183 protein-coding genes (2 of these 183 only partly in view) are annotated in these 230,686 nt (G+C 63.6%); 89 read left to right on the top strand and 94 right to left on the bottom strand.

All coding sequences use genetic code 11. The features are described from left to right. From KF712_01210 to KF712_01175, 8 genes are all read left to right on the top strand, one after another. Positions 1 to 1,203, top strand: partial view of an efflux RND transporter periplasmic adaptor subunit gene (locus tag KF712_01210; protein ID MBX3739580.1) — the 3' portion only. The gene continues 396 nt to the left of window position 1, outside the view; only the last 1,203 of its 1,599 coding nucleotides appear in the window; the start codon falls outside the window, past its left edge; the stop codon is at positions 1,201 to 1,203. 30 nt (positions 1,204 to 1,233) lie between these two features. After that, positions 1,234 to 1,962 carry an ABC transporter ATP-binding protein gene (locus KF712_01205; protein MBX3739579.1) on the top strand — a complete coding sequence of 243 codons (729 nt, stop codon included), beginning with the start codon at positions 1,234 to 1,236 and terminating at the stop codon, positions 1,960 to 1,962. A gap of 88 nt (positions 1,963 to 2,050) precedes the next feature. After that, on the top strand, positions 2,051 to 3,313 hold the full coding sequence (locus KF712_01200) for an ABC transporter permease (GenBank protein MBX3739578.1): 1,263 nt from the start codon (positions 2,051 to 2,053) through the stop codon (positions 3,311 to 3,313). Positions 3,314 to 3,671: 358 nt separating this feature from the next. Continuing rightward, positions 3,672 to 4,295, top strand: a complete 624-nt coding sequence (locus tag KF712_01195) for a ribonuclease HII (GenBank protein ID MBX3739577.1) — start codon at positions 3,672 to 3,674, stop codon at positions 4,293 to 4,295. Continuing rightward, a complete protein-coding gene (locus KF712_01190; protein MBX3739576.1) occupies positions 4,282 to 4,662 on the top strand; it encodes a YraN family protein in 381 nt (126 codons plus the stop codon). The genes KF712_01195 and KF712_01190 overlap by 14 nt, the downstream gene beginning before the upstream one ends. Before the next feature lie 50 nt (positions 4,663 to 4,712). Further along, positions 4,713 to 5,726, top strand: a complete 1,014-nt coding sequence (locus tag KF712_01185) for a chorismate-binding protein (GenBank protein MBX3739575.1) — start codon at positions 4,713 to 4,715, stop codon at positions 5,724 to 5,726. Positions 5,727 to 5,860: 134 nt separating this feature from the next. Next, entirely contained in the window at positions 5,861 to 7,873 is a 2,013-nt protein-coding gene (locus tag KF712_01180) for a hypothetical protein (protein MBX3739574.1), read from the top strand. Further along, entirely contained in the window at positions 7,870 to 8,523 is a 654-nt protein-coding gene (locus tag KF712_01175) for a response regulator transcription factor (GenBank protein MBX3739573.1), read from the top strand. Before KF712_01180 ends, KF712_01175 begins: the two co-directional genes overlap by 4 nt. Before the next feature lie 282 nt (positions 8,524 to 8,805). On the opposite strand, the gene rplI is transcribed toward KF712_01175, so the two are convergent. Then, positions 8,806 to 9,279, bottom strand: a complete 474-nt coding sequence (rplI, locus tag KF712_01170) for a 50S ribosomal protein L9 (GenBank protein ID MBX3739572.1) — start codon at positions 9,277 to 9,279, stop codon at positions 8,806 to 8,808. A 173-nt stretch (positions 9,280 to 9,452) separates the two neighbouring features. Between rplI and KF712_01165 the strand changes: the two genes are divergently transcribed. Next, on the top strand, positions 9,453 to 10,211 hold the full coding sequence (locus KF712_01165; protein ID MBX3739571.1) for an alpha/beta hydrolase: 759 nt from the start codon (positions 9,453 to 9,455) through the stop codon (positions 10,209 to 10,211). Here KF712_01165 and KF712_01160 read toward each other — a convergent pair. From KF712_01160 to galK, 3 genes are all read right to left on the bottom strand, one after another. Next, positions 10,186 to 10,908, bottom strand: a complete 723-nt coding sequence (locus KF712_01160; GenBank protein MBX3739570.1) for a hypothetical protein — start codon at positions 10,906 to 10,908, stop codon at positions 10,186 to 10,188. The two genes, KF712_01165 and KF712_01160, sit on opposite strands and share 26 nt — an antisense overlap. Positions 10,909 to 11,215: 307 nt before the next feature. Next, positions 11,216 to 13,264, bottom strand: a complete 2,049-nt coding sequence (locus KF712_01155; GenBank protein MBX3739569.1) for a delta-60 repeat domain-containing protein — start codon at positions 13,262 to 13,264, stop codon at positions 11,216 to 11,218. Between the two features lie 157 nt (positions 13,265 to 13,421). Continuing rightward, entirely contained in the window at positions 13,422 to 14,600 is a 1,179-nt protein-coding gene (gene galK / locus KF712_01150) for a galactokinase (protein MBX3739568.1), read from the bottom strand. A gap of 289 nt (positions 14,601 to 14,889) precedes the next feature. Between galK and KF712_01145 the strand changes: the two genes are divergently transcribed. Both KF712_01145 and KF712_01140 read left to right on the top strand, forming a co-directional pair. Then, the gene (locus tag KF712_01145) at positions 14,890 to 15,972 is read left to right on the top strand and encodes a GNAT family N-acetyltransferase (GenBank protein MBX3739567.1); all 1,083 of its coding nucleotides are present in this window, start codon (positions 14,890 to 14,892) and stop codon (positions 15,970 to 15,972) included. A gap of 250 nt (positions 15,973 to 16,222) precedes the next feature. Then, entirely contained in the window at positions 16,223 to 17,626 is a 1,404-nt protein-coding gene (locus KF712_01140) for an MBL fold metallo-hydrolase (protein ID MBX3739566.1), read from the top strand. 30 nt (positions 17,627 to 17,656) lie between these two features. Here KF712_01140 and KF712_01135 read toward each other — a convergent pair whose 3' ends face one another. Together KF712_01135 and KF712_01130 are read right to left on the bottom strand one after the other, a co-directional pair. Further along, entirely contained in the window at positions 17,657 to 20,104 is a 2,448-nt protein-coding gene (locus tag KF712_01135) for a hypothetical protein (protein ID MBX3739565.1), read from the bottom strand. Between the two features lie 148 nt (positions 20,105 to 20,252). Beyond that, entirely contained in the window at positions 20,253 to 21,482 is a 1,230-nt protein-coding gene (locus KF712_01130) for an MFS transporter (protein ID MBX3739564.1), read from the bottom strand. A 121-nt stretch (positions 21,483 to 21,603) separates the two neighbouring features. Here KF712_01130 and KF712_01125 point away from each other — a divergent pair, with 121 nt between their 5' ends. Genes KF712_01125 through KF712_01115 form a run of 3 tightly spaced genes read left to right on the top strand, consistent with a single transcriptional unit; the run spans position 21,604 to position 24,916 of the window. Then, on the top strand, positions 21,604 to 21,843 hold the full coding sequence (locus KF712_01125) for an acyl carrier protein (protein MBX3739563.1): 240 nt from the start codon (positions 21,604 to 21,606) through the stop codon (positions 21,841 to 21,843). Beyond that, positions 21,840 to 23,111 (top strand): FAD-dependent oxidoreductase, encoded by a 1,272-nt coding sequence (locus KF712_01120; GenBank protein MBX3739562.1) that lies wholly within the window; start codon positions 21,840 to 21,842, stop codon positions 23,109 to 23,111. The genes KF712_01125 and KF712_01120 overlap by 4 nt, the downstream gene beginning before the upstream one ends. After that, a complete protein-coding gene (locus KF712_01115; GenBank protein ID MBX3739561.1) occupies positions 23,108 to 24,916 on the top strand; it encodes an ABC transporter substrate-binding protein in 1,809 nt (602 codons plus the stop codon). The genes KF712_01120 and KF712_01115 overlap by 4 nt, the downstream gene beginning before the upstream one ends. A 28-nt stretch (positions 24,917 to 24,944) precedes the next feature. On the opposite strand, the gene KF712_01110 is transcribed toward KF712_01115, so the two are convergent. From KF712_01110 to KF712_01055, 12 genes are all read right to left on the bottom strand, one after another. Next, complete coding sequence (locus KF712_01110) at positions 24,945 to 25,676, bottom strand: response regulator transcription factor (GenBank protein MBX3739560.1); 732 nt, start codon at positions 25,674 to 25,676, stop codon at positions 24,945 to 24,947. Between the two features lie 446 nt (positions 25,677 to 26,122). Beyond that, on the bottom strand, positions 26,123 to 26,305 hold the full coding sequence (locus KF712_01105) for a hypothetical protein (GenBank protein MBX3739559.1): 183 nt from the start codon (positions 26,303 to 26,305) through the stop codon (positions 26,123 to 26,125). A gap of 4 nt (positions 26,306 to 26,309) precedes the next feature. Continuing rightward, positions 26,310 to 29,393, bottom strand: a complete 3,084-nt coding sequence (locus KF712_01100) for an efflux RND transporter permease subunit (protein MBX3739558.1) — start codon at positions 29,391 to 29,393, stop codon at positions 26,310 to 26,312. Positions 29,394 to 29,421: 28 nt separating this feature from the next. Further along, the gene (locus KF712_01095; protein ID MBX3739557.1) at positions 29,422 to 30,537 is read right to left on the bottom strand and encodes an efflux RND transporter periplasmic adaptor subunit; all 1,116 of its coding nucleotides are present in this window, start codon (positions 30,535 to 30,537) and stop codon (positions 29,422 to 29,424) included. A 69-nt stretch (positions 30,538 to 30,606) separates the two neighbouring features. Beyond that, positions 30,607 to 31,221, bottom strand: coding sequence for a TetR/AcrR family transcriptional regulator (locus KF712_01090; protein MBX3739556.1), 615 nt, complete (start codon positions 31,219 to 31,221; stop codon positions 30,607 to 30,609). Positions 31,222 to 31,493: 272 nt separating this feature from the next. After that, the gene (locus KF712_01085; protein MBX3739555.1) at positions 31,494 to 33,293 is read right to left on the bottom strand and encodes an ATP-binding protein; all 1,800 of its coding nucleotides are present in this window, start codon (positions 33,291 to 33,293) and stop codon (positions 31,494 to 31,496) included. 200 nt (positions 33,294 to 33,493) lie between these two features. Further along, positions 33,494 to 34,543, bottom strand: coding sequence for a type I glyceraldehyde-3-phosphate dehydrogenase (gene gap, locus KF712_01080; protein ID MBX3739554.1), 1,050 nt, complete (start codon positions 34,541 to 34,543; stop codon positions 33,494 to 33,496). Positions 34,544 to 34,734: 191 nt separating this feature from the next. Further along, positions 34,735 to 35,097, bottom strand: coding sequence for a hypothetical protein (locus KF712_01075; GenBank protein ID MBX3739553.1), 363 nt, complete (start codon positions 35,095 to 35,097; stop codon positions 34,735 to 34,737). A 270-nt stretch (positions 35,098 to 35,367) separates the two neighbouring features. Continuing rightward, positions 35,368 to 36,153: a GTP cyclohydrolase I FolE2 gene (locus tag KF712_01070; protein MBX3739552.1), complete on the bottom strand. Its 786-nt coding sequence runs from the start codon at positions 36,151 to 36,153 to the stop codon at positions 35,368 to 35,370. Between the two features lie 72 nt (positions 36,154 to 36,225). Next, positions 36,226 to 36,414: a 30S ribosomal protein S18 gene (gene rpsR, locus KF712_01065; GenBank protein ID MBX3739551.1), complete on the bottom strand. Its 189-nt coding sequence runs from the start codon at positions 36,412 to 36,414 to the stop codon at positions 36,226 to 36,228. A 58-nt stretch (positions 36,415 to 36,472) separates the two neighbouring features. Continuing rightward, positions 36,473 to 36,646: a 50S ribosomal protein L33 gene (rpmG, locus tag KF712_01060; GenBank protein ID MBX3739550.1), complete on the bottom strand. Its 174-nt coding sequence runs from the start codon at positions 36,644 to 36,646 to the stop codon at positions 36,473 to 36,475. 29 nt (positions 36,647 to 36,675) lie between these two features. Further along, positions 36,676 to 37,809 (bottom strand): hypothetical protein, encoded by a 1,134-nt coding sequence (locus tag KF712_01055; GenBank protein ID MBX3739549.1) that lies wholly within the window; start codon positions 37,807 to 37,809, stop codon positions 36,676 to 36,678. Positions 37,810 to 38,013: 204 nt separating this feature from the next. Here KF712_01055 and scpB point away from each other — a divergent pair, with 204 nt between their 5' ends. Together scpB and pheA are read left to right on the top strand one after the other, a co-directional pair. Next, positions 38,014 to 38,742 (top strand): SMC-Scp complex subunit ScpB, encoded by a 729-nt coding sequence (scpB, locus tag KF712_01050; protein ID MBX3739548.1) that lies wholly within the window; start codon positions 38,014 to 38,016, stop codon positions 38,740 to 38,742. Positions 38,743 to 38,767: 25 nt separating this feature from the next. Continuing rightward, a complete protein-coding gene (gene pheA, locus KF712_01045; protein MBX3739547.1) occupies positions 38,768 to 39,838 on the top strand; it encodes a prephenate dehydratase in 1,071 nt (356 codons plus the stop codon). A 33-nt stretch (positions 39,839 to 39,871) separates the two neighbouring features. Here the strand turns inward: pheA and KF712_01040 are convergent, their stop codons facing one another. The 3 genes from KF712_01040 to KF712_01030 all read right to left on the bottom strand — a co-directional run bounded on the left by KF712_01040 (position 39,872) and on the right by KF712_01030 (position 42,061). Then, complete coding sequence (locus KF712_01040; GenBank protein MBX3739546.1) at positions 39,872 to 40,459, bottom strand: hypothetical protein; 588 nt, start codon at positions 40,457 to 40,459, stop codon at positions 39,872 to 39,874. 45 nt (positions 40,460 to 40,504) lie between these two features. Next, on the bottom strand, positions 40,505 to 41,620 hold the full coding sequence (locus KF712_01035; GenBank protein MBX3739545.1) for an aldo/keto reductase: 1,116 nt from the start codon (positions 41,618 to 41,620) through the stop codon (positions 40,505 to 40,507). 96 nt (positions 41,621 to 41,716) lie between these two features. Further along, entirely contained in the window at positions 41,717 to 42,061 is a 345-nt protein-coding gene (locus KF712_01030) for a hypothetical protein (protein ID MBX3739544.1), read from the bottom strand. 92 nt (positions 42,062 to 42,153) lie between these two features. Between KF712_01030 and KF712_01025 the strand changes: the two genes are divergently transcribed. From KF712_01025 to KF712_01005, 5 genes are all read left to right on the top strand, one after another. Beyond that, positions 42,154 to 44,625 (top strand): ligase-associated DNA damage response DEXH box helicase, encoded by a 2,472-nt coding sequence (locus tag KF712_01025; protein MBX3739543.1) that lies wholly within the window; start codon positions 42,154 to 42,156, stop codon positions 44,623 to 44,625. A gap of 91 nt (positions 44,626 to 44,716) precedes the next feature. Then, positions 44,717 to 45,355, top strand: a complete 639-nt coding sequence (gene pdeM, locus KF712_01020; GenBank protein MBX3739542.1) for a ligase-associated DNA damage response endonuclease PdeM — start codon at positions 44,717 to 44,719, stop codon at positions 45,353 to 45,355. 289 nt (positions 45,356 to 45,644) lie between these two features. Further along, positions 45,645 to 46,577, top strand: coding sequence for a hypothetical protein (locus KF712_01015; protein ID MBX3739541.1), 933 nt, complete (start codon positions 45,645 to 45,647; stop codon positions 46,575 to 46,577). Next, a complete protein-coding gene (locus tag KF712_01010) occupies positions 46,574 to 47,461 on the top strand; it encodes a hypothetical protein (GenBank protein ID MBX3739540.1) in 888 nt (295 codons plus the stop codon). Before KF712_01015 ends, KF712_01010 begins: the two co-directional genes overlap by 4 nt. Next, the gene (locus tag KF712_01005; GenBank protein MBX3739539.1) at positions 47,458 to 48,309 is read left to right on the top strand and encodes a hypothetical protein; all 852 of its coding nucleotides are present in this window, start codon (positions 47,458 to 47,460) and stop codon (positions 48,307 to 48,309) included. The genes KF712_01010 and KF712_01005 overlap by 4 nt, the downstream gene beginning before the upstream one ends. Positions 48,310 to 48,414: 105 nt before the next feature. Here the strand turns inward: KF712_01005 and KF712_01000 are convergent, their stop codons facing one another. Both KF712_01000 and KF712_00995 read right to left on the bottom strand, forming a co-directional pair. Continuing rightward, a complete protein-coding gene (locus KF712_01000) occupies positions 48,415 to 50,412 on the bottom strand; it encodes a BamA/TamA family outer membrane protein (protein ID MBX3739538.1) in 1,998 nt (665 codons plus the stop codon). Next, entirely contained in the window at positions 50,412 to 53,879 is a 3,468-nt protein-coding gene (locus KF712_00995) for a translocation/assembly module TamB domain-containing protein (GenBank protein ID MBX3739537.1), read from the bottom strand. The genes KF712_01000 and KF712_00995 overlap by 1 nt, the downstream gene beginning before the upstream one ends. A gap of 93 nt (positions 53,880 to 53,972) precedes the next feature. On the opposite strand from KF712_00995, the gene KF712_00990 reads away from it, so the two are divergent. From KF712_00990 to hemW, 4 genes are all read left to right on the top strand, one after another. Beyond that, the gene (locus tag KF712_00990) at positions 53,973 to 54,908 is read left to right on the top strand and encodes a class I mannose-6-phosphate isomerase (protein MBX3739536.1); all 936 of its coding nucleotides are present in this window, start codon (positions 53,973 to 53,975) and stop codon (positions 54,906 to 54,908) included. A gap of 216 nt (positions 54,909 to 55,124) precedes the next feature. Next, positions 55,125 to 55,895, top strand: a complete 771-nt coding sequence (locus KF712_00985) for a choice-of-anchor E domain-containing protein (GenBank protein ID MBX3739535.1) — start codon at positions 55,125 to 55,127, stop codon at positions 55,893 to 55,895. Between the two features lie 106 nt (positions 55,896 to 56,001). Continuing rightward, positions 56,002 to 56,769: a 3-methyl-2-oxobutanoate hydroxymethyltransferase gene (gene panB / locus KF712_00980; protein ID MBX3739534.1), complete on the top strand. Its 768-nt coding sequence runs from the start codon at positions 56,002 to 56,004 to the stop codon at positions 56,767 to 56,769. Between the two features lie 97 nt (positions 56,770 to 56,866). Then, on the top strand, positions 56,867 to 57,961 hold the full coding sequence (gene hemW / locus KF712_00975) for a radical SAM family heme chaperone HemW (GenBank protein ID MBX3739533.1): 1,095 nt from the start codon (positions 56,867 to 56,869) through the stop codon (positions 57,959 to 57,961). A 191-nt stretch (positions 57,962 to 58,152) separates the two neighbouring features. Here hemW and pqiB read toward each other — a convergent pair whose 3' ends face one another. From pqiB to KF712_00910, 13 genes are all read right to left on the bottom strand, one after another. Next, entirely contained in the window at positions 58,153 to 59,826 is a 1,674-nt protein-coding gene (gene pqiB, locus KF712_00970) for an intermembrane transport protein PqiB (GenBank protein ID MBX3739532.1), read from the bottom strand. Next, positions 59,823 to 60,464, bottom strand: a complete 642-nt coding sequence (locus tag KF712_00965; protein ID MBX3739531.1) for a paraquat-inducible protein A — start codon at positions 60,462 to 60,464, stop codon at positions 59,823 to 59,825. The genes pqiB and KF712_00965 overlap by 4 nt, the downstream gene beginning before the upstream one ends. After that, positions 60,461 to 61,117 (bottom strand): paraquat-inducible protein A, encoded by a 657-nt coding sequence (locus KF712_00960; protein ID MBX3739530.1) that lies wholly within the window; start codon positions 61,115 to 61,117, stop codon positions 60,461 to 60,463. Before KF712_00960 ends, KF712_00965 begins: the two co-directional genes overlap by 4 nt. Before the next feature lie 7 nt (positions 61,118 to 61,124). Further along, positions 61,125 to 61,979 (bottom strand): fumarylacetoacetate hydrolase family protein, encoded by an 855-nt coding sequence (locus KF712_00955; protein MBX3739529.1) that lies wholly within the window; start codon positions 61,977 to 61,979, stop codon positions 61,125 to 61,127. A gap of 62 nt (positions 61,980 to 62,041) precedes the next feature. Then, positions 62,042 to 62,407: a 6-carboxytetrahydropterin synthase QueD gene (queD, locus tag KF712_00950; GenBank protein MBX3739528.1), complete on the bottom strand. Its 366-nt coding sequence runs from the start codon at positions 62,405 to 62,407 to the stop codon at positions 62,042 to 62,044. Between the two features lie 51 nt (positions 62,408 to 62,458). Next, entirely contained in the window at positions 62,459 to 63,325 is an 867-nt protein-coding gene (locus KF712_00945; protein ID MBX3739527.1) for a hypothetical protein, read from the bottom strand. A 194-nt stretch (positions 63,326 to 63,519) separates the two neighbouring features. Then, a complete protein-coding gene (locus KF712_00940; protein ID MBX3739526.1) occupies positions 63,520 to 65,886 on the bottom strand; it encodes a hypothetical protein in 2,367 nt (788 codons plus the stop codon). Continuing rightward, a complete protein-coding gene (locus KF712_00935; protein MBX3739525.1) occupies positions 65,883 to 69,593 on the bottom strand; it encodes a hypothetical protein in 3,711 nt (1,236 codons plus the stop codon). Before KF712_00935 ends, KF712_00940 begins: the two co-directional genes overlap by 4 nt. A gap of 250 nt (positions 69,594 to 69,843) precedes the next feature. Beyond that, positions 69,844 to 71,850 carry a BatA domain-containing protein gene (locus KF712_00930; GenBank protein ID MBX3739524.1) on the bottom strand — a complete coding sequence of 669 codons (2,007 nt, stop codon included), beginning with the start codon at positions 71,848 to 71,850 and terminating at the stop codon, positions 69,844 to 69,846. A gap of 185 nt (positions 71,851 to 72,035) precedes the next feature. Then, a complete protein-coding gene (locus tag KF712_00925) occupies positions 72,036 to 72,965 on the bottom strand; it encodes a DUF58 domain-containing protein (protein MBX3739523.1) in 930 nt (309 codons plus the stop codon). A gap of 3 nt (positions 72,966 to 72,968) precedes the next feature. Further along, positions 72,969 to 73,973 carry a MoxR family ATPase gene (locus KF712_00920; GenBank protein ID MBX3739522.1) on the bottom strand — a complete coding sequence of 335 codons (1,005 nt, stop codon included), beginning with the start codon at positions 73,971 to 73,973 and terminating at the stop codon, positions 72,969 to 72,971. 8 nt (positions 73,974 to 73,981) lie between these two features. Continuing rightward, positions 73,982 to 74,746 carry a DUF4159 domain-containing protein gene (locus tag KF712_00915; protein ID MBX3739521.1) on the bottom strand — a complete coding sequence of 255 codons (765 nt, stop codon included), beginning with the start codon at positions 74,744 to 74,746 and terminating at the stop codon, positions 73,982 to 73,984. Positions 74,747 to 74,752: 6 nt separating this feature from the next. Further along, a complete protein-coding gene (locus tag KF712_00910) occupies positions 74,753 to 77,218 on the bottom strand; it encodes a tetratricopeptide repeat protein (GenBank protein ID MBX3739520.1) in 2,466 nt (821 codons plus the stop codon). A 357-nt stretch (positions 77,219 to 77,575) separates the two neighbouring features. Between KF712_00910 and KF712_00905 the strand changes: the two genes are divergently transcribed. Beyond that, complete coding sequence (locus tag KF712_00905; protein ID MBX3739519.1) at positions 77,576 to 78,742, top strand: pyridoxal phosphate-dependent aminotransferase; 1,167 nt, start codon at positions 77,576 to 77,578, stop codon at positions 78,740 to 78,742. A 54-nt stretch (positions 78,743 to 78,796) separates the two neighbouring features. Here KF712_00905 and KF712_00900 read toward each other — a convergent pair whose 3' ends face one another. The 7 genes from KF712_00900 to KF712_00870 all read right to left on the bottom strand — a co-directional run bounded on the left by KF712_00900 (position 78,797) and on the right by KF712_00870 (position 86,145). Next, positions 78,797 to 80,215 carry an aldehyde dehydrogenase family protein gene (locus KF712_00900; protein MBX3739518.1) on the bottom strand — a complete coding sequence of 473 codons (1,419 nt, stop codon included), beginning with the start codon at positions 80,213 to 80,215 and terminating at the stop codon, positions 78,797 to 78,799. Positions 80,216 to 80,230: 15 nt separating this feature from the next. Then, complete coding sequence (locus KF712_00895) at positions 80,231 to 81,283, bottom strand: zinc-binding dehydrogenase (protein MBX3739517.1); 1,053 nt, start codon at positions 81,281 to 81,283, stop codon at positions 80,231 to 80,233. A gap of 16 nt (positions 81,284 to 81,299) precedes the next feature. Further along, entirely contained in the window at positions 81,300 to 82,571 is a 1,272-nt protein-coding gene (locus KF712_00890; GenBank protein MBX3739516.1) for an MFS transporter, read from the bottom strand. Positions 82,572 to 82,574: 3 nt separating this feature from the next. Further along, positions 82,575 to 83,816: a phosphonoacetate hydrolase gene (phnA, locus tag KF712_00885; GenBank protein MBX3739515.1), complete on the bottom strand. Its 1,242-nt coding sequence runs from the start codon at positions 83,814 to 83,816 to the stop codon at positions 82,575 to 82,577. A gap of 7 nt (positions 83,817 to 83,823) precedes the next feature. Beyond that, complete coding sequence (locus KF712_00880) at positions 83,824 to 85,167, bottom strand: alkaline phosphatase D family protein (protein ID MBX3739514.1); 1,344 nt, start codon at positions 85,165 to 85,167, stop codon at positions 83,824 to 83,826. 229 nt (positions 85,168 to 85,396) lie between these two features. Next, positions 85,397 to 85,981, bottom strand: a complete 585-nt coding sequence (locus tag KF712_00875; protein MBX3739513.1) for a cupin domain-containing protein — start codon at positions 85,979 to 85,981, stop codon at positions 85,397 to 85,399. A gap of 23 nt (positions 85,982 to 86,004) precedes the next feature. Next, positions 86,005 to 86,145, bottom strand: coding sequence for a hypothetical protein (locus KF712_00870; GenBank protein ID MBX3739512.1), 141 nt, complete (start codon positions 86,143 to 86,145; stop codon positions 86,005 to 86,007). Positions 86,146 to 86,302: 157 nt separating this feature from the next. On the opposite strand from KF712_00870, the gene KF712_00865 reads away from it, so the two are divergent. Then, the gene (locus KF712_00865; protein MBX3739511.1) at positions 86,303 to 88,459 is read left to right on the top strand and encodes an FAD-dependent oxidoreductase; all 2,157 of its coding nucleotides are present in this window, start codon (positions 86,303 to 86,305) and stop codon (positions 88,457 to 88,459) included. 14 nt (positions 88,460 to 88,473) lie between these two features. Here KF712_00865 and KF712_00860 read toward each other — a convergent pair whose 3' ends face one another. Continuing rightward, positions 88,474 to 88,770, bottom strand: a complete 297-nt coding sequence (locus KF712_00860) for a DUF2917 domain-containing protein (protein MBX3739510.1) — start codon at positions 88,768 to 88,770, stop codon at positions 88,474 to 88,476. A gap of 152 nt (positions 88,771 to 88,922) precedes the next feature. On the opposite strand from KF712_00860, the gene KF712_00855 reads away from it, so the two are divergent. Next, positions 88,923 to 90,353 (top strand): PLP-dependent aminotransferase family protein, encoded by a 1,431-nt coding sequence (locus tag KF712_00855; protein ID MBX3739509.1) that lies wholly within the window; start codon positions 88,923 to 88,925, stop codon positions 90,351 to 90,353. Positions 90,354 to 90,398: 45 nt separating this feature from the next. After that, positions 90,399 to 90,920, top strand: coding sequence for a GNAT family N-acetyltransferase (locus KF712_00850; protein ID MBX3739508.1), 522 nt, complete (start codon positions 90,399 to 90,401; stop codon positions 90,918 to 90,920). A gap of 165 nt (positions 90,921 to 91,085) precedes the next feature. Here the strand turns inward: KF712_00850 and KF712_00845 are convergent, their stop codons facing one another. Continuing rightward, positions 91,086 to 92,765, bottom strand: a complete 1,680-nt coding sequence (locus KF712_00845) for a DUF4407 domain-containing protein (protein MBX3739507.1) — start codon at positions 92,763 to 92,765, stop codon at positions 91,086 to 91,088. A 258-nt stretch (positions 92,766 to 93,023) separates the two neighbouring features. Between KF712_00845 and KF712_00840 the strand changes: the two genes are divergently transcribed. The 8 genes from KF712_00840 to KF712_00805 all read left to right on the top strand — a co-directional run bounded on the left by KF712_00840 (position 93,024) and on the right by KF712_00805 (position 104,666). Next, on the top strand, positions 93,024 to 93,908 hold the full coding sequence (locus KF712_00840; protein ID MBX3739506.1) for a PEP-CTERM sorting domain-containing protein: 885 nt from the start codon (positions 93,024 to 93,026) through the stop codon (positions 93,906 to 93,908). Between the two features lie 58 nt (positions 93,909 to 93,966). Beyond that, complete coding sequence (gene dgt, locus KF712_00835) at positions 93,967 to 95,259, top strand: dNTP triphosphohydrolase (protein MBX3739505.1); 1,293 nt, start codon at positions 93,967 to 93,969, stop codon at positions 95,257 to 95,259. Positions 95,260 to 95,496: 237 nt separating this feature from the next. Continuing rightward, the gene (locus KF712_00830) at positions 95,497 to 97,356 is read left to right on the top strand and encodes a DUF1592 domain-containing protein (GenBank protein ID MBX3739504.1); all 1,860 of its coding nucleotides are present in this window, start codon (positions 95,497 to 95,499) and stop codon (positions 97,354 to 97,356) included. Positions 97,357 to 97,371: 15 nt separating this feature from the next. Continuing rightward, positions 97,372 to 98,775, top strand: a complete 1,404-nt coding sequence (locus tag KF712_00825) for a DUF1552 domain-containing protein (GenBank protein MBX3739503.1) — start codon at positions 97,372 to 97,374, stop codon at positions 98,773 to 98,775. Positions 98,776 to 99,123: 348 nt separating this feature from the next. Beyond that, entirely contained in the window at positions 99,124 to 101,835 is a 2,712-nt protein-coding gene (locus KF712_00820; GenBank protein MBX3739502.1) for a tetratricopeptide repeat protein, read from the top strand. 200 nt (positions 101,836 to 102,035) lie between these two features. Beyond that, a complete protein-coding gene (locus tag KF712_00815) occupies positions 102,036 to 103,472 on the top strand; it encodes a sulfatase-like hydrolase/transferase (GenBank protein ID MBX3739501.1) in 1,437 nt (478 codons plus the stop codon). Then, the gene (locus KF712_00810; GenBank protein ID MBX3739500.1) at positions 103,469 to 103,798 is read left to right on the top strand and encodes a hypothetical protein; all 330 of its coding nucleotides are present in this window, start codon (positions 103,469 to 103,471) and stop codon (positions 103,796 to 103,798) included. Before KF712_00815 ends, KF712_00810 begins: the two co-directional genes overlap by 4 nt. 274 nt (positions 103,799 to 104,072) lie before the next feature. After that, complete coding sequence (locus KF712_00805; protein MBX3739499.1) at positions 104,073 to 104,666, top strand: hypothetical protein; 594 nt, start codon at positions 104,073 to 104,075, stop codon at positions 104,664 to 104,666. Between the two features lie 62 nt (positions 104,667 to 104,728). Here KF712_00805 and KF712_00800 read toward each other — a convergent pair whose 3' ends face one another. Next, entirely contained in the window at positions 104,729 to 105,028 is a 300-nt protein-coding gene (locus KF712_00800) for a Dabb family protein (protein MBX3739498.1), read from the bottom strand. 69 nt (positions 105,029 to 105,097) lie between these two features. Here KF712_00800 and KF712_00795 point away from each other — a divergent pair, with 69 nt between their 5' ends. After that, positions 105,098 to 106,765: a cellulase family glycosylhydrolase gene (locus KF712_00795; GenBank protein ID MBX3739497.1), complete on the top strand. Its 1,668-nt coding sequence runs from the start codon at positions 105,098 to 105,100 to the stop codon at positions 106,763 to 106,765. Positions 106,766 to 106,806: 41 nt separating this feature from the next. Here KF712_00795 and KF712_00790 read toward each other — a convergent pair whose 3' ends face one another. Further along, positions 106,807 to 107,757 carry a PD-(D/E)XK nuclease family protein gene (locus KF712_00790; protein MBX3739496.1) on the bottom strand — a complete coding sequence of 317 codons (951 nt, stop codon included), beginning with the start codon at positions 107,755 to 107,757 and terminating at the stop codon, positions 106,807 to 106,809. A 152-nt stretch (positions 107,758 to 107,909) separates the two neighbouring features. Here KF712_00790 and KF712_00785 point away from each other — a divergent pair, with 152 nt between their 5' ends. The 4 genes from KF712_00785 to KF712_00770 all read left to right on the top strand — a co-directional run bounded on the left by KF712_00785 (position 107,910) and on the right by KF712_00770 (position 114,026). After that, on the top strand, positions 107,910 to 109,409 hold the full coding sequence (locus tag KF712_00785) for a trypsin-like peptidase domain-containing protein (protein MBX3739495.1): 1,500 nt from the start codon (positions 107,910 to 107,912) through the stop codon (positions 109,407 to 109,409). Positions 109,410 to 109,639: 230 nt separating this feature from the next. After that, positions 109,640 to 110,134: a 2-amino-4-hydroxy-6-hydroxymethyldihydropteridine diphosphokinase gene (gene folK, locus KF712_00780; protein MBX3739494.1), complete on the top strand. Its 495-nt coding sequence runs from the start codon at positions 109,640 to 109,642 to the stop codon at positions 110,132 to 110,134. A 60-nt stretch (positions 110,135 to 110,194) separates the two neighbouring features. Beyond that, the gene (locus KF712_00775) at positions 110,195 to 110,959 is read left to right on the top strand and encodes a hypothetical protein (protein MBX3739493.1); all 765 of its coding nucleotides are present in this window, start codon (positions 110,195 to 110,197) and stop codon (positions 110,957 to 110,959) included. Positions 110,960 to 111,254: 295 nt separating this feature from the next. After that, the gene (locus KF712_00770) at positions 111,255 to 114,026 is read left to right on the top strand and encodes a VCBS repeat-containing protein (GenBank protein ID MBX3739492.1); all 2,772 of its coding nucleotides are present in this window, start codon (positions 111,255 to 111,257) and stop codon (positions 114,024 to 114,026) included. Between the two features lie 317 nt (positions 114,027 to 114,343). On the opposite strand, the gene KF712_00765 is transcribed toward KF712_00770, so the two are convergent. Further along, the gene (locus KF712_00765) at positions 114,344 to 115,204 is read right to left on the bottom strand and encodes an RNA polymerase sigma factor RpoD/SigA (GenBank protein ID MBX3739491.1); all 861 of its coding nucleotides are present in this window, start codon (positions 115,202 to 115,204) and stop codon (positions 114,344 to 114,346) included. A gap of 374 nt (positions 115,205 to 115,578) precedes the next feature. Between KF712_00765 and KF712_00760 the strand changes: the two genes are divergently transcribed. The 3 genes from KF712_00760 to KF712_00750 all read left to right on the top strand — a co-directional run bounded on the left by KF712_00760 (position 115,579) and on the right by KF712_00750 (position 119,833). Further along, complete coding sequence (locus tag KF712_00760) at positions 115,579 to 116,604, top strand: quinone-dependent dihydroorotate dehydrogenase (protein MBX3739490.1); 1,026 nt, start codon at positions 115,579 to 115,581, stop codon at positions 116,602 to 116,604. Between the two features lie 332 nt (positions 116,605 to 116,936). Further along, positions 116,937 to 118,403, top strand: coding sequence for an arylsulfatase (locus KF712_00755; GenBank protein ID MBX3739489.1), 1,467 nt, complete (start codon positions 116,937 to 116,939; stop codon positions 118,401 to 118,403). A 32-nt stretch (positions 118,404 to 118,435) separates the two neighbouring features. Next, on the top strand, positions 118,436 to 119,833 hold the full coding sequence (locus tag KF712_00750; protein ID MBX3739488.1) for a sulfatase: 1,398 nt from the start codon (positions 118,436 to 118,438) through the stop codon (positions 119,831 to 119,833). Between the two features lie 57 nt (positions 119,834 to 119,890). Here KF712_00750 and KF712_00745 read toward each other — a convergent pair whose 3' ends face one another. From KF712_00745 to KF712_00735, 3 genes are read right to left on the bottom strand one after another with little or no spacing between them, the layout of a single operon-like run. Next, the gene (locus KF712_00745; GenBank protein MBX3739487.1) at positions 119,891 to 120,286 is read right to left on the bottom strand and encodes a hypothetical protein; all 396 of its coding nucleotides are present in this window, start codon (positions 120,284 to 120,286) and stop codon (positions 119,891 to 119,893) included. Positions 120,287 to 120,321: 35 nt separating this feature from the next. Then, on the bottom strand, positions 120,322 to 121,338 hold the full coding sequence (locus KF712_00740; GenBank protein MBX3739486.1) for a Gfo/Idh/MocA family oxidoreductase: 1,017 nt from the start codon (positions 121,336 to 121,338) through the stop codon (positions 120,322 to 120,324). Between the two features lie 9 nt (positions 121,339 to 121,347). Next, positions 121,348 to 122,775, bottom strand: coding sequence for a neutral/alkaline non-lysosomal ceramidase N-terminal domain-containing protein (locus KF712_00735; GenBank protein ID MBX3739485.1), 1,428 nt, complete (start codon positions 122,773 to 122,775; stop codon positions 121,348 to 121,350). A 193-nt stretch (positions 122,776 to 122,968) separates the two neighbouring features. Between KF712_00735 and KF712_00730 the strand changes: the two genes are divergently transcribed. Together KF712_00730 and KF712_00725 are read left to right on the top strand one after the other, a co-directional pair. Then, a complete protein-coding gene (locus KF712_00730; protein MBX3739484.1) occupies positions 122,969 to 124,207 on the top strand; it encodes a Gfo/Idh/MocA family oxidoreductase in 1,239 nt (412 codons plus the stop codon). A gap of 83 nt (positions 124,208 to 124,290) precedes the next feature. Then, positions 124,291 to 125,436 carry a hypothetical protein gene (locus tag KF712_00725; protein MBX3739483.1) on the top strand — a complete coding sequence of 382 codons (1,146 nt, stop codon included), beginning with the start codon at positions 124,291 to 124,293 and terminating at the stop codon, positions 125,434 to 125,436. A 39-nt stretch (positions 125,437 to 125,475) separates the two neighbouring features. On the opposite strand, the gene eda is transcribed toward KF712_00725, so the two are convergent. From eda to KF712_00710, 3 genes are all read right to left on the bottom strand, one after another. Continuing rightward, positions 125,476 to 126,114 carry a bifunctional 4-hydroxy-2-oxoglutarate aldolase/2-dehydro-3-deoxy-phosphogluconate aldolase gene (gene eda, locus KF712_00720; protein ID MBX3739482.1) on the bottom strand — a complete coding sequence of 213 codons (639 nt, stop codon included), beginning with the start codon at positions 126,112 to 126,114 and terminating at the stop codon, positions 125,476 to 125,478. Positions 126,115 to 126,316: 202 nt separating this feature from the next. Beyond that, entirely contained in the window at positions 126,317 to 127,426 is a 1,110-nt protein-coding gene (locus KF712_00715; GenBank protein ID MBX3739481.1) for a putative zinc-binding peptidase, read from the bottom strand. Between the two features lie 4 nt (positions 127,427 to 127,430). After that, positions 127,431 to 127,646 carry a hypothetical protein gene (locus KF712_00710; protein ID MBX3739480.1) on the bottom strand — a complete coding sequence of 72 codons (216 nt, stop codon included), beginning with the start codon at positions 127,644 to 127,646 and terminating at the stop codon, positions 127,431 to 127,433. A gap of 321 nt (positions 127,647 to 127,967) precedes the next feature. Here KF712_00710 and KF712_00705 point away from each other — a divergent pair, with 321 nt between their 5' ends. Both KF712_00705 and KF712_00700 read left to right on the top strand, forming a co-directional pair. Beyond that, positions 127,968 to 128,237 carry a hypothetical protein gene (locus KF712_00705; GenBank protein MBX3739479.1) on the top strand — a complete coding sequence of 90 codons (270 nt, stop codon included), beginning with the start codon at positions 127,968 to 127,970 and terminating at the stop codon, positions 128,235 to 128,237. Between the two features lie 114 nt (positions 128,238 to 128,351). Continuing rightward, positions 128,352 to 130,484 carry a thioredoxin family protein gene (locus tag KF712_00700; GenBank protein ID MBX3739478.1) on the top strand — a complete coding sequence of 711 codons (2,133 nt, stop codon included), beginning with the start codon at positions 128,352 to 128,354 and terminating at the stop codon, positions 130,482 to 130,484. 221 nt (positions 130,485 to 130,705) lie between these two features. Here KF712_00700 and KF712_00695 read toward each other — a convergent pair whose 3' ends face one another. Together KF712_00695 and KF712_00690 are read right to left on the bottom strand one after the other, a co-directional pair. Then, complete coding sequence (locus KF712_00695) at positions 130,706 to 132,127, bottom strand: FAD-dependent oxidoreductase (GenBank protein MBX3739477.1); 1,422 nt, start codon at positions 132,125 to 132,127, stop codon at positions 130,706 to 130,708. 276 nt (positions 132,128 to 132,403) lie between these two features. After that, a complete protein-coding gene (locus KF712_00690) occupies positions 132,404 to 132,979 on the bottom strand; it encodes a L,D-transpeptidase family protein (GenBank protein MBX3739476.1) in 576 nt (191 codons plus the stop codon). Positions 132,980 to 133,156: 177 nt separating this feature from the next. Between KF712_00690 and KF712_00685 the strand changes: the two genes are divergently transcribed. Then, positions 133,157 to 133,786, top strand: coding sequence for a site-2 protease family protein (locus KF712_00685; protein MBX3739475.1), 630 nt, complete (start codon positions 133,157 to 133,159; stop codon positions 133,784 to 133,786). Between the two features lie 3 nt (positions 133,787 to 133,789). Here KF712_00685 and KF712_00680 read toward each other — a convergent pair whose 3' ends face one another. Then, on the bottom strand, positions 133,790 to 134,530 hold the full coding sequence (locus KF712_00680) for a sulfite exporter TauE/SafE family protein (GenBank protein MBX3739474.1): 741 nt from the start codon (positions 134,528 to 134,530) through the stop codon (positions 133,790 to 133,792). Between the two features lie 14 nt (positions 134,531 to 134,544). Between KF712_00680 and KF712_00675 the strand changes: the two genes are divergently transcribed. Continuing rightward, positions 134,545 to 136,365: an ABC transporter ATP-binding protein gene (locus KF712_00675; protein ID MBX3739473.1), complete on the top strand. Its 1,821-nt coding sequence runs from the start codon at positions 134,545 to 134,547 to the stop codon at positions 136,363 to 136,365. Positions 136,366 to 136,387: 22 nt separating this feature from the next. Beyond that, a complete protein-coding gene (locus KF712_00670; GenBank protein ID MBX3739472.1) occupies positions 136,388 to 136,687 on the top strand; it encodes a hypothetical protein in 300 nt (99 codons plus the stop codon). Between the two features lie 273 nt (positions 136,688 to 136,960). Here the strand turns inward: KF712_00670 and KF712_00665 are convergent, their stop codons facing one another. The 3 genes from KF712_00665 to KF712_00655 all read right to left on the bottom strand — a co-directional run bounded on the left by KF712_00665 (position 136,961) and on the right by KF712_00655 (position 141,112). Continuing rightward, complete coding sequence (locus KF712_00665; protein ID MBX3739471.1) at positions 136,961 to 138,274, bottom strand: hypothetical protein; 1,314 nt, start codon at positions 138,272 to 138,274, stop codon at positions 136,961 to 136,963. 135 nt (positions 138,275 to 138,409) lie between these two features. Beyond that, the gene (locus KF712_00660) at positions 138,410 to 139,729 is read right to left on the bottom strand and encodes a hypothetical protein (protein MBX3739470.1); all 1,320 of its coding nucleotides are present in this window, start codon (positions 139,727 to 139,729) and stop codon (positions 138,410 to 138,412) included. Positions 139,730 to 140,152: 423 nt separating this feature from the next. Then, the gene (locus KF712_00655; protein MBX3739469.1) at positions 140,153 to 141,112 is read right to left on the bottom strand and encodes a 1-phosphofructokinase family hexose kinase; all 960 of its coding nucleotides are present in this window, start codon (positions 141,110 to 141,112) and stop codon (positions 140,153 to 140,155) included. Positions 141,113 to 141,238: 126 nt separating this feature from the next. Between KF712_00655 and KF712_00650 the strand changes: the two genes are divergently transcribed. The 3 genes from KF712_00650 to KF712_00640 all read left to right on the top strand — a co-directional run bounded on the left by KF712_00650 (position 141,239) and on the right by KF712_00640 (position 146,335). Further along, a complete protein-coding gene (locus KF712_00650) occupies positions 141,239 to 142,156 on the top strand; it encodes a LysR family transcriptional regulator (protein ID MBX3739468.1) in 918 nt (305 codons plus the stop codon). A 150-nt stretch (positions 142,157 to 142,306) separates the two neighbouring features. Further along, a complete protein-coding gene (locus tag KF712_00645) occupies positions 142,307 to 143,605 on the top strand; it encodes a universal stress protein (GenBank protein ID MBX3739467.1) in 1,299 nt (432 codons plus the stop codon). A gap of 3 nt (positions 143,606 to 143,608) precedes the next feature. Further along, entirely contained in the window at positions 143,609 to 146,335 is a 2,727-nt protein-coding gene (locus tag KF712_00640) for an HAD-IC family P-type ATPase (GenBank protein MBX3739466.1), read from the top strand. Positions 146,336 to 146,645: 310 nt separating this feature from the next. Here KF712_00640 and KF712_00635 read toward each other — a convergent pair whose 3' ends face one another. Beyond that, positions 146,646 to 148,628 carry a DNA gyrase/topoisomerase IV subunit A gene (locus KF712_00635; protein ID MBX3739465.1) on the bottom strand — a complete coding sequence of 661 codons (1,983 nt, stop codon included), beginning with the start codon at positions 148,626 to 148,628 and terminating at the stop codon, positions 146,646 to 146,648. Positions 148,629 to 149,002: 374 nt separating this feature from the next. Between KF712_00635 and KF712_00630 the strand changes: the two genes are divergently transcribed. Then, a complete protein-coding gene (locus tag KF712_00630) occupies positions 149,003 to 150,415 on the top strand; it encodes an alkaline phosphatase (protein MBX3739464.1) in 1,413 nt (470 codons plus the stop codon). A gap of 573 nt (positions 150,416 to 150,988) precedes the next feature. On the opposite strand, the gene KF712_00625 is transcribed toward KF712_00630, so the two are convergent. After that, positions 150,989 to 152,617, bottom strand: a complete 1,629-nt coding sequence (locus KF712_00625) for a hypothetical protein (protein ID MBX3739463.1) — start codon at positions 152,615 to 152,617, stop codon at positions 150,989 to 150,991. A gap of 206 nt (positions 152,618 to 152,823) precedes the next feature. Between KF712_00625 and KF712_00620 the strand changes: the two genes are divergently transcribed. Next, positions 152,824 to 154,413: an alkaline phosphatase D family protein gene (locus KF712_00620; protein MBX3739462.1), complete on the top strand. Its 1,590-nt coding sequence runs from the start codon at positions 152,824 to 152,826 to the stop codon at positions 154,411 to 154,413. A 278-nt stretch (positions 154,414 to 154,691) separates the two neighbouring features. Here the strand turns inward: KF712_00620 and KF712_00615 are convergent, their stop codons facing one another. Next, the gene (locus KF712_00615) at positions 154,692 to 156,185 is read right to left on the bottom strand and encodes a hypothetical protein (protein MBX3739461.1); all 1,494 of its coding nucleotides are present in this window, start codon (positions 156,183 to 156,185) and stop codon (positions 154,692 to 154,694) included. Between the two features lie 251 nt (positions 156,186 to 156,436). Next, the gene (locus KF712_00610; protein ID MBX3739460.1) at positions 156,437 to 157,228 is read right to left on the bottom strand and encodes a helix-turn-helix transcriptional regulator; all 792 of its coding nucleotides are present in this window, start codon (positions 157,226 to 157,228) and stop codon (positions 156,437 to 156,439) included. 147 nt (positions 157,229 to 157,375) lie between these two features. Here KF712_00610 and KF712_00605 point away from each other — a divergent pair, with 147 nt between their 5' ends. Then, positions 157,376 to 159,130 carry a hypothetical protein gene (locus tag KF712_00605; protein MBX3739459.1) on the top strand — a complete coding sequence of 585 codons (1,755 nt, stop codon included), beginning with the start codon at positions 157,376 to 157,378 and terminating at the stop codon, positions 159,128 to 159,130. A 176-nt stretch (positions 159,131 to 159,306) separates the two neighbouring features. Continuing rightward, positions 159,307 to 159,600, top strand: a complete 294-nt coding sequence (locus tag KF712_00600; GenBank protein ID MBX3739458.1) for an SHOCT domain-containing protein — start codon at positions 159,307 to 159,309, stop codon at positions 159,598 to 159,600. A gap of 22 nt (positions 159,601 to 159,622) precedes the next feature. On the opposite strand, the gene KF712_00595 is transcribed toward KF712_00600, so the two are convergent. Together KF712_00595 and KF712_00590 are read right to left on the bottom strand one after the other, a co-directional pair. Further along, entirely contained in the window at positions 159,623 to 161,251 is a 1,629-nt protein-coding gene (locus KF712_00595; GenBank protein MBX3739457.1) for a SpoIIE family protein phosphatase, read from the bottom strand. Between the two features lie 232 nt (positions 161,252 to 161,483). Next, complete coding sequence (locus KF712_00590) at positions 161,484 to 162,806, bottom strand: Fic family protein (protein MBX3739456.1); 1,323 nt, start codon at positions 162,804 to 162,806, stop codon at positions 161,484 to 161,486. A 144-nt stretch (positions 162,807 to 162,950) separates the two neighbouring features. On the opposite strand from KF712_00590, the gene KF712_00585 reads away from it, so the two are divergent. From KF712_00585 to KF712_00575, 3 genes are all read left to right on the top strand, one after another. Further along, on the top strand, positions 162,951 to 164,012 hold the full coding sequence (locus KF712_00585) for a PA0069 family radical SAM protein (GenBank protein ID MBX3739455.1): 1,062 nt from the start codon (positions 162,951 to 162,953) through the stop codon (positions 164,010 to 164,012). Between the two features lie 68 nt (positions 164,013 to 164,080). Beyond that, a complete protein-coding gene (locus KF712_00580; protein MBX3739454.1) occupies positions 164,081 to 164,656 on the top strand; it encodes a hypothetical protein in 576 nt (191 codons plus the stop codon). 132 nt (positions 164,657 to 164,788) lie between these two features. Then, positions 164,789 to 165,712 carry a sugar phosphate isomerase/epimerase gene (locus KF712_00575; protein ID MBX3739453.1) on the top strand — a complete coding sequence of 308 codons (924 nt, stop codon included), beginning with the start codon at positions 164,789 to 164,791 and terminating at the stop codon, positions 165,710 to 165,712. A gap of 362 nt (positions 165,713 to 166,074) precedes the next feature. Here the strand turns inward: KF712_00575 and KF712_00570 are convergent, their stop codons facing one another. The 3 genes from KF712_00570 to KF712_00560 all read right to left on the bottom strand — a co-directional run bounded on the left by KF712_00570 (position 166,075) and on the right by KF712_00560 (position 168,278). Then, positions 166,075 to 167,133 (bottom strand): nitronate monooxygenase, encoded by a 1,059-nt coding sequence (locus KF712_00570; protein ID MBX3739452.1) that lies wholly within the window; start codon positions 167,131 to 167,133, stop codon positions 166,075 to 166,077. Between the two features lie 183 nt (positions 167,134 to 167,316). Next, positions 167,317 to 167,793 carry a hypothetical protein gene (locus KF712_00565; GenBank protein ID MBX3739451.1) on the bottom strand — a complete coding sequence of 159 codons (477 nt, stop codon included), beginning with the start codon at positions 167,791 to 167,793 and terminating at the stop codon, positions 167,317 to 167,319. A 164-nt stretch (positions 167,794 to 167,957) separates the two neighbouring features. Beyond that, positions 167,958 to 168,278, bottom strand: coding sequence for a polymer-forming cytoskeletal protein (locus KF712_00560; protein MBX3739450.1), 321 nt, complete (start codon positions 168,276 to 168,278; stop codon positions 167,958 to 167,960). A 154-nt stretch (positions 168,279 to 168,432) separates the two neighbouring features. On the opposite strand from KF712_00560, the gene KF712_00555 reads away from it, so the two are divergent. The 4 genes from KF712_00555 to KF712_00540 all read left to right on the top strand — a co-directional run bounded on the left by KF712_00555 (position 168,433) and on the right by KF712_00540 (position 172,653). Beyond that, the gene (locus KF712_00555) at positions 168,433 to 169,179 is read left to right on the top strand and encodes an FHA domain-containing protein (GenBank protein ID MBX3739449.1); all 747 of its coding nucleotides are present in this window, start codon (positions 168,433 to 168,435) and stop codon (positions 169,177 to 169,179) included. 16 nt (positions 169,180 to 169,195) lie between these two features. Further along, positions 169,196 to 169,645, top strand: coding sequence for an efflux RND transporter permease subunit (locus KF712_00550; protein ID MBX3739448.1), 450 nt, complete (start codon positions 169,196 to 169,198; stop codon positions 169,643 to 169,645). 78 nt (positions 169,646 to 169,723) lie between these two features. Then, positions 169,724 to 171,316: a hypothetical protein gene (locus KF712_00545; GenBank protein MBX3739447.1), complete on the top strand. Its 1,593-nt coding sequence runs from the start codon at positions 169,724 to 169,726 to the stop codon at positions 171,314 to 171,316. Beyond that, positions 171,316 to 172,653, top strand: coding sequence for a hypothetical protein (locus KF712_00540; protein ID MBX3739446.1), 1,338 nt, complete (start codon positions 171,316 to 171,318; stop codon positions 172,651 to 172,653). Before KF712_00545 ends, KF712_00540 begins: the two co-directional genes overlap by 1 nt. Before the next feature lie 228 nt (positions 172,654 to 172,881). Here the strand turns inward: KF712_00540 and KF712_00535 are convergent, their stop codons facing one another. The 3 genes from KF712_00535 to nadB all read right to left on the bottom strand — a co-directional run bounded on the left by KF712_00535 (position 172,882) and on the right by nadB (position 177,496). Continuing rightward, a complete protein-coding gene (locus KF712_00535; protein MBX3739445.1) occupies positions 172,882 to 174,684 on the bottom strand; it encodes a hypothetical protein in 1,803 nt (600 codons plus the stop codon). A gap of 314 nt (positions 174,685 to 174,998) precedes the next feature. Then, complete coding sequence (locus KF712_00530) at positions 174,999 to 175,625, bottom strand: hypothetical protein (GenBank protein ID MBX3739444.1); 627 nt, start codon at positions 175,623 to 175,625, stop codon at positions 174,999 to 175,001. A gap of 257 nt (positions 175,626 to 175,882) precedes the next feature. Beyond that, complete coding sequence (gene nadB, locus KF712_00525) at positions 175,883 to 177,496, bottom strand: L-aspartate oxidase (protein MBX3739443.1); 1,614 nt, start codon at positions 177,494 to 177,496, stop codon at positions 175,883 to 175,885. Positions 177,497 to 177,591: 95 nt separating this feature from the next. Between nadB and bioD the strand changes: the two genes are divergently transcribed. The 4 genes from bioD to KF712_00505 all read left to right on the top strand — a co-directional run bounded on the left by bioD (position 177,592) and on the right by KF712_00505 (position 181,085). After that, on the top strand, positions 177,592 to 178,221 hold the full coding sequence (gene bioD, locus KF712_00520) for a dethiobiotin synthase (GenBank protein MBX3739442.1): 630 nt from the start codon (positions 177,592 to 177,594) through the stop codon (positions 178,219 to 178,221). 24 nt (positions 178,222 to 178,245) lie between these two features. Next, complete coding sequence (locus KF712_00515) at positions 178,246 to 178,509, top strand: serine kinase (GenBank protein MBX3739441.1); 264 nt, start codon at positions 178,246 to 178,248, stop codon at positions 178,507 to 178,509. Between the two features lie 63 nt (positions 178,510 to 178,572). Further along, positions 178,573 to 179,775: a hypothetical protein gene (locus tag KF712_00510; GenBank protein ID MBX3739440.1), complete on the top strand. Its 1,203-nt coding sequence runs from the start codon at positions 178,573 to 178,575 to the stop codon at positions 179,773 to 179,775. Beyond that, positions 179,772 to 181,085 carry a hypothetical protein gene (locus KF712_00505; GenBank protein ID MBX3739439.1) on the top strand — a complete coding sequence of 438 codons (1,314 nt, stop codon included), beginning with the start codon at positions 179,772 to 179,774 and terminating at the stop codon, positions 181,083 to 181,085. The genes KF712_00510 and KF712_00505 overlap by 4 nt, the downstream gene beginning before the upstream one ends. A gap of 400 nt (positions 181,086 to 181,485) precedes the next feature. Here KF712_00505 and KF712_00500 read toward each other — a convergent pair whose 3' ends face one another. The 7 genes from KF712_00500 to KF712_00470 form a co-directional block, all read right to left on the bottom strand. Further along, positions 181,486 to 182,658 carry a fatty acid desaturase gene (locus KF712_00500; GenBank protein MBX3739438.1) on the bottom strand — a complete coding sequence of 391 codons (1,173 nt, stop codon included), beginning with the start codon at positions 182,656 to 182,658 and terminating at the stop codon, positions 181,486 to 181,488. Between the two features lie 286 nt (positions 182,659 to 182,944). Next, on the bottom strand, positions 182,945 to 183,523 hold the full coding sequence (locus KF712_00495) for a hypothetical protein (GenBank protein ID MBX3739437.1): 579 nt from the start codon (positions 183,521 to 183,523) through the stop codon (positions 182,945 to 182,947). A gap of 112 nt (positions 183,524 to 183,635) precedes the next feature. Next, complete coding sequence (locus KF712_00490; GenBank protein ID MBX3739436.1) at positions 183,636 to 184,823, bottom strand: 1-acyl-sn-glycerol-3-phosphate acyltransferase; 1,188 nt, start codon at positions 184,821 to 184,823, stop codon at positions 183,636 to 183,638. Positions 184,824 to 184,860: 37 nt separating this feature from the next. Next, entirely contained in the window at positions 184,861 to 185,238 is a 378-nt protein-coding gene (locus tag KF712_00485) for a hypothetical protein (protein ID MBX3739435.1), read from the bottom strand. Positions 185,239 to 185,241: 3 nt separating this feature from the next. After that, on the bottom strand, positions 185,242 to 185,685 hold the full coding sequence (locus KF712_00480; protein ID MBX3739434.1) for a hypothetical protein: 444 nt from the start codon (positions 185,683 to 185,685) through the stop codon (positions 185,242 to 185,244). 365 nt (positions 185,686 to 186,050) lie between these two features. Further along, positions 186,051 to 186,449: a hypothetical protein gene (locus KF712_00475; protein ID MBX3739433.1), complete on the bottom strand. Its 399-nt coding sequence runs from the start codon at positions 186,447 to 186,449 to the stop codon at positions 186,051 to 186,053. Positions 186,450 to 186,454: 5 nt separating this feature from the next. Beyond that, positions 186,455 to 186,919 carry a hypothetical protein gene (locus KF712_00470; GenBank protein MBX3739432.1) on the bottom strand — a complete coding sequence of 155 codons (465 nt, stop codon included), beginning with the start codon at positions 186,917 to 186,919 and terminating at the stop codon, positions 186,455 to 186,457. 289 nt (positions 186,920 to 187,208) lie between these two features. Between KF712_00470 and KF712_00465 the strand changes: the two genes are divergently transcribed. The 7 genes from KF712_00465 (at position 187,209) to KF712_00435 (ending at position 198,645) form a co-directional block, all read left to right on the top strand. After that, entirely contained in the window at positions 187,209 to 188,099 is an 891-nt protein-coding gene (locus tag KF712_00465; GenBank protein MBX3739431.1) for a LysR family transcriptional regulator, read from the top strand. A 125-nt stretch (positions 188,100 to 188,224) separates the two neighbouring features. After that, positions 188,225 to 188,452 (top strand): 30S ribosomal protein S21, encoded by a 228-nt coding sequence (gene rpsU / locus KF712_00460; GenBank protein MBX3739430.1) that lies wholly within the window; start codon positions 188,225 to 188,227, stop codon positions 188,450 to 188,452. 271 nt (positions 188,453 to 188,723) lie between these two features. Continuing rightward, entirely contained in the window at positions 188,724 to 191,495 is a 2,772-nt protein-coding gene (locus KF712_00455) for a PD-(D/E)XK nuclease family protein (GenBank protein MBX3739429.1), read from the top strand. Positions 191,496 to 191,846: 351 nt separating this feature from the next. Continuing rightward, entirely contained in the window at positions 191,847 to 192,497 is a 651-nt protein-coding gene (locus KF712_00450; protein ID MBX3739428.1) for a response regulator transcription factor, read from the top strand. Further along, entirely contained in the window at positions 192,494 to 193,948 is a 1,455-nt protein-coding gene (locus KF712_00445) for a HAMP domain-containing protein (GenBank protein ID MBX3739427.1), read from the top strand. Before KF712_00450 ends, KF712_00445 begins: the two co-directional genes overlap by 4 nt. Before the next feature lie 230 nt (positions 193,949 to 194,178). Continuing rightward, entirely contained in the window at positions 194,179 to 195,525 is a 1,347-nt protein-coding gene (locus KF712_00440; protein MBX3739426.1) for a c-type cytochrome, read from the top strand. Between the two features lie 108 nt (positions 195,526 to 195,633). Next, the gene (locus tag KF712_00435) at positions 195,634 to 198,645 is read left to right on the top strand and encodes a UvrD-helicase domain-containing protein (protein ID MBX3739425.1); all 3,012 of its coding nucleotides are present in this window, start codon (positions 195,634 to 195,636) and stop codon (positions 198,643 to 198,645) included. Between the two features lie 370 nt (positions 198,646 to 199,015). On the opposite strand, the gene hisF is transcribed toward KF712_00435, so the two are convergent. Next, positions 199,016 to 199,783, bottom strand: a complete 768-nt coding sequence (gene hisF / locus KF712_00430) for an imidazole glycerol phosphate synthase subunit HisF (GenBank protein MBX3739424.1) — start codon at positions 199,781 to 199,783, stop codon at positions 199,016 to 199,018. Positions 199,784 to 200,187: 404 nt separating this feature from the next. After that, positions 200,188 to 200,457 (bottom strand): type B 50S ribosomal protein L31, encoded by a 270-nt coding sequence (locus tag KF712_00425; GenBank protein ID MBX3739423.1) that lies wholly within the window; start codon positions 200,455 to 200,457, stop codon positions 200,188 to 200,190. A 281-nt stretch (positions 200,458 to 200,738) separates the two neighbouring features. On the opposite strand from KF712_00425, the gene KF712_00420 reads away from it, so the two are divergent. The 5 genes from KF712_00420 (at position 200,739) to KF712_00400 (ending at position 204,095) form a co-directional block, all read left to right on the top strand. Next, positions 200,739 to 200,990 carry a hypothetical protein gene (locus tag KF712_00420; protein ID MBX3739422.1) on the top strand — a complete coding sequence of 84 codons (252 nt, stop codon included), beginning with the start codon at positions 200,739 to 200,741 and terminating at the stop codon, positions 200,988 to 200,990. Between the two features lie 107 nt (positions 200,991 to 201,097). Further along, complete coding sequence (locus tag KF712_00415; protein MBX3739421.1) at positions 201,098 to 201,472, top strand: NADH-quinone oxidoreductase subunit A; 375 nt, start codon at positions 201,098 to 201,100, stop codon at positions 201,470 to 201,472. Positions 201,473 to 201,494: 22 nt separating this feature from the next. Further along, positions 201,495 to 201,812 (top strand): Dabb family protein, encoded by a 318-nt coding sequence (locus KF712_00410; GenBank protein MBX3739420.1) that lies wholly within the window; start codon positions 201,495 to 201,497, stop codon positions 201,810 to 201,812. Between the two features lie 144 nt (positions 201,813 to 201,956). Continuing rightward, a complete protein-coding gene (locus KF712_00405) occupies positions 201,957 to 203,687 on the top strand; it encodes a sulfite reductase subunit alpha (protein MBX3739419.1) in 1,731 nt (576 codons plus the stop codon). Positions 203,688 to 203,723: 36 nt separating this feature from the next. Continuing rightward, positions 203,724 to 204,095 (top strand): hypothetical protein, encoded by a 372-nt coding sequence (locus KF712_00400; protein MBX3739418.1) that lies wholly within the window; start codon positions 203,724 to 203,726, stop codon positions 204,093 to 204,095. 61 nt (positions 204,096 to 204,156) lie between these two features. Here the strand turns inward: KF712_00400 and KF712_00395 are convergent, their stop codons facing one another. From KF712_00395 to tadA, 6 genes are all read right to left on the bottom strand, one after another. Continuing rightward, positions 204,157 to 205,107 carry an IS110 family transposase gene (locus tag KF712_00395; protein ID MBX3739417.1) on the bottom strand — a complete coding sequence of 317 codons (951 nt, stop codon included), beginning with the start codon at positions 205,105 to 205,107 and terminating at the stop codon, positions 204,157 to 204,159. A gap of 519 nt (positions 205,108 to 205,626) precedes the next feature. Then, positions 205,627 to 206,304 (bottom strand): hypothetical protein, encoded by a 678-nt coding sequence (locus KF712_00390; GenBank protein MBX3739416.1) that lies wholly within the window; start codon positions 206,302 to 206,304, stop codon positions 205,627 to 205,629. Positions 206,305 to 206,382: 78 nt separating this feature from the next. Then, positions 206,383 to 206,946 (bottom strand): type II secretion system protein GspG, encoded by a 564-nt coding sequence (locus KF712_00385; protein ID MBX3739415.1) that lies wholly within the window; start codon positions 206,944 to 206,946, stop codon positions 206,383 to 206,385. 35 nt (positions 206,947 to 206,981) lie between these two features. Next, positions 206,982 to 208,271 carry a type II secretion system F family protein gene (locus tag KF712_00380; protein MBX3739414.1) on the bottom strand — a complete coding sequence of 430 codons (1,290 nt, stop codon included), beginning with the start codon at positions 208,269 to 208,271 and terminating at the stop codon, positions 206,982 to 206,984. 103 nt (positions 208,272 to 208,374) lie between these two features. Next, positions 208,375 to 210,036, bottom strand: coding sequence for a type II/IV secretion system protein (locus tag KF712_00375; GenBank protein MBX3739413.1), 1,662 nt, complete (start codon positions 210,034 to 210,036; stop codon positions 208,375 to 208,377). 21 nt (positions 210,037 to 210,057) lie between these two features. After that, complete coding sequence (gene tadA / locus KF712_00370) at positions 210,058 to 211,737, bottom strand: Flp pilus assembly complex ATPase component TadA (protein MBX3739412.1); 1,680 nt, start codon at positions 211,735 to 211,737, stop codon at positions 210,058 to 210,060. Between the two features lie 858 nt (positions 211,738 to 212,595). Between tadA and dctA the strand changes: the two genes are divergently transcribed. Next, the gene (gene dctA / locus KF712_00365) at positions 212,596 to 213,888 is read left to right on the top strand and encodes a C4-dicarboxylate transporter DctA (protein ID MBX3739411.1); all 1,293 of its coding nucleotides are present in this window, start codon (positions 212,596 to 212,598) and stop codon (positions 213,886 to 213,888) included. Between the two features lie 22 nt (positions 213,889 to 213,910). Beyond that, positions 213,911 to 214,657 carry an acetylhydrolase gene (locus KF712_00360; protein ID MBX3739410.1) on the top strand — a complete coding sequence of 249 codons (747 nt, stop codon included), beginning with the start codon at positions 213,911 to 213,913 and terminating at the stop codon, positions 214,655 to 214,657. A gap of 501 nt (positions 214,658 to 215,158) precedes the next feature. On the opposite strand, the gene KF712_00355 is transcribed toward KF712_00360, so the two are convergent. The 3 genes from KF712_00355 to KF712_00345 form a co-directional block, all read right to left on the bottom strand. After that, the gene (locus KF712_00355) at positions 215,159 to 215,740 is read right to left on the bottom strand and encodes a transposase (GenBank protein MBX3739409.1); all 582 of its coding nucleotides are present in this window, start codon (positions 215,738 to 215,740) and stop codon (positions 215,159 to 215,161) included. 366 nt (positions 215,741 to 216,106) lie between these two features. After that, entirely contained in the window at positions 216,107 to 217,465 is a 1,359-nt protein-coding gene (locus tag KF712_00350; protein MBX3739408.1) for a HAMP domain-containing protein, read from the bottom strand. Then, positions 217,462 to 218,181, bottom strand: a complete 720-nt coding sequence (locus KF712_00345) for a response regulator (GenBank protein ID MBX3739407.1) — start codon at positions 218,179 to 218,181, stop codon at positions 217,462 to 217,464. The genes KF712_00350 and KF712_00345 overlap by 4 nt, the downstream gene beginning before the upstream one ends. Before the next feature lie 220 nt (positions 218,182 to 218,401). On the opposite strand from KF712_00345, the gene KF712_00340 reads away from it, so the two are divergent. Then, a complete protein-coding gene (locus tag KF712_00340; protein ID MBX3739406.1) occupies positions 218,402 to 219,538 on the top strand; it encodes an efflux RND transporter periplasmic adaptor subunit in 1,137 nt (378 codons plus the stop codon). Beyond that, positions 219,535 to 222,669, top strand: a complete 3,135-nt coding sequence (locus tag KF712_00335) for an efflux RND transporter permease subunit (GenBank protein ID MBX3739405.1) — start codon at positions 219,535 to 219,537, stop codon at positions 222,667 to 222,669. Before KF712_00340 ends, KF712_00335 begins: the two co-directional genes overlap by 4 nt. Here KF712_00335 and KF712_00330 read toward each other — a convergent pair whose 3' ends face one another. Beyond that, entirely contained in the window at positions 222,670 to 222,855 is a 186-nt protein-coding gene (locus KF712_00330) for a hypothetical protein (protein ID MBX3739404.1), read from the bottom strand. A gap of 557 nt (positions 222,856 to 223,412) precedes the next feature. Between KF712_00330 and KF712_00325 the strand changes: the two genes are divergently transcribed. Continuing rightward, positions 223,413 to 224,240: a PEP-CTERM sorting domain-containing protein gene (locus tag KF712_00325; protein MBX3739403.1), complete on the top strand. Its 828-nt coding sequence runs from the start codon at positions 223,413 to 223,415 to the stop codon at positions 224,238 to 224,240. Between the two features lie 284 nt (positions 224,241 to 224,524). Next, positions 224,525 to 225,481, top strand: coding sequence for a hypothetical protein (locus tag KF712_00320; protein MBX3739402.1), 957 nt, complete (start codon positions 224,525 to 224,527; stop codon positions 225,479 to 225,481). Positions 225,482 to 225,529: 48 nt separating this feature from the next. Here the strand turns inward: KF712_00320 and KF712_00315 are convergent, their stop codons facing one another. Both KF712_00315 and KF712_00310 read right to left on the bottom strand, forming a co-directional pair. Beyond that, positions 225,530 to 227,710: a hypothetical protein gene (locus KF712_00315; GenBank protein MBX3739401.1), complete on the bottom strand. Its 2,181-nt coding sequence runs from the start codon at positions 227,708 to 227,710 to the stop codon at positions 225,530 to 225,532. Between the two features lie 110 nt (positions 227,711 to 227,820). Continuing rightward, entirely contained in the window at positions 227,821 to 228,531 is a 711-nt protein-coding gene (locus KF712_00310) for a hypothetical protein (GenBank protein MBX3739400.1), read from the bottom strand. Between the two features lie 478 nt (positions 228,532 to 229,009). On the opposite strand from KF712_00310, the gene mnmA reads away from it, so the two are divergent. Continuing rightward, positions 229,010 to 230,089: a tRNA 2-thiouridine(34) synthase MnmA gene (gene mnmA / locus KF712_00305; protein MBX3739399.1), complete on the top strand. Its 1,080-nt coding sequence runs from the start codon at positions 229,010 to 229,012 to the stop codon at positions 230,087 to 230,089. Between the two features lie 97 nt (positions 230,090 to 230,186). On the opposite strand, the gene KF712_00300 is transcribed toward mnmA, so the two are convergent. After that, positions 230,187 to 230,686, bottom strand: the 3' portion of a protein-coding gene (locus KF712_00300; protein MBX3739398.1) for a PEP-CTERM sorting domain-containing protein. The gene runs 421 nt beyond the window's last position; the window shows 500 of its 921 coding nt (coding positions 422-921); its start codon lies off the right edge, out of view; its stop codon occupies positions 230,187 to 230,189.

Below are 230,686 nucleotides of genomic sequence, written 5' to 3'. Positions count from 1 at the left end.
GTCCTGAAAAGCGACAATACCCTGAAACTCCGCGACGCGGAGCTGGCGGTGAAACTAGCCACCCAAGACAAGACGAAATATGTCGATGGTGACTGGCCCCAGCTCAGCAAGAAGGCGGAAACCACCATTTCCCTGGCCACGGAGGAACTCCGCCGGGCGCAGGACCGCCTGGCCGGCACGAAGAAACTGGAGGCGAAGGGCTATGTGAACCCTACCGAGCTGGTGACGGACACCCTCGCCGCCAAGCGCAGGGAGATCGAGCTGGCCACCGCGGTCGAAGACCGGCGTCTGCTGCTGGAGTTCGACTATCCCCGCGCCATGCAGCAACTGAATCTGGCGCTGGAGAACGCGAACATCAAGCTGGAGCGCACCCGCAAGCAGAACCAGCTCCAGGTGGAGAAGGCGGAACTGCAGCTCACCTCCTCCAAGGAAACGCTCGACCTGCGCAAGGTGAAGCTGGAGGAACTCCGCTCCTCCAAGGAATACACCATGATCCGCGCTCCGAAGTCCGGGTTGGTGGTCTATGAAAAGAGCGAGGATTTCCGCAGCGAGGCCATCGGTGAGGGCATCCTCGTCCGCGAGCGCCAGCCGCTCATCTCCCTGCCGGATGTCTCCCGGATGAAGGTGATGATCAATGTCTATGAGAACCAGGTGAGCCTGGTGAAGCCGGGCATGCGCGCATTCATCAATCTAGACGCCCTCCCGGACCAACGCTTCCTGGGGGAAGTCACCTCCGTGGCCTCCATGCCGGAGCCATCCCGCGACGGGAACCCGAACTTCCGCATCTACAAGGCCGAAGTGCTGGTGAAAGACCAGCTTCCCGACATCAAGCCGGGCATCACGGCGCGGGTGGACGTCCTCATCGCCGAGCTGCAGGATGTGATCAAGGTTCCGCTGCAAGCCGTCGTCGGCGTGGGTGACCGCCAGATCTGCTTCCTCCAGAAGAACGGAAAGCTGAATCCGGTTCCCGTTGAGATCGGCCTCTTCGACAACGATTTCGTCCAGATCACCCGGGGACTTGAGTCCGGTGACCTGGTGTCGCTGGCACCACCGCGCACCACCGAGCTTCCTGAAAAGAAGGCGGAGGAAGCGAAACCCGAGGAAGAGGCGCCCGTCTCACCGAAGAACCCGAAGAATCTCCCTCCTGGTCCGGTCCAGAAGAACACCCTGGCGGAAGCGCGCAACGCGGTGAAACCCGGCTGATCCTCCTTCCGCGGCATTGCCTTCCTTCCCATGCCGGATCCCGTCATTTCCATCCGTGGACTGCAGAAGGTCTATCACCTCGGTGAGGAAGCGGATGTGTATGCCCTCGCCGGAGTGGATCTGGATGTGATGCCCGGCGAGCATGTGGCGATCATGGGTTCCTCCGGTTCCGGGAAGTCCACCATGCTGAACCTGCTGGGCTGCCTGGACCGCCCCAGCGCCGGTTCCTATTTCCTCGGCGGGGATGACGTCGCGCTGCTGGATGACGACGCGCTCTCCCACGTGCGCGGCCAGCGGCTGGGATTCATCTTCCAGTCCTACAACCTGATCCCCCAGTTGACGGTGCTGGAGAACATCGAGGTGCCTCTGTTCTACCAGAACCGGGACACCCCGGAAGCGCTCGCACGCTGCAAGGAACTCGCGAAACTGGTGGGGCTGGACGGCCGCCTGAACCACCGCCCGAAGCAACTCTCCGGCGGCCAGCAACAGCGGGTGGCCATCGCCCGTGCGCTGGTCAATGACCCCCTGCTGATCCTGGCCGACGAACCGACGGGAAACCTGGACTCCGCCACCGAGGAGGATGTGCTGGCCTTGATCGACCAGCTCAACGACGAGGGCCGCACCATCGTCATGGTCACCCACGACGAGCACGTGGCTCTGCGGGCGGACCGCATCATCCACATGCGGGATGGAAAGATCCACCGGCAGGAGATCGTCACCCCGGAAATGCGGGAAGCGGCGGAGGCCACCGCGAAGTGAAATCCCGCGCCCGTTTCCCCACCACGACAGATCCAGTCATCCTTCCGCCGTAGGAATCCCGGTCACCCGCCCAATCCCCACACGACTTTTGCTCCTCCGTTTCCATCGCGTCTTCTCCCTCGGGGTAAAGAACCTCTTCCTGCACAAGGTTCGCTCGATCCTGACGATGCTGGGCATCGTTTTCGGGGTGGGGTCGGTCATCGCCATGCTGGCGGTGGGCGAAGGCGCGTCCCAGAAAGCGAGCCAGTCCATCGCCAAGCTGGGCAGCAGCAACATCATCCTGGAGAGCGTCGAGCCGCCCGCGGACCCCGCCACCCAGAAGGCGCTCCTGAGCGTGCCGAAGTGGCGGCAGAAATTCGGCCTCACCCAATCCGACCTGACCCGCATCATGCGCACCGTGCCGCGGGTGGACTTCGTCCATCCGGAGGCGGAGAAAAGCGAGGAAGTCACCAGCCCCACCTCACAGCGGCGGGCGATCCTGCTGGCCTCCACCGCGGACCTGCCGACGGTCAGAAACCTCCAGCGGGTGGATGGCAGATTTTTCACCTCCATCGAGACGGAACGGGCCGCGGCGGTCTGCGTCCTCTCACCCGCCCTGAGGCGGAAACTTTTCCCATTCGGTGAAGTCATCGGGAGAACGGTCAGAATCCAGGGCGACTACTACACCATCCTCGGCACCTACAGCCCGGGCAATGACGCGGAGGATGAGGCGGACAAGGCCTCCGGATCGAACGCGGCGCGGGAGGACGTCCTCTATCTGCCCATCACCAGCGCACGCAAAAGGATCTCCACCTTCGGCTACAGCCGTACGGAGTATGACACGCTCATCGTGCGGGCGGAAAGCACCGAAAGCGTGCCGGAAGTGGGCGCCGGCATCGAGGCGCTCATGGAATCCTCCCACCGGCAGAAGGATTTCCGCATCATCATCCCCCTGGAACTGCTCGCACAGGCACGGCAGACGCAGAAGCTTTTCAACATCATCCTCGGTTCCATCGCGGCGATCAGCCTGCTCGTCGGCGGCATCGGCATCATGAACATCATGCTCGCCACCGTGACGGAGCGGACGCGGGAGATCGGCATCCGCCGCGCCCTGGGCGCGAAGCGCAAGGACATCATCTCCCAATTCCTCGTCGAGACCGTGGTGATCTCCCTCACCGGGGGGCTTGTCGGCATCGTCATCGGGGTGGCGATTCCCAGCATCATTTCCTCCGTCACGCAGCTACCTACCGTCATCACTCCGCTGTCCGTGATCCTGTCAGTCTGCATCTCCGTGCTCACCGGGGTGATTTTCGGAATTTATCCCGCACGCAGGGCGGCCAGCCTCGATCCCATCGACGCGCTGAGGCAGTGACCGTGATTAGGCGGCATGCGGAGGCATCCGCGATAATCCCGGACGTGGGGCTGAGAGTCCTTGACCTCAGGACTTGTCGCCACAGGGAGCGAAAGGACGTGGCAAGGACACGGCAGGTCCAGGCTCCGGATTCATTGGCCGGATTGGGGGGCTTGGCTGGCCCATCGTCCGTTCCCGCGCCGGTCAGGAAGTCAGGGCCATCCACCACCGGTAGATATTCCCCGCTGCCGAAGATCGCCGCCGGACAATACCTGCGCCAGATCGAAGGCCAGGGCCGCTGATTTCCCATCCCTACGGATTCCCCTCCTGGTGACACCCGGCGTTGCACCGGACCTGTGGTGGATGGTAAGACGGGCGCGTGCCCGACCTTTCGTTCGAGAACAGACACCGGAAAGCCGGGAAGCTCATCGTCGCTGGCATCGATGAAGCGGGGCGCGGGCCTCTCGCCGGGCCGGTCACGGCGGCGGCTGTCATCCTGCCGGCACGTTTCCGCTGCAAGGGTCTGGATGATTCAAAGAAGCTCAACGCCCCGAAGCGCCGTGAGTTCTACAAGGAACTGACGGGGGATCCCCGCGTGACCTGGAGTGTCGGCATGGCGGAGGTTTCCGAGATCGACTCCCTCAACATCCTGCGCGCCACCCATCTGGCGATGCGGAGGGCGGTCGAGGGACTCACCTCCGTTCCGGACCACTGCCTCATCGACGGCCTGCCGGTGCGGGATTTTCCATTCACCCACGAAGGCATCATCAAAGGGGACAGCCTCTCCCTTTCCATCGCCGCGGCCAGCGTCATCGCCAAGGTCACCCGGGACGAATTGATGGGATCACTCCACGAAGAATTCCCCCAATACGGCTTTGCCCAACACCAGGGATATGGCACGAAGAACCACCTTGAAGCGCTCCGTATTCACGGCCCTTGCCGCCATCATCGTTTCTCGTTTCAGCCCGTCGCTCAACTGCCGCTGCCGTTTGACCTCCGCTGACGGCACCGGCCGGAGCAAGGCGTGGATGGGTGCGTTCGGCGAAAAGGTGGCGGCCGCATGGCTGCGCGCGGACGGGAGCAAGATCCTGGCGAGGAACTTCAGGGCGCGGGGCGGCGGGGAGGTGGACATCGTCGCGCGGGACGGGAACCTGCTGCTGTTCGTCGAGGTGAAGACCCGCCGCGAGGGTTCCCCCATCCGGCCCTATGATGCGGTGGACGCCACGAAGCGGAAACTGATCGAGCGGGGCGCGAATGCCTGGCTGACCCGCCTGGGCAGACGGGATCTGCCATGGAGGTTCGACGTCATGGAAGTCCATCTGGCCGACGGCGAACGTCCGCGGGTGAACCGGATCCGGGACGCATTCTGAAACCCGGGCTTGCCGGGGGGCGGCTGCTCCAGCAGCGTCACGGCCTGCCGATGGAGGACACCCCAAACTCAATGGCGTGGCTCGCCCGCGACGATCACAGCGTGATCGTCGGCCACGGACCATTCCAGGAAGCGCGGGAGATTTCCCCCGACCAGCCCGCATTCTATATCCGGAATTTCGCGACTCCCGCGGCCGGGGTGTGGAAACTGCCTTCCAGGACGGAAACCCTGCCGCTGGAAGAGTTCCGTTCCCGGTTTCCGGTCTCGCCTTTCCACTGTGAGTGGACGCCTCCCGACGCCGGGCCATTTTCCACGGTGTTCCAGGAAGTGATGGAAGCGATCCGGGGCGGCCTGTTCGAGAAAACCGTGCCCGTGGTCGTGGAGCGTGGCACGGCGGAAAACCCGGGACCCGCCATCATGGCGGCGATGACCCGCCAGACCATGCCGCTCCGCTCCTACGGATGGGTGGATGGTGGGAGCGGCTTCGCCGGGGCGACGCCCGAGCTGCTCCTCTCCCTGTCGGGTTCCAGGCTGGAGACCATGGCACTGGCGGGAACCGCGAAGCAGGAAGACAGGGAGGTCTTCGCCGTAGATGAAAAGGAGATCCGCGAGCATGAATATGTGGCACAAACGCTGGTTTCAAAGCTGCAGAACCTGGGCCACCCCGTCCGGCAGCAACGCAGGATCCTCGATGTGGGGACCATCGTTCATTTCCTGACCCTCATCGGCATCGACCTGGAGAAAGAAGAGACACCCGCCAGGCTGGTGGACCTGCTCCACCCCACCCCGGCGCTCGGTCCGCTTCCGCGGACGAAGGAAACGCTCGGCCTGCTCCAGCAGTGGAGGAGCCGTCTCGGTTGTCCGGAACAGTTCGGGGCGCCGTTCGGCGTGTGGGATGGAAGCTGTTTCAATGCCGTGGTGGCCATCCGCGGCATGTGGTGGAAAGACGATGAAGTCCTGCTTCCCGCCGGATGTGGAATCATCGAGGCCAGCCGCCTTGTGAATGAGTGGCGGGAACTCCGCTTGAAACGAGACTCCGTGAAGCGGATGGTTTCCAAGATCTAAAAATTTCTTGATCCCACCCGTTGATAAACCGGGACTTTTACGCATTTACCGGGATATCAACTTTATCAATTTATTAAAAAATATTGATAAATTGGGGGATTTGCCCCCAAATAGGGCCAGAAGTTCAACGCTGGATGATTCCCCTGATCCGACTTCGTCCCCTCCCCGGCCTGCTCTCGCTTGCCGTCATGCTGCTATCCGCCCAGCGGAGCGGAGCTGCGGAGGTGGCCCAGACGTTTCATCCGATCACCCATCTGGCCCGCGCATTCAACAAGGATCTCGTCAAGCTCGAGGAACGCGTCAGGTGGCTGGACAGCCGCCTCAGCACGCTGGCGACCTACGGGGATGAGAAATTCCGGACCGCCATGGGCTACCGCGCCGGCCGCCTGAAAGCTGACGACGCGGACCCGTCCGTGGTGATGGATCTGGGGAAGGAGTATTCACTCGACACCCTCTACCTGGTTCCGGCGCAACGGGATTCCGTAAGCGGTCCCAGCCTGTTCCCCCGGCGGTTCACCATCGAACTCTCCAACCGCGCCGACTTCGGCCAGCGCATGATCCTTTTCACCTCCGGAACGGATGCTTACAAGGAGCAGAACAGCAGGATGATCCGGTTCGCGGCCCGCGGGGCGTCGGCCCGGTATATCCGGCTCACCGTCCATCAGGGATACATGCAGGGCGGCAGCGACATCTTCGCCCTTTCCGAGTTCATCGCGATTTCGAACGGTGATCCGGTTTCCTTCGGAGCGAAAGTCACCGGAGAAGGAGTCCTGGACATCACGGGCATCTGGGCTCCGGAATATCTGACGGACGGGCGGACGCCTCTCGGGATCTGGCAGAGCAACAAGCCCACCCCCAGGAACGGCGATGCGGTGCCGGTCACCCCGGAAGACCCCACGGTTTCATGGAAGATCGATCTGGATGAATCCGCGCCCCTCGACCGGATCGTCCTTTTCCCCCATCTGGTTTCACAGATGATCGATACCCTCGTCCTCCCGGACGCGATGACGTTTGAGATCGAACAGGGGGACGGGCCGCCTGCGGTCATCCAGTGGCGCAACCCGCTTCCCGGTTCTTCACAACCCACCCCGCTGATCATCCCCCTGCACCGGATGCAAGGCAAGGGCGTCAGGATCACCGCCGTGACCCCATGGCGTATGGGGGAAATCTCCATCCAGGGACTTTCCGAGATCCAGATCCGTTCCGAAGGAAAGAATCTGGCCGCCGGCAAGGTGGTCACACGCACCCGCGCCGGGCAGGAAACGGAAGTCACCACCCTCACGGACGGCTTCAGCGCGGACCGCCAGACCCTGACAGTCGCCACATGGCTGAACCAACTGCATGAACGCCTGCAGCTCGAGAGCGAGCTGCAGGGCCTCCGCCCGATCTATCACGCGAGTGCCGCGGAGAGCGAGCTGAACGCGACCTGGGGTTCCGCCATCATGCTCGGGCTGACGTTCCTGATCCCGGTGTTCATCGTCGAACGCCGCCGCCTGATCAACCGGAACCACCTGGAGAAGCTCCGGAAGCGCATCGCTTCCGACCTGCACGACGACATCGGCAGCAACCTGGGCAGCATCTCGCTGATCGCACGGTCGGCGCGGAAGGATCTGGTGCGTCTGCACGGACCGGAGGAAGTCGCGGAGGATCTGGGTGAGCTGGAGGTCATCGCCCGCGAAAGCTCCCTCGCCATGCGCGACATCGTCTGGCTTCTGGAGCAACGGGCCGACTCCATCGGTGACCTGGTGCAGCGGATGCGTGACACCGCCAACCGCCTGCTCCGGAATGTGGAGTACAGCATGGACTGTGATTCCTGCAAGACGGCCACCCGGTTGTCGCTGGATGCGAAGCGCCATCTTTTCCTTTTCTACAAGGAAACCATCCACAACATCTTCAAACACTCGAAGGCAACCCGCGTCTCCCTGCGTCTGTGGGACCAGGATGACAACCTCCTGATGGAGGTCTGCGACAACGGCGTGGGCTTCGACACGAACTCCACCGCCCGCTCCTCCCCGGTCCACAAGCTGGAGGAACGCGCGCGCGCGCTGGCCGGTCAGCTCGACATCCTCTCCATCCCGACCAAGGGCACCAGCATCCGTCTCACCGTCAAGCGTTCCCTTCTCATCGCCACCTCCTCAACATCATGAGCAAGCCTGAAAACACCGCCAAGATCTGGATCCTCGAAGATCATGAGGCATTCGCCAAGCAGGTGCGGCGCATGCTCAATGCCGAGGAAGACATGGAGTGCCCGCATCACTTCAACCACCCGGACGATCTGTTCGACAAGCTGCGCTTCAGCAACGAAAGGCCGGACATCATGCTCCTCGACCTGGGCCTCCCCCGCCGGGACGGCCTGGAGGTGCTGGGAGAACTGCGTGCCGCCCTGCCCAACGTGAAGGTGGTGATCCTTTCCTCCTTCGACGACCGCGAACGCGTCTATCGCGCCATCTGCAACGGAGCTGCGGGCTACCTCCTCAAAACGGCGGACCCGGACGAGATCGTCTCCGGCATCCGTGAGGTGATCAACGGTGCCGCCGCGCTGAGCGGCTCACTGGCCAAAATGATCCTCCAGGGCTTCGCCAACCACGGCCCGGTCCAGCAGATCGAGCAGCTCACCGCCCGTGAGGAGGACGTGCTGCGTTACTTGGTCCGCGGTCTCATCAAGAAAGAGATCGCCGATGAACTCTCCATTTCCCAGCACACCGTGGACATGCACCTGCGGGCCGTCTACCGCAAGCTCCAGGTCCGCTCCCAGACGGAGGCGGTGTCCAAGGCGCTGCGCCAGGGGATAGTTTGAGAGGAGTTGTTGGAGCGCGGACTTCAGTCCGCTCCTGACAATCATGTCTCTGCGAAGCCAAGCGGACTGAAGTCCGCGCTCCGTTCTTGGCCCACTGGGACCGCGGGATTCATCCCACCCCGGAGAATCCGGATCCAGTGGACAAGCGCATCGCCGATTCTCCGGTGCCTGCAAACCGGGGCGGAATGAATTCCGCGGTCCCAGTGAGGCCCTGATATTACCAAAGAAAAAACCCCGGCTGCATGCGCAACCGGGGCTTTCTGAGATTCAATCTTCCGGAGATCAGCCTTCGGCTTCCTCTTCCTCACCGGCTTCCACGTTGATGACGAGGGTGGCGGTGACCTGCGGGTGCAGGCGGATCTCGACTTCGGTCTTGCCGGACTTCTTGACCGGCTTCTCGAGCTCGATGGCGTGGCGGTCGATGACGATGCCGGCGGCTTCGAGTTCCTTGTGGATGTCGATGTTGGTGACGGAGCCGAACGCCTTGCCACCTTGGCCGGTGGAGAGGGTGAACTTCGGCTTCAGCTTGGAGATCTTGGTGGCGACTTCCTGTGCGGCGGAAAGCTCCTCGGCTTCACGGCGGGCGCGCTCGGACTTGAGGGACTCGAGATGGCGGAGGTTCGACTTGCTGGCCTCATAGGCCTTGCCTTGTGGAATCAGGAAGTTGCGGGCATAGCCAGCGCGGACTTTGACGACGTCGGCTTCAGCGCCAAGGCCTTCGATTTTTTCTTTGAGAATAACTTGTGCGTTGGCCATGGGAAAAATCAGGTCTGAGGTTCGTTTGGGGGCGGCGTTGTGGAGGAACCGGCCCACGGAGTCAAGAAGAATGGCCTGCATTTGGAATGATCCGCCAATTTATTTGGCCCTCCGGACCTTTCACCACCTGAGGAAGACGCTGGCGGATCTCCCGATCCATGCCAGAATCCACCATGCACCACGGAACCCCGACCCCGTTCCAGGAACGGGTGGAGATGCTGATCCCTCCCCTGCCATGGGACCGCCGCGCCCATCGCGGCCCGGAGACGGGTGCGGAAAAAGTGGTGCTTCTCCACGGACTGGGACGCAGTTGGCGCGCGATGAACCCGCTCGCGAGAAAGCTCCAGCAGGCGGGTTTCTCAACCCTGAACCTCCCCTACCCCTCGCTGGTGAAGCCGTTGGACTGGATTCTGGATCATGTGGAGGGAGAGGTGACCCGCTTCGCGGACGGAGGACGGGTCCACTTCGTGACCCACTCCCTGGGTGGCATCGTCACCCGGATGGTGCTCGAACGGGAACACGGGTGGACCGCCGGACGGCTGGTGATGATGGCTCCGCCCAGTTCCGGCAGCGAGATCATCGACTGGGCGTCCAGCAAGGTGTTATTCAGGCCGTTCCTCTCCTCCGCCGCCCGGGCGCTGGCCAGTGATGCGCTGGCGGCGCGGCTTCCCCTCCTGCCCAGCGATCAGGAAGCCTTCGTCATCATGGGCAACCGGTCTTCCATCCCCTTTTTCCGTCGGCTCCTGGATGGGGACAACGACGGCATCGTCTCTTCAGGCCGTGGCCGGGTGGATGGGCTGAAAGGATTCTCGGTGGTGGATGCGGACCACACGTTCATCCAGATCCACCCGGATGCCGTGCGGCAGACCATCGATTTCCTGAAGGAGGGCAAATGCCCGGGAACCTTCAGCGGGGAATGGGCCGCTTCATGAATTCCTCGTCCCGCAGCTTGCGGAGGTACTCCAGGTATCTCCGCTGGGCTTCGATATCCGGATCATCCACCGGGGCCTGATTTCCGTATTTTTTCCATGGCCCGTAGGGCACCTGCCCTGCCTCGACAAACCGCCAATGGACCTTTTCCCCGGAACGGAGGCCGAAAAAGTCCCTCACCGACGGGGAAAGGTCGATGCCAGCCGAGCCGTTCTGCTTCGTCTTCGGCGGCTTGTTGCCGAAGACATATTCCCAATCGTCCGTGACCCATGGGCCGCAGTCCTCCCACTGGGCGTAGCAACTGCGGCCTTTGTGGAAGATCTGGATCCACCGGCCCTTGCAGACCGTCTTTCCGGGGAGGGGCCGCATGCGCGAGAACCAGGGAATGACCCGGGAGGCCTCCGGCTTGTGCGTGTTGTAGTTGATCACGTCGTTGTAAGGCAACGCGATGTAGAAAGGATTGAGCTTCGGGATGAACGCCTTCGGGCGGAACTCCCCGGTGGTGTGGTTGGCGATGCGGTTCTCCGGGTTCGGGTCATCATATCCGCCGAAGTTGATGGCCCATGCGACGTCCCAGGAGGACTTGCAGTTCGGCGTGGGGTTGTTCTGGGTGGGTTGTTCCCCGATCCAGAAAATGGTGGAGGTGACATGGGTCTTCCACGGATAGACCGTCCGCGCGACGGGTTCCGGCGGACGGATCTGACCGTTCCTCGGCGGCTGCGGCCGCGCCCCCGTGGGGACCACCACCTTTGGCATCGCCCCCGGAGTCTGGGCACGCATCTCCCCCGTCACCAACAGCGGCGAGGCCATCAGGAGGATCATGGGGACGGAAAACCGGGGCATGCGGAAGTGGGGGCCTTTTTGGCAAGGGGGCCGAACTTCGCCCAGTTTCCCCCATTCCGGCGGTGTGGCAAGAAAAAGGGTCGTGTCCGCGATTTGAAAGCCCGGGCCACAAGCGGATTTCGTCGACGATTCCCGCAGATTCCGATGGCGGGCGGGAAGCCGCTCACTCGGAGAACCTCAGACGGAAGAACAATCTTTCCGCCCTGGAACCGGGCGCATCATGGGGGACACGGAATGCTTTCCCCCCCGGATCGCCGGGAAGTTCGTCCGCCACATGCCAGTCATCCGCATGCAATGTGGTGCTCCACTCCGCGCCATAGGTGACCGGCAGGCCGGACGGAGGGGTGAAGGAGACTTCGTGGGCATCGCCGGTGGAGATCCAGGCCGGGAGTACGGTTGGTTGGTCCGGGGACCTGGGATCGAGGCCGAGACCATATTCGGCAAGGTTCCCGATGCCATCACGGTCCGCATCCACGTGGTTCGCCGCAGGACCGTCACTGACCGGATCACCGAAGTGATCTTCACGCCATTGCTCGATGGCGGTCAGCTCCTCCCTGCCAAAGAGATGGCTTTCCATCACCACACCCGGGGCACGGTTCGTCGTACTCAGGCGGCCCCGCACGCGGATGAAGCCACTGGCCGGCAGCGCTCCTGTATGGGAAAGGAACCAGTTCCCCGCTCCGGCCCGCACCCCCTTGCCAAGTGGAGTCCATGAGGATTCGCCGTCGCCCCGGTATTCAAAGGAGGTGTAGGCGAAGTCCGCCGCCTCCCCGTTCCTCGTCCAGGTGATACCCGCGCCCGGAACAACTGTCACCGTGGATACCACCGGTGTGTTGAGGAAGCGCCGGACGTTGGGGTTTGAAAGCGGACCACTCGCCAGGCGCAATGTTCCGGAAAGAAGGATGCTGCCGTCCCACAGCATGTTGATGGAGCGGACCCGGTTGGCCGGAGAAAGCCTATCCAGCATCGGACGATATTCCTCATCCGGCGTGCCATCCGGCATCAGGCAGATCAGTCCATAACGGTAATCCCCCGGCCGGCCCGGTTTGCGAACGTAATTGAAATCCCCCCCGGCGAACACCCTGCCATCGTTGAGCCTCATAAGAGTCGTGACGATCCCCCGCAAGTCGCCCTGCACAATGACGTCATAGGACTCATCCGTGCTGCCGTCCGTGTTGAGGCGGGCGAGGAATTTCTTGTTGACCCCGTTGACGGATTCAAAGTGCCCTCCCATCAGGATTTTTCCATCAGGCAGCGGCAGGATGGCGGAAACGTCGGCGCGGTTGTCCCCCGGACTGGCGGTGGTACATTGGAAGGATGCGTCAACGGTTCCGTCCCGGTTCAACCGGTGGACTCCGGAGCCGCCCGCCGCCACCAGGATCTTCCCATCGTCCTGTTCCGCCAAGGCCCAGCTCGCCGTCTCCAATGGGAAATCCTGCGCTGCGGGATCCGGCGTGCCATCCGGCAGCAGGAAGCGGATCACCACCCCTGTTTCGGCGGAATGGAAGGAGCAGACAAGACGACCATCACTCAGTTGGGTCATCCGGTGGAGGCTGCCTGGGATGGCCTGCATTTCCGAGTCCGGCGTGCCATCCACGTTGAACCTGCGGAAGGTGCTGCCTTCCGCCCTGCTGAAGAACTTCCCGTCATCCTGCATCAGGAGGGTGGAGGGATCACTGTAATAGGAGACGAACGGCATCGAGCCATCCACGGTCCCATCTTTCCGCAGGAAGTTCATCCGGGTGTGAGTCGGACTGAGTATCCGCCGCCATGGTCCCACGGCGGTTGCCTCGGCACCCATGTCCAGCGGGTTGAAATTCAGGTCGGGCATCCCCGGGTAGTAGGTGTGCAAGTACACCGATCCGTCCGCCGCATAGGCGATGTGGAAACCGATGGTTTCCGTCCCGTAGGTTCCCGTGATCCAGTCTCCGTCACCGCCCTTCATGCGTCCCACCACCGGAGCGTTGACCGTGCTCTTGAACGCGGTGAGCCTTTGTCCCGGCTGTGGCATGAAACCCAGCGTCACTGTGCCGATCTGCCACTGCGGCGCATCAAACGAAGCCCCGGTCATGGGGACATCCATGGCGTTGACGAAGGTGGGGGAAAACGTCTGCAACGTCTGGCTCCCCGGACCACTGTGAAACTCCAGTTTCACCTCCCGCGCCGCGGCTCCCAGCAGCATCCCTGCAAAAGCGGCCCCTGCGAGAAACATTCCGGAGGAGGATGAAAAGGTCGGGCGCATTGTCCCAAGTTGTGGATCCATCGCCGATCTGTCTAGGTCTAACGGCTTGGGAACCCGAATCCGCGCACTCCATGAATGAAATACCTCCAGTGCACGACACCAGTCGGGCGAAGGGGTGATTTCCTCGTCAGCCCACCAGATGGGCGCCCATGGCGGGCCGCGAGGCGAAGATCTGCGGCTGGATGCCTGTGGCTTCGAAATAGCGGGCCGCCAGGATCCCGGAGATCTCCGCCGCCCAGCCGGACTCGCAGAGGGTGACGGTGGAACCACCGAAGCCCCCGCCCGTCATGCGGCTGCCGATGACGCCGCCGTTGCGGCCGATGGAGCGGGCGATGTCCACCATCACGTCCAGTTCCTCACAGGAAACCTCGAAGTCATTCCGCAGGGAATCATGGCTGGCGGCCATGAGCGGCCCGAGCGTTTCGAAATCATTGCGGGAAAGGGCGGCCGCGGCGGCGATGGTGCGGGCGATCTCGCTCACCACATGGCGGGCACGGCGGTTCACCGGATCCCCCATGGTTTCCCAGTTGGCGAGGACGTCGGCCTCCGTGACATCCCGCCACGAGGCTTTTCCCAGGATGGCGAGCGCCTGCTCCGTCTGACTCCGGCGGGTGGCGTAGCCTCCGTCCGTCAGCGCGTGGTGGGTCATGGTGTTGGCGATGATGACGGTGAGGTCGGGATTTTCGAAAGGAACCAGTTCCGGCTCCCCGGACCGGCAGTCGATGAGGACCAGGCGGTTCGGCCGGCCAAAGGCGGAGGCGAACTGGTCCATGACTCCGCATGGCACCCCGGCGAAGTCATGCTCCGCCTTCTGGCAGAGCAGCGCCTTTTCCTTCGTCTCCAGCACGGTGTCGAGGAGGCCTTCCAGAAAGGTGGCCATGGCGCACTCCAGAGCGGCGGAGGAGGAAAGGCCCGCGCCGCCCGGAACGGAGGAAAGGATGAAAGCGTCGAAGCCGGGGATGACATGCCCCCGGTCCTGGAAGCCGCGGATGACGCCACGCAGGTAGTTCGCCCACGCGGGTTCCCCCCGTTCGACGGGAGGTTCCGCGGGGATGACGGCGGTTTCCCGGTTCAGGGAAGTGGCCAGGCGGATGTCCCGCGTCCCGTTCGCGGCTCCCACGATGACGACATGGCGGTCGATCGCGAAGGGCAGCACGAAGCCATCGCAGTAGTCGATGTGTTCGCCGATGAGGTTGACCCGGCCGGGCGCGGCTGCGGTCACCGTGGCCTGTGCGCCGAAACGATCCAGCAGTCCCTTCGTGGCATCGGAGACAAGGTCGGAAAGGTCCGGGTTGAGCTGCAGCATGCCCCAGCGAATACCATGGAAACGCCCGGGACAACCGCAGACTTGGGAGGACGAGGCCTGTCCGGCTGGCAGGGACCGCATTCCATGCGGTCCGGCGGGGTGAACTGCCCCCTTCCCCGGGATGTGATACCGATGGGATGGCCTCATCCGCGATTGGCACCGGCTGGCGATGCAAGTCTCCCCCGCCGGACGCCATGGAATGGCATCCCTGCCATCCTCCAATCACACCTCCCCCCCCCCCCCGCGATCCGCCCTTGCGGGTGGCCGGGCATCTGCTAGGTAAAGCGCAGTGGCCCAACAGAGCAACGTCCGCGAGGTTCTCCAATACATTCCCCAGTTCCGTGGGAAGACCTTCCTTGTGCTCATCGAGGCCGGGCTGCTGCCGGAACCCGCCATTGCGGAAACACTGCTGGACCTGGCCGTACTGGAGGATCTGGGGGTGAAGCTGGTGCTCGCCGTGCTGGGTGGGGACCTGAAAGACCTCTACGACTGGACGCTGGAGTGCGAGATCATGTCCGCGCGCGTTTTGAAACCGATCACCGACCCCGGCGCGGTCAAGGAGACGCTGGACATCCTGGCCCGCGGCCAGTCGGTGGTAATCGACGCCTCCTCCACCAGCCCGCTGGCTCCGGCGGTGGTGGACTTCGCCAAGGGGATCGGCGTGACAAAGGTCATCGCGCTGCTTGAGGAAGCGTTGCTCATCAACGGCGCACCCGCCCATGCCATCCGCGCGGCGGATGCGCTGGCGCTCACGGAGCAGACGGACGGCCCGGGAGTGGAACTGCTCCACGCCGCGGCGGAGGCCTGCAACCGTGGCATCCCCCGCGTGCATGTGCTCAACGGCCGCCGCCAGGGTGTGCTGGTGGACGAACTTTTCTCCAACGAAGGCGTGGGCACCATGATCCACGCGGACAGCTACCGGATCATCCGCCCGCTGCGGGAGGAGGACATCCCGGAACTGCTGGGCATGATCGGCCGCAGCGTCCGGCGGACGAAGCTGGTCGCCCGCACCTACGAGGACATCCAGTCGAAGATCAACGACTTCCGGGTCATGACCATCGACGACAACGTCGTCGGTTGTGTGGCGCTGCACGAATACCGGGAGGAAGACACCGCGGAGGTGGCCTGCCTGTATGTGAAGCAGGCGCACGAAGGCCGTGGCTATGGCGTGGAGCTTGTCCGGCATGCGGAGGAGATGGCCCGGGAAAGGAACATCCCCCGGGTCTTCGCGCTGACGAACCGGGCGGCGGACTTCTTTGCGAACCGGCTGGGCTACAGCACCGCCACGGTGGAGGACCTGCCGGAGAAGCGGCGCGAGCAGTTCGAAGCCAGCGGCCGGGACTCGCTGGTGTTCTCACTGGAACTGGATTGAGGGAATGCATTCCCAGCATTTCGGAATCAGGGAGATATCGGAAACATTCGATATCACTGATTTACTGATTTCAGAAGAGCCGATGTGAGTCGGGGTCAGAGCCAGATCGGAGGCGATTTCTTCAGTCTGAATCAGTAAATCAGTGGTCATCATCCTTCATCCCGGGAACAGCACCCGATCAGGATCCCCGTTGGGAACGCCTTCCGGACTTGAAGTGACCTGCGAGGGGCCCGATGTTCCGTATTGAAGCATGAAACTCAAATTTTGCGGTGCCGCCGGCACCACCACCGGTTCGCAGCATCTGCTGGAGGTCAATGGGAAGCGCATCCTGCTGGATTGCGGGCTGTATCAGGGCCGGCGGAAGGACGCGTATGACATCAACTGCTGTTTCCCCCACTTCCATCCCGCCGACATCGACTGCGTGGTGCTGTCCCACGCCCACATCGACCACAGCGGCAACCTGCCGAATCTCTGCGCGAAGGGCTTCACCGGCAACATCTACGCGACCAACGCCACGCGGGATCTCTGCCAGATCATGCTCGCAGACTCCGCCCGCATCCAGAAAAGCGACATCGACTGGCTCAACAAGCACCGCCTGCGCGATGGCCTGGACGCCGTGCCCGCCCTCTACAGCGAGCAGGACGCGGAGCGGTGCCTGCGCCAGTTCGTGACCATCGGCTATGACCGGCCCATGCTCATCGCGGACGGGGTGTCACTCACGTTCATCGATGCCGGGCACATCCTCGGCAGCGCGCAGGTGTTGCTGGAGATCACGGACCAGGCGGACGGGAAGAAGAAACGCTTCCTTTTCTCCGGAGACGTGGGCCGCGGCGGCAGCGAGGTGCTGCGGGATCCCGTCGCGGTGCAGGATGTGGATTTCCTCCTGATGGAGAGCACCTACGGCGGGCGCGAGCACGAGGCTCCTCCCGGAGTGGACGACCAGTTCGGCGAAGTGATCCGGGAGGCGGTGAAGCGCGGCGGGAAGATCCTCATCCCGGCCTTCGCCGTGGAACGCACGCAGGCACTCCTCTATGTGCTGCATGACCTCTTCCTGCGCGGGGAGATCCCGGGACTGCCGGTGTTCGTGGACAGCCCGCTGGCGGTGAGCGCCACGGAGATCTACCGCCTGCACCCGGACTCATTCAACGAGGCGGTGTATGAACAGCTTTTCCAACGGGAGAATCCGTTCGGTTTCGAGAATCTGACGCTGATCCGCTCCGTGAACGCCTCAATGGCGCTGAACGACCTTAAAGGACCGGCGATCATCATCGCCGCGTCCGGCATGTGCGAAGCTGGGCGGATCCTGCACCACCTGAAGCACAACATTTCCGACGGCAGGACCACGATCCTGTTCGTGGGCTACTGCGCGGAGAACACCCTGGGCAGGCGCATCCGCGACGGGGAACGCGAGGTCCCCATCCTCGGCGGACGGTTCAAGGTCCGCGCGCGGATCGAGACGGTCGATTCCTTCTCCGGCCATGCCGACCACTCGGAACTGCTGGACTATTTCGACCGCACCACCGGCCCGAAGAAGCGGGTGTGGTTGGTGCATGGCGACCACGAACCCGCCCACGCGCTGCAGCGGGCGCTGGCGGAGAAACACCACGGCGGGAGCGTGGAGATCGCCGCCCTGGGGGAAACGGTCGAGTTCTGAAACAGCCCCCGACCGCCGGACGTTCCGCCATCAGTCGATGCGGAACACCCCGGTCCCGAGCGCGGACACCTTGAGCTTCACGTTGCCGTCCTTCACCTCCGCCGCGGCGGTGCCGAAGAGACCGGTGAGCTTTCCGCCCGTGAGTTCGGGCAGGCGGAGGACCGCGTCCGTGGCTTCGTAGTCCTCATTCACGAACAGCAGGTACCTGCCGGTGGCCGCGCTGCCGCAGAGGAGGGCATGAATCCTGCCGTCAGCGGATCTCAGCATCCGGCCGCCGGGTTCCATCAGCGCCGGGGCGACGACCTTGATCTCGGCAACGAGGTCCTTGAGAACCTTCTGCGTTTCCGGGTGGTGGCCAGCGCCTTCCTCGCCCGTTTTGTCGCCGGTTTCCTTCCAGCAATACCACATCATCCCGCGCACGCCGTGGGTCAGGTGGAGGTAGGAGATGCAGCGGACTTCCTCCGGTTTTTCATTGTGCAGCTTGTTGTTCCCGAAGGACTGCGGCACGGCGATGACCGGCTTGCGGAAGTCCACTCCCTTCAGCGCGGCATCCGTGGCACTGGCGATGGCGGAGAGGTGGTTGCGCTGGCCGCGATAGACCAGGTAGACGTCGATCGCCAGAATGTCACAGGCATCCTGTAGCTGTCCGTATTCCCCGGTGGCGACGAGGTAGGTGGGATGATCCTCATCCAGCTCATGCCATTTGCCATTGATCGCACGGAGGGATGGGAGGTGATAGGGTGACGGCTCATCCGCCACGTACCACATGGAGAGGGCGGGATGGTTCTTGTACTTCGCCACGGCCTCTTCCATGAGGCCCAGTTGCTTTTGGAACGCGGGATGCGTGGAAGCGGTGGCGGGATTGAGATAGACCGCCGTCCCCCACGCCTGGCCTTCCCAGATGGAGGTGATGCCCTTTTCCGCCAGCCGATCCATGTTCTCCGGAGTGGCGTCCCAGTCCCAGAACTGGAACATATTGAAACCGATCTCCGCCGCCTCATCCACCTGCGCGCCGCTGACGTGATAGATGCCGAGCGGGAAGAAGGGCTTCCCGTCCTTCAGGATCACCGTGTCCTGGTCCACGAACACCTGGCCGGGCCTGACCGGCACGATCTTGAAAACCGCCTTCGCCTCGTCCACGACCGCACCGGGGCGTTCCGTCACGGCGCGGATGGTGTACTCCCCTTCGGGAGCATCCGCAGGCAGATCCATCACGACAGGGAACTCCGCGGTGGTGACGGTCATTTCCTTCGCGGAGATCCTCTTTCCGTCCGGCGCGGTGATCTCCAGCTTCAGGGGCATCCCCGCGATGTTCCCATAGATCGGCTCGAGGCGGATCTTGAAATGGACGTCCTTGTCACGGCGGGCGGTGGAAATCATGCCACGGTAGGCGGGAGGGATGACCGTCAGGAACTCCGGAAGCGTGATGGTCTCCGCAAGCAGCGGAATCTCCGCCCCATCCGAAGGATTGATGATGGAAACACCCACCTTGGTTTCCCCCCGCAGGTCCGCCATGACGGGCAGGGCCAGCCAGGATTGGTCGTTGGCCTTGATGCCCTTCACCCCGCGCCGGACGGTCCGGGTTTCCTTTCCGTTGTCCATGCGGAGGACCGCGGAGACATCCAGCGGTTCGTCCGTGGTGTTCCTGAGCATCAACCGGGTCTGCCCCCTGCCGGGAGCGATGACCTTGCGCCCGAAGGTGTCCTTCGCTCCGCCGAAATCATGTTCCGACATCCGATGGAACAAGCCCATGCGCTGGAGCCGGAGCATGGTTCCCGTGTTCCCCAGCAGTCCGGCATCCGGGTGACGGAGTGCCGACAGCACCACGAATCCTTTTCCGAAGCGTTTCATCATCATGCACGGCTGCGAGGCCCAGCGTGCGATGTGTTCCCATTCGCCCGGCGTCCCCGCCTTGTAGAAGGTGGAGATCTCCCCGGTGTCGCCCAATCTCCCCGGCAGGATGCGGAAGCTGTGGACGGGATTCATTTCGGACAACGTGCCGTCCTTCGGCTTCTGCTTCGGCTCCTCCGTGGTCACCGCCAGCTTTTCATCGAGCAGCGAAAGCCACTCCAACTGGCCCGGTCCGGTCGCGCCGGTGAGCACGATCGCGCCGCCTGCCTCCATGAATCCCCTCAGTTCCTCCGCTTCCGCTTTCCCGCCATCCGCCCGTGGCAGGATGGCATTGAGATCCGGCGCACCGACGATCACGTCCAGATTTTTGAGATCCGCTTTCAGCTTGGACCAACCTTGGGAGGAATCGGGATATTTCTCCGCTTTCATGCCGGACTCTTTCAGCGCGGCGGAGAACTCATCGGAGTGCTTCTCCCCGGCGAGGATGGCGATGCGGAGTTTCCCCGCGCTCTCCGCCGCGGTGAGGAGGCCGGAGAAAAGCGCGACCGAGGAAATGGAGACGGCGGCGAGCTTGCGGAGAAAGCCGCCCGCCCGGCGCGGATGGGTGATTGGGGACAAGTGGTTCATTCGTGGTCAAAGGGGAATGGTTCGACCGGGCGGCACAGGCGTGCGTGCACCGGTTCCCCACCTTATCCCGGGCGCCCCCCCCAACAAGTACACGACCGTTTATCGGTCCACCGAAGGGCGGGCGGATGGATTTCCGCTCCTCCGCCGGTCATCCTCCGCAGGCCTCCACCGCGTCCGGCTCCTTCGCCACAGGCTGGTGGCGCGAGATGAGGACGATGAAAATGGCGAGCGCGGAAACCCCACCGCCGCACCACATCACGGCGGACACGCCGAGGTGATCCACCACCTGGCCACCGAGGACGGAGCCGAGCGCGATGAACACCTGGAAGGTGGAGGTCAGAAGCGCGGCCCCGCCTTCCATGGCTTCCGGAGCCGCCTTGAAAACCCATAGCTGGAGGACAATGGGCACCGCACCGAAGGCCAGGCCCCAGCAAAGGATGAGCGCGGAGGTGGAGACCGCGTTCATCCCGGTGGATGGCAGGAGCATGATGGAAGCCGCAAGCAGGATGATGACCACGCCGATGGTCCCCCGCAGGTTCCTGCCCGCCGCCGCTCCGCCGATGAAATTTCCGGCGATCCCCGCCACGCCGAAGGCGAGCAGCAGCGAGCTGATGTAGCCGGGTCCCATCTGTGGGTTCTGTTTGAGAAACGGCGTGACATACGTGTAGGCCCCGAAGTGTCCGGCGATGACCAGTGCCACGGTCGCCAGGCCCATACGAGCGTCCGGATGGCGCAGCAGATGGGTGAACTGGAGGAAGCCCGGTGCCTTTGGCCCAGGCAGCTTTGGCAGCGCCCACCACTGCACGGCACCGGCCAGCAGGACCACTCCGCCGATCACGGAAAAGGCGGTCCGCCACCCCAGGAAGTCCGCGACGACCTTGCTCACCGGCACACCGGCCACGGTGGCGATGGAAATGCCCGCCATGATGATGGTCGTGGCGCGGACCATGGACGCCTTCGGCACCAGGCGGCCCCCGAGGGCGATGGCGTTGCTCCAGAATCCCCCGAGGCTGATGCCGAACAGCACCCGCGCCACCAGCATGACCTTGAAATCCGGGGCCATGGCGGAAATGAAACTGGAGAGGGCGAGCAGCGCCATCAGGGAAAGGAGCAGCACCCTCCGGTCCACCCGGCTGGCGAGCAGGGTCAGTGCGGGGGCGGCGAAGGCGGCGACGATGCCGGGCACGGAAACCATCAGCCCCGCCACCCCGGAGGAGACACCCAGCGCTCCGGAGATGTTCGTCAGCAGGCCGATGGGCAGGAACTCACAGGTGACCAGGACGAACGCGCCGAGGGAGACGGACAGAACGGCGAGCCAGGATTTCAGCGTGGCCTGTTCCGGCGGAGCGGAGCCGCTGGCGGAGGTGGGAAGGTGCATGCGGTTTCGGGCGGGACCGTAGCAGCGGCCCGGCGACTCTCAACCGAAATGTTCGACACTCATCGAACAAATATCCGTCGATGATTGACTTGCCCATGGGGAGCTTCCACGGTTTCCGCGCATGAGTCCGGAGGAGGTGATCGACTGGTTGAACGAGGAAGGCATGGTGGAGCTGGGCGATGGGTTCGCCGCGGATGGGGATCTGTTTTCCGCAGGGCTGGATTCCATGGCTGTCATGCAGATGGTGGTCGCAGCAGAGGAGAAATTCGGAGTGACGCTCGGCCCCGGGGACATGACCCGGGCGAACCTTTCCACCCCCCGCTCGCTGGCCGCCCTCATTTCCTCTAGGTCCGCCCCATGAATGAAGTCCATGATGTCGTGGTGGTGGGAGGCGGCAGCGCCGGACTGGCCGCCGCCGTGACCGCGGCACGGACCGGCGCGCGCACGCTGCTGCTGGAACGCTACGGTTATCTGGGTGGCATGGGAACCGCTTCCCTCGTCCATACTTTCTGCGGGCTGTATCTGCTGCGGGAGGAACCCGGAGCGGTGCTGGCGAATGCCGGATTCGCGACGGAAATGGCGGAGCGGATGATCGCCGCGACCGGTCTCGGCCCGGTGCGGATGGGACGGGTGGACGTGCTGCCACAGCACCCGGTGGAGTTCGTGAGGATCGCGGATGAGATCACTGCGGCGGAATCCACGCTGGAAACCCTCTTCCACACGGAGGTGCTGGCGGTCACACGGGAGGACGGCGTCTGGCGGATCACGCTGGGAGGACGCGGCGGAATGGCGGATGTTTCCGCCAGGGCGCTGGTGGATGCCTCAGGAGACGCGGTGGTGGCGGGCTTTCTGGGTGGGGGTGCGGAGATGACGGACAGCCCGGGCCTGCAGCGGCCCGCCTATGTTTTCGGGGTGCAGGGCATGACGGGCTTCGACGATGCCGCACGGCTCCATACGGCGGGCTGGATCGTGGAAGGGGTAAGGAAAGGGATTCTGCCGAAATCAGCGATGGGCCTGAGTTTCCGCGCTTCCGGCAGGACGGGAGAGATTTTCGGATCGCTGGACCTCACCGGCGGGGAGTCCACCGGGCATGATCCGCTGGATCACGTTGCCTTTCCTCACTGGAGTCCGGTGGCCCGGAAGATCGCGGGGGAGGTGCTGCGCTTTCTCTCACACAGCAGCGATGGGTGGAGAAACGCCTACATCAGCCAGTGGCCGGTACGCGCCGGGGTGCGGGAAAGCCGCCGCTGGATCGGCGGATATGTGCTGACCGCGGAGGACCTTCTTGAGGGCAGGCGTTTTGATGACGAGATCGCACTCGCCACATGGCCTATGGAGCTGCGTGAGACAGTCAAAGGGCCGAAGCTCCGCTACCCGCAGGGAAACCGTCCGGCGGGCATCCCCCTGCGCTGCCTGCAGCCACGGGGCATCCCCGGCCTGTTCGTCGCCGGACGCTGCCTTTCCGCGGACCATGAGGCGCAGGCATCCATCCGCGTGATGGGCACGTGTTTCGCCACCGGCGGGGCGGCTGGAAAGGCGGCGGCGGACTCAGCGCGGACAGATCATTTTAATCTCCCATCCCATCACAGGGAGATGCTAGGATGGGTCAGAGATCACCCGCATCGATGACCTTCCCCTTCCGCCTTTCCCGGCTCCCCTCTTTCCTTCTGGCATGCCTCACCATGGTTGCCGCCCTGCCGGCATACGCGCTGGAGAAGGTGACACTGCAACTGAAATGGACGCACCAATTCCAGTTCGCGGGCTACTACGCGGCGATCGAGAAAGGCTACTACCGCGAGGCCGGTCTGGATGTGGAGATCCGTGAGGCGCAGCCGGAACAGGACACGGCGCGGGAGGTGACAAAGGGGAACGCGGACTTCGGCGTGGGAACGTCGAACCTGGTCCTGCTGCGCGCCCAGGGGGAGCCGGTGGTCGTGCTGGGCGTGATCTACCAGCATTCGCCATTCGTCCTCATTTCCACCCAGGCATCCGGCATCCACGACATCCATGAACTTTCCAGGCGGAAGATCATGATGGAGCTGGATGCGGCGGAGCTGCTGGCCTACTTCAAGCATGAAGGCATCGACGTGTCCAAGGTGGACGTCCGTCCCCACACCTTCCGGCTGGAGGATCTGCTGGAGGACAAGGTACAGGGGATGGCGTGCTATTCCACGGACCAGCCCTTCTTCCTGAAGGAAAAGGGAATCCCCTACCAGGTGTTCAACCCCCGGGCTGGCGGCATCGACTTCTACGGCGACAACCTTTTCACCACGGAGAAGCAGATCCGCGAGAACCCGGATCGGGTGAGGAAGTTCCTGGATGCCAGCCTGCGGGGCTGGAAATACGCGATGGCCCACCAGGAGGAAATGGTGGACCTCATCCTGAAGAAGTATCCGCAGGACCACTCACGGGATCATCTGCTGTTCGAGGCCGCGGAGTCCGTAAAGCTCATCCACCCGGAGTTGATCGAACTGGGCTACATCAACCCGGGACGCTGGGAGAGCATCGTGAAAGCCTACGCGGACCTCGGCTTCCTGAAAGGTGAGGTGGATCTGGCATCGTTCATCCATGAGCGCGACCCGAAGCCGGACCTCCGCTGGGTCTATTGGTCGCTGGGCATCATCGGCGTGCTGGCGGCGGCATTCGGACTGTGGACGCTCATGACGGCGCGGATGAACCGCCTGCTGCGCGAGGAGGTGGCCGCCCGGAAAGAGGCGGAGGCGCGTGCGCTGGCGGAGAATGCGGCGAAGTCCAGGTTCCTCTCCGTGCTGGCCCATGAGGTGCGTACCCCCCTGTCCGGCATCCTGAGTTCCCTCTGGCTCTACAAGAGTTCGAAATCCCAGGAGGAGAAGGACCAGGTGGTGGAGATCGCGGAGATGTCATCGAACCACCTGCTCCGGCTGGTGGACAACACGCTGGACCACTCCAAACTGGAAGCGGCGAAGATGGATGTGGAAAAGATGCCCGTCATCATCGACGAGTTCCTCGACCGGATTGTGGAACTGTTCCATGCCGCCGCGAATGCGAAGGCCATCTCCCTGGAGATGGAGATCGATCCGGCGATGCCGGACACGATCACGACGGACCCCACCCGCCTGCGGCAGATCCTTTCCAACCTCATCTCCAACGCGGTGAAGTTCACCTCGAAAGGTGGCGTCAAGGTGGTCGCCACCCAGGAGACACCCCACTCCACCGTGGAGTTCAAGGTGCAGGACACCGGCCCCGGGATCAGCCCGGAGCAGACCGAAAAAATCTTCGAACCCTATGCGCAGGCGGATGCGTCCGTTTCCCGTGAGCATGGTGGCACCGGACTGGGCCTGTCCATTTCCTCCCAGTTGGCCCGCTTGCTGGGTGGCGAGGTCAGGGTGGAGAGCAAGCCGGGGGAAGGCGCCACCTTCACCCTGAGCATCCCGGACATGAAAATGAGGAGGTGATCCCCACGGCCGTGAACGGCCACGCCGGTCAGGGAACCTTCATCACCTCCTGGAGCCGGGCGAGGGCGGTCCTACCGATCTCCATCGGTTCCTCCAGCCCGCGCATCCACACCTGGGCGTCGTTTCTCGAAAGGCGTTCGACTTTCGAAACCCGCTCCAGGTTGACGATGAGCGACCTGTCCAAGCGGATGAACGGAGGGGATGGCAGGATTTCCTCGAACTCCCCGATCCGCCGGCAGGCCAGGATGGCCGGCTGGTGGACGTCCCGGACCCAGGTGAAATCCCCGTCCGCCTTCAACGAAGCCACCGTCGGGAGAGGAAGGAAAATCGTGCGCTCCGTGCTACGCACGCAGATGCGGTCCATCGGCTCATGCCGGACGGCCGGGTTCTCGTCTTCGGTGAAAAGGCGCTCCAGGCGCTTGGCGGTGGCGGCGAACCTTTCCGGAGACACCGGTTTGAGGAGGTAGTCCACCGCATCCAGCGTGAAGGCGTCCACGGCGTAGGTCGGCCAGGCGCTGGCGAAGACGACTTTCGGGGGATCCTTCAAGCTGGCGAACAGCTCCAGCCCGGTGAGGCCCGGCATCTGCACATCCAGCAGCAGCACGTCCGGCTTCAGTTCATCGATCATCCCCACGGCTTTTTCGGCGCCGTCCGCTTCGCCGATCCACTCCAGAAATGAATGTTGGCCGATGAGACGACGCATGACCATCCGTTGCACCGCAACGTCATCGACCACCATCACCCGTATGCGCAGACCCATTACAGGGATCACGCTAAGAAGGTGCTCCGTCATTTCAAGCGGATAGACGCCGTGTTTTTGGCATTGGCCGGTTTATGGAATCCGATGCCGGATTCATGGAGTGGAGATTAACCAATCGTGAAGATACGGTATTTGATCTGTCCGTCGGACGCCTTGTTCATGGTCCGGCGACATCCCGAATCCCCCTGCTTTAGGATAGCCCGAGCAGACGTGGCGGAGCCCCCCGCCCGCCACGTCGGTGAGGGGCTGGGATGAAGGAAGACGGCACTTCCTACGGCACAGGGACCGCACGTAGAAACGGCGCTCAGGTTGCGGGCCGGGATCGAAAGGATCTTTCACGGTCAGATTTCCTCCTCCGTCAGAGAAAAGGATTCCGCCCAAGGGGGTCCACAGATCTTCGAGATTGTCGCTGCATTCGAAGGTGGGGTTCATCCCCCGCTCCCCTCTCAAACGGATGATGCCACCCTCTGTGGTGAATTCGACGGTCGGCAGATGGATGGGGCACCGTATTCCGCGGTGCCGATGTCCGCCCCGTCACTATCGGTGGCGCTGGGGATGGCGGCGTTCATCGACGAAGCGGCTGCGGCCCCGCTGGTCGTCCAGCGGGAAACGGGGAACGGAGTCTCCATTCCGTCATGCCGTGGCGAGAGGTGCCTCCGCCGGAACGCCCTCCGTTTCCTCCTCATCCTCATGCCGCTGGTGTTTCGCGGCGATGATGACGTAAAAGGCCGGAACCACGAACAGGGTGAAGACCGTGCCTACCAGCATGCCGGTGACGAGCACGATGCCAATGCTGTTCCGCGCCTCCGCCCCCGGGCCGGTGACCAGCACCAGCGGGAAGTGTCCGAAGACGGTGGCCGCCGTGGTCATGAGCACAGGACGCAGACGGGTGAGCGCGGCTTCCCGCAGCGCGGCGACCTTTTCCAGCCCCCGTGCCTGCATTTCATTCGCGAACTCGACGATCAGGATGCCGTTCTTCGCGATCAGGCCCACCAGCGTGATGAGGCCCACCTGGGAGTAGATGTTGATGGTGGTGAAGCCGAGGAAGGTAAAGACGAGTGCGCCGGAGATGGCGAGCGGCACCGACCCGAGGAGCACGATGAGCGGATCCCGGAAGCTGTGGAACTGCGCCGCCAGCACCAGGTAGATGAGGATGATGGCGAAGCCGAGCGTGACCACCAGCGCGGAGCCTTCCTGGCGGATCTGGCGGGACTCGCCCGCGTGGTCCATGACCAGGCTCTTGCCCATCGCTTTCTTCGCCGCATCCTCCAGCACGCGGAGGCCGGCTTCCTTCGTCACGCCGGGAGCCACCCCACCGAAGATCTTAACGGCGTTCTGCTGCTGGAAGCGGTTGAGCGTGCGCGGCGAGGTGCGGGCCTCCACGCTGGCAAAGGATGACACGGGCAGGAGGTCCCCCGCAGGGGTCTTGATCTTCATGTCCAGCAACGGACCGACGGCGGAGCGGTTCTCATCCCCGAGCTGCGGGATCACCTTGTAGCTGCGGTCGAAGTAGTTGAAGCGGTTCACATAGGCGCCACCGAGCAGGGTGCCGAGTTCCTGCCCCACGGCGGCGAGGTCCAGCCCGAGGTCCGCGAGCTGCTCGCGGTCGATGTTCACGCGGGCCTCCGGACGGTCGATCTTGAGGTCGGTATCGACGTAGAGGAACTGGCCGCTGGCGAAACCCGCGCCGATGACCTGCTGCGCGACGGGCAGCAGATCCTCCACCGGTCCGTCGGTGAGCAGGACCAGCTCGACATCATATTGGCCCGGCGTCGGCAGCGGAGGATCGAGACGCGGGAAGACGCGGATACCCGGCACCTGGGAAACACGTCCGAACAGCTCGCCGTACATTTCCTCCGTCGTGCGTTCGCGTTCTTTCCAGTCCTTCGCGGACATGCCGCCGAAGCCACCCCAGTTGGTGGTCAGGGACCACATGTATTCCGCCTCCGGCATGGAGGTCACCGCATCGATCACCGCCATGGAGTCCCGGTTGGACGCTTCCACCGTGGAATCCGGAGCGGTGTCCATGAAGACACTGATGTGGCTCTGGTCCTCCACCGGGGCCATCTCCCGCTGGGAGAACAGGTAGAATGGCACCGCGGCGAGCATGACCACGAAAGACACCCCCACGATGACCCAACGGATGCGCAGGGCGCTGTCCAGCGCCACGCCATAGGCCGCCTTCACCTTGTCGAAGATGCGGTTCACGAACTTCGTCAGCCTGCCCTCATGGCCGCCCGCGTGGATGAACTTGGAACTCATCACCGGGGACAACGTCAGCGCGACGAATCCGGAGACGACGACCGCCGCCGCCAGCGTGATGGCGAACTCCAGGAACAGGGAGCCGGTGAGGCCACCCTGGAAGCCGATGGGTGCATACACCGCCGCCAGCGTGATGGTCATGGCGACAATCGGCCCCTGTAGTTCACGGGCACCAAGCAACGCCGCCTGCCTGCGAGACTTCCCTTCCCGCACGTGCCGCTCGATGTTCTCCACCACGACGATGGCGTCGTCCACCACCAGACCGACCGCCAGCACGATGGCGAGGATGGTCAGCAGATTGAGCGAGAAGCCGAGCGCGAGCATGATGGCCGCAGCACCGATGAGCGAAATGGGCATGGCGATGAGCGGCACCAGCGCGGTGCGGATGGAACCGAGGAAAAGGAACACCGCCAGACCGACGATGAGCACGGTTTCCAGCAGCGTCTTGCTGATCTCCTTCAGCGCACTGCGCATGAACATGGTGCCGTCATAGACCAGCTTCATCTTCATGTCCTTCGGCAGCGTGGCCTGGATCTCCTCCATCTTTGCGGTGAGCGCCTGCTGGATCTCGATCTCGTTGGAGCCGACCAGCGGCCACACGCCCAGATAGACGGACTCCTGCTTGTCCTCTTTCGCCACGTAGTCCGGTTCCTCCGCCCCCAGCTTCACATCCGCCACGTCACTGAGCCGGACGATGCTGCCCTCCCGCTCCGAGACGATGATGTTGGAGAACTCCTGCTCGGTCCGCAGGTCGGTGTTCGCCAGCAGGTTGATCTCCACCATGTTCCCCTTCGTCCGGCCGACGGAGGCGAGGAAATTGTTCCGGACGAGGGCGTTCTGCACATCCCCCGGAGAGAGGTTGAGCGCGGAAAGGCGGTCCGGATCGATCCATACCCGCATGGCGATGGGGCGCGCGCCTTCCAGGGTCACGCGCTGGACACCCGGCAGCGTGGCGAACTGCGGCTGCATGGTGCGGGTCAGCCAGTCCGTCATCGCCGGCACATCACGCTCCGTGGAGGTAAAGCTGAGATAGAACGTGGCGTAGGGACGGTCCGCGCGCTGGATCTCCACCATCGGCGGTTCCGCCTCCACGGGGAGTTCCGCGCGCACCTGCTGGAGGCGCGCCGTCACCTCCGCCAGAGCGGCGGTCGTGTCATGGTTCAGCTTCAACCGCACGGTCACGATGCTGGTGCCGGCGCGGCTGGTGGACTCCACGTGATCGACACCGCCGATCTGGGACACCACCTTTTCAATCGGGGTGGTGAGGAAGCCGCGCACCGTCTCCGCGCTCGCGCCGTAATAGACGGTGGTGATGATGACGGAGGAGCTTTCCAGCTTCGGGAACTGTTGGACGGGCAGCGAGTAGATGGCCCTCCAGCCGACGAGGACGATGACCAGGTTGACCACGATGGCCAGCACCGGGAACTTGATGAAGATATCGGTGAACGATTTCACTGCGGATCGGAAGTTGGTGTTGTCCGGCTCAGTTGGCCTGGCCCGCGGCGGCGGACTTCGGGGCGGCGGCCACGGCGACCAGCGCACCTTCCCGGAGCTTGAACGATCCGGCGGTCGCGACGACCTCACCCGGCTTCAGGCCGGACTCGATCACCACCATGTCCCCGTTCATCGCCCCGCTTTTCACGAGGCGCTGCTGGGAGCGCGGCTTGCCCTGCGGGTCGTTGCCGATGACGAAGACATGGTCTCCCTCCGGCCCACGGCGCAGCGCGCTGACGGGGACGGTCACCACTTTCCGGGACTCCCCGACCGGGACACGCACGCGGACGGATGCTCCCGGAGTCGGTGCCTGCTTCGCATCGTCGATCCGCGCGCGGATGACGGAGCTGCGGTTGCGCGGATCAACCCTGGCGTCGAGCGCCACGATTTTCGCAAGCAGGGGCGGCCTGTCACCACCCGAAAGGATCTCCACGACATTCCCTTCCTGGAGGCCGGCGGCCACCACCTGGGTCACGGTGAAATCCACATGCACCGCCTCATCCACGCCCTGCAGCGTGGTGAGCTGGCTCCCCTCTTCCAGATATTGGCCGGGATGGACGTCCGAAATGCCGATGCGGGCGCGGAACGGCGCGGTGATGGTCTTGCGCACCATGACCGCCTTTGTCCGTGCCGCCTGCGCCAGCGCGATGTCCCGCTCCGCCTGCGCGCGGTCGAGGTCCACCACCGGCGCGGCGTCCTCACTGGAGAGCCGCTGCATGCGCTTGAGCGTGGTTTCCGCGAGGGCGACCTGGGCCTCCTGCGCGCGCAGTTCCGCCTCCTCCACGGAAATGTCGAGGGCCACCAGCAAGGCTCCCTCTTCCACGATCTTGCCCGGGGTGAGGTGCGCCTTCACGACGGTGCCCGCCATCTCGTTGCGCAGGGTGATGGAACGCAGGGCGAGGACGGTACCCACGGCCACGGTGGCGTTGCGGTGCTCAACCTCCCCGGCCGGCACGGTGACGATGCTTTCCGCCGGCTCCGGCATGGCGGCCGCCTCCGCCATTGATTTCCTGATGTCCGCACGCTTCCACGCGGCGAGACCGGCGGCGGTTGCGCCCAGCGCACCGATGAGGACAAGTGAGATGATCCAGGAACTGGCTTTCATGAGGATGGTCGTGGGAGAGGTTCGGGGAAGGCGTGAGAGGGACGCTTGGGAAATCAGGAGGACGTTCATTCAGGCATCCGGAGCAACAGGTGAGGTCACCTGGCAGGCAAAGGTTTCCGGCTTTTCGATGGCGAGCGCGACGATGCGCTCCAACGTGCAGCGCAGGCGGTCGAGGGCTTCCTGGTCCACGGGACGCAGGCGCATCACCCAGTAGAACCAGAGGCCGTCGATGGCGGCCATGACAATCTCCGCCACATGATCCGGCAGGCCGTCATTGCGGATGAGGCCGTAGAGTTCCTCATAGACATCGCGCATCGGCTGGACGAGTTCCGAGTTCTGGGCCAGAGCGGCGAAAATGGCGGAGTAGCTGCGGCGCAGGCCGTCCGTCCAGTTGCGCGCGTCCATGCAGCAATGGTTGAGGATGCCGCGCAGCATACGGCCCGGCCCCTCCGGAGCCTCCGCATAGCCGGTCATAAAGCAGTTCCGCCAGCCGTCCGCGCTCCGCTGGACCATGGCCTCGATGAGTTGCTCCTTGCTGGAAAAGTAGTGTAACAGGCCGCCTTTGCTCACCCCGGCCTCAGCCGCCACGGCGTCAAAAGTCAGACGGGCCACGCCTTCGCGGGCGGCGACGGTTTCCGCCGCGTCCAGCAGCAGGTCTCGTTGGGCGGGGTTGTGCGGTGCCATTGTTGGAAACGGCATACCGTCCAGCCGGTCGGCTGTCAAACCGTCTGGTTGGTCGGGACTGATTTTTATTTCAAACATCGCCATTTCACCCTCATGACGAATGGGATGGCGGATTTGTGACAACGAGCGGTTGTCAGGCGGGATTTTCCGCGAACGAATTATAAAACCCGTTCAAAATATGACACTTACAATCACATTGAAGACCGGGGCGGGACGCCCCGGCAACGGCCTGGGGCAAGATGCCCCAGCCACTTTCCCTCTGAAAAGTGGACCTACGCCACTGCCGCCTCGATCTGGCGGTCCACGTCCTCCCGCAGGTTGTCGATGATGAATTCCTGACGGTCCGGGGTGTTCTTGCCCATGTAGAAGGCGAGCAGTTCCTTAACGCCCTTGCCTTCCTCATACTCGACGGGATCAAGCCGCATGTCAGGGCCGATCATGAACTTGAACTCGTCCGGTGAGATTTCGCCCAGACCTTTGAAGCGGGTAATCTCCGCGTTCTTGCCCAGCTTGGAGATGGCCTTCACGCGCTCCGGCTCATCGTAGCAGTAAATGGTCTCCTTTTTGTTGCGGACGCGGAACAGCGGCGTCTGGAGGATGTGGAGGTGGCCGTCACGGATCAGCTCCGGGAAGAACTGGAGAAAGAACGTGAGCAACAGCAGGCGGATGTGCATGCCATCGACGTCGGCATCGGTGGCGATGACGACCTTGCTGTAGCGCAGTTCCTCGATGCCGTCCTCGATGTTGAGCGCGGCCTGGAGCAGGGCGAACTCCTCGTTCTCATAGACGATCTTGCGCGGCAGGCTGAAGGTGTTGAGCGGCTTTCCACGCAGGGAGAACACGGCCTGCGTCTCCACGTCACGGCTCTTGGTGATGGATCCGGAGGCGGAGTCACCCTCGGTGATGAAGAGGGTGGATTCCTCGCGGCGCTTGTGCTTCGTGTCGAAGTGGACGCGGCAGTCGCGGAGCTTCTTGTTGTGGACCTTGGCCTGGCGGGACCGCTCGCGGGCGAGCTTCTGGACGCCTTTCAGGTCCTTGCGCTCCCGCTCCGCGGAAATGATGCGCTTCTGGATGGCCTCCGCCACCTGCGGGTGCTTGTGCAGGTAGTTGTCGAGGTTGGTTTTGAGGAAATTCCCGATGAAGGTGCGCAGGGATTCGCCCTCCGGAGCCACGGTGGTGGAGCCGAGCTTGGTCTTGGTCTGCGACTCGAACACCGGCTCGATGATGCGCACGCAGATGGCGGCCTCGATGCCGGCGCGGATGTCGGCGGGATCGTACTGCTTCTTGTAGAAGCCACGGACGACCTGGACCAGTGCCTCACGGAAGGCGGCGAGGTGGGTTCCGCCCTGGGAGGTGTTCTGGCCGTTGACGAAGGTGTAGTACTCCTCCCCGCTCTCCGGGCTGTGGGTGAAGGCGATCTCGATGTCCTTTCCGACAAGGTGGATGGGCGGATAGAGCGCCTCGTTCTCCATTTCCTCACGCAGGAGGTCGAGCAGGCCGTCCTTCGAGCGGAATTTCTTCCCGTTGAACACGACCGTGAGGGCCGGGTTCAGGTAGGAATAATAACGGCACATCTTTTCGACGAACGCTTCCTTGTACTTCGCCTTTGCGGGGAAGATGGTGCGGTCCACGTCGAAGGCGAGGCGGGTGCCGTTGGCGCCTTCATCGCGGCGCGGGTTCGGCATGTCCACGGTGAGCTGGCCCTTGGAGAACTCCAGCGCTTTGGTCGTGCCCTCGCGCCACGCCTGGATCTCGAAGAAGGAGGAAAGGGCATTGACCGCCTTGATGCCGACACCGTTCAGACCGACGGATTTCTTGAACGCCTCGCTGTCGTATTTCGCGCCGGTGTTGATCTGCGCGGCGCAGTCATAGAGCTTGCCCAGCGGGATGCCGCGGCCGAAGTCCCGGACCTCCACGCGGCCCTGCTCGTCGATGTCGATGCGGACCTCCTTGCCGTGGCCCATGATGTGCTCGTCGATGGAGTTGTCCACCGCCTCCTTGAGCAGGATGTAGAGGCCGTCATCCGGAGAGGAACCGTCACCGAGTTTTCCGATGTACATGCCCGGGCGCATCCGGATGTGTTCGCGCCAGTCCAGGGATTTGATGTCGGCTTCGGTGTAGTCGGCTGCCATGAGGTCGGAGAGCTTTTAAGGGCGGACGCCCGGGCGTGCAAGAGTAAGGAGGGACTACCGCTGTTGGTGATCGTTGCAAAAAAACGGCGGCCCGTTGCCGGACCGCCGTTTTCTGTAAATCGCGTGTGACGCGGGAAGGATCAGATGCCCTTCTTCACGACATCCGTGAGGAGGTCGATGACGCGGTTGGAGTAGCCCCACTCGTTGTCATACCAGCTGACGAGCTTGAAGAACGTGGAGTTCAGCTCGATGGAGGAGCCGGCGTCGAAGATCGAGGAGCTCTTGTCGTGGATGAAGTCGGTGGAAACCACTTCGTCCTCGGTGTAGGCGAGGATGCCCTTGAGGTAGGTCTCGGAAGCCTTCTTGAGGGCCGCCTTGATCTCCGCGAGGGAGGTTTCCTTTTCGGTCTTCACGGTGAGGTCGACGGCCGACACGGTCGGGGTCGGCACACGGAAGGCCATGCCGGTGAGCTTGCCAGCCACTTCAGGGCAGACGAGGGCGACAGCCTTCGCGGCACCGGTGGTGGACGGGATGATGTTGATTGCAGCGCTGCGGCCACCCTTCCAGTCCTTCTTGGAAGGACCATCGACCGTCTTCTGGGTCGCGGTGTAGGAGTGGACGGTGGTCATCAGACCTTCCTTGATGCCGAAACCTTCCTTGAGGAGGACGTGCACGAGGGGAGCAAGGCAGTTGGTGGTGCAGCTCGCGTTGGAGATGATGTGGTGCTTCGACGGATCGTATTGGTCGTCGTTGACGCCGACGACGAAGGTGCCGTCCTCGCCCTTCGCAGGAGCGGAGATGATGACCTTCTTCGCACCAGCGGCGATGTGGCCCTTGGCCTTGTCTGCTTCGGTGAAGAGGCCGGTGGACTCGATGACGACTTCGACGCCGAGTTCCTTCCAGGGAAGGCCATCCGGGGTGCGGGCGCTCACGACCTTGATCTCATGGCCGTCCACAACGAGAACGTCGTCCTCTTCCAGCTCAGGCTTGGACTTCTTCGAGGAAACGGTGCCTGCGAACTTGCCCTGCGTGGAGTCATACTTGAGCAGGTAAGCGAGGTTGTCGGCCGGAACGATGTCACCGACGGCGACGACGTTGAAGGTGGTTCCGAGGTGACCTTGTTCGACGAGGGCACGGAAGACGAGGCGTCCGATGCGGCCGAATCCGTTGATGGCAATGGTAGTTGGCATGACTGTTAGGGAGGCGGTGGAAGTGCCGGATACGAGTGGATACTTCCGCCCGGCGGCGGAATTTTGCACTTGGACCCCTGCCCGTCAATGCTGCGGACAGGGAAATCCGCCTCCATTCCAAACCTCACATAAACCCACGGAAACCCACATAAACGGAAGCGACATGCGAGATATGCCTGACAGCCAAGGCATCAGCCACCGCAGATCTTGCAAGGCACTCCCTCGCCCTGTTTTCCGGTCCGTCCCTTGCCCTGGCCGAAGTAGCGGCATGACGCGTTGTGGCTCTTGCCCGTGGTGCTGATCCACCGCGCTCCGTCCGGAAGGATTTTCGCGGGCGTCTCCGCGGGCTTCGCGATCTTCCGCTCCGGTTCCGCCAGTTGCCTGCGGAGCTGGGCGTTCTCTTCCTGGAGCTTCCGAAGCGCCGTCTCAAGCTCGGCGATTTTCCGGCGCAGCGCCGCGTCATCCGATCCGTTGTTGGTCTGTGCCGGCAGCGGACCGACCGTGAAAAGCAGCACGGATGCCGCCAGCAGGCCTTTCCGCAAGACGCGGGACAAGCATGCGGTGGATTTCAGAACGGTGGCCTGCATCTAACGGATAGCATGCAGCAGGTGGCGGTCCGGAGTAAAGCCGGTAACGGGAGGGGTGGATGCACTCCACTCTCCCAAGGGTCCGCCACGTGCGCGCTGGGAGCACCGGTCTTCAGACCGGCATCTTCGGCGGAAAAAGTCGTGAGACTTCCGGTTGGGACGAAGCCCACAGGAGACCGGAGCGGATCTGCCGATGGTGGGTCCACACAGCCGAACCTCTCACGAGGTTCGCTACCCTCAGCGGACCTGCTTCTCGATCACTGCGTAGGCGCTGTGATTGTGGATCGACTCGAAGTTCTCCACCTCGATGCGGTACCAGGTGATCTCCGGGCGGGCGTTGGAAAACTTCGCCACATTCCGCACGACGTCCTCGACGAAAACCGGATTGTCATAGGCGCGTTCGGTGACGGCCTTTTCGTCCGGGCGCTTCAGCATGCTGTAGAGTTCACAGCTCGCGGATTCCTCGGCGATGCGGATGAGTTCCTCGATGGCCAGCGGCGCGGAGGAACGGACGGAATAGGTGATGGTGCCGCGCTGGTTGTGCGCGCCGCGCTCGCTGATGGCCTTCGAGCACGGGCAGAGGGTGGCGACGGGAACGATGACGGTAAGGATGAAGTCGCAGCCGTTGTCCACGTCCACCTCGACGGTGAATTTCACCTCGTAGTCCACCAGGCCGGGCTTGCCGGTGACCGGGGCCACCTTTGAGATGAAGAACGGGAACTGGAACTCGACATGCGCGCGCCGGGCGAAAAGGCGGTCCAGCAGGTTGCGCGGGAGCTTCTCCACGGTGGCCACATCCAGGAGGCTACCGTGTTCATGGAGCGCCTCCACGAAGCGGCTCATGTGGGTGCCCTTCAGGTGGGCGGGCAGGTCCACGGTCAGCGCGGCGGTGGCCACGGTGCGCTGGGTGCCGCCGTCCTGTTCCCGGACCTCCACCGGGAAGCGCAGGCCCTTGATTCCAACACGGTCGATGGGGATCAACCGGTCATCGATTTCATTCTGGGTGTCAGTCAGTTCCGACATGGTCGCGGAAAACGGAAAGAGCCCGCCCGGTTGCTCGGACAGGCTCCTCCTTGAGATTGGGAATCTTCCGGCTTAAGGAAGAAGGTTGATCGCGCGGGACTGTTTGATCGCGCGGGTGATCTTGCGGTGAAGCTTCGCGGAAACACCGGTCACACGGCGCGGCAGGATCTTGCCGGTTTCGGTCGTGAACTTGGTGAGGAGATCCGGGTTGGTGGCCACAACTTGGACCGCAGGGATGTCATGCCGGCGACGCGGCATCATGCGGTTCGCCTTGCGGAAATTGATACGGCGTTGGACGGTCTTAGGCTCGGACATGAGATTAGCGGAGTTCGCGGTGAAGGGTGCGGCGCTTCAGGAAGTGATTGAACTTCACTTTTTCCAGACGGCCCGGAGTGCGCAGGCTCTTCTTGTTGCGCGTGGTGACGTAACGTGACGTCGGGACACCTTCCGCTTTCGCTTCGGTGCATTCAAGGATGATGATATCGCGTGGCATGGGAAAAATTCGGGGACGCGGACAATGCGTTAATCTTCGTCTTCGTCAAGGGAAATTCCGTCGGAATCTTCATCATCCGAGGTATTTCCTCCGCTGAAGCCGACTTCATTGGATGGGCGGAAGCGGCGGTTGCCGTATTCTTTCTCCCATTGTGCCTGTTCCTCGACGGTCAGGCGGGCGAACGGGATGACCTCCAGACGGGTCTGTGGGATCTTCCGGTTGGAGATCTCGCAGATGCCGTAGGTGCCGGCCTGGATGCGGCGGAGAGCCTGCTCGATTTCGTAAAGGGCGTCCTGCTCCTTCGCGAGGACGGAGAGGGCGAAATCACGGTCGTAGGCGTCGCTGCCCGCGTCACCTTGGTGCATGCCGCTGCCGGAGGCTTCGCTGCCTTCCGGGGCGTTGCGGATGGTGTCGCGGGTCATGCCGGACATGGCGTCCACCAGCTCATCACGGAGATCCAGGAGGCGCTGCTTCTGTTTCTGGACGAATGCCGGGGAGTGGGATCCGTTGGTGCCGGTGGCGAGCGGCTCGGCAGGCTTCTGCGGAGCGGCCTTCGGCGGGACGAAAGGAGGCTTCACCGGGGCCGGTGGAGCGGGGAAATCAACGACGGAAGATTTGCTCTTCTGGACGGGGGCCTGCTTTTTCGGAGCGGCCACCACGGCTTTCTTCTCCTCCACCTTCACGGGGGGGGCCTCCACGACGGCGGGCTTCTTGGGAGCCTCGGCCGCCTTCGGAGCCGGGGCTTCCTTTTTGGCGGCTTCCTTCTTCACCGGTTTGGCGGCCGGAGCGGCGGCTTTTGCCTTCGGCTCGGCGGTCTTTTTCGGCGCGGGAGCGGCAGGCTTTGCCTTGGAGACGGTTTTTGCGGCAGGTGCCTTGGCAGGAGCGGCTTTCTTCGGGGCGGGAGCCGCTTTCTTGGCGGCCTTCTTGGCGGGAGTCGTTTTCTTAGCGGGAGCCACTGTCTTCGGTGCAGGTTTGGCCGGGGCGGCTTTCTTCTTCACCACGGCGACCTTTTTGGCGGCCGGCTTCTTTGCCGGGACCGCTTTCTTGACTGCAGCCGGTGCTTTTTTCTTCGCGGGAGCAGGAGCTTTCTTCACGGCTTTCGCCGGGGCCTTCTTGGGGGCCGCTTTTCCTGCTGCTTTCGATGAAGTTTTTTTCGCGGCCATGACAGTGGGGTCGGATGGTTTGAAACAGAAATCCTCCGCTCCGGCGTTTTTGGGAAACGTAATGGAGAAGCGAGCGCGGTGGATTAGTCCCTATCCAAGGTGTCAGCAAGGCGAAAATCCACAGTATGCCAAAATAATCCGGGAAAACCGCCTCTGCCCGGGGCTTGATATGCCCCCGCAGTTCCCTAACCTGTCCGCCTTGCCATGCAGCTCAGCGCGATCGTCGAAGCACTCCTCCTCGCCTCCCAGAACCCGCTCACATCCGACGAGATCGCCCGTCTGGTGCGTGCCCGCGTGGCCGAGGCGGAGGATGTGAGGGCCCGGGAAATGGAGGAAGGCAAGGCCCCGGCGGACCTGCCGGAATGGCTGACCGGCCTGTCCGCCACCTCTTCGGAGCAGATCGCGGCGGCCATCGGCACCATCAATGCGGCGTATGAGGAAGGCGGGCGCGCCTTCACCGTGCTGGAGCGGCCCAAGGGCTGGAAACTCTACACGAAGGTGGAATACGGCGACTTTGTCCGGCAGCTTTTCCCCGGCCGGAAGCCGGAACGCCTCAGCGGCCCGGCGATGGAAACGCTGGCCATCATCGCCTACCGCCAGCCGATCACCAAGGCCGCCATCGAGGCGGTCCGCGGCGTGGCCTGCGACGGGATGATCCAGAAGCTGCTGGACCGCGACCTGATCCGCATCGGCGGACGGGCGGAGTTGCCGGGACGCCCCCTGCTCTACGAGACGACGGACCTTTTCTTCGAACACTTCGGCATCCGCACCATCGACGACCTGCCGAACGCCTCCGAGCTGCGGAAGGTGAAACTGCCGGAACCGGGGGATGCCACCCCGAAACCCACGGAAGACGCGGAACAGCAGCTTGCCCTGAGCGCCACCGGTGCCGCACCATCCGCCGCCGCAGGCAGCGCCGCGGACGAATCCTGACCTTTTCCCATTTTCTCCCAAGCCCGTGAATCTCGACGACATCCGAATCCAGATCGACAAGGTCGATCGCCAGCTCCTCGACCTGCTCTCCGAACGCGCCGATCTCGTCCACGAGGTGGGCGTGGTGAAAAAACGCGACGGCCTCCAGATCTACGCCCCGGAGCGCGAGGAATCCCTGCTCCGCAAGCTGGTCGAAATGAACAAGGGCCGACTGCCGGAGAAGTCCATCCGCGCGATCTACCGGGAGATCATGTCCGCCGCGCTGGCGCTGGAGGATGACCTGAAGATCGCCTATCTGGGGCCGGAAGGCACGTGGACCCACCAGGCCGCGATCAAGAAATTCGGCCACTCCGTCGGCTACGCGCCGCAGCCGAATTTCTCCGACGTCTTCGACCAGGTGGCCCGCCGCCAGGCGAACTATGGCGTCGTGCCGATCGAGAACTCAACGGAGGGCGCTGTGTCCACCACGCTCGATCTGTTCGTGGACTCCCCTCTTTTCATCTGCGCGCAGATCCTCCTGCGCATCGAGAACGGGCTGATGGCCTCCATCCCGCGAGAGGAAATCAAGACGCTCTACTCCCACCCGCAGGTGTTCGGCCAGTGCCGCTCCTGGATCCTGAAGAATTTCCCCGACGCGGATCTGGTCGAAGTTTCCTCCACCACGAAGGCAGCGCAGCTCGCCCGGGACAATGCCTCCCAGGGCGCGGCCGCGCTCGGTGGCCCGCTGGCTGCGGAAATGTACGGCCTCACCCTGCTGGAGAGCGCCATCCAGGACCGCGCCACGAACACGACGCGCTTCCTTGTCATCGGTGAAAAGCCCTGCCCGCCCACCGGCAACGACCGCACCTCCATCCTCTTCGCCGTGCGCCACCAGCCCGGCTCACTGGTGAAGGCCCTGCAGGCATTCGAGCACTTCGAGATCAACATGTCGAAGATCGAGTCCCGCCCGTCCAAGCAGAAGGACTGGGAATACATCTTCTACGTCGATCTTTCCGGCCACCACCAGGACGCCAAGGTCGCCGAGGCGCTGGAGGAACTGGGCAAGCATTGCTCGCTGGTGAAGCTGTTGGGGTCTTATCCGGATACTACGGAGTGAACCGTTGCCGGGGCGTCCCGCCCCGAATCATTTTCAATCTGTCATCTCAAACCGTATCTCCCCTCCATCAGGCAGATCCGCGATCTGGCGGGCGAGGTCGGCATGAAACCGGATGAGTTCATCCATCGGGACTGCCTTGAAGGATGAGGTGCCTCCCCTGGACTCCGCCATGCAGAATGGCGGATAAGCAAGAAACCCCTGCCCCGGCTGCAAGCGGTGTTCCAAGCCCACATTGAGGTATCCCTCGATGTCCGCTTCGATTCCGTCCATGAACTCCGTCAGGCAACGGGCAAATACACTGATAGTGCCGGTCTCCGCGTCGAGACGCATGACTTCAACTCCCCTGAGAAGATATTGGTCACCGAATTGATCCTGGGCAAATGGGATGTCATCGACGTCTACCGCAGGATATAAATGCATCATCGACCGCCCACTGCGGGAGGCCAACAGCAGGGAATTCCAATCGGGTTCATCGGCGCATCCGCGGAAATGGATCGCACCATAGTGGAGGATAAATCCGCCGGTCGGTTCAATGATCTCACGCAATTCATCCGGGAGGGATCGAAGAAATGTCTCGTCTGTCGATCCGCCAGCTTCCCAGGTGATATCGGTGGGTTTCATTGCCGCTATGCTCAACCAACCCGGAGCGGGACGCCCCAGCCACTTTCACCACTCCGTTCCGAGGGCGTAACGCTCGGCGACCTCAACGAGGTCACCGCGCATCGGCCATTCGTCGGCGCGTTCGCTCTTTTCGTGGCGTTTGCTGGCGCCCTTGAGCATCATGCAACCGGTGTTGTCGCCGATGGTGCGGATCTGCTCGACCTCTTCCGCGGTGAAGCGGACGTCCGGAGTGGCTCCGAATTCGCGGATCTGGTCGTCGATGTCCTTCGCGCCTTCCACCGGTTCCTGAAAGAAGGTGGGGACCACGCTTTCGACCATCGGCAGGCTGAGGTTCCAGACGGTGGCGAACTGGATGGGCGTGAGCTTGTACTTTTCCGCCACCGGGGACATGCGCTGGGCCTTTTCCAGACCGTGCTCGACCCAGCCTTTCGGGCGGTAGGCGCGGTGGTCGCCGGGCTTGAACTCATGGCCTGGCTTGAGGTCGCCGTGGAAGACGCCGCCGTAGTCCGCGACGCGGGTCAGCACTTTCACGCCGTATTTTTCACAGGCGGGCAGTGCCAGCGAGGTCGGCCATGGTTCCAGGGGATTGAGGATGAGCATGACCCAGTCGATGTCCGCGCCGAAGGTCTCGAAGCAGCGGATGAGGTCGAGCGTGAAACCGTTCGCCGGTCCCGGGGCGACGCCCAGGCGGTCGGTGAGGCCGGCGGATTTCAGTCCGCGCAGGGCATTCCACAGGACTTCGCTGGTGTAGCCGATCTCGTCGGGATTGTGGAGCATGAGCAGATCGAACTTTCCCACACGGCAGCGCTCGAGGGATTTCTCCGTAGCCATCTTCAGATAGGCCGCGTAACAGTCCTCGCCGCGCAGTTCCGCATTCGTGAAACGGGGGTAGCCCGCGGAGCCGTTGCGCTGGCCCTCATAAAAATCATGGCCGATCATGCCGACCAGGCAGTAGCTGTCCCGCGGGTAGTCCGCGAGTGCCTCACCCAGCAGGGAGTCCGCGCGGCCGTTGCCATAGACGTCGGAGGTGACGAAGGTGCGGATGCCCGCTTCATAGGCGGTGCGCATCGCCTGGACGTAGCGTTCCTCGGAAAGTGTCTCACCGTAGTGCATGAAGCGTCCGCCGCTCCAGGTGCCGTATGCTGTGGTCGTGAGGTCCATCGTTTTTGAGTCGTTGTGGGTTGGTAGTCCGGGATCCGGACAGGGTCAATCTCTGGCACAGATACGGCCGGAAAGCTCCGCGCCAGTCATCGGAAACTACGCATTCTTTTTCAGCGCCCAGAGCGTGGCACCTGCCGCCAGCACCATCACGCCATCAATGAGGGGCGTGATGAAATCCTTTCCGCCGTTCCAGACGAGCGACCAATGGTGGAAGGACATGGCCAATCCCAGCATGAGACAGATGGTGGCCATGATGAAACCGGCACGGTGCGCCCATTTCGATCCGTTCATGAGCAGGAAGCCGAACATCGCGGTCAGCCCGCCGCCCAACGCGCCCACCAGCAGCACGGCCGGTCCCTGGCCCGGGTTCATCTGGTAGCCGATGACGCTACAGCCGAAAACAATCATCCCGAGAATCACCAGCCACTTGCCGCTTGTCATGGGGAAATCCTGATCTCCCCCCTCCCCCTATGCACGGAAAAACCTCCGGCATCCCATCTTGAAATTCCTTCCTGCGGCATGAAAGTCGGGAAATGCCCGCCAGTCCGCTCCAGCCCTTTTTCAAAGCGAAAGGCTGGAAACCCTTCCCCTTCCAGAAGGAAACATGGGCGGCGTATCAGGACGGGAAATCCGGACTGCTCCATGCGCCCACCGGCCTCGGCAAGACGTTGGCGGTCTTTCTCGGCCCGCTGGAGGAGACGCTGCGTGCCGGTGGATCCGCGAATACCTGCCAGGTGCTGTGGCTCACCCCGCTGCGCGCGCTGGCCGCGGACACCCTGCGCGCGCTGCGGGAGCCGCTGGACGTCCTAGCCCCACACCTGCAGGCGGAGGCGCGCACCGGGGACACCTCGTCCGCCATCCGCGCCCGCCTGCGCAACAAACTGCCCTACACCCTTGTCACCACGCCGGAGTCACTCTCCCTCATGCTCACGCACGCGGACATGCGGGAAAAGCTGTCCCACCTGAAATGCGTGATCGTAGATGAATGGCACGAGTTGCTCGGGACAAAGCGCGGCGTGCAGGCGGAACTCTGCCTCGCCCGTCTGAGGGCGTGGTTCCCCGACCTCCGCACGTGGGGGCTGTCCGCCACTCTCGGCAACCTGCAGGAGGCACGCGATGTCCTCATCCCGCCCGGGCGGGCGGATGCCGTCACTGTTTCCGCGGATCTGACGAAAAAGATCCTCATCCGCACCCTCATCCCAAAGGAGATCGACCGCTTTCCATGGTCCGGCCACATCGGCACCCGGCTCGGTTCCCAGGTGGTGAGGACGCTGGAGAAGGCGACCACCACGCTCCTTTTCACCAACACGCGCTCGCAGACGGAGATCTGGTTCCAGGAGCTGCTCGCGCTGCGGCCGGACTGGCAGGGAAAGATCGCCATGCACCATGGCTCGCTTGACCGGGCGGAGCGCGACTTCGCGGAGAACGGCTTGCGGGATGGCTCGCTGAAGTGCGTGGTCTGCACCTCGTCGCTGGACTTGGGCGTGGACTTCTCCCCCGTGGACCAAGTGATCCAGGTCGGCTCGCCGAAAGGGATCGCCCGCCTGTTGCAGCGTGCGGGGCGTTCCGGCCACCAGCCGGGGAAGACCTCGGAGATCATCGGCGTGCCGGCGAACGCGTTGGAGCTGGTCGAGTTCACCGCCGCGCGCGATGCCGCGCTGGCCCGCAACCTCGAGTCCCGCAGGCCGTTGGAAAAACCGATCGACCTGCTGGTCCAGCACCTGGTCACCTGTGCCATCGGGGAGCCGTTCCATCCGGACGCGATACGGCGGGAGATCCAGTCGTCCCATGCCTACCGCAACCTCACCGACGGGGAATGGGAGTGGTGCCTCGGCTTCATCTCGAACGGTGGCAAGGCGCTCGCGGTCTATCCGCGTTATCAGAAGGCCGTACTGGATGAAGAGGGCCGCTACGCGGTCACCGACAAGCGGCTGATCCAGCAGCACCGCCTTTCCATCGGCACCATTTCCAGCGAGACCGGCGTGACCATCAAGTTCGCCAACGGCACCGCGCTGGGCACCGTGGAGGAGTCCTTCATTTCGAAGATCAGGCCCGGCTCGCAGCTCATCTTCGCGGGCAGGCGGCTGGAGCTGGTGCGGCTGGTCCAGCGGACGGCCACCGTTAAGCCCGCCACGGGCAAGACGAAAGGCCAGATCGCCATCTGGGGCGGGGCGAAGATGCCGCTGTCCACGGAACTGTCCCACGCGATCGCCCTGCGCCTGAAGGGCCACGGCCCGCCCGCTGCGGAGATCGAGGCCGTGCGGCCGATCCTGGATCTCCAGCAACGGTGGTCGCGCCTGCCGGATGATGAAACGCTGCTGGTGGAGCACACGCGCTCACGCGAAGGGGAGCACCTTTTCCTTTTCCCCTTCGCGGGCCGTCTGGTGCATGAGGGGCTGGGCGCGCTCATGGCCTACCGCATCTCGCGGGACACCGGGGAGTCCATCCAGTCCACGCAGAATGACTACGGTTTTTCCCTCAATTCGCGCCGCGGCCTGTTCCTTGATGAACGGTCGATCCACGGCTATCTCACCGCCGACAACCTGCTGGACGACCTTATTTCCTGCATGAACACGGCGGAGCTGGCGCGACGCCAGTTCCGGGAGATCGCGCGCGTGTCCGGCCTCATCCTCCAGACCCCGCCCGGCAGGCCGCAGCGCTCCCACCGCGAGATCCAGTCCAGCTCCACGCTCCTCTACGAAGTGCTCGACCGCTACGATCCGGAGAACCTGCTGCTGGAACAAAGCAGGCGGGAGATCCTGGAAAAGCAGCTCGAGTTCACGCGACTCCATCACGTCATCCAGCAACTCCAGACCCGTCCGGTGCACTTTCAGGAAACCGAACACCTCACCCCGATGGCCTTCCCGCTGTGGGCGGACCGCCTCCAGTCCATCCACACCGGACCGGACGCGGTTACGAGGCTGGAGGCCATGCTGGTTGAGCTCAATCTGGCAGCGGCCAATGAACATCGAACATTGAACGTCCAACATCGAACATCGAAGTGAAGAAAGTCGCATACGGCGCACAGGGGTTGATACAAAGTCTTCCTACTTCGGCGTTCGATGTTGGACGTTCGATGTTCGATGTTTCTTCCCCATGCTTCTGACTCCGGAAATCCAGCTCCTGCCGGAAGGCGCGGCCTTTCTCCCGCGGACCTCGTCGCTGGTTGTCGCGGACGTCCATCTGGGAAAGTCCGCCACCTTCCGCGCGCGCGGCCTTCCCGTTCCGGAAGGGGACACCGAACTGGATCTGACGCGCATCCGCAACCTCGTCCATGAAACGCATGCGCGTCGCCTAGTCATCGCCGGAGATCTCTTCCACGCCCCTGCCGGTGTCACAGCCGACCTCGCGGAGTTGCTCGGGACGTTCATCGGCACGCTCGGCATCCCGTTGGTCCTCATCCGTGGCAACCATGATGCGAAGTTGAAGCGGCTGCCCGCCGGCCTCACGGCTTCCAGCCATCTCGATGACGGGGACATCCGCATCATCCATGATCCGAAGGACGCCTCGCCGGACCATCTGAACATCGCCGGGCATCTGCATCCCGTCGCCCGCATTCCGGATGGCAGGCGCACCTCCCTACGTCTTCCCTGTTTCCTGTTCCGGGAGCGGACGCTGGTCCTGCCCAGCTTCGGTAGCTTCACCGGTGGCTCCATCGTCCATCCGGAGCCGGGGGATCGTATTTTCATCCCGCTGCGGGGGCAGGTGATCGAACTGCCCGATACATTGCGGTGAGCGCAGACCCCGTGTGGGGAATGCCATCGGCGCGGGAGCGTCATGGAGTGCGGCGGCCCTCCGCCGCTTTGGGGGAAGAGATCGTCTGCCTGAAGATGTGGGGGAAATCATCACGTCGCGACTTGCGGATGGCATTTTCCAGTTGGGGTAAAGTCGCACCTGCGACTGATAGCGGCAGAAGACGGCCGCACTCCATGACGCTGCCGCGTGTGGGCGGATGCCTTGGTGTGTCACCACGTATCACCAATAATATTGCCCCACCCACCCGGTATCTTCCAGTATGCCGGGGATGGAGAAGAAGACCGACGTTCTCGGGATGCTGCAGACCGGCAACAATGCAGGATGGTTTTCGGGCCTGATCCTGGCCGTTCTGACCATTCCCATCTGGTTGCTGGGCCGTCACTGCACGGGTGCCGTGGCACCCAACCGGCAGGAAAAGCCCGCGGCCTCGCACGGCGGAACCGGCTTGTCAGACAATAGGACGGGCGATCCGGGCAAATGGAAATCCCGCGAGCGCGAGGCTCCGAAGCGTCCGGAGCTGAGGCCGCTCACCCCGGAGCAAAGGGAGCGGGGCATCGCCGAAGACGCCGCGTTCCGGAAGCAGGCCTACGCCGCCTATGAAGCGGCCCTCGAACGGGATGCCGCGACCAACCCGCAACTCCGGGAGGTGATGAATCTGCGCGCGGAAGCCGGGAAGGATGTGGAGAAGCTTTCCGAAATCCGCGCCCGTATCCGTTCGTGGGAGTCGGCGTCTCCGGGACAGCGCTCGGTCCTCAATGTAATGAGGCCGACCACCGGAATCCTCGCCATCGTCCGGCAGATGGAGGATGGCAGGGTGCGCGCGGCCCTTGGTCCCCCCAGTGCCGATGTGAGGAAACGTGTCGCCGGATCATTGGTGGAGATGGGCATCGCTCCGGCGGCGATGATGACCGATGAGGTGGATGCGGCTGCCCTTTCCTCCCTCCGGGAGCAACTGTTGCTGAGGATCGGCGAGATCTCCGCCAGGCCCGGCCTCCCCGCCGATCTGTTCAACCGGGAAACCGGCACCTTGCTGGCGGGAGAGGAACTGCACCGGATGCTGGGCACCCGCGCGAAGGAACTGGCATCCCCCGCGACGCGGGAGTTGGCGGACCAAGCTGGCAGGGAGGTCGCCATCCACAGCAAGGAACTGGAGAAGCGCACCCAGGAGCAGATGAGGAAAAACGCCGCGGAGGCACCATGAAACACGCGCTTTCCAAACCGTGGATCGTCGCGGGGATTTCCGCCGTCATCCTGACGTGTGGTGTCCTGATATGGACGGACTTTCCAAAGAAGGCAGCCCCATCCACGACCTCCCATCCGCAGCGGCAATCTCCTCCAGGCGCGTCCTCCGGACGGTTGCCCGCCGCTGGCAGGTCCGCCCCGAAGAAGCCCGTTGATCCCGCCCATCCGCTGACCGCGGCGGAGTACAAGAAACTGCATCAGGAAGCACTCTCCGTGGATGCGGAGGCCAACCCACGGATCCGGCGTCTGCTGGAACTCAACGGACGCCATGCCAGCGAAACCGCACGCCTGCAGCCGACCATCAAGGCCATCACCACCTGGGTAAATGAGGCTACCGAACCGGCCGAGAAACAGAAACGGACCAAGGTGTTCCATGATGTTCTGGCTCTCACCGCCATGATTTCAACGACGTATCAGTGGCAGGAAGATGAACTCCGCAGCCTGATGGAACCGGATGAAACACCGGCGGTGCGCATCTTTTCCAAGGGCCTCGTGAATCAGGAAATCGACCCCTCCGCATTGATGGGATCCACACCGCAGGCAAGAGCGGCGGTCGATGACATCCATCTGAAGCTCTACGTGCGGCTCAGCCGGGTGGTGGCGGAATCCGGCGCACCGGCGGAGCATTTCAACGCGCTGACCTATGACCGGATGATCAACTCCGCGCTCGCGGCGTCATTCTACGGAAAGGCCATGCAACTGTCCTCCCCCGGAACGCAGGAACTGGCACAGGCGGAATACCAGATGCGGGTGAGCGGTGAGCGGATGGTTCGGGATTGCCTCGACCGGAGCAATGCGGCAAAGAATCCCGCCACCATGGCAAGTGCCATGCTTTCCCCATGAACCTCCGCAACGCAGCCATCGCGTCCCTCCTGCTGGTCCCCTCCCTCATCCGTGCCGGAGAACCCACCACGCCAGCTCCCACTGCGCCCCCCGATTCCGGTTCATTCTTCCAGTTCACCTCGACCAGCCTGTCCTACCTCTACGGCTTCAACTGGGACACGCCGTTCTCCCCCGCGTCCGACCGCGATATCATCACGCTGGAACATTTCAACGCGAACCGCTTCGGCGACTTCTTCCTGTTCGTGGATTTCATGAACATCACGACCGAGAACCGCGGTGGCCCGCCGGACTCCGGGTTTGATATCTATGGTGAGGCGAGCCCGCGTCTGAGCCTCGGCAAGATCACCGGCAAGCCGGTGAAATTCGGCATCATCAAGGACTTCTACTTTTACTCCGGCACCTACGAGTTCGGACGGTCGAAGTCGCTCGACAACATCAACAACGAGTTCGGCACGAACATCGACACCACCCAGCTCCGGCAGCTCCATGGTATCGCGGTGGATCTCGACCTTCCCGGCTTCAACGTCGCGACGATCAATGCCTACTGGCGGGATGACCTGGATGTGAGCGGCAGCACCTGGCAGATCACCGCGGCCTGGGAGGTTCCCTTCACCCTGGGAGATTTCGATTTCGTCTTCAAAGGCTTCGCGGATGTGGCGGGCAGCGAGGGATCACTGGAAGCCCAGTTCCATACGTCACCGCAGCTCGTGGTGGACATCGGCGACAAGCTTTTCGGCAGGAAGAAGACACTCTACTTCGGCACAGAGGTCGATGTTTGGTGGAACGAATACGGCATCAAGGACCAGGATGATGTCATCCCGCAGTTGCTGCTACAGGCGTATTTCTAGCATTCGCGGTAAGGCCGCGATCCGGATATGTTTCCGGGCGGAAGACCGGAGCAGGATGCTCCGGCAACGGCCTGGGGCGGGACGCCCCAGCCACATTCCGACCCTTCAGAACGCCACGCCGATGGCGAAGTGGAAGGCACCGGCGGGCTCGTCCTTGTCCCGGGTCATGTTATAGCCGTATTCGAACCGCACCGGACCGATGGGCAGGTCCAGCCGCACCCCAAGACCGAGCGCCACCTCGACCTCCGCGGAGGCCAGTTCCGAAAACTCCCGCCCGAGGGCACCGGCATCCATGAAGGCAACCGCGCTCAGCGGACCGGCCACCGGCCTGGAAACCTCCGCGTTCACCACCCATGACGCCTCACCGCCGAGCGCATATTTCCCATCCGCAGACAGCGGGCCGAGTTCCCGCTCCGGGAAGCTCCGGACGCTGCGCGCGCCGCCGTTGAACAGGCGGAGGTCGATGGGCACCTCCGTGCTGTCACCGGAGGGCATGATGAAGTTCATGCTGCCTCCCAGGCCGAGCTGATAGATCTTTCCAAGAGGGTGATACCAGCCGCCGGAGATGCCGCCCTTCACATAGGTGGTGCTCATGTCGCCGACCACCGCGCCGACCTGCAGCGGCATCTTGATGTGCCAGCCGTTCTTCGGCAGCACGGGGTTGTCCCGGAAATCGATGGTCTGTGTCAGCGCGATGCGCGGGTGGGTATAGACCGTCTCCCCCAGTTCCGCCCGGGCGAGGCCTTCCGCGGTGATGTTGATGATGGAGTAACCGAACAGCAGTTCCGTGAGGTAGTTGTCGCCGAACTTGCGGCTGAACTTCGTATCAAGCCCCGTCTCAAAGGAGGAATACCCTTCATGCCCGTAGATGAGGGCATAGATCCTCGTCGCCATGGAGTAGTCCGATCCGAAAAGCCACGGGTTCACGATCTTCGTTTCGCCAAGCACACCGCGCGAACTGAATTCGAAGCCGCTGCTGAAGCTGAGCATCTGCCCCCACAGGTTCCTGTCGGCGTAGCCAGCGCGGAAGATCGCGCCTTCATAGGAGCCGAAGCCGAAGCCCAGCGTCACTTCCTTCGCCCGCCCTTCCTGTATGTTCAAGGTGAAGTCGATCTGATCCTCCCCCACCTCGTCCGTGTCCTGGGTGATGGCGGCGAACGCTCCGGTGCCGAGCAGCTCGCTCACGCGCTTGTTCATCGCCGCCTCGTCATACCACTCACCTTCCAGCTTCTCCAGGCGGCGCTTGATGCGGTTCGGGTTGGTCTTTTCCAGACCGGTGACCTCCACTTCGCGCAGGCGCACCCTTTTTCCGAGGTCGAGGTTGAACTCGGGAACGAAGCGCCCCCCCTCCAGGCTGCGGCCCATGGTCAGCTTCGCACTGGCGTAACCACTGCCGGTGAAAGCCTCCGTCACCTCCTTGCGCATGGCGCTGATGTGGGTGGTGGTGGCATCCCTGCCGACGTAGGGGCCGGATTTCTCCCGGATGGTGCCGCTGCCATCACCGTTCGTGCTGGTGATCTTCGGCGTGCCGATCTTGTACAACGGCCCCTGGTCCACATCGATGACGAGGTTCACGTTTCCTTTGTCATCAATATCCCGGCTGGTGATCTTCGCTTCCGCGCTCCAGTAGCCCAGCGCGTTGAGATCCTGCTTCATCATCGCCAGGCCGATCTCCACATCCCCTTCCCGGAACGGTGCGGAGCCGGAACCGATGGGCCGATCCTTCGACGCGGGACTGGAATAGACCCTCTCCAGACGGCCACCCTCGACACCGATCACCCCGCGGACCTCCACCTTCCCCAGGGAACGGCGACCACCTTCATCCACCGTCAGAAGGATCTCCTCCGGCCCGACCACGCTCGGAGTCACCCTCACATCGGCATAGCCATCCTTCCGCATCACCTGGGTGAGCAGGAAAGCGGCGTCATCCGCGCGGGAGGCGGATGCGGTGTCATTCTCCACATGGGTCAGCCTGCCGCCGATGAGGAACAGCAGCTCGCCTTCGCTTTTCGACTCCGCGCCGCGGATGGTCACCTTCGTCTTCGCCGCGGCGATGGCGGAGAGGCAGACCAGGCAGAGCGATATGACGGAAAGCGGCTTCATCAGCGGAAAGAAAGTCTCCAGATTCCCAGAAAGCGGGTGTCCCCGCTCTCCCCCATGCCGGCGGAGATGAACCAGCGGTCCGTCAGGGCAATGGTCGCCGTGCTGAACGAATCACCGTCATAGGGATCCGACTCGGCCAGGTTGAAATCCACCCGGTCCAGAACCTTCATCACCGGTCTGAGCTGGCGGGCGAATGGCAGGCGGCCGCGCCGCATTTCCTCGAACAGGAGTTGCAACGCCCGGGAGGAGGCGGCCTGCGTGTTCTCCAGCCCGGCGGAGGTGGTTCCCGTTGCCAGCAGCGTCATGATCTCATGCTCCGGCAGCGGTGGATTCGACGTGAGGACGAGCTGCGGGTCAGACGCCCGGCCATGCACATAGACGTCCACCCGGTAGGGCCGTGGTTCCGCGAACCCCCGGATCTCAAGGATAGGATCAAGGCCGGTCTCCGGCGTGAAGCGGACGACACCCCTGGGCACCTTCAGCGTGCTGAAAGGCAGCACCGCCACCCCATCACGGATCCTCACCGCACCATCCGGCGCGGGTACCGCCACCGTGCCGCCGACCTTGATATCGACCCCAACCTCTCCCGTGCCCAGGTTCCCCCGGATCAGGAACGGATCGTTCGTTCTCACCGTCACATTCAGCGTCCAGTCTCCGAATGGTGCGGGCACACCCGCAGCGGGACTCGCCTTCGCGGCATCGATCTTCGGCAGCGACGCCGCATCGACACCGCGCGAGGTGGTGCCGATGGGCAGCAGCTCGATGTCCCGGTAGAACAGGCTGTCAACGATGCCCACGTTGCCGGTGAGCGCGGCTTTCTCGAATGGTCCCTGCAGGCGGAGATCCGCGCTTGCGCGGACGATCATCATGTCATTCCGCACCAGCGGCAGATGGCTGGCATTCAGACGGAAGTCGATGTTGCCCGGCTTCCCGTCCTGCAACGCCAGCGTGCCACCCGCCTGGACAGATCCCCCGGCAACGGTCGCCCGCAGGGTCTTCACGGACACCTGTTGCAGCGTCATGTCCACATCCGCCGCCACACCGGTGATGGGGGGGAAGTCGCCCTCCGCCAGGATCACGCTGCCGTTGGCGAGGTTCACGCTGCCCCGGATCTCCGGTTTTCCCACCTGCCCGGCCACCACCACATTTCCCGTGAGCACTCCGGTGAGCTGCTTCAGGGCGGGCACCAGCGAGGCGAAACGGGAAAGATCCAGCCGCGGCAGGTCGAGCCGGGCTTCCACCGGCTCATCCTTGATCCGCTCCGGATTCTCCGCCCACTCGGCAGGCTTGAACGGCATGGCGGCCTTGATCACCACAGGGTTGTAATCCGGCGTGGTCACCGTTCCGTCCAGCTCCATCCGCCCCTCGTTACCCTTGATGGTGAGCTTCACATCCGCCGGCGGGACCTTCGGGTTTTCCGGCGTGCGCAGGTTGAGGAGTTCCAGGGCGAGATCCACCTGCGGGGAGCCATAGCTGCCGGCGATCTTCACCTTCACCTGGCCGGTCGATTTCCCGTCGAGCTGCGCCGCCTGTGGCAGCCAGGGCTTGAGGGCCGCCAGGGACAGCACCTTCGACTCGATGGAGACATCGACCGGGCGTTTGTCATTCGCCAGGGTGTCCTTCCATTTCGAGAAATCCTCCGGCACCGGGAGCTTGGCGGAGCCTTCCGCCATCTCCGTGACACCGTCCGTCCATTTGAACGATTTCAGTTCCAGCAGGCCGTCGCCCAGGCCCGCGTTGAGCAGGATGGTCTGCTCCTGCGTCTTCACCTCCAGCGCGGACAGGTCCACCTTTCCGGGCCATTCGTAGGAAACGGAGCCCTTCGCATTCACCGGAGGCTGCTCCGGCTGCAGCCACTCCGCCGCACCGATGATCAATTCCCCACGGTGCGTCCCCGCCGCCAGATCCCCGCCGCCAGCCCAGGTGGCGCTCGCACCCGCACGTCCGCCCAGCTTCACGCCGCCGATGGCCAGCCAGCGGTCGATGCGTGCGTTGGTGAAGTTCTCCAGATCGAGCGTGGCGTTGTATTTCTTCGACTCGATCTCATAGCGGCCCGCGGCCTTCAGGCCGTCGAGATCCACCGTGCCGGATACCGGGGCATCCGGTGCCCAGTTCCCGGTGACCCTCACCGGGGTGGCTTCCGTTTCATCCACCGGTTTCAGGAGCAACGCAGCCTCCGCCGCCATCGGTTTGTTCAGGGCGTCGAACGCGATCTTGAAGTTCCCCTCCAGCGACGACTCCGGAACCGGCTCGTCCACCTTGATGGCCGGGTAGCGTTTCGAAAGTTCCTCCAACAGTGCGGGGACATCCACGACGCCGAGTGTCCCGGTGGTTTCGCCGAGAAGGAATTTCCCGTTCATCCGGGAAAGCGGTGCGTCCGCCTTCAGCTCCACCGGAGTGCCCAGCGCCTGGACGGTCACGGCCAGACCGGCTTTCTCAGCCTCCAGCGTCGCGCCGATGGCGACTTCCGAAGCGACCCAATCTTCATAGGCGACATCCTCGAAACCAACCTGCGCGTGGCCGGTCGCCGCCAGCGGATCCGGAAGGACGCCATCGACATTCAGCGAGAAGGAGGTGAGCCGCGCCTTTGCCGGGATCTCCACGCCGAATGAGGCCGCCGTCTTTTCCACCTGCAATGCTCCGGAAGTCAGGGCAAGCGTGGCGGCGGAGAAACCCGGGCCGGTTTCCAGGTCGAACACCGCCTCATCCACCAGCAGCCGTGCACGGGCGGCGGGGTCCCCCTCCTCCGGCAGGTCCACCGCCAGATCCCGGATGCCGATGCCCGGATAGGGATCCAGCTTCTCCAGCGAAAGTTGCTCTGGTGTCCACACCAGCGCGGACTCCTGCGCGGGCAGGGTGAGATCCTGCGGAGCGGTCATCTTGCCGATCCTGAGGTTGATGGTGTCACTGCCGGGCGTGTGGATGATATCCGTGGGTTCCAGGGTGAACTCCGGCTTTCCATCCCGCTCGGTGGCCAGGCTGATGCGCTGGAGGTCGATGTTCAGCGGGATGACCTTCGCCCGCGTCTCGCGGATGGTCCGGATCAGTCCGGGCAGGTCCAGCGGCTTGTCCTCCTCGATCTTCTCCTTTTCGATCCCCGTCCGGATCTCCGCATGGAGGTCCCGGACCGTAAGGCCACGCACCTCTCCCTTGATGAGGCGCATGAATTCATACTCCGGCGTGGCGCGGGCGAGCGTGATCTTTTTGACGACACCCTCCGCCCCCGCGATGTCCACATCCGCGATGGAAAGTCCGCCGGTGATGCTGCCTTCCAGCCGGAAGCCGCCGGTCATGCCCGCTTTCTCCATGAAGTGGCGGGCCACCTTCGGACCCAGCCAACGGATTCCCGGGCCATTCAGCCAGAACACCGCCGCTACGAGGAGAACCACCAACCCCAGCAGGATGCGCGGCCAACGCCTCCGCTTGGGACGCTCCACGGCCTCATCGTTCTCTTGCTTATCCGCCAAAACTGGCCCAGACATTCGCCCCAACAACGCCTCCGGTCAACCGCCGGATCCCGCAATTTTCCGGCATCCACGAAACTCCGCCCATCCAGCCGCATGGAACCCATCCGTTTTGCCCCCCTTTACATGAAGCGCGTCTGGGGTGGCAGGGAACTGGAACGCGTCTATGGCCGCACCCTGCCCGACGCGGACCAACCCTACGGCGAGTCCTGGGAAATCGTTGATCGTCCGGGGGAGCAATCCGTCGTGGACGGCGGGAAATTCGATGGACGGACACTTCATGAGCTGTGGACCAACCACCGCGAAGAACTGTTCGGCACAGCTCTCCCGGATTCCGAACGTTTCCCCATCCTCATCAAGATCCTCGACGCGCGGGACGATCTTTCCATCCAGGTCCATCCACCGCTGCACCTCGCGGAGCAGCTCGGTGGAGAGCCGAAGACGGAGATGTGGTACATCGCGGACCGCACTCCGGGAGCGAAGCTTTACGTGGGATTGAAAAGCGGCGTCACCCGCACCGACTTCGAGCGAGCCGTGGCGGATGGCACGGTGGCGGACTTGGTCCACTCCGTGTCCCCCTCCCCGGGCGACTCCATTTTCATCCCCTCCGGCCGTCTGCACGCCATTGGCGCGGGTTTCCTGATCCATGAGATCCAGCAGAACTCCGACACCACCTACCGGGTGTTCGACTGGAACCGCCTGGGCCTGGATGGCAAGCCGCGCGACCTCCATGTGGAGCAATCGCTCGCCAGCATCGACTTCGGTGACTTCGAGCCAACGATGGATACTCCGGATGGCGGAGTCCTCGCTTCCTGCCCGTTTTTCAGAACCGACCTCGTCTCCGCCGCTGCGGGTTCCACCATCGGCCATGCGGATCCCTCCCGCTTCGTAATCCTTTCCGTCGTGGAAGGCAGCGTGGAATCCACTTCAGGCCGCTCCTTTCCGAAAGGCAGCTTCTTCCTTCTGCCACAGGGAGCACCTCCACTCACCGCAACCAACGGGGCCTCCGTGCTGCGGATCACGATCCCCTGAAGAACCGGGGCACCTGAGAGCCTCCGCCGTCGTCCAGGGGTGGCGCTGGTTCCGCCGGTCACGCCGCTTTGTTCCCGATGGCGGACATGTAAATATCCGGAAAATCATACAAGAATAATGCGCAATTCATTTGACATTATTACGCATTTTTAAAACATTCCGCCCTGTTGTCGGTTCGTTCACCCGAACCAACCGCCAATCATCCCCCCTCCCCCCATGAAACACACCATAGGCCGTATTGCGGCCATTTGTGCCGTGCTGTCATCGTTGCCAGCAATGAGCGTCGCCCAGACCAGCATCAGCCATACGGACTCATATGGTCCCACGAGCACGGGTTACACCAATCACTCGGAAACATTCACCCTTCCGGGCTTCGATCCGGCATGGGGGACACTGGAATCCGTCACCGTCTCCTATCATGGACAAGTGCTCAACAGCGTCGCGTTCGAGAACCTGGGAAATACCAATCACACTCCCACGGGATACGTGTTCAACCTGGAAGCAGGCCATGGCATCGGGCTTCTCGCGCTGGGGCTGGATCCCGGCAGCATCTCACCTTTCGCACCCGGCACCTTCGAGCTGGATGCATCCGTATGGGGGAACAGCTCCAATTTCATCGCCTCATCGACCTTCCTCCAGGAGGTGCATGAAATCACATCCCCCAACTCGTTTGACGGCATCCGTGACTTCGGTGGCACCTCCGGCTTTACCTACGCTTATGGGACGATCCTGGATGTGGAACAATCCGTCACCTTCACCGATTCCTCATCCCTGGCCCTCTTCATGGGTTCCACCGTCACTCTCCACGACTTCCAGGGCAGCGGATTCGAAATGCGCGCCTACGGTGGGAACAACGATTTCATCATGGTCACCGACAAGAAAGGTGAGGTGACGGTGACCTACAACTTCGCCGCCGTACCGGAACCGGCGGCTGCGATGCTTGGTGCCTTGGGCATCCTGCTGCTGGGCTTCCGCCGGCGCCACTGAGCATCGTCCGGCATCCACAGCCCCCAGGAGCCCCCCGTTCGGGATTTCCCGAAAATTTCGGGTGGCTCTTCGTTTGTCCGCCCATAAGATTCCGTCACCGCCTCCTGTGACCGACATCAGCAAATCCGCCACCCTCCGCCTCCGGAAAAACGGCCGCCCCATTTCGGCCCTCACGGCTTACGACTATCCGACCGCACGCCTGCTGGATGAAGCGGGCGTGGACCTGCTGCTGGTGGGGGACTCCCTCGGCATGGTGGTGCTGGGCTTTCCTGACACCACCCACGTGACGATGGAGCACATGCTCCACCACACCGCCGCCGTGGCCCGTGCGAAACCGAAGGCCCTGCTGCTGGCGGACCTGCCCATCCATTCCTACGACACGCCGGAACAGGCGGTGGAGAACGCGCAACGCCTGGCCGCAGAGGGCGCGGACGCGGTGAAGCTGGAAGGCGGCGTCCACCAGGCCGCGATCATCCGCGCGATCGTGGACGCGGGCATCCCCGTCATCGGCCACCTGGGCATGCTGCCCCAGCGCGTGGTGGAGGAAGGCGGCTACCGCAAGAAGGGCAAGACCCCGGAACAGGCGGAGGAACTGCTGCGCGGCGCGCAAGCCATCGTGGACGCCGGCGTTTCCGCGATCGTCCTGGAATCCGTGGTGCCGAAAACGGCGAAACTGCTGACCGACTCCATTTCCGTGCCCACCATCGGGATCGGCTGCGGTGACGGCAACTGCGACGGTGAGGTGGCCGTGGTCACGGATCTCATCGGCTCCTTCCCATGGTTCGTCCCGCCCTTCGCCCGCCCGGAGACGGACGTCGCCCCGCTCATCCGCCAGGCGGCGGAGAAGTATGTGGCGCGGGTTTCGGAAAGTTGATGGTTGAAAGTTGAGAGTTGATGGAAAGAAGAGGCCGGTCTGAAGACCAGCGCTCCCAGCGTCCGCTTCCGAATAACCTCCAGACCGTAGTCCCGCCCTGCTCCTCTACGCACACATTCCGTTCTGCCACCGGGTCTGTCCCTACTGCTCGTTCTACAAGCACACGCCGGGGGACACGCCCATCGGCGCGTTCGTGGACGCGCTGGCGGCGGAGGCACGCCACCGGCTGCGCGGGCTGCAGGAAAAACCACGCACCATCTACCTGGGTGGCGGGACGCCCAGCATGCTCTCCCCCTCCCACCTGCGGAGGATGTTCTCCGCGCTCCACGAGCACCTTGATTTCTCCACGCTGGACGAGGTGACGCTGGAGGCGAATCCAGCCACCTTTGACCTGAAGAAAGCCGTGCTTTTCCGCGAGCTGGGCGTCACCCGCGTGTCGCTGGGCATCCAGTCATTCACCCCCCATGTGCTGGAGATCCTGGGACGGGAGCATTCCGTGGAACAGGCGAGCGAAGCGGTGGGCATCCTGCGCGCGGCGGGCATGCCGTCGGTGAACATCGACCTGATGTTCTCCATCCCGGGACAATCGAAGGACGACTGGGGACAGACGCTGCGGCATGCCATCTCCCTGGAGCCGGACCACATCTCCGCCTACAACCTGACCTATGAGGAGGACACCGCCTTCTTCGACTCCCTGCGGCGCGGGGACATGAAGGAGGACGAGGACCAGGACGCGGAGTATTTCCATCTGGCGGACGCTCTGCTCACCGACGCCGGGTTCGACCACTACGAAACCTCCAACTACGCGAAGCCCGGCCACCACTCCTCCCACAACCGCGGCTACTGGATGGGCGAGGACTATCTGGGGCTGGGACCATCCTCCGTTTCCACGATTTCCGGCCAAAGACACCGGAACCTGCCGGACACCAACGGCTACATCCGCCAGGTGGAGTCACTGGGCCACGCCATCCATGAGTCCGAGGCACTGGACGCGGAGGCCACGCGGCTGGAGCGGATCGCGCTGGGCCTGCGGACGAAGGAAGGCATCCCGCTGGATCTGCTGGATGACGACGGGAAACGCCACGCGGAATTCCTCACGGACGAGGGGCTGGCGGCGGTGAGCGGCGGACGTCTGGTGCTGGTCCACCGCGGACGGGCGCTGGTCGATCCCATCGCCGCGGAGCTGGTGTGATGGTGTTGAAAAGCGGACGCGAAGGGTAGCGGACCAAGGATTGGACCACTGGGACCGCGGAATTCATTCCGCTTGGCTTCGCATGATGGCTGGATTCTCCGGGGCGGAATGAATTCCGCGGTCCCAGCCCGGCAAATGACGCTCACTCCATCCACCCCCGCCGAAGGTCTCACGACCTTCGCTACGCGAAATCACCTTCCGCGAGGTGCCTTTGGCTTCGGGTTCCCGGAGGAATCTTTGCCCCACAGCAGCGAGCTGGGCTTTTCACCGATGGTGGTGGAGGTGGACGTCAGGGAGCGCAGGGTGGCACGCAGTTCATCCAGCGTGCGCAACAGATCCCCTTGGATCGCTCCATCCGGGCCGACGCTGGAGATCGATTTTTCCAAGGAAGCGAGCGTCTGTTTCAGATCCGCCGGCAGCTCCCTGAACGCAGGATCGTCCAGCGTCTTGCGGAGCGATGCCGCGGTGGTCTCGATCTCCTTGAGCGTGGCGCTGGCATCCGCCGCCGTCTTCGTGGACTCGTCCGCCAGCGCGTTGATCTTCGCGATGGTCTCGTCCAGCGGCAAGGCGGCGACCTTGTCGAGGAAGGCGTTGACCTTCACTTCCAACTGGTCGAAACCGGAGGAAACCGTCGGCAGGGTCTTGTACTCGCCGGTCATCGAGATTTCCGCGTAGGCGGGGTCCGTGTGGTAGTCCAGATCGACGAACTTCGCGCCGGTGAGGAGGCTTCCCGTCTTCAGGGAGGCACGCATGCCGCGGCCGACGGCATTAGCCATGAACTGGAACTCGGGATCCTTCAGCCTTTCCCGGGTCTCCGCGCGGAGCAGCGCGGGATCGATCTCGATCAGCACGGGAATGCGGCGGTCCTCCCGCACGGGGTTATAATCCAGGGAAATGCCCGCGACCCTACCGATCTGGATGCCGCGGAACTCCACGGGCGCGCCTTTCGCCAGCCCGCGCACGGACTGGTCGAACAGCAGCAGGAACTGCACGACGGGGGCGAAGGTGGAGTTCACCGCCGCGTCATAACTTTTGAACAGGTCGAAGGTGGAACCGTCGGCGACAGGCTCACCGTTCTCGATACCCTCCGGCACGCCGAACTCCACGCCGCCGGAAACCATCGCCTGGAAGGAAGGCGTGCGCAGCTTGACCCCGTCCGCATCCGCCGTGACGTCGATGCCGCTGGTGTTCCAGAAACGGGTGTTCTGCGTGATGAGCCATCCCCAGTCCTGGCGGATGAAGGCATCGTATTCCAGGCTCTTGCCATCCTTCGCGAGCTCGCGGCTCTCGATGCGTCCGACCTCGAATCCACGGTAGTAGATGGGGGATCCCTGCACCAGAGATCCGGCCTCCTCCGCCTTCAGCTTCAGCCGCCGTCCGGGGACGCTCAGGCTGGTGGCGGGGGGGCGTTCCTTGCCGACGAAGTCCCTGACCTTGTCATCCCCACCCCTCGGGCCGGGATCCAGTTCGATGTAGGCACCGGTCAGCAGGGTGCCCAGGCCGGAAATGTCCGTGGCGGAGACACGGGGCCTCACCACCCAGAAGTTGGTGCCCTGCTGGAGGAGGTGGGATGCCTCCGGGTCCATCCGCACGGCGATGGAGACGGATTTCAGATCCTTGGAAAGTTCCACATCCGTGACGTAGCCCACCCGGACGGAACGGCAGCGGACCTCCGTCTTTCCGGAGACGATGCCGTCGGCGGTCTCAAAGGAAATGCGGATCTCCGGCCCCTTCGAGGTGATGCTGCGATAGACCAGCCAGCCGCCGATGAGGAGGGCGAGGATGGGCACCACCCACACGACGTTCCACCGTTGCGCGGCTTTGAACTGCGGGGTTGCTGCGGGAGGTGTTTCGGTATCGCTCACGGTGATTCTTCTTTCTCGGGAGGGGGTTCCATACTCTCAAGCCGGTCCCAAAGCAAACGTGGATCGAAGTTCATGGCGGCGAACATCGTCAGGACGACCACCCCGCCGAAGGCCACGGCTCCCGGCCCGGGAAGCACCCGCATATAGGCGCCGAGCTGGACCATGGCCACCAGAATCGCCACGACGAAGATATCCACCATCGACCAGCGGCCGAGCAGTTCCGTCAGCCAATAGACCTTCCCCAGGATCTTCGGTGAGGGATCGACCTTGCCCGTAGCCGCCGCGCACAGCCAGACCAGCGCGACGATCTTCAGCAACGGGATGAGGATGGAGGCGGTGAAAATGACGATGGCGATGGGATACGCGCCGCTCTGCCAGAACTCCATCATGCCGACGATGATGGTCTTGTTCGCGGTGCCACCGAACTCCAGCACCGTCATGATGGGCAGGACCATGGCCGGGATGTAGAGCACGGTCGCGGCGATGAGCAGGGCGACGGTGCGCTGGATGCTGTTCGGCTTCCGGATGTGCAGGTGGGTGCCGCAGCGGGGGCATCTGCCGAGGCTCTCCGGCGACACCTTTCCGCAGGCATGGCAGCCTGCCAGCCCCAGCGGGCCTCCACGGGGCGGATGGCTCATTCCCGCGCCACCTCCAGGCGGTCCCAAAGTTCCTCGCGGTCGATCCCCGCGACGGCGGCGGCCATCGCCACCATCAGGCAGGCGAAGGCCCAGAAGCCAACGCCGAAGTGGAGGTCCGCCATTTTCCCCAGCTTCATGAGGCTGACCAGGACACCAAGCAGGAACACCTCGATCATGTTCCATGGCTCGGTGAGCGTGAGCCAGCGGGCGACGCGCATGGCACCCGGAGCGGCCTTCCCCCACAGCAGGGGGCCGCAGACATAGATCAGCCCGCCGGACATGACCAGCGGGGTGAGCATGGTGAACAACGCCACGGCGCAGCCGACGATGGGGCTGCCATCATTGATCAGCGCGGAGGCCGCACCCATGGGCGTCAGCGTGGTCCGCATGCCCCCCGCATCCATGCTCATGAACGGGAAGGTATGGACGATGATCATCAGCACCAGCGCGGTAAGGGAAAAGGAAGTGGCCCGCACCAGCGAGGCGCAGCGGTTCTGGTAGAGCAGGGCGTCACACCTCACGCAGCGCGCCGCAGTGCCCTCCGGCACCGGCACGGACTCGTGCAGGGTATCGCAGAAATGGCATACGACCCGGTGCGGCCCGCCCTTCGGCTTCGGCCACGGCCGCATGGAGATGACGAGTTTCCGCTTCACGGCAGGATCATGGCAGAGCCACCACGCGGTGCCCGGTCTGCCCCAGGCCCTCCACGCCGCATTCCACGAAGTCCCCGCACTGTAGGTACTTCGGCGGTGTCATGCCCATGGCCACGCCGCTGGGCGTGCCGGTGATGATGACGTCCCCGGGCAGCAGGGTCATGAAACGGCTGATGTAGCTGACGATCTGCCGGACGGAGAAAATCATGTCGCCGGTGTAGCCGTTCTGGCGCAGCTCGCCATTCACGGTGGTCCACAGGCGGAGCTTCTGCGGGTCCGCCACCTCATCCGCCGTCACCAGCCACGGCCCCATGGGCGCGAAGCTGTCGCAGCTTTTCCCCTTCACCCACTGGCCGCCCATTTCCTTCTGGAAGGCGCGTTCGGAGAAGTCACAGAACGTCGAGTAACCGGCCACGTGGGACAGCGCGTCCACCTCTTCCACATAGCTGGCCAACTGGCCGATCACGATCGCCAGCTCCACCTCGTAGTCCAGCTTGGTCGAGCCACGGGGGATGATGACATCGTCGGAAGGTCCGCTCCAGGCGGTGGTCGCCTTCATGAAAAGCGTCGGCTCCGTGGGGATGTCCCCGTCCAGTTCCTTCACGTGCTCGATGTAGTTCCTGCCGACGCAGACGATCTTCGACGGGCGGTTCACCGGCGGACCGAGACGGGCCAGCGGGTCGATCTCGACACCGCCCGGACAACCGCCCTCCACCCACTCCGCCAGGGACTCCAGTCCACCGGAAGCGAAGAAGCCCTCGTCGTAGTCGTTGAACTCGCCGCTGGCATCGATCTTCCGGCCATCCGCGAGCAACACCCCCGGCTCCTCCCTCCCAGCGTCCCCGAATCGGATCAATTTCATGCACGGAAATCTAGCATCGTTTCCCAAGCAAGGAAGTCCGGTTTTCAACGCCCGCCCCCACCTCAGAACTCGCCCTTGAAAGAGCAGCGCGCGGTGGGTGTCTCGAAAATGACGATCTCCGCCAAGCCCGGAAGCTGGGGCGCGAGGTGCCGCCAGAACCACGCCGCCATGCGCTCGATGGTGGGGCTTTCCAGCCCGGGGATGTCATTGAGGTAGCCGTGGTCGAGCTGTTCGAGCAGCGGCTTCATCGCCTCCGAGATGACCTTGTGGTCGTAGATCCAGCCGATGGCCTCGTCCACCACCCCCTCGACGGAGATCTCCACCTTGAAGCTGTGGCCGTGCATCTGCCGGCACTTGTGCCCCTCCGGCAGGCTGGGCAGGGTGTGGGCCGCCTCAAAACGGAAATCCTTCGTCAAACGCGCTCTCATTTCCGCAAGCAAATCACCGGAGGCGGGTTCGGGCAAGCGTGGGCGTTTTCCTTACTGGTATAGCTCCGCCATCTTCCTCATCAGCACCTCGAGCTGCCGGTAGTAGTCATCCTCCTGCATGGTCTTCTTCTTTTCGCGGAGTGCCTCGATCTCCGCTTCCAGCGCGGCGCGCTTTTCGCGGGCAGCGGGATCCAGGGGATCGACGGTGGGTTTCAGGAAATGGATCTCCCGCGCGACCAAGCCATCGGCGGGCTTTCCGTCGGCGGGTTTCCTACCCGCCCGCAGGCCCTTGAAGGTTTCCGCAGGGGTCCCCATGCCGTCGCCGTTGTCATCGATGACGGCGTGCTCCTGCATCACCCGCTGCGCGTCCTCATAGAAGGCGCGCACCTTCGATGAGGCGGTCAGGGTGGCCTCGATGAGCGACACGGCTCCGTCACGGTCCAGATCCGCATCCGCAGCGGTGAGAGCCTCCGCCATGGCCCCGCCGAAGCGGGTGTAATTCCGCTCCCCATCACTGCGGGTGGAGCCGATGATGACACGGTTATCGCCGGACAGTTCCTTCAGGAACGGGGAGCTGGCGGAAAAGAGGTTGAGGATGACCAGGCGGCGGGTGAACGGGGCGAGCAGTTCCCTCAGCTCCGCGGAGGAAACATCGCGGCCCCGCAGGTTGAAGTTCGCGGTCCGGCCGTCATAGCTGCCATGGCCGATCCAGACCAACCAGAGGTCCCCGCCGTCCTTCGGCAGCGCGGAGAGCGCCTTCTCCAGCGCGGCGCGGTCCCCGCCCTCCCCCGCCGGGTCCATGCCGACGACGGTGGCGGCGAAGTTCCCTTTCTCCGCCGTCTGTTTCCACACCTCCCCCTGCTTACGGAACTCCGCTTCATAGCGCTGCTCACCCGGCTCGCTGACGACGATGAGCATGTCGCGCTTTTCCTCGGCGGCTCGAACGGAAGGGAGAAGAAGCCAACCGCAGATGAACGCAATCGGAGCGAAGCGGAGATGGGCGAGCAGCTTTCCCAGACCCGAGCCAAATACACGCAGATCAAAGAACAGGATTAAAAATATCCTCTTCCATCTATGTTCATCTGCGTTCATCTGCGGTTGATTCCTTTTCATCACGGAAGTCGTTTCCATCTCCTCAGTCCCCACTCACCGACGAAGCAGGCCAGTGCGAGCGCGAGCCATGCGGGGGAGTGCCACAGCGGTTCCCGGCGCGTCTCGGTGACGGGCACGGGCAGGTTCCTGATACTGTCCACGAATCCGGAGAGATCCGCCACGGACAGGACGCGGCCGCCGGTGGCGGAGGCGAGGCGGTTCATGGCCTCCATGTCCGGGCGCAGGGACCTGTATTCATCTTGCAGGGAATTGACCACCCAGCCGCTGCGGGCGGTGAGGGCGGGTTGCTTTTCCGTGGCGCGGGTGGCGGCCTCCACCAGATGGTTCCCCGGATCCGCTGAATGGAAGGTTGCCTGCATGACGCCAGGCTGCTCCGGATGCGGGCGTGCGGCGATGTTCGTCCAGGTGCCGTCCGGACGCTTCACCTTCAGTGAAACGGAGGCGGATTCGTCCGGGCGGAAGTCGGTGCCGAACAGCTCCACGGCGATGCCGTCCCCCTCAGCTTTCACGGTAAGGCGGCGCGGCACATCCGCCAGCAACCAGCGCAGCTTCTGCCGCCACGCCTTTTCCATCTCCGCGTGCGCCTCCGGCCGCGTCATACCCCAGCGCCAGAAATCCGTGAGCGCCAGCACGGCGGTGCGGCCACGACCGAAACGGCGGGTGATCAGCGCGGGCGCGTGGCCGCCGTCCGGCAAGGCGAGCCGCGCCACTTCCGTCGAGCCGGGACGGATGGCGGGCAGCTTGTGGACGTTGCGGAAATCCGGCATCGCGGCGATGCGGGCGTCCTCATCTCCCTCGTTGTCCTTCAGCCGCGCCCACGGCTCCAGCTTCCCCTCACGGGTGAGTTCGTATTTCCCGGCCAGCGGTTCCCCGCCCGGCGTCTCCGAATCGAGATAAACGGGCAGCATCTCACCGATGGGCGTGCCTTTATACCCACCGGCATCCAGCGACTCCATGCCGCCGAGCACGATGAGGCCGCCGCCCCTTTCGGAAACGAAGCGCTGCAACAACCGCTGCTGTTCATGGTCGAACATCGCCGCCTCCGCGTCGTCGATGATGATGGCCTCGAACGGGAAGATCTCCTCCGGGGTGCGCGGGAAGCCGGAGCTGAGTTCGTCCGGGCTGGTGGTGTTCAGGCGGATGAAGACGGCTTCATCGAAACGCTCCACATCATCGTGGGATTCGAAACCACGGTAGAGCGGGTTCGTGTTTTCCCCCTGGCGGCCGCGGAAGTCGAACTTCGGCTCGCGTTTGGCGATGCGCAGCAGGCTGGTCATCCGCACCTCGGAGTCCCCTTCCAGCGCGCGCTGGAGGAACTTGTGCTCATAGTTGGGCCGGCCGCCGACGTAGAGCACGCGGTAGGGTCCGGCGTCGCGGTTGGCGGCGACGCCTCGTTTGTTGTTCTCCAGCGTGGCCTCTGCGGGACCACCCGGATCCTCCATGCGGACATCCACCTCCGTGAAGGAGACGCCGGACTCCTTCGGCTTTGCCTGGAAGCGGACCAGCCATGTTTCGTCATCTCCGGAAATGACGCGCCGCTGTTCCCCCAGCACGGTGTCCGTGCCGGACTCCCGCAGGGTGGCGATGATGGTTTTCCCCTTCACCCCGCGCGCGGAAACCGTGGCATCCACCATGACGGGGGCGTCCTCGAAGAGGGTGACCTGCGCCGTGGCGGACGGGATGGAAAGGTCCACCACGGAGTCCCCGCGATGGAGGACCAGCGGGAAGACGGGAGGTGAGCCGGGGAGAATTTCGGCGGATGATGAGGAAGGGACGGCGACCGGTGACGCGGATGATGTTGAAGAAACGGCGACCGGTGATCGCCGCCACAGTTCATCCGTGGGACTGCCGTCCGTGAGGACCAGCACCCCGGCCAGAGGACGGCCCTCATACCTGCCGCGCAGCGCGTCGAGCGCACCGGACAGGGAGGACGCGGTGCCCTTGAAATCCATCGCGGAATCCGCCGGCTGCTTCCGCAGACGGGAGTCGAACGTGAAATGATCGACGGTGAAATGTTCCGCCAGATCCTTCCTCCAGCCGCCGTCGGCAGGCCCCATGGCCTCCCCCAGCCGTTCCGCGTGGGACTTTCCGTCCGCACGGTCCTTGATGGTCATGCTGGCGCTATTGTCGGAAAGGATGACCCAGTGGTTGGCACCGGGGCGGCCGGACGACCGGATGACCTCCGGCCGCAGGATGAAGACCAGGATGAAGGCGAAGCCGAGCAGCTTCAGCAGCGCGGCGGCCCAGCGGACACCCGGCGGCACATCACGGCGGCGCGCGTAGCCCGCGGCCAGCACCACCGCGACCACCGCCAGCACCACCAATCCCGGGACGAGCCACCCGTTTTCCGCCCAGACGATCTTCATTTGCCGAGTTCCTCGAAATAACGCCTCACCACCTCCGAATACCGGTCAGGCACCGGGTCCCGCCCGATAGGGGCCAGCGGGTTCTCCTTGTTCAATTCCCGCAGCCGCGCGTCCAGCGCACGGACCGCCTCCGTCAGCGGCTCCACGACACCGGCGCGCACCTCCGCCTCGCCGGGTTCCTTGCTGTGGCGCTTGAAGTCGCGGCGCAGGTCGCGGCTGGTCTTCACCGCGCGGGCGACCGCAGAACGCGCCTGCGGATCCTCGATCACCGCGCCGATGTCATGCAGGCGGTCGCTCCATTCGCGGAAGCTTTCGGAAGTGATGACACCGCCGCTGGCGCCAAAGCCATCCCGGGTGGCGCTGCGGTTGTTCTCACGGCGGTTGTTGCCACCACCGTCGCCGCCTCCTTCACCGTCCGGGGCATCCGCCTGCGCGGTGGCCTCTCCCTCACCGGGCTGTCCCTGACCTTGGCCTTTGCCTTCACCTTTTCCTTCGCCGTCTTCTCCGGCCATCTCGCCGGGCTGCTGGCCCTGGCCCTCTCCTTCACCGCCCTTCCCGGCCTGGGCTTTCTGATCTCCCTCTCCCTGCTGGCCTTCGCCCTTCCCTTCACCGGGTTGTTGACCTTCCTTGCCCTCCCCGCCCTTGCCCTCGTTTCCGGCCATCTCCTTGCCTTCACCCTTGCCGGGTTCCTTGCCTTCGCCCTCACCCTCATTGCCTTTACCGGCTTGTTCCTTTCCTTCCTGGCCTTCACCGGGAGCCTTTCCTTCACCTTCCTTTGCATCCTGGCCTTCACCGGGTGGCTTGCCCTGCGCCATTTCATTGGAAAGCTTTTCGAGTTCCTCGCGGGCATAGCGCAGGGCCTTCGCTTCGTTGCCGAGGATGCGTTCCGCCGCCTTCTCCACCTCCGTGGTCAGTTTTGAAATCCCCTCTTCCGCGGCCTTTGCCGCCTGTTGCGCGGAACTGCCATCCACGCCGCCGGACTGCTGCATTTCCTCCAGCGCCTTGTCCACGCCCGCCTGGTCCGCATGGCGCAGGGCCTCCGCTAGATCATTCGCCACCAGCGGCTGGGATGCCTCCGCGTTTTCCGCCGCATCGCGCATGCCTTCCATCAGCTTGTCCAGTCCGTCGCGCTGGCGCTGGACGGGGTCCGCCGCATCCGCCTGCAGGCCGCCGAGACGGGGCGGGCCATCGGAGGGTTTCGCCTCGCTCCCCTCACTTCCTGCCGCACCTTCCGGTGAAGCCTTCGCGGAAAGTTCCTTCTGCGCCTTGTCGAGTTCGCGGGCTTCCTGCCGCAATTCGCGCAGTTGCTCGCCCAACTTCGCCGCGCCGGACTCGCGCATGTCCTGCTCCGCCTTTTCCAGAGAGTCCTGGGTCCGGCGTCCAGCGGCGAGCGCGTCGCCCAGCTTGCCCTCGCTGAGATCCGCCTCCGTCTGGGATGCCTTTTCTCGGGCCTCATCCAGCGCCTTTTTGTTCTGCTCAGCGGCGGTCTTGTCCGCGGACTCCTCCGTCTTTTCCTGGAGGCGGTTCATGTCCTCCGCCAGTTCGCGCTGCTGGTCACGGAGCTGCTTCAACCGCCGCTCAAGCTCGGCCTTTTCCTCCGGGGTGTCCGCTTCCTTCAGCGCCATCTGCAGTTCCTTGATCTCCTCGTTGAGATCGCGCTGGCGTTTCGCCAGATCGGCCAGCCGCTGCAGCACCTCCATCGCCTCGCGGGCCTCCTCGCCGGATTCCGGCTTCGCGGATTTCTCGGCCTGATAGGGATTCTCCATCTTCTTCAGGTCGAGGTCTTCCTTCGGCTTGTCATCGGAATCAGACTCCCCCTGCCCCTGCGCGCCGGTCATGAGGATGGTCTTCGAGCTGGCGAGCTGGTGCAGGTGCCGCAGGGCGGCCTGCTCATGCATGATGGCGTCACCCAGAGGCTCCGCACTGGTCTTGTCGTAGGCTTCCTTCAGCTCCGTGATGGCATCCAGCATGGCGAGCCGGGCGTTGGCCACGGCCTCCCGCAGTTCCGGTTCCTTCAGCTCCTTCTCAACCTCGCGCGACATTTCCACCGCCTTCTCCTGCGACTTCACCAGGGTATCCAGTTCCGACCGCTCCGGCGCGCTGACGGTGATCTCCGTGTGGTCCCGCCGCACGGCCCACGTCCCATTGAGGATCTGCGTCTGGATCTTCACCAGGTCCGTTGCGGGGCTTTGCCCGGGTGGCGCACCCGGAGGCGCGGCCTGCTGGTAGAACTCCTCATCGAAATCCCGCACCCGCACCATGTGGATGTCCCCGCTCACATGGCGGACCTTTCCATCCGGACCGATGTCCTCCGCCCATGCGTTCCACATGAGGATGTCCTTCGGCTTCGCTCCGATGGCCTCCAGATCGACCACATGGGAAACGAGCGGCTCCTTCTCACCCGGCACCTTCGGCCCGGGGACCTCATGCCATTCCTTTCCGTCGAGCGTGTAGCGCAGGCCGTGCGCGGAGATCTCCGAATCATCCTGGATGCGGGCCTCCAGCCGCACTTCCTGGATGGCGGTGGCCTTGTCGTTCTTCCGCGGCAGGACGACCTTCACCACCGGGGCCTTGTTGCGCGTCACGCGGATGTCGAGCATGTCCTTCCGCCCGTTCCTCCGGCCATCGGCATCCGTGAGGATCATCTCATAGCGCACGCTTTCCCGCAGCGGGATCTCCACGGCATAGACCGCGGGATTTCCCTCCGTGGCGGCCAGCGTGACCGCCGGCTTGTCCTTCGCGAAAAGCGAGACGGCCAAGCCAGGAAGGTTCGCCACCAGTGAGAGCTGGAGCTTTCCACCCTCCACGCCGTTGATCTTCCGCACGTCGCCAAGTTCCTCCGGCGGCAGATCCAGGTGCGGCGGGGAGTGGACCACGGCGTCCACTTTCTCCAGCGCGGGGACGTCGTAGAGGCTGACCTTGAAAACCGCGCTCTCCTTTCCGCCCGCAGTCACCCGATAGGTCGATGGCGCGTCAACGGCGGGGATGCGGGCATGGAACACCGGATCCGTGAACGGGCGGTTCATCGGCAGCTTCACGACCTCACCGGACTCCGGCGTGATCTCCAGCGTCACGCTTTCCGGCAGGCCCTTCAGGAAACGCGCCTGGACGGTGAGCGGTGCGCCGCGCTCGATCCGGATGTCGCCCGGTTCGACGGAAAATTCCATTTCCTCCACCACGGTGGTGGCCGCCGTTTCCTGCGGATCAACGGTGGTGATTGCCTTCGGCAAGTGGGAGCGGAAAAGGGTCAGCATCGCCAGCAGCAGCAGGGCCAGCCCGGCGATCTGCATGACCTGCAGCACGCGCAGGCGTCCCTCCGGCAGCCGTTCCAGCCAGCCGTCCCGGTTCGCGGAAACGAGCGCCTCCAGGATGACGCGCTGCTGGAGATAGGTCGGCTCGCCTTCGATCTTCTGGTCGAGCGCGGCCAACAAGGCGGTGCGGAGAGCGGGGTTCTGCGCCTCGATGTCCTTCGCGATCCGGCGCGGGTCCACCATGATCCGGCGGCTCCACAGCCATACGCCGCCGGAGGCGCAAAGCGCGGCGAGGGAAAGGATGCCCAACCAACTCCGCGGCGGCACATCCGCCTTCCACAGCAGCATGGCGATGACCAGCGAAACGCACCAGACCACGGACAGCCCGAGGTGCAGCCGCTGGCGGCGGCGGCGGTCCGTGATCTCGTCGAGGATGTCCTGGAGTTTTTCGATCATGGCAGTGGAGGCAGGGACCGCATTCCATGCGGTCCGGTGGTGGACGCGGCACAGCATCCCGGGATGTCAGCGGGCGAAAGATGGCGTCGAAGGAAAATCGATATCGGAAGGCGATGGTACATCTCCCCCATCGGACGCCATGGAATGGCGTCCCTGCCTTCAGCCCCGCTTCCGCGATGGATACCATGAGCCATGCCGCCTTTCAGCTTCGGCGCGGCGGGCCGCCACGCCCTACCTTGTTTTGAAATCTTCATGCGCTCACCGGGGTTGGGGTTTGGCCGGATGACCGGCGTGCGGCGAGAAGGGTCTCGATGAGGAACGCCGCAGCGGCGGCGATGAGCAGCCACCAACCGACGCGCTGGCGGCTTTCCTGCTCGGCATCGGAAACCCCGGTTCCTGCGGTGGATGCACCGGCGGAGGCTGCGGTCGCATCCAGCGGCAGGCCCAGCGACTTGAGATCCGCATCGGACATGGGCGTGAGTTCCGTCTCGGCGGGATCGATCTGGACGGCAAAGGTTTCGAAAGAAGAAGAAGAACGGCGACCGGTGATCGCCGCCACGTGGAGACCCGGGACGGTGGGGATGAACGCCTTGCCCGCTTCTACGGGAACCTTCGTACCATCGGGAAGCACCACCTCCGCGACGCCCTCCGGCAACGGTACCGGCTGGCTGACGGTGTATCGCGCGGCGCGGACCGCCAACGCGGGTGACTGGGAAAGCAACGCGTGCAGCAGTGGCGGGAACTTCGTGGACAGGGCGAGCTGGCTGTCCACCGGACGCCAGGTGGTGGTGAGGACATGCAGCGCGCCTTTCCCGATCTCATAGCGCAGCCACGCGGGCTCGCCGGAATCGAAGCGGGCGAGCACCGCCCCCTTTGCGATCCATGACTCCGGCAGCACCCGGTGTTTCCAGAAACGGATGCCGCTGAAGTCCGAATAGCGTGGATCCGCGAACGGCTCGAAGACGCTGGAGCCGAAGTCGATCTCACCCAGCAGCGCGAAGTTCCCCACCGCCGCCTCATCCGCCCCGGAGACACCGCCATCGATCAGTCGGCCGAGCGAGCTGGATCCCGCCGCATCCGCCAGGGTGAGCAGGACATTCCCGCCCGCCTCCAGCACGGTGCGGATGGAGGCAATCTGCGCGTCGCCGAGGGGACCGGACGCCACGGTGAGGTCCGGCGTGGCGGTGTCACCGATCTCCACGTTATACGTGGCGGTCGGCTGCATCGCCCGGGTGAGGAAGAACAAGCTGCCCGCGGAATCCGTGGCGGCGTCCGCGCCGATGTAACGGATGCGTGCCGTGGGCCGGACTGGCGGTGCCCACGCGCTTTCGTTGTCGAAGGCGGGACCATCTCCGGAAAGCTTCACGACACCCTGTCCCGCCACGCCTTCCGGGGCGTCCATCACGGCGGATTCACCGGGCGGAACAGAAACCGGCTGCGGGGCGGAACCCTGGCCCCAGTCGAGGAGGAAGTCGGACTTCGCGGAGCCTTCCGCGTTCGTGATGCGGGCGCGGGGGTGGTCACCGCCCGCCAGTGCCTGCACGCCGGCATTCGTCCAACCTTCCGGCTGTTCGATGCGGTGGAGGACAAATGACACACCCTCCGGCCAATCGCCGCCGCGCAGGCCTTCGTGCGCGCCGCCTTTCTTGAAATCGCTGAAGACATGGATGCGAACCGGCACTCCCTCCGCCACCTCCCCTGCCATCGCCACGGCGGCGGTCCAGGCCGCCTCCGGCTTCGCCGCGTGCCAGCCGGGCTTGATGCCATCCACCATGGCGCGGGCGTGGGACTTCCGGTCACCGCGCACGACGTCCTTCGACGCGGCGGGGGCGAGCAACGGCTGCAGCTTCTCCGCATAGGCCGCCACCGCGATCCAGTCATCCTCCGGCAGTGAGTCGATCAACTTCTCCGCCTGCGCCAGCGCACCGTCCAACGGCTGGCCGCGCATGCTCGCGCTGGTGTCGATGAGCAGGAAATTCATCACCGTGTCCCCGCCGGATGCAGCCGCCTTTTCCTTCTGCCGGAAGAATGGCCGGGAGAAGGCGATGACCAGCAGGGCGAGGCCGAGGCAGCGCAGCAGGAGCAAAAGGATGTCCTGGAGCTTCGAGCTGCGCCGCGTGACCGGCGGCGTGGCATCCAGGAACATGAGGGATGAGAAGACGACCTTCTTCTTCGGCCTGTTCTTCCGCAGGTGCAGCAGGACCGGCAGCGCGAGCGCCGCCAGACCAGCCAGGAACCATGGTGCGAGAAAGGCCATCTTTGATGTGATCTATTTCAGGTGGTTCGGTTTTATTACCACTGATTGCACTGATTTACTGATTGATGGGATGAGAGGGCCACCTTCTTCAACAATCAGTAAATCAGTGAAATCAGTGGTTCATTTTCCCTCACCCATTCGTGTTCATTTGCGTTCATTCGCGGTTTGAAAATTGTACAATATTTCTAGTTCCCCCGCGTGCGTTGGACCTGCGGGCCGAGGCCCTGGCGGTCGGAGAGGTAGGCGTGGAGGGCGGTTTCCAGCGGCTGGTCGATGGGCAGCAGATGGTGGATGATGCCCAGGGTGGAGCAGAGTTGTTTAAGGCCGTCCTGGTGGGCGTTGAACTTTTTCAGGTATCCGTCGCGGATGGAGGCGGGGTCCGTCATCTGGGAACGCCCGGATTCCATGTCCTCGAAGTCCGCGGACTCGCCGAAGGTGAAGTGGATCTCCGTGGGGTCCAGCGTCTGGAAAAGGGTGATGTCATGGCCGCAGGCGGCCAACGCGGAGAGGGGCGTCCTCAGGTCCTCCAGCGGCGTGAGGAAGTCGGAGATCAGGAGGATGACGCCGCGCGCGCGGCCACGGCCGAGGATGGTGGCGATGGGGGCCTTCAGCGCGGCCACCTTTCCCAGCGCCTCCCGGCCCAGCGCGGCCAGGATGGCGTGCAGGTGGCCGGAACGGTGGCGGGGCGGAAGGTAGTCCCGCACGCCCTCGTCAAAGGTGACCAGCCCGGTTTCATCCCCCTGCTGGTGGAGAAAGACGGCCAGCGTCGCCGCCAAGGTGCGGGCGTAGTCCAGCTTCGTATAGCTACTGGATCCATAGTTCATGGACCGGCTGAGGTCCAGCAGCACGTGGGAGCGCAGGTTCGTCTCCTCCCTGTACTTGCGGATGAAATAACGGTCGCGGCGGGCGAGCACCTTCCAGTCCAGGTAGCGGATGTCATCCCCCGGCACGTAGGAACGGTATTCCGCGAACTCCGTGGAATAGCCGTGCCGCGCGCTGCGGTGCAGCCCTTTCCAGAATCCCTCCACCACCGCACGCGCCCGCAGTTCCAGGTCACGCACACGCATGAGCGCGGCGGGATCCGCGAAAACGGACGGTCTGGGGGTGGCGGCCATGGATCAGGGTGAGGGCACGTGTTTCAGCAGGCGGTCCACGATGACGTCCGGCGTGATGCCCTCCGCCTCCGCGCGGAAGTTCACCAGCACCCGGTGGCGCAGCACGGCATGGGCCAGCGCGCGGATGTCATCCGGCGTGACATGGGAGCGCCCGGCCAGCAGCGTGCGCGCCTTTGCCCCCAGCACCAGGCACTGGGCGGCGCGCAGGCCCGCGCCCCAGTTCACCCACTCGTTCACGAAGTCCGGCGTGCCCTGGCGGTTCGGGCGGGACGCGCCCACCAGCCGCACCGCGTAGCGCGCCGTCTCCTCCGCGATGGGCGTGCGCCGCACCACCTCCTGGAACGCCAGCAGATCCTCTCCGGTGAACAGCGCCTCGATCGGCTCCGGGCGGGTGGACGTGGTCTGCGTGACGACCGCCACCTCGTCATCCTCGCTGAGGTAGTCGATGCGGATGTCAAACATGAAGCGGTCGAGCTGCGCCTCCGGCAGCGGATAGGTGCCCTCCATCTCCACGGGGTTCTTGGTCGCCAGCACGAAGAACGGCTCCGCCAGGGAGTAGCGCACGCCCGCGGCGGTCACCTGGTGTTCCTGCATGGCCTCCAGCAGCGCGGCCTGCGTCTTCGGCGGCGTGCGGTTGATTTCATCCGCCAGGATGAGGTTGGCGAACAGCGGGCCTTTCACGAACTCCAGCCGCCGCCCGCCGTCCGGAGACTCCGCCAGGATCTCCGTGCCGGTGATGTCCGCCGGCATGAGGTCCGGCGTAAACTGGATGCGGTGGAAGGAAAGATGGAACAGCCGCGCGGTGGACTGGATGAGCAGCGTCTTCGCCAGACCCGGCGCGCCGGTGATGAGCGCGTGGCCACCGGACAGCAGGGCGATGAGCAGTTGCTCGATGACATCGTCCTGGCCGCGGATGACTTTCGCCAGCTCGCGCCTGATCCTCTCCCTCCCCTCCGCGATGCGGCGGACGATGTTCTCTTCGGTATCCGGGTGGTGTGGCTCGCTCATGATTCGTTTCAGTGGGTCATGGAGTACACGACGATGTTGATGCCCATGGGGTAGGCTTTCTTCTCGCTGAACTCTTTGAAGTAAAAATGGTTCTCCCCCTCCCGCTCCCAGCCGTCGCCGAGGTCCGTGTTGCCGCAGATCATGACCATCATCCGGCCCTTGTCATCGAACACGCCGCGGTAGCGCACATCCCTGCCGCCTTTCTCATACATCTCCCCGGACATGGCGTAGCCGATGGAGGGGACCTGGGGCTTTTCCTTGATGGGGAAGACGATGTTGAACACCGGGTGGTCCAGCTCCAGTTCCCTGATGGGGCGGTCCGGGAAGATCATCCGGATCTGCTCCTCCACGTTCGCCATCTCCTCCTCCCCCCAGAAGTCATCCAGCATCATGAAGCCGCCGTTGAGCAGGTGCTCCCGCAGCGCCTGTGCCTCCCGCGGGGTGAACTGCATGTGCCCGGGCTCCACCAGGTAGAGGAACGGGTGCTCCTTCAGCGTGGGGTCCATGGTGTCCACGATGAGCGGGTCCGGGTTCACCTTGATGGAGGTCATCTGCTGGAGCCGGAAGGAAAAGTTCAGGTCGCTGTCCGGGTAGTCCGTCGCCCACATGGGATGGTACTCCGGGCGCAGCCGGACGAAGCGGAAGGTATCCTCCGGGAAGCGCGGGTCGTTCGTCCACTTCTCCACCCCGCGGCGGTCCTCCGGCGTCATGCCGGGCTGGGCGGGTGCCGGGAAAGCCAGGGCCACGGAAATAAGGAGGATGCGGGAGGTCATGGCCGTTCAGGGAATCGAGACGAGAAGTTCCAGCGCACTACGGAAACGGGGGTTGTCCTCCAGCGCTTTCAAAACATGGCGGCGCGCCGCCTCCGGATCGGTTTCCAACAGATCCGCCGCCAAGTCATAGTGCAGCCGTCCGACGTCCAGCGGTTCCAGCGCGATGAGCGAGGCGAGCGCTTTCCTGGATTGCCCGCCGGGAGAGGTAGCGGAAATCAGGCGGTAGGCACCCTCGCTGAAAGGATTGATCGCCAGCAGGGAGTGCGCGCGTTCCAGGCGTTCCTCCGGACCCACGGGGCCGGCCAGCTCCACCAGACGGGAGGCTGCCTCCGCGGCGTTCGCGTCCAATTCCAGCAGCTTCCGCAGGGCAGCGGTCTCCCCCTCCACATCCCCCAGGTTCCGGCAGGCCGTGGCCAGCATGGCATAAGGATTGGTCCCCTCATGGTTCTCCGGCTCGACGGAAATGATCATCTCCAGTTGTTTCCGCGCTTCCTCCCACTTCCCATCGCCGGAGAGCTTCGTCGCCAGCAACATCCAGGCCGCGTAGCGGTACGGATTCGTGGCCATCCATCCCTCCGGGTCCTGCCGGTAGACGCGGAACTCGTCATCCGTCAGCGGCGACCAGTCCATCTTGCCGCCATACTCCTTCGCCTGACCGATGAGCCGGGGCAGGAAGGATGCCTCGATCTTGTCCAGCGGGTCCATATGTTCGGCAAAGGCGTCCGCCACCGTCCTGCCGGTGGAGATGGCCGCCAGCACGGCGCGCATTTTCTCCATGCCGTATTCCCGGTAGAGATACTCCACCACCAGGGAGCTCTGGAAGTAGGCGTGCATGATGTCCTTTCCGCCGAAGGCGGCGTCCAGGTCCGCGATCTTCGGGGGATCCCCGGAGAGGATGTGGTCGCGGTATTCCGTGTTCATCCACATCCCCCAGCCGGGGTTCTCCAGCCGTTCCTCATGCACGCTGATGCCCTCCGTGAGCCAGCGCGGGATGCGGTGGCGGGTGGCCTCCAGGGTGATGGTGTGCGCCATCTCATGCCACAGGATGGCCTCCCAGTTATTCCGCCCCAGCCGCCCGCGCGGGCTGGTCATGGTGATGAGCGGGCCGAAGCACACGCCCAGGAACGCCTCCCCGCCCGGCAGGCCGAAGGTGCGGATGGCGAAGTCCTCCTGCCGCGGCAGCATCTCCACCATGACCGGCTGGGAAAGGGTGACGCCGAATTTTTCGCACAGCGTCGTTTTCGCCCGCACCGCCAGGTCCAGCGCCCGCTGACCGAAGACGGCGGCATCCTCCGGCGACAGCCGCACCTGCACGCCATCCCGCTCCAGGATGGGGAAGCCCTTCAGACGGTCGCGCAGGGTGATGAGATTGAAGGCGGCCACATGATACGGGTCCGAGCGGTGGACCTCCCCGATGAGATCCCAGCCCTCGTCGATGCGGCCGAAGCGCAGCAGGTTCGATCCCAGCTCGAAGGCAATGGAGGTGGAGCCGGGGTCTTTCGCCCGCGCCTCTTCCAGAAACCGGATGCCTTCCTCGAACCGGTAGTGCCGGGCCAGGCAGGCACCGATGATCTCCGGCACCCGGGGATTTTCCGACCAGTCGGCCTGCGCACGCAGCATCCTCTGCGCGGCCTCCTCCGCGCGGTCCTGCACGAAGGCGATCCCCGCCATGGCCGCCCACGCCTCCGCATGCTGCGGGTTCACGGCGAAGACTTTCTCCAGCACCTTCTCCGCTTCCGGGAATTTCTTGCCATCGCTGAGGTTCTTTCCCTTGAACAGGAGGGCGGCGACCAGCGCGGGGTTCGCCTTCAGCGCCAGATCGTCATAGCCGGCCACGCCGTTCTCCGGGTCCCGCTGATCCCGCGGCAGTTCCGCGCCCGCCTCTGCCATGCCGAGCAGCAGATCCGCGTCCCCGGGATGGCGTTTCAGCCCCTCACGGAAATTCTCCGCCGCCAGTTCCCGGTCGTGGTTGGCCAGCGCCAGCCGCCCGATCGCCAGGTACGGCAGCCGGTTCTGCGGATCCGCCTGCTTCGCCGGCTGGAACCACTTCTGCAGCACCTCCTTTGGGTCGCGCCCGTCCAGCAACATGAGCCGTCCGTAGGCGATGCGGCTGGCGGCATCCGCCGGTGGGTTCTCCTCCAGCGTGCGCTGCACCACCTCCCGCGCGCCGTCCCGCTCCCCCATCGCGTTGAGCGCGCGGACGATCTCCCAGCAAAGCTGCGGATCCCCCGCCGCCCGGCGATACAGCCCCCGCGCCCGCATCAGGGCGTCGTCGTTCCGGCCCATTTCCAGCAGCGCCCGCATTTCCAGCGTCCCCAGCCGCAGCCGGTTCTGCCGGTCGCCGTAGTTTTCGGAAGTCCTCTGCACCGCCGCGGCATACTCCCCTTTCAGGATCAGCCCCTCCACCTCATCCACCACCGGGTTTCCCTGGCCATGGACCAATGAAAGCGAAAGGACCGTGACGGAAATCATCCGCCGCCAGAGCCACACATCATGTTCCGACCCACGCACCTACCGCACATACCACTCCCCGGACCGGAGGGAAAGGAATCGTCGCCGGATGCGGAAAAAAAGTGGGGGGCTTGGGACCGCGGAATTCATTCCGTCCCGGAGAATCCAGCCCGCGAAGCCAAGCGGAATGAATTCCGCGGTCCCAGCAGACCATTTCCGCCCCCTCCGCCAAAATGGGGTGCCCCGGGAGCCTGCCTCCCATTTCTCTTGCCTCCGTCCGGGCCACACTCCACAAAAGCGCCCCGCCCGTTCCGGACGCTGCGCACATCCCTTGTTGCCCGGCAGATGGGGCCGGGTGCAACCCCAACCGCGCGTTCCATGGAAAGCCTCTCATCCCGCATTGCGAAAGTTTCGCCATCCCTCACCCTCGCCGTCACGGCCCAGACCAAGGCATTGATTGCCAAGGGCGAAGAAGTCTACGCCCTCGCCGGTGGCGAGCCGGACGTTGACACCCCGGAATTCATCAAGGCAGCCGCCATCGAGGCACTGCAAGGCGGCAAGACCAAGTACACCCCCGCCGGTGGCATCCCGGAGCTGCGTGAAGCCCTCTCCGAGAAGCTTCTCAAGGACAACAACCTGACCTACGCGGCCAACCAGATCTGCGTGACCTCCGGCGCGAAGATGGCCTGCTACAACGCCATCCTCGCCGTGATCGAGGAAGGTGACGAAGTCATCATCCCCACCCCCTACTGGGTTTCCTACCCGGAAATGGTGAAGCTGGCCGGTGGTATCCCCGTGCTGGTGGAGACCAAGGAATCGACCGGGTGGAAGATGACCCCGGAGCAGTTCGAGGAAGCGATGACCCCCGCCACCAAGATGGTCATCCTCAACTCCCCCGGCAACCCGACCGGCGCCGTCTATACGGAGGAGGAACTCCGCGAGATCGGTGAGATCGCTCTCGGTGAGGACATCATCATCCTTTCCGACGAGATCTACGAAAAGCTGGTCTATGGCGAGGCGAAGCACGTCTCCATCGCCTCCCTCAGCGACGAACTTTACAACCTGACGATCACCGTAAACGGCTTCTCCAAGGCCTACTCGATGACCGGCTGGCGCCTGGGCTACACCGCCGCTCCGAAGCACCTGGCGGACGCGATCGACAAGATCCAGAACCACACCGTCTCCAACGCCTGCACCTTCGCCCAATACGGCGCGGTGGCCGCGCTGAAGGGCGACCAGAGCTTCATCGAAGACCTGCGCGGCGAATACGACGTCCGCCGCCAGTTCGTCCTCAGCCGCCTGAAGTCGATCCCGAACATCCGCGTCGTCGAGCCTCAGGGTGCGTTCTACTTCTTCGTCTATACCGGCAACACCGGCCTGAAGTCGATGAACCTGTGCGACAAGCTGCTCTCCCGCTACAAGGTGGCCGCCATCCCGGGCATCGCCTTCGGTTATGACGAGGGCATCCGCATCAGCTACTGCACGACGCTGGACGTCCTCAACGAGGGCCTCACCCGCTTCGAGCAGTTCTGCCGCGAGCATTGATCCCGCATCCTTCCCTGAAAGCCGCCTCCGGTCCGTCCGGTGGCGGCTTTTTTCTTACCACGGCAGCGAGAACGTCTTCACCCGGCTCATGAATTTCATGGCCTCGATGACGCCTTCCTTGATGCCGAGGCCGCTGTCCTTCACGCCACCGAAGGGGGAAAGCTCCAGCCGATAGCCGGGGATCTCGTTCACGTTGACGGTGCCCACCTGCAGTTCCTTCACCGCACGGATGGCGGAGTCCATGGAGGAGGTGACGATGGAGCTGGAAAGGCCATACGGCGAGGCGTTCGCCAGGGCCAGCGCGTCATCGAGATCCCGGACGGAGAAGATGGGGGCGACGGGGCCGAAGCATTCGTTCCCCGCCAGCCATGAGCCACGGGACATCCCGCCGAGGATGGTCGGCTCCATCCGCGCGCCCGTCCGGTCGCCGCCGAGCAGGACTTCCGCGCCATGGGAGACGGCATCGTCCACCGCCCTGCGGATGGAGATCGCCGCCGCTTCATCGATGACCGTGCCCACCACCGTCGCCTCGTCCTCCGGATCTCCGCAGACGTAGGTTTGCGCCAGCTTCACGAACCGGCGGGTGAAATCCTCCAGCACGCTCTCTTGCACCAGCAGCCGCCGGACTGCGGTGCAACGCTGGCCGCTGTTGCGGAAACTCCCCTCGCAGGCCAGCTTCGCCGCCAGGTCGAGGTCCGCGTCTTCCAAGACGATCATCGGCGAATGCCCGCCCAGTTCCAGGCAGAGTTTCTTGTAGCCCGCCGTGGCGGCGATCTCCTTGCCGATGGCCGCGCTGCCGGTGAAGCTGACCAGTTCCACCCGCTCGTCACGGATCAGCGGGCGCGTCACTTCCTCCAGCGAGCCATGCACCACGCTGAGCATCCAGCCGGGCAGGCCCGCGTCATACAGCAAGCCCGCGAACAGGGTGGCGGTGAGCGGGGTTTTCTCCGACGGCTTCAGGACCAGCGGTGCGCCCGCCGCGATGGCCGGAGCGATCTTGTGCGCCACCTGATTGAGCGGATGGTTGAAAGGGGTGATGGCGGCGACGAGATCCACCGGCTCCCGCAGCGTGAAAATTTTCCGCGCCTTTCCGCCGGGGGAGATGTCACAGGAAAAGGTCTGCCCGTCATCGCGCAGGGCCTCCATCGCGGAGAAGGCCAGCACATCGCAGGCGCGGCCCACCTCGTAGCGCGTCTCCCGCAGGCACAGCCCGGCCTCATGGGTGATGAGGCGGGCGAACTCCTCCCGCCGCGAGTCCAGCGCGGCGCGGGCGCGATTGAGTACCTCCGAGCGTTCGTAGCGGGTCAGCGGAGTGTGGCGCGCGGTATGGACGGCGATGGCTCCATCGAGCTGCGCCCGGGTGATGCGGGATGCCCCGCCGACGGGATCGCCGTTCCATGGGTTCGTCACCTCCTGCACATCGGTGCTGTGGACGGCGATGCCAGCGAGATAGGATGGAAGGCTGAGGTACATGATGGTAAAAACGGATCAGGGTTTCACGGACACGCGCAGCCACTCCCGGCGGCGGGTCATTGCGAAGGCTTCATCGAGCGAGGAAAGGGGCAGCGGCGGGCTGACGAGTTTCCCGAAGGGCAGTGCGTCCTTTGTCTCCTCCAGGAAAGCCAGCGCCTGCGCCAGATGGCGGGGCTGGTAGTTGTGGACGCCGCGCACGGTGAGGCATTTCCTCACGATGGCCTCCCCGGTTAGGTCGAGCCGGGTTTCCGGATGGACCATGCCCGCCCATACATACCTGCCGCCGGGGCGCAGCACGGAGATGCCCTGCGGCACGGCGGCGGATGAACCGGCCACCTCCACCACCAGGTCGAGGTTCCCCGGCACGGTCCGCTCCACATCACCGGCCAACACGGGGATGCCGCCGAACTCCTCCACCAGTGCGAGCCGCCGCGGCTCCATGTCCGCGCAATACACCGTGGACACCCCCTGATGGCGCAGCCACGCGCAGGCATATAGGCCGAGCAAGCCGCTGCCCTGGACCAAGGCGGCATCGCACGGCGTCGGCAGTTCCGCGAGCGCGTTGGCAATGGTGGCGAGCGCGCAGTTCGCCGGGGCCACCAGTCCGTCCGCAAGTGTATCCGGCACGGGCAGGATGGTGGTGCCGGGACGGAGGAGGATGTGGCTGGCGTAGCAACCGTTCAGACCGGTGCCGTCGTCCATCGGCGCATGGCCGTATTTGAAAAGGGATCCGCACTTCTGCGGCAGGCTCCAGCTCGTGCACGGCGCGCAGCAGCCGCAACTGTCCGCCAGACTCCAGGTCACGCGCTGGCCCTCACAGATGTCCCCCCTCGCGCTGGCCTGCACCACGCCGACGGCCTCATGGCCCAGGACGCACGGCACCGGCCCGTGGCGGCGGCCGTCCACCGTGTGCAGGTCCGACCCGCAGATGGTGGCGAGGGTGATGCGCACCAGCACCTCCCCTGCGGCCAACGTTTCCGGCAACGGCACCTCCGCCATCCCGAATGGCAGGGAAGGCCCGCGAAACAGTTGGACGGCGGCGGTTTTTCGATCTGTGGAAGTCATCATCGGGAAAGTCGTCGGTCTAGCGGCGGATGCCGGAGGCGAGCAGGGCGCTGAGCACGGCGGCGGCGGCCACCAGCGGGAAGATGAGCGCGGTGTTCTCCACGCCGGGCGTGGCGCTCCATGGGTTCTTCTCCACCATCCAGCCGATGAACGGCTCCGCGAGTCCCGCCATGGCGTAGGCGAAGCAGTTCATCACCCCGACGGCGGTGCCGGAGCGGGCGCGGCCCAGCAGGTCCGGAGCCAGCGCCCAGAACGCGGCCTGCGGACCGTAGGCGAAAAAGCCGCAGAGAAAGAGAACCGGCAGCCCCAGCCAGTGGCCCTGCGGCAGCAGATACATGCCCATGGCGGACACCGCCGCCAGCGTCATGAAGGCCATAATGATGCCGGAGCGGCGGGAGTTGCAGAACCGGTCGGAGATCCAGCCGGTGGTCACCGCACCCAGCGCCATGCCCACCGGCAGCGCGATGCTGATCCATTTGCCCGCAGGGTTGCTCCTGAAGTTGTCGCCCAGGAAATGCACCGGCACCCAGATGAGCAGCCCGTAGCGCACGGAGTTCTGGAAGCCGATGGCCAGCCCGGCGAGCAGCAGCCGCCCGTTCGTCAGCGCGGCCTTGTAGCGGCTCCACGATGTTTCCTCCTCCGGCTGCACCTTGTCGTCGTTCGGCTCGTCATGGAAATCGACAAAACCCGCCTTTGACGGACGGTCCCGCGCCACCAGCCAGACCACGATCCCGCCCAGCAGCATGAGCATCACCGGCAGCCGGAAGATCCACCGCCAGTTCAGATGCAACACGTCCAGGATCACCAGCGAGGTGACGTAAGACAGGACCGAGGAAAGCCCCGCCGCCAGCAGGTAGAAGCCGAAAGCTTTCCCCCGCTCGTGCTTGCCGAACCAGTTCGCCACCAGCCGGCTCCCCGGCGCCCAGCCCATGCTTTGCGCCAGGCCGTTGGCGCTCCACGCGACCAACAACGAGCGGAAGCCGGTGCCCAGACTGGTCATCCAGTTGAGCGCGACGGAAAGCACCGCACCCAGGGTCATCATCCGCCGTCCGCCGAAGCGGTCGCCCAGGTTGCCATTGATCGCCTGCCCCAGCGCGTAGGCCCACAGCATGGCCGCGCTGACCCAGCCGAGCGTGTGCTTGTCCAGCCCCAGCTCCGCCTGGATGCCCGGGATGGCGAAGCCGAAGGTCTGCCTGCCGGTGTAGTAGAACAGGTAGCAGAACATCACCGCGCCCAGCACGCGCCTCTGCGCGGACCGGAACGAGGGATCTTCCTGGGAGACAGGGGCCATGGATCAGCGGGTGCCGTTGATGGTGAAGTCGAAGATGTCGAAGTTCCTCGGGTCCCCTGCGGCCAGCGCGGCGTGCTCCGGGGAAAGCGGGCGGCTGAAGATCAGCGGCACCATTTCCTCATAGCGCCCGCCGTGGCTGCGCAGCCCGCCTTCCAGCGCGCTGAGATCATGGTGCTCCGGCGTCCGGCCCAGCACCACATCCCGTCCGGAGGCGACCACCAGATCACCCATCCTGTCGGATGGCAGTTCCATCAGGCGGGCGGCGGTCTCACGGTCGTGGCACTCCGTCACGCCCTGCTTCGCCCGGATCCACGACTGGACCTCCGCGATGGAAAGATGCTCCGGCACATGCACCTGCGCGAAGGAACCCAGCGCGCCATGGTGGACCACGTACGGATCGGTGATCGGCAGGATGACCCGGAAGCCATCGCCGAATTCCTCCACCAGCTCGGTCTCCAGATAGATCACGTTCGGCGTGCCGTCCGCCTTCTGCTTCGCGTTCATGCCGTGGTCCGCGGTGAAGCCGATGACCGCGCCCAGCTCCAGCAGACGGCCCAGCTCCGCATCGATCTGCGCGTGGAAGTCCAGGATCTCCTCTGCCTCCGGAGCGTATTTGTGCTGCATGAAGTCCGTCGTGGAGAGGTAGAGGAAGTCCGCCATCCCGCGCTCCAGCAGGGCCACGCCCGCCTTGAAAACATAGACGCTGGCGTCACCGCTGTAGATCTCCGGCTTTGGCCCGACGATGTCCGTCACATTCCCGATGCCGTGCGTTTCCTCCACCGCGTCCGCCGCCTTTTCCGAGGAGAAGGCGATGCCGCCCTCCGTGATGAGGCCGGCGGCGAAGATGTCGCGCAGCTTTTCCTTCGCCGTGACCACCGCGACCTTCCGCCCAGTCTTCGCGGCGGCGGGAAAGAGCGTCTCCACCCGGACGAAGCGGGAAGAGTTCATCATCACCTCCTCACCACTATGGGTATCGTAGAAAAAATTCCCGCCGATGCCGTGGACGGACGGAGGCCTGCCGGTGACGATGCTGGTGTTGTTCACGTTCGTGAAGGTCGGCATCGCCGCGCGGGCTAGCCCCCGCCAGCCGGAGAGGATCATGCGGGAAAGGTTCGGCATCCGTCCGCGGAGGAGGGCGGCGTCCAGGTATTCGTTCGCGCAGCCGTCCAGGCAGATGACCACGATGGGGGCCGCCGGTGGTTGGTAGGTGCGGCCGTTGACGGTGAAAGGAGTGGTGGAGTGCATGGCGGGCTCAGGCTGGGGTGAGTTCATCGAGGGTGAGGTTGTAGGTGAAGACGCGCTCGCCGCGGCGGTTCACCAGTTCCGCGCGGAGGGCGGCGGGCGCGACGGTGGAGTCCACCTCCACCAGCAGGAAAACATGCGGCTCCACTGCGCTGCGGACCAAGTCCGGGTGGTAGATGTTCAGCGACGGGATGACCTTGTGGTGGATGGGAGAGGCGATGAACTGCACCATCCGGTAGCCGGCGGTTTTCTCCGTCCCCTTGTAGCGCAGCACGCGGCTGGCGTGGATGTCGCCGCCCATCAGCACCACGCCGGAGATGCGGTGTTCCGCGATCCATGCCTCCAGCGCCTGCCGTTCATGGACGTAGGTGCCCCAGTCGTCACTCTCCCGGTTGTCCTTGTCATCCCAGATCATCCCGCAGGCCAGGAACTTGAAGGGAGCGGTGGAGTCCTTCAGTCCCTGCTTCAGCCACTCCCACTGCTTCGCGCCGAGCAGCGACGGCTTGGCCGGATCCACCGGCGACGGTTCCGTGCGGGAGAACCACCGCGCATCGAGCAAGAACACCTCCACCGGCCCGTAGCGGAAGGAAGTGTAGATTCCTTGGTCCCCGTGGCCGCAGGTCCACTGCGGACGGTGGCGGCAGTAGGCGGTGCGGCTGTTCTCCTTGCCCGTCACGCGGCCGTCGGAGTCATTCGCGGCGAAGTCATGATCGTCCCAGGTCCACCAGCACGGGGTGCCTTTCAGCAGCGACTGGTATTCCTCCACCGCGGCGAATTCCGCATGCCGCCGCATCTGCACGTCCAGCTTCGTGCTGTCGATGTAGGGCGTGTCCCCCAGAAGCATGACGGCATCCACTTTCTCTGTAGCGATGCGCGTCCAGACATCGCGGCTCCCGGCATCCTCCCGGGCGCAGGAACTGATGGCAAAGCGGACCTTCGCCGGCTTTTCCGGAGATTGTGGGGTGGTGAAAAATTGGCCCTCATCCTCCCTCACAGGTTTCCCGTTCGACAATATCTGGTAACGATAGCGGGTCCCGGCCCTGAGGCCCTCAACCTTCCAGTGGAGGCAGAAATCCATGGCCTCAGTGGCGGTCTGTTCCACCCTCACCGGATCACCACCGGACTCCGGGCTCAGTTCCAAGATATAATTTCCGGGCTGGCGGACGCGCATCCAGATCACGCAGCGATCCGCCTCCGTGTGGCCGACAATCGGCCCCAGATTGGCATTCGGAGCCTCGTCAGGACTTTCCGCCGCCCTGACGGAAGCCGCGGCGGCGCAAGTGATGGCGGCTGCCACGAACTTCCGGCGGCTGACGGCGGACGGCGAGGAGGAATCGGGCGCTTGCGGGTTCATTGATGCCAGAGAGAAGCAGACCAGAACCCCATGAAAAGTTTCTTTTAAGAAACTTTCCCGACACATTGAATGGCAGGGACGCCATTCCATGGCGTCAGGTGGGGAAGACCCACCCATACCGACCGATGCCATATCTATCCGACGCCCATCCGGAAGAAAGGCACCACCTTACGGGCGGATCTTTTCCTCCGGACCGCCCGGAGGTCGGTCCCTGCCTTTCATCCCTCCCCTATCTCCTCACCCGCCCGCCGAAGCACATCACGCTCACGACCCGGGCATCCTTCGTGGTGTCATTGTAGAGACGGTGGTTCGCCTCTGCATCGAAGTAGATGCTGTCCCCTTCCTTCAAGGCGATGATCTCATCCCCGAAGAGGAATTTCACCTCGCCCTCCAGCACCATGAGGAACTCCTCGCCCTCATGCTGCAGCGCCTCCTGCCTGCCGCCCATCGCGGGGACGCGGATCTCGAACGGCTCCATCGCGCGGTCCGCGCCGCGGGCGACGAGGGACTCATAGTAGTTGTTGAGCCGCGGGTCGTCCGTCTGCGCGCGGTTGCGCTCGATGACCTGCCTCTCCCCGCGCCGCACGACACTGATGGACGGCTTTTCATCCAAGCCATCCAGCAGGTCGGAAAGTTTCAGGCCCAGCGCCTCGGTCAGCTTGGAGAGGGTGACCAGCGTCGGGGTGACGCGGAAGTTCTCCACCTTGGACAGCAGGCCCTTGGCCAGTCCGGACCGCTCCGACACTTCATCCAGCGTGAGTCCGCGCTGGAGGCGGGCGTCCTTGAGGCGTTGGGCGAGTTCGACCAGGTTCACGGTATTTCTTGCGTTGGTTTCTGTCAGCGCGCCGCAGCGTAGATCGCCGGGTGCGGCTTTGGAAACAACATCCGGGTGTCCGTGACGAAACTGGCGCAGCCCGCCGCGGCGTTCCGTTTTCCGGCAAGCTGTGCCGCTTTCCCGTGGAACGGGACGATTGCCATGGCCGAACCTCCCCGGATCAGGCCAGAAAGGATCACCGTTGGAAAATCACGTGGTTTTTCCAACCGCCCCGGCGATGTGAAAGCACCCGGCCTCCCTTCCGTAGGTATCGCCCGGATTTTCCAAACCCGAATTCCAAACCCCAGACAAGACCGACCCATGCGCAACTTCATACCTGCCTTCACCCTTTCGGGCCTCCTGCTCGCCAGCACCGGCTTCGGCGCGGAGCCGGAGAAATACGACCTCGTCATCTACGGCGGATCCAGCGCGGCGGTGGCGGCGGCGGTGCAGGCGAAGAAGATGGGCCGCAGTGTGGTCGTGATCGAGCCGTCCGACCGGATCGGAGGGCTGACCACCGGCGGCCTCGGCCAGACGGACATCGGCAACAAGCACGTCATCGGCGGCATTTCCCGGGATTTCTACCGCGCTGTCCGCACCTGGTATCTGAAGCCGGAAGCATGGAAGTGGGAGCAAAAGCCGGAGGGCGGTGCCTTCCGCGGCACCGGCCAGAGCCAAACCGCGGCGGAGGAGGACACGCTGTGGACCTTCGAGCCATCGACCGCGCTCGCCATCTACCATGACTGGGTGAAGCAGCATGACATCAAGATCATCTACGGCGAGCGGCTGAACCGGAAGGGCGAGACAAAGAGCAAGGACAACGGCTCCGGCTACTGGACCGCCGCGCCCGGCACGGTGGCGGAGGGCGTGGTGAAGGACGGCAACCGCATCACCGAGATCGTGATGGAGTCCGGCAAGCGTTTCGCCGGGAAGTTCTTCATGGACGCCACCTATGAAGGCGACCTCATGGCCTCCGGCGGCGTCGCCTATACCGTCGGCCGCGAGGGCTTCGATGTTTACCAGGAAACACTCAATGGCGTGCAGACGAAGCGGGCGAAACACCACCAACTCGCTGACGGCGTGGATCCCTACGTGAAGCCGGGCGATCCTTCCAGCGGCCTGCTGCCGTGGGTGGACACCACCGGCCCGCAGGCGGAAGGCGCGAGCGACCACCGCATGCAGGCGTTCTGCTTCCGCATGTGCCTGACGGATGTGAAGGAAAACCAGATCCCCTTCCACAAGCCGGAGGGCTATGACGAGCAGTGGTACGAGCTGCTTTTCCGCCACTTCGAGAAAGGCGGCGGCGAGGGACGTTTCCCATGGATCAACTCCCTGATGCCGAACCGCAAGACGGACACGAACAACCGCGACGGCTTCTCCACCGACTTCATCGGCCAGAACTACGAGTGGCCGGAAGGTTCCTTTGACAAGCGCAAGGAGATCCGCGCGAAGCACCTGCTCTATCAGCAAGGCGTGATGTGGAGCCTGGCGAACCACCCGCGCGTGCCGGAGCGCGTGCGGGCGGAGGTTTCCAAGTGGGGCATGACGAAGGACGAGTTCACCGATGGCGCAGGCTGGCAGGGACAGATCTACGTCCGGGAAGGCCGCCGCATGATCTCAGACCTGGTGATGCTGCAGCAGCACTGCCAGCAGGAACGCCCGGTGGAGGACTCCGTGGGCATGGGTGCCTACACCATGGACTCCCACCATGTCCGTCGTCACATCGACGAGAACGGACAGGTGAAGAACGAGGGCGACGTCCAGGTGGGCGGCTTCCCTCCCTACCCCATCAGCTACCGCAGCATCATCCCGCGTGAGCAGGAGTGCGCGAACCTGGTGGTCCCCATCGCCCTCAGTTCCTCCCACATGGCCTTCGGCAGCATCCGCATGGAACCGGTGTTCATGATCCTGGGCCAGAGCGGCGCCACCGCCGTCAGCCACGCCATCGACGCCGGCACCACCCTGCAGAAGGTGGACTATGCGAAGCTGCGCGAGCGCCTGCTGGCGGACGGACAGGTCCTCAACTACACCGCCCCGCCGAAGGACCGCACCAAGCTGAAGGACATCAAATCATTCAAAGGCACCATCGTGGATGACATGGCCGCGAAGATGACCGGCGACTGGGCCCCGTCAGTGCTCCTCGCCGGTGTGGGCGAAGGCACCCACCACGACCACGCCGCGGGCAATGGCAAGGCATCCGCGAAATTCACCGCCAAGCTGCCGAAGGCCGGCACCTATGATGTGCAGGTCGCCTATGTGGCGAACGGCAACCGCGCGGACAACGTGCCGGTGACCATCGCCGCCAAGGACGGTGAGAAGCAAGCCACGCTCAACCAGAAGAAGGCACCCGCCATTGACGGCAGCTTCACCTCCGTCGGCCGCTTCGAGTTCGACGGCGAAGGCAGCGTCACCATCACCAACAAGGACACCAACGGCCACGTCGTCATCGACGCCGTCCGCTGGATGCCGGTGGAGTGATCCACCGCACGGGTTCAGCAGGCTCCCACCTCGATGCGGGATGCCTGCAGGCCCTCGATGACCACTGATGATCCGGCGGCCACCGTGAAACGGTCGCCGGATTTCAGCACCACATCCCCCTCGCCGCTCCTGCCGCTGGTGATCCAGACGGTGCCCTCACTGCAGCTCACCAGTAGCCGCCGCACGGGGGAGAGCCGCACGGTTTCCCGTTCGGAAAGCTCCCGCGACAGGCGGACACTCCCCGCCCGTGCGCCGAAGCAGGCACAGGAAAGGCGGCGGAGAAACGGAAGCGGAGGCAGCACCAGTTGCATGTCCGCATCCTACCCGGTCCCGCCGGAATGGTAATCCACACGCCCTCTGGTTTCCGACCTGCACAGATTTTCACTTTTTAAAAACTGTACAGGCACAATCTACCGTTCCCTGTATATTGTCCAGGTCGGCGCGGTCCGGCACACTCACGGACATGGCCCAGGAACTCGCAACCCCGCTCTACCAGCAGATCGCCGAACGCATGGAATCCATGATCGAGGCCGGTTCCCTGCGTGCCGGGGACCGCATCCCCTCCGTACGCCAGCTCAGCGTCCAGCACCATGTCAGCGTGCCGACCGTCATGCAGGCCTACACCTTGCTGGAGAACCGCAGCCTCATCGAAGCCCGGCCGAAGTCGGGCTTCTACGTCCGCCCGCGCTTCGCCAACGCGCTGCGCGCCCCGGAGGCGGCAAAGTACAAGTCCACCGTCACCTGCCTTTCCGGCTTCGCTTCCTGCCTGTCCATGGCGGATGACATGATCGACCCGTCGCTGGTACCCTTCGGCGCGGCGGCTCCCGGTGCGGAACTGCTGCCGCTGGACAAGCTTTCGCGGCTGACCGCATCCATCGTCCGCCGTTCCCCGTCCGCGGCGATGAAATATGATCCCGCTCCCGGCAGCTTCGCGCTGCGGAAGCAACTCAGCCGCCGCTCCCTGGACTGGGGGTGCAGCCTCTCGCCGGATGACTTCGTGGTGACCATCGGTGCCAGCGAGGCACTCCATCTCGCCCTGCTGGCGACGACCAAGCCGGGGGACACCGTGATCGTGGAATCCCCCGCCTACTACGGCACGCTGAACCTGATGGCGCAGTTGAAGCTCCGCGTGGTCGCCATCCCGGCCTGCTCGGCGGACGGCATCGACATCGAAGCCGTCGGCAAGGCACTGGGCCGTCATCGTGTATCCGCCATCCTGGTGGTGCCGAGTTTTTCCAACCCCATCGGCGGGCTGATGCCGGAGGCCAACCGCCTCGCCCTGCTGCAACTGGCGGAGATGCACAATGTCCCGGTCATCGAGGATGACATCTACGGCGACCTGCCGCACGACGGGCCGCGCCCGCGCTGCATGAAGGCGATGGATGACAACGACAACGTGATCCTCTGCGGGTCTTTCTCGAAGACGCTGGCCCCCGGCTACCGGGTGGGCTACATCGCCGCCGGGAAGTATATGCCGCGCATCATGGAGCTGAAGCACGCCTTCAACCTGGGCGGCTCATCGCTTTCCGCGCTGGCCATCGCGGAGTTCCTGAAGACCGGCGGCTATGAACGCCACCTGCGGAAGCTGCGCCACACCTACCGCCAGCAGGTCTGCAAGATGCGGGAAACGGTGGCCGAGGTGTTCCCGGACTCGACGAAGGTCAGCAACCCGCAGGGCGGATTCGTACTGTGGGTGGAACTGGAGGAAGGCACCGACGTGCTGCCCATCTTCCGGCAGGCCCGCGCCGCGGGCATCTCGTTCGCCCCCGGCCCGCTGTTCTCACCGGACGGACGTTTCACCAACTGCCTGCGCCTGAGCTGCGGCCATCCATGGAGCGAAAAGATGGAAGCCGCGCTGGGCACGCTGGGCAAGATCGTCCACGCGGCGGTGTGACGGGGCAGGCAACAGCTCATACAGTAACTTCCAGCCAAACGAGACATGAGCTTGGTTGTGGCCAGAGCATCCGAGGAAGAGCGACCGATCTTGGACCGGCTGTTGCAGCTCTACCTTCATGAACTTGCGAGCCATGATCATTCCCCGATCGGGGATGACGGTTTGTTCGAATATCGGTGGCGGGATCTCTACTGGAGCAGTCCTCATCGACATCCGTATCTTCTCCGATTCGAAGAAAAGTTGGCCGGTTTCGCTCTCGTGCGATCACGGGAAGAAGGCGAGGTTGGTGAGTGGCAATGGCAAATCGCGGAGTTCTTCATTCTCCCGGCTTTCAGGGAGAGAAAGATCGGCTCCATGAGTGCTCATACCCTCTTGCTGACACGGGCTGGCATGTGGGAGGTTCCGTATGATGTCTCCAACGTGGCGGCCCGACGATTTTGGGCCTCGGTAGCGGCATGTCGTGATTCGACGGCGAAGGCGATCCCGGCAGGGATGGGGCGGGAATGTTTTCTTCTCAGGACAACGGAGGGAAAGGCTGGCAAATCGCCGCTGCGGACGGAGCTTTGACATTCTTCGGATGTGTCGAAGCCATTTCCGGTGATTGATTGCCGCGCGGCGGCGTGACGGAGTCAGGTGGTTTTTTACGGAGCGCTGGCTTCAGCCGGCCTGGTTGGGATGCGGATTCTCCGGTGCCGGCTGAAGCCAGCGCTCCATCCCGTACGCCCCCCCACCTCAAGCGTGGCGTGCGCTGAAGAAGACCTCCATGCGGTGGTTGAGGTCGGCGTAGAAACGTTGCTTGATGGCTTCCAGCGCCTCGCGCTTGTGGCTTTCCGCGATGCCGATGTTCTGCTCCTCCATCTTCATCTTGTCGGCGAAGGCACGCTCCATCTCGATCAATGAATCAAGGAACTCCCGCGCGGCGCGGGTGTGCTCCACGCCATCGACCAGCGCGTGTTCCAGCCGTTGGTTGCGGGTGACGGCGATGAGGTTGCCGCTGGAGAGCTGCTCCATATACCGGCTGCGGCTCTGCTTGTAGGCCTTGTGTTCGGACTCGAAGGAAATCTCATCCCGGTCCACCAGGGAGTCATACGGACCCGGCTTGGTGAAGAACTTCACGATGAGCGGGATGGTGTCCACCAGCATGAAGAGGGCGGTGAGGATGAGGTAGGTGTAGAAGGCGAACTGTCCGCCCTCGCTGCCGGCCTCGAACAACGCGTGCAGCGCGAGGGTCTGGGTCAGGATGTCCTTACGCGGCTCCGCACGGATGGCGGCCAGACGGTCCGACTCCTCCGCGACGACGGCGGTCAGTTCCCCCTGCACCCCTTCCAGTTCCTTGATGCGGCTGTCGATCTGCTGCTTGATGGTTTCCCGCAGCGCGTTCTGCTGGGTGACGAACTGCTCCGCCTGATCTTCTTCCACCTTCTGCTTCAGTCCGGCGACGCGGGCAGCCTCCGCCTGGTTCGCTTTCTCGATCTCCGCAAGCTTCGCCTCGAAGCCACCGATGGCCGTGGCCTCCGCCTGGCGCGACTGGGTCTGGAGGTTCGCCTTTTCCGCGGTGAGGTGTTCCAGGAGCGCACCCATGCGCTTCGACTCCTCCCGGCGCGGTTCCAGTTGGTCCGCCCGGATGGAGCGCGCGCGCGGCCCCTCCCCGGACAGGCCGGAACGCTGGCCGTTCAGCTCCCGCTCGAACTCCGCCTGCCAGAAGCCCAGCTCCGTCTGGAGCTTCGCATACTGCGGACTCAGTTCCTCGAACTGCTTGTCCACCACCGTGAGACGCTCGCGGAATGGCGCGGTGCCTTCGTCGATGGCCGCCTTCAGTTCCTTCTGCTGCTCCGCGGTCAGGCCGGGGATGGCGGCGTCCGCGTTCTCGTTTTCCTGGAGGATGAACTTCGCCTGGAACGACTCGTTCCACTTCTGCCGCTGTTCCGCGATGGCGGCTTCCAGCTTGGTCAGGTTGGCGCGGACCTTTTCCTTCTCCGTTTCAAAGCCGGAGCGGACCACCTCGATCTCCGCCGCGCGGTCCTTCTCGATCACCGAGGAAACGGTGTCGCGGAACAGCAGGAGCACCAGCGGGTGGGCGATGGTGATACCCATGAGGATGGCCACCAGCAGACGCAGGCTGAACTGCGCCCCCTTCCGCACGAAGGAAAGATACGGCCGGTAACCGGCGAGCAGGGCACGGTCGATGGTTAGGATGATGAACGCCCACACGGCGGCCACCGGGTAGATCACCCGCGCGTTGTCCGTCAGCGTGGAGAGCGCGTAGGCGCAGGCGATGAACGCGAACATGCACGGGACGAGCACCGTCGCGCCGAAGGCGACGTATTTCCGTTGTTCCCAGTTCGGGCATTGTTCGAGGGTGTGGGTGCCGGCCCCGGAGAGCCAGAAGAAGGCGCGTTTGATGGCGTGCATGGAGGTGGAAAGCGAGAGAGACTGCCGGGAGAAATGGAAAACAGGAAGCGCGGGCGACGGTGCCCTGTGAAACTGGACTTACGGACACGGCGGGGGGAAATTTCATTTCATTTCAAAAATATTTCATGGGATTCTCAAAGCATGGTTTTCCGCACCGGGATGGGTGGGTTTGCAATCGGAAACCGGATATGAATCAGAAAGCGGCTTGCGGTCCGTCCCGGATTTTGATACATGGACCAGCCAAACCCCGATCTCCTGATGTCCCCCACCACCAACCGAGGCACCGGCCTTTTCCTTTCCGCCATCGCTTGCATGGCTCTGGCCACCGGCTCCGCGCGGGCCGTCCTGCTGGTCCTGGATTTCAATGACCTCAACGTGGCCGGCATCAACGGCCAGGGCGGAGGGACGGGCTTCAGCGGAACCTATACCGGCAGCGCGAACAGTGCCATCATCGCCTCCAACCTCACCTCCAGCCTGTATAACATGCCGCAGAGCGGCAACGCCCGGGCATTCCGCGGGGCCAATACCAACGGACTCCGCCAGAGTTTCCGCACCGTCACCACCTCCCCCGTGGGAGAGGTCTGGTTTTCATTTCTGGTGGAAACCAGCACATCCGCCTCCGGGGCGAGCTATGAAACCGCGGGCATCTCCCTCAACTCCCCCTCCACCGCCACCCCGTTCGACAACACCGGCAACGTGTACGCCTACATGACGGGGAACGATCTTTACTATTCCTTCGGCGCGGGCACGGCTGCCAGCGTCAACATCACCCCCCGCCCCGCCGACACGGCGGTGGATACCCTCACCCTCATCGTCGGGCAGTTCATCATCGGCGGAAGTGGCGCGGCGGACACGGTGAACCTCTGGGCGAACCCCAACCTGACGGCCAATCCGGACATTTTCTCCTACTCCACGGTCTATTCCAGCAGTGCGGTGAACTTCCTGGACAGCATCACCACGCTCGGCCTGGTGGGGCATCAGGTCGGCACGCTCGGCGGCGGCGTCATCGACAACGTCCGTTTCAGCGACGGCGGAGGAAATGCGGCGCAGGCCTTCTTCGATGTCACCGGCGTACCGGAGCCGTCCGGCCTCGCGCTGGCCCTGCTGGGGGCCGGTGGTTTCCTCGCCCGACGCAGGAGATAAGGCGAGCGGCGGTTTTTCCGCCTCGACTTCCGCCGTCCCGCCCGATCCCATCAAGCCGATGTTGAACCGGTTTTACGGAGCTTTTGACACGGAGCGGCAGTTCAAGGCGGGCGATCCTGCGGACTACCGCACGCCTTTCCAGATCGACCGGGACCGGGTGCTGCACACGCCCACCTTCCGCCGCCTGCAGAACAAGACGCAGGTCTTCTGGAGCGGGGAGTATGACTTCTACCGCACGCGCCTCACCCACTCGCTGGAGGTGGCGCAGATCGGCAAGGCGATCTGCCACTGGCTGCTGGCGGGAAAGGAAGGGCCGCTCTCGCCCGACTTTTTCATCGACCCGGATCTGGTGGAGGCCATCTGCCTTTCCCACGACCTGGGCCACCCGCCGTTCGGGCATGCCGGGGAACGCTCTCTGAATTTCTTCATGCGCGGTCATGGAGGCTTCGAGGGCAACGCACAGACCCTGCGCCTGCTGACGGAGCGGATCTTTTCCGCGAAGCGGACCGGCATGGACCCTACCCGCGCCTTTCTGGACGGGGTGCTGAAATACAAGTCCCTGTGGAGCGAACTGAAGACCGCCGACGGGACCCCGCCGGAGCACCACTTCATCTACGACCACCAGCACGTCTTCCTGGACTGGGCCATGGGAGGGAATGACTTCCCGGCGGAATACACCCCGGGCAAGGCGCGGGACGCCTTCAAGTCCATCGAGTGCCAGATCATGGACTGGGCGGATGACACCGCCTACTCCCTCAACGACCTGTCCGACAGCGTCCGCGCCGGGTTCCTCGGCATCGCCAAGATCGAGGCATGGGCGGAACAGAACGGCCACCCGACAGGCAAGGACACGCCGCTGGGGGAACTGACAAAGGCCATCCGCGCGCGGAAAGTGGATCCGTTCGTCGGCAGCCGCATCGGGAAATACATCCGCTCCACGCACCTGGTGGAGGACAACAACTTCATGAGCGGCACGACGAACCGCTACAAGTTCCGCCTGGAGATCGACCCGGAGATGCGGGCGGAGTCGAAGGTGTTCAAGAAGCTCGCCTTCGAGGTGGTGTTCCTCTCCCCCCAACTCAAGCAACTGGAGCACAAGGGCAGCCGCGTGCTGCGCCAACTGTGGGACGTGCTGGCGGAACGCTACATCGCCGGACAACCCATCGACGGCCAGTTTTTCCAGCTCCTGCCACCGGACACGGCGGCGGAGATCCAGGACGCGTCCGACGAAGCCACCCGCGCCCGGCTGGTGTGCGACTTCCTCGCCGGCATGACGGACGGCTACGCGGTGCGCACCTACAAGCGCCTGTTCATGCCGGACTTCGGCTCCATCGGGGATCTGGTGGGGTGAAGGAGGGTGGACACTCTTGTCCACCGGCTGCAACCGGAACCCGTGGCAAAAGGTATTCCGGGATAGATCGAGTTTTCACTACCACGTGATTTCGCGGCTTTGCGGTGAATTTTCCGTAATTTGCCAATGCCGTCGGTGGACAGGAATGGGAGCGAAGCGGACATAGCGGCGCAGCCGCAATGTCCATCCTCCTTACTGAAAGATCCGGCTCCCGGCGGACGTTTAGCCCCCTTTTCCGTGCGTCTTTTCCTCACCACCCTCCTCCTGCTGCCGGTCCTCTGCTCCGCGGATGACTTCACGAACAACGCGCAGCCGTTGTTGCAGAAGTATTGCTACGACTGCCACAGCGAGAACAAGCAGAAGGGCGGCATCCAGGTGGACCACCTGAAGACGACGCTGGACGCCTATCAATACCACCGCTTCCTGGAAAACATCGCCCACGCGGTGGAGGCGGGCACCATGCCGCCGAAGGACGATGTCGATGACGACGAGATCCCCAGCGACGAGGAGCGGAAGAAGCTCATCAAGGAGATCCACAGCGCGCAGGAGAAGCTGGTGCACGGCGACTTTCCGCGGAATCCGGGCCGCCCGATCGTGCGGCGGCTGAACCGCAACGAATACAACTACACGGTCCGCGACCTGTTCGGCGTGAACTTTTTCCCCGGCCGGGAATTCCCCGCGGACGGTGCGGGTGGCGAGGGCTTTGACAACGTGGGCGACGCCCTCTTCGTGCCGCCGGTGCTGATGGAGAAGTATCTGGCGGCTTCGAAGAAGATCATCGACGACATCTACGCGAAGCCGGACCTGCTGGCGCGGCTGCTGGTGGCGAAGCCGTCGGAAAAGGTGACCCCGCAGGACGCGGCGAAGAACGTGCTGAAATACAATGCCAGCCTGGTCTTCCGCCGCACGGCGACGGACGAGGACATTTCCTCCATGCTGGCGCTGGCGGAGAAGAACCTGGCCGGGGGCCGCCCGTATGAGGAATCCCTCAAGGCTCCGCTCCAGTCCCTGCTGATGCACCCGTCCTTCCTGTTCCGGTCGGAGGCGGACCAACCCGGAAAGGGCGAGTGGAAGATCGACAACTTCGAGCTGGCGACCCGGCTTTCCTATTTCCTGTGGTCCTCCACCCCGGACCGGCAGTTGCTCAAGCTGGCGTCCGAAGGGAAACTGTCCGACAACGCGGTGCTGGCCCAGCAGGTGGAGCGGCTGTTGAACGACCCGCGCTCCGAGGCGGTGGCCCGACACTTCGCCGGGCAGTGGCTGGGCTTTGACGAGGTGCGCGAGGTGGCGGACCCGGACACGAAGCGCTTCCCCACCTTCACGCCCACCCTGCGGACGGCGATGTACCGGGAGTCCGTGGATTTCTTCAACCACCTGATCCGGGAGAACCGCCCGGTGACGGACCTCATCGACGCGAACTACACCTTCGCCAACGAGGAACTGGCCAGGCACTATGGCATCCCCGGCGTGGCTGGGACGCAGTTGCAGAAAGTGGCGCTGACGGACCGCAACCGCGGCGGCGTGATCGGCCAGGCGTCCATCCTGGTCACCACCTCCGTGCCGCTGCGCACCAGTCCGGTGAAGCGCGGCAAGTGGATCCTCGACAGCCTGCTGGGCACCCCTCCCCCGCCGCCACCGCCGGACGCGGGCGTGCTGCCCGGCGATGACAAATCCCCGGAGGGTCTGACTTTCCGCCAGCAACTGGAGAAACACCGGGACCAACCGAACTGCGCGGGCTGCCACGCGAAGATCGATCCGCTGGGCTTCGGGCTGGAGAACTTCGACGCGGTCGGACGCTGGCGCTCCACGGACGCGAACGGCAAGCCGGTCGATTCCAAAGCGGAACTGCCCGGCGGATTGGGCTTTTCCACGCCCGCGGAATTGAAGAAGATCCTCTTGGAATCCGATGACCTCTTCCTCCGCAACATCGCCCGCAAGATGCTCGCCTACTCCCTTGGCAGACCATTGGAATATTACGACGAGCCGGTCGTCTCAGACCTGGTGAAAGCCCTGCGCGCCAATGACCTGAAGATCCGCCCGCTGATCCAGACCATCGTCCTTTCCCATCCCTTCCAGAACCGCTCCGCGAAACGCTGAACCCCACCGACCACCATGGCCAACATCCAGACCAACCGCTGGCACCTCCACCGCCGCACGTTCCTCAAAGGCATCGGCGCGACGCTCGCCCTCCCGGCACTGGAGGCCATGCGCCCTGTGATGGCGGCGGGAGCCTCCGGCAGCCATCCCATCCGCATGGCCATGCTCTACATGCCCAACGGCGTGCGCCCGGACCGCTGGACCCCGGAAGGCAGTGGCGACAAGTTCAAGCTCTCCCCCATCCTCTCGCCGCTGGAGGCGCACCGGAATGACCTCCTGGTGATGACCGGCCTGCAGAACAAAAACTCGTTCGGCGGGGACGGCCACTACGTGAAAACCGGCGGCTGGCTCACCGGCACCACCATCACGAAGACCACCGGCTCCGACATCAACGCGGGCGGCATTTCCATGGACCAGCTCGCCGCGCAGCAGATCGGCCAGACCTGCAAGCTGCCGTCCCTGGAGCTGGGCACGGAGTCCGTCGTCTCCGGCATCGACACCAACGTCAACTACACCCGCCTCTACGCCTCCCACATTTCCTGGAAGGCACCGACCGTCCCGCTGCCCTGCGAGATCAACCCGCGGGTCGCCTTCGACCGTCTTTTCCGCACGAAGTCCCACAACGGCCAGAAACAGGACGCGGACCAGAAGTCCGTGCTCGACCTGGTGCGCGAGGACGCGAAGCGCCTGCAGAACAAGCTGGGCCAGTCCGACAAACAGAAGCTCGACCAATACCTCGACTCCATCCGCGAGGTGGAGCGGCGCATCGAGCAGGAGGCCCAGTCGCTGGGAGCCGGTGAGAACCTCTCCCCGGAGTTGGCGAAGCATCTCGGCGAGCTGGACGCGCGCATTTCCAAGGCGATGGGCAAGGCCTCCCGCGAGGAGGAACTGCACTCGCTGCCGCGCTTCGACCATGGCGAGCACTCGCGGATCATGCTGGATCTCATCGTGCTCGGCTTCTGGTCGGACAGCACGAGGGTCTCCACCTTCATGTTCGGAAATGATGTGACCGGCCGGAATTTTTCCTTCGTCGAAGGGGTGAACGGCGGCCACCACGACCTCTCCCACCACTCGAACGATGCGGCGAAGCTCGACCAATACGAGCGGATCAACCGCTGGCACATCGAGCAGTACGCCTACATGCTGGACCGCATGAAGCAGATCAAGGAAGGCGACGGCAACCTGCTGGATAACTCCATGGTCGTCTTCGGCTCGCCGATCCGCGACGGCAACGCCCACGACCCGAAGAACGTGCCGGTGGTGATGGCCGGAAAAGGCGGCAACCAGATCAAGACCGGCCGCCACCTGGAGTTCGACTCCGGCACCCCGCTCTGCTCACTCTGGCTGTCCATGCTGGCGAAAGCCGGGGTGAAGGAGCATTCCTTCGCAGACGCCACCACCGCGCTGCGGGGGGTGTGAGCCGCTGGGAGCGCCGGTCTCCAGACCGGCATTTCCCGTCCGCATCCACCTTGCGATCCTTCCATGTTATGGGAGCCGCAGGAGCAGCGGAATGTTCAGCATCCAGTTATATTATAGGAAAACAACGGGCAGGTTTATGAGGTTGCCATCCACGGCGACCCTTCCTCGGGCCTCCCCCCGCGACCTTGGACATCCTGAAGCGGCTGTTCCCGGATGCGGATTATTATCCGAAGCCCTGAACGAAAGGCCCCTTCCCGCTTCCGCATTCGGTATTGGACGTTCGATGTCCGATGTTCACGATCTTCCCGACACAAACCCGCCCCTGCGGCTTTTAGATAGGGAAACCGAATGCCGGATCCGGAAACAACGCGGCCATGGTCCATCGCCACGGACTTCCGCAGGAGCAGCGCGCTCCTGCTGGTGGCGTGCGCGTGCCTGGCGGTCACCGCCTGCGAAAAGCAGCCGGTCCAGATCGCGGAGGCTCCGCCGAATCCGCTGGCGAGCCAGCTTTCCGGCGCACGGCTGGATGCGGCGAAAACGGCGCTGGAAAAGAACCGTCGTGATGAGGCGCTGCTGCTGCTGGTCTCCGCGCTGAAGGCGGACTCCGCCCACACAGAGGCTTTGCAATCGCTCCGCGTGCTGCTGGCTGAGACGCGCTGGCATTTCCCCGCGGCACGGATGGATGCCGGGTTGCCGGTGGAGAAGCTGGCCCTGTCCGGCACCTCCCTCTGGGCCAGCGTCTCCGGTGGCTACCAACCGGGCACGTGGAACGCGACCGCGCGCTGGAACCTGGCCACCCCGGCAGTGGAGGCTGTCCTCTTTCCCCGCCCCGCGGAGCAGACGCAGGCGCTTTTCCTTTCCCCGGACCGGAGCAAGATCATCGTCCAGCGCGGCACGCCCGGGGATTTCATCTCCCTGCTGTGCGATGCGGAGACCCTGCTGCCCATCCGGAACCTGGGCAGGTATCCGGAAAGCTGTTCCGTCGCGGCGGTCACCACCTTTTCTCCGGACGGCCTGCTCATCGCCTACCCGCAGGCGAACAGCGGGACGCTGAGCTGGCAGATCGCGGATGCGGCGACGGGCGAAATCATCCGTTCCCATGAGCAGCCGAAGACGCTCATCCCACTGTCCGCCGGGCTGGACCGGCAGCAGCTCAACATCCACCACGCGGACGGCACCCATCTGAAGATACCCGTCTCTCCGGTGGAGGAAACCGTCTCCGGCCCGGCGACATCCATCCCGCGGGAGACGGCGGAGGGTTTCACCCTCAGCGGGACCTTGGCGGAATTTCCCGGCACGAAGATGGCCCCCATCCGGGACCGCGCGGCCATTACCGCCTTCACTCTGGCCGACGGTCGTGCGGCGGCCGCCACCGGCAAAGGCACCATCACCGTGCACCGCCTGCTGCCCGCGGCGAAGACCACCGGCCGCGACGCGGGACCCATCCGTTTCCAGCCATCCGCGCTCGGCTCCCTTGCCCTGTTGGCGGAGGGCCTGACCGGGCTGGAGTTCGATGAGGAAAGGCGGAGCTTCACCCCGCTCACGGAGAAGGAACGCCGCGCCGCCATCGCCGGGGCGGGCACGGTCAGCCTGCCGGGCCTGGATTTTTCCGAAGTGCGGGAGAGCATCCTTTCCTCCCCCTGCGCCACCGGCCAACCGGATGCCGCCTTCCTCCTGCATGACCGGATCTCCCGCGCCAGCGAGACACGCCGCGGCTTTCTCGCGCTGGGACCGGAGGCACCTGCGGCGGAGCCGTCATCGGTGGAGAAGATCCAGGCCATCTTCCGGGCGGGTGACTCCGCCGCCATCATCGCCGCCGTCCGGGAGATCCCCGCGAAGGACCCCGCCGCGGCAGCCGCTCTCTCGCTGGCACTGGATGCGGAACATCCGGAATGGATCTCCGCCTTTGCGGAGGGGAAAACGCCGTTGCCGCCGCTGCTGCGGAAGCTTGCCACCTCCCGCATCGCCTGGCTGGAGGGCGACAAGGCGGGCGCGATCTCCCTCTGGCGGGATGGCTTTCCCGATCTGAAAACGGTGGCCCGTTCGGAAGATTGGGACGGCTGGGAGACGGTGGATTTCACCCCGCGCTTCGCGGAGCATTTCATCCTCATCGACCAGCAACTGGCCACCTTCGAGCTGCCCGCGGATGCCTCTCCGGAAAGAAAGAAGGCGCTGGCCGGACGTCTGCTGGATCCGGAGACAGCGCGGAGCATCGGCCGGGCGCGGCATGCGGAAGCCTGCCTGAAGGCGGCGCAGGACATGGCGACGGACCAGGACACCGCCACACTGGCACTGGAGCTGTCGATCCGCGCACGGGAGCTGGGCGCACCACCGGTCCCCGGACTGCGGGCGGAGGCCACCGCCTACACGACCATGGAGCTGTTCCCGAAGGCCCATGAAACGTGGATCTCCCTCATCACCGACCAGCCGCTGGAGGAGCAACGGTCGTCCGACTACGCGGAGGCCGCCTACCTCGCCTTTGAGAATGGCAATGGCGACCAGGCGATGGAGATCCTGAACACCGGTCTGCACCGCTTCCCGAAGGACGCGGACTACGCCTACCGCGCCGGATGGATCTCCCTGCTCACCGCCCGCTGGGACCGCGCCCACCTCTACCTCACCGCCGGGGAACGCACCGGCTTTTCCGAAGAGAAGCGGGAGAAGGCGCTGGCCATGCTCTCCATCGCCGCGTCCGAATGCGGCTACAGCGAAGACGCAGCGATCTACTTCCAGCAACTGGCGGAACTCGACCCATCATGGGCGGAGCCACAACCGCCGAAGGCCGAGGGCTGGCCGCCGGAGCTGATCGTCTCCCTCAACCAACTGGCGGAGCCACCGAAGGCGACGCCCGTCATGGAGGACGGTCCGCTGTCCGACCTGCCGCCACCTGATGGCGGAAATTTCGATCCCCTCGCGCCGCTCGATCCCGTGCCGATGTTGGAAGATGTCCTGCCGATTCCAGTTCCAGCGCCGGAGGAACCCAACGGCATCGATCCGAACAGGACGCCCATCAAGGCGGATGAGATCCCCTCGCTCCCGATACCGAAGGTGAAGCGGTAGGGGGTGTAGCGAAGCTCGTAAGAGCTTCGGTGGAGCGGACATTCTTCGAGCAAACAAACTCCGGCTGCTCATGGACTTCCCCCCAACCGGAAGTCTCACGACTTCCGCTACCTTATTGACCCGGCACTCCGGAAGCCCTCCAATGATGGAGCTTCCACCCAACCGTCTTGGCGGAGCCATCACGCCACCCTCAGATTTCCATGAAGTTTTTCCCCATCACGCTCTGCCTGCTGCTGGTCCCGTTCCTTTCCGCCGGTGCCGCGGTGGAGAAGCCCAACATCATCGTCGTGCTGGTGGATGACATGGGCTGGGGGGATCTCGGATCCTTCGGCAACAAGGGGACGAAGACGCCGAACATCGACCGGCTGGCGGCGGAGGGGCTGCGCTTCACCCAGTTCTATGTGAACTCCCCCATCTGTTCGCCGTCGCGGACGGCGCTGACCACGGGGCAGTATCCACAGCGGTGGAAAATCACCTCCTTTCTCAGCAACCGCGCGGACAACGAGCGCCGGGGCATGGCACAGTGGCTGGATCCCGCCGCGCCATCGCTGGCACGCTCGCTCAGATCCGCCGGCTATACCTCCGGGCACTTCGGGAAATGGCACATGGGCGGCCAGCGGGATGTGGGCGAGGCGCCGATGATCACGGAGTATGGATTTGACGAATCCCTCACGAACTTCGAGGGCCTGGGGCCGCGCCTGCTGGGCATGGCGGACGCGCACGATGGCAAGCCGCCGCGCCCGCACTCGCTGAACTCGGAGAAGCTTGGCCGTGGTCCAGTCATCTGGCATGACCGCACGCATCTCACCACGGGCTTCGTCGGCGCGGCCATCCAGTTCATCAACAAGGCCGGGACGGATGGACGTCCGTTCTTCATCAACCTCTGGCCGGACGATGTCCACTCGCCCTTCTTTCCTCCGGCGGACCGCCGTGGGGACGGCAGCAAGCGCGCCCTCTACCACGGGGTGCTGGAGACGATGGACGAACAACTCGGAAAACTCTTCGACCATGTGCGGGACACGCCCGCGCTGAGGGATCGCACGCTGATCGTGTTCTGCTCTGACAACGGACATGAACCGGGCGCGGGCACGGCGGGGCCGTTCCGCGGGGCGAAGGGCACCCTCTATGAAGGCGGCGTGCGTTCCCCGCTCATCGTCTGGGGACCAGGGCTGATCCCCGCGGACATGGCGGGAAAAACGAACGAGACCTCCGTCTTCGCCGCTTTCGACCTGCCCGTCTCCCTGCTGAAACTCTCCGGCGGGGCCGCCCCGGAAGGCACCACCTTCGATGGAGAGGATCTGTCTCCCACACTCACCGGCGGAAGCGATGCCTCCCGCACGAAGCCGATCTTCTGGCGCAGGCCACCGGACCGGAAAGGAACCGCGGAGGAAAACATCCTGCCGGACCTGGCGATGCGCGAGGGACAGTGGAAGCTCCTCTGCAACTACGACGGCTCCGCACCCCAGCTCTACCAACTGCCCGGCGACGTCGCGGAAGCCGACAACCTCGCCGGACGTCATCCGGAAGTGGTGGAGAAGATGACCCGCGCCGTGGTCGCCTGGCACGCCGGTCTGCCACCGGACAACGGACCCGCGCTGGGAGAGAACCGCATCCGCAGACAGGCGAGGGACAAATGACCTCCTACCACGTCCACTTCAGCGCGCGGGATGGCACCCCGGACGACGCTCTGCTTTCACAGGTGCATGCCTTCATGGCCACCCAGCTCCGGGACAACCACGCGCTTTCCTACCGGGTGCTGCGCCTGACGAACAAGGCCAGCTTCCCGGATCTGCCGGATTTCCAGCTCATCGTGGACTATGCCTCGGAGGATGATCTCCAAGCCGCATTCCGGCACATGAAGGCACTCTACCGGGAGGAACCCCACGCCCCGCTGATGCGGATGGTTTCCACCTTCCGCGTCTCGTTTTCCCGGGACGAACCACCTGCCGCATCCGGAGGCTGAAGAGCTACCTCATTTCAGGTCCGGAAGGGATAGAGAAGGATCATCCCGGTTGAGGAATGATACCACTGATTACACTGATTTACTGATTCAGAATTGGAAGATAGGCCCGAATGGTTCTGAAATGGCGATTTCTTCCCTCTCTTCAAATCAGTTGAATCAGTGTAATCAGTTGTGATCCGCCTGCTTTTCCCGATCAGCCCCCGAAGCAAGGTGGCCCTACCGGAGGCTGAAGGGTGTATTGCATCCCCTTACGTGACGTGGTAGCGTGTGGGTTATGGATAGGCGCAAATTCATCGGACTCGCCGCATTCGCCACTCCCGTTGCCGCCGTTGCGGCGGATGGGGAACAGCCTCCCTACGAGGCGTGGTGGGAGAAAACGGAAACGGTGATGGAATTCGACGCCTACTCTCCGGACCGTGGAGTCATTCTCTCCGTGGCTTTGACCGTTCCCCCGGAAAAGGAAGTCACGGAAACCCTGAACGATGCGGGAGAGCTGACGGGCTACCAGTGGAAGCACATCCGGCTGCCGGCAGACTACATGCCTGGTGGCACCTATCTGACGAAATTCCAGCTCAAGTGGGATGGCAAGGAGGTGCCCATCCCGGAGAAATTCTGGAGTGATCTGGTCCGTCTCCAAGTCATGGACTGCAAGTTCAGCGCGAAGGACGTGCCGGAGAAGTTCATGTGGAAATTCCACGAGTTCCTCGCCGGTCTCTACCAACCCCGTGTGGTGAAGTCGATGGAAGGCGGCACCGTGCTGATCGAGTGGATCCGCACGGAGGAATGCGACAGCCGCTCGACCATCCGCTGGATGGTGAGCCGCTCCGGCACGGTGCTGCGGCACCGGATCGGCTCGGACGGGTGCTAGGGATGGCAGGGACGCCATTGCGGCATAGCCGCTATGCGGTCCCTGCCAGGAATATGACCTCCTCAAGCGAGGTCGCGCACCTGGACCTTGTCCCAGTAGTGCTTGCAGGTGTCGATGAACACGTGGTGGTCCGGATCCACCTGATAGGCGTCCTGTGCCTCGATGCTGTCGAACTGCATGACCAGGGCGTAGTCCCATGATTGGTCGATGACCGGGCGGGGCATGACCGGCGCGGGCACGGCCCAGCGGCCGCCTTTCACGCCATCCAGCTTGAAGAGGGAGTCGAGACCCTTTTCAAAGGCGGCGCGGTCGTCCGCGTTCTTGTGTTCTTCCTTCAGCCAGAAATAAACGTGATGATCCATGGCGTATGGACCTATCGTCCCTGCGCGCGGCCCGCAAGCCCGTAACCTCCATTTCCCAGATCAGCTCCCATGAAGCCATTCCCCATCCTCGCAGCGATGTTCATCGCCCTCGCCGCCACGACCACCGCCCAGAACGAAACGCTCCGCCAGGCCGGTGAGGGCCGTGTTTTCCTGAAGACACCCGCGGACCAGCCTCCGCTCACCGACGTGTCCGTCACGCTGGGCACGGCCACGGACGCGCTGTGGGAAAAGGACCCGGCGAAGTCCGCCCGGCAGAAGGACATCCGCTTCGGCATCCGCTCATGGGAATGGCAGGAGATCCGGATCAACTTCACCCCGACCTATGATGGTCCTGTCGAACTGTCGCTGGCCGGCCTGTGGGAGCAGGAGCAACCGGGAAAAATCTACCGCCAGGAGATCCTATGGGACGGACTGACCGCCAGCGGCACGACCATCACCAACGGAGGGTTCGAAGCCCGCGCGGGTGCCGCACCGGACGGCTGGACCAGCCAGGGCACCTATCCTGCCGCCGGGGAGTGGCCGCTGGTGGGAGCATCCGCCCATGAGGGGAACACGGTCGGAACCTCGTGGCACAACCGCATGCTTTCCCAGAAGATCGAAGTGAAACAAGGCCAGCCGGTCACCATCACCCTGGAGGCACGGGCCGCGAACCTGCCCGGCTACGTGGCGCCGAAGACCTACCCGAAGGACAGCCCGGCCCACCAGGCGGCGGCACGGATCAAGCGCGGCGTGAACCTGGGCAACTGCTGGGAGGTTGGCCCGCCGTTCTCATGGAAGGTGCCCTACACCACGGACGACATCGACCAGATCGCGGCGGAGGGCTTCGACCACATCCGCATCCCCGTCGCGTGGCACCATCACATGACGAAGACCGCGGCGGATACCTATGAGATCAAGCCCAGCCTGCTCGCGGAGCTGGACCCGGTCATCCAGCGGGCGGTCGAGAAGAACCTCCACATCCTGCTGGACTGGCACCATTTCTACGAACTGGACAAGGACCCGGCCGGATACCGCCAGCAGTTCGTGAAGGGCTGGCACACCATCGCCACGCACTACAAGGACGCATCCCCGCTGCTGTTCTTCGAGCTGCTCAACGAGCCACATGACAAGCTGACCACCGAGCTGCTCAACCCCATCCAGGCGGAGGCCATCGCCGCCATCCGCGGCATCCACCCGCAGCGCGTCATTTTCCTGAGCACCGGCGACTGGGGCAAGATCGAGGAGCTGGACAAGCTCATCCTGCCGGATGACGACAAGCTGGTGGTGACCGTCCACTGCTATGAGCCGTTCATCTTCACCCACCAAGCCTCCTCCTGGACCTACCTGAAGGATCTGAAAAACATCACCTATCCCGGCCCTCCGGCCACGCCCATCTCCCTGCCGGAAAGCCTGAAGGACAACCGCCATGTGGCGGACCTGGTCAACCGTTACAACACCGTCCAGGGCATCGACAACCCATCCTCTCCGCAGAAGATGCTGCTGTTGCTGGACGCGGCGAAGCGCTGGTCCGACCACTTCGGCCGCCCGATCCATCTCGGTGAGTTCGGTGCCATCGACTCGGCTGACGCCGACAGCCGTGCCCGCTACGTGAAGGACGTGAAGGAAGCCGCCGAATCCCGCGGCATCCCGTGGACCCTTTGGGACTGGAAGGCCAGGTTCGCCTACTGGGACCACAAGAAAGGGCAACCGCTGCTGCGCGGAGCGGTGTTCGAGTGAGGAAATTTCCAAACCACCTTCTTCGAGATCTTCCGACTGAACTACCGGGCGAAAATCTCCCGCAACATAGACTCGTTGGATCTCATCCAGCGCAGAATTCTGCCCGCAGTCGTAATGCCTTTTTCGACGGCTACCCTCTGGATCTCTGGGCAACCCGAAACTTCCAGCAAAGGGACAATCAGTCTGATCGCTGCTGATTTTTCGGTCCGTTCCACCGTCATATCAGGATCGAGGATGGGGGCCAGATGGGACCTGAGTTCATGCGCACGTGAACCCCAGCCACTGAAATTCAGCTCCACGAATCCCCGGTCAAACTTGTGCCAGATGGACAGGCCGCGGGGAAGCTGTTGTGAGCGGAACTTGTTGAAGGTGGATCCGGACGGATTGCCTCGGGGTTCCTTCATCTCGAGATAGGGCTCCATGCTCCGGCAGATTTCCCAGTATCGGTGCCAAAAATGGGATGATGCTCCATCCACAAGAGGCGAATAACCATTGCAAGATTTATTGGCCGCTGCATTGAGGAGGGTGCGCTTGTAAACCCGCCGGGGAAGCCCCTCTTCTGAAAGGCAGATCCTGTCCGCCAGTTCCTCATAACTCAGGCAATGATCAAAACCGTGGACGGCTCCATCTTGGCCTATGTAACGACTGGGAGCGAAGAGCAGCGTAGCGGCATCATCGGCGGTTCCATTTGCCAGGAAATTTCCGGCACGCATCCTATATCGCTCAGCTTGGAGAGGTTGGAAGGCTGCCGCCACCTTATTCTCGATCAGTAACACCATCCGCCGCCCGGTTTCGGAAAATGAATGGATCTCTACATCCGACTCACCATTGCTGCCAACAGCAGAGTGCCGGATGCGGGTCCGTCCGAAGTCCGGCACACCCAAACCGCAGCGCCTGTATAACCAAGCCAGCAAACAGGGATCCGAGGAAAGTTCCTCGATGAGGAACAGGTCCATATCGCGCTCGCACACTCCTGAGATCGAAATTTCCATGTGTCAGAGTTTCCGGATGTGATCGTGTTCTTGGACGCCTCTCCAAGTGGCGTCAATCGGATGCGATCAGGAAAATGGAAAAAAGGAAACACACTGTGCCACTTTCAATGTTGGACGTCCCCCCGTTCCTGCCCTAGCCTCCGGCCAGTCCCATGCTACGTCCGTTTTCCGCCCTGTTCCTCACCGTCGCGGTGCTGTCCGCGCAGGACGCCACCCTTCCCGTCCCCACAGCGCCACCGCTGCCGAAAGGCACGCCCTCCGCACCGTCGGACGTCTATCGCTCCGTCGTCCGGATCGAGGTGGCCACCCAGGTCCCTGACTACGGCACTCCGTGGAATGCGGGCCGTTTCAGCGGCGGCATCGGCACCGGTTTCATCATCGGGAAAAACAAGATCCTCACGAACGCGCACGTGGTCTCCAACCAGCGGCGCATCCTCATCACCATCCACGGCAGTCCGGAGAAGTATCCGGCGAAAGTGGAGCACATCGCCCATGACTGCGACCTGGCGCTCCTCTCGGTGGAGGACTTCTCCGCCTTCGAATCCTTTCCGACCTTCAGCTTCGGTGACATCCCGGCCTTGGAAAGCCAAGTGCGGGTGATCGGCTACCCTGTCGGCGGCGAACGGCTGTCCGTGACGCGCGGCGTGGTTTCCCGGATCGACTTCCAGCCTTACTCCCACTCACGTGCCGACTCCCACCTGGTGGTGCAGATCGACGCGGCCATCAACCCGGGGAACTCCGGCGGCCCGGTCATCCAGGACAACAAAGTGGTCGGCGTGGCTTTCCAAGGCCTGCGCGCCGCGGACAACACCGGCTACATCATCCCGACGCCGGTCGTTAAGCGCTTCCTCAAGGACATCGAGGACGGCAACTACGACCACTACGCGGAACTGGGCGTGAATGAATTCCCGCTGCACAACCCGGCCATGCGCAAGGCGCTGGGCCTGCCGAACGATGGCGTGGGCGTGCTGGTGACCAACGTCATCCCCACCAGCTCCGCCGACGGCGTGCTGAAAAGCGGCGACGTCCTGGTCTCGCTCGACGGCAAGGAAGTCGATAGCGCCGGCATGGTCCTGGTGGACGGTGAAAAGGTGAACTACAACGAGATCATCGAGCGGAAATTCGCCGGGGACAAGGTAGCCGTGCGCTTCCGCCGCGACGGTGGCTGGAACGATGTGGAGGTGACCCTCAAGCCGCTCCACTGGTCCCGGATGTATGCCATCGAGTATGAGAAGAACCCGCGCTACCTGGTCTTCGCGGGCCTCGTTTTCCAGCCTCTCGACACGAACCTTTTCGCCACCGCGAAATTCAACGACGTGACGCTGCGCCGCCTCTACACGGACTACGTGCCGAAGGGCCTGTTCCAGAAGCACAAGGACATCGTCGTGCTGACGAGGGTCGAGAGTGATCCGGTCACCAGCCAGCTCAGTGATTTCAACGGCTACGCCGTGGAGAAGGTCAACGGCACGGAAGTGAAGGACCTGAAGCACCTCAACGAGCTCCTCCATCCGGAAACCCCGCCCGAGTTCCATGTCATCGAGCTCTTTGGCGCGAACCGGCCGATCATCATTCCGGCGTCCAAGGTGGATGCGGCGAACCAGCGGGTGCAGGAAAACTACGGCATCAACCAGCTTTCGAACCTGGAGGATTAAGGAGGGAGGACACTCTTGTCCTCCGGCTGCAATGGCGAAGAAAAGAGGAGAAGTTTTCAGTGTTCAGCTTTCAGGAAAGAAAGAAGGCAGACCGCGAATCTTACGAATTGAGCAAATCCATATAACCGTTCATTCTCTTTGCGTATCTTGGCGTTCTCCGCGGCTTCGCGGTAGGTCTTTCATGTTTCGCCATTGCAGCCGGAGGACAGGAGTGTCCTCCCTCCTTACTTATGACCCGCACTGGCATCGCACTTGGCTCGAACCTCGGCGACCGTCTGGAGAATCTCCGGCGGGCGAAGGAGCTGCTCGCCTCCATTTCCACCGGGCCGGTGCTGGCCGCGCCGGTCTATCTGACGGAGCCGGTGAACTGCCCGCCTGGGTCGCCGGACTTTCTCAACACCGTGGTCGAGATCTCCCACGAAGGGACACCGGAGGAACTTCTGAAAACGACGCAGGCATTCCAGCACCAACTCGGACGCACGGATGCCGTGGAACGGAATGCCCCCCGCGTGATCGACATCGATCTGCTCTATTCGGGCGGGGAGATCGTCTCAACGGAGGTGCTGGAGCTCCCCCACCCTCGCATCGCGCTGCGGCAGTTCGTCCTGCGCCCGCTGGCGGACATCAGCCCGGATCTGGTACTGCCGGGGCACACGCTCACCATCGCGGAGCATCTGGAGAACCTCGCGGAGCCAGCACTGCCGGTGGCCGCGCGGGAGTGGTGATGTTCCGCTGGCACTTCGCCCCTTGAAGGATGGGTAAGGGCGGAATAGGTTGACCGTTCCATGAAGACCTTCCTCCTCATCTGCTGCATCGCCACCGTGCTACCGGAAATCTGTCCTGCCGATGAAGCGGTGAAGGAAAAGCTCGAGCGGATCCAGAAGGAAGCAACGGAAACCGGGAAGCGTCGTATCGTGACCATCCGCGAGGATCTGGCGGCACTGGAACGCGGTGCCGATGATGAACTGCTCCTCAAGCTGGGCAGGCACCTCTATTTCCTTTCGTCCAATAACCACCGGATAAAGGAGTTGCAGGAGGAGGCCGCGCCTCTCCGGACAAAGGTGAGGGACGCCCTGCTGAGCACTCCCGGCCATGCGGAGGCACACGAGCGGCATTTCCTAGCCCTCCGGGCGGACGTTCTGGAGCGGCATAAGGCTTTCAACTATCTGTATCTGGCAGGGGTGGACGTGTACCGTATCCTGCCGCTTCTTCCCTCTCCAGAAACCGTCCGCGTGCTGGGCAGGATGCTGGAGGACACCAAGGGGGCCACCGCGGAGACACGCTTCCCCAACCAACCCATTGATGTGGTCAATGTGCCGATGAGTGCCGCGGAGTATGCGGTCATCGCCCTCCACTACCTCCCTATCCAACAACCTCCGGTACCACGGAACAAAGTCGTGGAAGGGGAAGTGATTTGCGGCGGCCTCCAACATCACCCGGCATGGCTCGCATGGTGGCATGGTGTGAAAGACGGGAGCCGGACCTATCGCTTCGAAGGATCTCCCGTCACCTACAACCACGATGGCGTGGTGAAATCAGCGGGGAGGTGATCCAAGTAAAAAAGTCGCGACGGGACGGAACACACACCAGAGCCATTACCAAGCTTTGTTCCGATATCCTTGGGCTTCTGCGAGCGCATGTGGAGGCAATCCATTACAGGCCGCCTGATCGGAGATTATTTTCGTGAAATCTGATGATCGCGGGGGATTGGATAATCTGGAGCACCACAGACCCATGAAACATCCCCGTCTCAGGGGCGTATGACACGGGCTCCAGCTTGTGCCCTTTGTTCAAAATATGCGTTCAGTTCGAATACTTCTTGGATTGTGCCTCTGTGGCACTGTCGTGAATTCTGCCCAAGCCGATCCGGAAGTCGCATTCCGCCCTCTACCGCAGCTAAAGATCGAAGATACCGTGGAGCGGCCGCTGCCACTGGGTTTCACCTCGCACTCTTTGCTGCCTTGGGACGGACCCGGCAAAGCACCGATGCTGTTCGTGACGAATCACAGCCCCTATTTCCAGGAGCGGTCCTTGATTTACCGTGCGGCTGGAAATGCCAGATCGCGGATGCCATTCTCATTGCCACCCGATTATCCCGTCTACCGGGGAGCGCCTTTCGCGTCGCTGTTCAAGGGACAGGAAGAACCGCTTGAGCCCGCCCGCTATCTCCCGCTCCGCAGGGCGGATGGACTTTTCGATCTGGTGCATGCCGGGCGGTTGGAATACTACCGGAACATCGGTGAATCCGGAGCACCCCGCTTCCGTCTTGATCACACAATCCATGAAACCGACGCGCGCAAGGAAGGAAGCCAGATCTGGATCGACGATCTTGACGGCGACGGTGTTCCCGATCTCCTCATCGCCGGGCTGAACCAATGGAGCGAACGCTTCGCACAGTATCCGGATCATCCCCAGGAAAAAGGTCCGTGGGCCGGCAATGACCACCCGAATCTGGGTTCGCTGCCCGACACGGACATCGGGAATTTCCGTGGCTATGACATCGCGGGCAATTGGCTGGGGCTTCCCGTTCGCAAATACCTCTGGTGGGCGCGGGGATCCCGCGATGCGAAAGGCCATCTCTCATTCGGCCCCCACAAGAATGTCCGCTACGGGGAAACGGACTATCCGGTGCAGTGGCAGAACATGGGCGATGGAATGTCCCCTGCTGTCATGGAGTTCGAAAATGGCCGCTTCATCGTATTGCTGGCGGGCCCTGATGAAATTCTCTCGCTGCCCCTCCGGGACGCCCGCAACGGCGAGTTGCATACCGGCAAGGCCATCCCGTTTCTCAAGAACGGCGCGCGTCTGAAAACAGCGAATCTCGCCCGGATAGCCGGGATCGGCGACCTGAATGGAGACGGACACGATGAAATGGTGATTGGCTCGGGCGCGAATGGCCGCCTCACCGTGCTGGCCGGATTACGGGCAGGTGAGATGGAGGAATTGGGCAATGTCCACAGCCTGGGTGGGGAGGTGGCCGGTGACACCTTGACCGTTCCGGTCCGCATGGATTGGGACGGCGACGGGCACCCTGACCTCATCCTTGGCGATGCCTCGGGGATGCTGTCGTTCTGGAAAGGCACCGACGATCCTCTCCGCTATGCCTCGTGCGAATTCTTCCGCACCTCCTCCGGTGTGATCCGGCATCGCCCCAGCGATGGCAATCTCCAGGGTGAGGTCGAGGCCGCCTGGAGCTACATCCAGCCGGAAGTTTTCGATTGGGACAATGACGGGCATCCGGACGTGATCACCAATGACAATGAGGCGAAGCTCTTCCTCTATCGCGGCACCGGAACGGGGACGCTTCTCCAGGAAAGGCAGCGCTTCATGTCCGGCGACAAACCCCTGCCCCTTGCCTGGCGGAGCCGTCCCGCCGTATTGCAGGGAAGATACGGCGTGGCCGGGGACGACCGCCCGTGTCTGGTGTTCATGACATGGGACGGAAAACTTGCGGTCGCAGTGCCGGATCGTCGCGGCAGCTTGAACATCGGGAGCATCACCGACCTGACCTATGAAAGCGGACAGCCCATCCTGCTGTCAAAACCGGCCGGACTGTCCGGACGGGTCAAATTTTCCGTCACGGACTGGGACGGCGATGGCACTTGGGATTTACTGATCGGTGTACAGAAAGACCTGCAAGGCGCCTTCAGGCCATCGGGAACCGAATCACCAAGCTCCGCCCCCTATTGGCTGCGCAACGCCGGCACAAATTCCAAACCGCTGTTCGAACCCGCACGGATGATCACCTTCCGTGATGGCACACCGATCAGGGTCAAAAGCCACTCCTTTGATGTCTTTCCTTCCGATTTGAATCACGACGGCGTGCCGGACCTGATCTTTGGCGATGATGAGGGTTTCATCTTCCATCTATTCCGCGACCAGTTGAAATGGGATGAGTCAGTCGTGGAAATCCGCCGGCTCATGTTTCGCGAAGCGGAGATCCGATCAAAAAAACTCCGCCTGTCCCCTGGCGTGATCTGCGAAGAGACGTGGGACTACCCAGCCGGACCCATCACCCCGGCAAATGCGGATGGCGGCACCGGCTGGAAAGGGGGGTGGATTCATTCGGGGCCTCCCGGCCAGATCATCCACGACCCGGCCAAAAGCAAAAACGGATCCGCCCGCCTTTCGGGCGCGGGAAAATCCACCGCTTCCATCCGCCGCGAGCTTTCCACTCCCTTCAACCTCCAGCAGATGGAGTCCGTTACATTGGAGCTTTCACTTGCGTGGCAACGCGGGGACAACGCCGACAACCAAGGTCAGGAGGATGTTGTCCTGGCCGACTTCCAGTCCGCGTTGGGCCAATCCCTCCTTTCGATAGGCACGGACTCCCAGGAGCAATTGCAGATCACCTGTGGAAACTCCGTCCGAAGATTCCCCTCTGCTCCCATCGGCATCAACGGCAGCTGGATCTTGAACGCGGAGATCCATCTGAAGCCGGAGGGTCCGGCAGGAATACGGATAAGGATCTCAGACGCCGGGAATCCCGATCGCTTCCAGACGTGGGAACTTGAAACAGCGGGAAACCTTGATGGAGTCGTCTCTTTCCTTGCCTCTCAAGTACAGCGCCAAGCCGGGGCCGTCTCCATCGGTAGCATCCGGCTCGAAGCCAAGTGAGGCACCCTATCATTCCGTCACAAACCATGCAGAATAAAGTGACATTTCCCTGATGGAAGCGCCGACCTCGCGGAGCCGGCACTGGCGGGGGCCGCGCGTGAATGGTGAGAGGCCTTCACCACCATGGGCCATCGCTCGCCTGGTGGTAGGGTGTGAAAGACGGGAGCTGGACCTATCGCTTCGAAGGTTCCCCGGTCACCTACAACCACGATGGCGTGGTGAAATCACCTGGGAAGTGATCCAAGGAAAAAGCCGCGGCGGGTTTCCCCACCGCGGCTTTCGCCAATGTAACAAAACACACACACTAAATCGCCCGGTCAGGCCTCGGCCAGACCACCTGCGATCGGCTTTGGAAGAGGCTTTTCCTTCTTCCGGAGCGCGCGGCGCATTTTGGTCAGGGCAGAGTTCTGGAGCTGGCGGATCCGCTCGCGGGTCACGCCGAACTCACGGCCGACTTCCTCCAAGGTGAGCGGCTTCCTGCCGTTGAGGCCGAAACGCTCGTCGATGATCCGGCGCTCGCGGTCGTCGAGGACCGAAAGCAGGCCATCCAGCTCGCCATGGAGATTCTTGTCGGACAGCATGTCCAGCGGGTTGGCGGCCTTTTCGTCGCCGATGACCTCGCCGTATTCCGTGGCCTCACCTTCGTTGATGGGTGCATCAAGAGAGGTCGGGCGTTGGGAAGCCTGCTTCAGCATGGCGAGCTTGCGGCGTGGGAGGCCGACTTCGTCAGCCAGTTCCTCGTCGGTCGGCTCGCGGCCGAGGACTTCCGCCAGCATGGTGGAAATGCGGCGCATTTTCGCGATCTTGTCCACCATGTGGACGGGAAGGCGGATGGTCTTCGACTGATTGGCCAGGGCGCGCTTGATGGACTGTTTGATCCACCATGCGGCGTAGGTGGAAAGCTTGCCACCCTTCTCAGGGTCGAAGCGTTCGACCGCCTTCATGAGGCCGATGTTACCTTCGGAAATGAGGTCGGTGACGGGAAGACCGTAGGCCGCATAGTCTTGGGCGATCTTCACCACGAGGCGGAGATTGGCCCGGATCATGTGAGCCCTTGCTTCCGGATCACCTTCTTTGATCCGCTCGGCGAGCTGGACTTCCTCCTCGGCGGTGAGGAGCGGAGTCTTGGAAATCTCGCGCAGGTAAATTTTCAGGCTGCTGTCAGATTCGTAAGCCATAATATCAGTGGGATGGGGTTACATGTAGGAAGCGTCGCTGGGCCGGATTTTATTCCTATAATCTCAATAAAATTGCATGGTAGCCACTTTGTGGGGACATCCATGCCATTTCTTGAGATCACCAGCGGCAATCCGCTGGGTTGATAATCGCAAATTCCGTGCCCCATTGCTCTTTTTCCACAACTCGCTGGGAAACAGCACAGTTCCTTTCCAACGCCAAATTGACGCGCCCACCACCACCGTGCAAAATGTCCCACTGGGCGGGCATATTGGCACTCCGGCTGACAAAATCCGCACAGCGAAAGTAACCCATCCGGAGCAAACGCAAACGGGAAATTTTCGACAATCGCGCGACGATCCCTCACTTTTCCGCGGTGTTCGACTTTCTTTACCCCTTGTTCCGCGCGGGACTCTTCCAACTGGATGCGGAAACCGCCCACCATCTGAGCCTCGCCTCACTCCGTGCGGCGGAGAAAACCGGCGCGCTGGCCCTCGCCTGCCCGCAGGATGACTACGCCAGCCCGGTGGAGGTCATGGGCCTGAAATTCCCGAACAAGGTGGGACTGGCGGCCGGACTGGACAAGGAAGGCAACACCATCGACGCGCTGGGCCGGCTGGGATTCGGCTTCGTCGAGATCGGCACCATCACCCCGCGCCCGCAGGCCGGGAACCCGAAGCCGCGTCTTTTCCGCCTGATCCCGCATGAGGCGATCATCAACCGCATGGGCTTCAACAATCCGGGCATCGAGGCGGGGGTGGCGAATGTGAAGGCGTCGCGGAAATTCAACGGCATCATCGGCTTCAACATCGGCAAGAACAAGGACACGCCGAACGAGAACGCGGCGGACGACTACCTGATCTGCCTGCGAGCCGCCTATACCGTGGCGGACTACATCGCAGTGAACCTTTCCTCGCCGAACACCCCCGGCCTGCGTGACCTGCAGGGCGCGGAGGCCAGCGCACGCCTGCTGGATCTGCTGAAAAAGGAGCAGGAGAAGCTGGCGGCGGAGCATGGCAAGAAGGTGCCGCTCCTTTTCAAGGTGGCTCCGGACCTGGAGGAGCAGCACATCGCGGATCTGGCCCGTGTCTTCGTGGACGGCGGGCTGGACGGCGTCATCGCCACGAACACCACGCTCGACCGCCACGCGGTGGCCGGACATGCGTATGCCAACGAGGCGGGCGGGCTGTCCGGAAAGCCGGTGCTGGAGAAAAGCACGCGGGTGCTGGCGTCATTCGCCCACCATCTGGGCGGAAAGGCCGCACTCATCGGCGTGGGTGGCATTTCCTCGGTGGAGGACGCGAAGGCGAAGATCGCAGCCGGTGCGGACCTGGTGCAGATCTATACTTCCTTCATCTATCAGGGACCGAAGCTGGTCCGGGAACTGGCGGAGGCGTTGTGAAGGGGCGGCTCCCGCCTATCCTTACAATACTACCCTATATAGTAAATTAACAAATTGACGCGTTCTGCGCGTGAGGCTACCCTCCGGCGTGCGTCGGCCAGAGGGCTGACCGCACCCGTCAACGGAACGTTCCGGACGGCATCCGATAGCGGCACTTGGCCGCGTATTTCGCACCGTGGAAGACCAGACTCACTGGATGAACCGGCCCACTCCGATTCTCCATGAGTTCATCCACCATTCCCGCATCCGCATTCCGCGATGTCCTTCCGAAACTTCCTTTCCCGGTCGTGGTTCAACCATGCGGCCCATCCACAACCGGCCGCGACGTTTCCATGACGCTTTCCCGTTTCCGCCTGCCGCTACTGTCCGCCCTGGCGGTCTTTCTTTCGCCGTGGGCCGGAGCCGCCGAAAAGTCCTGCTGCGCCACGCCAACCGGCCGGGGTGCGCTGTTCACCGTCGCCACCGCCGCGCCGAAGAAGGCGGAGGAAAGGAAGAAGCCGAACATCATCTACCTGCTGGCGGATGACCTGGGCGGCGATGATGTCGGTTGGCGGAACCCGGAGATCAAGACGCCGCATCTCGACAAGCTCGCCGCCTCCGGCGCGAAGCTGGACCAGTATTACGTGCAGCCCGTCTGCTCCCCTACCCGCGCCGCCTTCCTCACCGGCAGGTACCCCCTGCGCTATGGATTCCAGACCGGGGTCGTCCGGCCATGGGCGGAGTATGGACTGCCGCTGGAGGAAAGGTTGCTCCCGCAGGCGCTGAAAGAGGTGGGCTATGAAACGGCCATCAGCGGGAAATGGCATCTCGGCCATTTCAAGCCGGAGTATCTGCCGACACGGCGGGGCTTCGACCACCAGTACGGGCACTACAACGGCGCGATCGACTATTACACCCACATCCGGGACGACGGATTCGACTGGCACCGCAACGACAAGGTGAGCCGCGATGAAGGCTACAGCACCGAACTCATCGGCAGGGAGGCGGCCACGCGCATCCGCGGGCGGGACAAGTCGAAGCCGCTGTTCCTCTATGTGCCCTTCAACGGCGTGCACAGCCCGCACCAGGTGCCGGAGCGCTACCTTTCCCTCTACCCGCAGTACGAGGGCAACCGGAAGACGTATGCGGCGATGATCAGCGCGCTGGATGACGCGGTGGGTGAGATCGTCAAGGCGCTGGATGACGAGAAGCTTTCCGATGACACGCTCATCATCTTCTCCAGCGACAACGGCGGGCCGAACCCCGGCAAGCTGTCCAACAACGGGAAGCTCCGCGCCGGCAAAGGCACCGTCCATGAGGGCGGCGTGCGCGTGGTCGCCTTCGCCACCTGGCCCGCCACCATCGCCGCGGGGTCCACGGTGAAGACACCGATCCACATCACCGACTGGTATCCCACGCTGCTGGCACTCACCGGTGCCCCTCAGGAACAGAAGCTGCCGGTCGATGGCAAGGACATCTCCGAGATCCTGAAAGGCGGAACGATCCCACAGCGGGAGATCGTACTGAATGTCTCGCCGAACTCCGGTGCGATCCGCTCCGGCGACTGGAAGCTCATCGTCCGGAACGGCCGGACCGACGATGAGGAGGGGGACGCAAAACCCGCGCCCGCCACCGCGGCGAAGGTGGAACTCTACAACCTGGCGGATGATGTCTCGGAAAAGAGCGATCTTTCCACCGCCCATCCGGACAAGGTGAAGGAGCTGAAAGCCATCTACGACTCCCTGTCCGCCGAGGCCGCCGCGCCGAAGCTCCGGCCAAAGCCACGTGACTTCAAGGCCCCCGCCGTGTGGGGCGAGTGATCCGCCATTTTTTCCCCAAATCCCTTTCCGACATGAAACGCTTCCTCACCCTGTTCCTCGTCTCCACCGCCTTTCTCCAGGCGCAGCCGGAGCGGAAACCGAACGTCCTCATCATCGCCGCGGACGACCTCAACCACTGGGTCGGCTACACCGGGCGCAACAAGCAGACGAAGACGCCGAACATCGACCGCCTGTCCGCGCGCGGCGTCAGCTTTTCCAACGCCCACGCCACGGTCCCCGTCTGCAACGGCTCCCGCGCCAGCCTGCTTTCAGGCATCCGCCCCTACACGTCCGGCGTCTATGGAAATGCGGATGACTGGCGCAAGGTGGTGCCTGCGGAAAAGACGATCATCTCCACCTTCCGGAAGGCCGGCTACATCACGCTCGGCTCCGGAAAACTCTACCACGGCGGCTATGACCGGAAGGAAGAGTGGGACGACTATTTCAAGAACGAAGGCAAGCTCGGCCCGGAGCCGGAGGGCAGCAAGGGCGTCGGCGGCATCCGCTTCGGCGTGGTGGAGGCGGAGGACTCCGAACTCAGCGACCACCGCATCGTCAACTACGGCATCGAGCAGCTCGGGAAGAAGCACGACAAGCCGTTCTTCCTGACCGTGGGCCTGCACAAGCCGCACATGCCATGGTTCGTGCCGAAGAAATACTTCGACCTCCATCCGCTGGAGTCCATCGAGCTGCCACCCACCAAGCCGGATGACCTTTCCGATGTCCCGGCCGCTGGCGTGAAGTTCGCCCGCCCGGACGGCGACCACGCGAAGATCCTGGAGTCCGGCCGCTGGAAGGAAGCGGTGCAGGCCTACCTCGCCGCCGTTTCCTACGCGGATGCGGAGATCGGACGGCTGCTCGATGCACTGGAGGCGTCCGAGCACAAGGACAACACCATCGTCGTGCTGCTGGGGGACCATGGCTGGCACTTCGGAGAGAAGGAACATTGGCGGAAATTCGCCCTGTGGGAGGAGGCGACGCGCGCCCCCTACATCTGGGTCGCGCCGGGCGTGTCCAAGGGCGGTGCGGTGAGCACGCGGCCCGTGGATTTCAGCAGCTTCTATCCGACCCTGACCGATCTGGCCGGCATCACGAAGCCGGAGCACGTCGAAGGCGAAAGCATCCGCACGCTGCTCGCAGATCCCGCGGCGGAGTGGAAAGGCCACGCGCTCAGCACCTGGCTGCGCGGCAACCACGCCATCCGCACGGAGCACTGGCGCTACATCCGCTACGTGGACGGCACCGAGGAACTCTACGACCACCGGAACGATCCGTATGAATGGACCAACCTCGCCAAGGAGGAAGCGCATGCGGCGGCGAAGAAGGAACTCGCCGCGCTGCTGCCGACCGGGAACGCACCCGGCCTCACGGATACCGATGGCTGGGGCACACCCGGCAAGGGAGGAAAGAAGAAGGGCGCTGATCGTTGATACCGGGTCGGGCCGCCGCGCCGAAGCTCTCACGGGCTTCGCTGCTCCTATACTCCCTTAGTGCTCCGCCGTCCCGGCATCAGCCCGGGATTTCACGTCGCTGAGGAGCTTCCATTCCCCGTTGGTCATGGCATAGGGGCCGGCGAACTCGATGGTGGTGCCTCCTTTCCCCCGCGTCCGGCAGGCATAGGCCTGGTGGCGGTCGAGATAATAAAGGATGAGATAGTCCCTGTTGCTGCTGTTCGCCTCCGCGAGGAAATCCGGCAGCCCCTTCTGGTCGATGAATATCTTAAGGTCACCGCATTGCCGGGACCTGGCCATGAGTTTCCGGTAGCCGACCGAGCCGGAAGACTCCCGCACCAGCATCATCTGGTTCCCGGACGACCGGTCGGACAGGCCTCCGCAACCTCCCAGCAACAGGATCGGAAACAGGAGGAGATGCCAGCGGTGCATCCCTCCCCATACTGCATGATGGCCGTGCGCGCGAATCATTCTTGCTTGGCACGGGCCTTCTCCATCACTTCCGCCAGCGTGACGGTTTCCCCTCCGCGGCGCTTGCTTTCGTCCGCCGCCTCCATGAAGGCGTAAATCTCCAGTGTCTCCGCCATTTCCACCGGCGGCTTCCCGGTCCGGAAAAAATCCGCGATGGCGAAAAGCAGCGGCTCATAGCCATCGTACGCGCCGATGGCCAGCCCGCCCTTATCCCCTTCCGCTCGTCCTCCGTAGCCCTTGCGGTCGGTGGTGTTCGACTCCCGGAAGACGCCGGTCCTGCCGCCGCTCCACTCCCCGGTCACCTCGATCAGGCCGTCCGCGGTGGTGCCGCGCTTCACGCTCACCGCACCTTTGCCGAGAACCGTGAAGACGGACTCCACGCCATGGATGCCATACCAGAAGAGGTCCACGTGGCTTTTCTCCAGCTTGGCCGGGCTGTGGGCCTCCGCGCTTTTCACCGTACCGATCTTTCCGGCGCGCACTTCCTGGGTGGCGGTGCCATAGCGCAGGGAAGAGGCGGTGAAGATGGGGACGTCGGCGGCCACCGCCTCCTCATGGATCCGGATGCAGTCCGCCAGCGTGGCGGCCAGCGGCTTGTCGATGAAAACGGGCTTCTTTGCCTTCAGCACGGGCCTCACCTGCTCCAGGTGGACCTTGCCGTCGTTGCTCTCCAGCAGCACGGCATCCACCTTTGTCAGAAGTTCATCGATGGTGCCCACGATCTCGACACCCATCTTCTTCACCGCCTCCGTGTACTCCGGCACGCGCTCGTAGCTCTCCGGGATGTCCTTGCTGCCCTGGGCATAGGCGGCCACCACCTTCAGCCCGGCCAGTTTCGGGGCGTCCTCCGGATTTTTCGGCCCCACGTTGAGAATCTTGGTGAAAGCCGTGGAGTGGCTGGTGTCCAGCCCGATGATCCCGACGCGGATCTCCTTCGGTTTCTCCTCCGCTGGTGCCAGCGGAGCCATCCATGCGGCGCACAGGCCGGCGATCATCCAGTGTTTCATGTTCATGTCGTTCTTTCAGGGTTTGGCTTGATCCGCCATCTCAAGCAGGGTTTGCAGCATCACAGTGCTCGACTTCGGCTCAAGGTGGTTGGTGCCGGGCCAGGTTTCGTAGCCACCCAGCTCCAGTTGCCGGGGTGTGGGAAGGTAGCCGAGGTAGTCGTGGGCCATGCTGATCAAGAAGGAATGAGGCAGTGGGGCCGTCTTCCTGAACTCCAGTCCGGTTTCCGCGAAAACCTCCACCGGCATGGCGCCGATGCCGGTTTCCCCGATGCGGATGAAATGCAGCGGAACCTCCATCTTCTGCTCCGCTTTCACGATGGAGAGGACCCGCTCCGCATAAATTTTCGGCATGTCCACCTTTCCCTCCGGCACTTCCTTCTTCGCGGTTTCCTCCGCCCAGGCGGCCAGTTCCGCATCCACGGGCTTGCGCAAAAGTTCCACGACCCGGTGGCGGGCATCCACCTCCGCCTGCTTTTTCCATTCCACGGTCTTCAGCGCGCCATCCACCTTTCCGGCCACATCCCTGCCGACCATGAGCATCTTTTCATAGGCGGGGAACTTCGGGCCGCCGTGGCGGAAGTTCACGTTGTTGATGTCCCCGCTGGTGCCGTTGGCCAGCATCGCCACAAAGGGAGGCGCCGCGGCATCCGGCGGCTCCGGCTGCAACTTCCTCAGTTCCCCGCAGAACACGCCGAAGTAGTCCGCGGAGATGTCCCCGAACTTCACCCCGCCGATGTAGTGGACCGAGTAGGCGGCGAACAGTGAGATGAGCCGCCCGCCCGGCTCCCGGAACGCCACGAAGGAAAGCGTGGGATCCACCGGTCCCACCGGGTCCACCAGATTCGGGCTGGCCACGGAAGGGTTCATCTTCGCCTTGTCGATCTTCCCGAAAGGATTCGGTGGCATGGTGCCTTCCTTCATCGACCAGCGGCGGTTGAAGACATGCTCCGGGATGTCCACCTTTCCGGAGGCCACCTCCGCCGGGCGCAGCCTGCGGTCCGCGATGGCCACCGCGTCCGCGATGCGGGACGCGACGAACTTCTGGTAGTCCGTGAGCGGGGCTTTCAGGTCATAACGGTGCCCCAGCGCATCCCCCGCGGAGTGGGTGTGGGTGGCGGAGACTAGGACATGCTCCTCCGGGATGCCGGTCGCCTCCTTGATGCGCTTCCTGGCTTCCGCGGAAACCGTGCCGCGCATGCCGAGGAGGTCGCAGACCACCAGCGCGACCTTCTTTTTCCCGTCATCCACCACCAGGGCGCGGACGTGCAGTTCATCATGGACGTTCGCCGCGAGCTGCTTGCCGAAGTTCCCGATGATCGGGATACCCAGCGGAGGCGTGATGTTGGTGGCCGCAGCCCCGGCCCGCAGTTCCTCCGCGCCCGGGGAGACGCACGACAGAGAGAAGAGGGTCACGCAGAAAAGGACGGAAGTGGATTTCATCATGACGGGGATCGTCCGGAGGGATATGCTCTCCGGATACCCCTTCTGAAACGCTCCGTCTTTCAGTGCAACACTCCGTTAAAACGTCTCATTCAGATGCTTTTCCGGACATCTGACAAGAGGCCGGACAACCCGCGCGTAACTCCGTCTGACTTTTGCAACCAAACCCATGAAACGCCGCGAACTCCTCTCTTCGATGGCCACGCTCGGAACCGGGCTGGTGATGCTCCCCCACATGGCGGCCGCCGCCACCACCGCCTCCGGTGACAACCTGCAGGTGGCCGTCATCGGCCTGAAGCGCGGCATGGACCACGTGAAGGCACTGCTGAAGCTGTCCGGAGTGTCCATCAGGTATGTGGCGGAGACGGATGAGGGCCGGCTGGCAAAGGGACTGAAGGTGATCACGGAAACACAGAAGGAACCGTGCAAGGGCGTGACCGACTTCCGGACATTCCTGGAGGACAAGGACCTCCATGCCGTATTCATCGCCACGCCGAACTTCTGGCACACCCCGGCCTCACTGCTGTGCATGGCCGCGGGCAAGCATGTCTATGTGGAGAAGCCGGGCAGCCACAACCCGCGCGAGGCGGAGATGATCGTGGAGTCCGCGCGGAAATACGGCCTCCTCTGCCAGATGGGCAACCAGCGGCGCTCCTGGCCCGGCGTCGTCGAAGGCATCGCCAAACTGCATGGCGGCGCGATCGGCAAGGTCCGCTACGGCAAGGCATGGTATGACAATAGCCGCAAGATCATCGGCCAGCGCGCCCTGAAGCCCGAAGGAAAACTCGACATCAACCTGTGGCAGGGTCCCGTGCCGGAGCGGGACGACGTGCTCGACTACGTCCATTACGACTGGCACTGGCGCACCCACTACGGCAACGGAGAGCTGGCGAACAACGGCGTGCATTCGCTCGACGTCGTCCGCTGGGGCCTCGGCGTGGACCATCCCAGCCAGGTGAGCTACCTGGGCGGGCGCTATTGGTTCGATGACAAGCAGGAGTTCCCGGATACCGGCTCCGCCGTCTATGATTTCGGCCACTGCGGAGCCTCCTGGGAGCAGAGCAGTTGCCACCCGTCATCCGTGGAGAAACACGCCACCTGCGCCTTCTACGGCGAGGGCGGCAGCATGTACGTCATCGGCGGCAAGTGCCTCTTCCACGACGAAAAGGGAGTGAAGACCGCCGAGACCGAAGGCCCCGCCGGGGATCTCGAACACATTGGCAATTTCCTCGATGCCATCCGTGGCAAGGCCAAGCTCAACTCCGAGATCGAGGTCGGCCAGACCAGCGCCATGCTCTGCCACCTCGGCAACATCGCCTTCCGCACCGGCACCGTCGTCCGCTTCGACCCGCAGGCGAAGAAGCTCATCGACCAGCCCGAAGCGGAAAAGCTCTGGTCACGGGAATACCGCAAGGGTTGGGAAGCGAAGGTGTGAGCAACAGGGGATGCGGATCTCCGCACCAACCGATCATCCTCAAGCTGGACTCTTTCCAGCCGATCGGCTCAACATCCCCTGATATGAAATTGCGCCTCTCTCTGCTGGCCGGTGTCGTCCTTCTCGGAGCGATGGTCGTCATGTTCGATTTGGGAGCCAAACCATCGGATTCCAGGGAGACCGTTGGAAAAGAAACGTCAGCGATCAGCACCGCGGCCCCCGTACCGGAGGAAAGCCGTCCCGGTAAATCCCAATCCAGGCCCGAAGGTACTAAGCCGGAGGAAATCGACCCGTCGCAAGCGGCGAAGCTGCTGGCTGATTTCATCGCCGCGAATCCGAATATCGACGCGCAATCCAAGTTCGCCACGGATCTGGTCAAGCGCCTGTGCAAGGCGGGCCACACCGCGGAAGCCTTCGCCCTCATCGGCGATGACAACGGCCAGGTGCGGGATTTCATCATCTCCGCTTTCTTCGAACATGCACAGGAGCCGGTCGCCACCATCCTCGACCGCCTCACCCGGCTGCCGAAATCCGATGAGGCCCAGGCGCTGGGAGGATACATGAACCGCTTCAGCGTCGCGGAGCTGTCATCCGTCGTGGACGAGCCGTGTTTCCGGCAGCTCATCGACTCGAAAACCATTTCACAAGGAAGCCTGAGCGCCGCCTTCACCACCCGCCTGATGGAAGCGGCGTTCATGGCCAGATTCGAACCGGGTGCCGGGGATCCTGTCGCGGAAGCGGCCAAGCTGAAAAACTCATCCCTGCTGAGTCCCGCGAATGTCATCAACCTGGCCGGCAACCTGCCGCCGATGCAGTCCCCCGCTGACATCCACAGCCGCTGGGCGCTCATCCATGACATCACCCCCGGGCCGGAAGTGGGCAAGGAGTCGATGGAGGAAAGGAACGGCATGATCTCCCACATGATCCGCCTGAACGCCCCGGAGACCATGGCCGCCGTGCTCGCCTCGCAGGGGCCCGGCCAGGCGTACAACATCGGTCAGATCGTGGACCAGTGGGCGGCCATCGACACCGCGGGCCTCGGCAGATGGCATCAGCAGAACAAGCAGCGGATGACCGCGGAGCAACGCACCTCCTTCGCGGAAGGACTGGTCTCCCGCTCGATCAGGCACAACGACTACGGCAGCGCGAAGGAATGGGCGGGCGAGATCCAGGACCCAGCCAAGGCGGCGGCAGCGCTCGCGCGCATCGCGGAGGCGGAGCGGAAATAACTTTCCCCGCGTGACACGGTTCGTGTCACTGCGGCTACCTCACTCTGGCAGTTCCCCTGCGGCCAGGGCGAGCGCTTCTTCGGTGAGGCGGGTGATCTCGCTCCACTGCCCGGCGGCGACGAGGGCCTTGTCCACCATCCATGATCCGCCGATGGCCGCCACCACGGGCAGCTTCAGGTAGTCCAGGAGGTTCTTCGAGCCGATGCCGCCGGTGGGGATGAACTTCACGCCGGTGTGGCCGTACGGCCCGGCAAGCGCTTTGAGCATGCCGATGCCGCCCGCCGTCTCCGCCGGGAAAAATTTCAGGAGATTGCAGCCCAGCGCCATCGCCTGCTCCAGTTCGGAAGGCGTCATGACTCCCGGGGAGAACTGGAGACCGCAGGCATTCGCCGCCGCCACATTCGCCGGATTGAGGCCAGGAGCGAGGCCGAAGACAGCGCCCGCATCCTTCGCCCTCAGCACCTGTTCCCGGTCAAGGAGTGTGCCTGCTCCCAACAGGATCTCCGGAAATGCCTTCGCGATGCGGCGGATGGAACCTTCCGCGGCAGCCGTGCGGAAGGTGATCTCCATGATGTCCAGCCCCCCTTTTAGGAGGGCCTCCGCTAGCGGTTCCGCGTCTTCCTCACGGTCCAGCACCACCACGGGCACGATGCGTCTTCTGGCGATTCGATCCAACATGGAAACGAAGATGGAATCTCCCCGGCCACAGGTCCAGAAGAGATCCGCCTTTTCCATCAACCAACGGATGGAACCGCACGAAACGGCGGTCCGGCCGATCATCCCCCAGGGAAACCCATTAACCTGCGGGATGAGTCAGTCGGACCGCCCATGTCTCGCGACATTTCCTGATACAGCACCGTTCGTGCCAACTCCACACCGCCTAGGTGAGAACCTGCTGCACGGGCGGAGGCCCACCGGCAGCGGAGGCCGCTGGCGCGGGCCTGCGGCCTATCCATTGATGGATGAAGGCGAGTTTGTCCGTCACCGCGTCCGACAGGATGAAAGGATAGGGATCCGCCATGCCCATGCTGCGGTTCAGGCTGTTGATGACGAAACGGAGGGCGTGCCAGTTTTCCCGGATGGAGGGGAAGCCCAGTCCGTAGGGATTCTGGAGGGCGCGGTGTTCGCCTTTCAGCCGGATCTCCACGCCGCCCGCGGAGGCGGACTCCAGCGTGTCCATGATGTGCAGATAGTGGGACCATGTTTCCGCCCAGTCCTCCCACGGATGGGCGGCGGCGTAGGGGGTCACGAAGCGGGCACCCCAGTCCGCGGGAGGCCCTGCCTGATAGTGGTTCTGCAGCGCGGCCCCGTAGTCCGCACGCTCGTCGCCGAACATCCCCCGCACTTCATCGATGCGCGGATCCGCCCGCACCAGCAGATCCCAGTAGTAGTGGGCGCATTCGTGCCGGAAGTGCCCCAGCAACGTGCGGTACACCTCCCGCATGTTGAGCCGCGTTTTCTCCCTCACCGCGTCATCCGCCTCTTCCAGGTTGATGGTGATGATGCCGTCCATGTGCCCGGTGAGGATGCGCTCGCTTTCCGACATCGGCGTGGCGGGATCCGCGAGAAAGGCGAATGCCAGGCCGTTCATCGCGTCCGCTGTCTTCGGGATGACCGGGAGTCCCAGCTTCAGCAATGAATAGACGAGCCTGCGCTTCGCCGCCTCCATCTTGACCCATGACTCGCGGTTCCCGGGGGCGGACAGATCCGGGATCACCTGGTTGAGGCTGCAGGAAATGCAGAAGACCTGCGGATCATCCGCGGGGATCATCCAGTTGCAGGCATTCTCCACCTCGTAGTTCCGGCATTTCCGGTAGAGGAGATTCTCCGCTCCGGGAATGAGGCTGCTCCACTGTCCGCCGGCTACTGGCTTCAGGACGGAGATCTGCAGTTGGTCAGGCAGGAAGCCGAGCGTGTGGTTGCATGAGATGCAGAACGTGTTTTCAAAAAACAGGCGTTCCCCACAGTGCTGGCAGAAGAAGACGTTCATGGAATCAGAATATCGCCTGCAGCAGCTTCACCATCGCCATGATCACGCCGATCAAACCGGCGCCGATGCCCAGGAAGCTGACGATACCTCCGCGCACGCTCGGGGCGAGCGAAAGGATGATGCCCAGGAGGCCGAAAATGATGGCCACCCCCGCGAGAAGAAACACGAGGAAGCCGTTGCCGACGACGAAAATCAGGATCGCCGCAACCAGCGCGATCAAGGATGGAAGGCTGAAGGATGCTTTTGAATTTGCCATAATCCCATCTATACACGCGCTTCCGCATTCCGCCCTATTTTTTATTGGAATACGGCCGGGAAAAATTCCCCTCCCTCCCCGCTGTTAGGGTTCTTTGTTAGGAGCCGTCTCCCCATCCCGTTTTCACGGGAGAAAAGCGGGATGATTCCCCGGATTGACCGACTCCACCGCCTCCCTGGCACCCGGGGGCGGCCCGGCCGGAAATGATTTTTCCATCCGTTGAATAAATCCCCTTGAGAAGATGTCACATGGTTCTAACTTCAACCGAATCCAGAACCATTGACCATGAAACCTATCTCACTCTCCATCGGCGGCATCATCGCAGCCCTCGCCCTTTCCAACTGCGCGGACATGGGCCCGAACACCCAGCGCGGCGCAGCGACAGGCGCGATCCTCGGCGGCGTAGCCGGCGGCGTGATCGGCCACCAGTCCGGCCGCGGTCTGGAAGGTGCCGCCCTGGGAGCCGCCGCAGGCGGCGTGGCTGGCGGTGCCATCGGCAACAACCGCGACCAGCAGGAGCGCCGCTACTACCGCGACCGCGACTACCGCTATTGAGCCATCTTCCGGCCTATATCAGTGGGGAGACGTCCGGGAAATCCGGGCGTCTTCTTTTTTTGGATGATTTGTGACGCCGGGGCCTCTTAACTCCAGTCGATTCCGAAATCCCCTATGCCCCGACTTTTCGCCGCCCTCTTCCTGCTGTTCGGTTCCAGCCTCCCCGCCCCCGCTCAGTTCGGTCTGCCCGGCGGTTCGTCCACGACCGCGGTGATGGTCCCGGAAACCAGCGCCATCGCCCCCGGCAAACCGTTCACCGTGGCGATGAAGCTCACCCACCCCGCGGAGTGGCACAGCTATTACAAAAATTCCGGCGGCATCGAGATCCCGCCCGCCATCAACTGGACGCTGCCGGAGGGATTCACCGCCGGTCCCATCCAGTGGCCGGTGCCGGAGATCAAGGACGGGCCTGCGGGCAGGAGCCTGATCTACTCCGACAGTCCGGTGTTCCTCATCGAGATCACCCCCTCTCCGGCCATCGCCGCCGGTGAAACGGCCACCCTCACCGCGAAGGCAACCTGGCAGATCTGCAAGACCGCCTGTGTGAACGAGAAAAAGACCTTCACCCTGACCCTGCCGGTGGCGGGCGAGGCCGCCGCGGACCCGGCGCACGCCGCCCTTTTCTCCGCAGCCCGCGCGAAGATCCCCGCGCCCAACCTGGACTGGACGGTGGCCGCACAAAAGGACGGCCAGGACATCGCCCTGCGGCTGACTCCGAAATCGAACGCCGTCCGTGCCCTCACCTCCTTCAACTTCGACTTCGTTTCTGACCAACCATTCGTCCAGCCTGGCCTCGATCCGGCGACCGTCACCCGTGACGGAGAGACGTGGGTCGTGCCCCTGAAAAGAATCACGGAAGACTTCATCGGCGAGGCTGTCCCGCAGGAAGATTCGTTCTCCGGCATCCTCGTTTCCAAGACCGATGGCATCGCCACAGTCGCCATCGGCAGCACGGCCATCACCGATCTCTCTGCGGCACCGGGTGCGGCGGCCATCAACTCCCCGTCCCCTGCCAGCGGAGCGGGCCTGAGTTTCCCGCTGATCCTCGGCGGCATGTTCCTGGGAGGCCTCATCCTCAACCTCATGCCGTGTGTCTTCCCCGTCATCGGCATCAAGATCATGGGCTTCGTCCAGCAGGCGGGGCATGACCGGAAGAAGATCGTCCTACACGGCCTCATCTTCGCGCTGGGCGTGCTCATTTCGTTCTGGGTGCTGGCGCTCGCGCTGTTCGCCGGAAAGATCACCAACTGGGGGAACCAGCTCCAGGACCCGCGGGTGAGCTGTGTGACCCTCCTCGTGATGCTGCTGCTGGGGATGAACCTCTACGGTGTATTCGAGATCGGAACCTCCGCAACGGGTGTGGGTGGCAGCCTCGCGCGGAAGCAAGGCGTCGCGGGGACGTTCTTCTCCGGTGTGCTGGCCACGCTGGTGGCCACGCCATGCTCCGGTCCGTTCCTCGGCGTGGCCATCGGCGCGGCAGCCACCCTGCCGGCTGTCCCATTCTTCACCGCGTTCACCTTCATGGCGCTGGGCCTGTCCCTGCCCTATCTGGTGCTGTCCGCATTCCCCTCCCTGGTGGAGCGCCTGCCGCGCCCCGGCCCGTGGATGGAATCGTTCAAGCAAGGGATGTCCTTCCTGCTGTTCGCCACCGCGGGGGTGTTCCTGTGGATCTATGGCGCGCAGGTTTTCGACCGCAACGACGGCCAGAAGGGCCTGTGGGTGATGCTGGGCCTCAGCGGCGTGGCCTGCGCCGCATGGATCTATGGCCGCTGGACGCAACCGTTCCGGAAGGTCGCCGTGAGGCTGGCCGCCCGTGTGGTCGCCCTCGCCTTCCTGCTCGGAGGCATCGCCGCCGCATGGCCATGGCCCGCCCCGGTGCCGGTGGCCGGTGAGGAAAAACAGAAAGTGGAATGGCATCCATGGACCCAGAAGGAAATGGAAAGCCTGCTGGCCAGCGGACAACCGGTGTACATCGACTTCACCGCCAAGTGGTGCCTCACCTGCCAGCTCAACAAGAGCCGCGCCTATCCCCCGGAAATCGTGAAGCTGATGAAGGACAAGAAGGTCGTCGCCATGAAAGCGGACAAGACCAACACGAACCCGGAGATCGAGGCGAAGCTCAAGGAACTCGGTCGCACCGCCATCCCCGTCAACGTGCTCTACATCCCCGGCCAGCCGGAGCCGATCATCACACCCGAACTGCTGTCACCGGATGTGCTGAAGGAGCTTTTCGGAAAGATTCCGTGAGAGGTTGAAACGAAACGCGGAGAGGAGCGCGGGGTTTCCGGTCATGGGTCATGGGTCATACTGGGAGCGCTGGTCTTCAGACCGGCATCTTCCGCATCCTGAATCCTGAATTCCGCATCCTTCGCGTCTTCGCGGTGAATCTTTCCTGGTTCGCCAATGCCGCCGGTGGACAGGAGTGTCCACCCTCCTTACATCCTGCATCCTGCATCCTGAATCCTGCATCACCCCCTCATCGCCTCCAGCTTCTCCTTCACCTCCTGCCATGCGACTTCGTGCGGGAGCTTCCCGGATGCGGCGGCGAGTGCCGCGGCGACACCGGCTGACTCCCCCATGCCTACGGCGTTTCCAGTAACACGGTAGCTGGAGTGGGAGACGAAATCCCCGCTGATGCAGCGGCCCGCCATCATCAGCCCGTCCACATCCTTCGCGATGAGGGCGCGCAGGGGGATGTCATACGCCTTCACCTTGATGCCGGTGGAGTGGGTGGAGGACTTCTTCTCATTGTGCTCCCCGGTGGTGGCGTGGATATCCACCCCGAAGGTGGCGCGGGTCACCGCATCATCATGGCGGGCACCGCCGATGAGATCCTCCGTGTTGACGGTATAGCGTCCGGCGATGCGGCGGCCGTCCCGCACGCCGATCTGCTCCGCGGTGGCGACGATCCGCAGACCCTCCCACCCACCGCCGAGGGCGCGCAAGCCGTCGATCATCTTGTTCATTTCAGCCCGCGCGTTCACGGTGGCGCGGGTGACCGCGGCGGGATCGAAGGGTTTCACGCCGTACTCATGGTTGAACATGGCGAAAAGGAGGTTCTCCTTCACATGCCACAGGGTGGGTGAGCCGTAGGAGGGATAGTGCCCGGATTTCTGGATCTCCCTGCGGATGGCCTGCTTCTTCTCGCCGTTGCTGTTCTCCCCTTCCAGCGGCTTGCCGAAGCGGATGAACTCCCGCAGCTTCTCCGGATCCCGGACGATCAGCAGCGCGTTGAGCGACATGGGCTGGCACGGGCAGGTGGCGGCATCGCCGTAGGCGGGATCTCCCAGCGCGAAGGTGCAGCCCGCGAGTGCGCCGAGATCCCCGTCACCCGTGCAGTCGATGAAGACGGGCGCGGTCCACGCCTGGCGGCCCGCCTTCGAGTCGGTGATGATGGTGGTGATCTTCCGCCCTTCCTTGAAGGCGGCGGCCACGCGGGTGTGGTATTGGAAAGTGACGCCCGCCTCCACGCAGAGTTCCTCCAGCAGGAGCTTCAGCGCCTCCGGATCGTAACTGAAGGAACCGGCGCTGCTGCCGGTGTAGGCACCGCGCTGCTCCAGCTTCGTCCGCAGTTCCCTGGCGAAGCCCGGTTTCGCGAAATCCAGGAAATATCCCAGCAACCCGGCGGTCCAGATGCCGCCCAGGCACCCGCGCCATTCGAAAAGCCGCACCTTCGCCCCGGCCCGCGCGGCCATGATGGCGGCGGTGACCCCGGCTGGCCCGGCCCCGCAGACGATGACATCCGCATCCCCGGTGAGCGGCGCGTTTTCCGCCGGGATGGCGAACGTCTTCCCATCGCCCGCGGAGGCCGCAGCGGCGGATGAGATCATGGCTGGCGTTCCGAACGCGGCGAGGGTCTTGCCAAGGAAATGGCGGCGGTTGGTTTTCATGGGCGGATTTTCGGGAAAGGAATAAAACGCGCCCGGACGGGAAAACCTTGCAGACCGAGGCCGGCATTTCCCGCCGCGCATGCCGCCCTCTTCAGGCAGGGACCGCATTCCATGCGGTCAGGTGGGGGACGGCACCGCCCTCCTCCAATGCCGCCGTACCACAACGCGCCGCCCATATCACCTGGAGGAGTTGCGTATTCATATCCAGGACATCACGGGGTTTCTTCCGCCGCCGCCCACCGGACCGCATGGAATGCGGTCCCTGCCTCGGACAGATCAATAGACGATCCGCACGGGGGTGCCGACCCGCACATTGTCGAAGAGGACCGGCACGAACTCGTGCGGCAGGCGGATGCAGCCGTGGGAGGCGGGTTCGCCCGGCCGGGGGATGAGGCCCCCGTGCATGCCGATGCCGTAGGACGTGAGACGCATCCAGTAAGGCATGGGGGCGGGCACGTATTTCTCACCCGGCCCCTTGCGGGTGCTCGGTTTCGCGTCCCCGTTCACCACGTTGCCGAATTCATCCTCGATCCAGCCGTAGCGGTTGGAGTACTTGTCCACGATCTTCTCGGTGATCTTGTAGGTGCCTCCCGGTGTTCCATGCCCCTCCTTGCCGGTGGCCACATAGGTCCAGCCGACCTCGCGGCCGGCGCGGCGGAAGTAGGCCTTCTGTTGGGTGAGGTTGATGGTCACGGTCACCTCGCCGGGGCCGCCGTCATCATACCACTGGTACATGACACGTTCCGCCTTCGGCAGCGGCCTGGGCGGCTCGTTCGGCGGCGCACATGAGAGCATCGAAAGGGCGGCGGGGAGGCAAAGAAGCCCTGGGAGATTGGTGAGAACTCGGCGCATGGGGAGAGGTGACGGGAAAAAGGCTTGGTTTCGCAGCGTTCCAGCCAGTGGCCGCCGCCGCGCACCATTACCCCCGGACCCTTCCCCGGTCAAGGCCGCGTGACTTTGCCGTCACGGCATCTCTCTTGCCGCGGGCCTTGCGCATCCCCGCCATCACGCCTAACAGTGGCCCGCCCCATGATCCATTTTTCCATTTTCGGCATCCCCGTCGCAGTCCAGCCCTTCTTCTGGGTGACCATGGCTTTGCTGGGAGGTGCAATCCACGCAAATACTCCGGAGGCGCTTCTGAAACTGGCTCTCTTCATCCTCGCCGGATTCATCTCGATCATGGTGCATGAGCTGGGCCACGCCCTGACCATCAAACACTACAAGCTGCCCACCTCCATCACCCTCCAGGCCTTCGGCGGCTACGCCACCTACCCCGCCGGACGCCTGTCCCGCCCGCAGAATTTCCTGGTCACCGCCGGTGGCCCCGCCGCCCAACTGGTACTGGCACTCATCGCCCATGTACTCCTCCACCGTCTGCCCTACAATGAAGGGATTTTCTCATTCCTCGGCTCACTGAGATGGGTCAGTGTCGCATGGGCTGTCCTCAACCTGCTGCCGGTCCTGCCGATGGACGGCGGACAACTGGTCAATGCCGTGCTGGGACCGGCGCGCATCCGCATCACCCTCTGGATCACCATCATCACGGCGGTCGTGGTCGGTCTGCTGGCCCTCAAGATCGGGCTGTTCATCCTCGCCATCCTCCTCGGCATGTTCGCCTTCCAGGCCGGGCAGGCGCTGCGGGAGACGCGCTGGCGCTGAGATCTACCAGAAAAGCAGGCGCAGCGCGGCGAGCGTGGCGAAGCCCACGATCATCCACTCGAACGCCTCCTGCGGCACATGCCGGATGAGCCAGCGGCCGCCGAAGATCCCCACCACCACACCTGGCAGCAGTTTCGCATTTTCCAAAAGACTCTCCGGGGTGATGAGCGCCAGCCGCGTGTTCATCGGCACTTTCAGGATGTTGATGAGCAGGAAAAATCGCGCGCCGATGCCGATGAGTTCCATCTTCGGGATCTTCCGCCCCAGCAGGTAGAGCTGGATCACCGGACCCGCGGCGTTCGCCAGCATCGTCGCGAATCCACCCAGCACACCCGCCCCCGCACCGAACGCCCGTGACTCCCCTAGGTGCGAGAACAACACCGGCCTCATCCTCCGGAAAACCTGCACCACCACCATGAAAAGCACGCAGCCGCCGATGACCTTGCGCGCCAGCCTGTCATCAATGGCACCCAGCAGCCACCACCCCAGGCCCAGTCCGATCAACGCTGGTGCGAGCAGTTTCCACACCGGTGCCCAGGAGCCGAATTTCCTGAACGCAGGATAGGCGAGGAGGTCCGCCACGATGAGCAGGGGAAGCGCCAGCCCTACCGATGCCTTCGGCCCATAGATGTCCGCCAGCAGCACCACGGAGATCATCGAGATGCCACTGAAGCCGGACTTCGACAGACCGATGCACAGGGCCGCCAACAGCGCCAGCGCATAGACACGGGGATCCGACAACATCTCGCCGCGGATCCTTGATCATCCGCCCGGTGTCCGTCCACTCGCGCTTGAAAAATTTCCCGGAAAAGACGACGCTGCGGATCCGCCCGTCCCACTCCACCATGCTGCGCCGCATCCTCCGCCACACCCTGCGTTTCCCGGGCCGGAGCGCCGTGTCCCTGGTGATGGCGGTCACCTGCACCGGCCTGCTCCTGGCCCTGCCGGGGGCGACGATGTATTTCATCGACACGATCATCCCGCAGAAGCGGCAGGACCTCATCCTGCCCACGGCGGCCATCGTGGTGGGGGCCATCTTCGCCCGCCAGCTCCTCTTCACGCTGCGCACCTGGTTCAACAACGTGCTGGAGCTGAAGCTCACCCACCTCATCCGGGTGGAACTCTATGACAAGCTCCAGCGGCTGCCGGTGAAATGGTTCGACTCCAACTCCTCCGGAGAGATCATGTCCCGCGTCTCCGACGACGTGCCCGCTACCAACCGCGTCATCATCGAAGGCATCGACCAAGCGGTCGCCGCCGCGCTCCAGTTCCTCATTGTCATCGGCTACATGCTGTTCCACTCATGGCAGCTCACGCTGGTCACGCTCATCCCCCTGCCGCTCATCGGCATCATCACCACCTGGTGGGCGAAGCGCGCGGAGCCGAAGTGGAGGGAATCCTCCGAGGCCTCCTCCGCGCTCAATGCCCTGCTGCACGACAACCTTTCCGGCATCCGCCAGATCAAGGCCTACACCGTGGAGCCGGAGGCCCTGATGAACTTCGATCAGGCATCGCGGAAAGTGGGGGAAAAGCAGATGAACGTGATGCGCGGCCAGTCCATCGTGTGGCCGTCGGTTTCCTTCATCGCGGAGTCCGGCATCGTCCTCATGCTCGCGTTCGGCACCCTGTGGACCATCCAGGGAAAGATCAGCGCCGGCGTGGTGATGAGCTTCCTGGTCGCCTGGGGCTTCCTGTTCGATCCCATCTCCCGCATCAACGCGCTCTCCCAGACCTTCACCCGCGGCATCGTCTCCGCGAAGCGGATCTTCGCCATCCTGGACACTCCGGACGAAACCCACCTCACCGACGGCCTCCGGCCGGACACGATGAAAGGGCACGTCCATTTCGAGGACGTTTCCTTCACCTACTCCGACGAGGCCCCTGCCGTCAGCAATCTCACGCTGGAAGCACGGCCGGGGGAAACCATCGCCCTGGTGGGAGCCACCGGAGCGGGCAAGTCCACCGCGCTCAACCTCCTCACCCGCTTCTACGAACCCACCTCCGGCCGTATCCTCATCGATGGCAACCCGCTCTCCAGCCTGTCGAAGGAGTGGCTGCGCGACAACACCGGCTACGTGACGCAGGACAACTTCCTCTTCAACACCACGCTGCGGGAAAACCTGCTGCTGGCGAAAAAGGACGCCACCGATGCAGAACTGTGGAAGGCACTCGAACTGGCGAACGCCGCCGAATTCGTCCGCCGCTCCCCGCAAGGTCTCGACACCATCGCCGGGGAAAGGGGAAGCCGCTTCTCAGGAGGCGAAAAGCAACGTCTCTCCATCGCCCGCGCCCTGCTCAAGAACCCGCCGCTGCTGCTGCTGGATGAAGCGACATCCGCCCTCGACAACCGCACGGAGAGGCTCGTCCAGCAGGCGCTCGAAAATTTGCGCAGCGATCGGACCTGCTTTGTCATTGCCCATCGGCTTTCGACCGTCCAGAAGGCTCACCGCATCTGCGTCCTCGACCGCGGCCGCCTCATCGAACAAGGCACGCACGAAGAACTGATCGCGGCCAACGGTGCCTACGCGCGGCTTTGCGAAGCAACGCTTTCCGTCCCTGAAAAAACCTCCCAAGACTGACAATCCCTCTCAACTCCCTCACATGGAAACCTTGCTCCAACTCCCGGAAGAAGAAGCCCCCAGCACCATCACCGAAGTTCTCGCCGCCCTCCGCAAACAGGACCTGGAACCACGTCACGAAAAAAAATCATGGGGGGACTGGATCCATCTGGAAGGCTACACCACCGTCATCAGCATCGAGTCGAACCGCGGTCTCAGCCGTTCCGCCACCATCGAACACGGCGAGGGTGAGGAACAGGAAGAGCCCATCCCGTCCATCTTCCGCGCCTTCGGCCAGATCGGCTGGCGCGGAATCGATGACGACGGTGAGTTCGAGCTTTGAAAGTGGCTGGGACCGCGGAATCCGAAGTGAGCGTTAGCGAACTATTTGGAGATACGAAGTCAAACAGGCTAGCCGTCAGGCAATTCATTCCGCCCCGGAGAATCCAGCCAGCGAAGCCAAGCGGAATGAATTCCGCGGTCCAATTTCTCACACGGGAAACCGGTCGGCCACCGATCACCGCAAGGCATGGGCATGGGCCGCTGTCCGCCGCCGGCCGCCATGGAATGGGAGTGGAGCGGACATAGCGGCTATGCCGCAATGACATCCCCGCCATCAAAACCCCATCATGTCCCGCAGCGCCTGGGCAGTGGGGATGGTCTCCCCTTTCCATTCCGTGTCCGGCTTCCGGGTGATGGTCACGTTCTTCGGCAGCTTCGAGATGTCATAGCGTCCGCCGGGGCCTTGGTAGATGACCACCTCGATCGGCTTCTGCCCCTCCTTCAGACCCTGGTCATCCACGAAGATGCAGTTCTGGAAGATACAGTTCCGCGTCACCAGCACGAAGCTCGACGGCACCTTGCAATCGACGAAGCGGCAGTTCTCGAACCTGAACCACGGATGGTTCAGGTAGTTGGCCGGTTCCCTGTCACGGAATGAGATCGGCGGCAGATCGACCTTTTCGAACACGCAGGCCCGAGCGCGGAAGCCCACATCAACGACGTTCCAGGCCAGGGCGAGCCGATTCGTGACGATGCAGTTCTCGAAATAGAACTTCGTCGCCTGATCCCCGCCATACCACCAGCCGCCCTTGTTGAATCCGCAGTCGTTGATCCAGCAGTTCAGATAAAAGGATTTGCAGGCATGATCCCCGAGGAAACTCAGTCCGTCGAAAGTGGCTTTCGTCGCCACGATGGTGCCCCAGTTGGTGAGGATGTTGGTCTTGCCGGACCATACCGTTCCCTTCGGCACGATGATGTTGGCCCACTGTCCCTTGTTGCGTTCGCCGATCATCACCCCGTCGCTGATCCGCTGCTTCAACGGAGGCACGGTCATTGACTCCAGCCACCTCCCCTTGAGGGCGAAGGGCTTTTCCACCAAGGGCGGGGTCACCGACGGGATCTCGATCTTCGGCAGATCCTTCAGTTCGACCGGACCCGTGCTGCGGGAGTCCTCCTCGAACTCCACCCCCTGGCTCTGCATCCCGGCGGAAAGCTCCAGCAACATCTGCTCCCCTTCCTTCCTGACTGCCAGCGCCTCGTCCACCTGGCCCGCCTTCGTCAGCGTCGCCTGCTTCTCGCGGATGGTCTTCGCCAGCGATTCCACCACCTTGGCCCGCGCCGCGTTCGCGTCCTTCATGATGACATCACGGGCCGCGATGTATTTTTCCCGCAGATCGGCGATGCCCTTGTCCGCGTGGGAGGTTGTCTGCCCGGACTTCGTGATGGATTCCGCCTCCTCCCGGACACGGATGAGCGCCTCCAGGTCGCCGGTCGCCCTGACTTTCTCCTCCAGCGTCTTCAGCGCGGCGACATATCTCTGCGAAAGCTCGGCCTGCTTGAAGAGCGCGTCGGTCTCGGATTTTTCGATCTCCGCGGAGGCGGACTCCTTCAGTTTCTCCACGAACTCACTGGCTTGCGCAGGCAACACCACGAGAGCGCAGGACAGCAGTGGGGGCAGAAGTTTTCCGAAGTACATGAGAGAACCAACTATCCGCACCACCATGGCATGTCAATGAAACGCGGGTCACCAGGTGAGGAACCCATGGAAGACGGATGCCTGCCATCAGAATCCCATCATATCCCGCAGCGCCTGGGCCGTCGGGATGGTTTCGCCTTTCCATTCCGTGTCCGGCTTCCGGGTGATGGTCACGTTCTTCGGCAGCTTCGAGATGTCATACCTTCCCCCCGGCCCCACGTAGATGACCACATCGATGGGCTTCTGGCCTTCCTTCAGGCCCGGATCATCCACGAATATGCAATCCTGGAAAATGCAGTCTCTCGTCACCAGGACGAAACTCGACGGCACCTTGCATCCCACAAAGCGGCAGTTCTCGAACTTGAACCACGGATGGTTCAGGTAATTGGCCGGTTCCTTGTCCTTGAAAGAAACCGTCGGCATGTCCGCCTTCTCGAACACGCTCGTCCGCACGCGGAATCCGTTGTCCACCACATTCCATGCGGATGCCAGGGAATCGCTGACCACACAGTTCTCGAGATAATACTTCGACGCCTGGTCCCAACCCCACCAGCCGCCACCGCGGTTGAGGGTGCATTGGTCGAACGAGCAATTCACGAAATAAGTGTCGCACGCCAAGTCGCCGAGGAATTTCAACCGCTCGAAAGAAGACTTCGTCGCCACGATATAAGCTGCCGAGGAAAAGATCCGCGTGTCCCTGCCCGACCAGACCGTCCCCTTCGGCAGCACGACCGTCGGCCATTTCTTCTTGCCCCGGTCACCGAGGATCACCTGCTCGCTGATCCTCTGTTTCAGCGGTGGAAGCGTCATCGACTCCAGCCAGGTTCCCTTGATCGAGAATGGTTTCTCGAACAGAGCGGGCGCGGTCGTCGGCACGTTGATCTTCTTCAGTTCCTTCAGCTCGACGGCTTCCGTGCCGCGTGAGTCTTCCGCGAACTCCACTCCGTCGTTGCCCAATCCGGAAGAAAGTTCCAGCAACATCTGTTCCCCCTCCTTCCGGATCGCCAGCGCCTCATCCACCTGGCCCGCTTTCGTCAGCGCCGCTTCTCTTTCCCGCACCGCTCTTGTCAGCGACTCCACGACCTTCGTCCGCGCCGCATTCGCGTCCTTCATGATGATGCCGCGGGCCGCGATGTATTTCTCCCGCAGCTCGGTGATGCCCTTGTCCCCGTGGGAGGTCACCTCTCCGGACTTCGTGATGGCGTCAGCTTCCTCCCGGATCCGGATGACCGCATCCAGATCACCGGTCGCCCTGATCTTCTCTTCCAAGGCTTTCAACGCGGCCATATACTTCTGTGAAAGCTCCGCCTGCCTGAAAAGCGCGTCGGTTTCGGATTTCTCAATCTCAGCCGAGGCGGATTCCTTCAGCTTCTCCACGAATTCGCTGGCTTGCGCAGGCAATACCACAAGAGCGCAGGATAGCAGCGGGGGCAGAAGCTTTCCGAAGTACATAAGAAAAACCAACTATCCGCATGATCATGCCATGTCAATGAAACGCGGGTCGTCAGGGAGGGCCATCTCATTTCGGAATTGTCAGGATGTTTGTCGGCTTGTTTCAGAAAATCCGAACCACGAATGAACACCAATGGACGCGAATTCACCCTGAATCAGGGTTAGGTGGTCATGCTCTCCATTCGGAAAATCGCCGCTCCACTTCGAAATTCGGTATCGGCCCACCTTCCATTCGTGTTCATTCGCGTCCATTCGCGGTTGGATTCCCGAAATGAGGCTGCCCTGGGGCGTCCGGCGGGGTGGACGGCCAATCTCCCCGCGGCGGCGCATCCGAACGATGGCATCCGGGATGGAATGGAATCGTGGAATCACGGGACGTCATCCCAACCGGACCGTTGATCCCATCATGTCCCGCACCTCCACCCGCTCCATGCGGCTCCGGATTTCATCCCCCGGAAGAAGGGATCTGGAAACCTTCTCCAGCGCGGACCAGGCGAAGACCGTCGCCAGCCGGGCACGGTCCGCAGGAGACAGGCCGGTCACCAGCCCCGCGAGGTAGCCAGCCAGCAGGGAATCCCCCGCCCCCACGGTGCTGACGACCTCCACCTCCGGGGACTTCGCATGGAGCGTGCCGTCCGCCGTGCGGAACAGCGCACCCTTTTCCCCCATCGAAAGGATGATATGCCCGATGCTCTCTCCCAGCGACCGGAGGATCCGAGCCGGATCCGCAACCAGACTCTCCGGGGAAACCCCCATCACCTCAGACAGTTCGTGCTCGTTGGGCTTGATCAGATCCACTCCCATGTCGATCGCCGTTTCCAATACCCGCCCGCTCGCATCCACCGCCACCATGGCTCCCGCCGCTCTGGCGATCTCCAGCAGTTCACGGAAATGAGCGACCTCCACTCCTGGGGGCAAGCTGCCACCAAACACACACCACCGCCCGGGTGCCGCCAGCTCCCCCACTTTCCGGACCAACCTGTCCCACCCAGCGGCATCCGGAGCCAGACCGGGGAAGTTGATGTCAGTCGTGCCCGTGCTCCTGTCACCGATGATCTTGATGCCGGTCCGGGTCTCTCCGGGAATGCGGATGAATCCATCCCCGATCCCGGTCTCACGGCACAGCTCCTCGAAGAGGGCCGGATTCTCCTCCCCCAGAAATCCCGTTGCGATGCAGGGAACTCCATATGCGGCCAGCAAGGCCGCCACGTTCACGCCTTTCCCTCCCGCCTGCCGGTGATGCCAGTCCACCCGGTTGACCTTCCCCGGCTCGAACCTCTCCAGATGGACGGTGTGGTCGATCGCGGGGTTGAGCGTGATGGTGACGACGTCTGCCATGGGTGCTGGAATCTTCCTGCGGCCATCTCCCCATATGACCGCCGGGGATGCGAACAGAAAAGCACGGCACTTCCCCGCCATCATTGACGATGCTTATCACTCATCGTCTTGCCATAGCCCCCATCTATGGAAAAAGCTCAGGCCATGGATCTGCGCCAGCTCGAGTATTTCACCGCCATCATCCGGGAAGGCTCACTCACCGCTGCGGCGAAGGCCTGCCAGGTCGCGCAGCCATCGCTGAGCCAGCAGCTCAAGGCACTGGAAGATGAGCTTGGCGAGCCGCTGGTGCACCGCAGGCCGCGCGGGGTGGAACCCACCAGCGCCGGGCTGGTCCTGCTGGAACATGCCGGACGGCTTCTCGATGAGGCGAGGAAACTGCGGGAGCGTTTCGAGAAACGCCGCGAAACCCAGGAGGGGAAACTCGCGTTCGGCATCATCCCCACCATCGCCCCCTACCTGTTGCCCAAGCTGCTCAAGCCGTTCCGTGAAGTGTATCCGAAGATCGACCTCCAGATCCAGGAAGCCCGCACCAGCGAACTGATCCAGCAGATCGTCGATGGCACGATCGAGTTCGCGGTGCTGAGTGATGTAGCGCCCCAGGTTCTCAAAAAATGGTCCCTCCATGCGAAAGAGCTTTTCAGGGAGCCCCTGCTGCTGGCCCTGCCCGCAAACCATCCGTTGTCCCGGGTGAAATCCGCCCCCCGTCCCGACCAACTGGCGGCGGAGGAACTCATCCACCTGAAGGACGGACACTGCCTCACTGACCGCACCCTGAAAGTCTGTAGGCTCAAGCGCCTGGATGCCCGGCTGGAATGCGACCAACTGGGGACGGCCCTGGCCATGGTCGCTTCCGGCATGGGTTTCGCAGTCGTTCCGGAATTCGCCGCACGCACGAGGAATGACCCCTCGCTGGTTTTCCGTCGCTTCGCGAATCCCGACCCGGAACGCACGATCAGCCTGCTGAAGCGGAGGGCGCAGCCTCTTTCAAAGGGCGGCAGGGAACTCGCCAATCTCCTCCAGGGGATCCAGACGGAGCTGCGCTAACCCCGCATAACGCGGGATAGGGCAGGATATGGGCCGGAAATGGCAGATTACGCGTCGAAGAGTTGCCCCTCTCCGGCGTATATGTTCGGTGAACCGGAGGATGAATCCTTTGAGCCCTTCACATCCCATCAGCCCCGTACACCACCACCTATGAAAACGAACATCATCTGCGCCACCGACTTCTCCGCCGAATCCTCCCGTGCTTCGGAAGCCGCCGCCGCCTTTTGCGCGAAGACGGGTGAAACCCTCATCCTGCTCCATGTCTGCGAGCCGTCGCGCGCCGGGGATGAGTCCCTCACCTCCTCCCTCCATGTCGCCGCCAAGCACCGCCTCCATTCCGAAGCCACCCGGCTCAGGCAATCCGGGACGCTGGTGGAGGAACTCGTTCTCGACGGTTCCCCTTCCTCGACCCTCCTTTCCTTTCTGGAGGAAACCCAGGCCCGCCTCCTCATCGTCGCGTCCCAGGAAAAGCGCAGCGCTCCGGCACGGTGGTTTTCCGGAGGCCTGATCGAACGCCTGGTGAAAAACTCCCGCATCCCCACCTTGGTCCTGCGCGATCCATCCTCCTTGGAAGAATGGCTCTCCGGTGGCCGCCCTTTGAAGACCTTCGTCGCCGTGGGGCCGAACGCCATCGCGGACATCCCCCTGCAATGGGTGAAGGAATTGGCCGGGATCGGCCCCTGCGAGATCACCGCCACCTATCTCCACTGGGTGCCGGACGAAGCGATCCGGCTGGGATTGCAAAGCCATTCCTTCATCGAGAATTCCCATCATCTCCAGAAGCTGCTGGAAAACGAACTGAAGCAGAAAACCGGCGAGATCCTGGGAGATCTTCCCGTCACCATCCATATCGAACCCCGCTGGGGCCGCGCGGACCTCTCCCTCATCGGCATCGCCGGCCAGACGGAGGCGGACCTCATCGTGGTCGGTTCCCGTCTCCGCCATGGACTCTCCCGCGTGTTCGACGAATCCGTTTCCGTGGATCTCCTCCACACCTCCCCCTTCAACCTGGCGGTGGTCCCGCTGCTGGAATCCTCCGTGCCGCGCCCGCTCCCGGTCTATGACCACATCCTCGTCCCCACGGATTTCTCGGACGCGGCGAACCATGCCATCCTGCATGCCTGCGCCATCGCATCACCCGGGGCCACCATCCACCTGCTCCATGTCAGGGACAGGTTCGGAGTTTCCCTCCCGGAGGGGACGCGGCAACTCCAGGATCTGATCCCGGAGTCCGCGGGTGAGCGGGGGGTGAAAATAGAAACCATCATCGAGGATGGGAGCGTCCCCGCGGAAACCATCCTCCAGGTCGCCGCGCGGCGGATGGCGGATATCATCTGCATGGGCAGCGCCGGAGGGAACGCGCTGTCGAAGGTGCTCCTCGGCTCCGTGGCCTCCCAAGTCGCGGCATCTTCCCCCCGTCCCGTCCTCCTGGTGCCAAAACCCCTGTGAGAGATGGCGCGACCGGGAAGCGACACCGCCAGATGGCACCACCTCACGGCCGGAGAGGCCATCGGCAGGCTGGGGACGGATCCCTCCACGGGGCTGGATCCCGCGCAGGTCCTCTCCGCGCGCACACGCCACGGCCCCAACACCGTGACCGCCCGCAAGGGAGTGCCCGCATGGCGGAAGTTCCTCCTCCAGTTCCACCAGCCCCTCATCTACATCCTCCTCGCGGCGGTGGTGGTCACCGCCGCCCTCGGGGAGTGGGTGGACTGCACGGTCATCCTGCTGGTGGTGCTGGCCAACTCCGTCATCGGCTACTTCCAGGAGGAAAAGGCGGGAAAGGCGATCGAGGCGCTGGGAAAGATGATCCTCACGGAGGCGACCGCCAGGAGGGCCGGCAGCGGCAGGATCCGCATCCCCTCCGCTGACATCGTCCCCGGGGACATCATCCTCCTCCAGCCGGGGGACCTGGTGCCGGCGGACATGAGGCTCATCCACGCGAAGGAACTCCACATCGCGGAAGCCGCGCTCTCCGGGGAGTCCCTGCCCGCCCACAAGCGGACGGAACCGCTTCCGGAATCCACCGCGCTGGCGGATCGCAGGAACATCGCCTACGCGGGAACGCTCGTCACCAGCGGCCACGGGGAGGGCATCGTCTTCGGCACCGGGGACGGCACGGAGACGGGCCGCATCGCCCGCCTCATCTCGGAAGCAACGGAGATCTCCACCCCGCTCACCCGGAAGATCGCCTCCTTCAGCCGCCTCCTCCTGTGGGTGATCCTGGCCGTCGCCGTGTTCGCGTTCTGTGTCGGCGTTCTCCGGGGTGAATCCCCCGGCACCATGTTCATGGTCGCCGTGGCCCTCGCGGTGGGAGCCATTCCGGAAGGCCTGCCCGCCGCCGTGACCATCGTCCTCGCCATCGGCGTCAGCCGCATGGCCAGACGGCGCGCCATCATCCGCAAGCTGCCCGCCGTTGAAACGCTCGGCGGCACCACGGTCATCTGCTCTGACAAGACCGGCACGCTCACCGAGAACCAGATGACGGTGCAGCAGGTTTTCGCCGGGGGCCGTTGTTTCCACATCTCCGGCGGTGGATACGAACCCACCGGCGGGATCTCACTGGATGGAACCAGCGTGGATCCCGCCGACCAGCCCGCGCTTCTCGAGTGCCTGCGGGCCGGCCTGCTCTGCAATGACACCCGCATTTCTCCCCGGGAGGATGGCTCCCATGCCATCAATGGCGACCCCACGGAAGCGGCCCTCCTCGTTTCAGCGGCAAAGTCGGGACTCCACCACGCGGACAGCCATGCGCGCTCCCCGCGCATCGACATGATCCCCTTCGGCTCCGACCACATGTTCCGGGCCACCCTCCACCATCATGCGGACAGCCGGATGATCTACAAGGTGGGCGCCGTGGAACGGTTGCTCGACCGCTGCGCGGACTCCCTCGGCGGAGATGGAAACCCCGCCCCGCTCGACAAGGAAGCCGTCCGCGCCGCCGTCGAAAGCATGGCCTCCCAAGGCCTCCGCGTCCTCGCCTTCGCCCGCCGCCCCGCGGATGACATCACCGGGGACCTGACCCATGAGCATGTCAGTTCCGGACTCACCTTCCTCGGCCTCCAGGGCATGATCGACCCACCGCGGCAGGAAGCCATCCAGTCCGTCGCCCTCTGCCGCAAGGCGGGCATCCGGGTGAAAATGATCACCGGCGACCACGCGACGACGGCCAGGGCCATCGCCATCCGCATCGGCCTCGCCTCCAGGGCGGAAAACACGAAGGTGCTGACCGGCAGTGAGCTTGAGGCGATACCCGATGACGGGCTGCCCGCCATCGCCGCGAAAACGGCGGTCTTCGCCCGGGTCGCCCCGGAGCAGAAACTCCGTCTCGTGAAAGCCCTCCAGTCCACCGGCCACATCGTCGCCATGACGGGGGACGGCGTGAACGACGCCCCGGCGCTCAGGCAGGCGGACATCGGCATAGCCATGGGGATCACCGGCACGGATGTCGCCAAAGAAGCCGCCGACATGATCCTCACCGATGACAACTTCTCCTCCATCCAGACCGCGGTGGAAGAAGGGCGTGGTGTGTTCGACAACCTGCTGAAATTCATCATCTGGACCCTGCCGACGAACCTGGGGGAGACGTGCATCATCCTCCTCGCGGTCCTTTCCGGAACCACCCTGCCGCTGCTCCCCATGCAGCTCCTGTGGATCAACCTGGGGACATCCGTCCTCCTCGGCCTCACCCTCGTCTTCGAGCCGCGGGAGCCGGGCCTGATGGACCGGCCGCCACGGCTGCCGTCGCGCCCCCTGCTGACCTTCCCGCTGCTGATGCGGACCGGGCTGGTGTCCCTGCTCATGATCGCGGGCACCTTCTGGGTCTTCAGCCACGAACACTCCGTGGGCACCCTCGACAGCGCGCGCACCGCGGCCGTCAACGCCATCATCATGGTGGAGGTCGCCTATCTGTTCAGTTGCAGGTCGCTCAACCACCCGCTGCCGGCCATCGGCCTGTGGACCAACCGGCTGGCCATCGCCGGAGCCGTGGCCATGGTCGCCGTCCAGCTATGCGCCACGGGGATCCCCTTCATCGCCCGGCTCCTCCACTTCCAGACTCCGGGCGTGGAAACGTGGATGCGCACGCTGCTCGTCTCCGCGGCGGTCTTCATGGCCGTGGAGTTCGAGAAATGGCTGCGCTTCGGACGCCACCGGGGCCTCCAGGCCCCGCCGGAGTGAGGACATTCCTGTCTTTCGGCGGCATTGGCGAGCCAGAAAAGATTCACCGCGAAGGCGCGAAGGGAAGAGATTCAGGATGCGGGATGCGGAAAATGCCAGTGCTTCCCAGCATGATCCATGAACGGAAACTCCGCGCCGCTCTCCGCGACCTCAGCGCCTCCGCGTTTCGTTTCGATCCAAACTCTCCCCCTTTGCGAACCTTCGCGGCCTTCGCGGCTTTGCGGTAATCCTTTATGATTCGCCATTGCAGCCGGTGGACAGGAATGGGAGCGCAGCGGACATAGCGGCTCCGGCGCAATGTCCTCCCTCCTTACGCGCCCAGTGTCGGATCGTAGTCCTTCGGTGCGCGGACGATCTTCTCGATCGCGTGCTTGGTAACCAGATTCCCCGCACTGGAACGGCTCTTGATGCCGAACTCGGAGAACGGCAGCGGGCGGATGAGATTCCGCATGCGCAGCACCGGTTTCAGGTGGACCAGCAGCATCTGCGCCGCGCTTTCCTCCTCCGTCTTATGGACGGCGAAGTAGAGGATGCGGGTGCCGGGCGTGCCCTTGGTGAGGTCATACTCCTTGTCGCGGGTGATGCCGCCCATGCGGAAACGCTTGGCGAGGATGGGGCCATCACGCCCGTCCCGGTAGATCATGGAATAGATGAGATCCTCATCTTTCCTCAGGACCGCCACGCGCAGCGGCTTCTGGCCGACGAAGACTTTCTCCGCCACCTTCAACACGCGCATCTTGCCATCCCCGGTGAAGGTGATGAGGTCATCCAGCGTGGAGCATTTCTCCAGCGGCTCGCCGTCCTTCTTCAGGCCGTAGCCGGCGAAGCCGTTCTTCGCGTCGAGGTAGAGCGTCTCCGTCGCGGCGACGACCTGTGTGCGGTCCACGCGGTCGAACGAGGAGATCTCCGTCCGGCGCTCGCGGTCCTTGCCGTATTTCCGCATCAGTTCCTCATACCAGCGGATGGTGTAACGGGTGAGGTTGCGGAGGTTCTTCTCCGTCTCCTCGATGGCCTTTTCCAGCGCCTTGATCTCCTCATCCGCCTTGAACGAGTCGAACTTCGAGATGCGCTTGATGCGGATCTCCGTGAGACGGACGATGTCGTCCTGGGTGACCTCCCGCTTCAGGAGTGGCTTGAACGGGGTGAGTCCCTTGTCGATGGCGGTGATGACGCCCTCCCAGGTCTCCTCCTCCTCGATGTCCCGGTAGATGCGGTTCTCGATGAAAATCTTCTCCAGGGAGCTGAAGTGCCACTTGTCCCCCAGTTCACCCAACTTGATTTCCAGTTCCTGCCGCAGCAGGTCCTTCGTCTGGAGGGTGACACGCCGGAGGATCTCCGAGACGGGCATGAACTGCGGCTTGCCGTCCGCGATGACGCAGGAATTCGGCGAGATGCTGAGTTCGCAATCCGTGAAAGCGTAAAGCGCGTCGCGCGTGTTTTCCGCATCCGCTCCCGCTGGCAGGTGGACGAGGATGTCCGCGTGGGCCGCGGTGTTATCCTCGATTTTGGAAATCTTGATCTTCCCCTTGTCCGCCGCCGCGACGATGGAGTCCATGAGATTCCCCGTGGTGGTGCCGAAGGGGATCTCCGTGATGCGCAGCAGGCCCTTTTTATCCGTGGCGATACGGGCGCGCACGCGCACCTTCCCGCCCCGCAGGCCGTCATTATACTGGCTGGCATCCATGATGCCCCCGGTGGGGAAATCCGGCACCAGCGTGAACGGCTGGTCGCGCAGGACGGCGATGGACGCCTCGATGAGTTCGTTGAAATTGTGCGGCAGCACCTTGCAGGCAAGACCCACGGCGATGCCCTCCACCCCCTGCGCGAGCAGCAGCGGGAACTTGATCGGCAGGGTGACCGGCTCCTTGTTCCGGCCGTCGTAGCTGGGCAGCCATTCGGTCGTCTTCGGGTTGAAAACGACATCGAGCGCGAATTTCGTCAGCCGGGCCTCGATGTAACGCGGGGCGGCCGCACCGTCACCGGTCAGCGTGTTGCCCCAGTTTCCCTGGGTGTCGATGAGGAGTTCCTTCTGGCCCAGGCCTACCATGGCGTCACCGATGGACTGGTCGCCGTGCGGGTGGTATTTCATCGTGTTGCCCACGACGTTCGCCACCTTGTTGTAACGACCGTCGTCCAGCTCGTCCATGGAGTGCAGGATGCGGCGCTGGACGGGCTTGAGGCCGTCGTTGAGGTGCGGCACCGCCCGCTCGAGGATGACGTAGCTGGCGTAGTCGAGGAAATAGTCGGAATACATCCCCTTGAGGGAGGAATGCTGGTCCGGGTCGTGGGTCATGGGCGCGACGTTTAGGTGAGCCGGGCCGCTGGCGCAAGCCCGGGGTGAGACTACCGGCACTCCGGGTTCCGAAGAATGATTTCACCACAAAGCCGCGAAGGATCACAAACGAAACGCGGAGGTGTGGAGGTCTCGGAGAGAGGCGCGGACCCATGCGGGAATCTCAGGAATGAAGCGGAGGGAATCGCGGTTTCCCCAAATCATTTCCGGCTCTCCGGCGGAGTAACCCCATCTTTTTCAACTCCGCGCCTCTCTCCGAGACCTCCACACCTCCGCATTTCGTTTTCCCCAATCCTTTCCCCTGCCCGTGACGGTATCGACAAAGTGCACCCCCGTTCTTGCGGTGCCGGGTCCACCGGCCTAAAAACAGTCCCATGAACCGTTCGGAATTCTCCCGCAGGGATTGGCTGAAAACCGCCGCGCTCGCCGGTGGCTTCGCCTCCTTCGCCGCGCCCCGTTCCTCCGCCCAGGCTCCCGGGGAGGCGGGAAAGAAAGTCCGCGGCGTGATTTTCATGGTGTCCGATGGCATGAGTCCCGGCGTGCTGACGTTGGGGGAAGCATGGTCCAGGCTCACGCGGAACTCCGGCACCCGCTGGTGGGAGCTGATGAACGACCGCAAGGCCGCCCGCGGCCTGATGGACACCGCCTCCGCCAGTTCCCTGGTGACGGACTCCGCCGCGGCCTCCACCTCATGGGGTGGAGGGGAGCGGGTGAACAACGGCTCCATCAACGTCCGCCCGGACGGCCGCCCGCTGGTCCCGCTGGCCCACGCCTTGGGGAAAAAGGGCGTCCGCATCGGCCTGGTCAGCACCGCCACCATCACCCACGCCACCCCGGCGGGCTTCGCCGCCGTGTGCTCCGAGCGCGGGCGGGAGGAAGAAATCGCCACCCAGTATCTGAAGACCGTGGATGTCCTGCTGGGCGGAGGATCAGGCTACTTCTCGAAAGATGACCGTCCGGACAAGCGCGACCTCTCCGGTGAGTTCGCCGCCGCGGGCTACGATGTCGTGGGCGACCGCGACGCCATGCTGGCCGCGAAGTCCTCCAAGCTGCTCGGCACCTTTTCCCGCGGCCACATCCCCTTCTCCATCGACCGCAACGCGTCCGATGAACTGAAACGCACCGTCCCCACCCTGACGGAGATGGCGCAGGCCGCTCTCGGCCGCTTCCTCGAAGGGGACAAGCCGTTCCTCCTGCAGATCGAGGGCGCACGGATCGACCACGCCGCGCACCGCAATGACATCGGCGCGCTGCTGCAGGAACAGATCGCCTTTGATGACGCACTCGCCCATGTCCTCACCGCCACGGCGGGCCGGGATGACATCCTCGTCATCGTCACCAGTGACCACGGCAACGCCAACCCGGGCCTCAACGGCACCGGAAGCGGCTACCGGAGGACGGACGGGCTTTTCAAGAGCATCACGAAACAGAAAGCCTCCTACGAAGTCCTTTTCACCGAGTGGACGAAACTCGCCCGCCCGGACGACAAGGAAGCGATGAAGGGGCTGGTGTCGGACCGCCTGGGATTCGACGCGAAGGACAAGGAGATCACCGCCCTGCTGGAGATCTTCGCCAAGAAGCTGGTCATCGAGTGGAACGAACAACTCGCCAAGCCGGAAGGCCTTCTCGGCCAGTTCCAGGGAAACCACACCGGCATCGGCTGGACCGGCACTTCCCACACCTCCGACCCCACGCTCGTCTCCGCCTTCGGCCCGCAGTGCGACCGCTTCACCGGCATGGTCCGGAACAGCGATGTCTATGGGCACATCATCGAGATGCTGGGCTGAGGAAAGGATTGGCTTTCCTCCCGTAGCGCCATGCCCCCGTCGGCTCCGCCGACGGAAAGGAGGCGCTTTCTCCGAAAGGGCCAGGGAAGACGCCGCATGGTCTGTGCGGCGGATACAGCGAGCGATGCGTTGGAGCATCATCAAACAGAGCAGCTCCAGTCCTTGGCGTCCTTCCCCAACCGAACCTCCCACCAGATCCCCCACCCCTGACAAGCCGCATCAGCACAGGCACGTCACCCAAGCCCTTTCGGAGAAAGCGCTTCCTTTCCGCGCTTTGCGCGGCACCTCCGCAGCACCATGTTCTCCCCCCGTCGGCTCCGCCGACGGAAAGGAGGCGCTTTCTCCGAAAGGGCCAGGGAAGACGCCGCATGGTCTGTCCGGCGGATACAGTGAGCGATGCGTTGGAGCATCATCCAACAGGCCAGCTCCAGTCCTTGGCGTCCTTCCCCAACCGAACCTCCCACAAAGCTCACCACCCCTGACACACCGCATCAGCGCAGGCACGTCACCCAGGCCCTTTCGGAGAAAGCGCTTCCTTTCCGCGCCTTGCGCGGCCATGAGCACCTCACCCCCTCAACGACTAGCTTCGTAGTAGTCCGTCACCGCCTTGGAGACGACATCCGGAAAATCCGTGGCGAAGCTCGCGCATCCCAGATGCATGAGCCGCCGGTAGGTTTCCGCGTCCTTCATCTCCCATGGCAGCGTCTGGAACAGGATGCCCCGCGCGCGCAGCCTGCGGCCGGTTTCCTTCAGAAAATCCACGGACGGGGTGAGCACGCCGTCTTTCCTGCGCACATGGATCTGCAGTTGGTCCACGCCCTTGAAATGTTCCGCCTCCAGCTTGTCCAGCCGTGCGGCCAGCTCCGCCTCCTCCCCGCCCATCCAGTGCAGGGTGAATGACCGGGGTGCCACGGCCTTCCACCCTCGGATGATGTCCGTCTTCGTGCTGGCAAGGATCAGGCGGCTGGTGACGCCCGCCTTTTCCGCCTCATCCGCGAGCTGCTTCAGGTCCACGTTCTTGATATCGACATAGATCTTCCGCCACGGATCCTCCTTCAGTTGGGAAACGATGTCGGCGAAGGAGGACACGCGCTGCCCCTTGAACTTCTCCCCCTTCCACACGCCGATATCGAGCGCGGCGACCTCCTGCCAGGTGAGATGCTCGATGCCCTTCTTCCGCACCTCCACACTCTCATGCGGCAGGATGCGTTCGAAGTTCTTGTCATGGAACGCGACGATCACGCCGTCCTTCGTCGTGCGGATGTCCGCCTCCGGGATGGTGCCCAGGCTCCACGCCAGCTCGAACGCTTCCTTCGAGTTCTCGGGTCCCAGCTCGCCCGCGCCGCGATGGCTCTGGATCATGAAATCCTCCCGCTTGATGTGGTCCCGCACGTTCCAGAGCTTCTCCGGATCCTGGAGTTCCGCACGCAGTCCTGCCGGCCGGTCCGTGGTGATGAAGTCCACCCCGTAGCGGATCATCCGCCGCGCGACGTCCGCATCATTCACCGTCCATGAGGTGATGGTGTATTTCTTATCCTTCAGCGCCTTCACCCACTCCGCACCCACCGGCGCCCGCCAGTCGAACTGGAAACCCTGCGCTCCCGTGCCTTCCAGCTCCTTCACGTAGGCCTCCGCCTTGCCCGGTTCATCCGCGCCCTTCAGGGAGGAAAGCCAGTGCGCGCGGAACTGCGGGAGCTGCCTGCGGCACTCCTTCACCACCTCCGCATCAAAGGCGATGAAGATGACCTGCTCCGGGTCCGCCTTCTTTTCCGCGAGGATCTTCCCGATGGGCGCGACGATCTCCGGACCGTCCTTGATCTCCAGGTAGAACAGCTTCCCCGGCTGCAGCACGTCCAGCACATCCGCCAGCCGCGGGATCTTCTCCCCCTTGTAGTCCGGGCTTTTCCATGACCCCACATCCACGCTGGAAAGCTCGCTCCACGGCATCTCCTCGATCTTGCCCTCCCGGCCCGCCACGCGCTTCAGGTCCTTGTCATGGAAGCAGACCACCTCGCCGTCCTTGCTCAGGTAGAAGTCGCCCTCGATGCCGTCCGCATTCTCCTCCCACGCCAGCTTGAATGCGGCGATGGTGTTCTCCGGCGCCTTGTGCGACGCACCGCGGTGCGCGACGAAACGCGGGAGCTGGGCGGACGCGAACAACGTGCAGGCGAAAAGGACGCCGGTGATGAGGATGGGTTTCATGAAATGGTTCGGGGAAAATTCAGATGGATGATGGGCTTCTTCCGCAGCGCCGCCCGGAGCGCTTTGCGGTGACGATCCCGCCATACTCCCAGAGCCTCCCCACAACGGCGATCCCCGAATTTCGGAAATGCACCGCCGGTCAAGAAACTTACGATGAACATAACGTGCCTTGATTCCGCCCTGCGTTTGCTGGCATTCATCGGGATGTGAATCCCCATCCGCACTTCAACCCAAATTCCATTTCCCGCCGCGCGTATCTCGCCGGTTCCGCCTCCTTCCTCATCGCCATGGGCACCAGCCGCATCTTTGGCGAGCAGGGCACCGGCACGCGCCTGCCCGTTTTTTCCGGCTATCCGTTCACGCTGGGCGTGGCCTCCGGGGATCCGGATGCGGAGGGCTTCGTCCTGTGGACACGCCTCGCTCCCAACCCTCTTCAGGGTGGCGGCATGCCCGCGGAGCCGGTGAAGGTCCAGTGGCGCGTCTGTGAGGATGAGGCGATGACGAAGGTGGTGGCGAAGGGCGAGGCCGTGGCCATCCCCCACCTCGCCCACTCCGTCCACGTGGAGGTGGCCGGACTGAAGCCGGACCGGTGGTATTGGTATGATTTCAAGGCGGGCGGTGACATCAGCCCGCAGGGCCGCACCCGCACGCTGGAGCGGGCGGACCGCCCGGCGGCGGAAACATCCCCTCTCAAGATCGCCTACGCATCCTGCCAGCACTTCGAGGCAGGCCTCTACACCGCCTATGATCACATGCTGGCGGAGTCCCCGGACCTGGTCCTGCATCTGGGCGACTACATTTACGAAGGCCCGGGCAAGAGCGGAAAAATCCGCGAGCACGTGGGGCCTGAGATCAAGACGCTGGAGCAATACCGCAACCGCCACGCCCAGTACAAGACGGACCTCTCCCTCCAGAAGATGCACGCCGCCGCGCCATGGGCCGTCACCTGGGACGACCATGAGTTCGACAACAACTACGCCGCCGACATCCCGGAGGAAAAAGGCCCCGCTTCCTACGAGGACTTCCTCAACCGCCGCGCCGCCGCCTACCAAGCCTACTATGAGCACATGCCGCTGCGCCAGAGTTCGATGCCGGATGGCCCGGGCATGAAACTCTACCGCAGCATCCGCCATGGAAAGCTGGTGGATTTCCACGTGCTAGACACCCGCCAGTACCGCACCGACCAACCGAACGGCGATGGCTCGAAGGCACCCACCGCGGAGATGCTCAATCCGGACGGGACCATGCTCGGTTCCATCCAGCGCGAATGGCTGCTCTCCGAACTCACCACCTCACGCCCCACCTGGAACGTGCTGGCACAGCAGGTCATGATGGCCCGCGTGGACCGCGAACCGGGACCGGAGGAAAAATTCGGCATGGACCTGTGGTCCGGCTACGAGTTCGAACGCCGCGCCCTGCTGAAGGCGTTCCATGATCTGAAGATCACCAACCCCATCGTCCTCACCGGGGACATCCACACCCACTGGGCGAACGACCTCAATCTCCAACCGGAGGACAACAACGGCGCCGTGGTGGGCGCCGAGTTCGTCTGCACCTCCATCAGCTCCAACGGCGATGGCGAGGACGCCACCAAGGCTTTCGAGTCGCTGAAATCCGAAAACCCGTGGGTGAACTACTACAGCAGGCAGCGCGGCTACGTGAGTTGTACCATCGATGCCAACCAGTGGCGCACGGACTTCCGCACGGTGGAGTACATCACCCGCCCCGGCGCTCCGCTCCACACCCCGGCTTCCTTTGTGGTCGAGAACAACCGCCCGGGCATGCAGCAGGTCTGAAACGTGGAGGCCGATCACCGGTCGCCAAGGCTTTGGAAAAGTTCGAATCCCGCCCCGGACGTTCCGGTGGCGGGATCCTTTAACAAGCAGCAACCCGGCAAAACTCTGAGCCACCGCTCTTCCGCATCATCATCCGCTTTCCCGCGGATTTCAATGGATGAACTATGGTCAGAATCGATGTATCGATTTCGCTTGGTCCGGGTATTGCCGGAATTCCCATAAGGCCGACTGACATTCGCTGAACCATCGGACTGAAATGTGGCCGAATGGCCGTAGTCCTAACCATCACAAGAAAGTTCAGTCGACCGCCCCCAACTTGGCTTGTCGAGCCAACTGAAACTTTGCTGTCTGGCGAAATCATAATGCTCCATCTCATCCGGGCTTTCCGGTTTCTCTCCGGCGCGGAGCTGGAAATGGAAGCCACTTTCCCCCAAAATCACGAATCCTGTCCTCCTTGCCCATTCCCTTTCAGTCCATGATTCCAACTCCTCCAGGACTTCCGGCATCAGTCTCTCCGGCTGGTTCCGCAATTCAATCCCTCCTTCCACATAGCTCGCGTCCTCATCCACAATACAGATCCCCATGCCACTGTCATGCTTGTCCATGAACCCCAAAACTCCGCCCTCCACGACCGGCTCCCAGCGGCAGTCAATTCCATGATACACCAAGCGCTCCTGCATATATTTTGCAGCCATGAGGGCGGCATCCAACTCCGCCACACCATAGAGATGGGCCATCTCCGTGTGACAACCCGCCCGGGACAGAAAACCATTGAGAAATTTCTCGAGTGATCTTGGGCAATGATGTCCCCCAACGAACAATACCAGCTCCCGGGGGAACGGACCGTCTTTCTTTCCATGTTCTATCAGAAAATGGGCGACGGCCAGAGGCATCCCGATGAGAGCCACGGGAAAGCCCTGTTCGGCCGCGAGAATCAACGCACTGGAGATCGCAGGTTGCCGGCCATAGCTGTCGATGGCGATTCCCTGCACAATTGCTCCCACCGGGGCCGGATACGCGTTGATGATGACCGGAGTGTTGCCACCAAGCATCCTGCCAATTTCCGGAAAACGTCCCAGCAGACGCGTGAACTTTTCCGGTTGCGCGGCTACTATCCTGCACTTGCTGGGATTGGCTTTGGTTGTTCCGGCGGAAAATGACAACATATCCCCGGGCCTCAGGACTCCACGGTCAAACGTGGCCACCTTCACCCGACCGGTCCGCCCCGTGATCTCTCCGGAAGGCAGGAGAAGCGTGGGACGCATGATCCGCTCCAGCGGAAGAGGATCGGGGCAGTCCGCAAAGACCATTTGCAGGGGGCCATGGCATGCCGGATCCACCGTGCAGACCATCACTTCACTCGGAGTCTTCAGAAGAGGATGGATAAACGAATTTCCGGGCAGCAATGTGTAGCCGAGACGCCGGTAGTAGGCCATAGCCCGAACATTCACGTCGATGATGTCAAGGCGGATGCCGTGGGGCAATCCATCCCGCCAAGCGGTCTCAATGAGCATCCGGGCGACACGAGCCTCCGGAGGCACATCCCGTTTCATGCAGAATCGGCTTGAAGAGGAGATTATGGCCCGATACCGCGCCAATAAATCCGGCGGAAAATTCGCCTCACAATCCAAAGGACCGTTTCTCGCGTAGGTGACCCTCAGCGTGGCTGAAGGGATGCCGTCACGCCGAACAAGCCACAAGGTGGAATAGCCATCGGCGGGATCGGCGGCAGCATTGCGCGGGATACCATACACTTCCGATCTGAGTTCCACCACTTCCCCATAAGAAGATCCATCGCATGGCACTCGTTCCACAGTGAGACAGAACCTCGCGGCGTGTTCCCTCCATCTCATCGGGATATGGAGATCCGCACCAGCAGGCGGATGGGTTTCCTCGGAGAGTGAACCGGACTTTTTCAAAGAGGGCGGAGATCTGGATCGCAGCCATCTGAACTAACAGGAATAGGATGATGGGGAACCCCCCAAAGCATGGGGGTGACACACGGCTCCATCCCGCTCCCACCCTACCGGGGAGGGGGGGCACTATCCCCGGCCCGCAAACGGGCGATCAGTTCTACCTGGGAGCGCACCCGGAAATGACGGAAGATCTGCTTCATGTAGTCGTTCGCGGTGTGGACGGAGATGCCCAGGTCCGCCGCGATCTCCTTTCTCGTCCGCCCGCGGACCACCTGGTTGAGGATGAGGCGGCACCGGGGAGGCAGCGCGGGAACATCCTTCGCGGGAGTGTAGGGGAGCCCGGCCTCATGCAGCCAGGATACCTGCGAGAGCACGATGTGGGCGATGCGCGCCTCCCGCTCCGTGAACAGGGATGCGGCCGCAGCCCGGTAAAAGGCGAGAATACTGGTGCCCACCCCCGGGAGCCGGCGGGCGGAAAACAGGATGGGACCCACATCCGCCTCTTTCCAGATGGCGTTGGCCCCGGAATGATCGAACCAGTCGTTGTCGATGACATCCTGCCTCAGCCGGGTGATTTGCCCCTCCGCCATGCCGATCTCCTGGGCGAGCCGGGCTGTCATCGCCCCGGTGTCCGGATGCTCGATGGCCCTCAGCATCACCGCCATCCGGTCATTGTCGATGCCGCCGGAATTGTGGAAAAGATAGACCGGCTGCTTGCCCGGTTCCAGGAGGGGAGCCACGCCCCACAGCCAGGTCCCCGTCCCCACCAGCAGGCCGATCTCGTTCATGAGATGAACCCGCTTCCCATCCGGTGTGGCATCCATGCAGGCGATGTCCGCGAGGATGCGCACCACGGCCTTGAAATCATCCTCGGTGATGGGTGAAGCCTGCAACCTCATGGCCACCATGGCATCGTAACGGCCATGAGATGAGGCTGCAATGACCAAATGAAATGCCCGGCCCACCGTGGACATGGTTCCACCCGCCTTTTACCTCGGCAGAATGCTTGCTTGCGCGGGATGCCCTGCCTGCCGAAAATACGCGCGATGTTGGGTTGGCGCTGGTGGTTCCTCATGGTCTGGCTGTCCTGCCAGGCGACCGGAGGGATCGTCTGGCAGCCGGTGATGGACTACCCCATTTCCTTTCCGAAGGATCACGGGGAGAAGAAGGCCACCATCAACCCGTTCGAAAACTTCACCCACCTCGGCACCGACTTCGGCCTGATGGGGCCGGGCGAAGGCCGCATCGAGTCGAAGGGCGGCCCGGTGAAGGTGAAGGCGGGAGCGGAATGGACCGGCTTCTGGCATTCCCTCGCCGGTCTGGCGCTGGACAACCGCCAGATGGATCTGATGGATGTCACCGGCCTGCTGGGGCCTCCTGCGACCCGCTGCCCGGTGCGCGCCGTGACCCTCAACATCCGCGGCACCGGGGAGGTGCGGCTGGAACTCGCCGATCTGGAGCGGAAGCCTGTGTGGGAGCGGAAGATCCCCCTCAACCCCGGCCTGCAGCCACGCCTGCGGTATGAACTGCAACCCGCGGAACTGGGACGGGTGAAGTTCATCAACCTCATCATCGAACCCGGCGCGGAGGTGGAGGTGACCAGCATCGGGTTCGAGGTGGAGCGGCCCGACATCCCCCCGGAGGAATGGATGTTCCGCGTTTCCCTGGGAAAACTCCGGCGCTGCCATGATTCCGACAGCGGCCTCACGCGCGACCGTTCCCACGTGCCCGCGGGCGTGTTCGACTCCGTGGCGTCCACCGGCATGCACGCGCTGGCCAGCGCCGCCGCCGCCGCGGAGGGCCTGCTGGACAGGGAGAAGGTTTCGGATGAGATCCGCCACACCACCGCCGTGCTGCTGTCCCTGCCCCGCGCCGCGGGTTTCCTCCCCCACTTCACCTACCGCCGGGAGGATGGCTCCCCGTGGATCCACCCCGGCACGGAATACAGCACCGTGGACACCGCCATCGCCCTGGTCTCCCTCCGCCTCGCCGCCGCCGTGCTCAATCTGGTGGATGTGTCCGACGCGCTCGATGCCGGCATCAACGGGCTGGATTTCGATGAAGTGACGGACGCGGAGGGTTGGGTGAGCCACGGTCTGGCGGAAGACGGGAAAACCCCGCTGGTGGGGAAATGGCGGGACTGGGGCGGTGAAACCGCGCTGGTGCTGGCCCTGGAGGCCATGCTCGAAGACCGCCTGCCGCAGGGCCGCATGGAGGCCACCGGCAATGTCTTCCGCGGCGTGGAGTTCATCATGGAAATCCAGAGCCTGTTCTTCCCGGACTTCGACCGGAAGGAACCGGATCTCGTCGTCGGCTCCGTGTGGCCGAAGCAGCGGCAGGAACTCCTCCAGCGCCAGATTTCCTACATGAAGGAACAGTGGCCCGACGCCCCCGCCACGAATGCCGGGATCTTCGGCCTGTCCGCCGGTGAAGCGGGCATGCCCGGCACCGGCTACACCGCAAATGGTCCGGATGTCCCCGGCATCCGCTGGATCCACCCCCACGCCATGATCATGGGCCTCGCCCTCTCCGGCGGAAACTCCTTCGGCCCCGGCGTGCAGCGGCTGGAACGCGCCGGACTGCTGTTCCCCCAGGGCCTGCCGGAAAACATCGAGATCACCCTTCTCCTCCACAATCCGATGCAAGGTTCCCTCAACGCCGCTTTCGAGGCCATCGCCAGCTACCACGGCTGGCGGCGCGGAAAGGGCGGGGCCGACGTCATCGACCAGGCGTGCATGACGGATGCGCTGATGCGGAAAGGCGCTGAAAGGTTCTTCAAGCCCACCAATGCCGGGAAGTGAAGCCGGGCGTAGCGAACCTCGTGAGAGGTTCGGCGGGGCGTCTGTCCCGGACGAAACCAGCTCAGCCACCCCATGGACTTCCCCCCCAGCCGGAAGTCCCACGACTTCCGCTCCCGATAGCACGCCACCTCTCGCTTTTCCATTGATGCCCTCATCGATTCCATGAAGATGGCGGGATGATGAATGGCCATTTCCTTCCGCTGGCATTTCTCGGTCCCATCGGTGGACCGGAGTTGATCCTGATCCTCATGGTCCTGGCGGTACTGGTGGGTATCCCTGTGATCGTGCTGGTCGTCCTGGCCCTGAACAAGCCGGGCAAGACACCGCCTCCCGCGATGATGGCTCCGCCGCTGCCGCCCCCTGCCGGACCACAGGCACGGTTGCGGGAACTTGAAGCGCTGAAGGCCCAGGGCCTCATCTCCGAGGCAGAGTATCTCGCGAAACGGGAAAAAATCGTGGGAGAGATCTGAGGAACATCCTCCTCGAGAAATCCTACACCCCCACCACCGCCTTCTGTGGCTCCATCGCCAGCAGGCACACATCGTCATCGAACTGCATCGTCTCGGAGAATTCGAGCACGGTGGCCAGGATGGAATCCAGCAGGGTGTCCAGCGGATCCGCCGCATGTTTCCCCACGATCTCCATCAGCCGCTTCTCGAAGAAAGGCTCGCCGCTGCGGTTCTCCGCCTCCAGCACCCCGTCCGTGAACATCACCAGCCGGTCCACGGAGTGCAGCGGCAGCTCGTTCGTCGGGTAGGCCGCTCCGCGGATGAGGCCCAGCGCGGGGCCTTTCTCCGCCCGGACATCCGCCAGTTGCCGGATGCCTTCCGGGCCAATGGCGATGGGACCGGGATGCCCCGCGCAGGAGTAGCGCAACGTCCCTTCCTCCAGGTCCACCACGGCATAGAAGGCGGTGGCGAACATGGTGGTGCCCGCCCGCTCCAGGATGGCGGAGAGGCCGTCATTCAACCCGCGCAGGAAAAGCCCCGGATCCGCCGCCTGGCCACGCTGTTTCTCCAGCAGGCCGCGCAGCATCGCCACCACCAGCGCCGCGCGCACGCCATGGCCCATCACGTCACAGATCAACATGCCCGCCTGCCCCGGTGAGATGGGGATGACCTCGAAGAAATCCCCCGCCAGACCGGAGATGGGGATGTAGCGCGACCCCAGCGCCAGTGATGAACCATCCTTCGCGGCGATCTTCGGGAAACCTCCGCCCGCAAGCGCCTGCTGGATCTCCCGCGCCAGTTGCAGCTCCTCCTCATACGCCTGGTTCCGCTGCTGGAGTTCCATCGCCATCGCCACCGCTTCCTGCCGCGTCTTCACCAGCTCCGTCACATCATTCGACACGCCGAAGGTGCCCTTCAGTTTTCCGTTCCGGTCCTTCCATGGGAACTTCGAGGTGAGCACCCATGTTTCCTCCCCCCTTTCCTGCCACGTTTCATGCTCCAGCTTTTCGGTGACCGGTTCATCCGTCGCCATGATGCGGTTCTCATCCTCCTGCGCCTCTCCGGAGTGCTGGTCCTGGAAAAAATCCCGGTCGTGTTTCCCCAGCAACTGGTCCGGGTGCTCCAGCCCCATCCACTCCGCCATCCCCTGGTTCGCCAGTACGAAGCGGGATTCCCTGTCCTTGAAATAGACCTGCACCGGGATGTGGTCGATGAGCTGCCGCAGCAGGAAACGCTCCTCCTCCACCTGCGCTTCCGCACGTTTCCGCAGGCTGATGTCGATCATCGATCCGGCAATCCTCGTCACCCGTCCGTCCGCATCCCGCACGACCGTCCCCCGGATCCTCAGCCAGCGAGGCTCCGCCATCACCGTCCGCACCTTCGCATCGATCGCCAGCGTGTCCGGCCCGTGCGGCTCCAGCGCCCGAGCCACCACCCTGCCGAAGATTTCCAGATCGTCCTCATGGATCGCGCCATGGGGTGGCAGGAAAAGGTTCGGCGCCTCCCCCTCGTCCGCCGCCTCCAGCAGCTCCAGCACGCGGGGGGAGTAGTAGATCGAGCCCCCGTCCAGCGACCAATCCCACAGCCCCTCGCTCGACGCCCGCAGGGATAGTTCAAGTCGTTCCAGAAGGAGGTTGTCCTTGTTCTGCCCGGGTTCGCCGCTTGGATCCATCCGTCCACCATGCGCCATCCGGAGCCGCTGTTCAACCCGGGAAGTCGGATGAAGGCTACTTCCTATTCGGCGGCGGAGCCGCACAGCTTGGTAGGGTCGGACCGGCCCGGTCCGCCGTGGCTTTCGGCGGAGAAATCACGGATACTCCTTCACGGAAAGGGCTCCACAGGCCAAGTGCCCCGCGGTTTCGGCGCGGCGGGCCGGCACGCCTCACTATCTTTTCTGAACAGACTCAGTTCTGCCCAGTGCGCCCTTTAATCTGTTCGAATAGACCGGACAATAAACGATCAGTTGCGACTTGAATATCTTCGAGCAGAACTGGCTCGGAGTAGAGCTTTCTGAATGCCTCCCACTGGCCTATTCTCACCGAATAGTTGAATTCACGGAAAGTAAAAATAACCTGCTCTGAAATATTAAATGGGAGAATATCTCCTCCAGCATATCCATTTAATTCGATGGTAATTGAGAAGGAATCGAACCGAAATACATGCTGCTGGTCGGCTGTTTTGAGCTTAATTTCAAATCTCCAAGGTATACTTTCTCCAGTTCCAAGGACTCGCGAATCAACTTTGATCGTTATATCGTGAAAAAGTGGCGCAAATACGCGGACCTTCTCTTCCAACGCGATCAGCAACTGGTGGATTCCCTGTTCATAAATTCCTTGGATCGCCGCAGTGGAGCACGGCTTTACTCGCTCTTTATTGAACTCCTGGCTCCGCGCAAACAGGGCGATCTGTTTCTCCACATCCCCCGGTTCATCCACGCCCTCGCCCTTGCCCGCACGGATCCCCAGCCGCAGCACGCGCTCCAGGCATTTCCCAAGGTAGGCCTCCAAAGTGGACGGCTCCCCGGCATCCGCGAGGCGGAGGGCGGCGAGGTAGTCTTTCTTCTCCTCCGTCGGGACGATCAGCGGGGGCAGTCCTTCGCGCATCAGCACATAGTTCACCAACATCCGCGCCACCCGGCCGTTGCCATCGTCGAACGGATGGATCAGCACGAAGTCATGGTGAAGTTTCGCCAGGACGGAAAGGAGGTCATACGACGGTTGCCCCAGGGTGGAGGCCAGCCATTCCAGCAAGGCATGCATCCGCTCCTCCACCTCTGACGGAGGGGCGAACTCGAACATCTCGCCGCTCGCCGTCCGGACGTTGTTGGGCTGCGTCTTGTATTCGCCCGGCCTGATCTCCTTCCGTGTGGCAGCACCATCCGGAGTTTGGGCCGCCTTCCAGAAAGGTTCCTTGAGGATGATCCGATTCAGATCCCGGACGTCCCCCGCACGGATCACCCGTGAAGCATCGGCGGCGAGCGTCTTCAGGTGCTCGATCCCCACGTCGTGGGCCTTCATTTCCTCATACTCCCGGAGGTCGTGGGTGCCGTGGGTCTGGCCGTGGACCAACAGCAGCTCCGTCTCACCGTAGGTCAGCGTGTTTCCCTCGATGTGGTTGGAGTGGTAGTTCCATTCCAAGCGCAGCTTTTGCCACAACTTCCTGCCGTTCTCCGGAGACAGCGGCTGGAGGGCCTCCCACTCGGTTCTCAATGCCTCGATGGTATCCATGGAAATCAGTGGGGCGGCCTGCTGTCAGTATGTGCGGTTCCCTGCTCGAATGATGGAATACGGCGCTGCCGGTTGTCGATCCAAAGCCGTCTCCGCCACCCGTCGGCCCAGACACACGGTTTTTATTGCGTTCACATGAACACCATGAAAAACTCCCTTATGGTTCACAAAGGCAGGGGTGCGGACGCGGATCCGGCCAACCGCTTCTCCGCGATGCGCGTGGAGGTGGACGAGGACGCGTGGGTGGATGACGACCCGCGGCCGCTGAAGACCGTCTTCCTGCGGGATGACTCCCAGTCCGTGTTGTCGGTGAATGACGCGGACGACCTTTCCTTCGACTACGGGCTGAATCCCTACCGCGGCTGCGAGCACGGCTGCGCGTATTGCTACGCCCGTACCTACCATGAATACCTCGGCTTCTCCGCCGGGCTGGAATTCGAATCGAAGATCGTGGTGAAGGAAAACGCGCCGGAACTGCTGGAGGCCGCGCTGGCAAAGCCGTCCTACAAGGTGGGGAAAATCGCGATGTCCGGCGTGACGGACTGCTACCAGCCGGTGGAGCGGAGGCTGGAGATCACCCGCCGCTGCCTGGAGGTGCTTGCCCATTTCCGGAACCCGGTGACCATCATCACGAAGAACGCGCTGGTGGCGCGGGACATCGACCACCTGGCGGAGCTGGCCCGGCACCATGCGGTGGCCGTCTATCTGTCCGTCACCACGCTGGACCCGAAGCTGGCCAGGGTGCTTGAACCCCGCGCCTCCTCCCCCCGCGCGCGGCTGGAAACCATCCGCCAGCTCACGGAGGCCGGCATCCATGCCGGCGTCAGCGCCGCGCCGATGATCCCCGGCCTGAACGACAGCGAGCTGCCCTCTATCCTGAAGGCGGTGGCGGACCATGGCGGAAAATTCGCCGCCTACTCCGTCGTGCGTCTGCCCGGCGCGGTGAAGGACGTCTTCTCCGGCTGGCTGGACCGCCACCAGCCGCTGGCAAAGGAAAAGGTGCTGGGCCGCATCCGCGCGTTCCACGGCGGCAGCGTGAACGCCACCACCCCCGGCATCCGCAACCGTGGCACCGGGGAGCAGTCGAAGCAACTCAACGCGGTCTTCCACACCCTCTGCCGCCGGCACGGGCTGGACCCCCATTTCCCGCAACTCAGCACCGCATCCTTCCGCCGTGTCATGCCCGGACAGGGTGAGCTGTTCTGACGGATGTTACTGACTCCTCTCGGGAATCCGCCTAATGAACTGGCGCGTCCGACGTTTGACTCATTGATATGCTCAAGGCTTTTTGGGAACTGAGAGTGGTGATCCTGATGCTGCTGGCCGTAGCGGGGATCGTGGGGTTGCTCATCGCATACCCGTGGCTTCTGCTTGTTCCTGTGGCGTTCGTGATCCTCTCCTTTCCCGCGCTGTGGATCAGGCGTCGCCGGTCCCTCAGAAACAGGGGCTACTTCATCGGCCTGAGCATGAGGAACAGCCGGTGGACCTATGAGGAGCGGGTGGATGGCATCCTGCGGAAGGTTGATCTCGCCCATAGGGAAAGCGCTCCCGAAACGACCTTGGTGGTTCCAACCCTGGCCAAATGGGCGGAGAAAGCCCCTCCTTGGGCACTTCACCGGCGTGAAGAAATGTTCCGCAAGCTGATCTCCGAAGAACCCGCGACTTACATCAGTTATCCCTCCGATTGGGAATTCACCCGGGAGGAGAGCGCTTCGCAAGAAGCCGTGGAATCGGAAGGCACGCAGGACATTGAACGGATGAAGCGAGATCTCAGGATTGGTCAGAAAGATTCCGAGTGGAAAATGGAAACGAATGCGGAGGGCGTTTCGTCGTTCAGCAGGAAATCCTGAATGACAAATTCTCCCTCCGGGGCAAGGACGCTCCATCTGTCGGCAGCGGCAGGTATGGAAAACCATCATTTCCTTCCGTTTCTGACGATTTCGAGTGCCTCTCCGCCCCCACCACCGCTAGAAGCTGGAACCATGCCCACACGCCGCGCTTTCATCCGCACCGGAGCCGCCGGGCTCGTCCCGTTTTTCATGCCATCCGCGTTCGCCGCCGGTGGCGGAACAGCCCCCTACCGCAAGGCCGTGAAGCTGGGCATGAGCAAGGGCGAAAGCCTCGCCGTGCGCATCGCCAATATCAAGGCCGCGGGCTTCGACGGCTTCGAGGCCGACAGCCCCACCGACCTGAACCTGGATGAGATCAAGGCACTGGCCAAGGAACACGGCCTGACCATCCACGGCGTGGTGGACAGCATCCACTGGAATGTCCGCCTTTCCGATCCCGATGCCGCCGTCCGGGAAAAGGGACTGGAAGGCCTGAAGACCGCCCTCCGCGACAGCAAGCACCTGGGCGGTGACACCGTCCTGCTGGTGCCCGGCGCGGTGAAGGACCCGGAGAAGGAAAACTTCGACCAGGTGTGGGAGCGTTCCATCACAGAGGTGAAAAAGGCGCTGCCACTGGCGGAGGAACTCGGCGTGAAGATCGCCATCGAGACGGTCTGGAACAACTTCATCACCACCCCGAAGCAACTCGTGGACTACGTCGATGCCTTCGCCAGCCCGTGGCTCGGCGCGTATCTCGACCACTCGAACATGCTCAAATACGGAGCCTCCCCCGCCGAATGGGTGCGCGCGCTCGGAGCGAAGCGCCTCATCAAGCTGGATATCAAGGGCTACAGCCTGAAGCTGGCCAAGGAGTCCGGAAAGGACGGCGACGGCTTCAAGGCCCCCATCGACGGCGGGGATGAGAACTGGCCGGAGCTGAACAAGGCGCTCGCGGAGATCGGCTTCCGCGCCACGGACGGGAAGCCTGGCGGCTGGGCCACCGCCGAGGTCGGCGGCGGGGATCTCGCGCGGCTCAAGGAAATCGCCCGCCAGATGGATGCGGTCTTCGCCCTGTGAGGCGGCGGCTTTCACCCCACGCCGGGAGGGAAAAGGCAAACCCACCGGCGGGCGGTATCGGGGGGAGGACCGGCCACGGGTGGGTTCGTGTTGCTACTTCGGGGGGAAGTCAGGTGCTGTTTTGGGGGGAGTGTCTTTCCGGAAGCGGGGGGACTTCTTTCGGACGGCGGGAAGATGGCACATTTCCGGACACAACCCCATTACGCGATCGCGTAGGGTGAGGCGGGATTTTCCCATACCTTACTGGGACCGCGGAATTCATTCCGCCCCGGAGCAATGAGCCAGCGAAGCCAATGCCGGTCTGGAGACCGGCGCTCCCAGCGCCAGCGAAGCCAAGCGGAATGAATTCCGCGGTCCCAGCATCACCCATCCAGCTCGCATATCAATGCCGCCATCAACTCCGCCGCTGGCAATACCCGCGCATGGGCCGCACCTTCGCCTGCCCACTTTACCGCGAATCCATCGCTGCCGGAAGCAAGCGCCGCCGTATGAAGCTGCTTCGCCGCATCATACGCCACCGGATAGGCAGGGACGGGCGGGCCATCCGCGATGTCCGCATGCCGCGTCAGTCCATTCGGAAAACCCCTCGCCGGGCGGCCGGAGATGATGGAGGTGAGGAGGGTTTCCCCGTCCTGTGCCCCCAGCAATCTCGCGCGGTAGGCGGGGCTGGCGGACGACTCCGGACAGCCAATGAATGCCGTGCCGAGCTGCGCGGCGGCGGCTCCCAGATCCAGCGCGGCACGGATGCCACGGCCATCCATGATCCTTCCCGCCGCGATGACCGGCAGTCCGCTGTTTTCCACCAGAAGCCGCACCAACGACAACGTGTCCAGCCGCTCATCATCGGAGTCCGGATCGAACATCCCCCTGTGCCCGCCCGCCTCGATCCCCTGCGCGACGATGCCATCCACCCCGGCGGCTTCGATCATCCCCGCCTCATGGAGATTCGTCGCCGTGGCGAGGGTAACGATACCCGCCTCACGCATCTCTCCGATCCAGTCCGCATCCGGCAGGCCGAAATGGAAGCTCACCACCGCCGGACGGGCGGCCAGCAGCAGGCCGAGCATGTTCCCATCCGCGACAAAGCTGCGGTAGATCTCCTCCAGCGCGGATGGAGGCTCCGCCCCCACGCCATGGAACAACGGCGCGAGGTGGGCGAGCCACCCGCTTTCCCGCCCCGCATCGCGCACGGCCGGGGCATGGCAGAAGACATTCACATTGAACGGCAGCTCCGTCAGCGCACGCGCCTCCGCGATCATCCGCTCCGCATCATCCACCGTGGACGCCCCGATGGAGATGGAACCAAGCCCGCCCGCCTCCGACACCGCAGCGGCCAGCCGTGGCGTGGACACTCCGGCCATCGGTGCCTGGATGATGGGATGGCGGATGCCCAGCTTCCGGAGAAAGTCGTCCCGTCCCATGGCATGGATGGTGGCCCCGCCCCGCCACGTGCGAAAGGGGAAAGATGGAGGGACCGAGCAATCCCAGCTCATCCACATGATATGAAACGTGTCAGCAGGTCGCTGGGAGCGCCGGTCTTCAGACCGGCTATTCCGACGGACGATGCCAGGATGCCGGTCTGAAGACCGGCGCTCCCAGCGACCTCATTCGCGCCTCACAAACGTGGCCGCCCTTTCGATCACGTCGGCATAGTTCTCCTCCGAGAAGTAAAACGGATAGACCTCCTCATAGCGTGCGGTGTCCGGCAGCCATTCAGCCCACCCGTTGTCATAGGAAAAACCGGACCAGAGCCAACCGCCCTCCACCCGGGTGATTTCCACCAGGATCGCCCCGCAGCCCAGATCCAGGCAGATGCCGCAGCCGAAGAGGATGGACTTCCCGTCGTAGTCCGCGGCAGCCTCCAGCAGGAACACCTTTGCGGAATCCCCGTTGTGGTCCGGATAATCGCAAGCGAATCGCCCCACCATTCCCAACTCGTCCGCTCCCAGCAACTGGTGGAGGGATCTGCCATTCACCAGGAAATCCAACGTGAACCGCTCCGGGTGGCCCGTCTTGTCCGGCCACCCGCTGCCGGGCTCATGGAGGACCGCGATGTCGAGGATATCGAAATGTCCGGGCATATTTCTGATGGCCGATGGTGGAGCTGGGAGCGCGGACTTCAGTCCGCCTGGCTTCGCTGGCTGGATTCCCCGGAGCGGACTGAATTCCGCGCTCCATGAAGAAAAAACAGCGGGGGTCCGGAGACCGCCGCTGTTTCTGAAAAGTGTATTGCGGAAATCCCGGATCAGCCGCCGATCTCGGTGCGGCCGGAGAGGGAGGCGCCTTCCTCCATGGAGAACACCTTGGACTTGATGTCGCCGTTGATGCGGGACTTATCCTTCAGCTCGCAGCGCTGGGAGGTGATCTTTCCTTCCACCTTGCCATAGACCTTCACCTCGCCGGCGGTGACGTCGCCCTTGATGGAGGCGTTCTCACCGATGGTCACGCGGCCCTTGTCGGAGGTGATCTCACCTTCGATCTTGCCGTCGATGATCATGTCATTGGAGAAGCGGATGGACCCGGTGATCTCGATGCCGCTGGAAAGAACATTGGTGGGATTCGCCATGGCGGAAATGGAGCAGAGGAAATGAGGCGTGGCAAGAGTTCAATTCCCCGCCGGACGAGGCATCCCCGGAGGCGGCGCGGGCGGTGTGAAATTTCCCGTGCATTCCGCCCCCGGATCGCGTTAGAAGGCGTGAGAACCTCACGTAAAAGTCAAAATGCCCCGTGTCACCATCACCGTCCCCGAAGCCAACCCGCAACCCTATCGGTTCCAACTGGATCGGGAGGTGGTGCAGATCGGCCGCGGGAGTGAGAATGACATCGTGGTGGACAGCGGCTCGGTTTCCACGCACCACGCGGAGATGCGCCGGATCCTGGGCGGCTATGAGCTGCATGACCTGGGTTCCACCAACGGCGTGAAGCAGGATGGCGTGCGCTATCCACATGTCCCCCTCTTTCACGGCAGCACCGCATTCCTGGGTGATGTGGCGTTCGACTTTTCCCTGACGGACGAGGAACAGGCGTTCCTCGCCAGCGAAATCCCCGCGGACCCGGGTATCGTCCATGTGCCCGTCCCGGACGCACCGATCTCCACCCAGCCGATGGCCCACGCCGTCAAGCCCCGCCCGATCCCCAAGCGCCAGGTCATCCGTGTGGAGGAGGACGGTGGTGGCGGACTTCTCGCCGCCATCCTGCTCATCATTTTCGCCACCGTCGCCTTCGGTATCGGCGTTGGCATCCGCCATCAGAAAGAAACCGGCGGCTCCATCCTCGACCACATCAAGGCGAAGCGCGAGGGCAAGGGGGCCGCTCCGGCAGCCGCGCAGGCTCCCGCCGCCCCCACCCCGCCACCGGCCCCCGTGCCGATGCCGCCGCCCGTGATCCCGATGCCCGCGCCCATCCAGCAGGGCGATGGCAAGCCGCTGCCGCTCCCGGGTGGCCCGGCTCCCGCTCCGGGAGAGTGAGTGACCCGCGCCTGAAATGAGGCTCCTGCGTCTTTCCGTCATCGTCATCCTGGTCGCCGGTCTCCTCGGGGCCGGCTACTACTGGGCCTACAAGACCTCGTCCATGGGCTGGGTGTCCTCCACCAAGCGGCCCGTGCTGCGGATCATGGGGATGAATCTGGACTACACGGAAAAGAACTGCAGGCGCTTCAGCGCCATCTTCCGCCCCCTCATCGAGCGCGACTACCGCCAGAGCCAACCGGAGCTGGTCGAGGGGACATTCACCGGCATCGGCAGTTCCGGCGGCATGCATGTCAGCCGCCCGGGGAAGCTGGGCATCCTCATCCGCTTCGGCCCGGAGCATGAGGCCGCTGTCAGGGGCATGGAACAGGATACCGCCGTGAAGGTGTGGTACAAGCGGAAGGCCTCCCTTGAAAATCCGTTCAGTTATCACTACCAGCTCACGGATCTCATCATCCTGCCATAACAACCTGCAGTTGGATGAAGTGTGCCCCTGCCCTTTTTTGATTGCCCCTGGAGCGCGATCATCCAAGGTGTGCAAATCTTGAAAACCCATCTTCGCACGGTCTGCACCCATCTCATCGGCATGGCCGCCGGTCTGGGCATCGGCATGGCCATTTGGCACGCCACCCACCGGGATGAAGCGGGCAAAGACGGCGCGAACCAGACGGACGGGAAGAACACCACCACCAGATCCTCCCAACGGCGGGAGCGCTCCACGCAGACGCACAGCGGCGTGGATGTCCTGAAAGCCGTGGCCCCCTATCTTTTCACGGAACGGACCTTGCCGGAGACCAACCACGTCCAGAACTTCAGCTACGCGGACTACCTGAAAAGTTCCTACGAGCGGCTGGCCAAGTCCGCCGACGCGCTGCCCCCTGCGGATGACGTGGCCGCCGCGGCGATCGCACTGCTGGAGAAAGAAGCCTCCCGCGCCAGAGGCTTCACCCCGGAAGAGGCGAAGGCACTCGCGGAGCTCCAGCCGCGCCTGCTCCACTGGCTCCGCCAGGACCCGGAGGCCGCCATCAAGTATCTCTATGATGGCAACCGCTCCTTCCGCGTGGACATGGGGACCGCCCTCTACGCCGCCATGCAGGAGAAGGGGCTGGAGACAGCCATCGGCTGGCTGAAAGGCCGCGACCCGCGGAACTCCGGCCAGTTTTCCCACGTCTTCGCCAACTATGTCGCGGGCCAGGGAGATCCGGCCATCCTGAGGAATCTCAAGGAAACCCTCCCGCCGGAACACTGGAACCGCATCCGCGGCCAGATCTTCTCCAGTTGGCCGTTCGACAAGGCGGATGACCTCCTGGTCATCGCCAGGGAAAACAACTCACCCGCAGGCCTCGCCTACCTGGCCATGCGCAACGGACAGAAGGGTGCGGAGTGGCTGATGAAACATCTGGACTCCCCGGACATGGACCCCGCCTTCCGCGAGGCGCTCACCAACTCTCCGGAATACCGCCAGTTCCTCCAGAACAGCCCCCACATCCCCATCGAAACGCGGGTCGAGGTGCTGGCGAAGAACCGCACCGATGGCAAGGACGCGGAGCAGCTCACACTGGAACTCGGCGGAAATGACGTCGCAAGGGCGCTCGACAAGGCGTCGAAGGACTGGCGCTTCGCCTTCCGCAGCGGCAAGGTCACCTTCGAGGAAGTCTATGAAGCCGTCGCCGCGGATCTGCCCGGGCTGGCGCAGGCTTCCCCGGACGCCATCCGCCTCCAGGTCTTCAAGGAACTGGCGGAGGAAAACGGCCCCGCCGCCATGGAGGCTCTGACCCATACTCCGGAGCCGGACAAGTGGCAGCTCGCCCTCAAGCCCACGCAGTGGATGTTCTACAACGTCGATCCACAGAAATTCTACGACTACCTCCAGGCCATCCCGCACGATGACCCCACACTGCACCAGGCACGCTTCGAGTCATGGGTGTGGCATTCCCAGAGCAACCTCGATCTCTACAGCAGGGACTACGTGGACTGGGTGAAGAACATGCCGGAGGGCATCGACCGGGAAATGGCCTCCATCGGCATCCTCCGCAGCGTCGGCAAGGACAACAAAGCGCTGAACGAGGAAGTCGGGGCATGGGTGAAGGATCCCGCCCTCCGCGAACGCATCCAGGCCCCGCCTCCCACCCGGTGATGAAACCCTCCTTCACGAAACTCACCCACGCCGGAGCGGCGGTCTTCGGGCTGCTGCTCGCCTTCGTCCTGCTCCACCGGCAGGAAACACTCTCCCCCACCGCCTCCACCGGCGGGGACTCATCCGGCAAACCTTCCCGCCACGGTCACCGGCAGGCAGGCGGTGCATCCGCGGAGGCAAAGGAGGGGGCCGCCCCACACCAAGCGCCCCCACAGAAGTTCCGGGCCGGCGAATACCAGAAGGCTTGGGACGCCATCGCCGACCAATCCCTGCCCGCCCAGCAACGCTTCTTTCTCCAGATGCAACTCCTGCGCCAGTGGGCGGAGGTGGATCTGGAAGGGGCGCTCATCGCCGCGTTCGACACCTCATGGGATGGCGGCAACCAAGGCATGGGCATCCAGGGCCTGCTACAGGCGTTCGACCAGGAATTCGCCAAACGTCCGACGGAGTCCTGGGATCTCATCACCTCCGGCAAGTTCGGGCTGGGCGCCGCCCTTGCCAAAGGAAAATGGGCTCAGTCCGTGGTGAAGGAAAACCCGCTGCTGGTGGCCAACTATCTCCGGCAACTGCCGCTCCGTACACGGCGCTCCATCTTCCCGCAGGTCCTCGCGGCCATCAAGGAAGACCCCTCGAAAATCGGCGCGTTCTACGACAAGCTCACCGAATTGCCGCAAGACAAGACCTTCCGCGACCTGACGCGGGATGCCATCAAGGAACTCGGCGCGCGCGGCTCGACGGAGGAAATCCGCACGAAGTTCCTGGAATCCACCTCGGACGCCCAGCGCACCATCCTCGTCCATGAGTTCGGCAAATCCCTCGCCACCGCCCCCATTTCCACCATCCAGGCGGAACTTGCGAAGCTGCCCGAGGCGGACCGCGGACGCATGCTCCGCTCCCTGGCCCACCACGCGGAGACCGGGGGTGAACAAACCCCGCAACTGCTCGGCATGATCCTGCAGGCCGGTGAATACAAGGAGGTCGCCCAGCAGGTGCACGAACATATCCGCAGCTACGCCACCACCCCGGAGAAGCAGGCCAACCTCGCCGCGTGGGCTGTCACCCTGCCGCAGATGCCGGACGCAGCCGCCGTCATCCACCGCTCCGTCAGCGGCTATGTCAACAGCGACCCGCAGGGTGCCCGCGCCTGGCTGGAATCCGTGCCCGCCTCCAGTTGGGGCCGCAACACCGCCCTCGCCGAATACTCCCAGCAGATGCTCTGGAAGCACAACAACCCGGAGCAATCCGCCTGGGCACTCTCCCAGATCAACGATCCCAAGCTGAAGGAAACCGCCACCGCCTGGCGCGGCAGTTGGGAAAAGCAAAACGGCAAGCAGTGAGCTGACTCCATGCCGCTACCGCGCTTGCGCGGAAAGTCCCGTGAGACGTGGCTCCATCTGACAGGCCCGAAGGGAAACGGGAGTGATTTGAGGCATCAGGGGCGGGGGGCGATCCACCCCGGCCCTTTCGGAGAAAGCGCCTCCTTTCCCGTCGGCGGAGCCGACGGGGGCATGGCACTACGGAGGCACCGCGCATCGAGCGGAAAGGAATGACCTTTCTCCGCCCGTTCACAAGGAAGCCCTGCGCCTGCGGAGGATCAGCGCCAGTGCGCCAAAGGCAGCCAGTCCGGCCGCCGCGGGTTCCGGCACGACGATCAGCGCCACGCCCTTGTCCGCCCCGCTCACAAAGTCATAGTCAATCTGGAACTGGTTGCCCTTGATGGTCACGAACTGGCCGTTGTCATTGATCAGGTTGCCGTCAACGGTGAACCGCTGGCCATTCCAGACACCACTGTATTTGATGAACATCAGCGCGCCGTTCAAGAGCGCGGCACTTGAGATGTCATTGAGCGCCAGGACCGCCCCTTCCGTGATGTTGAGATTTCCAGTGAGTCCGCCGAGCGTGATGAGATCCACGGTGCCGTTGGCCGAGTCGATGTCGATGGCCAGGGTGGACGTCGCAGCCAGGTCCAGCCTGCCCATGGTCAGAATCCCGATGGCGGGCGCCAATGAGGCACCAGGGGCCAGCCTGCCGTTGATGGTGGTGGTCGCCAGGTTGTTGATGGAACCGTTGTTCCCGCGGAGCGTGGCACCAGCCGCCACCGTCACTCCGGAGGTGTTCGTCAGGCCGGTGTTGAGGGCCAGGATGCCACTGGTGACGGCGGTGCTGCCGCTGTAGGTCTTCTCGGTGTTGCCGAATGTCACCGTGGCATTCGGGGAGTTGTTGCTGTTGGTGTTGACACCCTTGTTGATGGAAATCGTGCCGGAGATGTTCCCGTTGACCACCAGAGCGGAGGTGGCGGTCGCGTTGGTGGTCACAAACTGGAGGGTGGTCGGACCGGCGCTGGTCGTGATGTTCGCCGTCGGGGAAAGCGTGAAGGTGCCACCATCCGAGCCGATGGAAACGGTGGAGGACGCAAGGGTGATCGCACCGTTCCAGGTGTTGGTGCCGTTGACGTTGCGCAGTGCCCCTTTAGAGTCCGGGCCGTTTCCGCTCAGGGTGAGGGCTTCCGCCGCCATGGTCCCTGATACCGTATCCCGGAAAAACAGACCGGCACCCGACTGCACCACCGTCCCTGAGGAAGTGGAACCGAGGGCGTTGGCATGGCCGATGGTCAGCGCACCGAAAGCGACGGTCGTCGCGCCCGTGTAGGTGTTGTTGCCGGAGAGCGTCCAACGGTTGCCGGTGTTGCCGGACCCGGGATTCATGGAGATGGAGAGGGAACGGTCGGAACCTCCGTCACTGATCACGCCGGAGATGGTGTTCAGAGGGGTGCTGCTGGATGTCCCTCCCAAGGTCAGCGTATGGCTGCCGGTGATTCCCAGGCTCACGCCGTTCCGGACATAGATCCCGTCCGTCGGCACCACGGTGCCGGAAATATTGGAAAGCCAGCTCTGGCCCGCGGTGAGGGAGATCGCCACGTTCTGGTTGGCGGTGGTATCGCCGATGGTGAACACCTTCGTCGGCGTATGAACCACCGGGCTGGTGGTGCTGCTGCTGTTGGCCGCCCCGGAAGCGACGATACCCTCAACACCGATGGAAAGCACGACGTTTGATCCACCGCCCCGGAGGGTCATTCGGTTGGATTCCCCCGTGTAGTTGAGGCCGGAAACCGAAATATTCCCTCCCAGATCCACGATCTGAGGAGCGGTGTTGTCCGTCAACAGGGACGTCGCGTTGAACGTCGCCACATCTCCCGAACCGGGAACCAATGAGTCGGGATTCACCCCTCCTCCGGCATTCGTGGACCAGTTCTCCGCGTTGCTGAACGCGGAGTTCGCGCTTCCGTCCCAGTAAAGAGGTACCGCAAGCAGGGGACCGGGCAATGAAATGAACGCAACGGCGAAGACCGGGAAGAGACGGGGTTTCATGATCGGGGGTTTTTTTGATTTTTCCGTCAAAAACGGAAACAAATCCGCCACAGTCCACTCCAGGACACCCCGTTTGTCAAGATAGACGCTGAGCCAGCCCTCCGAGCGCCTTCCCCCCTGAACAGTTCGAACCACTTGATGCGGATGCACGAAACAGGAAACCCGCCGACGCTTCATCAAGCATCGGCGGGTGTCAGTGGATTTTCAATTTTTCCCTGCCAGCTCCCGGATGGAGATTTCCGTCAAATTCTCCGGTCACACTGGACGAACCAGCGCGGACTTCGGCGAATATCCGGAAAACCCGTGCCCGCTGCTCAGCGCCTGCGGCGGAAGAGCACCAGCGCGGAGAGCGCGGCCAGAGCGGCGCTGCCAGGCTCCGGAATCGCCGTCCAGGTGACGACGTTCTGGTAGTCCGGATGCGTCAGATAGTAGATGCTGGCAGGAGCGAAGGTATCGATGTTCGCGAGGTATTGGTTTGCCAAGGTGGCCACGGCGTCGCCATCCGGATTGGAAGGGCTGCCGGGGGAAAGGATCACATTTCCTTCGGTGAGGGAACGCGTGGGGGAAAGCTCGGCGACGACTTCCCAAATGGCCCACTGGACCGCGGCTGCGTCCAGAGCGGTTCCGCCGGAAGCGAGGAAACCACCGACGAGCTTTGAGATGGCGACGGAGTTCACCAGATCCTGTGGATCCTGAAGGTCGAAAGTAAGGGTCTGGCCGTAGCTGAGTCCTTGGGCCGGTTCCACGCAAAACGCCTGGAAGTCGGTGAACACCAGAGTGCCCGATGGGTAGTTCTGGAAGTAACTGCCATCCAAAGAGCCGTTCACCGGCACGTTGGGGCTGATTTCCACAAGGGTGGTGGTGATGGTTTGGGACACGGCCTTTCCGCTGAACGCGAACGAGGCAAATCCCACTGCACAAAGCAGCAGAGTTGTTTTCATGGGGGGGAGCTTTGGGGGTGAAAGCGGCACTAATTGGCCAGAGTGGGACCAGATGGTCAACCAAAGTGTTAGATCTCCGCCGCGCCACCTCTCCAACACCCTCAAACAACAACCCTCAAACAACTAAAAATAAGATACATACATAACAATCGTCCATTTTTCACGAATCAAAGCTAAACCTATCTTAATCATATGATGAGCTTAATGATTCTACAGAAGCCGTTTGAAATACCCCGGGTTCCGGGGTAATCCGGGGGTCAGAACTTCCGGATCACCGTATCCCGGCAAGCCGTTTGATCGGCCATGGGATGATCCAGCGTGAAGTGGAGGCCGCGGGATTCCTTGCGGCGGATGGCGCACTCCACGACCAGGCTGGCGACGGCAACGAGGTTCCGCAGTTCCAGGATGTCCACATTCACCCGGTGACCCCAGTAGAACTCGCGGACTTCCTTCTTGAGGTTCCTCAGGCGGGCGGCGGCGCGGCGCAGGCGGTTGTCCGTGCGGACGATGGACACGTAGTCCCACATCAGGCGGCGGATCTCATCCCAGTTGTGGTAGATGACAACCAACTCGTCCGGCTCCGCGACGTCGCCGTGCTCCCACTCCGGGATGGGCGGCGGGGTGGACTCGGCTTTGCCCGGACCATAGGAGCGCAGCATTTCGTCCAGCGCACGGCGGGCCATCACATTGCCCTCCAGCAATGAGTTCGAGGCGAGGCGGTTCGCTCCGTGGAGGCCGGTGCAAGCGACTTCGCCGATGGCAAAAAGTCCCTTCAGCGTGGTTTTGCCATCCACATCCGTGGAAACTCCGCCGCACTGGTAGTGGGCGGCGGGCACCACGGGGATGCGCTGCTTCTCACAGTCGAGGCCGAATTTCAGCAACGTCTCGTAGATGAACGGAAAGCGCTCCCGCATGAAGCCTGCGGGCTTGTGCGTCACGTCCAGATAGACGCAGGGCGCGCCGGTGCGCTTGATCTCACGGTCGATGGCACGGGCAACGATGTCCCGGGGTGCGAGGGAGCCGCGGGGGTCGATTTTTTTTGTGAACTCCTCCCCTTTCGCGTTCACCAGGATGCCGCCTTCGCCGCGCACCGCCTCACTGACGAGGAAGGAACGTGCCTCCGGGCCGGTGGCCCCGGGATTGTAGAAACAGGTGGGGTGGAACTGGATGAACTCCATGTTCGCGATGGATGCGCCCGCCCGCCAGGCGAGCGCCACGCCGTCCCCCGTCGCGGAGTCCGGGTTGGTGGTGTAGAGATAGACTTTTCCGCAACCGCCCGTCGCCAGGATCACGCGGTCGGAGCGGAACACCTCCACCTCTCCGGTGGCCGCGTCCAGCACGTACGCCCCGAGCACGCGGTCATCCGTCAGCGAACCGAGCTTCGAGCTGGTGATGAGTTCGATGGCGACGCGGTCCTCCAGCAGGGTGAGATTTGGCGTATTGCGCGCGGCGGCGATGAGCGCACGCGCGATCTCCCTGCCGGTGGTGTCCCGGGAGTGGAGGATGCGGCGGTGGGAGTGCCCGCCTTCTTTCCCGAGCTGGAAATGGTCACCACTGCGGTCGAAATGGACTCCGTGGGAAACGAGGTCGTCGATGGTTTCGTCCGCGCCCTCGACGATCAGTCGGACGGCGGCTTCATTGCAAAGCCCGGCACCGGCATCCAGGGTGTCCCGCACGTGGTCCTCGATGGTGTCGCCCGCCTCGCGGTCCTCCTCCGCCAGCACGGCGGCGATGCCCCCCTGCGCCCAGGCGGTGTTGGACTCCATCAGCTTTCCCTTCGCCAGGACCGTGACCGAGCCGTGCTTCGCCGCCCTCAGAGCGAACGATAATCCCGCAATGCCCGCCCCGATCACCAGGAAATCCGTTGTCATCCGCGCCCAGCATCGACATCCCGCCGCCCCCGCAAAGCGAAATTTCGCGCAGCACCAGCCTTGACCGGAACGCTCCCCCACGGCACCCCTCCCCCGTGAGTTTCTTCATCACCGGCACCGATACCGGCGTGGGCAAGACCTACGCCACCCGCCTCATCCTCCAGTCCCTGCGCGAAGAAGGCATCGACGCGGTGGGCTACAAGCCCGTCTCCTGCGGCGACCGTGATGACGCGATGCAGTTGGCGGAGGCATCCGGCGGACTGGAAGTCGATGAAGTGAACCCGGTCCATCTCGCCTCCGCGCTGTCCCCGCTGGTGGCCGGGATGCTGGAGAACCATCCTGTGAATCCCGCCGAACTCACCGCAGGCTACCACCAGCTCGCCAACCGCCATGCGAAGGTGGTTGTTGAAGGCGCGGGCGGCTGGGAGGTTCCCATCGCCCCCGGATACCGTGTTTCGGATCTGGCGTTGGAACTCGGCCTGCCGGTGGTGGTGGTCGCGGCAAACAAGCTGGGCGCACTGAACCACATCATCCTGACGGTGGAGGCCATCAAGGCGAAGGGCCTGACCTGTGCCGGCATCGTGCTCAACCAACTGGAGGACGAGATGGACACCGCGATGATCACCAACAAAGGCATGGTCGAGGAATTGACCGGCGTGCCGCTGCTGGAACACCTGATCTTCAACCAGAACTTCCTGGATGCGGAGGGATTCTTGCATCTTTGATCCGCAGGGAACACGGTATCCATCATGGAATCCGTATTCGTAGTACAGCATCTGAACATTCTCAATGGGGATGAGGATGAGGTGAAGATGATCGGGGTCTACCGGAGTCGTGAGGCAGCGGTAGCAGCCGTCGAACGCCTCAAAATCCAGCCGGGGTTTTGCGAACATTCCAAAATTGTGAATGCCTTGGAAGATGAAGATCGCCGGGGTTTCCATGTTGAAGAATATGCACTGGACGAAGATCACTGGACGGAGGGATATGTCACTGAGACCTACCCCATCGACTGATCTGCTGTTCCCCACCAGGGGACGAGAGTGTCCACCCTGACTTCCCCCTTGCCGTATCTCCCCATGTCCCGCACCTCACGTTTCACCCTCCACGCGTTGCTCGTCCTCGGCTGCGGGGCGGCGGGCTACATCGCCGGCTCACCCGCGGACTCCGCCACCTCCGCGCAGCGCCTGCTGAAATGGAAAGCCGCGCAGCGCGGAACGGACGATCCCCGGCCGCGGAGGATCGGGGACCCGGTGCGGGAACTCACCGACCTGCTCCGTGGCAAGGGGGCCAAGACGGACCTGCTTTCCATCATCTCCCGCATCCCCGCCGACCGCATGCCGGAGGCCGCCCGCCTGCTGCGCGACCATGCCGAAGCCGAGCAACTGGACGAAAGGAAATGGCCAGCCATGCAGGAGTGGAACGAGTTCACCGCCGCACTCTACTTCCACTGGGCGGAGATGGACCCGCACGCAGCGCTGGCCGACGCCATGACCTACACCCAGCGGCAGCAGAAGAACACCGCTGTCAGTGGCGTGCTCACCGCCTGGATGCGGACGGACCCGGACGCGGCCTACCGCGCCGTGAAGGATGACAAGGAATGCGGCCACCTCGCCCGCAACATGATCGTCAAACAGTGGACGCCGGAGAATGTCTTTGAGAATGCCGAGCGCTATCCGGACAAGCGCGGCGACCTCCTCGGCTGGTATGCCATCGGCCATATCGAAGATGTGGTACGGCGCGACACCATGCTGGAGGAACTGCGCAAGCGCACCGACCTGAAGGAACGCTCCTGGGTCTATGCCCTTCTCTTCCGTTCCTGGGGCTACAACGACTTCGAGGCAGCCATCACCGCCGCCAGCAAGGAGAAGATCCCATGGCTGGAAAAGCAGTTGCTGGACGACAACCTGGAAGGAAAGGACACGGCCAAAGTCTTCCGCTGGGCCACTGCCAACGGACACCTGCCCAACGGCCCGCAGTGGGAAAAAGGTTACGGCTTCTGGCTGATGAACGAACCGGTGGAGGCGCGCGGGTGGTTCGCCACCGAGTCCCCGAAATGGATCGAGGCGGGCCGCAACGACCTCGTCGCCGGATTCCTCGCCGCGGAGGTCAACAGTCCCGGGAGCACACCGGAGACCCCACCGGAGGTGTATGCCGCCAGGGACGCACTTACCCGCCACTGGCAGACCTGGCAAGCCGCCGATCCGCAGGCCGCGGCCCGCTGGTTGGACACCGCCCCCGCCGATATCAGCGCCATGCTGCGGAAAGGAGGCACGCCTTGAACGCGCGCGCCGTCAGATCCGGCATCACGCTGGGCGCCATCTGTGGGATCGCCGCGCTGGTCGGCTACGGCCTCGCTTTGAAAGCGCCTCACGCAGGCCCATCGCACGCCGCCGCCTCCCGTGGGGATTCCTCCGTTCCGCCGCGCGACGCTGCGGCCCGCACCAACGGAGCGGACGGCGCCACGGACCCGTCGATGCCGCCACGACCATCCGCCGCATCCATCACCCCGCAGTCCCGCACGCCGGAACAACTGGCGGCTCTGAAGGAGGAACTGCGGCGCGAATTTTCCGACCATCACAACCCGTGGATGGACTCCATCCTCCGCACCCGGACCGCCGCCCTGCTCGCCACCATGAGCGCGGAGGAACTCGCCGCATTCCATGGCGAAGTGAATGCCACCGACGACGCCAGGGGTGGTTCCTTCTTCGATTGGCAGTCCGCCCTGGCGCGGGAGATCCTCCGCCAGTGGGGGATGAAGGACCCCGCCGCCGCCACCATCGCGGAGAGTCGCACGAAAAACATGCGCTACGCCTATGTCTTCGCGGACTGGCTGACGCGCGATCCCGCCGCCGCGGAGAAATGGCTCATGGAGGGGGATCCGGGCAGCGATCCGTTGCGGCAGCCGCTCCTGCGGAGATTCATGCGCGAGCGGGCGCAGGAGGACCCAGTGGCCGCCGCCGCCATGCTCGGCAAGGTGCCGGACAAGGATCACGCCTTTATGTTCCGCTCCTGGAGCAAAAGCCTGGCCAACGACCCGGAAGGCCGCGCCAAGCTGCTCGCCATGATCGACGCCCGTGGCGACGAGAAACTGCGCGAACAATGCTACGGCGATGTCGTCTCCTCCATGGCCGAGAAGTCGCCGGAAGAGGCGGGCAACTTCCTCGAAAATTCCACCCTCTCCGAGGATGCGAAGGACCGGATGATGGACCGCCTGATCGGCTCATGGGCGCAGAAAAACCCCGGAGATGCCTTCCGCTGGTGGGCTGCGCTCAAGGAACCCACCGCCCGTCCCGGACTGGTGGCAGCGATGAAGGAATGGTATTTCAAGGACCGGGAAGGCCCGGCGAACATGATCCAGTCCCTGGACCACGGTCCCGCCAGATCAGCATTCGAGGAAGAGGCCGTCACCCACTACGCGCGGCTGGATGACTTCTCCGGCGCGACCAAGATCGCCGCCGCCATCCAGGACGACGCCGCCCGCATCCGCCAGATGAGGATCATCAAGCGTTACTGGGATGAAGTGTCAAAGGGCGCCTCCGCCGCCTGGCTCGCCACGCTGCCGGAAAAGGACCGTGACGCGGTGAAGTGAGATTCCCGAAGTAGCGCATCCAGGGTGTAGCGAATCTCGTGAGAGATTCGGCGGCGCGGCGATCCACCAGGCAAACACGCTCCGGTCCCCAACGGACTTCCCTCCAGCCGAAGGTCTCACAACCTTCGCTACCCCTGCGCATCCGTTCTTCCCCCACGGCTCACCTTCCGGCCTAGGACTGCGGACTTCAGTCCGCCCCGGAGAATCCAGCCACATGCAAAGCCAAGCGGACTGAAGTCCGCGCTCCGTTCAGAACTCCCTCCCTGCCACTTCCCTCACCCGCCCACCACACCCTCTCCTCACTTCAATGTTCGATGTTGGAGGTTCGACGTTCGATGCTCCCCCAAAAAAAAGCGGCGGTCATATCGACCGCCGCTCCTGGAAAAGATGGGATGGAAGATCAGGCCAGCGCCGGGGTCTCCCGCAGTTGGCGGATGAGCGCGCGGGTTTCCGCCTGCCAGTCACGCATCACCTCGCGGGAGAGTTCCACGCGCTTCGCGGCGGCTTCCTCCAGTTCGTGGTAGTTCCTGGAAATCTTCTCCACCACCTCGTGCAGCGCGTCGGCGGCACGGTGGGCGGCCTCGGCGGCGCGGTGGGCGGCGTCCGATGCCATCTGGGCGACGGCGTGGGCTTCCGGCAGCGGGGTGGCGCGCAGTTCCTCGATGCGGAGGTTCGCGCGGCGGCGGGCCTCATGCATTTCCGCCAGCAGGATCTTCGCGTCCGGCACGCGGCGCAGTCCCTCGGTCAGGCCGACCTTTGACAGCGTCCAGATGGTCCACTTGCTGGGGTCCCACTGCCATGGCTTCACGCCGTTGCGGTAGTCGTGCTGGAACTCGTGGTGATAGTTGTGGTAGCCCTCGCCGAAGGTGAGGAACGCCATGATGGCGCTGTCACGGGCGCTGTGCTTCGTGGAGTACGGCTGGCGGCCCACGGTGTGGCAGAGGGAGTTGATGAAGAACGTGCAGTGCTGCGCCACCACCACCCGGGCGACGCCGGCGATGAGGAAACCGCCCAGCGCACCCGTCCATGGGTTGAGGCCCATCCAGGAGTTCCAGGCGTAGCCGAGGATCGGCGGGATGATCAGGCCGACGACGAGGCCGATCCAGTGCACATACTTGTGCTGCCACATGACCAGCTTGTCCTTTTTCAGGTCGGCCACGTTGTCCATCGGCGGCTCCGGGTTCAGCTTGAACAGCAGCCAGCCGATGTGCGCCCAGAAGAAGCCCTTCGAGATGTCATACGGATCATCATCGTGGTCCACGTGCTTGTGGTGGCGGCGGTGGTCGGAGGACCAGTCGAGGCAGGAGTTCTCGAACGCGCACGCGCCGAAGACCAGGGTGAACAGCTTCACCGGCCACTTCGCCTTGAAGGAGATGTGGGAGAACAGGCGGTGGTAACCCACCGTGATGCTCATCATGGTGAAGCAGAGGTAGACGAAGAACATGGCGATCTGGAACAGGTCGATGCCATGGTGGAAGACGTAGATGGGAACGCCGATGAGCGCGATGAGCGCGGTGCCGATGAGGAAACTGCTGGTGATCCAGTTGACTCGGTCGAATGGAATGCGATGCATAGGTTTGGTAGCACGTCCGCAGGGACCGGTATGGAAACGAGCCGCTGGAAATGAAGTCCGGCGGCTCGCTGCGGGCGTGGAAACCTAGGCTGGCCCACCCCCGGATGCAAGCCTGCCTTTCGGCGATTTGCTGCCCTCCGCAACCGCCCGCCAGTTCAGCGCAACCAGCCGTCAACCTGGTTAAATTTTGACACAATCAAACCTACCTAGCCACCCAATCATTTGCAAATAAGCGATTTAGATACCGAAATCCGGAAATAGTCTGCTCTCCGGCCATTGGGTCAGATCACTCTTCTTCACGCTGTCTCCTGTTTTCGGCACCCTGCACCCCGGATTGCGCTTCGAACTGGGCGAGAATATTCGTCACAAACCGCTCCGAGAAGCCCGCGATGAATGCCCAGAAAATCAGCTTCGCGTAATCCTTGAAATCCCCATGCGTGCTGAAGATCACGCTGAACCTCGTGACTTTCTGATTTTCGATCAGCGGATCCTGCCTGAATGAAGGGAATATATCCCCTCCCAACAAACCGGACAAGAATACTATATAAAGAAGAACCGCCAAAATCCCTCCTACCAGAGGAGCCAGCAATGTATAAATCCAAGATTCGGAAAGAAGGGTCAGATCCTCATCATCCAAATCCTTTAGACGCCTTTGGAAGCCGACAAACCCACCGATCGATCCTACAATGAAAACAATGAAAGGAGTCACCGCCAACGCCCCATCAAAAGTAGTCTGCCTGAGTTGATTGGCCTCTTTTACCCCCTCGCTGTCCGAGGAGACGAGGCCACCAAGAAGCAGGATAATGATCAACCCCGCCAAGAGGGAAAGCAGAGCGACAAACAGACGCCAACTGGCCACTTTCAATAAGACTCTCCTACTATCCATGCAATCCACTTAATCAGCACCCGCACACATATCAAGATTTTCGTTAGATATTTGATTGGGAAATCCATATCATAAATTCACCTTATCATATTCAGGATCGCATCTTTTTTGACGCCTCCAGCATCCCCTCCATGCGCTCCCGCACCAGCGCCGTCAGCGCGTCCCCCTCCGCCGAGCGGTCCTTTTCCGCGGGCACCTCGATGGCGTCCCCCACCATGATCACCGCGCGGATGGGGAAATGCGGCCTCGCCCGGTCCGTCAGGTCTTCCTCGAACCGCTCCACCGTCTCCAGGATCCGCTCCGGCGACGGATCATCGAAGTAGTCGTCCGGGTAGCAGTGGAGCTGCTGCACCAGATACAGCTCCGCGAAGTGCCGCCAGCGTTCCTCCTTTTCCGGTGCGGTCAGCTTTCCCGTCAGCATCTCCGGCAGGATGGCCGCGCGCAGCCGCTTCACCCGCGCCATCGCATCCCCATCATGCCGTCCCCCCGTCCAGCGGTTCTCCAGCGGGGACAGCAGCAGGTCCTCCAGCCGCTCCAGCCGTTCCTTCACCGTGCCCTCCTGCACCTTCCCCAGGTATTCCATTTCCTTCAGCCCCAGCAGAGCGCGCCCCACCTTCGCGATCCGCTCCATCAGCGGCAGCGCCGTCTGCGGCTGCCAGGAAAGCCGCCGCTCGATCTCCTCCACCACCGGCAGCACGGACGCCTCCAGATTTCCGCCGAACACGTAGCGGATGAACACGGGGTGGATCACCACCTTGCCGCGGTCCTTCCGCTGCTTCGCCGCCGCGCGCGCCATGAACGACGTCCCCTCCATGAAGGACACCAGCCGGTCGTTGCTCCGAGTGATGATCCCCTCCGGGAAAATCACCAGCGGGTGCCGTCCCTCCGCCACCAGATTGACCGCACACTTCAGCGACTCACGGTCCATCCCCTCCCGATACACGCTGAAGCCCCCCACCCGCGGCAGCAGGAACCGCTGCACCCGGCTCATCATGAACACATGCCAGCTCGCGATCACATGGAACGGCCTCCGCACCTCCGCCGCCAACGTGTCGATCACCATCGGGTCGCAAGGGCGGCAGTGGTTCGCCACCACCATCACCCCATGCCCCGCAGCCAGGGACGCCCGCAGCTTTTCCGCCCCCACGCACTCCACCGCGGAGATGCCATATGTCCCGCGCAGCGTCCGCGGCAGGATCCAGCGGATGACACGGTGCCAGAACCCGCTGTAGCGCGGCGGGATGAATTCATAGGGTTGCGTGACGATGAGGGACTGCATGGATGGTGGGTCGGAGAAAGTTGATGGTTGATGTGGATCAATCCGGGGAAAGATCGCGGGGCTTGCGGTATGCCCATGCGGCCGCCCAACTCCCGATGATGCCGACGACAACAAACGGCAGGATATGGCTGAACAAATAGCCGAGGACAATCACCCCCTCGAACCCGAACCTCAAGATCACGATGATCGCCGTGTAAAACAGAACCGGCCAAACATTGAACCAGTGCGCCATCTTCGTATGCAGGAACAATGAGTATATGGCGGGAATGAGCAGGGGAGAAATGAGGCAAAGCAACACCAGAATTCCATTCAGGAACCCCAGAGACGGAATGGTGAGCACCACCACGGTGATGATCGCCACACACCAGCAGCAAACCAAGAGACTGGTGTTCTTCCGAATGAAGGAAGCTTGCATCGGTTACGGGTTCCGAGGGTTGGAGGGTTTCTTCATCTTCAGGCGGTCCTCCGCCGACGGCTGGGGGAGCACCAGCGGAGCGCGCCGGCCAGGGAGATGGGTTTCGACAAGCTCCATTTCACCGGTCCCCCTGACGGACCAGGCGAAGCACCATAGGCTGATGAAACCGAGAAGCAGGAGGGGCGATGCGACAAAGGCGACCGTCATCACCAGATATTCAATGTCATGCCCGCCGGCAAAAACAATGGGGAGGACCAACGCCACCGGGAGCAGGTTCAGCACATGCGCGATGACGCGGTTGAGCCTGAAGGAAAGAAGGGTGGTGACGATCGCAACCGGAAGCAACAGCGGGGCCAAACCCATGTATTTACCGCCCCCTGCAACCAGACCATAGATCACAACGATGCCACAAGCGGCGAAGGTGAAACGCAGGCTGATGTTTTTCATGACTCTTCCCCTTTGTATCCCATCCGCGTCCATCCCGTTAATCGATAGTTTCAATGCCGCCATTGATGGGGTCGATGGCAGACGGCGAATTCCGTGTGTAGCGAATCTCGTGAGAGATTCGCCACCCCACCCGTCTCACCGCCCATGGTCGCGCGCACCACGCGGCAGCGTCATGGAGTGCGGCGGTCTTCTGCCGCCATCAGTCGTGGGCGGGACCTCCCTGAAAAGAAGACGCCATCCGCAAGTCGCGACGTGGTGATTTCCCCCACATCGTCTGGCGGGTGACATCCTCCCCCAAAGCGGCGGAGGGCCGCCGCACTCCATGACGCTGCCGCGCCTGTGGAACCTCCCCTAGTAAGCCCCCATCACACCCCCGTGGGAATCCCTGCGGCCTTCAACCTCTTCCGGTTCTCCGGAGTCAGGCGGATCGCGGGCAATCCGGCCTTTTGCCGCTCCCGGATGATGTAGGCGGCGAACCACTCACCCGATGCCCCCCTGTACTGTGGGTGCGGCACATTGGTGAAGAGGTAGTCCAGCCTCTCGTTCCAGTGCTCGTTCCACAGGGCCCGGGAATACGGCTTCGGCCTCTCATGGCCCGGGGATTCCTTGCGGAGTTCCTCCTGGATCGAGCGGTCGAGGTCCTCCTTCATGTTATGCGCCGCATAGTTCCGGTAGTAGTCACCGGGACCGGCGGCCATGTTGATGATGCTGCAACCGGTGAGCGGCAGCACGGCGAGGACAATTGCGGGGAGCAGTAGTTTCATGGGCATCAGGTGGTGGTTTTGCGGTTGTTGTTCAGAAAGGAATGCGCGGGCACGGCGACCATCACCGCCAGCGCGGTCATCCACAGGAAGACGTAGGTCCCGGGATCCACCCACTGGCGGGGCTTCATGTCTTCCAGGCCGAAGACCTGGTTGATGTTCCGCGGCGTGCGCGGGTCCGCCAGCAGGGCACCCACCGGAGGCAGCAGGAAGGAACTGCACACGCACAGCCCGGCGCAGATGACGAACCATCCCGCCAGCGCCCGGCGGTCGTAGCCCAGCTTCCTCATCGCGCAGAACACCAGGAAAGGCAGCCCGCCATGGAGAAAGGACAGGCCGCGCAGAAAGGCGGGCAGCCTTTCACCCGGCAGACCGCCCCAGTGTCCGGGGAGCATGACCGCCAGACACGCGGCGCAGGTGATCTGCAGCCAGAGCGGGATGCGATGCACGCGGGATGGCAGCGGGGTATTCATGACTCCCCGCGTTGTAGCGGATCCGTCGTCCATCGCGTTAATCGATAGTTTCAATGCGACCATTGATGGAGTCGATGGACCGGACTGGGACCGCGGAATTCATTCCGCCCCGGAGAATCCAGCTAGCGAAGCCAAGCGGAATGAATTCCGCGGTCCCAGTGATCCATTCTCCGCGCTTGAAAAATGCCCACACCACCCCCGGACATCCATCCCCCTCCACCCTTCCTCCACTTCAATGTTCAATGTTCAATGTTGGACGTTCGATGTTCGGTGTTAAACATCCCCACCCATGAACATCCACCACCTGGAACTCTTCTACCACGTCGCCCGCGCGGGCGGGGTCAGCGCGGCGGCGCGGCAGATGCCGTATGGCATCCAGCAGCCCGCCATCAGCGCGCAGATCCTGCAACTGGAGAACTCCCTGGGGAAAACCCTGTTCCACCGCCGCCCGTTCCAGCTCACCGCGGAGGGGGAGACCCTGTTCGCCTTCATCGACCCGTTTTTCTCGAAGCTCACCGCCGTGGCGGACCGCATCCGCGGCGGCGCGGACCACGGCCTGCGCATCGCCTGCCCGGAGATCGTCCAGCGGGACTACCTCCCCACCCTGCTCACCGCCGTGCGGAAACGTCTGCCGGATTTCCATTTCAGCCTCCACTCCGGCCGCATCGACGACATCAAGGCGCAGCTCCGCGCCGGAAAGATCGACCTCGGCCTGGCCACCAGCCACGGCCCGGACGAGCCGGACCTGCACTACCACCCGCTGCTCCGCATCCCCTCCGTCCTGCTGCTGCCGGAAAGCGCGCCGCAGGCCACCGCCGCGGAGATCCTCGCGCTGGACCGCATCGACGTGCCGCTCATCACCCTGCCGCAGGCGGAACCCATCGTCCTCGCCTTCCAGGAGGAGCTCCAGCGGCGGAAGATCGAGTGGTTCCCCATGCTGGAACTCGCCGGCATGGACCTCATCGAGCGGTTCGTCGCCGGGGGCTACGGCGCGGGCCTCGTTTTCGCCATTCCCGGCTCCCCGCTCCCGCCCGGCCTGAAGGCCCTGCCGCTGGAGGGCTTTCCGGAGGTCGCCTTCAGCGCCATCACCGCCGGACCGTCCACGGACATGGCCGCCGTCTTCGTCCGGGAGGCGGAAAAGGTCATCGACGGCCTCCGGAGCGGAAAAATCGCCCTCTGAGTCCGCAAAACCGCCCGCCCACCGCGTAAATCAGGGGATCCTTCTTGACATCCGGGGTGGCCAAACCTAAAAACCGCGCCCCTGACAAACCTGCGGGACAAACCAATAACCAACCAAGACGACGCATGCGTGGAGTAGTTGTGAAAAAAGGCGAGCCGGTCGATCGTGCTCTGAAACGCCTCAAGACCAAGCTGGATACCGAAGGCATCCTTGAAGAAATGCGCCGCCGCCGCGCATTCGAGACTCCCACCGAGCGCAAGCAGCGCAAACTCCGCTCCGCTTCCAAGCGCAACAAAGTCCGCTGGCGCTATTCCAACGCCCCAGCCGCCGCTCCTGCCGAGTCCGCTGAATAATTTTTCCTGTCCCGCAAGTCAGGTCCTGAAAACGGTCACCCCACAAAGGTGACCGTTTTTGTTTTTCCGGAGCGTAGCGAAGGTCGTGAGACCTTCGGCTGGGCGGAGGTCCTTGGAAAAAGCGACGCCGATCCTCCAGAGACTGGAGTCTTTCCGCCCATGGTGATTCCTCCCCGCCGAATCTCTCACGAGATTCGCTACTCCTCGATTTTCTCCATTCCCCCACGGATAAGATGGAAAATCCCCCACTCTCTTCCCTAACCTCCCCGCAATGCTGAACCGTGTCTTCCTCGGCTGGGACGAACCCTTCCTCCGCCCGCTTGTGTCCTGGTTGCTGGAGCGGAGGCATGATCTGGCGGGCATGCTGGTGGTGGTGCCGACGGCGCAGAGCGGACGGCGGCTGCGGGAGATGCTGGCGGAAGCGGGCGGCTCCATCCTCGCGCCGCGGGTCACCACGCCCGGATCCCTCATGCAGCCGGAGGGGCGGGACATCGCCCCGGACTGGCTGGAGGAGGTCGCGTGGGCGGAGGTGCTGGAGTCCATCGACGACTGGCGGCCCTACGCCGCCCTTTTTCCGGAACAACCCGGCGAGGGCACCGGCTGGGCGTCCTCCCTCGCGTCGGAGATGGTCGCGCTGCGCCGCTCCCTGCAGGAAAACGGGATGCTGTTCCACACCGCCGCATGGGTGCTGGCGGAAAGCCCGGAGGGCGAGCGGTGGCAGGCGCTGGCCAGGCTGGAAAAGCTCACCGAAGACCGCCTTTCCCGCTGGGAGTGCCGGAGCCGCAGCCGCGTGTTGGCGGAGGGCCTGCGGCTGCCAGACGTAGCCCGCATCGTCCTGGCCGGGGTGCCGGAAATGACGCCGTCGCTGGAGCGCACGCTGGCCGCATGGCCGGGGGAGGTCATCGCGCTCATCGGCGCACCGGAGTCCCGCGCGGATGATTTCACCCCCATCGGACGCCCGCTGGCGGAGCCATGGAATGCCGCCATCCTGCCGTGGCCGGAGGGGGAGCAAGGCTCCGTCACCCTCACCGCGGACCCTCGGCAGCAGGCGACAGAGGCGCTGGAGGCCGTCGCCCGTGGCGGACGCCCGTCATCGGAGATCGCGCTCGGCTCCGCGGACCAGGACACCGGCGGGGAGCTGCTGCGTGCCTTCACCCGTGCGGGCTGGACCGCCTTCCACCCGGCGGCCGCCGGGGTGCCCACCGGCCTCGCCCGGTGGTTCCGCGTCTGGCGGGAGTGGCTGGCGGAGCCGAAGCTGGCCGTGCTGGCCGATCTCCTTTCCCTGCCGGAAACCTCCATCCTCGTCGGTGGAAAGCGCGCGCAGAAGGCGAAGAACCTGGCCGTCCTGCGCAACGAGTGGATGTCCTCCACCGTGGCCGACCTGAAGCGCCGCATCCCGGAGGCGAACTTCCGCAAGGAACACCAGCAGGAAGCCGCGAACGAGCTGCTGGACGCCGCGACCAAGCTGGAAACCATCCGCCATTCCCTGCTCGGCGCGGATTTCCCCACCCACCTCCGGCGGCTGCTGACCTCCCTCTCCCTGACCGGAGAAACGGCGGCGGAGCAGGCGCTTTCCATGATCTCCTGGCTGGATGAGGCCGCGCCCCTCATCTCCCGGCTCGACCGGCCCACCGCCTACTGGATCGACCTCATGGTCGCCGGTCTGCCCGCGCCCACCCCGGTGCCGCCCCCGGGCCGCGTCATCGACGTCCAGGGCTGGCTGGAGCTTTTCCACGAACCGGGGCCGCACCTGGTCCTCTGCGGCCTCAACGAAGGCCACGTGCCCGCCCGCGGCGGTGGCGAGCCATGGCTCAGCGAGACGATCCGGAAGAAGCTGGGCCTCACCACCGACCAGGACCGCAGCGCGCGCGACGCCTTCCTTTTCCAAGCCATGATCGAGGCGAGGCGGAAGGACGGCCGGGTGGATCTTTTCTGCGCGAAGACCGGCGCCGGTGGCGAGTCGCTGCTGCCGTCCCGCTTCCTGCTCGCTGCGGAGCAAGATTTGCTGCCCGCCCGGGTGCGCACCCTCTTCCGCGGGATCGAGCCGCCGGAGGCCGGCATGCAGTGGCACGCCGACTGGAAGTGGCAGCCGCGCAAGCTGGACCCACCGGCCCGGCTCCACGTCACCTCCCTGCGCGACTACCTGAAATGTCCGTTCCGCTACTACCTGAAGCACGTCGTCCGCATGCAGCAGCCGGACCCGGAGCGGGCGGAGTGGGGCGCGCGCGACTTCGGCAACATCGCCCATGACATCCTGGAAACCTGGGGCCGCGACACCGAGGCGCGGGACTACAGCAAGACGGAGGCGCTGGAGGCGTACTTCTCCGCCCAGCTCGACCGCATCATCCTCGATCAGTTCGGCCGCCGCAGCCCGCTGGCCATCCGCATCCAGACGGAGTCCCTGCGCAGCAGGCTGGCCTGGCTGGCGCGGAAGCAGGCGTACGAGCGCGCCGCCGGCTGGCAGGTCATGGACGTGGAGCGCCCTGTCATCCTCACCATCAGCGGCATGCCCGTCAGCGCGAAGATCGACCGCATCGACCGCCACGCCGACGGACGCCTGCGCGTGCTGGACTACAAGACCGGAAAGGTCAGCACCGTGCAGAAGGAACACCGCGTGAAGATGACCGCGTCATCCGCCCCGCCGTCCCACCTGGACCCCGACGGCCCCGCCTTCTACGACGGCGAGGAAGGCGGGAAATCCGCCCGCTTTCTCTGGAGCAACCTCCAGCTCCCGCTCTACGCCGCCGCCCTGCTGGAGAGCGACGGCGTCATGCCCATCCCCGGCTACTTCACCATCGGCTCCACCGAGGCCGACGTCGAGCTGCACGAGTGGTCCGACTTCACCATGGACGATCTCTCCGCCGCCGGAGCCTGCGCCGGGTGGATCGCCGGGCAGATCACCCAGTCCGTCTTCTGGCCCCCAGCGGAAAAGGTCCAGTATGATGACTACCAGATCCTCGCCGCCGGAAAGGACCTGCGCGAGATGGTCAGTAAGGAGGGAGGACACTCCTGTCCTCCGGCTGCAACGGCAAACGAAGGATAGATTCACCGCCAAGACGCCAAGTTCGCCAAGGAAGAGAAGAAATCAGATTCTTCAAAATTCGCCAGATTCGTTGGATTCGCGGTCAGCCTTCTTTCCCAAATCTCCAATAACCCATATCCAATATCTTCTCTTCCTTCGCGCCCTTTGCGCCTTTTCGGTGAATCCCATATGATTCGCCAATGCCGCCGGAGGACAGGAGTGTCCTCCCTCCTTACTCCCCCCGATTTCCCGCGCGCCTTCTTTTCTTTCCCTCAATATCCAATAACCCATATCCAATATCCAGCCCTTCTCATCGCGTTGAATTTCTGATGATTCATCTTCCCTTAATGTGAAACCCGGCACTCTCCCGCCATGCGCCTGCTGATCGTCGAAGACGAACCCGACCTGCTCCAGGGTCTGGCCAAGGTGCTGCGGGAGGAAGGCTACTCCGTCGATCTGGCGGAGGACGGCGAGGAGGGCCTCTACAAGGCGCTGGAGACGAACTACGATGCCGTCATCCTGGACATCATGCTGCCGGTCATCGACGGCCTGGAGGTGCTGCGCCGCCTGCGGGAGAAGAAGGAAACGCCGGTGCTCATGCTCACCGCGCGGTCGGAGACACCGGACCGCGTCGCCGGGCTGGACCGCGGCGCGGACGACTACCTTGGAAAGCCCTTCGACCTCGACGAGCTGCTGGCCCGCCTGCGCGCCCTCATCCGCCGCGCCGCCGGACGCGCGTCGCCTTCCATCGCCATCGGCGAAGTGGGGATCGATCCCATCGCGCGGAAGGTCACGCGCGGCGGGGCGGAGGTCGTCCTCACGGCGCGGGAGTATGCCGTGCTGGAGTTCCTGGGCAGGCACCGCGGGCGCGTCATCTCCCGCACGGAACTCTACGAGCATGTCTTCGACGAGACGGATGACACGCTCTCCAACCTCATCGACGTCCACGTTTCCAACCTGCGGAAAAAGCTCGGCCACGAACTCATCACCACGCGCCGCGGCCACGGCTACTGCATCGAATGAAACCCACCCGTTCACTGCGCTGGCGCATCCAGCTCTGGCACGGCGTGTTTCTGGCCGCGGTGCTGGCCGGGCTGGGCTTCGCCGCGTGGCAGTATGAAAGGCAGAAGGGCCTGCAACGCATCGACGATGACCTGGACCGCCGGCTGACCGTCCTGTTCGATTCCGTGCCGCCGCGCCAGGGTGGACGCCCCGGCGGCCCGCCGCCACGACGCGGTGAGGACGGCAATGACGGCTACGACCGACCGCCGCGCGGTGGCCCTCCCCCCCACCGCCGCGGTGGTGGCCGCCCGCCGGAACTCCGCTTCAGCGATGCGGAGCGGGCGCTGTTCAAGGACACCCACTACTTCACGACCTTCAATCCGGAAGGCCGCGTGCTGGACCGCTCCGACAACTCCCCCGCCAACCTCCAGCCGCCGTCCCGCGGAGACGCGACCACGGAGGCGTCCGGCACCCGCACGGTGGCCAACCGCCGGGAGCGTTTCATGTTCATGCCGCAGGGCGAGTGCCTGCTGGTCGGCTGCCCGCTGGATGCGGAACAGGCATCGCTCAGGCACTACGCCCTCGTGCTCGCCGGGATCGAGTCCGGCATCCTCCTGCTCGGCCTGGCCGGTGGCTGGTGGATGACCTCCCGCGCGCTGCGTCCGCTGGCCGCCATCCGCGCCACCGCCACCGACATTTCCGCAGGCCGCCTGGACCGCCGGATCGACCTGCCACGGGACGGCAGTGAGCTGGGCGAGCTGGCCGCGCTGCTGGATGATACCTTTGGCAAGCTGGAGGCCTCCTTCGCCAGACAGGCACGCTTCACCTCGGACGCCGCCCACGAACTCCGCACGCCGCTGAGCGTGGTCATCTCCCAGGCGCAGATGGCCCTGCGCGGCGAACGCGAACCGGCTGAGTACCGCGAGATGTTCGAGGCCAGCCTCCGCGGAGCGAAGCGCATGCAGTCGCTCACGCAGGCACTGCTGGAACTCGCCCGGCTGGACAACGGCGCCGTCACCGCCGCCCGCACGCCGTGCGATCTCGCGGAGCTGGCGGAGGAAGCCATTTCCCTGGTCTCCGGTGCCGCGGAGGAACACGGCATCACCATCGTCCGTGATCTTTCCCCCGCACCCTGCCCCGCCGATTCCGAGTCCGTGCTGCGCGTCATCGTCAACCTGCTGAACAACGCCATCGCGCATGGCGGCTCGCCCGTCATCATCGCCACCTCCGCCACGGCGGACGCCGCCATCCTCACCGTCACCGACCGCGGCCCCGGCATCCCGGAAAAGCATCTGCCGCATCTCTTCGAGCGGTTCTACCGCGCGGATGAGTCCCGCAACCGGAAGACCGGCGGCACCGGCCTGGGCCTGGCCATCTGCAAGGCCATCACGGATGCGCACGGTGGCTCGCTGGCGGTGGCCAGTGTCATCGGAGATGGGACGGTGTTCACGGTGACGTTGCCGGTGGAGTAGCGAATTTTCCGGACTGGGACCGCGGAATTCATTCCGCTTGGCTTCGCATGGCTGGATTCTCCGGGGCGGAATGAATTCCGCGGTCCCAGTGATCCATCCCTACCCCTCCCACCCCCTCTTCCTTTCATCCTTCGATGTTGGACGTTCGATGTTCGATGTTCAAAAAATCTTCCCACCTCCCTCCCCCATTAACACTTCCTTAATGTTCGTTGTCGGACGCTGGCGGGGTGATGAAACCCATCCGCCAAACCCTCATCGTGGCCGCCATGGTCCCGGCGGCCTTCGCACAGCTACCGTCCGGCGCGGCGCTCCGCCTCACCCAGCCTGCCGGTGGCACCACCGTCCGGCTCGCGCTTTCCGATCCGGAGAACCACTCCTACCTCATCCAGAGTTCGCCGGACCTGAAGACATGGTCGGACGTCGGCACGTGGAAGATCTACAACGGCAACATCAACCGCAACGTGGCGCTCCAGTCCGGCGGCACTCTCTTCTACCGCGCCAGCTATGACCCCACCCGCGTGGTGCCGAAGGACGACGTCTCTCTCGCGCTGCTGCTCCCCTCCACCCGCGCGAACTACGCCGCCCCCACCCTCCCCGCGCGGTTCCTCGTCCAGCCCATCGTCGGACAGGACAACACCCCGGCGGCCAATGGCGTGACGGACTCCGGCGCGACGCTGGGCAGGGTCCTGTTCTACGACAAGCGGCTCTCGCTCAACCAGACCATCTCCTGCGCCTCCTGCCACCAGCAGGCCCACGGCTTCTCCGATCCGGCGCGGTTCAGCACCGGCTTCAACGGCGGCCATACCGACCGCAACTCCATGGGTCTGGCCAACTCCCGCTGGTATGAACGCGGCGCGTTTTTCTGGGACGAACGCTCCGCCACGCTGGAGATCCAGGTGCTGGAGCCGATCCAGAACTCCGTGGAAATGGGCATGACGCTCCCCACGCTGGTCACCCGCCTGTCCGCGGAGCCGTTCTACGCCACGCTGTTCAACGACGCCTTCGGCAGCCCGGAGGTCACCTCCGGAAAGATCTCCCGCGCGCTCGCCCAGTTCGTCCGCTCCATCATCTCCACCCAGACGAAGTTCGACGTCGGCGTGGCGACGGGTTTCACGAACTTCACCGCGCAGGAGAACCAGGGCCGCCAGATCTTCAACGGCGCGGGCAACTGCACCGCCTGCCACGGCTCCGACAACTTCGTGCCCGGCCCCGCCATCAACAACAACGGCCTGGAGAATCCCTACACGGACAAGGGCGTGGGCGCCATCACCGGCCGCGCACAGGATGAGGGCCTGTTCAAGGTCGGCTCCCTGCGGAACATCGCCCTCACCGCGCCCTACATGCACGACGGGCGGTTCGCCACGCTGGCGGAGGTGGTGGAGTTCTACAACTCCGGCGTGGTCGCCCACCCGAACCTCTCCCCGCCGCTGCGCGCGGGTGGACCCAACGGCCCGCCCCGCCGCCTCAACCTGACCGCGCAGGAAAAGGCCGCGCTGGTCGCCTTCCTCAACACCCTCACCGACACCGCGCTTTCCACCGACACCCGATTTTCCGACCCGTTCAATTATGGCGATTGAACGGGTGGGGATGGCAGAAATTCATCCGCCGCCACGGCCCCCACTCCACAGAACGCTCCGCCCCCCGGAGCGTGACATCGGCGGGCCGAGCCTCCACAGTGGCGGCGGATGAAGATCCTCGAAAAAAACCTGCTCATCCTGGCATCCGCCGGTTCCGGAAAAACCTACCAACTGGGGAACCGCGTCATCGGCCTGGTCGCCCGCGGGCATGAGCCGGAGAAGATCGTCGCCCTCACTTTCACGCGGAAGGCCGCGGGGGAGTTCGCGGACTCCGTCCTCATGAAGCTGGCCACCGCCGCGTCCGACGGAACGGTGGCGGACGCCCTGCGCGATGACATCGACATCCCCAACGCCGACTTCGGCGACGCGCTGCGCAGGATCGTCCGCGCGCTGCCCCGCTTCACGCTGGGGACCATGGACAGCTTTTTCTCCAAGGTAGTACGAGGGTTCCAGTATGAGCTGGGCCTGACGGGCGGCAAGTTCGAGCTGATGGAGGGTGCCCGCGCGGAGGCGCTGCGGGACGAGATGCTGGATGAAATCCTGGCCGGGCCGCTGGAGGAGGGCGCGATGGACGAACTGCTGCATGTCTTCCGCCGCGCCACCATCGGCCGGGAGGAGGCCGGCGTCGCGCGGAACCTGCTGGAGCTGGTGGAGGAGTGGCTGGGGAAATACCGCACCGCCGCCCGCCGGGAGTGGGCGCCCGCCATCCTCGCCGCCGCCAGCCATGAGCAATGGGAAAAGGAAAAGTCCACCCTGGCCGCGAAGATCCGCCGCGGGCTGGACTCCATCACCTACACCCACGGCGGCCAGCGCAAGGCGATGGAGTCGATGGTCGATGCCCTGGAACGCCACACCGTCTCCGGCGGCGGCCTCAACAAGGCGGGCACGCTTTTCAAGAACGTCTGCGAGGCGATGGCGGAGGGAGCCTCCGTGCTGGAGGTGAAGTCGAACAAGATGTTCGTCATCGGCGGCATCTCCGGGGAGGGCCTGCGGGAGATGATCCTGCTGGCCGCGCACTGTGAGATGGCGGCGGCCATGGTGCGCACCCGCGCCATCCGGGACGTGGTGTCCGCCTTCGACCGCCTGTGCGAGGAACGCCTGCGCCGCCGGGGGCTGCTCAACTTTGACGATGTGAAGATCCTCATGGGCCAGTGGGCCTCCAGCGAGCAGGGACGGCTGCGCCGTGAGGCGGTGGACTACCGCCTGGACGCCCGCTATGAGCACTGGCTGCTGGATGAGTTCCAGGACACCAGCGGCGCGGACTGGGCGGGGCTTTTCCCGCTGGTGGATGAGGCCGCCACGGATGACCAGGACAGCCTTTTCATCGTCGGTGACCGGAAGCAGGCCATCTACGGCTGGCGCGGCGGACAGGTCGGCCTGTTCGACGAGGTGATCGGACGCTTCGGCGAGGGCCTGGCCATCGAGACCATGGCGGAGTCCCACCGCTCCTGCACGGAGGTGCTGGCGCTGGTGAACCGGGTGTGCGGTGACGCGGAGACGCTGAGGATGCTTTTCGGCGAAGCCGCCGGACGCTGGCAGTGGGAGGACCACTACCCCGCCGCCCGCCTGGCCGTGCCGGAGAAACGCGGCGAGTCCCGCGTGGAGACGACCGGCAACTGGGACGCGCGGAAACTGCGCACCGCGGAGCTGCTGGAGGAGCTGGGCGTGGGCACCCGCGCGATGACCTGCGGCGTGCTGGTCCGCAGCAATGACAAGGTGCGCGAGGTGGCCGACGAGCTGCGCGCCGCCGGCTTCGACGTCATCGAGGAGGGCCAGCGCGAACCGGCGAAGGACAACCCCGTGGGCGTGACCATGGGTGCCCTGCTCAACTGGCTGGCCAATCCCGCCGATCCCTTTTCATGGGAAATCATCGTCATGTCGCCGCTGGCCGCCGTGCTGCGCGAGCGGTTCCGCGAGCATGAGAACGCCATCTGGGAGGGGCTGCTCGCGCTCGCCGCGCGCAAGGGCTTCGCCGGGATGATGGAGGAAATCATCGGGCCGTGCTGGGACGCGTGGTCGTCCTTCGGCCACCGCCGCGCCGGGGATGTCATCGCCGCGCTGGCCGCGTTCGATGCGGGCGGAGGCACCACCCCGCGGGAGGCCGCGGACTGGATCGACCGGCTGAAGGTTTCCCAGAGTCCGGGCGTGGCCGCGGTGCAGGTCATGACCATCCACAAGTCGAAGGGCCTGGGCTTCGACGTCGTCATCCTGCCGGACGTCCCGAAGGACCCCGTGCCGAAGATGCAGAACTTCACCGTCGCGGAGGACACCGGCTGGCTCTGCCAACCACCCGCGGCCTGGGCGCGGCAGCTCCTCCCGCCCATGCGGGAGGCGGAGGAACGCTGGGCCGCCGACCAACGCTACGAGGCCATGTGCATGCTCTACGTTGCCCTCACCCGGGCAAAGCGCGGCCTCTACGTCCTGCTGGAGCCACCCGCGAAAAACGCGACCGAGGACAAGGCGTCGCTCGCCAACTGGCTGGCCACCTCCATCGGCTCCACCGGGGAAGCCGGAGAGGTCATCGGCTGGGGCGGCGTGAACTGGGTGGAGACCGTCCCGCTGCTGGGGGAACGTCCCACCGCCGCCGGGGACACCCCGCTGGGGGATGCCGTCCCGCGCCGCGAACGCACCACCCCCAGCGGCACAAAGCCGCCGTCCAACGTCATGCCGTCCCCCGGTGCGCTGCGTTTCGGAAATGATTTCCACGCCGCCTTCGAGCACATCGGCTGGATCGACGAGGAAGCCCCGCCCGCCCCGCAGAGCGACGCCGCCGCCCGCGTCGCCTCATTGCTGAAGCTCCCCGCCTTCCGCGACCTCTTCCGCCGCGACGGCCGCCACGTCCACCTCTACCGCGAACAACCGGTCGAAGCCGTCATCGACGGAAAGTGGCTCAGCGGCACCGTCGACCGCCTGCACGTCCACACCGACGCCACCGGACTGCCCGTCCGCGTCGAGGTCATCGACTTCAAGACCGACACCGTCACCAGCGCCGGTGAACTGCGCGAACGCTACGCCGGCCAGATGGAAACCTACCGCCTCATGATCGACCACGCCTACCCCGGCACCACCGTCGAGTGCCTGCTGGTGTCCAGCTCGCTGGGGGAGATCATCGCGGCGTAGGTGGTGGATCACGGGGTAGCGAAGGTCGTGAGACCTTCGGCTGGGGGGAAGTCCCCAAAAATCCGGAGCCATTCCCCTAACAGACATCCACCCCGCCGGATCTCTCACGAGATCCGCTACGCATGGATGGCTTACTGGGACCGCGGAATCCAGAGCGAGAGATAGCGAGCTTTCCTTTTCTGCGCAGCCAAACCGGATGGCCGGAGGCAATTCATCCCGCCCCGGAGAATCCAGACAACATGCGAAGCCAAGCGGAATGAATTCCGCGGTCCCAGTCCGGCTGCGGGGAAGTCCAAGAAAAACCGGAGCCTTTTTCCTAAAAAACATCCACCCCGCCGAACCTCTCACGAGGTTCGCTACGCTTGAAAGATCACCCCACCCACGGCCGCACCGGCACGCCTCTCTCCGCGAAATGCTTCTTCGCCTCCGCGACGGTGTGCTTGCCGAAGTGGAAGATGCTCGCCGCCAGCACGGCGTCCGCTTTCCCGGCCTCCAGCACGTCCACCATGTGGTCGAGATTCCCCGCGCCGCCGCTGGCGATGACGGGGATGCCGACCGCGGAGGACACCGCCGCCGTCAGCTCGATGTCATAGCCGGCCTGGGTGCCGTCGGAATCCATGCTGGTGAGCAGGATCTCCCCCGCGCCGCGCCGCCAGACTTCCTTCGCCCACTCCACGGCGTCCAGCCCAACCGGCTTGCGCCCGCCGTGGGTATAGACGCCCCATTTCCCCGGTCCCTCGCGCTTCGCGTCGATGGCGACGACGATGCACTGGCTGCCGAAAATCTTCGCCCCCTCATCCACCAGGCCGGGATTCGTCACGGCGGAGGTGTTCACCCCCACCTTGTCCGCACCGGCCAGCAGCATCTCCCGCATGTTCTCCACGCTGCGGATGCCGCCACCCACCGTCAGCGGGATGAAACATTGCTCCGCAGTGCGCCGTACCACGTCCACCATGGTGTTGCGGTTGTCCGATGACGCGGTGATGTCCAGGAACACCAGCTCATCCGCCTGCTGCGCGTTGTAGGCGATGGCAGCCTCCACCGGATCCCCGGCATCGATGAGATCGACAAAGTTGACGCCTTTGACCACACGGCCGTCCGTCACATCGAGGCAGGGAATGATTCGTTTCGCGAGCACCGGAGGAACAAAGCGCGGGAAACGCCTCCCGCCAAGCAAAACGCCCGCCCACCGTGTGGTGGCCGCGGGTTTCTCAAACGGGAGGGGTGGCCGTGGCCCGCGGGGCGGTTTCGCCCGTTATCCGGACGGTGCGGCAGGGACGGTTTTCCAAACCGTCCGGCGGGGTGGATGTTCCATCGTCCCATGGCTCCGGTTTCCTGAAAATCCTCCCCGGTTTCATCAAAAGGAGACACACACGGAAAAGGGCCACCGCAGGGTGGCAGGCATTGCCCCTGCCTGACGGTTTGGAAAACCGTCCCTGCCTTTCATAGGTGACGTTTCATCCCGCGCGCGCCCCCAAAAAAGCAAAACGCCCGGCCGCGCGGAGCGGACGGGCGTTTTGTGGAGAAAGCTTGCAGCGGGGATCAGTCCAGCTTCGGCTTTCCGACGCGGCGGACCGCACCGAAACGCTTCTGGAATTTGTCGATCCGGCCCTCTGTGTCGACGAACTGCTTCTGGCCCGTGAAGAACGGGTGGGAGTCCGACGTGATGCCGATGGAGATGATGCTGTGCTCGACGCCATCAATGACTTCCTTCTTGTCGGAAGACTTGGTGGAGCGGGACACGAAGCGCGTGCCGGTGGTCATGTCAACGAAGACGACCGGGTTGTATTTCGGATGGAGGTCCTTTTTCATGGGGATGATGGATCGTCCCGCCACGTTGCCGACGCGGCGGGGAGGGCGCGGAAATTAGGAAAACTGGAGGTTCTGTCAAGGTCTCATGCGCGAAATATAGCATGACAGGTGCCAAAGGCGTTGATATCGTGCGTTTTCCTGAAAATCCGTTCATCCATCAAACGGCCGCTTATTTTTTGAGTCGCTTTCCGGGTCCGGTGTGCTACTCTGACCCCGTTATGGCAACCACCACGAAACGTACCAGGTTCTCACGCCGCCTCCCCGATCACGTCACCGATGAGCTGGTGACGGTACTTTCCGAGAAGAAAGTATTCGGATTCAACGACCTTTTCGAACGGGTTTTCGAAAACCTCAAGGTTCGGAATGCGGTCAGCGGTGGCGAAGAGATGCTCCGCCTGCGTGCCTATGAAAAGCTTCAGAATCTGGTGACCCGCGGTCTGGTCGAAAAGATCGGCAAGGAATACAAGGGAACTTCCCGCGTCCATGAGGCCTCCAGCGCCTATGCCGCCGCCCAGGAAGCCCAGGAAGGCTGAAGCGCTTTTCCAACTTTTGGCAAAACCCGCGCCGCTCCACACGGCGCGGGTTTTTTTTCTACCCACGCCCGGCATTCGCGGGTACACCGTCAGCAGTCCCGCCACGCATGCCCACCGACTACCTTCCCGTCCTTTTCCAGATCCTCATCGCCATCGGCTTCGCCGCCGTCACCCTGACGCTGAGCGTGGTGTTCGGGCGCTCCGCCAGGACGAACAAGACGAAGGACAGCGCCTATGAGTGCGGCATGCTCCCCATCGGCGACGGCGCGCCGCGCTTTTCCATCAAGTTCTACCTGGTGGCCATGCTCTTCGTCATCTTCGACATCGAGGTGGTCTTCATGTATCCATGGGCCGTCCAGTTCCGTGACCTGGTGACCCACCAGGGTCCCACCGCACTGGCCAGCATGGCCGGCTTCGCGGGCATCCTGGTCTTCGCCTACATCTATGCGCTGAAAAAAGGCGCGCTGAACTGGAAATCCTGAGGGTGCCCCGGAGGAACCGCCGATGATCCACCACGTCGTCTTTTTCCAGCTCAAGCCGGACGCTGACGCGGAGACGATGGAGTCGCTGGTCCGCAACAGCCGCAGCCTGCTGCTGAAGATCCCGGAGGTGCTCAACGTCCGCTCCGGCCGCAACATCGATCCGTCCTCCCCGTGGCCGTTCTTCATCGCCATCGAGGTGGACTCCCTGGAAAAGCTGCGCATCACCCAGGACAGCGCCCACCACCTGAAGCTGGTGGAAAAGTTCATCAAACCGAACACGACGTCCCACTTCGCGATGGATTTCGAGCTGGATCCCTCCAAGAACCTCAAATACTCCTGAAGATTCCCCGGTGGGTATCCCGGACCCGGATTTGTGCCTCGGAATCCGTAAAAGTGATGGATTTGGCACGATCCGGGCTTGAATCCCCGCGCCGCTCTAGGCAACTTCCGCACCCCGGCACGGACCGGGCTTCCTACAACCGCGATGGCTGCACCGATTACGATCCCTGATGACGCTCCTTTCACACCGGAACAACGCGCCTGGCTCGGCGGGTTCCTGGCCCAGCTTCTCTCCGGTGCCCCTCCCGCCGCCCAAGGCCCCGCCGTCCCGGTGACCATCCTTTTCGGCTCCCAGACCGGGACCGCCGAGGGACTGGCGAAGAAACTCTTCAAGACCCTCAAGAAAGGCAACTACGAGCCGGAGGTCCATGACCTCTCCGCCTACGACATCTCCCGCCTGCCGAAGGAAAAGAACCTCCTGGTCATCACCTCCACCTACGGGGACGGGGAGCCGCCGGACAGCGCGCTGGATTTCCACACCGCGCTGATGGGCGACTCCGCCCCGCGCATGGACGGAGTGTCCTTCTCCGTGCTCGCGCTCGGTGACTCCTCCTACCCGGATTTCTGCAAGTGCGGCATCGAGTTCGACACCCGCTTCGAAGCCCTCGGTGGCACCCGCATCTTCAAGCGCGTCGATTGCGACGTGGATGTGGACGCGCCCTACGCGGAATGGTCCGCCGGCACGCTGGCCGTCATCGCCCCCGCCGCCTCCGGCGCCCCTGTCAATGGCGCCTCCGCCGCGGAACCCGCCGAAAGCGGCTACTCGAAGAAGAACCCCTTCCCCTCCCCCGTCGTCGCAAATTTCAACCTCAACGGCCCGGGCGAGAAGCAGACCAACCACATCGCCTTCTCCCTCGACGGCTCCGAGCTGGAATACGAGGTCGGTGACGCACTGGGCGTCTATCCTTCCAACGTCCCGGAAACCGTGGACGAACTCATCGCCGCGCTGCCGTTCAAGGCCGGCGTGGTGCCGCTCCCGGACGGTGGCGAGGCTCCCCTCCGCGAGGCGCTCATCCACCACTACGACATCGGCACCATCAACAAGTCCGTCATCCAGAAGTGGCAGCAGCGCAGCGGCTCCCCCTTCCTGCGCTCCCTGGTGGAGGCGGATGACAAGAAGGCCTTCGACGACTTCTGCTGGGGCCGCGACCTCATCGATCTGGTCGTGGACCACCCGGCGGACTTCACGGACGCGGAGGACTTCGTCACCGTGCTGAAGAAACTCCAGCCGCGCCTTTACTCGATCGCCTCCAGCCCGCGCGCGCATCCCGGCGAGGTCCACCTGTGCGTGGGCATCGTCCGCTACAACAGCTACGGCCGGAAACGCGGCGGCATCTGCTCCACCTACCTGGCGGACCGCCTGAACGGTGGTGTGAAGCCACGCGTGTATGTCCACTCGAACAAGGCGTTCCGCCTGCCGGAGAAAGGTGAAAGCCCCGTCATCATGGTCGGCCCCGGCACCGGCATCGCGCCGTTCCGCGCCTTCCTGGAGGACCGCAAGGCCACCGGAGCCACCGGCCGCAACTGGCTGTTCTTCGGCAATCCCTACCGCCAGACCGACTTCCTCTATGAGGAGGAACTCACCGGCTTCCTCAAGGACGGCACGCTCGCACGGCTGGACCTCGCCTGGTCCCGCGACCAGAAGGAGAAGATCTACGTCCAGAACCTCATCGTCGGACAAGGCGCGGAACTCTGGGCATGGCTGCAGGAAGGCGCCGCCTTCTACGTCTGCGGCGACGCCTCCCGCATGGCCAAGGATGTGGACAAGGCCCTCCACGATGTCATCGAAAAGCACGGTGGCCTCAGCGCGGAGGATGCCGCCGCCTATGTCTCCACCATGAAAAAGGACAAGCGCTACCTGCGCGACGTTTATTGACTCGCCTTTGCGGTGGCGCGGGCGTTTAACGGAGGCATGAAAGCTTCCGTTTCCGCCGCCGTCGTCGCCATCGCAGCACTGGGGATCCTTTCCTGTGACCGGAAAGAAGAAACCGGTGCTGCGGGCAGCACCCCGCCCGCAGCCGAGATCGTCGAACCCGCCCCGCCGTCCGCCATCCCCGTAACGGAGCCGGAGGATTTCAAGGTCGCCGAGGAGGAACCCGGCAGCCCGGACGCCCCGTCCCCCACCCCCGGCCAGCGCCTGGACAACGCGATCGAGAAGACCGAAGACGGCCTCGAAACCGCCAGGGAAAAGACCGAAGAGGGTCTGCGCAAAGCCGCCGAGAAAACCGGAGGCTTCCTCCAGCGCGCCGGTGAGACCATCGAGCGCAAGGCCAGCGGCCAGTGAGGAAAATTCCCAAGGAAGCGAAGCTCACAAGGAGTAGCGAATATATGGGGTAGTAACAGTGTTACGTGGCAAGGGGTATTTTGATCAGATCGGCCATCAGTGAATTGAGGTGGATGAGCAGTTTGCGGGTGATGGCGACGATGGCGACCTTGAACGGCTTGCCCGCCTGCCGGAGGCGCAGGTAGACCGGTTTGAGAACCTCGTTGTAACGGGCCGCGCTGAGGGCCGCCATGTGGAGCGTCTTGCGAACCGCCGCCCTCCCTCCCTGGATGTAGCGCCTGCCCTTGGTTTGGCCGCTGTCATTGTCAAATGGCGCGAGACCCGCCAGCGAGGCGATCCGCCGCCGGCCGATGGTGCCCAGCTCCGGCAGGAAGGCCAGCAGGGTCCGTGTGGTCTGGACTCCGATGCCGCTGATCTCCCGCAGCCTGGCGTCGGCGCGTGCAAGTTCGGGATCCGCGGCGATGACTGCGGCGGCGGCCTCATTGACCGTTTCGATGTCTTTCTCAAACCGCGCGATGCGGGCCCTCGCGAGCTTGGAGACGAGCGGATCGTCATGGTGCTCATGGCGGCAGGATTCGCGGTGGAGCGATTCCATGAGTTCGGCGCGGAAGCGCATGAGGGCATCGAGCTTGCGGCGGCCGGGACTCAGAAGTGTGGCGGATACGGGCCGGGCTTGGGCGGCGAAGTGACTGATGACAGCGGCATCGCGGGGGTCGTTCTTGGCCTTGGCGCCGATGCTGTTGGCGAATTCGCGAACGCGCTGGGGCGGCACACTGCTGGCGGGGATACCGCCCTGGAGGGAGGTCTGGACCAAGGTCTTCTCGTAGCCGCCGGTGGACTCGCAGATGATGTGGGCGCCGGGGATGGCAGCCGCGGAGCGCAGGAAGCGGGAGATGCCGGCGGAGGTGTTGGGATAGCGTTTGATGGAGCCGTTGAGATCGCAGACCAGTTCGGCCTTGGCGACATCGACGCCGATGTGGACAGAAGGTTCGGATTGATGGATGGTTTTCATGCTGGTTTGGGCGTTCATGCTTGTAATGCGAACTCGGGCGACCCTTTGGGGACCTCCGGTTCAGGTAACAGTTCGAACTGGCAAACAGAAAACCCGCCAAGGCTCATACTACACACGGACTCTCCCCGCGAACGGAGCGGTCCAAGCGAAGCTGCGAACTCATGGCGGGTCGGAGCATCAGGGCGGCCGCCCTGATGCTCCGGTTCTGTCCGCTACGATGGAGTGAACCACCGCGACGGCCTGAATCAACATACAAGCGAAGCTCGTGAGAGCTTCGGCGGGGCGGACCCACCATCAGCAATCCGGCTCCGATCCCCGATGGACCTCCCCACCACCGGAAGTCTCACGACTTCCGCTCCTGGCGAAGCTCCAGGAAGGGTAGCGAAGCCCGTGACAGCTTCGGCGGGGTGGACGTCACCTGACGGATAGAGCGTTGGCTTTCCGGGGACCTCCCCCCAGCCGGAAGTCTCACGACTTCCGCTACCCTATATGACGGATAGGCGTATGCCCTCCTCACTCTCACCTCAATCTCCGCCCTTGCTCATCGAGGAAGATTTCCGCGAGGCGGAAGCAGCGCTTGGAAAGTTCCCGCGCATCCTGGTCACTGATGAGGGACACGCCTTCTTCGCTGACTTCCGCGAGGAAGATCTTCCACGCGCGCTTTGCCAGCATTTCCTGGTTCACCGGCTGGCGATGCTGCTGGTGCTGGGGCTGTTGCGGCGGGCGGGGTGCCTGGACGGGCGCGGACACCGGGGCCGGGGCGGCATCATTCCCGCCGGAGGCGGCGGATGCTTCGGAAAGTGACACGACCTCTTCGGCCAAAGGAGCGGACTGCTGGGAATTCTGGCCACCCTTGCCCTTCCGGCGGCGGCGCTTGCGCTTGTCGTTGCCGCTCTTGCCACCGGCTTCGGAAACGCTGCCCTCATCCGGCCAATCCTGACGGCTGTCCGATCCACCACCGTCCTCCACGGCGGCGGGGGCAGGTGCCAGAGCAGGCTTGGGAGCGGCTTCCGCTTTCTCCGGAGCCGGGGCGGCGGCAGCGGGTGCGGCAACCACGGTGGGTTCGGCGTCTTTTTTCCCGGCGGCCTTGTCCGCGGTTTTCTTCGCGCGGGGGGTGGAAATCCTGCGCACGCGCGGCGCGGCGGCTTCCGTGGATTCAGGGGCGGATGCCGGGGTGGTGTCTTTGTCTTCGCTCATGGGGATGGTTGCGGGAAAAAAGAAGCCCGCCGGGAAGGCGGGCGTCCAGTGGAAACGCTGTGTCGCGTGAATTACGGTTCAACTGCCCCAGTTGCGGATGTCGTCCTTGGTCACGTCACCCTCACCGGTCAGGTTCGTCTTGCCATCGGGACCGGCGGACCAGATGTCGAAGTCAGGGTTGATCGCCTCCGGGTTCGCCTTGCCGTCGTTCATCCTGCCGGAGCGGAAACGGTACTCGTTGCCCCACGGGTCCAGCAGGATGACCTCGGCACGGGTGCCGTCGGTCCAGCCCTGCTTGTTGTTGTCCGGGTCCAGTTCGGAAAGATAGACCTTCTGCTGGCGGTCGGTGTCGGCGCCCGCCCCGTTGTCGTCGGAGTCCCAGTACAGCGCCCGGTAGAGGATCTTGCTGTCCCGCTTGCCGCCCATGCCGCCGGTGGGATACGCGCCGTTGTCCAGCTTGTACTGCTCCAGCGCCTGCGACAGGAGCTGGATCTGGATCTTCGCCGTTTCCTTGGCCTGCTTCTCCTTCACGAACCTGGTGCCACCGATGACGACGGCGGCGAGGATCACCAGGATGGTGATGACCGCCAGCATCTCGATGAGGCTGAAGCCGCGGCTGCGGGAGAATCGTTGGGTTTTCATGCGTGTCTTCGTTGGAGGTTGGTTCCGGCTCCGGATCACGTGGACTGGCCCATGTTGGAGATCACCTGGATCAGCGGCAGGAACAGCGCGAACACCACCGAGCCGACGACCAAAGCCAGGAACACGATCATGATCGGCTCCAGGATGGAGGTAAGCGCGGTGACCGCGTTGTCAACCTCATCATCATACACGTCCGCCACCTTCAGGAGCATCTCCGGGAGCTGGCCGGTTTCCTCACCGACGTCCACCATGGAAATGACCATGTCCGGGAACACACCGGATGCCTGCAGCGGAGTGACGATGGATTCACCCTCCTTGACCGCCTCATGCACCTTGTCGATCGCCTTGGAGATGATGACGTTGCCGGCGGTGTCGCGGGTGATGTTGAGCGCCTGGAGGATCGGCACACCGGAGGTGACCAGGGTGCCCAGTGTCCGGGCGAAGCGGGACACCGCGCTCTTGCGCTGGATGTCACCGATGATGGGCATGGTCAGCTTCGCCTTGTCCACGGAGACGCGGCCGCCCTTCGTGTTGCTCCACATCTTGAACATGAAGATCAGGAAGCCGATGAAGATGAAGATGAACACCGCGTTCGGCACCACGAACGGACGGTCCAGCATGAACTCCGACGCGCCGAAGACGACGCGCGAAATCAGCGGGAGCTGCTGCCCGGGCATGTCAGCGAACATCTCCTTGAACTTCGGAACGATGAAGATCATCAGGAAGATCAGGATCGCCACGGCGATGAACATGACGATGACCGGATAGACCATCGCGGACACGATCTTGTTCTTCAGCTTCTGCGCCTTCTCCTGGTACTCCGCCAGACGGTTGAGGACGATTTCGAGCACACCGCCCAGCTCACCGGCCTTCACCATGTTCACGTAGAGCTTGTTGAAAATCTTCGGGTGCTGCGCGAGGGACTCGGAGAAAGTCGAGCCGCCCTGCACGGACTCCGCCAGGGAGTTGACCGTACCTTTCAGCACCGGGTTCGGCTCCTGCTTCGCCAGCACGGTCAGGCTGCGCAGAAGCGGCAGGCCGGAGTCGATGAGCGTCGCGAGCTGGCGGGTGAAGATCATCAGGTTCTTCGGCTTGATGCGTCCGCCGGTCGTGCCTTTGACCGCCTTTGCCTTGCCACCGCCCTTGCCCTTGGCGGCCGGGGTCTTGCTCTTGGTGATCTTGCCTTTCCCTTCCTCCGCAATCTGAGTGGGATGCAGGTTCAATGCTCGGATCTGCTGGACTGCTTCCGCCTCATTCGCGGCGGAGATGCTGCCGATGGTCTCATCGCCTTTCGCGTCGAGAGCTTTGTATTGGAAGTTAGGCATGGTTCGGGTCTTTTTTTGGAAAGAATTTGGGGAAAGTTTCCGCCAAGGTAGAGGAACAGTTGTTCGGATGGCGAGGGAAAAGGAGTCGGTTTTGTAACAGAGATCAGGTGTATTTCAGGACCTCTTCGATGGTGGTGGTTCCGAGGTAGATGTTGCGCAGCCCGTCCTCCCGCAGGGTGTTCATCCCCAGCTCGATGGCTTTCTGCTTCAGCACCACCGTGGGGGCGCGCGCCGTGATCAGCTCCCGGATCGGATCGTTGATGTTCAGCAACTCATAAAGACCGCGGCGGCCCTTGTAGCCGGACTGGCCGCAGACATCGCAGCCGGCGCCGGTGTAGAACTGCTTGTCCCCCAGCTCATGCGGGGAGACGCCGAGCTGGCTCAGCACCGCCTCGTTCGGCTCATACGGGGAGCGGCAGTTCTTGCAGATGGTCCGGACGAGACGCTGGGCGAGGATGCCCTCCAGGGAGGCGGAGACCAGGAACGGCTCGCAGCCCATGTCCACCAGACGGGTGACGGCGCCGGGCGCGTCGTTGGTGTGGAGGGTGGAAAGCACAAGGTGACCCGTCAGCGCCGCCTGAATGGCGATCTGGGCGGTGTCCTTGTCCCGCATCTCCCCGATCATGATCCGGTCGGGATCCTGACGGAGGAAGGCGCGCAGCACGCGCGGGAAGTCCAGGCCGATGCCCTCGTGGATGGGGATCTGGATGATGCCGTCGATGTCATACTCGACGGGGTCCTCCGCGGTCAGCAGCTTCGCGTCGATGGTGTTGATGCGGCGCAGCGCGGCGTAGAGCGTGGTCGTCTTTCCCGCACCCGTCGGACCGGTGACGATGAAGATGCCGTTGGGCTTCTCGATGGTCTCCGTGATGTAGTTGTAGATGTTCTCCGGCAGGCCGATGTTCTCCAGCGACAGGTTGACGGAGGAACGGTCCAGCACCCGCAGCACGACGGACTCACCGTGGTGCGTGGGCAGCGTGGAAACCCGCATGTCCACCTGCTTCTCCCCCACCTGCTTCACGATCCGGCCGTCCTGCGGGATCCGCTTTTCGGCGATGTTCATGTTCGCCATGACCTTCACCCGGGAAAGGATGGGATTGGCCAGATGGATGGGCGGTGGCGCCATCTCATAGAGAGCGCCGTCCACCCGGTAGCGGATCTTGAAGTCCTTCTCGAACGGTTCGAAGTGGATGTCGGACGCCTTTTCCTTGATGGCCTGGTAGAGCACCAGGTCCACGTAGCGGATGATGGGGGCGGAGTTCGCCTCGGAATCATCGTTCGGATTCACGTTGCTGGTCTCAAGCTGGCCGAGGATGTCCTCCATGGCCTTGCCCTCGCCGCCGTAGCATTCGTTGATCTTCTGCTCGACGATGTAGTCCGGGGCGATGACCAGGTTGATCTCCCGGCCCAGCGCGAACCGCAGATCCTCGATGGTCTGCGGGTTCATCGGGTCCACCAGCGCCACGTAGAGGCCGGTTTCGTCGAAATTGACGGGCAGCGCGCCGTGGAGGCGGGCGGTTCCGGCGGGCACCAGCGCCAGCAGCGCGGCCGGCGGGGTCCAGTCACGGAGGTCCACCAGGTCGGCGCCCAGCTCGGACGCGATGACGGGCCAGACGTCATCCCGGTTCTGGATGACCTGGTAGTCGGCGAGGATTTCGGAGACCTCCTTGCCGCTGTGGTCCACTTCGGCGAGGATGTCCTGGGAGAGGGAGCGGTCGATGAGGCCGCGGGATTGGAAAAGATCGAGAATCTGTTTGTTGTCCATTTTCAGGAAAGGCGTTGGGTTTTAGTCGGCGTCGGACATGGTGGCGTGGACGACTTCACTGGCGGAAGTCAGGCCGGACAGCACCTTCCGGATGCCGTCTTCGCGGAGAGTCCGCATGCCGAGCTCCCGGGCGCGTCGGCGGAGCTGGGTGGTGGTGAGGTTTCCGTTGATCATCTGGCGCACCTCGTCATCGATCAGGAAGGTCTCGAAGATACCCATCCGTCCCTTGTAGCCGCCACCGCGGCACTTCTCGCAGCCCACGGGGCCGAAGATGGTCGCGTCCGTGACACGGGTGGGGTCCAGGGACAGCGCGCGCATTTCCTTTTCCGTCAGCTCGGCCGGGCCTTTGCAGATCGGGCAGAGTTTCCGCACCAGACGCTGGGCGAGCACCGCACGCACCGCGGAGGCGATGAGGAACGGCTTCACGCCGATGTCCGAAAGACGGGCGACCGCGGACGGGGCGTCGTTCGTGTGGAGGGTGGAGAACACCAAGTGACCGGTGAGCGACGCGTTGATGGCGATGTTCGCCGTCTCCGCGTCCCGGATCTCCCCGATCATGATGATGTTCGGCGCCTGGCGGAGCATCGCGCGCAGCGCGGCGGCGAAGGTCATGCCGATGTCCGTCTTCACCATGACCTGGTTGATGCCGGGCAGCTCATACTCGACCGGGTCCTCCACGGTGATGATCTTCTTGTCCGGGCGGTTGATGACGTTGAGGCAGGCGTAGAGCGTGGTCGTCTTTCCGGAACCGGTCGGGCCGGTCACGAGCAGGATGCCGTCCGGCAGGGCCAGCAGGTTGTTGAAAAGCGCCTGGTCATCCGAGAAGAAGCCCAGCTCCGGCAGACCCAGCATGAGCGCGGACTTGTCCAGGATCCGCATGACGATGGACTCCCCGTGGTTCGACGGCACGGAGGAAACCCGCAGGTCGATCTCCTTGTCCCCGCTCATCTTGAGCTGGATCCGTCCGTCCTGCGGCAGGCGTTTTTCCGCGATGGACATGGTGCCGCTCATCACCTTCAGGCGGGCGATGACGGCGGGCAGCAGCTTCTTCGGGTGGTTGTCCACCTCGTGCAGCTTTCCGTCCATCCGGTAGCGGATGCGGACGGAGGTCTCCAGCGGCTCGATGTGGATGTCGGATGCGCGCAGGCGGAACGCTTCCGTGAGGAGCTGGTTCACCAGTTTGATGACCGGCGCGTCCGCCCCGTCGGCACCGGCCTCGGAGTCGCCCGTGGTGACCGTCAGGCCGCCACGATTGTCGTCCGCCATGTCGCCGCTGCCATAGAACTGCTTCAGGTGGTTGCGGATGTCGCTCGGCCCGGCACAATAGAGGGTCAGCTCCCGACCGAGAACGTGCGGCAGGGTGTCCAGGATCTCGAAGTCGAGCGGGTCCTGGATCGCCACGGACAGGTACATGCCGTCATCCATGACGGGGACGACCTTGTAGCGCTTCGCCACATCACCCGGAATCGCGGAAGAGATGGACGGATCGAAATCCACATCGCCCAGCCTCAGGAAAGGGATGCCGGCGTTCACCGCCAGCGTCTCCGCGACCTGGTCCTCTGTAACGCTCGTGTGGGAAAGGAGATACTCGATCAGGCTCTGGTTGCCACTGAGGGCGTTCTGGGCGCTTGCCACTTGATCGGCGCTCACCAGTCCGGCTTCGGTGAGCAGTTCGGCTAGATAATTTTCGTTTGAGAACACTGGGCTCTTTGCGGTGGTTTTTTATCGCGGTTCCAAGGAAATACCTCTTCCGCGTGTTCCAGATTGGTCAACCATCGCTTGGGTTGTCAACCGGACACGTTGAAAGATTCTTGGAAATGCTCCGTCGGGCATCCACCCCGGCGGAAAAAGTCGTCGTTTGAAACGAAACCGTCATTGGGAGGGTCGGAATGGGTGCCGCTTGCCGGACTGGGACCGCGGAATTTATTCCGCTTGGCTTCGCATGGTGCCTTTCAGAATTGGGGGTAACCATCAAACAAAGCGGCATTTTTTGAACCGCAGATTAATTCTACTTTGTTAGATTTCCTCTTTCCTGATTAGAAGGAGATTTGAACCACGGATTACGCGGATTTCACGGATTATTGAGAGGAGAAATTCGATTCAAGTCTCTTCAATCCGTGTTCATCTGCGTTCATTTGGCTCCGCCTATGTCCGCTGCGCTTCGATTGTGGTTGAAAATCTCTTCTCTCTTCAACGACAGAGACATTGCACTAAGTAGAATTAAAGGATTAAGAATGGATTCCGCAGATTTGGGAAGAAGCAGGAACCATCGGAGGGTCAAAGCATACCCTCCGGAGAATCAGAATCTGCGGAATCCATTCTTAATCTTCTTAATCTGCGCTGGAAAAAGCGACCTCCTACCATCGGATCCCAATCCTTAACGGCATTGGAATTCATTCCGCTTGGCTTCGCATGGTGGCTGGATTCTCCGGGGCGGAATGAATTCCGCGGTCCCAGGCATTTGAAGAGGGCACCCCTCCCCCCTTCCCTTTCCATTTCCCCCTCCGGGCCACTGGACACGGACGGAAAAACCGGATGGACTCCATCCCACCCGACCCAATGACAGCGCCCGCTCCCGCAGCCGCCTCCCGTTTCAGCCGCGCGTTGCGCAGCCTGTATGTCCAGGTCCTCATCGGCATCACCCTGGGGATTCTCCTCGGCCTGCTGGAACCCGGCTGGGGTTCGAAGCTGAAGCCGCTGGGCGACGCCTTCATCAACCTGGTGAAGATGATGATCGCCCCCATCATCTTCTGCACCGTCGTCACCGGCATCGGCGCGCTGGGCGACCTGAAAAAAGTCGGACGTGTCGGGCTGAAGGCCATCATCTACTTCGAGGTGGTCACCACCGTCGCCCTCGTCATCGGCCTGGTGGTGGTGAATGTCCTGAAGCCCGGCGAGGGCTTTTCCAGCACCGACATCGCCGATGCGAAGCCAATGGTGGCCGCCGCGGCCCCGCTCACGACCTCCGCCTTCCTGATGAACATCATCCCGAAGACCTTCGTCAGCGCGTTCGTCTCCGGGGAGATCCTGCAGGTCCTGCTCATCGCCATCTTCTCGGGCATCGCCCTTTCCATGATGGGTGAGAAGGGCAGGCCGGTCGTCGATCTGCTGCACCTCGCGGGCACGGCGTTCATGAAGATCATCGGCATGATCATGCACCTGGCGCCCATCGCTGCGTTCGGGGCCATGGCCTACACCATCGGGGAACACGGGGTCGGCTCGCTGGTGAAGCTGCTCTACCTGCTGGCGTGCGTCTATGTGACCTGCCTCGCCTTCGTGTTCATCGTACTGGGGGCCATCATGAAATCCATCGGCTTCAGCCTGTGGAAGTTCCTCCGCTACATCCGGGAGGAGCTGCTGCTGGTGCTGGGCACCTCTTCGTCCGAATCCGCCCTGCCGCCCATGCTGGAGAAAATGGAGCGCCTGGGCTGTGACAAGGCGGTCGTCGGACTGGTGCTGCCCACCGGGTATTCCTTCAACCTCGACGGCACGTCCATCTACCTGACCATGGCCGCCGTCTTCGTCGCCCAGGCGACCAACACGCCCCTCACCCTGCCGCAGCAGATCAGCATGCTGCTGGTGCTGCTGCTGACATCAAAGGGCGCGGCGGCCGTCACCGGAGGTGGCTTCGTCACCCTTTCCGCGACGCTCAACACCGTGAACACCCACCTCGTTTCCGGCCTGCCGCTGCTCGTCGGCATCGACCGCTTCATGTCGGAAGCCCGCGCCATCACCAATCTCATCGGCAACGGCGTCGCCACGCTTTTCATCGCCAACTGGGAGAAAGCCCTGAACCGTGAGCAGGCGAAAGCTGTGCTCGACACCAAAGGCCCGCACGAGATCAAGATCTGACACCTTTTCCCCTTAGCCATCCATGAAACCCATCCTCGCCCTCGTTTTCCTCACAGGACTCCTCCACGCCCAGCCCGCCGCCGTCGCGGAGAACAGCGCCGTCGTTCCGGTCGGCAAGCTGGAGAAAGACTTCTACGACTGGGACAAGCGCCACGCGGAGATCCTCGCCATCAAGGACCGCATCAACCCGGAGATCGTCCTCATCGGCGACTCCATAACCCACTTCTGGGGCGGCGAGCCTGCCGAGCCGAAGGGCAACCGCGGTGCGGACGCCTGGAAGGATCTGTTCGGCGAAAGGAAAGTGCTCAACCTCGGCTTCGGCTGGGACCGCACGCAGAACGTGCTGTTCCGCATCCAGGACGGCGAGCTGGACGGCCTGAAGCCGAAGCTGGTCGTGCTGCACATCGGCACCAACAACCTCTCCACCTCGAAGAACGCGCCGACGAACACCCCGGAGCAGGTCGCGGAGGGCATCGGTGCCATCATCGCCTCCGTGAAGAAAAAATGCCCGGACGCGAAGATCGTCCTCATGGGTGTGTTCCCCCGCGGTGAGAAGGCGGACAATCTGTTCCGCGCGAAGATCGCGGAGATCAACGTCATCCTTGCCAAGACCTACGCCAGCCAACCCGGCGTCACCTACCTGGACATCACGGAAAAGTTCCTCAACGCTGATGGATCGATGTCGAAGGAGGTGATGGGCGATTTCCTCCATCCGTCCGCGAAGGGCTACGCCATCTGGGCGGAGGCGCTGAAGGGGTATTTGCCGTAAGGGGGGCGTGGTGGGCGGAAGCGATGGGGTAGCGGAAGTCGTGAGACTTCCGGCTGGGGGGACGTCCACGAAAATCCGACGCCATTCTCTCGGGGACCGGAGCCGGTTTGTTAGATGCCATGCACCCCGCCGAAGCTCTAACGAGCTTCGCTACGCCTTTGATTCGCTACGCCCGGAGCGGACCCACAAGGGTAGCGGAAGTCGTGAGACTTCCGGCTGGGGGGACGTCCACGAAAATCCGACGCCATTCTCTCGGGGATCGCGGTCGGTTTGTTAGATGCCATGCACCTTGCCGAAGCTCTCACGAGCTTCGCTAGCCTTTGATTCGCTACGCCTGGAGCGGACCCACAAGGGTAGCGGAAGTCGTGAGACTTCCGGCTGGAGGGACGTCCACGAAAATTCGAGGCCATTCTCTCGGGGACCGGAGCCGGTTTGTTAGATGCCACGCACCCCGCTGAAGCTCTCACGAGCTTCGCTACGCCCCGCATCATGCCAGCGTTCCTACGGAGGGCTATCCCCCTGCCATTTCCGCCGCTCCTTGTGGTGCACTTTCCAGAACCGCTCGCGAAAGCCTGACAATGATCCTTCGCGCGGATCGAACTCAGGATACCCTGCGGCGATGGCTCCGAGATGTTCCCATTCCCTCCAATCTCCGACCAGGCCAGCGCTCACGGGATTGTTCAGGATGTAGAGCATCGTATCCTCGAAGGCGTCGGGATTCCTTTCGTTTTCATCCAGCACGTGCTCGTAGGCCTGCCTTTGGAGTTCATGGCCCGTCGCCGAGAGCAGATGGTTCCAGTGCGTGCGGAACAGCTTCATCGCATTCCTCTGGTCCGAGCCATCAGCGAGGCCGACAAGGAGGAAATGGCCGTGGTCCGGCATCAGGCAGTAGGCCGGGCAGATCAGATGATAACGCGCACAGACGTGGATCATCAGTTCCCGCAGGGCACCGTGGTGGGACGGGGTGAGCCATCCCCGTCCTCGGTCCCTGATGGACATCGTCCAATGCACCCATGCGGTGCTCTGATACCATCCGCGGGAAAGGCGGAGAAGCTCACCCGGCGGATCTTCGGACAATGACATGGAGGAACTATTTTCGCCGCATCCATCCCTGCGAGGATGAAGTGGCGGAGGAAGGATTTTTTCCGTGGGAGGAAGATGGTGGAAATGCAGGGGTAGCGGAAGCGATGGGGTAGCGGAAGTCGTGAGACTTCCGGCTGGGAAGACGGCCACGAAAAATCGACGCCTTCACTTGGGGACCGGAGCCGGCTTGTCCATGGTGGATTCACCCTGCCGAAGCTCTCACGAGCTTCGCTACCCTTGGAGTCGCCACTCCTCGCCCTCAAAAAACCGACGCCATTCTCTCGGTGACCGGAGCCGGTTTGTTAGATGCCATGCACCCCGCCGGAAGTCTCACGACTTCCGCTACCCATGGCTTCGCTACCCACATCAATCCCTCGGCAAGGTCACGCCGACCCGGAACGGCGGGCCGTCTTCCAGCGTGATCTCACCACCGTGGCTCCGGATGATCGACCGTGCGATGGAAAGGCCGAGGCCCGCTCCGCCGGTGCCGCGGTTCCTTGAATCCTCCAGCCGCACGAACGGATCGAACACGCGCTCCCGCTGGTCCGCGGGGATGCCCGGACCGTCGTCCTCCACCATCACTTCCAAGCCTTCCGCGGAGACTGCGAAACCCACCCGCGCGGATCCACCGTAGCGGACCGCATTCTCGATCACGTTCCGGAACGCGCGGCGCAGCGCGTCCGGGCGGCAGCGCCAAACGGTGCGCTCCCCTTCCCTGAAACCCACCTTCCAGCCGATCTCGCAAAGGTCCGCGCACAGGCTGCCGAGCAACGCGTTGATGTCGGTGGGGCGTGTTTCCTCCGTCACCGCCTCTTCACGGGCGAAGGCGAGGGTGGACTCCGCCATCGCCTTCATCTCATCCAGCGTGGAGATCATCTTCGTGCGCGTCTCCTCATCATCGATGAACTCCGCGCGCAGGCGCATGGAGGTGATGGGCGTGCGCAGGTCATGGCTGATGGCGGCTACCATGCGCGTGCGGTCCTCCACGAAGCGGCGCAGGCGCGACTGCATGCGGTTGAAGGCGACCGTCAGGTGCCTGACATCATCCGCTCCTTCCTCCGGCAGCGGCGGGACTTCCTCGCCGCGACCCACGCGTTCGGCGGAGTCCGTCAACCGCCGCAGCGGGCGGGCCAGCCTGCGCACCAGCAACACGGAAACGAGCGTCAGCAGCACCGCCGCGATGGCCAGCGACAGGTAGTGGAACCACGGCGGGCCGGACACCGCGCCGGGCTTCGCATACACGGCGTTCAGCCACAGGCCCTCCTTCACCGGCACCACCAGGCCGAATCCGTTCCAGTCCTTCAGCACCGCCATCCTCGCTTCCGGGGAGGCGAAGCGGTTCTCGCCCGCGGGAGCCTCCCACCGCGCCCGTGGCTGCGGTGGCAGCAGGGACGCCTCCGGCGGGCGGGCGGACTCCAGCAGGCGCGCGCCCGCATCCGCCTGCCAAGCCAGCATTTCACCCGGCCCGGTGCCCGTCATCCAGAACCGGACCACGCCCGTGTTCGTCGCCCGCAGGATCTCCGGATGGAGCGAGGGATCCACCGTGTCCACCAGCCGCGCGACCGCCGCCGCCCGCGCCAGGAACTCATCCCGCCGCAGCTCCAGCACCGTCCGCGCCTGCTCCGCACGATAGATATAGTAGAAAAGGATCTGCGATGCCGCCAGCGCAACCAGCGTCAGCGCGATCCACTGGCCCGTCAGGCTCCGCATCCAGAAGCGTCTCATAGCCGCACCACCTTCCCCGTGAAGCAGTAGCCGTCACCCCAGTGCGTCTTGATCAGGCCCGGAGCCTTCGGATCATCCTCGATCTTTTTCCGCAGGCGGCTCACCTGGTTGTCGATGCTACGGTCCCACACCTCCGCCTCCCGGCCGCAGGTCAGGTCCAGCAGCTCGTCACGGCCCAGCACTTTCCCCGGGTGTTCCAGAAAGACGCTCAGCAGGCGGAACTCCGCGGAGCTGAGCGGCACCGCCACGCCGTCCTCACCCGTCACCTCCTGCCGGGAAAGGTCCAGCACCTTTCCGTCGAAGCGCACCTTCCCGCCGCCCTCCAGCACGCCCGGTTCCTCCACCGCCTGCGACCGCCGCAGCACCGCGCGGATGCGGGCCAGCAGCTCGCGCGGGTTGAACGGCTTCACCAGATAGTCATCCGCGCCGATCTCCAGGCCCACGATGCGGTCGGTGTCCTCCGCCATCGCCGTCAGGAAAATGACCGGCAGCCGGGATCCCGCGCGCAGGTCACGGCACAGCGACAGCCCGTCCTCGCCCGGCATCATGATGTCCAGCACCGCCAGGTCGAAGGATTCCTCCACCAGCAGTTTCCGGAACTCCGCCGCGTTCGGCGCGACCGTCACCCGGTAGCCGTGCTGCCCCAGATACCGCGCCACCAGCTCGCGGATCTCCTGGTGGTCATCCACCACGGCGATGTGCGGGATCATTTCCATACGGGGTCATCCACCCTAGCAGCCATCCCCCGCGCAGGCCCGCGGAATATTGTCGCAAAGTGTGCCAGCCACCCTGCCAGCCCCGACATTTTGCGACAATAAACTTCACACCCGGACAAGCATTTCACCCTTCCGCGTGCTAGATATCCTTGCATCCCTCCGTTGGGGCGGATGCCCTACACGCCTCCGCCCGACACACGGGGGCCCCACTCCGCCTGATATGAAAAAACGCTGGATAGTCCTTCTGCTCGCCCTCGCCGGCATCTCCGCCTTCGCCTACACGCGGATCAAGTCCGGCGGAGGAAAGGCGGAGGAACGAAAAGGGAACGGCAACCAGCCGGTGGCCGTCACCATCGAGAAAGTCCGGCAGGAAAACGTGCCCGTCTGGCTCACCGGCATCGGCACCGTGCAGGCGTCCAATACCGTCACCGTCCGCCCGCGTGTCGGCGGCGCGCTCGAAAAAATCAACTTCACCGAGGGTGCCATCGTCAATGCCGGGGATGTCATCGCGGAGATCGACCCGCGTCCTTTCGAGTCCGCGCTAGCCCAGGCCGTGGCAAAGAAGACGCAGGATGAGGCCCAGCTCGCCAACGCCCGGCTGGAGGAGGCCCGCTTTTCAGGATTACTGAGAAATGACGCCGTCAGCCAGCAGCAGGCGGACCAGGCAACCGCCACCGTCTCCCAGCTCGAGGCGCTGGTGAAGGCGGATGACGCCGCCATCGACGCCGCGAAGCTCGACCTGGAGTTCACCAAGGTCCGCGCCCCCATTTCCGGACGCACCGGCGTGCGGCTGGTGGACGCGGGCAACCTCGTCACCGCGAACCAGGAGACCGGCATCGTCGTCATCACGGAGATCCAGCCCATCTCCGTCATCTTCACCCTGCCGCAGCAGCACCTGGCCGCGCTCCACGCCGCCACGAAGGACAACGCTCAGAAACCCCGGGTGGAGGCGATGGGCGATGACTCCCAGGTGCTGGGCGAGGGTGGACTGGAACTCATCGACAACCAGATCGACACCGCCACCGGTACCATCCGCCTGAAGGCGACCTTCCGGAACGAAAACCTCGCCCTGTGGCCGGGCCTTTATGTCTCCGCCCGCATCCTGGTGGACACGCTGGCGGATTCGCTGGTCGTTTCCCCGGAGGTCGTGCAGCCCGGCCTGGACGGACAGTTCGCCTATCTGCTGAAAAGCGACAACACCGTGGAGGCCCAACCCATCACCACCGGCCTGCGGCTTCCCGACGGCATCGTCGTCAGGGAAGGCCTGAAGGCCGGTGACAGCGTCATCTCCAACGGCCACGCCAAGCTCCGCCCCGGCTCGAAGGTCGCACCCCAGGAACCCACCAAAGCGCCGTGAGCATTTCCGAGCCATTCATCCGCCGGCCGGTCGCCACGGCCCTCCTCACGCTGGCCATCGTGCTGGTCGGCATGGTCGCCTTCCCGAATCTCTCCGTCGCGCCGCTGCCACAGGTGGAGTTCCCCACCATCCAGGTTTCCTCCAGCCTGCCCGGGGCCAGCCCGGAAACCATGGCCTCCTCCGTGGCCACGCCGCTGGAGAACCAGTTCGCGAAGATCCCGGGCATCACCCAGATGAGTTCGTCCAGCGGACTGGGCAGCACCTCGATCACCATCCAGTTCGACCTCAACGTCAACATCGACGGAGCCGCGCAGGAGGTCCAGTCCGCCATCAACGCCGCCGCGGGACAACTCCCCACCAACCTCCCCAGCCCGCCGAACTACCGGAAGGTGAACCCGGCGGACTCCCCCATCCTCATCCTCGGTCTCACTTCGGAAGTCCTGCCGCTCACCGAGGTCAGCGACTATGGCAACAACGTCATCGCCCAGCAGCTTTCCCAGGTGCCCGGTGTGGCGCAGGTGGACATCATGGGCGAGCGGAAGCCCGCGGTGCGCGTGCAGGTGGACCCCGGCAAACTCGCCTCCCTGGGCCTGTCGCTGGAGGACGTCCGCGGCGTCATCGCCTCCTCCACCGTCAACTCGCCGAAAGGCAGCATCAACGGCCCGAAACAGGCGCTCTCCATCTACGCCAACGACCAGATCCTCAAGGCGGAGCCTTACAACGACCTGATCCTCGCCTACCGCAACGGCGCGCCCATCCGCGTCCGTGACGTGGGCCAGGCGGTCGATGGGCCGGAGCAGCTCCGCTCCGCCGCCCTGGTCAACAACCAGCGCGGCGTCGGCCTCATCATCCGCAAGCAGGCGGAGGCCAACGTGCTGGACACCATCGCCCGCATCAAGGAGATGCTGCCGGAACTGCAGGCCGCCATCCCGCCCGCCATGAAGGTGGAGCTGGTCAGCGACCGCAGCCGCACCATCCGTTCCTCCGTGGAGGAGGTGGAACTCCATCTTCTCCTCACCATGGGGCTGGTCACGCTGGTCGTCTTCGTCTTCCTGCGGAACACCCGCGCCACCCTCATCTCCAGCGCGGTGGTTCCCATCTCCATCATCGCCACCTTCGCGGTGATGTACATGCTCGGCTTCAGCCTGAACAACCTCTCGCTGATGGCCCTCACCATCTCCGTCGGCTTCGTCATCGACGACGCCATCGTGATGCTGGAAAACATCTACCGCCACATCGAGGAAGGCATGCCGCCGATGGAGGCCGCGCTGAAGGGTGCGAAACAGATCGGCTTCACCATCCTCTCCATCACCCTCTCCCTCATCGCCGTCTTCATCCCCGTGCTGCTCATGGGCGGCATCGTCGGCCGGCTTTTCCGCGAGTTCGCCATCACCGTCACCGTCGCGGTCCTCATCTCCGGCTTCGTCTCGCTGACCTTCGTGCCGATGATGTGCGGCAGGTTCCTGAAGCACCACGACGCGCCTGACCCGAAGAAGGTATGGGGCAAGCTGGACCGCATGGCGGAGAACTTCTTCCAGTCCATCGAGCGGATGTATGAGTCGAGCCTGGCCTTCATCCTCCGCCACCAGCGGCTCACGCTGCTGTCGCTCGTCGTCACCATCGGCCTCACCGGCTTCGTCTTCATGAAGATGCCGAAGGGCTTCTTCCCGCAGCAGGACACCGGCCTGCTGGACGTCACCATCGAGGCGTCCGCTGACACCTCCTACGAGGCGATGTACGCCTACACCATCAAGGTGGGCGAGATCGTCGGCGCGGACCCCGGCGTGCTGGCCTACCAGTGCCGCATCGGCGGTGGCGGACGTGGGGGCGGCGGCAGCAACTCCAGCCGTTTCTTCGTCACGCTGAAAGAGCGCGGCGAGCGCGACAACGTGCAGGAGATCACCAACCGGCTACGGAAAAAGACCGCCGGCATCGTCGGCATCACCACCTTCTTCTCCGCCCGCCAGGACCTGAACGTCGGCGGCATGATGTCGAAGACCCAGTACCAATACACGCTGCGCAGCGCGGACTCCGACGAACTGAACACCTGGGCGCCCCGCATCCTGGAAAAGCTCAAGGGCGTGTCCCAGCTCCGCGACGTGGCCTCCGACCAGGAATCCGCCGCGCCTTCCCTCAACATCGAGATCGACCGCGAGGCGGCCTCCCGCTTCGGCATCGAGACGAACGCCATCAACGGCGCGCTCTACAACGCCTTCGGCGAGCGGCAGGTCACCCAGTTTTACACCCAGGTGAACCAATACAAGGTCATCATCGAGGTTCCCCCGTCCATGCAGGCGGACACCTCCACCTTCGACAAGATCTTCATCACCTCCCCGCTGAACAACCGCCAGGTGCCGCTGTCATCGCTCATCCGCTTCAACACCGGTGCGCCGAAGCCGCTTTCCGTGAACCACCTGGGCCAGTACCCGGCGGTCACCATTTCCTTCAATCTCGCGCCCGGCTACGCCCTCGGCGACGCCGTCACCGCGGTGGAGCAGACCAGCCGCGACATGGGCGTGCCGCCCAGCCTGACCGGCTCCTTCCAGGGCAGCGCGCAGGCCTTCCAGTCCTCGCTGAAGTCGCAGCCCTACCTCATCCTCGCGGCCATCATCGCCATCTACATCATCCTGGGCATGCTGTATGAGAGCTTCATCCACCCGTTGACCATCCTCTCCACCCTGCCGTCCGCGGGTCTGGGCGCGCTGCTCACCCTGTGGGCCTTCGGCCATGACATCGGCGTCATCGCCATCATCGGCATCCTCCTGCTCATCGGCATCGTGAAAAAGAACGCCATCATGATGATCGACTTCGCCATCGAGGCGGAGCGCGACCATGGCAAGGAACCGTATGACGCCATCTTCGAGGCGTGCATCAAGCGTTTCCGCCCCATCATGATGACCACGCTGGCGGCCATGGTCGGCGGCATCCCGCTGGCGCTCGGCCACGGTGACGGCTCGGAGCTGCGCCAGCCGCTGGGCTATGCCATCGTCGGCGGCCTCATCCTCAGCCAGGCGCTCACGCTCTACACCACGCCCGTCGTCTATCTGTTCTTCGACCGCCTGGTGCAGCGGAAGAAAGCCGGGCAGGAAGAACGCAAGGCGCTCCCCGCTCCAGACCCGGAACCCGCCTGATCACTTGCCGTATTCCACATGCACCGTCTCCTGACGGTGGTGGCCGCAGCAGTCGCTGGGGTCCGCCGCGATCCTGCAACGGCTGCAGTCCGGCCGCATCGTATGCGGGTCGAGCGGGCAGTTCGTCCGGCAGGACGACGAGAACATGGCCAGCGCGGCCAGCGGCAACATTACCAGATATTTCATGGTCGGGGTGGGTGGGTGGAACAGGGCGCGGAGGATTCCGTGGAACCACCGGGCACATCAAGCATGCCAGCACGGCCATCATTCCGCAATTTCAAAGTAATTGCGGCCCGCCGGAGGCGGAGAGGCCGGATGGCACACGGTGGAGGGGAAAGCCGCCCTATGGGGTCACGGGCGGACTTGGGGTGATGACCTTCCAATACGAATGACACCCTGCTTTCCGAAGTTCGCGGAGAATGTCGCCGCCGCCGGGAGGAATGCGCTCCGGAACCCGGAGTGAAATCACGCGGACCAGGAGAACAAACCGCATCAAACATCTCATGATCAAGGTGCCCGGGCCATGCACCAAGGCACTTATAACGTCATAACCGGATTCCATCTTCTCCGGTTTGATTTGCTCTAACAGCTATGGGAACGATGACAGTCCACCACCTTTCGGACTTCTCCGGAGGCATGTGATGAAATCCCAGGGAAGCATGTTTTGGCGTATCTGAACGACCACCACCCCACAGGGTCAGCAGACACCCAGCCATCACCTGCACCCGCACCCATACACATACATGAAAACGATAGCAATCGGTTGCGCGTTGGCCGCAGCACCCACACTGGCTTTCAGCCAGTCCATCATCAACTCCACGGAGTTCTTCAACCCGGACTTCGAGGCGAGGCGCCCCGGCGCCGGCGGGGTGATCGCCGTGCAGGTCAACAATGACGTGTACCGGAACACCCCCGCCAGCCAAACCAGCGGGAACGTGACCTGGACCCATGGCGCGGGAGGCTTCGCCGAAGCGGGCGTGGTGGCTGTGGGCGGTGTCGAGCTGGCCGCTTTCACCGAAACGACGGGGGACACCCTGGTCTTCGGCCGGGAACTGACGACCAGCGGAGTGCTGGCCCTGCTCGAACCGGCCCTGAACGCGGTCGTGGGAGCCAACGTCCTGGCCACCTGGTCATCCCAGGCCACCGTGACCGGCCTGTCCATCGCTCCCGGCCAGATCTATGAAGCACGGTTCAACGTATCCTCGGGGGAGAACCTTCCCGTGGATCTGCTGGATTCCCTTACCTTCGGGATCACCAATCCGGAAGTGAGCGGGGCGCTGGGAGGAGGTGCGCAACTTCTCGATGTACTGGGATTGCTGACCTTGGGATCGGCCAGCTCCACCGGTGACTACGTCTTCCAGTTCACCTCCAGCGCGGCGCTGAGTTCCCTGACATTCAGCTTCGATGCGACTTCCACGGTCAGCCTCGGACTGTTGGGCGATGTGGAAGGCAACCAGAACGTGCTGACCTTCTCCGGCTTCGAGGTGGTCCCGATCCCCGAACCCGGCTCCCTCGCGCTGGGCGGCATGGCCGGGGTTGCCCTGCTCATCCGCAGAAAGCGCCGCGGCTAGCTCCCTGATCCGGACTCCCTCCCCCACTCTTTGGGGCCAGGCGCATATCATCCCATCCCCCCATACAGCGGATGAGGCGGACACCCTCCGCACCCATCGAAAAGCATGACTTTGCCAGTTGGAAAAAGATACGACGCCATCCGCGGAAAACCGATCCGCCGCATCGCCCGATCACAGCCGAAATGCCGAACCGGAACCTGAACCCACCTCCGCCACCCTGACCCATGCGCGTGATGGCGGGATGCCCCGGCGGCCCAACCCAAATCCCGAACACCATCCCTGCCATGAAAGCCACACACCCATCTGGTTTGACCAAAGCGCGCCCACTCCGGCGCTGGATCACCTGCCTGGCCTTTGGCGTCGCCCCGGCACTCACCGCCCAGGAGTTGTCCAAGGACCTCCATCCCGCGGATGTACGTCCTCTCGCCGCCGATGATCTGAGGGGCCGGGATGCCCGGCGATTCGCCGAGATCACCGTCCCCGGCACCTATGAAGTCCCGGCCATGAAGGCAGCCCCCCATTTCCCCCGGGAGGGCGTGATCCACGCTTCCCAGAGTCTCGCCACCCTCGGCATCACGGAGGCGGTTCCGGTCAGCATCGAGGATGTCGTGGACCTCTCCATACTCCGCGATCCGTCTCCATTCAGGAAAGCCGCCGTGGCCGCAGGCATCTCCGGCACGGAGGCATCCGCCGGCAACCTGTCCATGGGACTGGCCCTCCTCGCCGCCACCTACGGCACCCCGGCTGAAAGCGGGGGAACCACCGGTTGCGCCGCCGTGGCCCTCACCGTCCGGCAGCGAGTGAAACTGGATCCCTCCGCGGTCCTCGGAATCGTGGGGGAAGAGATCACCGCGCACAACACCTGCGCCTGTGAGGTGGTGAAAGCCGCGCTCACCGCCACCGGTGCGGACGCGGCGCTCGCTTCGCGCATCGTCGAGGCGGCCGCGACCGCCGCCCCGGAATCCATGCGCCTCGCCGCGCAGTGCGCCATCGCCGCCGTGCCGGAGGCGCTCGCGGAGGTGCAGGCGGTGCTGGCCAGGCTCGATCCCGGCGGCGGTGAGGGCGGCCATTCAGCGAAATCCGCCAAGGGAGCAACCAGCGCCGACGCGCTCACCCCACCACGGCCGCCCGCCGACAAGGGGGATCCCCTCAACCGCGGAATCCTATGGATCGCCCCCCACCTTCCGTTCAACCCTCCCTTCCCGCTCCCTCCCGTCACCCCGGTGGATCCCGGGGTGTGAGGACAGCGGGAAAATGTGGCCGGGCCATCTTGGCCCAGGCCGCTGCCATCACTTCTCCACCAGCAATCCCGAGTAACCAGCCGGCACCACCACGCGGCCCTTCCAGAAGGCCGGCGGGTTCGCATTGCTGTTGAGCGGGATGCGCTTCAGCAGCCTGGGGCTGGCCTTGTCCGTGAAATCATAGATGTGCAGGTTCTTCGCCATGCGGTTGACGACTGCCAGCTTTCCGCTCTCCGGGTCATGGTTCGGCAGGCCTTCCCAGTCACTCTTCGGGAACATGGCGCGGCTGATGGCGGACTCATCCGGCACATCATCCGGCATCCGGTCCTGGCCGGGGAATTTGTTCCGCTGCAGTTCGCGCGTCGCGACGGGCTTTTCCGGATCGAAGAACGCGTAGCCACCGGCACGCATAGACAGCACCTGGTCGCCGAAGGCAGCGACACCGCCCGTCTGGGAGCAAAGCGGAAAGGTGTCATACCACACGTCTTTCGGCTTCCCATCCTTCAGGTCGAACACCATCAGCCCGCCGCAATGCCGGGCGATGGAGAAGTAGCGGTCCTTCGCCAGGTTCTGCGAACCATAGCTGCCGTAGAGCAACTGGCCGCCGCTCCTGCCGTGGACGACCTTCGGCTTCTCCGGATCGGTGAAATCGACGAAGCTGACCTTCGTTCCCGCGCACGTCGCGGCGACGATGTGGCTGCCCTCGAACGCCCACAGGAACTGCACGAAGTTCAGCGCAGGCTCCAGCACCGGCAGGCGGCCGATCTCCACCACCTCCGTCGCCGACTTGATCCGATACAAGCCGATGCCGTCCTGTCCCTCCGCGACATAGAGACGGTCGCCGGAGCGTTTCACATCCGCGGCGTACCTGATGTCCACCTTGCCGATGCGCTCCACGCCGTTTTCGGAAAGCCGGTGGATGCCCAGGCCATCCCACACGTTCGCGGTGTAGGCGGTGTCACCATGGACGGCCACTCCGCGTGTGGGATTTGACGGTTCCGGGCCGGAGGTGTGGAAATGCTCCGCGCTTTCACCCTGATACGGTTTTGCGGGCAGCTTTGGCAGCGCCCCGGTGTCACGTGGCTCCGGCTTCGCCTGGCCGGGGAACTCCGCCAGATAGATGCCGGTGAAGTTTCCGGACATGTAGAGCACCCCGTCACCAACGGCGATGGAGGAGATCGGGTCCCCCTGGATGATGGCGGGGTCCGCGATCTGCTTGAACGGCACGGCGATCTCCGGATTCTCCGGATCCACCTTCGGCAGCACCAGATTGCCGAGGATCTTCGGCTGTTTCAGGTCGGCGATGTCCACCAGGAACAGGCCGTTGATGGTGTCCGAGGCGAAGCAGAGGTTCCCGGAAATACGAGGCGTCCAGTAGTCGCACGGGCCGAAGTAGTAGGTGGGGAACTGCACCCGGGAGAGCTTCACCGGCTTGTGCGGGTCCGTGATGTCGAAGATGTCCAGCCCATGCCCCGCGCCGTGGCGCTCCTCCTCCGGACCGCTCTTCCTGTGCTGGCCGGTGGAGGCGAACAAGGTGTTGCCGCGCACCGCCATGCCATCGCCGTAGCCGTCCAGCTTGATGCCGGACAGCGTCCGTGGCGCGGAAAGGTCCGCCACGTCGATCACCGTCACCTCGCCCCCCGCCCAGTCCCCGCTGAACAGCAGGTTGTCCCGGTAGAGAACGGATTGGGACTCGTCCGTGGTGTAGGAGGAAAGGTGCTTCATCCGCGCGGGATCGGACACGTCCACACACTGGATGCCATAGACGCGGTTGCCGATGAAGGCGACGTCGCCCGCCACATCCAGGCCGGTCGCCATCTCCACCGCGTCGAAGTTGGAGAGGATCACCGGCTTCGTCTCGTCCGAAACATCGACCGCCCACAGGCCGAACTGGCGGGAGGTGACGAAGGCGGTCTTTCCGCTGACGCGCAACTGCCGCACGTTCCCCATGCCGCCGACATGGCCCAGTTTTTTCGGCTGTTTCGGGTCGCCGATGTCATAGATGGAAAGCCCTCCGCCCTCCAGCGCATAGAGCCTGCCGCCTGATATCTCCAGCGCGAGAGTCCCCGCGGTGCCGGGTATTTTCCGGAACGGGATGGCCTTTCCATACTCCGCCCCTGGATGGGCGTTGGTGATGAATCCGTCCTGCCCGGAAGCCGCTTCCAGGAGGGTGAAGCACAGAACAGCAGGGAGGAAAATGCGTCTGAGGGCGGAGCTATGGCGGTTCATGGAGGCCACAGGATGACCATCACGGCGGATGCGGCCAGAACTTTTGCCCGCCCCGCGCCCTACCGCCAGAGCACCCTTTGGCATGGACACCAGGAATGTGAATCCATCCACTAGCAACCACGCCTGCGCCTGCCCAGCGCCACCACCGCCCCAGCGACCGCCAGCATGCCCGCCGCAGGTTCCGGAACCGCCGTCAGCTCACCGGTGATGATGATGTTGTCGTAACGGAAGTTCTGCGCGGTGTTCGTGATGGTCGTGCGGTAGTTGAAGAACCGCAACGTCACGCTCTCTCCGCCCTGCACCAGCGGGATGCCATCCAGATTTCCGGCAGCTCCCGCCCCTGACACCCAGGTGCTGACGCCGCCGGAGTAAAGGCCGCCCATCAGGCTCGGTCCGGCGAAGTTGTTCGACGTTCCGGAATGGTTGTAGCGGACAAAGAAATTACGGCCGCTGGTATCGTTGCTGGCGGTGTAGTCCAGGTTCAGCGTCGTCAGATCCAGCACATACCCGGCCGCCGGGCTGATCACGATGTCAAAGTAGTGGGTCAGCGCCGCGACCTCCGCCTCCGTGTCATTCGACGCCGTGGTGTTCGGGAAAAAGACACTCAGGTGGCCGCCGGCGTTGCCCTCGGTGTTGGACAGGATGAAGCGGTTCGCGGAGGTCGGGCTGTCCGCCGGCCCCGTGGCGGTTGCCGCAGTCTGGTACCCGCTGGGAGTGATGGTGGATGCCGTCAGGTTCGTGGTGGTGATCCCGCCTGCCAGCACCGATGTCGGCGCCAGGCGCTCCTCGGCGGTCCCGGTGGCATTGAAAGCATATGTCACCTGCACGGTGGCCCCCATAACCGGGGCTGCGGAACAAGCGGCAACCGCAAAGGCTGCCAGCAGCTTCCGTGATCCGGCGCGTTCCGAGCGGAAAACGGAGGGTAGGTAAAAATGGGAGGAAGTCTGATCCATCCTTTAGCTTCAACAGTTTTCATCTCCTCCCGTCAATCAGATTTGATGGCGGCGACGTGCAAGGCTCCTACATTAGGGAGAATAGACCCTGATCGTTGGATGTTGAACCACGGATGGACACGGATGGACACGGATTCCTTCTTAAATGCAGAAGAAATGTCGCTCATTTCCATCGTTCCTACCCGAAATCCGTCATTTTGGGAGAAGTCTCACCATCCCTTTCTTCATCTGTGTCCATCCGCGTCCATCCGTGGTTCTATTTCTCTCCCTAATGTAGGAGCTCTGCGGTTCTGCCTGGGAAATCTCCACTTGCATCCCGGGCCGGGCGTCCTGAATCTCCCGCCGCATGGCACGGGTTCTCGTGGGACTTTCAGGCGGGGTGGACAGCTCCGTGGCGGCGGCATTGCTGGTGGAGCAGGGGCACGAGGTGGCCGGCGGCTACATGAAGAACTGGATCAATGAGGAGGGCATCCCCGGGGACTGCCCGTGGGAGCAGGACATCGAGGACGCGAAGGCCGTGGCGAAGACGCTGGGCATCGAGTTCCGCGTCATCGACCTCATCGACTCCTACAAGGACCGCATCGTGGACTACCTGGTGGAGGGCTACCGCTCCGGCATCACGCCGAACCCGGATGTGTGGTGCAACCGGGAGATGAAGTTCGGCGTCTTCCTGGACTACGCCATCAGCCAGGGCTTCGAGTTCGTCGGCACCGGCCACTACGCGCGGAAGCGCATCCTGCCGGACGGACAGGCGGCCATCCTGCGCGGCGCGGACCCGAACAAGGACCAGAGCTACTTCCTTTCCCTGATGACGCAGTTCCAGGCGGCCCACGCCCTCTTCCCCACCGGGGAGATGCTCAAGCCGGAGGTGCGGGAGGTGGCCCGCCGCTTCGGCCTGCCAGTGGCGGAGAAAAAGGACAGCCAGGGCATCTGCTTCCTCGGCCAGGTGAAGATGAGCGATTTCCTGCGCCACTACGTCGCGGACAATCCCGGCGACATCGTCGATACGGAGGGCCGCGTAATGGGCACCCACCAGGGCCTGCACCTCTACACGCTGGGCCAGCGGAAAGGACACGGCGTCGCATCCCCCCGGGAGGGCATGGCTTATGTCGTCGTCGGCAAGGTGCCGGAGAAAAACCAGCTCGTCGTCGGCTGGGATCTTCCGGAGACCCATGGTCTTTATGCGAAGGAATGCGTGGTCGGCACCCTTTCCGCACTCAATGAACCTTTCGACAAAAAACGCCTGGTGGACGCGCAGCCGCGCTACCGCTCCAAGGCGGAACCCGCCGTGCTCGAGCCTCTGGACGATGGGAAAGTCCGGCTCACCTTCCGCCATCCCCAGCGGGCCGTCGTCCCCGGCCAGATCTGCGCGCTCTATGATGGCGGCAGGATGCTCGGTGGCGGCGTGTTCGAGACGGTGGAGTGAACCAGGAATTGCGCGAACGGAGCGCCGGCTTCAGCCGGCTTGGCTTCGCAAAGTCCGGATTCTCCGGGGCGGACGGAAAGTCCGCGCTCCCAGCGCCTCAAAGCCGCGACCTTTTCCTCCTTACGGTGAGGCCGGCGAATGCCAGACCCGTGAGGACGAGTGCGGACGGCTCAGGAACCGGCAACACGGCCTCCAGGGTGGTGCCATAGCGGATCTCGTCGATGGTCCCGGTGGATGAAAGCGAGAGGATGTGCAGGAAATCCGCGCTGTCGAAGCTGCCGTTGAAGGCTGATGTTGCGGAGGCCGTCGCCCAAGCCTCCGTCGCACCCTGCCCGACGGCGAGCGTCGCCAGATTTGACAGGCCGATGGTCCGGAGATTGAGGAACTGCGCCTGGCTCAGCACATAGAGGTTCCCGGTGCCGCCAGCGGCGCTGCCCACATTCGTGAAGGAACTGATGACGATGAACGTCTGGCCGGCGGGGATGGCGGTGCTGCCCACCGAAGGGTTGGAGACATCGAACAAGGTGGAATCATAGCTCACGGAGGCCTGCGTGCCGGTCCGGCTGTCCGCGAACGAGTTGAAGTAACCGCTCGGCT

This window comes from Akkermansiaceae bacterium (genome assembly GCA_019634595.1).
Classification (GTDB): Bacteria; Verrucomicrobiota; Verrucomicrobiia; order Verrucomicrobiales; family Akkermansiaceae; genus Luteolibacter.
The sequence above is the reverse complement of the archived record's forward strand: the minus strand, read 5'-3'. Positions and strand labels throughout refer to the sequence as shown.

Bases quoted from the DNA above. Each gene is read 5' to 3' on its own strand.
- KF712_01205 (MBX3739579.1), top strand. From the start codon at position 1,234: ATGCCGGATCCCGTCATTTCCATCCGTGGACTGCAGAAGGTCTATCAC.
- KF712_01185 (MBX3739575.1), top strand. From the start codon at position 4,713: ATGGAGGACACCCCAAACTCAATGGCGTGGCTCGCCCGCGACGATCAC.
- KF712_01180 (MBX3739574.1), top strand. From the start codon at position 5,861: ATGATTCCCCTGATCCGACTTCGTCCCCTCCCCGGCCTGCTCTCGCTT.
- KF712_01175 (MBX3739573.1), top strand. From the start codon at position 7,870: ATGAGCAAGCCTGAAAACACCGCCAAGATCTGGATCCTCGAAGATCAT.
- rplI (MBX3739572.1), bottom strand. From the start codon at position 9,279: ATGGCCAACGCACAAGTTATTCTCAAAGAAAAAATCGAAGGCCTTGGC.
- KF712_01165 (MBX3739571.1), top strand. From the start codon at position 9,453: ATGCACCACGGAACCCCGACCCCGTTCCAGGAACGGGTGGAGATGCTG.
- KF712_01155 (MBX3739569.1), bottom strand. From the start codon at position 13,264: ATGTTTCTCGCAGGGGCCGCTTTTGCAGGGATGCTGCTGGGAGCCGCG.
- galK (MBX3739568.1), bottom strand. From the start codon at position 14,600: ATGCTGCAGCTCAACCCGGACCTTTCCGACCTTGTCTCCGATGCCACG.
- KF712_01140 (MBX3739566.1), top strand. From the start codon at position 16,223: ATGAAACTCAAATTTTGCGGTGCCGCCGGCACCACCACCGGTTCGCAG.
- KF712_01135 (MBX3739565.1), bottom strand. From the start codon at position 20,104: ATGAACCACTTGTCCCCAATCACCCATCCGCGCCGGGCGGGCGGCTTT.
- KF712_01130 (MBX3739564.1), bottom strand. From the start codon at position 21,482: ATGCACCTTCCCACCTCCGCCAGCGGCTCCGCTCCGCCGGAACAGGCC.
- KF712_01125 (MBX3739563.1), top strand. From the start codon at position 21,604: ATGAGTCCGGAGGAGGTGATCGACTGGTTGAACGAGGAAGGCATGGTG.
- KF712_01120 (MBX3739562.1), top strand. From the start codon at position 21,840: ATGAATGAAGTCCATGATGTCGTGGTGGTGGGAGGCGGCAGCGCCGGA.
- KF712_01115 (MBX3739561.1), top strand. From the start codon at position 23,108: ATGACCTTCCCCTTCCGCCTTTCCCGGCTCCCCTCTTTCCTTCTGGCA.
- KF712_01110 (MBX3739560.1), bottom strand. From the start codon at position 25,676: ATGGGTCTGCGCATACGGGTGATGGTGGTCGATGACGTTGCGGTGCAA.
- KF712_01105 (MBX3739559.1), bottom strand. From the start codon at position 26,305: ATGGAGACTCCGTTCCCCGTTTCCCGCTGGACGACCAGCGGGGCCGCA.
- KF712_01095 (MBX3739557.1), bottom strand. From the start codon at position 30,537: ATGAAAGCCAGTTCCTGGATCATCTCACTTGTCCTCATCGGTGCGCTG.
- KF712_01090 (MBX3739556.1), bottom strand. From the start codon at position 31,221: ATGGCACCGCACAACCCCGCCCAACGAGACCTGCTGCTGGACGCGGCG.
- KF712_01085 (MBX3739555.1), bottom strand. From the start codon at position 33,293: ATGCGCCCGGGCATGTACATCGGAAAACTCGGTGACGGTTCCTCTCCG.
- gap (MBX3739554.1), bottom strand. From the start codon at position 34,543: ATGCCAACTACCATTGCCATCAACGGATTCGGCCGCATCGGACGCCTC.
- KF712_01070 (MBX3739552.1), bottom strand. From the start codon at position 36,153: ATGTCGGAACTGACTGACACCCAGAATGAAATCGATGACCGGTTGATC.
- rpsR (MBX3739551.1), bottom strand. From the start codon at position 36,414: ATGATGCCGCGTCGCCGGCATGACATCCCTGCGGTCCAAGTTGTGGCC.
- rpmG (MBX3739550.1), bottom strand. From the start codon at position 36,646: ATGCCACGCGATATCATCATCCTTGAATGCACCGAAGCGAAAGCGGAA.
- KF712_01055 (MBX3739549.1), bottom strand. From the start codon at position 37,809: ATGGCCGCGAAAAAAACTTCATCGAAAGCAGCAGGAAAAGCGGCCCCC.
- scpB (MBX3739548.1), top strand. From the start codon at position 38,014: ATGCAGCTCAGCGCGATCGTCGAAGCACTCCTCCTCGCCTCCCAGAAC.
- KF712_01040 (MBX3739546.1), bottom strand. From the start codon at position 40,459: ATGAAACCCACCGATATCACCTGGGAAGCTGGCGGATCGACAGACGAG.
- KF712_01035 (MBX3739545.1), bottom strand. From the start codon at position 41,620: ATGGACCTCACGACCACAGCATACGGCACCTGGAGCGGCGGACGCTTC.
- KF712_01030 (MBX3739544.1), bottom strand. From the start codon at position 42,061: ATGACAAGCGGCAAGTGGCTGGTGATTCTCGGGATGATTGTTTTCGGC.
- KF712_01025 (MBX3739543.1), top strand. From the start codon at position 42,154: ATGCCCGCCAGTCCGCTCCAGCCCTTTTTCAAAGCGAAAGGCTGGAAA.
- pdeM (MBX3739542.1), top strand. From the start codon at position 44,717: ATGCTTCTGACTCCGGAAATCCAGCTCCTGCCGGAAGGCGCGGCCTTT.
- KF712_01015 (MBX3739541.1), top strand. From the start codon at position 45,645: ATGGAGAAGAAGACCGACGTTCTCGGGATGCTGCAGACCGGCAACAAT.
- KF712_01010 (MBX3739540.1), top strand. From the start codon at position 46,574: ATGAAACACGCGCTTTCCAAACCGTGGATCGTCGCGGGGATTTCCGCC.
- KF712_01005 (MBX3739539.1), top strand. From the start codon at position 47,458: ATGAACCTCCGCAACGCAGCCATCGCGTCCCTCCTGCTGGTCCCCTCC.
- KF712_01000 (MBX3739538.1), bottom strand. From the start codon at position 50,412: ATGAAGCCGCTTTCCGTCATATCGCTCTGCCTGGTCTGCCTCTCCGCC.
- KF712_00990 (MBX3739536.1), top strand. From the start codon at position 53,973: ATGGAACCCATCCGTTTTGCCCCCCTTTACATGAAGCGCGTCTGGGGT.
- KF712_00985 (MBX3739535.1), top strand. From the start codon at position 55,125: ATGAAACACACCATAGGCCGTATTGCGGCCATTTGTGCCGTGCTGTCA.
- KF712_00965 (MBX3739531.1), bottom strand. From the start codon at position 60,464: ATGAGCCATCCGCCCCGTGGAGGCCCGCTGGGGCTGGCAGGCTGCCAT.
- KF712_00955 (MBX3739529.1), bottom strand. From the start codon at position 61,979: ATGAAATTGATCCGATTCGGGGACGCTGGGAGGGAGGAGCCGGGGGTG.
- queD (MBX3739528.1), bottom strand. From the start codon at position 62,407: ATGAGAGCGCGTTTGACGAAGGATTTCCGTTTTGAGGCGGCCCACACC.
- KF712_00945 (MBX3739527.1), bottom strand. From the start codon at position 63,325: ATGCTCATCGTCGTCAGCGAGCCGGGTGAGCAGCGCTATGAAGCGGAG.
- KF712_00940 (MBX3739526.1), bottom strand. From the start codon at position 65,886: ATGAAGATCGTCTGGGCGGAAAACGGGTGGCTCGTCCCGGGATTGGTG.
- KF712_00935 (MBX3739525.1), bottom strand. From the start codon at position 69,593: ATGATCGAAAAACTCCAGGACATCCTCGACGAGATCACGGACCGCCGC.
- KF712_00930 (MBX3739524.1), bottom strand. From the start codon at position 71,850: ATGGCCTTTCTCGCACCATGGTTCCTGGCTGGTCTGGCGGCGCTCGCG.
- KF712_00925 (MBX3739523.1), bottom strand. From the start codon at position 72,965: ATGGCCGCCACCCCCAGACCGTCCGTTTTCGCGGATCCCGCCGCGCTC.
- KF712_00920 (MBX3739522.1), bottom strand. From the start codon at position 73,973: ATGAGCGAGCCACACCACCCGGATACCGAAGAGAACATCGTCCGCCGC.
- KF712_00915 (MBX3739521.1), bottom strand. From the start codon at position 74,746: ATGACCTCCCGCATCCTCCTTATTTCCGTGGCCCTGGCTTTCCCGGCA.
- KF712_00910 (MBX3739520.1), bottom strand. From the start codon at position 77,218: ATGATTTCCGTCACGGTCCTTTCGCTTTCATTGGTCCATGGCCAGGGA.
- KF712_00905 (MBX3739519.1), top strand. From the start codon at position 77,576: ATGGAAAGCCTCTCATCCCGCATTGCGAAAGTTTCGCCATCCCTCACC.
- KF712_00900 (MBX3739518.1), bottom strand. From the start codon at position 80,215: ATGTACCTCAGCCTTCCATCCTATCTCGCTGGCATCGCCGTCCACAGC.
- KF712_00895 (MBX3739517.1), bottom strand. From the start codon at position 81,283: ATGATGACTTCCACAGATCGAAAAACCGCCGCCGTCCAACTGTTTCGC.
- KF712_00890 (MBX3739516.1), bottom strand. From the start codon at position 82,571: ATGGCCCCTGTCTCCCAGGAAGATCCCTCGTTCCGGTCCGCGCAGAGG.
- phnA (MBX3739515.1), bottom strand. From the start codon at position 83,816: ATGCACTCCACCACTCCTTTCACCGTCAACGGCCGCACCTACCAACCA.
- KF712_00880 (MBX3739514.1), bottom strand. From the start codon at position 85,167: ATGAACCCGCAAGCGCCCGATTCCTCCTCGCCGTCCGCCGTCAGCCGC.
- KF712_00870 (MBX3739512.1), bottom strand. From the start codon at position 86,145: ATGGCAATCGTCCCGTTCCACGGGAAAGCGGCACAGCTTGCCGGAAAA.
- KF712_00865 (MBX3739511.1), top strand. From the start codon at position 86,303: ATGCGCAACTTCATACCTGCCTTCACCCTTTCGGGCCTCCTGCTCGCC.
- KF712_00860 (MBX3739510.1), bottom strand. From the start codon at position 88,770: ATGCAACTGGTGCTGCCTCCGCTTCCGTTTCTCCGCCGCCTTTCCTGT.
- KF712_00855 (MBX3739509.1), top strand. From the start codon at position 88,923: ATGGCCCAGGAACTCGCAACCCCGCTCTACCAGCAGATCGCCGAACGC.
- KF712_00850 (MBX3739508.1), top strand. From the start codon at position 90,399: ATGAGCTTGGTTGTGGCCAGAGCATCCGAGGAAGAGCGACCGATCTTG.
- KF712_00845 (MBX3739507.1), bottom strand. From the start codon at position 92,765: ATGCACGCCATCAAACGCGCCTTCTTCTGGCTCTCCGGGGCCGGCACC.
- KF712_00840 (MBX3739506.1), top strand. From the start codon at position 93,024: ATGTCCCCCACCACCAACCGAGGCACCGGCCTTTTCCTTTCCGCCATC.
- dgt (MBX3739505.1), top strand. From the start codon at position 93,967: ATGTTGAACCGGTTTTACGGAGCTTTTGACACGGAGCGGCAGTTCAAG.
- KF712_00825 (MBX3739503.1), top strand. From the start codon at position 97,372: ATGGCCAACATCCAGACCAACCGCTGGCACCTCCACCGCCGCACGTTC.
- KF712_00820 (MBX3739502.1), top strand. From the start codon at position 99,124: ATGCCGGATCCGGAAACAACGCGGCCATGGTCCATCGCCACGGACTTC.
- KF712_00815 (MBX3739501.1), top strand. From the start codon at position 102,036: ATGAAGTTTTTCCCCATCACGCTCTGCCTGCTGCTGGTCCCGTTCCTT.
- KF712_00810 (MBX3739500.1), top strand. From the start codon at position 103,469: ATGACCTCCTACCACGTCCACTTCAGCGCGCGGGATGGCACCCCGGAC.
- KF712_00805 (MBX3739499.1), top strand. From the start codon at position 104,073: ATGGATAGGCGCAAATTCATCGGACTCGCCGCATTCGCCACTCCCGTT.
- KF712_00800 (MBX3739498.1), bottom strand. From the start codon at position 105,028: ATGGATCATCACGTTTATTTCTGGCTGAAGGAAGAACACAAGAACGCG.
- KF712_00795 (MBX3739497.1), top strand. From the start codon at position 105,098: ATGAAGCCATTCCCCATCCTCGCAGCGATGTTCATCGCCCTCGCCGCC.
- KF712_00790 (MBX3739496.1), bottom strand. From the start codon at position 107,757: ATGGAAATTTCGATCTCAGGAGTGTGCGAGCGCGATATGGACCTGTTC.
- KF712_00785 (MBX3739495.1), top strand. From the start codon at position 107,910: ATGCTACGTCCGTTTTCCGCCCTGTTCCTCACCGTCGCGGTGCTGTCC.
- folK (MBX3739494.1), top strand. From the start codon at position 109,640: ATGACCCGCACTGGCATCGCACTTGGCTCGAACCTCGGCGACCGTCTG.
- KF712_00775 (MBX3739493.1), top strand. From the start codon at position 110,195: ATGAAGACCTTCCTCCTCATCTGCTGCATCGCCACCGTGCTACCGGAA.
- KF712_00765 (MBX3739491.1), bottom strand. From the start codon at position 115,204: ATGGCTTACGAATCTGACAGCAGCCTGAAAATTTACCTGCGCGAGATT.
- KF712_00755 (MBX3739489.1), top strand. From the start codon at position 116,937: ATGACGCTTTCCCGTTTCCGCCTGCCGCTACTGTCCGCCCTGGCGGTC.
- KF712_00750 (MBX3739488.1), top strand. From the start codon at position 118,436: ATGAAACGCTTCCTCACCCTGTTCCTCGTCTCCACCGCCTTTCTCCAG.
- KF712_00745 (MBX3739487.1), bottom strand. From the start codon at position 120,286: ATGCACCGCTGGCATCTCCTCCTGTTTCCGATCCTGTTGCTGGGAGGT.
- KF712_00740 (MBX3739486.1), bottom strand. From the start codon at position 121,338: ATGAACATGAAACACTGGATGATCGCCGGCCTGTGCGCCGCATGGATG.
- KF712_00735 (MBX3739485.1), bottom strand. From the start codon at position 122,775: ATGATGAAATCCACTTCCGTCCTTTTCTGCGTGACCCTCTTCTCTCTG.
- KF712_00730 (MBX3739484.1), top strand. From the start codon at position 122,969: ATGGCCACGCTCGGAACCGGGCTGGTGATGCTCCCCCACATGGCGGCC.
- KF712_00725 (MBX3739483.1), top strand. From the start codon at position 124,291: ATGAAATTGCGCCTCTCTCTGCTGGCCGGTGTCGTCCTTCTCGGAGCG.
- eda (MBX3739482.1), bottom strand. From the start codon at position 126,114: ATGTTGGATCGAATCGCCAGAAGACGCATCGTGCCCGTGGTGGTGCTG.
- KF712_00715 (MBX3739481.1), bottom strand. From the start codon at position 127,426: ATGAACGTCTTCTTCTGCCAGCACTGTGGGGAACGCCTGTTTTTTGAA.
- KF712_00705 (MBX3739479.1), top strand. From the start codon at position 127,968: ATGAAACCTATCTCACTCTCCATCGGCGGCATCATCGCAGCCCTCGCC.
- KF712_00700 (MBX3739478.1), top strand. From the start codon at position 128,352: ATGCCCCGACTTTTCGCCGCCCTCTTCCTGCTGTTCGGTTCCAGCCTC.
- KF712_00695 (MBX3739477.1), bottom strand. From the start codon at position 132,127: ATGAAAACCAACCGCCGCCATTTCCTTGGCAAGACCCTCGCCGCGTTC.
- KF712_00690 (MBX3739476.1), bottom strand. From the start codon at position 132,979: ATGCGCCGAGTTCTCACCAATCTCCCAGGGCTTCTTTGCCTCCCCGCC.
- KF712_00685 (MBX3739475.1), top strand. From the start codon at position 133,157: ATGATCCATTTTTCCATTTTCGGCATCCCCGTCGCAGTCCAGCCCTTC.
- KF712_00680 (MBX3739474.1), bottom strand. From the start codon at position 134,530: ATGTTGTCGGATCCCCGTGTCTATGCGCTGGCGCTGTTGGCGGCCCTG.
- KF712_00670 (MBX3739472.1), top strand. From the start codon at position 136,388: ATGGAAACCTTGCTCCAACTCCCGGAAGAAGAAGCCCCCAGCACCATC.
- KF712_00655 (MBX3739469.1), bottom strand. From the start codon at position 141,112: ATGGCAGACGTCGTCACCATCACGCTCAACCCCGCGATCGACCACACC.
- KF712_00650 (MBX3739468.1), top strand. From the start codon at position 141,239: ATGGAAAAAGCTCAGGCCATGGATCTGCGCCAGCTCGAGTATTTCACC.
- KF712_00645 (MBX3739467.1), top strand. From the start codon at position 142,307: ATGAAAACGAACATCATCTGCGCCACCGACTTCTCCGCCGAATCCTCC.
- KF712_00640 (MBX3739466.1), top strand. From the start codon at position 143,609: ATGGCGCGACCGGGAAGCGACACCGCCAGATGGCACCACCTCACGGCC.
- KF712_00635 (MBX3739465.1), bottom strand. From the start codon at position 148,628: ATGACCCACGACCCGGACCAGCATTCCTCCCTCAAGGGGATGTATTCC.
- KF712_00630 (MBX3739464.1), top strand. From the start codon at position 149,003: ATGAACCGTTCGGAATTCTCCCGCAGGGATTGGCTGAAAACCGCCGCG.
- KF712_00625 (MBX3739463.1), bottom strand. From the start codon at position 152,617: ATGAAACCCATCCTCATCACCGGCGTCCTTTTCGCCTGCACGTTGTTC.
- KF712_00610 (MBX3739460.1), bottom strand. From the start codon at position 157,228: ATGAGGTTGCAGGCTTCACCCATCACCGAGGATGATTTCAAGGCCGTG.
- KF712_00605 (MBX3739459.1), top strand. From the start codon at position 157,376: ATGTTGGGTTGGCGCTGGTGGTTCCTCATGGTCTGGCTGTCCTGCCAG.
- KF712_00600 (MBX3739458.1), top strand. From the start codon at position 159,307: ATGATGAATGGCCATTTCCTTCCGCTGGCATTTCTCGGTCCCATCGGT.
- KF712_00595 (MBX3739457.1), bottom strand. From the start codon at position 161,251: ATGGATCCAAGCGGCGAACCCGGGCAGAACAAGGACAACCTCCTTCTG.
- KF712_00590 (MBX3739456.1), bottom strand. From the start codon at position 162,806: ATGGATACCATCGAGGCATTGAGAACCGAGTGGGAGGCCCTCCAGCCG.
- KF712_00585 (MBX3739455.1), top strand. From the start codon at position 162,951: ATGAAAAACTCCCTTATGGTTCACAAAGGCAGGGGTGCGGACGCGGAT.
- KF712_00580 (MBX3739454.1), top strand. From the start codon at position 164,081: ATGCTCAAGGCTTTTTGGGAACTGAGAGTGGTGATCCTGATGCTGCTG.
- KF712_00575 (MBX3739453.1), top strand. From the start codon at position 164,789: ATGCCCACACGCCGCGCTTTCATCCGCACCGGAGCCGCCGGGCTCGTC.
- KF712_00570 (MBX3739452.1), bottom strand. From the start codon at position 167,133: ATGGGACGGGACGACTTTCTCCGGAAGCTGGGCATCCGCCATCCCATC.
- KF712_00565 (MBX3739451.1), bottom strand. From the start codon at position 167,793: ATGCCCGGACATTTCGATATCCTCGACATCGCGGTCCTCCATGAGCCC.
- KF712_00560 (MBX3739450.1), bottom strand. From the start codon at position 168,278: ATGGCGAATCCCACCAATGTTCTTTCCAGCGGCATCGAGATCACCGGG.
- KF712_00555 (MBX3739449.1), top strand. From the start codon at position 168,433: ATGCCCCGTGTCACCATCACCGTCCCCGAAGCCAACCCGCAACCCTAT.
- KF712_00550 (MBX3739448.1), top strand. From the start codon at position 169,196: ATGAGGCTCCTGCGTCTTTCCGTCATCGTCATCCTGGTCGCCGGTCTC.
- KF712_00540 (MBX3739446.1), top strand. From the start codon at position 171,316: ATGAAACCCTCCTTCACGAAACTCACCCACGCCGGAGCGGCGGTCTTC.
- KF712_00535 (MBX3739445.1), bottom strand. From the start codon at position 174,684: ATGAAACCCCGTCTCTTCCCGGTCTTCGCCGTTGCGTTCATTTCATTG.
- KF712_00530 (MBX3739444.1), bottom strand. From the start codon at position 175,625: ATGAAAACAACTCTGCTGCTTTGTGCAGTGGGATTTGCCTCGTTCGCG.
- nadB (MBX3739443.1), bottom strand. From the start codon at position 177,496: ATGACAACGGATTTCCTGGTGATCGGGGCGGGCATTGCGGGATTATCG.
- KF712_00515 (MBX3739441.1), top strand. From the start codon at position 178,246: ATGGAATCCGTATTCGTAGTACAGCATCTGAACATTCTCAATGGGGAT.
- KF712_00510 (MBX3739440.1), top strand. From the start codon at position 178,573: ATGTCCCGCACCTCACGTTTCACCCTCCACGCGTTGCTCGTCCTCGGC.
- KF712_00500 (MBX3739438.1), bottom strand. From the start codon at position 182,658: ATGCATCGCATTCCATTCGACCGAGTCAACTGGATCACCAGCAGTTTC.
- KF712_00490 (MBX3739436.1), bottom strand. From the start codon at position 184,823: ATGCAGTCCCTCATCGTCACGCAACCCTATGAATTCATCCCGCCGCGC.
- KF712_00485 (MBX3739435.1), bottom strand. From the start codon at position 185,238: ATGCAAGCTTCCTTCATTCGGAAGAACACCAGTCTCTTGGTTTGCTGC.
- KF712_00480 (MBX3739434.1), bottom strand. From the start codon at position 185,685: ATGAAAAACATCAGCCTGCGTTTCACCTTCGCCGCTTGTGGCATCGTT.
- KF712_00475 (MBX3739433.1), bottom strand. From the start codon at position 186,449: ATGAAACTACTGCTCCCCGCAATTGTCCTCGCCGTGCTGCCGCTCACC.
- KF712_00470 (MBX3739432.1), bottom strand. From the start codon at position 186,919: ATGAATACCCCGCTGCCATCCCGCGTGCATCGCATCCCGCTCTGGCTG.
- KF712_00465 (MBX3739431.1), top strand. From the start codon at position 187,209: ATGAACATCCACCACCTGGAACTCTTCTACCACGTCGCCCGCGCGGGC.
- rpsU (MBX3739430.1), top strand. From the start codon at position 188,225: ATGCGTGGAGTAGTTGTGAAAAAAGGCGAGCCGGTCGATCGTGCTCTG.
- KF712_00455 (MBX3739429.1), top strand. From the start codon at position 188,724: ATGCTGAACCGTGTCTTCCTCGGCTGGGACGAACCCTTCCTCCGCCCG.
- KF712_00450 (MBX3739428.1), top strand. From the start codon at position 191,847: ATGCGCCTGCTGATCGTCGAAGACGAACCCGACCTGCTCCAGGGTCTG.
- KF712_00445 (MBX3739427.1), top strand. From the start codon at position 192,494: ATGAAACCCACCCGTTCACTGCGCTGGCGCATCCAGCTCTGGCACGGC.
- KF712_00440 (MBX3739426.1), top strand. From the start codon at position 194,179: ATGAAACCCATCCGCCAAACCCTCATCGTGGCCGCCATGGTCCCGGCG.
- KF712_00435 (MBX3739425.1), top strand. From the start codon at position 195,634: ATGAAGATCCTCGAAAAAAACCTGCTCATCCTGGCATCCGCCGGTTCC.
- KF712_00425 (MBX3739423.1), bottom strand. From the start codon at position 200,457: ATGAAAAAGGACCTCCATCCGAAATACAACCCGGTCGTCTTCGTTGAC.
- KF712_00415 (MBX3739421.1), top strand. From the start codon at position 201,098: ATGCCCACCGACTACCTTCCCGTCCTTTTCCAGATCCTCATCGCCATC.
- KF712_00410 (MBX3739420.1), top strand. From the start codon at position 201,495: ATGATCCACCACGTCGTCTTTTTCCAGCTCAAGCCGGACGCTGACGCG.
- KF712_00405 (MBX3739419.1), top strand. From the start codon at position 201,957: ATGGCTGCACCGATTACGATCCCTGATGACGCTCCTTTCACACCGGAA.
- KF712_00400 (MBX3739418.1), top strand. From the start codon at position 203,724: ATGAAAGCTTCCGTTTCCGCCGCCGTCGTCGCCATCGCAGCACTGGGG.
- KF712_00395 (MBX3739417.1), bottom strand. From the start codon at position 205,107: ATGAAAACCATCCATCAATCCGAACCTTCTGTCCACATCGGCGTCGAT.
- KF712_00390 (MBX3739416.1), bottom strand. From the start codon at position 206,304: ATGAGCGAAGACAAAGACACCACCCCGGCATCCGCCCCTGAATCCACG.
- KF712_00385 (MBX3739415.1), bottom strand. From the start codon at position 206,946: ATGAAAACCCAACGATTCTCCCGCAGCCGCGGCTTCAGCCTCATCGAG.
- KF712_00380 (MBX3739414.1), bottom strand. From the start codon at position 208,271: ATGCCTAACTTCCAATACAAAGCTCTCGACGCGAAAGGCGATGAGACC.
- KF712_00375 (MBX3739413.1), bottom strand. From the start codon at position 210,036: ATGGACAACAAACAGATTCTCGATCTTTTCCAATCCCGCGGCCTCATC.
- dctA (MBX3739411.1), top strand. From the start codon at position 212,596: ATGACAGCGCCCGCTCCCGCAGCCGCCTCCCGTTTCAGCCGCGCGTTG.
- KF712_00360 (MBX3739410.1), top strand. From the start codon at position 213,911: ATGAAACCCATCCTCGCCCTCGTTTTCCTCACAGGACTCCTCCACGCC.
- KF712_00355 (MBX3739409.1), bottom strand. From the start codon at position 215,740: ATGTCATTGTCCGAAGATCCGCCGGGTGAGCTTCTCCGCCTTTCCCGC.
- KF712_00350 (MBX3739408.1), bottom strand. From the start codon at position 217,465: ATGAGACGCTTCTGGATGCGGAGCCTGACGGGCCAGTGGATCGCGCTG.
- KF712_00345 (MBX3739407.1), bottom strand. From the start codon at position 218,181: ATGGAAATGATCCCGCACATCGCCGTGGTGGATGACCACCAGGAGATC.
- KF712_00340 (MBX3739406.1), top strand. From the start codon at position 218,402: ATGAAAAAACGCTGGATAGTCCTTCTGCTCGCCCTCGCCGGCATCTCC.
- KF712_00330 (MBX3739404.1), bottom strand. From the start codon at position 222,855: ATGAAATATCTGGTAATGTTGCCGCTGGCCGCGCTGGCCATGTTCTCG.
- KF712_00325 (MBX3739403.1), top strand. From the start codon at position 223,413: ATGAAAACGATAGCAATCGGTTGCGCGTTGGCCGCAGCACCCACACTG.
- KF712_00320 (MBX3739402.1), top strand. From the start codon at position 224,525: ATGAAAGCCACACACCCATCTGGTTTGACCAAAGCGCGCCCACTCCGG.
- KF712_00315 (MBX3739401.1), bottom strand. From the start codon at position 227,710: ATGAACCGCCATAGCTCCGCCCTCAGACGCATTTTCCTCCCTGCTGTT.
- mnmA (MBX3739399.1), top strand. From the start codon at position 229,010: ATGGCACGGGTTCTCGTGGGACTTTCAGGCGGGGTGGACAGCTCCGTG.